The 230,686-nt window shown below is 64.0% G+C and carries 195 protein-coding genes, 2 tRNA genes, 1 other RNA gene and 1 pseudogene (2 of these 199 running past the window's edge); 89 read left to right on the top strand and 110 right to left on the bottom strand.

From position 1 onward, the window contains the following. Positions 1–974: the 5' portion of an aspartate aminotransferase family protein gene (locus ACFPFW_RS05325; protein ID WP_114956931.1), read on the bottom strand. It extends 229 nt beyond the left edge of the window; 974 of the gene's 1,203 nt are visible here — the first part of the coding sequence; the start codon lies at positions 972–974; its stop codon lies off the left edge, out of view. A gap of 366 nt (positions 975–1,340) precedes the next feature. Here ACFPFW_RS05325 and ACFPFW_RS05330 point away from each other — a divergent pair, with 366 nt between their 5' ends. Continuing rightward, a complete protein-coding gene (locus ACFPFW_RS05330) occupies positions 1,341–1,841 on the top strand; it encodes a GcrA family cell cycle regulator (protein ID WP_114956932.1) in 501 nt (166 codons plus the stop codon). 78 nt (positions 1,842–1,919) lie between these two features. Here the strand turns inward: ACFPFW_RS05330 and phoB are convergent, their stop codons facing one another. The 3 genes from phoB to ACFPFW_RS05345 form a co-directional block, all read right to left on the bottom strand. Then, positions 1,920–2,621 (bottom strand): phosphate regulon transcriptional regulator PhoB, encoded by a 702-nt coding sequence (phoB, locus tag ACFPFW_RS05335; protein WP_114956933.1) that lies wholly within the window; start codon positions 2,619–2,621, stop codon positions 1,920–1,922. Positions 2,622–2,628: 7 nt separating this feature from the next. Beyond that, the gene (gene phoU / locus ACFPFW_RS05340) at positions 2,629–3,348 is read right to left on the bottom strand and encodes a phosphate signaling complex protein PhoU (RefSeq protein WP_379769747.1); all 720 of its coding nucleotides are present in this window, start codon (positions 3,346–3,348) and stop codon (positions 2,629–2,631) included. An 85-nt stretch (positions 3,349–3,433) separates the two neighbouring features. Continuing rightward, the gene (locus ACFPFW_RS05345) at positions 3,434–4,714 is read right to left on the bottom strand and encodes an ATP-binding protein (RefSeq protein ID WP_114956934.1); all 1,281 of its coding nucleotides are present in this window, start codon (positions 4,712–4,714) and stop codon (positions 3,434–3,436) included. A 170-nt stretch (positions 4,715–4,884) separates the two neighbouring features. Here ACFPFW_RS05345 and ACFPFW_RS05350 point away from each other — a divergent pair, with 170 nt between their 5' ends. The 7 genes from ACFPFW_RS05350 to ACFPFW_RS05380 all read left to right on the top strand — a co-directional run bounded on the left by ACFPFW_RS05350 (position 4,885) and on the right by ACFPFW_RS05380 (position 15,167). Continuing rightward, the gene (locus tag ACFPFW_RS05350; protein ID WP_162799658.1) at positions 4,885–7,002 is read left to right on the top strand and encodes a VTT domain-containing protein; all 2,118 of its coding nucleotides are present in this window, start codon (positions 4,885–4,887) and stop codon (positions 7,000–7,002) included. Further along, a complete protein-coding gene (locus ACFPFW_RS05355; RefSeq protein ID WP_114956936.1) occupies positions 6,999–7,700 on the top strand; it encodes an endonuclease/exonuclease/phosphatase family protein in 702 nt (233 codons plus the stop codon). The genes ACFPFW_RS05350 and ACFPFW_RS05355 overlap by 4 nt, the downstream gene beginning before the upstream one ends. Before the next feature lie 94 nt (positions 7,701–7,794). After that, positions 7,795–9,534, top strand: coding sequence for an ATP-binding response regulator (locus tag ACFPFW_RS05360; protein WP_114956937.1), 1,740 nt, complete (start codon positions 7,795–7,797; stop codon positions 9,532–9,534). Further along, positions 9,531–10,262, top strand: coding sequence for a response regulator (locus tag ACFPFW_RS05365; RefSeq protein ID WP_114956938.1), 732 nt, complete (start codon positions 9,531–9,533; stop codon positions 10,260–10,262). The genes ACFPFW_RS05360 and ACFPFW_RS05365 overlap by 4 nt, the downstream gene beginning before the upstream one ends. A gap of 159 nt (positions 10,263–10,421) precedes the next feature. Then, the gene (locus tag ACFPFW_RS05370; protein ID WP_162799659.1) at positions 10,422–10,811 is read left to right on the top strand and encodes a hypothetical protein; all 390 of its coding nucleotides are present in this window, start codon (positions 10,422–10,424) and stop codon (positions 10,809–10,811) included. A 319-nt stretch (positions 10,812–11,130) separates the two neighbouring features. Further along, a complete protein-coding gene (locus ACFPFW_RS05375) occupies positions 11,131–13,566 on the top strand; it encodes a sensor histidine kinase (RefSeq protein ID WP_379769753.1) in 2,436 nt (811 codons plus the stop codon). 8 nt (positions 13,567–13,574) lie between these two features. Next, positions 13,575–15,167 (top strand): ABC transporter substrate-binding protein, encoded by a 1,593-nt coding sequence (locus ACFPFW_RS05380; RefSeq protein WP_114956940.1) that lies wholly within the window; start codon positions 13,575–13,577, stop codon positions 15,165–15,167. A gap of 9 nt (positions 15,168–15,176) precedes the next feature. Here ACFPFW_RS05380 and ACFPFW_RS05385 read toward each other — a convergent pair whose 3' ends face one another. From ACFPFW_RS05385 to ACFPFW_RS05405, 5 genes are all read right to left on the bottom strand, one after another. Beyond that, positions 15,177–15,743: a GDYXXLXY domain-containing protein gene (locus ACFPFW_RS05385; RefSeq protein WP_114956941.1), complete on the bottom strand. Its 567-nt coding sequence runs from the start codon at positions 15,741–15,743 to the stop codon at positions 15,177–15,179. Further along, complete coding sequence (locus tag ACFPFW_RS05390) at positions 15,740–17,050, bottom strand: DUF2157 domain-containing protein (protein WP_114956942.1); 1,311 nt, start codon at positions 17,048–17,050, stop codon at positions 15,740–15,742. Before ACFPFW_RS05390 ends, ACFPFW_RS05385 begins: the two co-directional genes overlap by 4 nt. A gap of 10 nt (positions 17,051–17,060) precedes the next feature. After that, the gene (locus ACFPFW_RS05395; protein WP_162799660.1) at positions 17,061–19,541 is read right to left on the bottom strand and encodes a cation:proton antiporter; all 2,481 of its coding nucleotides are present in this window, start codon (positions 19,539–19,541) and stop codon (positions 17,061–17,063) included. Positions 19,542–19,563: 22 nt separating this feature from the next. Continuing rightward, a complete protein-coding gene (locus ACFPFW_RS05400; RefSeq protein ID WP_379769758.1) occupies positions 19,564–20,427 on the bottom strand; it encodes an MBL fold metallo-hydrolase in 864 nt (287 codons plus the stop codon). A gap of 101 nt (positions 20,428–20,528) precedes the next feature. Further along, positions 20,529–22,745, bottom strand: a complete 2,217-nt coding sequence (locus tag ACFPFW_RS05405) for a CHASE2 domain-containing protein (RefSeq protein ID WP_114956945.1) — start codon at positions 22,743–22,745, stop codon at positions 20,529–20,531. Positions 22,746–22,942: 197 nt separating this feature from the next. Between ACFPFW_RS05405 and ACFPFW_RS05410 the strand changes: the two genes are divergently transcribed. Both ACFPFW_RS05410 and ACFPFW_RS05415 read left to right on the top strand, forming a co-directional pair. Continuing rightward, positions 22,943–24,292 carry a hypothetical protein gene (locus tag ACFPFW_RS05410; RefSeq protein WP_162799661.1) on the top strand — a complete coding sequence of 450 codons (1,350 nt, stop codon included), beginning with the start codon at positions 22,943–22,945 and terminating at the stop codon, positions 24,290–24,292. Between the two features lie 10 nt (positions 24,293–24,302). Continuing rightward, entirely contained in the window at positions 24,303–25,130 is an 828-nt protein-coding gene (locus ACFPFW_RS05415) for a FecR family protein (RefSeq protein WP_114956947.1), read from the top strand. Here the strand turns inward: ACFPFW_RS05415 and ACFPFW_RS05420 are convergent. Then, positions 25,082–26,101 carry an alpha-mannosyltransferase gene (locus ACFPFW_RS05420; RefSeq protein ID WP_114956948.1) on the bottom strand — a complete coding sequence of 340 codons (1,020 nt, stop codon included), beginning with the start codon at positions 26,099–26,101 and terminating at the stop codon, positions 25,082–25,084. The genes ACFPFW_RS05415 and ACFPFW_RS05420 overlap by 49 nt on opposite strands. 284 nt (positions 26,102–26,385) lie before the next feature. On the opposite strand from ACFPFW_RS05420, the gene ACFPFW_RS05425 reads away from it, so the two are divergent. Beyond that, on the top strand, positions 26,386–28,863 hold the full coding sequence (locus ACFPFW_RS05425) for a glycogen/starch/alpha-glucan phosphorylase (protein WP_114956949.1): 2,478 nt from the start codon (positions 26,386–26,388) through the stop codon (positions 28,861–28,863). 80 nt (positions 28,864–28,943) lie between these two features. On the opposite strand, the gene ACFPFW_RS05430 is transcribed toward ACFPFW_RS05425, so the two are convergent. Further along, positions 28,944–29,879: a polyprenyl synthetase family protein gene (locus ACFPFW_RS05430; RefSeq protein ID WP_379769993.1), complete on the bottom strand. Its 936-nt coding sequence runs from the start codon at positions 29,877–29,879 to the stop codon at positions 28,944–28,946. 160 nt (positions 29,880–30,039) lie between these two features. Here ACFPFW_RS05430 and ACFPFW_RS05435 point away from each other — a divergent pair, with 160 nt between their 5' ends. The 4 genes from ACFPFW_RS05435 to hpnH all read left to right on the top strand — a co-directional run bounded on the left by ACFPFW_RS05435 (position 30,040) and on the right by hpnH (position 36,018). After that, positions 30,040–32,694, top strand: a complete 2,655-nt coding sequence (locus ACFPFW_RS05435) for an MMPL family transporter (protein WP_114956950.1) — start codon at positions 30,040–30,042, stop codon at positions 32,692–32,694. A gap of 17 nt (positions 32,695–32,711) precedes the next feature. After that, a complete protein-coding gene (locus tag ACFPFW_RS05440; protein ID WP_114956951.1) occupies positions 32,712–33,731 on the top strand; it encodes an NAD-dependent epimerase/dehydratase family protein in 1,020 nt (339 codons plus the stop codon). A 34-nt stretch (positions 33,732–33,765) separates the two neighbouring features. Then, positions 33,766–34,335 carry a DUF2141 domain-containing protein gene (locus ACFPFW_RS05445; RefSeq protein WP_162799662.1) on the top strand — a complete coding sequence of 190 codons (570 nt, stop codon included), beginning with the start codon at positions 33,766–33,768 and terminating at the stop codon, positions 34,333–34,335. A 474-nt stretch (positions 34,336–34,809) separates the two neighbouring features. Further along, positions 34,810–36,018 carry an adenosyl-hopene transferase HpnH gene (gene hpnH, locus ACFPFW_RS05450; RefSeq protein WP_114956953.1) on the top strand — a complete coding sequence of 403 codons (1,209 nt, stop codon included), beginning with the start codon at positions 34,810–34,812 and terminating at the stop codon, positions 36,016–36,018. 69 nt (positions 36,019–36,087) lie between these two features. Here hpnH and ACFPFW_RS05455 read toward each other — a convergent pair whose 3' ends face one another. The 9 genes from ACFPFW_RS05455 to ACFPFW_RS05495 form a co-directional block, all read right to left on the bottom strand. Then, complete coding sequence (locus ACFPFW_RS05455) at positions 36,088–36,471, bottom strand: DUF930 domain-containing protein (RefSeq protein ID WP_114956954.1); 384 nt, start codon at positions 36,469–36,471, stop codon at positions 36,088–36,090. A 443-nt stretch (positions 36,472–36,914) separates the two neighbouring features. Beyond that, the gene (locus ACFPFW_RS05460) at positions 36,915–37,637 is read right to left on the bottom strand and encodes a phosphorylase (RefSeq protein WP_114956955.1); all 723 of its coding nucleotides are present in this window, start codon (positions 37,635–37,637) and stop codon (positions 36,915–36,917) included. Then, positions 37,618–39,609 (bottom strand): squalene--hopene cyclase, encoded by a 1,992-nt coding sequence (gene shc / locus ACFPFW_RS05465; RefSeq protein ID WP_379769766.1) that lies wholly within the window; start codon positions 39,607–39,609, stop codon positions 37,618–37,620. The genes ACFPFW_RS05460 and shc overlap by 20 nt, the downstream gene beginning before the upstream one ends. After that, on the bottom strand, positions 39,606–40,877 hold the full coding sequence (gene hpnE, locus ACFPFW_RS05470; protein ID WP_114956957.1) for a hydroxysqualene dehydroxylase HpnE: 1,272 nt from the start codon (positions 40,875–40,877) through the stop codon (positions 39,606–39,608). Before hpnE ends, shc begins: the two co-directional genes overlap by 4 nt. Next, on the bottom strand, positions 40,878–41,714 hold the full coding sequence (gene hpnD, locus ACFPFW_RS05475) for a presqualene diphosphate synthase HpnD (protein WP_379769770.1): 837 nt from the start codon (positions 41,712–41,714) through the stop codon (positions 40,878–40,880). Next, positions 41,711–42,589 (bottom strand): squalene synthase HpnC, encoded by an 879-nt coding sequence (hpnC, locus tag ACFPFW_RS05480; protein ID WP_114956959.1) that lies wholly within the window; start codon positions 42,587–42,589, stop codon positions 41,711–41,713. The genes hpnD and hpnC overlap by 4 nt, the downstream gene beginning before the upstream one ends. Next, a complete protein-coding gene (locus ACFPFW_RS05485) occupies positions 42,586–43,758 on the bottom strand; it encodes a glycosyltransferase (RefSeq protein WP_114956960.1) in 1,173 nt (390 codons plus the stop codon). Before ACFPFW_RS05485 ends, hpnC begins: the two co-directional genes overlap by 4 nt. 57 nt (positions 43,759–43,815) lie before the next feature. Next, the gene (dxs, locus tag ACFPFW_RS05490; RefSeq protein ID WP_114956961.1) at positions 43,816–45,732 is read right to left on the bottom strand and encodes a 1-deoxy-D-xylulose-5-phosphate synthase; all 1,917 of its coding nucleotides are present in this window, start codon (positions 45,730–45,732) and stop codon (positions 43,816–43,818) included. 457 nt (positions 45,733–46,189) lie between these two features. Next, the gene (locus tag ACFPFW_RS05495; protein ID WP_114956962.1) at positions 46,190–46,825 is read right to left on the bottom strand and encodes a LysE family translocator; all 636 of its coding nucleotides are present in this window, start codon (positions 46,823–46,825) and stop codon (positions 46,190–46,192) included. A 194-nt stretch (positions 46,826–47,019) separates the two neighbouring features. Here ACFPFW_RS05495 and ACFPFW_RS05500 point away from each other — a divergent pair, with 194 nt between their 5' ends. Then, positions 47,020–47,301 (top strand): hypothetical protein, encoded by a 282-nt coding sequence (locus ACFPFW_RS05500; RefSeq protein ID WP_114956963.1) that lies wholly within the window; start codon positions 47,020–47,022, stop codon positions 47,299–47,301. A gap of 46 nt (positions 47,302–47,347) precedes the next feature. On the opposite strand, the gene ACFPFW_RS05505 is transcribed toward ACFPFW_RS05500, so the two are convergent. The 11 genes from ACFPFW_RS05505 to ACFPFW_RS05555 all read right to left on the bottom strand — a co-directional run bounded on the left by ACFPFW_RS05505 (position 47,348) and on the right by ACFPFW_RS05555 (position 58,721). Further along, positions 47,348–48,568 carry a pyridoxal phosphate-dependent aminotransferase gene (locus ACFPFW_RS05505; RefSeq protein WP_114956964.1) on the bottom strand — a complete coding sequence of 407 codons (1,221 nt, stop codon included), beginning with the start codon at positions 48,566–48,568 and terminating at the stop codon, positions 47,348–47,350. Between the two features lie 67 nt (positions 48,569–48,635). Then, positions 48,636–50,117, bottom strand: coding sequence for an MDR family MFS transporter (locus ACFPFW_RS05510; RefSeq protein ID WP_114956965.1), 1,482 nt, complete (start codon positions 50,115–50,117; stop codon positions 48,636–48,638). A gap of 85 nt (positions 50,118–50,202) precedes the next feature. Then, positions 50,203–50,496, bottom strand: coding sequence for a hypothetical protein (locus ACFPFW_RS05515; RefSeq protein ID WP_114956966.1), 294 nt, complete (start codon positions 50,494–50,496; stop codon positions 50,203–50,205). Between the two features lie 121 nt (positions 50,497–50,617). Then, on the bottom strand, positions 50,618–50,878 hold the full coding sequence (locus ACFPFW_RS05520) for a hypothetical protein (protein WP_114956967.1): 261 nt from the start codon (positions 50,876–50,878) through the stop codon (positions 50,618–50,620). Positions 50,879–50,885: 7 nt separating this feature from the next. After that, entirely contained in the window at positions 50,886–51,170 is a 285-nt protein-coding gene (locus ACFPFW_RS05525; protein ID WP_114956968.1) for a formate dehydrogenase subunit delta, read from the bottom strand. Positions 51,171–51,173: 3 nt separating this feature from the next. Next, positions 51,174–54,029 (bottom strand): formate dehydrogenase subunit alpha, encoded by a 2,856-nt coding sequence (gene fdhF, locus ACFPFW_RS05530; protein ID WP_114956969.1) that lies wholly within the window; start codon positions 54,027–54,029, stop codon positions 51,174–51,176. An 11-nt stretch (positions 54,030–54,040) separates the two neighbouring features. Continuing rightward, the gene (locus tag ACFPFW_RS05535; RefSeq protein ID WP_114956970.1) at positions 54,041–55,600 is read right to left on the bottom strand and encodes a formate dehydrogenase beta subunit; all 1,560 of its coding nucleotides are present in this window, start codon (positions 55,598–55,600) and stop codon (positions 54,041–54,043) included. After that, positions 55,597–56,070: a formate dehydrogenase subunit gamma gene (locus ACFPFW_RS05540; RefSeq protein WP_114956971.1), complete on the bottom strand. Its 474-nt coding sequence runs from the start codon at positions 56,068–56,070 to the stop codon at positions 55,597–55,599. The genes ACFPFW_RS05535 and ACFPFW_RS05540 overlap by 4 nt, the downstream gene beginning before the upstream one ends. A 114-nt stretch (positions 56,071–56,184) precedes the next feature. Beyond that, positions 56,185–57,123, bottom strand: coding sequence for a LysR family transcriptional regulator (locus ACFPFW_RS05545; protein WP_114956972.1), 939 nt, complete (start codon positions 57,121–57,123; stop codon positions 56,185–56,187). Positions 57,124–57,508: 385 nt separating this feature from the next. Then, entirely contained in the window at positions 57,509–57,682 is a 174-nt protein-coding gene (locus ACFPFW_RS05550) for a hypothetical protein (protein WP_162799663.1), read from the bottom strand. 811 nt (positions 57,683–58,493) lie between these two features. Beyond that, a complete protein-coding gene (locus tag ACFPFW_RS05555) occupies positions 58,494–58,721 on the bottom strand; it encodes a DUF2188 domain-containing protein (protein WP_114956974.1) in 228 nt (75 codons plus the stop codon). Between the two features lie 200 nt (positions 58,722–58,921). Between ACFPFW_RS05555 and ACFPFW_RS05560 the strand changes: the two genes are divergently transcribed. Next, entirely contained in the window at positions 58,922–59,314 is a 393-nt protein-coding gene (locus ACFPFW_RS05560) for a hypothetical protein (RefSeq protein ID WP_114956975.1), read from the top strand. 54 nt (positions 59,315–59,368) lie between these two features. On the opposite strand, the gene ACFPFW_RS05565 is transcribed toward ACFPFW_RS05560, so the two are convergent. Continuing rightward, positions 59,369–59,445 (bottom strand) — tRNA-Arg (locus ACFPFW_RS05565). Between the two features lie 84 nt (positions 59,446–59,529). After that, positions 59,530–60,978: an ATP-binding protein gene (locus ACFPFW_RS05570; RefSeq protein WP_114956976.1), complete on the bottom strand. Its 1,449-nt coding sequence runs from the start codon at positions 60,976–60,978 to the stop codon at positions 59,530–59,532. Positions 60,979–61,194: 216 nt separating this feature from the next. Between ACFPFW_RS05570 and rpmH the strand changes: the two genes are divergently transcribed. The 7 genes from rpmH (at position 61,195) to dapE (ending at position 67,154) form a co-directional block, all read left to right on the top strand. After that, positions 61,195–61,329 (top strand): 50S ribosomal protein L34, encoded by a 135-nt coding sequence (gene rpmH / locus ACFPFW_RS05575; RefSeq protein WP_114957075.1) that lies wholly within the window; start codon positions 61,195–61,197, stop codon positions 61,327–61,329. Further along, complete coding sequence (gene rnpA / locus ACFPFW_RS05580) at positions 61,326–61,730, top strand: ribonuclease P protein component (RefSeq protein WP_114957076.1); 405 nt, start codon at positions 61,326–61,328, stop codon at positions 61,728–61,730. The genes rpmH and rnpA overlap by 4 nt, the downstream gene beginning before the upstream one ends. A 14-nt stretch (positions 61,731–61,744) precedes the next feature. After that, on the top strand, positions 61,745–63,571 hold the full coding sequence (gene yidC / locus ACFPFW_RS05585) for a membrane protein insertase YidC (protein WP_114956977.1): 1,827 nt from the start codon (positions 61,745–61,747) through the stop codon (positions 63,569–63,571). A gap of 312 nt (positions 63,572–63,883) precedes the next feature. Next, entirely contained in the window at positions 63,884–64,726 is an 843-nt protein-coding gene (gene dapD / locus ACFPFW_RS05590; RefSeq protein ID WP_114956978.1) for a 2,3,4,5-tetrahydropyridine-2,6-dicarboxylate N-succinyltransferase, read from the top strand. Between the two features lie 18 nt (positions 64,727–64,744). Next, positions 64,745–65,176 carry a DUF805 domain-containing protein gene (locus ACFPFW_RS05595; protein WP_114956979.1) on the top strand — a complete coding sequence of 144 codons (432 nt, stop codon included), beginning with the start codon at positions 64,745–64,747 and terminating at the stop codon, positions 65,174–65,176. A gap of 68 nt (positions 65,177–65,244) precedes the next feature. Continuing rightward, positions 65,245–65,820, top strand: coding sequence for a DUF805 domain-containing protein (locus ACFPFW_RS05600; RefSeq protein ID WP_162799665.1), 576 nt, complete (start codon positions 65,245–65,247; stop codon positions 65,818–65,820). 182 nt (positions 65,821–66,002) lie between these two features. Beyond that, the gene (gene dapE / locus ACFPFW_RS05605; protein ID WP_114956981.1) at positions 66,003–67,154 is read left to right on the top strand and encodes a succinyl-diaminopimelate desuccinylase; all 1,152 of its coding nucleotides are present in this window, start codon (positions 66,003–66,005) and stop codon (positions 67,152–67,154) included. Here the strand turns inward: dapE and truA are convergent. From truA to def, 4 genes are read right to left on the bottom strand one after another with little or no spacing between them, the layout of a single operon-like run. After that, on the bottom strand, positions 67,139–67,885 hold the full coding sequence (truA, locus tag ACFPFW_RS05610) for a tRNA pseudouridine(38-40) synthase TruA (RefSeq protein WP_114956982.1): 747 nt from the start codon (positions 67,883–67,885) through the stop codon (positions 67,139–67,141). The genes dapE and truA overlap by 16 nt on opposite strands. Then, positions 67,860–68,393, bottom strand: coding sequence for a GNAT family N-acetyltransferase (locus ACFPFW_RS05615; RefSeq protein WP_162799666.1), 534 nt, complete (start codon positions 68,391–68,393; stop codon positions 67,860–67,862). Before ACFPFW_RS05615 ends, truA begins: the two co-directional genes overlap by 26 nt. Further along, positions 68,390–69,322, bottom strand: a complete 933-nt coding sequence (gene fmt, locus ACFPFW_RS05620) for a methionyl-tRNA formyltransferase (protein WP_114956984.1) — start codon at positions 69,320–69,322, stop codon at positions 68,390–68,392. The genes ACFPFW_RS05615 and fmt overlap by 4 nt, the downstream gene beginning before the upstream one ends. After that, complete coding sequence (gene def, locus ACFPFW_RS05625; protein WP_114957077.1) at positions 69,319–69,897, bottom strand: peptide deformylase; 579 nt, start codon at positions 69,895–69,897, stop codon at positions 69,319–69,321. The genes fmt and def overlap by 4 nt, the downstream gene beginning before the upstream one ends. Before the next feature lie 86 nt (positions 69,898–69,983). Here def and ACFPFW_RS05630 point away from each other — a divergent pair, with 86 nt between their 5' ends. Next, positions 69,984–71,174, top strand: a complete 1,191-nt coding sequence (locus ACFPFW_RS05630) for a DNA recombination protein RmuC (protein ID WP_114956985.1) — start codon at positions 69,984–69,986, stop codon at positions 71,172–71,174. Between the two features lie 2 nt (positions 71,175–71,176). Here ACFPFW_RS05630 and ACFPFW_RS05635 read toward each other — a convergent pair whose 3' ends face one another. The 7 genes from ACFPFW_RS05635 to ffs form a co-directional block, all read right to left on the bottom strand. Continuing rightward, complete coding sequence (locus ACFPFW_RS05635) at positions 71,177–71,983, bottom strand: DUF4261 domain-containing protein (RefSeq protein ID WP_114956986.1); 807 nt, start codon at positions 71,981–71,983, stop codon at positions 71,177–71,179. Positions 71,984–72,057: 74 nt separating this feature from the next. Further along, positions 72,058–73,743, bottom strand: coding sequence for an AmpG family muropeptide MFS transporter (locus ACFPFW_RS05640; protein ID WP_114956987.1), 1,686 nt, complete (start codon positions 73,741–73,743; stop codon positions 72,058–72,060). A 101-nt stretch (positions 73,744–73,844) separates the two neighbouring features. After that, on the bottom strand, positions 73,845–74,567 hold the full coding sequence (locus tag ACFPFW_RS05645; RefSeq protein WP_162799667.1) for a DUF1236 domain-containing protein: 723 nt from the start codon (positions 74,565–74,567) through the stop codon (positions 73,845–73,847). Positions 74,568–74,687: 120 nt separating this feature from the next. Then, on the bottom strand, positions 74,688–75,293 hold the full coding sequence (gene recR / locus ACFPFW_RS05650) for a recombination mediator RecR (protein ID WP_114956989.1): 606 nt from the start codon (positions 75,291–75,293) through the stop codon (positions 74,688–74,690). Positions 75,294–75,438: 145 nt separating this feature from the next. Then, the gene (locus ACFPFW_RS05655) at positions 75,439–75,759 is read right to left on the bottom strand and encodes a YbaB/EbfC family nucleoid-associated protein (RefSeq protein ID WP_114956990.1); all 321 of its coding nucleotides are present in this window, start codon (positions 75,757–75,759) and stop codon (positions 75,439–75,441) included. 3 nt (positions 75,760–75,762) lie between these two features. Next, positions 75,763–77,523 carry a DNA polymerase III subunit gamma/tau gene (locus ACFPFW_RS05660; RefSeq protein ID WP_114957078.1) on the bottom strand — a complete coding sequence of 587 codons (1,761 nt, stop codon included), beginning with the start codon at positions 77,521–77,523 and terminating at the stop codon, positions 75,763–75,765. 43 nt (positions 77,524–77,566) lie between these two features. Continuing rightward, positions 77,567–77,664, bottom strand: an RNA gene (gene ffs / locus ACFPFW_RS05665) — signal recognition particle sRNA small type. 244 nt (positions 77,665–77,908) lie between these two features. On the opposite strand from ffs, the gene ACFPFW_RS05670 reads away from it, so the two are divergent. Continuing rightward, positions 77,909–78,271 carry an EF-hand domain-containing protein gene (locus ACFPFW_RS05670; protein ID WP_114956991.1) on the top strand — a complete coding sequence of 121 codons (363 nt, stop codon included), beginning with the start codon at positions 77,909–77,911 and terminating at the stop codon, positions 78,269–78,271. 69 nt (positions 78,272–78,340) lie between these two features. Beyond that, positions 78,341–78,757 (top strand): HIT domain-containing protein, encoded by a 417-nt coding sequence (locus ACFPFW_RS05675; RefSeq protein ID WP_114956992.1) that lies wholly within the window; start codon positions 78,341–78,343, stop codon positions 78,755–78,757. Here ACFPFW_RS05675 and ACFPFW_RS05680 read toward each other — a convergent pair. Next, complete coding sequence (locus ACFPFW_RS05680; protein ID WP_114956993.1) at positions 78,735–79,649, bottom strand: DMT family transporter; 915 nt, start codon at positions 79,647–79,649, stop codon at positions 78,735–78,737. The genes ACFPFW_RS05675 and ACFPFW_RS05680 overlap by 23 nt on opposite strands. Positions 79,650–79,760: 111 nt before the next feature. Here ACFPFW_RS05680 and ACFPFW_RS05685 point away from each other — a divergent pair, with 111 nt between their 5' ends. Then, the gene (locus ACFPFW_RS05685; RefSeq protein WP_114956994.1) at positions 79,761–80,462 is read left to right on the top strand and encodes an ArsR/SmtB family transcription factor; all 702 of its coding nucleotides are present in this window, start codon (positions 79,761–79,763) and stop codon (positions 80,460–80,462) included. Between the two features lie 90 nt (positions 80,463–80,552). Here ACFPFW_RS05685 and ACFPFW_RS05690 read toward each other — a convergent pair whose 3' ends face one another. Together ACFPFW_RS05690 and ACFPFW_RS05695 are read right to left on the bottom strand one after the other, a co-directional pair. Further along, positions 80,553–81,419, bottom strand: coding sequence for a prephenate dehydratase (locus ACFPFW_RS05690; RefSeq protein ID WP_114956995.1), 867 nt, complete (start codon positions 81,417–81,419; stop codon positions 80,553–80,555). A gap of 14 nt (positions 81,420–81,433) precedes the next feature. Further along, a complete protein-coding gene (locus tag ACFPFW_RS05695) occupies positions 81,434–82,168 on the bottom strand; it encodes a 3-deoxy-manno-octulosonate cytidylyltransferase (RefSeq protein WP_114956996.1) in 735 nt (244 codons plus the stop codon). Between the two features lie 178 nt (positions 82,169–82,346). Here ACFPFW_RS05695 and ACFPFW_RS05700 point away from each other — a divergent pair, with 178 nt between their 5' ends. From ACFPFW_RS05700 to ACFPFW_RS05730, 7 genes are all read left to right on the top strand, one after another. Continuing rightward, entirely contained in the window at positions 82,347–82,997 is a 651-nt protein-coding gene (locus ACFPFW_RS05700; protein ID WP_114956997.1) for a c-type cytochrome, read from the top strand. 297 nt (positions 82,998–83,294) lie between these two features. Next, entirely contained in the window at positions 83,295–85,160 is a 1,866-nt protein-coding gene (locus ACFPFW_RS05705) for an extracellular solute-binding protein (RefSeq protein ID WP_114957079.1), read from the top strand. Then, positions 85,157–87,034, top strand: a complete 1,878-nt coding sequence (locus tag ACFPFW_RS05710) for an extracellular solute-binding protein (protein WP_114956998.1) — start codon at positions 85,157–85,159, stop codon at positions 87,032–87,034. Before ACFPFW_RS05705 ends, ACFPFW_RS05710 begins: the two co-directional genes overlap by 4 nt. Before the next feature lie 17 nt (positions 87,035–87,051). Then, complete coding sequence (locus ACFPFW_RS05715) at positions 87,052–88,188, top strand: microcin C ABC transporter permease YejB (protein ID WP_114956999.1); 1,137 nt, start codon at positions 87,052–87,054, stop codon at positions 88,186–88,188. Continuing rightward, positions 88,188–89,408 (top strand): ABC transporter permease, encoded by a 1,221-nt coding sequence (locus ACFPFW_RS05720; protein WP_114957000.1) that lies wholly within the window; start codon positions 88,188–88,190, stop codon positions 89,406–89,408. The genes ACFPFW_RS05715 and ACFPFW_RS05720 overlap by 1 nt, the downstream gene beginning before the upstream one ends. Next, a complete protein-coding gene (locus tag ACFPFW_RS05725; protein ID WP_114957001.1) occupies positions 89,408–90,412 on the top strand; it encodes a cation diffusion facilitator family transporter in 1,005 nt (334 codons plus the stop codon). Before ACFPFW_RS05720 ends, ACFPFW_RS05725 begins: the two co-directional genes overlap by 1 nt. Further along, positions 90,409–92,040, top strand: a complete 1,632-nt coding sequence (locus tag ACFPFW_RS05730; RefSeq protein ID WP_114957002.1) for an ABC transporter ATP-binding protein — start codon at positions 90,409–90,411, stop codon at positions 92,038–92,040. Before ACFPFW_RS05725 ends, ACFPFW_RS05730 begins: the two co-directional genes overlap by 4 nt. Before the next feature lie 52 nt (positions 92,041–92,092). Here ACFPFW_RS05730 and ACFPFW_RS05735 read toward each other — a convergent pair whose 3' ends face one another. The 3 genes from ACFPFW_RS05735 to ACFPFW_RS05745 are packed head-to-tail and all read right to left on the bottom strand — an operon-like array spanning position 92,093 to position 94,701. After that, on the bottom strand, positions 92,093–92,938 hold the full coding sequence (locus ACFPFW_RS05735; protein ID WP_114957003.1) for a C40 family peptidase: 846 nt from the start codon (positions 92,936–92,938) through the stop codon (positions 92,093–92,095). After that, on the bottom strand, positions 92,935–93,285 hold the full coding sequence (locus ACFPFW_RS05740; RefSeq protein WP_114957004.1) for a MarR family transcriptional regulator: 351 nt from the start codon (positions 93,283–93,285) through the stop codon (positions 92,935–92,937). Before ACFPFW_RS05740 ends, ACFPFW_RS05735 begins: the two co-directional genes overlap by 4 nt. Positions 93,286–93,327: 42 nt before the next feature. Further along, complete coding sequence (locus ACFPFW_RS05745) at positions 93,328–94,701, bottom strand: leucyl aminopeptidase family protein (protein ID WP_379769998.1); 1,374 nt, start codon at positions 94,699–94,701, stop codon at positions 93,328–93,330. Between the two features lie 128 nt (positions 94,702–94,829). Between ACFPFW_RS05745 and ACFPFW_RS05750 the strand changes: the two genes are divergently transcribed. Continuing rightward, a complete protein-coding gene (locus ACFPFW_RS05750; RefSeq protein ID WP_114957006.1) occupies positions 94,830–95,630 on the top strand; it encodes a tetratricopeptide repeat protein in 801 nt (266 codons plus the stop codon). Positions 95,631–95,669: 39 nt separating this feature from the next. Here the strand turns inward: ACFPFW_RS05750 and ACFPFW_RS05755 are convergent, their stop codons facing one another. From ACFPFW_RS05755 to ACFPFW_RS05795, 9 genes are all read right to left on the bottom strand, one after another. Continuing rightward, the gene (locus ACFPFW_RS05755; protein ID WP_114957007.1) at positions 95,670–96,647 is read right to left on the bottom strand and encodes a type II secretion system F family protein; all 978 of its coding nucleotides are present in this window, start codon (positions 96,645–96,647) and stop codon (positions 95,670–95,672) included. A gap of 10 nt (positions 96,648–96,657) precedes the next feature. Next, entirely contained in the window at positions 96,658–97,641 is a 984-nt protein-coding gene (locus ACFPFW_RS05760) for a type II secretion system F family protein (protein WP_114957008.1), read from the bottom strand. 2 nt (positions 97,642–97,643) lie between these two features. Then, the gene (locus ACFPFW_RS05765; RefSeq protein ID WP_114957009.1) at positions 97,644–99,095 is read right to left on the bottom strand and encodes a CpaF family protein; all 1,452 of its coding nucleotides are present in this window, start codon (positions 99,093–99,095) and stop codon (positions 97,644–97,646) included. 17 nt (positions 99,096–99,112) lie between these two features. Next, entirely contained in the window at positions 99,113–100,357 is a 1,245-nt protein-coding gene (locus tag ACFPFW_RS05770) for an AAA family ATPase (protein WP_114957010.1), read from the bottom strand. A gap of 2 nt (positions 100,358–100,359) precedes the next feature. Next, positions 100,360–101,079 carry a CpaD family pilus assembly protein gene (locus tag ACFPFW_RS05775; protein WP_114957011.1) on the bottom strand — a complete coding sequence of 240 codons (720 nt, stop codon included), beginning with the start codon at positions 101,077–101,079 and terminating at the stop codon, positions 100,360–100,362. Positions 101,080–101,081: 2 nt separating this feature from the next. Continuing rightward, positions 101,082–102,521, bottom strand: coding sequence for a type II and III secretion system protein family protein (locus ACFPFW_RS05780; protein ID WP_114957080.1), 1,440 nt, complete (start codon positions 102,519–102,521; stop codon positions 101,082–101,084). A 29-nt stretch (positions 102,522–102,550) separates the two neighbouring features. Then, positions 102,551–103,318: a Flp pilus assembly protein CpaB gene (cpaB, locus tag ACFPFW_RS05785; protein WP_114957012.1), complete on the bottom strand. Its 768-nt coding sequence runs from the start codon at positions 103,316–103,318 to the stop codon at positions 102,551–102,553. Between the two features lie 106 nt (positions 103,319–103,424). Continuing rightward, positions 103,425–103,952: an A24 family peptidase gene (locus tag ACFPFW_RS05790; protein WP_379769806.1), complete on the bottom strand. Its 528-nt coding sequence runs from the start codon at positions 103,950–103,952 to the stop codon at positions 103,425–103,427. 53 nt (positions 103,953–104,005) lie between these two features. Continuing rightward, positions 104,006–104,200 (bottom strand): Flp family type IVb pilin, encoded by a 195-nt coding sequence (locus tag ACFPFW_RS05795; RefSeq protein WP_114957014.1) that lies wholly within the window; start codon positions 104,198–104,200, stop codon positions 104,006–104,008. A gap of 434 nt (positions 104,201–104,634) precedes the next feature. Here ACFPFW_RS05795 and ACFPFW_RS05800 point away from each other — a divergent pair, with 434 nt between their 5' ends. From ACFPFW_RS05800 to ACFPFW_RS05810, 3 genes are all read left to right on the top strand, one after another. Beyond that, positions 104,635–105,042, top strand: a complete 408-nt coding sequence (locus ACFPFW_RS05800) for a pilus assembly protein N-terminal domain-containing protein (protein WP_162799668.1) — start codon at positions 104,635–104,637, stop codon at positions 105,040–105,042. A gap of 106 nt (positions 105,043–105,148) precedes the next feature. Further along, positions 105,149–105,691 (top strand): TadE/TadG family type IV pilus assembly protein, encoded by a 543-nt coding sequence (locus tag ACFPFW_RS05805; protein WP_114957016.1) that lies wholly within the window; start codon positions 105,149–105,151, stop codon positions 105,689–105,691. After that, positions 105,691–106,242 (top strand): TadE/TadG family type IV pilus assembly protein, encoded by a 552-nt coding sequence (locus ACFPFW_RS05810; protein WP_162799669.1) that lies wholly within the window; start codon positions 105,691–105,693, stop codon positions 106,240–106,242. Before ACFPFW_RS05805 ends, ACFPFW_RS05810 begins: the two co-directional genes overlap by 1 nt. Here the strand turns inward: ACFPFW_RS05810 and ACFPFW_RS05815 are convergent, their stop codons facing one another. Together ACFPFW_RS05815 and ACFPFW_RS05820 are read right to left on the bottom strand one after the other, a co-directional pair. After that, positions 106,243–108,387, bottom strand: coding sequence for a putative bifunctional diguanylate cyclase/phosphodiesterase (locus tag ACFPFW_RS05815; protein WP_114957018.1), 2,145 nt, complete (start codon positions 108,385–108,387; stop codon positions 106,243–106,245). A 106-nt stretch (positions 108,388–108,493) separates the two neighbouring features. Next, a complete protein-coding gene (locus ACFPFW_RS05820) occupies positions 108,494–109,993 on the bottom strand; it encodes a phosphomannomutase/phosphoglucomutase (protein WP_114957019.1) in 1,500 nt (499 codons plus the stop codon). A 180-nt stretch (positions 109,994–110,173) separates the two neighbouring features. On the opposite strand from ACFPFW_RS05820, the gene ACFPFW_RS05825 reads away from it, so the two are divergent. Both ACFPFW_RS05825 and ACFPFW_RS05830 read left to right on the top strand, forming a co-directional pair. Continuing rightward, complete coding sequence (locus ACFPFW_RS05825; protein WP_114957020.1) at positions 110,174–110,986, top strand: DUF1194 domain-containing protein; 813 nt, start codon at positions 110,174–110,176, stop codon at positions 110,984–110,986. Between the two features lie 8 nt (positions 110,987–110,994). After that, complete coding sequence (locus ACFPFW_RS05830) at positions 110,995–111,372, top strand: methylglyoxal synthase (protein WP_114957081.1); 378 nt, start codon at positions 110,995–110,997, stop codon at positions 111,370–111,372. 143 nt (positions 111,373–111,515) lie between these two features. Here the strand turns inward: ACFPFW_RS05830 and hrpB are convergent, their stop codons facing one another. From hrpB to ACFPFW_RS05855, 5 genes are all read right to left on the bottom strand, one after another. Further along, positions 111,516–113,999 (bottom strand): ATP-dependent helicase HrpB, encoded by a 2,484-nt coding sequence (hrpB, locus tag ACFPFW_RS05835; RefSeq protein ID WP_114957021.1) that lies wholly within the window; start codon positions 113,997–113,999, stop codon positions 111,516–111,518. A 29-nt stretch (positions 114,000–114,028) separates the two neighbouring features. After that, positions 114,029–114,280 (bottom strand): hypothetical protein, encoded by a 252-nt coding sequence (locus ACFPFW_RS05840; protein WP_114957022.1) that lies wholly within the window; start codon positions 114,278–114,280, stop codon positions 114,029–114,031. A 419-nt stretch (positions 114,281–114,699) separates the two neighbouring features. After that, on the bottom strand, positions 114,700–115,476 hold the full coding sequence (locus ACFPFW_RS05845) for a cold-shock protein (protein WP_114957023.1): 777 nt from the start codon (positions 115,474–115,476) through the stop codon (positions 114,700–114,702). Between the two features lie 238 nt (positions 115,477–115,714). Next, positions 115,715–116,137, bottom strand: coding sequence for an alternative ribosome rescue aminoacyl-tRNA hydrolase ArfB (arfB, locus tag ACFPFW_RS05850; protein WP_114957024.1), 423 nt, complete (start codon positions 116,135–116,137; stop codon positions 115,715–115,717). Beyond that, positions 116,134–116,919, bottom strand: coding sequence for a DUF72 domain-containing protein (locus ACFPFW_RS05855; RefSeq protein ID WP_114957025.1), 786 nt, complete (start codon positions 116,917–116,919; stop codon positions 116,134–116,136). Before ACFPFW_RS05855 ends, arfB begins: the two co-directional genes overlap by 4 nt. 287 nt (positions 116,920–117,206) lie before the next feature. Here ACFPFW_RS05855 and bglX point away from each other — a divergent pair, with 287 nt between their 5' ends. Further along, on the top strand, positions 117,207–119,414 hold the full coding sequence (bglX, locus tag ACFPFW_RS05860) for a beta-glucosidase BglX (protein ID WP_162799670.1): 2,208 nt from the start codon (positions 117,207–117,209) through the stop codon (positions 119,412–119,414). A 27-nt stretch (positions 119,415–119,441) separates the two neighbouring features. On the opposite strand, the gene ACFPFW_RS05865 is transcribed toward bglX, so the two are convergent. From ACFPFW_RS05865 to ACFPFW_RS05885, 5 genes are all read right to left on the bottom strand, one after another. Further along, entirely contained in the window at positions 119,442–120,341 is a 900-nt protein-coding gene (locus ACFPFW_RS05865; RefSeq protein ID WP_114957027.1) for a BON domain-containing protein, read from the bottom strand. A gap of 123 nt (positions 120,342–120,464) precedes the next feature. Next, positions 120,465–120,716 carry a hypothetical protein gene (locus tag ACFPFW_RS05870; protein ID WP_114957028.1) on the bottom strand — a complete coding sequence of 84 codons (252 nt, stop codon included), beginning with the start codon at positions 120,714–120,716 and terminating at the stop codon, positions 120,465–120,467. Between the two features lie 164 nt (positions 120,717–120,880). Further along, positions 120,881–122,791: a sulfate adenylyltransferase subunit CysN gene (gene cysN / locus ACFPFW_RS05875; RefSeq protein ID WP_114957029.1), complete on the bottom strand. Its 1,911-nt coding sequence runs from the start codon at positions 122,789–122,791 to the stop codon at positions 120,881–120,883. After that, positions 122,791–123,726, bottom strand: coding sequence for a sulfate adenylyltransferase subunit CysD (gene cysD / locus ACFPFW_RS05880; protein WP_114957030.1), 936 nt, complete (start codon positions 123,724–123,726; stop codon positions 122,791–122,793). The genes cysN and cysD overlap by 1 nt, the downstream gene beginning before the upstream one ends. A 60-nt stretch (positions 123,727–123,786) precedes the next feature. After that, positions 123,787–124,665 (bottom strand): SDR family NAD(P)-dependent oxidoreductase, encoded by an 879-nt coding sequence (locus ACFPFW_RS05885; RefSeq protein WP_114957031.1) that lies wholly within the window; start codon positions 124,663–124,665, stop codon positions 123,787–123,789. Between the two features lie 106 nt (positions 124,666–124,771). Between ACFPFW_RS05885 and ACFPFW_RS05890 the strand changes: the two genes are divergently transcribed. After that, positions 124,772–125,803, top strand: coding sequence for an apurinic/apyrimidinic endonuclease family protein (locus ACFPFW_RS05890; protein WP_379769822.1), 1,032 nt, complete (start codon positions 124,772–124,774; stop codon positions 125,801–125,803). 12 nt (positions 125,804–125,815) lie between these two features. On the opposite strand, the gene glgB is transcribed toward ACFPFW_RS05890, so the two are convergent. From glgB to ACFPFW_RS05925, 7 genes are all read right to left on the bottom strand, one after another. Next, positions 125,816–128,059 (bottom strand): 1,4-alpha-glucan branching protein GlgB, encoded by a 2,244-nt coding sequence (gene glgB / locus ACFPFW_RS05895; protein WP_379770001.1) that lies wholly within the window; start codon positions 128,057–128,059, stop codon positions 125,816–125,818. Between the two features lie 18 nt (positions 128,060–128,077). Beyond that, positions 128,078–131,323: a maltose alpha-D-glucosyltransferase gene (gene treS, locus ACFPFW_RS05900; protein ID WP_114957034.1), complete on the bottom strand. Its 3,246-nt coding sequence runs from the start codon at positions 131,321–131,323 to the stop codon at positions 128,078–128,080. A gap of 19 nt (positions 131,324–131,342) precedes the next feature. Continuing rightward, positions 131,343–134,690, bottom strand: coding sequence for a maltotransferase domain-containing protein (locus ACFPFW_RS05905; protein WP_114957035.1), 3,348 nt, complete (start codon positions 134,688–134,690; stop codon positions 131,343–131,345). Continuing rightward, a complete protein-coding gene (locus tag ACFPFW_RS05910) occupies positions 134,687–139,573 on the bottom strand; it encodes a malto-oligosyltrehalose synthase (protein ID WP_114957036.1) in 4,887 nt (1,628 codons plus the stop codon). The genes ACFPFW_RS05905 and ACFPFW_RS05910 overlap by 4 nt, the downstream gene beginning before the upstream one ends. Then, the gene (treZ, locus tag ACFPFW_RS05915) at positions 139,570–141,375 is read right to left on the bottom strand and encodes a malto-oligosyltrehalose trehalohydrolase (RefSeq protein ID WP_114957037.1); all 1,806 of its coding nucleotides are present in this window, start codon (positions 141,373–141,375) and stop codon (positions 139,570–139,572) included. The genes ACFPFW_RS05910 and treZ overlap by 4 nt, the downstream gene beginning before the upstream one ends. 2 nt (positions 141,376–141,377) lie before the next feature. Beyond that, positions 141,378–143,489 carry a glycogen debranching protein GlgX gene (glgX, locus tag ACFPFW_RS05920; protein WP_114957038.1) on the bottom strand — a complete coding sequence of 704 codons (2,112 nt, stop codon included), beginning with the start codon at positions 143,487–143,489 and terminating at the stop codon, positions 141,378–141,380. 259 nt (positions 143,490–143,748) lie between these two features. Continuing rightward, positions 143,749–144,813, bottom strand: coding sequence for a glycosyltransferase family 4 protein (locus ACFPFW_RS05925; protein ID WP_114957039.1), 1,065 nt, complete (start codon positions 144,811–144,813; stop codon positions 143,749–143,751). Between the two features lie 269 nt (positions 144,814–145,082). On the opposite strand from ACFPFW_RS05925, the gene ACFPFW_RS05930 reads away from it, so the two are divergent. Continuing rightward, positions 145,083–146,849, top strand: coding sequence for an ABC transporter ATP-binding protein (locus ACFPFW_RS05930; protein ID WP_114957040.1), 1,767 nt, complete (start codon positions 145,083–145,085; stop codon positions 146,847–146,849). A 120-nt stretch (positions 146,850–146,969) separates the two neighbouring features. Continuing rightward, positions 146,970–148,148, top strand: a complete 1,179-nt coding sequence (locus ACFPFW_RS05935; RefSeq protein WP_114957041.1) for a GGDEF domain-containing protein — start codon at positions 146,970–146,972, stop codon at positions 148,146–148,148. Here ACFPFW_RS05935 and ligD read toward each other — a convergent pair. The 6 genes and pseudogenes from ligD to ACFPFW_RS05965 all read right to left on the bottom strand — a co-directional run bounded on the left by ligD (position 148,108) and on the right by ACFPFW_RS05965 (position 155,093). Then, positions 148,108–150,723 carry a DNA ligase D gene (gene ligD / locus ACFPFW_RS05940; RefSeq protein WP_114957042.1) on the bottom strand — a complete coding sequence of 872 codons (2,616 nt, stop codon included), beginning with the start codon at positions 150,721–150,723 and terminating at the stop codon, positions 148,108–148,110. The two genes, ACFPFW_RS05935 and ligD, sit on opposite strands and share 41 nt — an antisense overlap. Positions 150,724–150,915: 192 nt before the next feature. After that, complete coding sequence (locus tag ACFPFW_RS05945; RefSeq protein WP_114957043.1) at positions 150,916–152,016, bottom strand: tetratricopeptide repeat protein; 1,101 nt, start codon at positions 152,014–152,016, stop codon at positions 150,916–150,918. Between the two features lie 103 nt (positions 152,017–152,119). Next, entirely contained in the window at positions 152,120–153,028 is a 909-nt protein-coding gene (ku, locus tag ACFPFW_RS05950) for a non-homologous end joining protein Ku (RefSeq protein WP_114957044.1), read from the bottom strand. Between the two features lie 321 nt (positions 153,029–153,349). Further along, positions 153,350–153,457: pseudogene (locus ACFPFW_RS05955) on the bottom strand (CsbD family protein); the annotation flags it as partial. Between the two features lie 51 nt (positions 153,458–153,508). Further along, on the bottom strand, positions 153,509–154,396 hold the full coding sequence (locus tag ACFPFW_RS05960) for an SDR family oxidoreductase (protein ID WP_379769833.1): 888 nt from the start codon (positions 154,394–154,396) through the stop codon (positions 153,509–153,511). A gap of 4 nt (positions 154,397–154,400) precedes the next feature. Beyond that, entirely contained in the window at positions 154,401–155,093 is a 693-nt protein-coding gene (locus ACFPFW_RS05965) for a glutathione S-transferase family protein (RefSeq protein ID WP_114957046.1), read from the bottom strand. 138 nt (positions 155,094–155,231) lie between these two features. Between ACFPFW_RS05965 and ACFPFW_RS05970 the strand changes: the two genes are divergently transcribed. After that, the gene (locus ACFPFW_RS05970) at positions 155,232–156,038 is read left to right on the top strand and encodes an undecaprenyl-diphosphate phosphatase (protein WP_114957047.1); all 807 of its coding nucleotides are present in this window, start codon (positions 155,232–155,234) and stop codon (positions 156,036–156,038) included. Between the two features lie 4 nt (positions 156,039–156,042). Here the strand turns inward: ACFPFW_RS05970 and ACFPFW_RS05975 are convergent, their stop codons facing one another. Together ACFPFW_RS05975 and ACFPFW_RS05980 are read right to left on the bottom strand one after the other, a co-directional pair. Further along, the gene (locus tag ACFPFW_RS05975) at positions 156,043–156,408 is read right to left on the bottom strand and encodes a cupin domain-containing protein (protein ID WP_114957048.1); all 366 of its coding nucleotides are present in this window, start codon (positions 156,406–156,408) and stop codon (positions 156,043–156,045) included. Between the two features lie 35 nt (positions 156,409–156,443). After that, complete coding sequence (locus tag ACFPFW_RS05980; RefSeq protein WP_114957049.1) at positions 156,444–157,421, bottom strand: complex I NDUFA9 subunit family protein; 978 nt, start codon at positions 157,419–157,421, stop codon at positions 156,444–156,446. A 105-nt stretch (positions 157,422–157,526) separates the two neighbouring features. On the opposite strand from ACFPFW_RS05980, the gene ACFPFW_RS05985 reads away from it, so the two are divergent. Continuing rightward, a tRNA-Leu gene (locus tag ACFPFW_RS05985) sits at positions 157,527–157,613 on the top strand. A 35-nt stretch (positions 157,614–157,648) separates the two neighbouring features. Here ACFPFW_RS05985 and ACFPFW_RS05990 read toward each other — a convergent pair. The 5 genes from ACFPFW_RS05990 to ACFPFW_RS06010 all read right to left on the bottom strand — a co-directional run bounded on the left by ACFPFW_RS05990 (position 157,649) and on the right by ACFPFW_RS06010 (position 163,390). Then, the gene (locus tag ACFPFW_RS05990) at positions 157,649–158,626 is read right to left on the bottom strand and encodes a C40 family peptidase (protein ID WP_162799671.1); all 978 of its coding nucleotides are present in this window, start codon (positions 158,624–158,626) and stop codon (positions 157,649–157,651) included. A gap of 36 nt (positions 158,627–158,662) precedes the next feature. Beyond that, on the bottom strand, positions 158,663–159,376 hold the full coding sequence (locus tag ACFPFW_RS05995; protein ID WP_162799672.1) for a M12 family metallopeptidase: 714 nt from the start codon (positions 159,374–159,376) through the stop codon (positions 158,663–158,665). Between the two features lie 522 nt (positions 159,377–159,898). Next, complete coding sequence (locus tag ACFPFW_RS06000; RefSeq protein WP_162799673.1) at positions 159,899–162,346, bottom strand: hypothetical protein; 2,448 nt, start codon at positions 162,344–162,346, stop codon at positions 159,899–159,901. Between the two features lie 309 nt (positions 162,347–162,655). Continuing rightward, on the bottom strand, positions 162,656–162,862 hold the full coding sequence (locus tag ACFPFW_RS06005) for a hypothetical protein (protein ID WP_114957054.1): 207 nt from the start codon (positions 162,860–162,862) through the stop codon (positions 162,656–162,658). Between the two features lie 240 nt (positions 162,863–163,102). Continuing rightward, positions 163,103–163,390, bottom strand: coding sequence for a hypothetical protein (locus ACFPFW_RS06010; protein ID WP_114957055.1), 288 nt, complete (start codon positions 163,388–163,390; stop codon positions 163,103–163,105). Positions 163,391–163,704: 314 nt separating this feature from the next. Between ACFPFW_RS06010 and pyrC the strand changes: the two genes are divergently transcribed. Next, positions 163,705–164,757, top strand: a complete 1,053-nt coding sequence (pyrC, locus tag ACFPFW_RS06015; RefSeq protein WP_114957056.1) for a dihydroorotase — start codon at positions 163,705–163,707, stop codon at positions 164,755–164,757. Here pyrC and ACFPFW_RS06020 read toward each other — a convergent pair. The 3 genes from ACFPFW_RS06020 to ACFPFW_RS06030 all read right to left on the bottom strand — a co-directional run bounded on the left by ACFPFW_RS06020 (position 164,744) and on the right by ACFPFW_RS06030 (position 167,313). Beyond that, complete coding sequence (locus ACFPFW_RS06020; protein ID WP_114957057.1) at positions 164,744–165,304, bottom strand: hypothetical protein; 561 nt, start codon at positions 165,302–165,304, stop codon at positions 164,744–164,746. The genes pyrC and ACFPFW_RS06020 overlap by 14 nt on opposite strands. 1 nt (position 165,305) lies before the next feature. Beyond that, entirely contained in the window at positions 165,306–166,646 is a 1,341-nt protein-coding gene (locus ACFPFW_RS06025) for an Nramp family divalent metal transporter (protein WP_114957084.1), read from the bottom strand. 175 nt (positions 166,647–166,821) lie between these two features. Continuing rightward, complete coding sequence (locus ACFPFW_RS06030; protein WP_114957058.1) at positions 166,822–167,313, bottom strand: c-type cytochrome; 492 nt, start codon at positions 167,311–167,313, stop codon at positions 166,822–166,824. A 247-nt stretch (positions 167,314–167,560) separates the two neighbouring features. Between ACFPFW_RS06030 and ACFPFW_RS06035 the strand changes: the two genes are divergently transcribed. From ACFPFW_RS06035 to ACFPFW_RS06075, 9 genes are all read left to right on the top strand, one after another. Next, positions 167,561–168,175: a ribonuclease D gene (locus ACFPFW_RS06035; RefSeq protein WP_114957059.1), complete on the top strand. Its 615-nt coding sequence runs from the start codon at positions 167,561–167,563 to the stop codon at positions 168,173–168,175. Between the two features lie 70 nt (positions 168,176–168,245). Beyond that, on the top strand, positions 168,246–168,893 hold the full coding sequence (lptC, locus tag ACFPFW_RS06040) for an LPS export ABC transporter periplasmic protein LptC (protein ID WP_162799674.1): 648 nt from the start codon (positions 168,246–168,248) through the stop codon (positions 168,891–168,893). Next, positions 168,890–169,462: an LptA/OstA family protein gene (locus ACFPFW_RS06045; RefSeq protein WP_114957061.1), complete on the top strand. Its 573-nt coding sequence runs from the start codon at positions 168,890–168,892 to the stop codon at positions 169,460–169,462. Before lptC ends, ACFPFW_RS06045 begins: the two co-directional genes overlap by 4 nt. Positions 169,463–169,472: 10 nt before the next feature. Beyond that, a complete protein-coding gene (lptB, locus tag ACFPFW_RS06050) occupies positions 169,473–170,264 on the top strand; it encodes an LPS export ABC transporter ATP-binding protein (RefSeq protein WP_114957062.1) in 792 nt (263 codons plus the stop codon). 67 nt (positions 170,265–170,331) lie between these two features. After that, entirely contained in the window at positions 170,332–171,852 is a 1,521-nt protein-coding gene (gene rpoN, locus ACFPFW_RS06055) for an RNA polymerase factor sigma-54 (protein WP_114957063.1), read from the top strand. A gap of 185 nt (positions 171,853–172,037) precedes the next feature. After that, entirely contained in the window at positions 172,038–172,505 is a 468-nt protein-coding gene (gene ptsN / locus ACFPFW_RS06060) for a PTS IIA-like nitrogen regulatory protein PtsN (RefSeq protein WP_114957064.1), read from the top strand. 151 nt (positions 172,506–172,656) lie between these two features. Further along, the gene (locus ACFPFW_RS06065) at positions 172,657–173,016 is read left to right on the top strand and encodes a response regulator (protein WP_162799675.1); all 360 of its coding nucleotides are present in this window, start codon (positions 172,657–172,659) and stop codon (positions 173,014–173,016) included. Between the two features lie 103 nt (positions 173,017–173,119). Further along, complete coding sequence (locus ACFPFW_RS06070) at positions 173,120–174,634, top strand: sensor histidine kinase (protein ID WP_114957066.1); 1,515 nt, start codon at positions 173,120–173,122, stop codon at positions 174,632–174,634. Positions 174,635–174,749: 115 nt separating this feature from the next. Then, the gene (locus tag ACFPFW_RS06075; protein ID WP_379769847.1) at positions 174,750–175,271 is read left to right on the top strand and encodes a DUF2934 domain-containing protein; all 522 of its coding nucleotides are present in this window, start codon (positions 174,750–174,752) and stop codon (positions 175,269–175,271) included. Between the two features lie 24 nt (positions 175,272–175,295). Here ACFPFW_RS06075 and ACFPFW_RS06080 read toward each other — a convergent pair whose 3' ends face one another. Further along, positions 175,296–175,859 carry a TetR/AcrR family transcriptional regulator gene (locus tag ACFPFW_RS06080; protein WP_114957067.1) on the bottom strand — a complete coding sequence of 188 codons (564 nt, stop codon included), beginning with the start codon at positions 175,857–175,859 and terminating at the stop codon, positions 175,296–175,298. Between the two features lie 99 nt (positions 175,860–175,958). Between ACFPFW_RS06080 and ACFPFW_RS06085 the strand changes: the two genes are divergently transcribed. Next, positions 175,959–176,645: a glutathione S-transferase family protein gene (locus ACFPFW_RS06085; protein ID WP_114957068.1), complete on the top strand. Its 687-nt coding sequence runs from the start codon at positions 175,959–175,961 to the stop codon at positions 176,643–176,645. 162 nt (positions 176,646–176,807) lie between these two features. Here the strand turns inward: ACFPFW_RS06085 and ACFPFW_RS06090 are convergent, their stop codons facing one another. Then, positions 176,808–179,264 (bottom strand): P-loop NTPase, encoded by a 2,457-nt coding sequence (locus tag ACFPFW_RS06090; RefSeq protein ID WP_114957069.1) that lies wholly within the window; start codon positions 179,262–179,264, stop codon positions 176,808–176,810. A gap of 211 nt (positions 179,265–179,475) precedes the next feature. Here ACFPFW_RS06090 and ACFPFW_RS06095 point away from each other — a divergent pair, with 211 nt between their 5' ends. The 5 genes from ACFPFW_RS06095 (at position 179,476) to hemW (ending at position 184,145) form a co-directional block, all read left to right on the top strand. Beyond that, positions 179,476–180,270, top strand: coding sequence for a GNAT family N-acetyltransferase (locus tag ACFPFW_RS06095; RefSeq protein WP_114957070.1), 795 nt, complete (start codon positions 179,476–179,478; stop codon positions 180,268–180,270). 933 nt (positions 180,271–181,203) lie between these two features. Further along, on the top strand, positions 181,204–181,566 hold the full coding sequence (locus ACFPFW_RS06100) for a hypothetical protein (protein ID WP_114958362.1): 363 nt from the start codon (positions 181,204–181,206) through the stop codon (positions 181,564–181,566). A 64-nt stretch (positions 181,567–181,630) separates the two neighbouring features. Further along, positions 181,631–182,350, top strand: a complete 720-nt coding sequence (rph, locus tag ACFPFW_RS06105; protein ID WP_114958363.1) for a ribonuclease PH — start codon at positions 181,631–181,633, stop codon at positions 182,348–182,350. A gap of 5 nt (positions 182,351–182,355) precedes the next feature. Then, entirely contained in the window at positions 182,356–182,997 is a 642-nt protein-coding gene (gene rdgB, locus ACFPFW_RS06110; RefSeq protein ID WP_114958422.1) for an RdgB/HAM1 family non-canonical purine NTP pyrophosphatase, read from the top strand. Continuing rightward, a complete protein-coding gene (gene hemW, locus ACFPFW_RS06115; RefSeq protein WP_114958364.1) occupies positions 182,994–184,145 on the top strand; it encodes a radical SAM family heme chaperone HemW in 1,152 nt (383 codons plus the stop codon). The genes rdgB and hemW overlap by 4 nt, the downstream gene beginning before the upstream one ends. Here hemW and ACFPFW_RS06120 read toward each other — a convergent pair. After that, complete coding sequence (locus tag ACFPFW_RS06120; RefSeq protein ID WP_379769853.1) at positions 184,142–185,362, bottom strand: penicillin-binding protein activator; 1,221 nt, start codon at positions 185,360–185,362, stop codon at positions 184,142–184,144. The genes hemW and ACFPFW_RS06120 overlap by 4 nt on opposite strands. A 132-nt stretch (positions 185,363–185,494) precedes the next feature. On the opposite strand from ACFPFW_RS06120, the gene rsmI reads away from it, so the two are divergent. From rsmI to ACFPFW_RS06150, 6 genes are all read left to right on the top strand, one after another. Then, positions 185,495–186,433, top strand: coding sequence for a 16S rRNA (cytidine(1402)-2'-O)-methyltransferase (gene rsmI, locus ACFPFW_RS06125; RefSeq protein ID WP_114958365.1), 939 nt, complete (start codon positions 185,495–185,497; stop codon positions 186,431–186,433). Continuing rightward, positions 186,430–186,816, top strand: a complete 387-nt coding sequence (locus ACFPFW_RS06130; protein ID WP_114958366.1) for a YraN family protein — start codon at positions 186,430–186,432, stop codon at positions 186,814–186,816. Before rsmI ends, ACFPFW_RS06130 begins: the two co-directional genes overlap by 4 nt. Positions 186,817–186,829: 13 nt before the next feature. Next, positions 186,830–187,777, top strand: a complete 948-nt coding sequence (gene gshB / locus ACFPFW_RS06135; RefSeq protein WP_114958367.1) for a glutathione synthase — start codon at positions 186,830–186,832, stop codon at positions 187,775–187,777. Between the two features lie 80 nt (positions 187,778–187,857). Further along, the gene (locus tag ACFPFW_RS06140) at positions 187,858–189,387 is read left to right on the top strand and encodes a YifB family Mg chelatase-like AAA ATPase (RefSeq protein ID WP_114958368.1); all 1,530 of its coding nucleotides are present in this window, start codon (positions 187,858–187,860) and stop codon (positions 189,385–189,387) included. 67 nt (positions 189,388–189,454) lie between these two features. Further along, positions 189,455–192,202 carry a DNA mismatch repair protein MutS gene (gene mutS, locus ACFPFW_RS06145; protein WP_114958369.1) on the top strand — a complete coding sequence of 916 codons (2,748 nt, stop codon included), beginning with the start codon at positions 189,455–189,457 and terminating at the stop codon, positions 192,200–192,202. Next, the gene (locus ACFPFW_RS06150) at positions 192,199–194,985 is read left to right on the top strand and encodes a [protein-PII] uridylyltransferase (protein WP_114958370.1); all 2,787 of its coding nucleotides are present in this window, start codon (positions 192,199–192,201) and stop codon (positions 194,983–194,985) included. Before mutS ends, ACFPFW_RS06150 begins: the two co-directional genes overlap by 4 nt. On the opposite strand, the gene ACFPFW_RS06155 is transcribed toward ACFPFW_RS06150, so the two are convergent. Together ACFPFW_RS06155 and ACFPFW_RS06160 are read right to left on the bottom strand one after the other, a co-directional pair. Next, positions 194,982–195,476: a GNAT family N-acetyltransferase gene (locus ACFPFW_RS06155; RefSeq protein ID WP_114958371.1), complete on the bottom strand. Its 495-nt coding sequence runs from the start codon at positions 195,474–195,476 to the stop codon at positions 194,982–194,984. The genes ACFPFW_RS06150 and ACFPFW_RS06155 overlap by 4 nt on opposite strands. Positions 195,477–195,487: 11 nt before the next feature. Then, a complete protein-coding gene (locus ACFPFW_RS06160) occupies positions 195,488–196,513 on the bottom strand; it encodes a TAXI family TRAP transporter solute-binding subunit (protein WP_114958372.1) in 1,026 nt (341 codons plus the stop codon). Between the two features lie 98 nt (positions 196,514–196,611). Between ACFPFW_RS06160 and hrcA the strand changes: the two genes are divergently transcribed. Continuing rightward, positions 196,612–197,697 (top strand): heat-inducible transcriptional repressor HrcA, encoded by a 1,086-nt coding sequence (hrcA, locus tag ACFPFW_RS06165; protein ID WP_114958373.1) that lies wholly within the window; start codon positions 196,612–196,614, stop codon positions 197,695–197,697. Between the two features lie 3 nt (positions 197,698–197,700). On the opposite strand, the gene ACFPFW_RS06170 is transcribed toward hrcA, so the two are convergent. Both ACFPFW_RS06170 and ACFPFW_RS06175 read right to left on the bottom strand, forming a co-directional pair. Next, positions 197,701–197,967, bottom strand: a complete 267-nt coding sequence (locus ACFPFW_RS06170; RefSeq protein WP_114958374.1) for a BQ00720 family protein — start codon at positions 197,965–197,967, stop codon at positions 197,701–197,703. A gap of 1 nt (position 197,968) precedes the next feature. Further along, positions 197,969–198,415, bottom strand: a complete 447-nt coding sequence (locus ACFPFW_RS06175) for an Hsp20 family protein (protein WP_114958375.1) — start codon at positions 198,413–198,415, stop codon at positions 197,969–197,971. A 270-nt stretch (positions 198,416–198,685) separates the two neighbouring features. Here ACFPFW_RS06175 and ACFPFW_RS06180 point away from each other — a divergent pair, with 270 nt between their 5' ends. From ACFPFW_RS06180 to ACFPFW_RS06245, 14 genes are all read left to right on the top strand, one after another. Further along, on the top strand, positions 198,686–199,474 hold the full coding sequence (locus ACFPFW_RS06180; protein WP_114958376.1) for a DeoR/GlpR family DNA-binding transcription regulator: 789 nt from the start codon (positions 198,686–198,688) through the stop codon (positions 199,472–199,474). A gap of 122 nt (positions 199,475–199,596) precedes the next feature. After that, positions 199,597–201,111 carry a glycerol-3-phosphate dehydrogenase gene (glpD, locus tag ACFPFW_RS06185; RefSeq protein WP_114958377.1) on the top strand — a complete coding sequence of 505 codons (1,515 nt, stop codon included), beginning with the start codon at positions 199,597–199,599 and terminating at the stop codon, positions 201,109–201,111. Positions 201,112–201,121: 10 nt separating this feature from the next. Next, positions 201,122–202,210: an ABC transporter ATP-binding protein gene (locus tag ACFPFW_RS06190; protein WP_114958378.1), complete on the top strand. Its 1,089-nt coding sequence runs from the start codon at positions 201,122–201,124 to the stop codon at positions 202,208–202,210. A gap of 9 nt (positions 202,211–202,219) precedes the next feature. Next, entirely contained in the window at positions 202,220–203,302 is a 1,083-nt protein-coding gene (locus ACFPFW_RS06195) for an ABC transporter ATP-binding protein (protein WP_114958379.1), read from the top strand. Between the two features lie 2 nt (positions 203,303–203,304). Next, on the top strand, positions 203,305–204,189 hold the full coding sequence (locus ACFPFW_RS06200; RefSeq protein WP_114958380.1) for a carbohydrate ABC transporter permease: 885 nt from the start codon (positions 203,305–203,307) through the stop codon (positions 204,187–204,189). Next, positions 204,186–204,977: a carbohydrate ABC transporter permease gene (locus tag ACFPFW_RS06205; protein ID WP_379769867.1), complete on the top strand. Its 792-nt coding sequence runs from the start codon at positions 204,186–204,188 to the stop codon at positions 204,975–204,977. The genes ACFPFW_RS06200 and ACFPFW_RS06205 overlap by 4 nt, the downstream gene beginning before the upstream one ends. Continuing rightward, on the top strand, positions 204,977–205,270 hold the full coding sequence (locus ACFPFW_RS06210) for a DUF2160 domain-containing protein (protein WP_114958381.1): 294 nt from the start codon (positions 204,977–204,979) through the stop codon (positions 205,268–205,270). The genes ACFPFW_RS06205 and ACFPFW_RS06210 overlap by 1 nt, the downstream gene beginning before the upstream one ends. A 75-nt stretch (positions 205,271–205,345) precedes the next feature. Then, entirely contained in the window at positions 205,346–207,124 is a 1,779-nt protein-coding gene (locus ACFPFW_RS06215; RefSeq protein ID WP_114958382.1) for an ABC transporter substrate-binding protein, read from the top strand. A 131-nt stretch (positions 207,125–207,255) separates the two neighbouring features. Further along, positions 207,256–208,245, top strand: coding sequence for a ribonuclease T2 family protein (locus ACFPFW_RS06220; RefSeq protein WP_114958383.1), 990 nt, complete (start codon positions 207,256–207,258; stop codon positions 208,243–208,245). Positions 208,246–208,304: 59 nt separating this feature from the next. Further along, the gene (gene glpK, locus ACFPFW_RS06225) at positions 208,305–209,798 is read left to right on the top strand and encodes a glycerol kinase GlpK (protein ID WP_114958384.1); all 1,494 of its coding nucleotides are present in this window, start codon (positions 208,305–208,307) and stop codon (positions 209,796–209,798) included. Positions 209,799–209,882: 84 nt separating this feature from the next. Further along, the gene (locus ACFPFW_RS06230) at positions 209,883–210,809 is read left to right on the top strand and encodes an ABC transporter ATP-binding protein (RefSeq protein ID WP_114958425.1); all 927 of its coding nucleotides are present in this window, start codon (positions 209,883–209,885) and stop codon (positions 210,807–210,809) included. Continuing rightward, positions 210,806–211,567 (top strand): ABC transporter permease, encoded by a 762-nt coding sequence (locus tag ACFPFW_RS06235; protein ID WP_114958385.1) that lies wholly within the window; start codon positions 210,806–210,808, stop codon positions 211,565–211,567. Before ACFPFW_RS06230 ends, ACFPFW_RS06235 begins: the two co-directional genes overlap by 4 nt. A 197-nt stretch (positions 211,568–211,764) precedes the next feature. Next, positions 211,765–211,992, top strand: a complete 228-nt coding sequence (locus tag ACFPFW_RS06240) for a hypothetical protein (RefSeq protein ID WP_114958386.1) — start codon at positions 211,765–211,767, stop codon at positions 211,990–211,992. Between the two features lie 108 nt (positions 211,993–212,100). Further along, positions 212,101–212,301 carry a hypothetical protein gene (locus tag ACFPFW_RS06245; protein ID WP_114958387.1) on the top strand — a complete coding sequence of 67 codons (201 nt, stop codon included), beginning with the start codon at positions 212,101–212,103 and terminating at the stop codon, positions 212,299–212,301. A gap of 24 nt (positions 212,302–212,325) precedes the next feature. Here the strand turns inward: ACFPFW_RS06245 and ACFPFW_RS06250 are convergent, their stop codons facing one another. After that, positions 212,326–212,448 carry a hypothetical protein gene (locus tag ACFPFW_RS06250; RefSeq protein ID WP_379769875.1) on the bottom strand — a complete coding sequence of 41 codons (123 nt, stop codon included), beginning with the start codon at positions 212,446–212,448 and terminating at the stop codon, positions 212,326–212,328. 126 nt (positions 212,449–212,574) lie between these two features. Between ACFPFW_RS06250 and ACFPFW_RS06255 the strand changes: the two genes are divergently transcribed. The 5 genes from ACFPFW_RS06255 (at position 212,575) to ACFPFW_RS06275 (ending at position 219,462) form a co-directional block, all read left to right on the top strand. After that, positions 212,575–213,852, top strand: coding sequence for a nucleotide sugar dehydrogenase (locus tag ACFPFW_RS06255; RefSeq protein ID WP_114958388.1), 1,278 nt, complete (start codon positions 212,575–212,577; stop codon positions 213,850–213,852). 125 nt (positions 213,853–213,977) lie between these two features. After that, positions 213,978–215,192, top strand: coding sequence for a glycosyltransferase family protein (locus ACFPFW_RS06260; protein ID WP_114958389.1), 1,215 nt, complete (start codon positions 213,978–213,980; stop codon positions 215,190–215,192). Between the two features lie 4 nt (positions 215,193–215,196). Continuing rightward, positions 215,197–216,435, top strand: a complete 1,239-nt coding sequence (locus ACFPFW_RS06265; RefSeq protein ID WP_114958390.1) for a glycosyltransferase family 4 protein — start codon at positions 215,197–215,199, stop codon at positions 216,433–216,435. 1 nt (position 216,436) lies between these two features. After that, positions 216,437–217,546, top strand: coding sequence for a glycosyltransferase family 4 protein (locus tag ACFPFW_RS06270; protein ID WP_162799777.1), 1,110 nt, complete (start codon positions 216,437–216,439; stop codon positions 217,544–217,546). Beyond that, positions 217,543–219,462 (top strand): glycosyltransferase, encoded by a 1,920-nt coding sequence (locus ACFPFW_RS06275; RefSeq protein ID WP_114958392.1) that lies wholly within the window; start codon positions 217,543–217,545, stop codon positions 219,460–219,462. The genes ACFPFW_RS06270 and ACFPFW_RS06275 overlap by 4 nt, the downstream gene beginning before the upstream one ends. Here ACFPFW_RS06275 and ACFPFW_RS06280 read toward each other — a convergent pair. The 8 genes in view from ACFPFW_RS06280 to ACFPFW_RS06315 are tightly spaced (at most 37 nt apart) and all read right to left on the bottom strand, a layout consistent with a single transcriptional unit that may run on beyond the window. Beyond that, positions 219,459–219,959 carry a class I SAM-dependent methyltransferase gene (locus ACFPFW_RS06280; RefSeq protein WP_114958393.1) on the bottom strand — a complete coding sequence of 167 codons (501 nt, stop codon included), beginning with the start codon at positions 219,957–219,959 and terminating at the stop codon, positions 219,459–219,461. The genes ACFPFW_RS06275 and ACFPFW_RS06280 overlap by 4 nt on opposite strands. 29 nt (positions 219,960–219,988) lie before the next feature. Then, positions 219,989–221,176: an ABC transporter permease gene (locus tag ACFPFW_RS06285; protein ID WP_114958394.1), complete on the bottom strand. Its 1,188-nt coding sequence runs from the start codon at positions 221,174–221,176 to the stop codon at positions 219,989–219,991. Further along, positions 221,173–222,171 carry an ABC transporter permease gene (locus ACFPFW_RS06290; RefSeq protein ID WP_114958395.1) on the bottom strand — a complete coding sequence of 333 codons (999 nt, stop codon included), beginning with the start codon at positions 222,169–222,171 and terminating at the stop codon, positions 221,173–221,175. The genes ACFPFW_RS06285 and ACFPFW_RS06290 overlap by 4 nt, the downstream gene beginning before the upstream one ends. 2 nt (positions 222,172–222,173) lie before the next feature. After that, positions 222,174–224,090, bottom strand: coding sequence for an ABC transporter substrate-binding protein (locus ACFPFW_RS06295; RefSeq protein ID WP_114958396.1), 1,917 nt, complete (start codon positions 224,088–224,090; stop codon positions 222,174–222,176). Between the two features lie 8 nt (positions 224,091–224,098). Beyond that, positions 224,099–225,967, bottom strand: coding sequence for an ABC transporter ATP-binding protein (locus ACFPFW_RS06300; protein WP_114958397.1), 1,869 nt, complete (start codon positions 225,965–225,967; stop codon positions 224,099–224,101). Continuing rightward, positions 225,964–227,664, bottom strand: coding sequence for an adenylate/guanylate cyclase domain-containing protein (locus ACFPFW_RS06305; protein WP_162799778.1), 1,701 nt, complete (start codon positions 227,662–227,664; stop codon positions 225,964–225,966). The genes ACFPFW_RS06300 and ACFPFW_RS06305 overlap by 4 nt, the downstream gene beginning before the upstream one ends. A gap of 37 nt (positions 227,665–227,701) precedes the next feature. Continuing rightward, a complete protein-coding gene (locus ACFPFW_RS06310; protein ID WP_114958399.1) occupies positions 227,702–228,196 on the bottom strand; it encodes a Crp/Fnr family transcriptional regulator in 495 nt (164 codons plus the stop codon). After that, a protein-coding gene (locus ACFPFW_RS06315) for an ABC transporter transmembrane domain-containing protein (RefSeq protein WP_114958400.1) crosses the window boundary here: on the bottom strand, positions 228,193–230,686 show its 3' portion. The gene runs 221 nt beyond the window's last position; 2,494 of the gene's 2,715 nt are visible here — the last part of the coding sequence; its start codon lies off the right edge, out of view; its stop codon occupies positions 228,193–228,195. Before ACFPFW_RS06315 ends, ACFPFW_RS06310 begins: the two co-directional genes overlap by 4 nt.

The following is a 230,686-nucleotide window of genomic DNA, read 5'->3' on the forward strand; positions in this document are numbered from 1 at the left end:
CGCAGTTCTTCAACGATGTTCGGGTGGCGGTCGACGAGCGCACCGAGCTTCTGCTTCAGCACCAGCCCCTTGCGGCGAACCTCTTTGAGAAAAGCGGGTTCAAGCACCACGTCGAGCACGGCATTGCCGACGGCCATCGCGAGCGGATTGCCGCCGAAGGTGGTGCCGTGCGAACCGGCGGTCATGCCGGAGGCCGCTTTCGCGGTGGCCACGCAGGCGCCGACGGGAAATCCGCCGCCGAGCCCCTTCGCCAGCGCCATGATGTCCGGAGCGACACCCGACAATTCATAAGCGAAGGCATGGCCGGTGCGGCCGATGCCGGTCTGAACCTCATCATAGATCAGCAGCAGATCGCGCTCGTCGCATATCTCGCGCAAACGGCGCAGGAACGCGGCGGGCACCTCGCGAATGCCGCCCTCGCCCTGGACAGGCTCGATTATGATCGCGGCCGTCTCGGGAGTAATCGCGGCAAGCAGAGCCTGCTCGTCGCCGGGCGCGACATGATCGAAGCCCGGGACTTCCGGGCCGAAACCGTCGAGATGCTTCGGATTGCCGCCCGCGGAAATGGTCGCCAGAGTCCGGCCGTGGAAAGCGCCGTTGAAGGCGACGATCCGCCAGCGTTCGGGATGACCCGAATAGCTATGGTATTTGCGGGCCATCTTGATGGCGGCTTCGTTGGCTTCGGCACCCGAGTTCGTGAAGAACACGGTGTCGCCGAAGCTCGCCGCCACGAGCCGCGTCGCCAACCGCTCGCCGTCCGGTATCTTATAGAGATTGGACGTGTGCCAGAGCTTACCGGCCTGCTCGCGCAGCGCCTCGACGAGATGCGGATGGCAATGGCCGAGGGCATTCACCGCGATGCCGGCGCCGAAATCGAGATATCGCTCGCCTGTGACCGTGGTCAGCCACGCTCCTTCGCCATGCTCGAAAGCAAGGTCGGTACGCGCGAAGACGGGAAGCAAAGCGGAGCTCACGGGCGCCTCGGTAAAGTGTGGCCTAAAAAGCGCAGAGGCGCCGCCCAGCAGAGCGGCACCTCCGGAAAGCGCCGATTTTACGGGCCGACCGTGCAGTGTCAATGACGGCTAGAGCCCTGAGTTCTCAGGCGATGAATCGGAATGCGAGCAGAGTTTTCCCGACCTGTGGGGAAAACACCCCGTTCTCCTTTCGGACTCTTGCGGCCGAGTCAGCCGATCATGTAGTTTACCAATCGTTAAGCACGATATCTCGTGTGAGACGGAATTTCAGCTACTATGGACGGTATATCCGGTCCAGGCTTGGTGTTGAACCGGCTGGATCCACCCGTTCGGATTCCGCCTCGCCGATACAATGGAGCCGCGCTGATGAACTGGACGGATGAGCGTGTTGAGCTTCTCAAGAAGCTCTGGAGCGATGGGTTGAGCGCGAGCCAGATCGCTGCTGAACTCGGCGGTATCACGCGCAATGCTGTCATAGGCAAGGTTCACCGCCTCGGCCTTTCCGGTCGCGCCAAGGCTGTTCAAAGCACCGCTCCCCGCCCGCGCAAGCCTCGCGCGCCGTCGCATCCGTCGATGGTTTTCCGCACTGCCGGTGCGACCGCGCTGGCTCCGGTCCGCACGGTCGATCTCGACATCGAGCCGATCATCCAGCGCGCACCGCGCCCTATGCTGGAGCCGGTCTCCTGCGAGCGCGTGACCATCATGGATCTGCGCGAATGCATGTGCCGCTGGCCGATCGGCGACCCCGGCAGCGAGAGCTTCCGCTTCTGCGGAACCCGCTCCAATATGGGCTCGTCCTATTGCAGCTATCACGCGACCATCGCCTATCAGCCGGCGAGCGATCGCCGCCGCCGTGCGGTCGCCTGATCGCAGCGAGCAGAACCAAAAAATAGGCCGCGCGATGCGCGGCCTATTTAGTTCAGAAGAAGATATCAGCAGAAGGCATCAGCCCGCGCGGGCAAAGCGCTCGTCGAAGCTGTAGCCGGAGCCGCGCACTGTGCGGATCGGATCCTGGCGGCGGCCGCGATTGATCACCTTGCGCAGGCGACCGACGTGGACGTCCACCGTGCGTTCGTCGATATAGACATCGTGGCCCCAGACACCGTTGAGCAATTGCTCGCGGGAGAAGACGCGGCCGGGAGTCTGCATCAGGAATTCTAGGAGGCGGAACTCGGTCGGGCCGAGCTCCAGTTCGCGACCGCCGCGGCGGACACGGCGCGTTTCGCGATCAAGCTCGATATCGCCGGCCTTCAGTTGCGAAGCGATGTGATCCGGCTTGACGCGGCGCAGCAGGCTCCGCACGCGAGCGACCAATTCCGGCACCGAGAACGGCTTCACGACATAGTCGTCGGCGCCGGTGGCCAGACCACGCACGCGCTCGGTCTCTTCGCCGCGCGCGGTCAGCATGATGATCGGGAGACGTTCCGTCTCCGGCCGAGCGCGGAGGCGACGGCAGAGTTCAATGCCGGACAGGCCCGGCAGCATCCAGTCGAGCAGAACGAGATCCGGAACCCGTTCACGAAGCCTGGTTTCGGCCTCGTCACCGCGAGCGACGCTTTCGACGTCATAGCCTTCCGCTTCGAGATTGTACCGGAGGAGGAGCGTCAATGGCTCCTCGTCCTCCACGATCATGACCCGTGCGGACATCCTGTTCTCAATCCTCGCCGAACGAGATCGTCGTGGTGCTCGTCAGATCACCCTTCGGACGCTCGTCGATTAACGGCTCGCCGACCGCCAGATAGTGGATCGTCTCGGCGATGTTGGTGGCGTGATCGCCGATGCGCTCGATGTTCTTCGCGCAGAACAGGAGATGGGTGCAGAACCCGATATTGCGCGGGTCTTCCATCATGTAGGTCAGGAGTTCGCGGAACAGCGAGGTGTAGATCGCATCGATCTCGCCGTCGCGCTTCCAGACCTGGAGGGCGCGGGTCGCGTCACGGCGGGAATAGGCGTCCAGCACTTCCTTGAGCTGGCCGAGCACAAGTTCGCCCATGTGGTCGACGCCACCGGCAAGCTTCGGCGGCTGCAGCTGCCCCTCGAGGGCGACCACGCGCTTGGCGATGTTCTTGGCCAGATCGCCGATGCGCTCGAGATCGTTCGAGACACGAAGCGCGGCGACGACCTCGCGGAGGTCGACCGCCATCGGCTGGCGCTTGGCGATCGTGAGAACTGCCTTCTCCTCGACCGCGTGCTGCAGACTGTCGATGACGCGGTCGCGCTCGATGATCCGCTGGGCGGCGGCTAGGTCACGCGACAACAGCGCGGAAATCGATTCCCCGACCAGTTGCTCGGCGAGACCGCCCATCTCCGCGATCATCTCGCTGAGGGACTTCAGGTCCTCGTCGAACTCTTTCGAGGTGTGCTGTGTCATCATAGCGCCGGTTCCTCTAGTGCGGCCCTCTTAAGAGGGATCAATGACGCTTCGATGACATCGAGGGAAGCGCATTTCGCGCCTCCAGTCACTCATCGGCGCGGGTATTCAGAACTGCGGTAAACCGCGCCCCCCCTCCGGAAGGGCTTTCGATCAGGAGTCGACCGCGGTGGCGGGCCATGATGTGCTTGACGATGGCAAGCCCGAGACCCGTCCCTCCCTTCTCCCGACTCTCGCCGACATCGACGCGATAGAAGCGTTCGGTCAGGCGGGGCAGATGCTCCGGCGGAATGCCCGGCCCATAATCCTGCACGGAGATCCGGATCTCCGGTCCGGTTGCGGTGACCGAGACATCGACCCGCTTTCCCGACTGGCCGTATTTGATACCGTTCTCGACGAGGTTCTCGACGACGCGGATCAGTTCATCGCGGTCTCCCGGCACGGATACGGAAGTGCCCGGAAACGACGAACGGATTTCCACGCCGCGCTCGCCGGCCAGAGGCGAGAGACTGTCGACGACGCTGCGAACGATTTCGACGGGGTCGACCGGTGTCGACGGCCTCAAATGCTGCTTTTGCTCGATCCGAGACAGTGACAGCAGGTCGTCGACGAGACGCGACATGCGCGCGGCCTGGCTGCGCATGATGTCGAGGAAGCGCTCGCGCGCCGAAACGTCCGCCTTCGCAGGTCCTTGAAGAGTCTCGATGAAACCGAGCAGCGCGGCCAATGGCGTGCGCAATTCGTGACTCGCATTAGCGACGAAATCGACGCGCATGCGCTCCGCCCGGCGGAGATGCGTCAGGTCGTGCAGGACGAGGAGAACGAATTGCGGATTGCCTCGTTCGCGGTCTGCCTGATCCAGCCAGACAGGCCCGATCCGGGCTTCCAGCCAGCGGTCGACCGGCACGCGATCGGCATATTCCACCGTTCTCGCAGTACCGCCTGTGCCCACCGCACGGACTGCATCCAATATCTCCGGAACGCGCAGGGCGAAGGACACCGGATCACCGGTCCGCAGATTGCCGAAAACATCAATCGCGGGAGCGTTGAACTCATGCACGATGCCGCGAGCCGTCAGCAGGATCGCCGGCTCGTTCAATGCTTCGAGAAGAGCGACGGCCAACGGGTCGGCGTCACGTTCCGTCTGACTGACAGGCACTGTCGCGCGATCGTCCAGCGGGGTGAAGGCCGTGGCGAGCGGCACGGCGATGGCGCTGAGCGCGGCAATCCAGAGCGGAAGTAGCCCGAGGCCCCAGAGTGCCGCGAGCACGACCAGCGCCGCGCCAATAGCAATCCGGCCCCTTTTCAGGCGTCGCAGAAATACGCTTCCTTCCACTGCGTTCGCCTTGCCGTCCCAAACCAACGTCATGGCCGCTTCCTCGCTTTGCTGCGACAGGGGCACGGCCGCGTGACAGTGACATGACACCAGTATTTCCGCCATGTCACAAACGCTCAACTACTGTCGGGGCACCAATCCTTTTGGTCGGCACTTTCAGCGTCTTGCCGCGTTTAGGAACGTCGTTCCAGCGCGGAAGCCCGATGTCTGTATTTCAACAAGGTCGCAACGTCTGGCATGTCGAGAGAGCCCAGCGGGCATCGGTTCTGATCGACGGCGCGGCCTATTTCGGCGCGGTCCGCAGCGCGCTCAGGAAGGCGCGGAAGACGATCTTCATCATCGGCTGGGACATCAACAGCCGGGTCAGATTGGTCGGCGAGAGTGGCAAGGCCGATGATGGCCTTCCCGAGGAGCTCTGCCAGTTCCTCTGCGCGCTGGTCAAACGCCGGCCGGAGCTGACCATCAACATTCTGCTCTGGGACTTCTCGATCCTCTATTCCACCGAGCGAGAGATATTTCCATCCGTCAGCCTCGGTTGGAATATGCCGTCCTGCATCCGCCTTTGCCTTGACGACGCTCTTCCTCTCGGCTCTGCCCATCATCAGAAGCTGGTCGTGGTCGACGATTGCGTCGCATTCTCGGGCGGGCTCGACCTGACCGTCAGGCGTTGGGACACGAGCGATCACAGCTTCGACAATCCATTGAGGAAGGATGCGTCGGGAAGCTCCTATCGCCCGTTCCACGACGTCCAGATGCTGGTGAACGGCCCGGCGGCCCGGCGTATCGGAGAGCTTGCCCGCACCCGTTGGGAAAGAGCGACGTTCGAGCGCTTGCCCGACGTTCACCCGGAAGAGGAGTGCTGGCCCGAAGGAATCCAGGCGCATTTCCGCGATGTCGATATTGGCATCGCGCTGACCCAGCCGGTGTACGATGCCATCCCGGAAGTCCGGCAGGTAGAGCAGCTTTTTCTCGACGCGATCGACCGGGCCGAACGTCACATCTACATCGAGAACCAGTTCCTCACTCGCCTGCCGATTGCCGAGCGCATTACCGCGCGGATGCGCGAACGCCCGGAACTCGAAACCCTCATCGTCGCCCCGCACACCCACGAATCGTGGATCGAAGCCCGCACGATGCGGACGGGGCGGATCAACTTCCGTCGCTGCTTCGAGGAGGCCGGCGTCCAGGACCGTGTCCGGTTCTTCTATCCATCCGTGGAAACCGAGGCTGGGCAGATCGACACCATGGTCCATTCGAAGGTGATGGTAGTCGACGACCGTTTCCTGCGGGTCGGATCCGCCAATCTCAACAATCGGTCCATGGGTACTGACACCGAATGCGATCTTGCTCTCGAAGGCGAGACGCCCGAGGTCCGCGCGCAGATCGAAACTCTGCGCAACACGCTGATCGGCGAGCATTGCGGTGTTTCAGCTTCGGAGGTCGCCACCGCTATCGTGCGGGAGGGATCCATGCTTCGCGCCACCGAGATCCTGCAGGAGCGAGGCCACCGGATGCGGCCGATCGAGGACGGCGAACCCGACCCCTCCGACATTTCGCGCGGCATCAGCGCGGTCGCCGATCCCGAAAGGACGGTCGGGATTGAGGAATTCATCCATCACTTGGTCGGTGCGAAAGTGCCGTATCGTCAGGTCTCACATGTGTTTCAGGTCGCGCTGGGATGTCTCCTCGTCGTCGCGCTTACTCTGGCCTGGCGCTACACTCCGTTGTCGGAATGGACCGATCCGCGGACACTGCGCGATGCCGCCGAAACCCTTTCCGGAAGCTATTGGGCACCGCTTATCGTCATTGGCGTCTTCGTGGTCGCCGGGTTCGTCCTGTTCCCGGTGACGATCCTGATCGCCGTCACGGCGGGCGCGTTCGGCCCGGTTCTGGGCCTTGCCTATGCCGGCGCCGGCGCACTGGCGAGCGCCGCGGCTACTTATTTCATCGGCCTGAAGCTCGGACGGGACGCCCTCAGACGTCTGGTCGGGCCGCGGCTGAACCGGATATCGCGGAAGGTCTCCGACAAGGGCGTACTCGCCGTTGCCGCCGTGCGCCTCGTACCCGTCGCCCCGTTCACCGTCGTCAATCTCGCTGCGGGCGCAAGCGGAATAAGGGTCACCGACTTTCTCGCCGGCACGGCATTGGGACTCACGCCGGGCCTTATCGTGCTGTCGACGCTCGGTGACCAGGTTTTCCGGGTGCTTTCGGATCCCAGTGGTGCCGACATCGCTATGTTCCTCGTTCTGGCCATGGCCTGGATCGGCCTGTCCTTTGGCGCACAGGTCGCGATGACCAAGTTCCGGAAAACCCGCGCATGAAAAAACCCGCGGATGCCGTGCGGGTCCTGACATGGAATATCCACGGCGGCGTCGGGCCCGACCGGCGCTTCGATCTGCACCGCATCGTTGATCTCATCCGAGATTGGGAGGTGGACATCATCGCTCTGCAGGAAGTCGATTCCCGCAGGAGCCCGCGAGGCTCCTCCGCCTTTTCCTTCCTGCTCCAATCCCTTGGCGGACACGGCGTAGAGGCAAAATCGATCCTTGCCCGCGACGGCGAATACGGGCAGATGCTCATCAGCCGCTGGGCACCGGATCATACGGAAATTCACGACATCTCCGTCCCGCGCCGTGAACCGAGACGCGCCATCCACACCGGGATTTCGACCCCATACGGCCTGCTGCAGGTCACCGCGACGCATCTCGGCCTCAGTTTTCGGGAGAGGCGCTGGCAATCGACGAAGCTCTGCTCCATCGCTGGCAGGAGCACCGCGACGTCCGTCATCATGGGAGACTTCAACGACTGGCTTCGCGGCGGAGCGGTAAAAAGATCGCTCACCGGATTCATGCCCGAAGCAACAAGCTTCAGAACCTGGCCGGCACGCTGCCCGATGATGAAGCTCGATCAAATATTCTGCCGCCCCGCGGGAACTTTGATCCAGAGCCGCATAGACCATCGGGGCGCCACGATGTCGGATCACCTTCCAGTCATCGCGGATCTGAGAGTTTTCCAGTAATCTGTCACATTGAACCTGGATCGATCCTGACGCGACAACTTCATTGTTGTCCCGTGTAGAATCCAGGAAAATGCCCTCGCAGGGCTGGTGGGGAATGGCTGAGAACGAATTCATCTTGTTATTGGAGGACGGTCCCGAGCGCCGTCCTTCAACTGTGTCGCCCCGCTGGAAGGTCGCCGTCATCGACGACGATCCGAGCGTGCACAGCGGCACGCGCTTCGCGTTGCAGAACTACGAGCTTTACGGTCGCAGCCTGGAGCTCCTGTTCGCCAGTTCAGCCGCCGAAGGCCGGGCGTTGCTCAAGGCCAATCCCGACATAGCCGTCATCCTCCTCGACGTCGTCATGGAGACAGATTCCGCGGGTCTCGATCTCGTCGGCTTCATCCGAGAAAGCCTGAAGAACGAGCTGACCCGCATCATCCTGCGCACCGGCCAACCCGGTCAGGCGCCGGAGCGGAGGATCATCGTCGATTACGACATCAACGACTACAAGGCGAAGACCGAACTCACCGCCGACAAGCTGTTCACATCGATCACGGCGGCTCTTCGCAGCTATGAGCAGTTGAAACGGCTGATCGAAACGCGCCGCGGTCTCGAGATCATCATCGAAGCCGCATCGACCATGTTCGATTTCGGCTCGATGCAGCGGCTGGCCGAAGGCGTGCTGACCCAGCTCGCATCGCTGCTCGATGCGGAATGCGCGGGTATTCTCGTGCTTCGCGAGGGACATGAGGACGAGGACTTCCTCGTTCTCGCCGGTTCCGGCTGTTACCGCGATTTCACCGCTGCGGAGCGCAAAGCCCAGATCGACGCCGAACTTCGTAGCCTGATCGACCAGGCTTTCGTCGAAACCAGGCACCAATTCCTCGACGGCCGGACCGTGCTTTATCTTCGCACCGCCAGCGGCCGCGAGATCGTGGTTCTGCTGGAATCCGCCAAAAGCCTGTCCGACACCGATCGCTCGCTGGTCGAGGTGTTCTGCAGCCGCCTGTCGATCGCGTTCGACAACGTCATGCTCTACGACAAGCTGCAGGAAGCCAACGCGCGCCTCGAGCAGCGCGTCGCCGACCGCACACGCGAACTCAGCGCCGCGAACGAGCGACTGCAGGGCCAGTGGGCACGGCTGCGCAGTTCCGACGCGTTCAAGAGCGAAGTTCTTGGCACCGTCGCGCACGATCTCAAGAACCCGCTGAGCGTCGTACTCGGCCGCGCGGAGATGCTGACAGAGTTCATCTCCATGGAACCTGTCGCGGTCGAAGGGGCGCAGACTCAAATCGATCACATCCGCGGCGCCGTTAACGGCCTGATCGAAATGGTCGACAGTCTCATCCGCGACGCGATGGCCGACGCCGATGACATTTCCGTCCGCGTCTCGAATTTCGATCTGGCGGAACTCGTCACCGAGGTCGTGGAGGCGAACCGGACTCTCGCCGACCGCAAGGAACAGGTGATCGCGCTCGACGTGAAGCTCGGCCTGATCGGCTGGGGCGATCCCGACCGGCTGCGCGAGGCGATCGACAATCTGATCAGCAACGCCGTGAAATACACGCCTCGCGGCGGGTCTATCCAGGTGCAGGCGGTTCGAGACGGACTTGGTAGCCTCGTCCACGTGACCGATAGCGGACCCGGATTTTCGCCCGAGGACGAGGCGAGACTGTTCGGCCGTTTCCAACGGCTCTCGGCGAAGCCGACAGGTGGCGAGACGTCGACCGGCCTTGGCCTGTCGATCGTCAAGCGGATCGTCGAACTTCATCAAGGGGGTGTTTCTGTCGTTAACCTGGATGAAGGCGGGTCGCGCTTCACCATCGCTCTTCCTGGACCGCCCGTAAGATGACCCAGAATCAGACCGCCAAGATTGTCGTCGTCGACGACGAAGCCGCCGCTCGTGAAATGTTCGGCGACTATCTGAAACTTCACGGCTTCTCCGTTACTCTTTGCGAGGGCGGCGCCGCGTTGCGCGCAGCCGTCGCCAAGGAAACGCCCGATCTCGCGATCCTCGATCTCAACATGCCCGAGGAAGACGGCCTGTCGCTGATCCGCTACCTCAAGCAGGAAAAGCCGCACGTCCCGATCATCATGCTGACGGCGACGGCAAGCCCGATCGACCGGGTCGTCGGCCTCGAACTCGGCGCCGACGACTATATCGCCAAGCCCTGCGAACTGCGCGAACTGCTCGCCCGTGTCCGCTCGGTGCTGCGGCGCGTGACGGCGGCGCCCGCGAAGGCCGCGGCGGCGGGATCGGACGAAACAGTCAAGATCGGCACGAAGTGGCTTGACCTCGCCAGCCGCATGCTGCGCGACGAGGACGGCAACGAGCATCCGCTGACGAACTCCGAGTTCACGCTGCTGAAGGCGTTCACCGATCATCCGCGCCGCGTCCTGTCGCGCGAGCGCCTGCTCGATCTCGCCAACGCCCGTGATGCGGACGCGTTCGATCGCGCCATCGATGTGCGCATCACCCGCATCCGCAAGAAGATCGAGCCGGACCCCTCCCGCCCGAGCGTCATCCGCACTGTGCGCGGCGCTGGCTATGTATTCTCGCCCGACGGCAAGGATATCTGAGGCTTAGCCCTCTTTGTTTCGTCGCGACGGCTACGACGAAACATTTCGCGCAACGTTGAAACCGCATTTTGCGAACCACGCAAAAAGCCGGAAATGCGCACCCCCTAAACCTCCATCATCAACAACGGGCCGGAACAACGGTCCTGGAGGTCGGGACAAATGCTTACCCTCGCCAAGAACTCCATCGTGCGTGCTGCCGCTGTGGCCGCCCTTTGGGTCGTGGCATCGGGGGCGGCCCATGCCGGAGAAGCTGACATGGGCAAGGCTCAGGCCCGTCATCCCGCGATGGCGATCGATCAGGCCTTCGCTCCCTTCCAGATGGTGAAACCGGTCGAGGCCGAGCTTCGCCACACGATCGGCGCGCCCAAGGGTGACCTGCTCGTGTCGACTGCCTGCCAGGGTCAGTCCTGGCCGTATATCTCGGCCGAATGCCTCACCGGTGATGCGCCGGCTCGCAAGGTTGCCCGCACGATCACGATCGAGCGACGCACAGCCGAAAGCTCGACTTTGAACCGCGTCCCCGCGGCTCTTCAGATGGCGCAGCGTTAACGAGTTTCGCCGCGCGGACACCGCTCGGCACAGAGGATTGAATGTACGGATATCGGGTGGTCCTGGTTCTCGTCTCAGCTCTCGTCCTTTGGGCGGGGGTGAGGATCTACGGCCAACTATCCGAGACTGTGCACGGATCGGCACTTGGCTTTACCCTCGAAGCCTTGAAGCTCCCGGTGCACGACGGCGAACCTGCTCCGGCATCCCCCCCGCCCCCCCAGCCGGAGCAGGTTCCGCCGCGTCCCTTCCCTTTCTCACTGCTATCCAGAGGCGAACTGATCCCCGCCTCCGGCTTCGTCTAGACGCCGGAGGGGGCAAGGTGAGCAGTATCCTCAATGATTTGACCGCGCACGAAAGCGGCGCCCTCAGGGGCGCCGGACTGCGTTCGGCCGAGGCCCTATCGGCGGTTGCGCCATGGCTCCGCCCGAGCGATGGTGGCGTCCGTGGTTGGGCCGATATGCGTATTGGGCTGAAAGTCTTCTTGGTCGGAGCCATTCCGATCGTCATCGCGGCAGGCATCGCGCTCGCCGCATGGATGCTTTTGGCCGAAGCGGACCGCGCGCGCCACGCAGCGGTGCTCGCCAGTACCTTTTACCGAAACCTCGGCATGGCGATCGCGGCGCGCGACGACTACGTCGATTCCGTCGGCGAGGACCGCAGTCGGCATCACTACGTCTTCGCCTCCCACGCCAATCAGGCATGGACCGACATGAACGCGCTGGCGGCGTATGCGTCGGATGCCGAACAGGCGAAGGCGATCACCGAGGGCCGCGACGACCTTGCCCGCTTCATGCGGCGCATGGCGGAATTCGTACAGACCACCGAGCGCAACGACCTCGCGGCGAAGAACATGGCGGCCCGCGCCGCTTCGCTGATATCGCTCAGCGACCAGGCCCGCGCACGGCAGCACACGTCGAACAGCGAAATCATGGCCTCAATGCGCGAGGACGACCGCAAGCTCCGCTTCGCACGCGAGATTGTCGACCGTACCGAGCAAATCAGGTCCGCGCTGAACGCTCTCGAAGTCGAGGCCGCCCGCGCCGGCGGATTTACCGACACACAGCAGACCCAGCTCAATATTTCTAGCTTGCGGAACGAGGCGCGCGATCTCGCACCGCTTCTCCGCGATGCCGGCCAATCGGCCTTGGCGGTCGAGTTGCCGTGGCTGGTCGATTCCTACGAGGAGCGACTCCGCCAGAACGACCAGCGCGCTTGGGCTCCCCGGCTATCGGAATGGCTCGAGCGTCTCCTGAAAGTGCAACGCACGCAGCGGCAGGCTCTTCATGACGAGGTCGCGTCGCTGATGAACTACTCGGTCGAGTCCAGCGAGACCGATCAGGCGACGCAGAATATCGCGATCGAAGCGCTGAAGCTTGGCCAGACGACCGAAAAGGCGCTCGCGGGCCGCGACGGGCCCGCGATGATGACGATCCTCGAACAGAGCAACGCTCTGTCTCGCCGGGTCGCGGCGCTACCGATTTCGCCGCTGATCCAGTCCGAAATGGTCGACGCGATCGACCAGTGGAGGCAGGGATTGTCCGCGATCTCCGGCGCGCTCAAAACGCAAAGTCAGATGATCGCCGACATGGATGCGAGCGCGCATTCAATGCTGGAGCGCGCGGGTTCGCTGAACGACATGTTCACGACCTATGCGGACCGGATCGGCGACGTCGTCCGCAAGATCCTCGTCATCGGCGCGGCAGCTGCCCTGTTCCTGGGTGCCATCCTCGCCTTCTACGTCGCGCGTTCGATCACAAATCCGCTGGGCCGTCTGAAAGGCCGCATGCTGGAGCTGGCGCAGGACCCATTCGCCGGACCGGTCGCCGACGCCGACCGCCGCGACGAGCTCGGCGAGATCGCCCGCGCCGCGAACTTCTTCGTCACCGAGATCGGCCGGCGTGAGCACGCCCTTCGTCGCGCCAAGGATCGCGCCGATACCGCGCTGACCGAACTCCGCCGCACCCAGGACGATCTCATCCAGTCCGAGAAGCTCGCCTCCCTCGGCCAGCTCGTCGCCGGCGTGGCTCATGAGATCAACACGCCAGTCGGCATCGCGCTGACGACCGCGACCTCGATGAGCGACGAGGTCAAACGCTTCGGCGAAGCAGCTTCGGAAGGCAGGCTGCGGCGCACCGAATTCGAGCGCTTCGTCGCCCGTGTGAACGAGGGTTCGCAGCTCCTCTATACGAACCTGAACCGCGCCGCCGAACTGGTGCAGAGTTTCAAGCAGGTGGCCGTCGACCAGGCGAGCGGCGAGCGGCGCACCTTCGACCTCGGCCACTGGCTGCACGAACTACTGACCAGCCTTGGCCCCGTGCTCCGCAAGACGAAGCACGAAGTGACCATCGAGTGTCGCGAGGGGGTCGTCATGGACACCTATCCCGGCGCGCTCGCGCAGGTGCTGACTAACCTCCTGATGAACGCTGTGATCCACGCCTATGCCGAGGGCGAGGCCGGACGGATGGTCTTGCGCGTCGAGGAACCCGCCGAGGGTTGGCTGCGCCTGACATTCACCGACGACGGCCGCGGCATCCCGCCAGACCACCACGACAAGATATTCGAGCCGTTCTTCACGACCGGCCGTGCGCAGGGTTCAACCGGCCTCGGCCTGCACATCGTCTACAACCTCGTCACCAACAGCCTTCTCGGCCGGATCGACCTCGAAAGCGAACCCGGCAAAGGCACCCGTTTCATCCTCGATCTGCCGCAGAGCGTGGCCTCGGTCCTTCCTCAGAAGCACTTCGCAACCGCTTGAGAGTCAAAATGATCCGCAAGAGCCAACTGACACTGGCCCTGATGCTGTCGCTCGCTGCAATTCCGGCCTCAGCGAAGACGCTCGTCTTCTGCTCCGAAGGCAATCCGGAAGGCATGAACCCCCAGATCGTCACGACGACGACCGGCATGAACGCGGTCCGCGCGATCTTCAACACTCTGGTGGAATTCGAGCCCGGCACCACGGTGCTGCGCGCTTCCCTCGCCGAAAACTGGACGATCTCCGAGGACGGAACGGAGTACACGTTCCAACTGCGGAAAGGCGTGAAGTTCCATTCGAACGCCTTGTTCACGCCCTCACGCACGATGAACGCGGACGACGTCATCTTCTCGCTGGAACGCCAGTGGAAGACCGACCATCCGTTCCACAACGTGTCCGGCGGAAAGTACGACTACTTCAAGGACACGGGGATGCCCGATCTCCTGAAGACGATCGAGAAGGTCGACGATTACACGGTCAAGATCACGCTGACCCATCCCGAAGCGCCGTTCCTCGCCAACCTGGCGATGAATTTCAATTCCGTCCTGTCGGCGGAATATGCTGACCAGCTGCTGAAGCAAGGCATGCTCGAAAAGCTCGACGAGGCACCGATCGGCACCGGCCCCTTCTCGTTCGTCAGCTATCAGAAGGACGTCGCGGTCCGCTATCGCGCGTTCCCGGACTACTGGGCGGGAAAGCAGCCCGTAGACATGCTGATCTTCTCGATCACACCGAACCCGGCGGTTCGCCTGACCAAACTGAAGGCCGGCGAATGCCATGTCATCGCCTTCCCCAATCCGGCTGATATCGAGAAGATCAAGGTCGATCCGGATCTTCGCCTCCTTAGCCAGGAGGGCATGAACATCGGCTACATGTCGATGAACGTGACCAAGAAGCCGTTCGACGATGTCCGTATCCGCCGCGCCATCAATATGGCGATCGACAAGGAGTCGATCCTGACGGCCGTCTATCGTGGCGCTGGCATCGTCGCGAAGAACCCGATCCCGCCGACGCTCTGGTCCTACAACGACGACGTGAAGGACTATCCCTACGACATCGAGGGCGCCAAGAAACTGATGGCGGAGGCAGGCTATCCGCAGGGTTTCGAGAGCGAGCTCTGGTACATGCCGGTGAGCCGTGCCTACAACCCGGACGGCCGCCGCATCGCCGAGATGATCCAGACCGATCTCGCCCGCATCGGCATTCGCCTGAATTTGATCACCTACGAATGGAACGCCTATCGCGCCAAGCTCCAGAACGGCGACGCGCCGATGGCCTTGTTCGGCTGGACCGGCGACAACGGCGATCCGGACAACTTCCTCAACGTCATGCTGGGCTGCACGGCCGCTCGCCCCGGCGGCAACAATGTCGCGAAATGGTGTAACCGCGAATTCGACGACCTCGTAACCAGGGCCAAAGGCATCTCCGACCGCAACGAGCGCACGCGCCTTTACCGCGAGGCACAGGAAGTCGCGAAGCGCGAAGCGCCTTGGGTGCCGCTCGCTCACTCCGTCGTCTTCACCGGCATCCGAAAGGATGTCGTCGGCTTTAAGCAGGATCCGCTTGGCCGTCACCTGTTCGAGAATGTCGACGTGAACAACTGAGAGCCTGCGCTAGAGCAGGCTCTCCTCGTAGCGAACCGTGCCGTCGACGAGCAGCCGCTTGAGAGCGGCGCGTCCGTCCTTGCCGACGGCAACATCGACTTCCATGCGCTTGTCATTGCGCATCTTTTCGAGTTCGAGCCCCTCGCCCTCGGGCACGAAGAACTTCTCCAGATTGTATTCGACGCTGTAGTTGGCGCAGTGCTCGCCGGTGCAATTGTCGGTCCAGCGGACGTTCTCGATCGTGCCGCGCAGCGCCATTCGGCCTTCGGGCATCGAATGGTGAAGCGCGACTGCCTTCCACTGGTCGCCCTCCCGCGCGAGTTCGACGAAGATTGGGTCCTGATAGCTGAAGGCGTCATTGCCGCCGAGCTCGGCCGCCGCCAGCTGCGATTGCGGATAAGACAGCACGACATAATCGCCGCGCAGGAAATCGCGCGGGTCGACTGGTAGGACGGACAGCCGGATTTCCTGCCCGTTCGTGATCAGCATCGCGCGGTTGGCGATCATGTATCCGAGCAAGGCGGCCTGAACGACAAGGGCGAGCGCGAAGCCCCAAAGCGGAAGACGCCGGGTCATGCCGCAACTCCTGCTGGGCGAAGTGTCAGCCGGCGGTCGAGCCGGACCATGACGACAGCCATAGCGATGAACAGCACGCCACCAATCAGGAATGCGATCGCCGTATCCATCAGGCTGCCGAGCGTGACGCTGTAGAGATACAGAACCTCGGCGCAGAAGATGACCATGCCGAACTTGCTGTTGAGCGGGTGACCGGCATGGCCGAGCGACATCCACCACAGCGCGCCGGCCAGAACCAGGCTGCCGGTCGCGAGACGGGGTGTGAGATCGCCTGTGTTGGGCTCATTCCAGAAGGCGAGTGCGAATGAAGCGCCGCCAACGAGGACCAGGGCGACCAGGTCGGCGAGACGAATGGTGCGCTTTTGATGGGCCCATGCGCCGAGACCGACGGCCGTGACCAGTACGGTCAGCAGCACCGGCAACCAGACGGACTGCGTGCCCTCCTCGTGCGTGAGGAACAACGTTACCTGCGTCATCGCGAGGGCCAACAGCACGCCCGTGAATGACGGCATTTCGAGATCGCGACCGAGCGCAGCGAGACGCGGATGAGCACGCGCCGTGCCAAGCACGAGACCACCGGCCCAGAAGGCGAGGCCCGAAAGGGTGAGAAGCGCGAAGCCCGCGCTCGCGGGCCAATTCGCCCGGACATCGAGCTGGTAGACCGACATCACCATCCAGACCGCCAGCGCCAACATGGCGCTACGACGTGCAAGCCGGCTGTCCGCCCATGTCGCCGTCGCGGCACCGAACAGAATGGCAACGAGACCGCCCCAATGGATCAGCACCCCGCTATCGATCACTTCCGAAGTCCAGTAGACGGCGCCGACCAGGAAAATGACGATCGCCGAGATCGATCGCGTCGCGAGGATCGCGACCGCCATGCCGACCAGCCAGAGCAGGATCGCATCGGAGAATTCGCCGGCCAGATGATAGGTCTGGCCGACAAGCGCGATCGACGCCGCGAAGACGAAACCGGCAATCAGGACCGCAACGTCGGCGATCCAGATCATGTCGCGACGGCACAGTTCCGCGGCGGCGCCATATGCCAGTGCGAGTGCCAGCAGAAGAAGGCCGAAGCGTAAGACACGGGGCATGTAGTCCCAGTTCGCGCCGACGAATGCGAAAACGCCGAAACCGAGCAGGATTGCGCCCAGAAACGCGATCATGGTCGCCAGCGTGACGCTCATTCCCTTGCCGGAATTAACGGAAGAGAGAATGGCAGCGGCTCCGTCATCGCTGACCCAACCCTGTTCCCGCCAACGCGGAAGATCGTCCGCCAGCCTTTTGCGGTATTGCCCGTCCAGCATCTTCGTCCCCTCAGCCGGCAGCTTGCGGGGCCGCGACCTTGTTTTCCTTGAGGCGTTTCTTGGCGACGCTCTCGATGTGCGCGCCTACATCCGGGTGAGACGCGATGAATGAATTAAAGGTTCGAGCATCGAGACGAAGAAGCGAACAATAAGCAATCGAGAAGACGTCGGCGGTGCGCGGTTCGTTGGTTAGTAGAGCGAGCTCGCCGAAGACATCGCCGGTGCCCAGACGGATCTGCCGGAAGCCGGCCCGCACCTCGACCGCGCCGGACGAGATGAAATAGGCCGCGTCACCGCGATCGCCCTTCCGGATCAGCATCTCGCCCGGCAGAGCGAAGACCGGCGTCATCAGCGAGCGCATCTCCTCGACCTGCTCATCATTGAACGACGAGAACAGCGGGAATCGTTTCACGAGTTCGCAGGTGTCGAGACCGAGATCGAGCGGCGGCCGGCGGTCGATCTTCTCACGCTGGGCCGCGATGCGAAGCTTCAGGTCGCGATGCAGTTCCGGGCCGATGATGCTCTGCTCGAACAGGCTTTCATATTCGAGTTCCTCCCGTCGCAGCGCTGTCCTCAGGACGAAACTCCGTTTGAGCGCCTGCGAATATTCGGGGAACTGGAGATTCAGGCCGTCGAGAGCACGCTGGATCGCCTCCAGGCGTTCGGTCAGAAGCTCCTGCGCGCGCCGCGCGACTTCCGTACCGAGCACAGGTTCGATCGTGGCGTGGATGAAGGGGGTCAACTGCATCAGCACGATGCGGCTCGCGAGGATGATCTCGAACCGATCCGACAACAGACGCGAGAAATAGGTATCGACGCCGAGCCTGCGGTGGATGCCATGCGCAAGCTTCAGCCGGGTCGTCAGGCCCAGGCTCTTGCGAGCGGCCTCGGCATAACCGTGCTCGCCGCCGGTACGGGCGCGGTCGATCAGCCGGGCGCTGTTGGCGAGCATGTCCGAGACGATCGAAAACGAGATCGTCCGCTCGCGGAACTGTTCGAGGATCAGCTCCCGCTCCTGCCGTGCCAGGGTCACAAGGCCGAGTGAGATGCGATGCTCGCGGTCGAAGCCGGCGAAATCCTCTACCCGCTCCCGGGCTTCGGCCATGGCTCCGCTGATCTGCATTTCCGGCAGTTCGTAGAGGGACGCCGATTTGGCGAGCTGGTCCTGCACGTTGAACTGCGCAACGCTCAGAACCTGCAGGCGCAATGCCTCGTCGAGCGGAGACAGGCGGTCCAGCCCGACCAGGCGCATCAGGATGTGCAGCGTCGTGCCCTGGATGAGCACTGTGAACAGGACGAAGCCGGTCGCGAGAACCGCGATGAAACGCTTCACTTCCAGGGACACGTCCGGATTTTCCGTGATCGAAAGCGCCAGCGCCAAGGTTAGCGCGCCGCGCAGGCCACCCCACAAAATGACAACGCCGTACCGCCCGCCAATTGCGGTCGATAAACCGAACCTCGACATCAGCGGAAGGGCAACGAACAGGATGACCGCGCGCGCGACAAGCGCCGCCAGCACGAGCACCATCAGCAGACCGAGATCGGTCCAGGTCGCGCCGGCCAAGAGCTTGGGGATCAGCACCGAAGCCAGGACGAAGACGAGCGAGGTCGCCCAATAGTCCAGCTGCTCGGCGATGGCGTGGAACTGTCCCCAGCCGACCGGCGAGGCGTAAGCGGGTCCGAACAGATTGAATGTGATGCCGACGCTGACGACCGCGACCACGCCCGACACATGCAGCATATGCTCGGCGAAGATGAATGCGAGGTAGGGCGCGGCGAGGAGGAGCGACACCTGCGCCATCGGCCGGTCACTGACGAGCGCCGTCAATACGCAGACGACGCGCCCGACGAGATAGCCGAACACCGCCCCGCCACCACCGAGAAGGAAGAAGGTGGTCACCGTGCCGCCGATATTGACCGGCTGCGGTTCGAGCACGTAGCCGAGGAACAGGACGAACAGCGTGATCGCCGCTGCGTCGTTGAACAGGGCTTCGCCTTCCAGGATGCGGCCGAGGCGCGACGGCGCGCCGATATCACGGAAGATGCCGATGACGGCAACCGGGTCCGTCGTGGCGACCACCGCGCCGAGCAACAGGCACGCCATCAGCGAGAAACCCGAAATCCAGTGAACGACGCCGCCGATGAAGAAGGTAGCCACGATCACCGCCACCACGGACAGCACCAGGACTGGACCCGCATCCTCGGCGATCTGGCGCACGTCGATGTTCACCGCAGACTGGAAAACGAGGATCGGCAGGAACACGAAGATGAAGACGGAAGACGCGACCGGCGGGTTGACGATGAGCTGGACGACGCCGTTCGGATCGAACGCGTAATAGTGCTGAAGAACCAGCGAGACCACGCCGATGCCGATGCCCAGCAGAGCGAAGGCGACGCTCGTCGGTACACGCAGCCGAGCCGCGATCGGCTCGACCATGCTGACCATGGTCAAGAGGCCGGCGACAATCAGAACGACCGCAGGAACGAGCATGATGTTTCCGACCGAATGGGAGTCAGGGGCCGGGCGCGCTCCCTGCCAGTGCCGAAAGCTTGGCACGGGCATCGAGCGTAACCGTCATCGCCTCGCGAGCGAAGAATGCATTGGGAAACCGATCCTGCAAAGTCCGTTCCATCTCCAAGAGACGCTCATCGTCATATTCGGGCGCGTGATGGAAGCAGGCGAGCCGCTCGACTCCGGCCGAACTGGCGAGGTCCGCACCGACCGCCCAGGTCGAATGCCCCCACCCTTTGAAGCGCGGATAGTCCGGCACGTCCCAGGTTGCGTCGTAGACGAGGAGGCCCGCGCCCTGGCAGAACGCCACGAGCATCGGATCTGACCGGTCGGAAGCGTGCTCGACATCGGTCAGGAAGACGGCGGACTGGCCTCCGGAATCGAAGCGGTAACCGGTCGCGCCGCCCGGATGATTGAGCGGACATGTGCTGACCGCCACGCCGCCGAATTGCAGGACTTCGCCGGCATTGAATCCGATGAACCGTACCTTGGCCGGGAGATCGTCGAACGTCAGCGGAAACAGCGGCGGCGAAAACAGGTTTCGCAATGCGGCTTCGGCGGTCGCGCCGTCGAGATTGCCGCAATAGAGGTTGACGGTCGCGCCCTCGACGAACAGCGGCGCGAACGACATTAGCCCAACAACGTGATCGTGGTGCAGATGCGTGAACAGCACGTCAAAATGTTCGCCGCGCGCAGGGTTCGGATCGAGATTGTCGCTCAACGGCAGAATGCCCGTGCCGGCGTCAATGATGAAACGCCGCCCGGCCACGAGAACCTCGATGCAGGCCGTGTTCCCGCCGAACATCTGCGTCTTCTGTCCCGGAACCGCGATCGACCCGCGAACGCCCCAGAAGCGGACGCTCATGCCGCGCGAAGTGTCAGTGCTGCCGTTTGTCAAACGCGTAGCCCACCCAATCGAAACTGATTCCTTGTACGCGGATCGTGGCGGCGAAATAGAGGCCGCCGCTACTTGTGCGCAAATTCCGTCACGCCATCCCATTCCGCGGGCGGCTGCTCGACGCCGAATTTCCGGCTGACCTCGACATAGTAGTCGTAGAGACGCGACAGGCCGTCGAATCGCGATTTCGAGAGCATGGCCGCACGCTCGGCCGCTTCGGCGAAACGACGCGAGCGGAAGGCATCGATCATCGCCGCATGGTCCGTGGCGTGCCGACGAAACTCCTCGGCATTGGCCACGGTCGCGTCTCCGACGAGCGTGAAGATGCGCACGGCCTCCGTCTTACCCTTCACGCGGACGGCATCGACCTCGAGCCATGCGAAGTCCGGCGCGGCTTCCCGTGTCGGCCGCGAGGCGAGGATCTCGACGCCGTAGGTCTTGCTCGCGCCCTCGAGACGAGAGGACAGATTCACATCGTCACCGAACGCCGAATAGTCGAAACGGCGCACTGAACCAAAATTGCCAACGGAGCAACTGCCTGTCGCAAGTCCGATACCGAAACGAACCTGCTTGTGAGCGCGTCCCGATACGTCGGCTTCCGCTTTCCAGCGCGCATTGAGCGCCGCGAGCGCGATGATCATGTCGAGCGATGCGCGCGCCGCGTTCGACGCGTGGTCCGGGTCGTCCAGCGGCGCGTTCCAGAAGGCCATGATCGCGTCGCCGATATATTTGTCGAGCGTCGCCTTGTGATCGAGACAGACCTCGCTGAGCGCCGTCAGATAGGTGTTCATGAATGTCGTCAGTGCGACGGCATCCATACCTTCCGAGATCGCGGTGAAACCGCGGATGTCGCAGAACATGATGGTTATGGTCCGCGTCTCGCCTCCGAGGACCAGGCGCTCCGGATCCTTGGTCAGCTGCTCGACGACGGCCGGCGCCACGAAGCGTCCGAATGCCTCTCGCACCCAGCGCTTCTGCTTCTGTTCGGCGCGGTAGAGCGACAGTACGCCCGACAGGTAAACCGCGGCGACCGTGATCGTCGGAAACAACGGATCGAGCAGGACGCCGTTGTGCGAGAACGCGTACCAGCTGCCGCCGATCACGGTCGCGATCGCGGCGAGGCCGAGCACAGCCGTTCCGGCCGCCTCGATACGCGGCAGCAAGATCGCGATCGCAAGGCCCGCCAATGCCGCGATCAGAAGCTCGAGCCCCACCGCCCAATCGGCGCGAATCAGGGAATAACCCTCGACGATATGCTCGATCAGTTGCGCGTGGACCTCGACACCGGGCACCGAAGCATCGACGGGCGTCGCACGCTGATCGAGCAGCCCCGCCGCGCTCGTGCCGATGAGTATGATGCGCCCCTGGATCTCGTTTGAATCGACGGAGCCGTCGAACAGCTTCCAAGCCGGTACGAAACGCGCGCCCTCGGTGTGGGAGAATCTGACGCGAATTTCGCCGCGCGGGTCGGTCGCGATTTCCTGCGCTCCGACCTTGATCGCGTTGATGCCGGTCCGGGCCCCGAACGTCGTCTGCCCGCTCGCATTCGACGCCCGGATCAGGAACGTCGATGCCGATTGCGCCACACGCAGCGATTCAAGCGCGAGACCGGGAACGATTTGGTTGCGCACCCGCAGCACAAGCGGCACGCGCCGAACCGTCTGATCGCGATCGGGCAACCAGTTCAGCGCGCCGATGCCGGCGGCTTTCTCGACCAGACCCGGCAAAGGCAAAACAGCGCTTGAGAAGTGCGGAATAAAGGCCAGCGGATCGTCGCCCGCGCTCGCAATGCCGAACTTGACCGGATAGGTGACCTCCGCCGTTCCTCCGGTCAGAATGCTTCCGAGCACGACCGGCGCGGTGCCGATCTCGTCCGCGAAGGTCTGGTCGTTTCCCGGAGTGGAGGCCAGTTCGCGCTGGATCAGGCTTTTGCCAGGCGTCTCCGGCAACAGCGGCAAGACGTTCTCCGGACTGGTCCGGTCCGCCTCCGAGAACACCATATCGAAACCGATTGCGGCGACGCCCATCTGCCCGAGGCGCTGCACGAGTTCGCCCAGTCGCGGTCGCGGCCATGGCCATTGGCCAATCCTTCGGAGCGATTCATCATCGATATCGACGATCCGGACCGGCGTCTGCGGATTCCACGGCCGAGGCGACACCCGCTGGTAGGAATCGAAGATCAGGTTGCGGACGTCATCCAGCCGCGACGCCTGCGAAAGCCCCAGTGCAAGGATGGCGAAAAGCGGGACCAGAACCGCTGCCAGATAGGACCAGCGTCCGAGCATTCAGCGGCCCTTCGAGTGCGACCGGAAACCAAAGCCGGCAGCCGGTTTAGCCTCCGATGTGTCACACGTAAACCACCGTGCCGGGCTCACAATCCAGAGTCACCGTCCCGATACATGGAATCTTGTTGCGTGTGCAATTGAGCCGCACTAGGAGGGTTTCGGGGCGCTGGCAAGTTTGCCGAAACTTGGGAGCGATTATGGCTGAGAAACCGGGCATGCGGGTTGCGCTGCTCGCGGTCACCCTTGCGTGCGGCCTCGTGGATGGTGCTGCCGCACAAGGGGCCGCTCAGGCCCAAAGCCGCGAGGCCATTTTTGCGCAGATGCTGCGCGATCCTGGCAATGTCACCCTCGCTCTGCGCTACGCGAAACTGAGCAACGACGAAGGCGATCTCGAAGCCGCAATCGGCGCGCTCGAGCGCATCCTGTTCTATAATCCGAGCGAACCGAACGCTCGTCTCTATCTCGGCCTGCTCTACGCCAAGCTCGGCTCGAACGACATGGCGCGTGGCTATTTCGAGTCGGTACTTCAGCATCCCGCAACGCCCGAGCCGATCCGTGCTCGCGCCGAGGCGCTGCTCGCCAAGGCGAACGAGCGGCTGAGCCCGCATCAGTGGAACAACTACATCCGCACCGGCGTCCGCTACCAAAGCAATGGAAACGACGAGCCAGACGGCGAATATCAGGTGTTCGACCCGATCAACGGCCTGACGACGGTTGAGGGCAATCCAACAGACGACTGGAACGCTTATGTCCAGACCGGCACGTTCTACAGCTATGATTTCGGCAATCAGCGCGGCGATCGCTTCGAAGCTAGCCTGACGACCTATAATACCCGCAACGCCCGCTTCGACGACTTCAACTACAACATGGCCGAGGTCACGGCCGGCATCCGGTTCGGCCTGCCGATGGAGAACGGCATGGCATCGGTGAAGCCTTACGTCATCGGCACCGCCGCTTTGCTCGACGACCAGGAGTATTTCCATGGCGGCGGCGGCGGCCTCGTCTTTGACATCCCGGTCGGCAAGATCGTCGTCTCGCCGTTCGCCGAAGCCGTCTGGCGCGAATACGAGAACAACGACGAGATCAACATCATCGGCGGATCGCAGTTCGAGGACCGTAATGGCGTGACCACGACGGCCGGCTTCCGTCTCGCGACAAGCACCTACGCCGCCTACCGCTTCAATGCCCGCCTCGCCTACGAAACACGTGATGCCGACCAGGACTATGAGGGTTTCGAGCGCTTCCTGGCCGAGATCCAGTTCCCATTCGACGTGAACATCAAAGGTCACCAGCTTCTGATCACGCCGCTCTTCGGCGTCCGTTATACGAACTACGACGCACCCGATCCGACCGTTCAGGACGTCGATGGCATTGACGACGTGACGCGCGAGGATCTCGAATTCCGGGTCGGCCTTGCCGCCGATTACGCGATCAACGACTGGGCCGGCGTCGGAGCGCAAGTGTTGTACCGCACGACGGATTCGAACCTCAATGCATACGAAACCGACAACTGGACGATCTCGTTCGGTCCCAATTTCCGGTTCTGAGGAGTAGACGATGCCTATCTTCAACAGCCGCACGGCGGCCCGCATCTCCGCCCTCCTTGCCGGCACCGCGCTGTTTACCCTGAACGTGCAGGCACAAAGCGTCGGCACAGCCGCGGCCGTCAATCCGACGACCGAGGGCGTGCGTCCCGGCCAGGCGATACGCGTGCTTCGCCTGGGCAGCGACATCATCAGCAACGAGCGGATCAACACCTCGCCGCAGGGCTCGACCCAGATCCTGTTCGTCGACAAGACAACGCTCAACATCGGTCCGGGCAGTTCGGTCGTGATCGACCAGTATGTCTTCAACCCGAAGACCGATACCGGCCAGGCGGCGATCACGCTTGGCAAGGGCATCATGCGCTTCGTCGGCGGCGAGATCAGCCACAGCGGTGGCGCGACGCTGAAGACGCCAGTCGCGACCGTCGGCATCCGCGGCGGTATGGGAACGATCGAGCACACGGCCGACGGGACGATCTATCTGCACCATTACGGCTCGGCGACGATCAGCAATTCCTGCGGTTCGGTGACGATCAACCGTCCAGGTTTCTCGACCAGTGTCGGCGGCCCGAACCAGTGCCCGACCGATCCGGAAAAATCGACGAAGCCGGCCATCGACCGCGCTCTGGCGCTGCTGACCAGCGGTCCCGGGCAGTCGGGAGGCGGCACGTTCACCGGCCAAGGGCCGCAGACGATCGACACGCCGACAGTCGATCTGCCGCCGGACCTGCAGAAGGATCTCGACGATCTGGTCCGCGAGGCACAGCAGGATGTCGTGACGGGTGATCAGCACTACGACGACCCGCCGCCGTCGTGCACCTTCTCCTGCACCGGCAACTGAGCACCCGTCAGGTGCCTCAAATCTTCGATGGCAGCGTGATAGTTGGCTTCGTTGGCGACGTCGCGGTTGAAGCTGTTCGGGCCGAGGGAAAACTTCTGGATGCAACGGTGGTTGAACAGCGCCGCGCCCTCACGGTCGCGATGCACAACCACCGTTCCACCGCCGAACGTGAAATCGGGACGTAGCGCGCCCATCGAGAACGGCCCATACGGCATGAAACCGTATGGCACATGAGCGCTTCCCAGGTATCGAACGGGTTCGATAGGTTCGTTCCGCATATGGGCGAGGTGCAGCCAGGCGAGACGAAACGTGTCTTTGTCTCCAAAGACGTACTCGTAATAGACGTCCCTGCGCTCGTTGAAGTGGACTGTCAGGCAGAGCTCCGGCCAACAACGGGCCTTGTCGATCAACAATTGGCCGCTCTCGAACTCCTGGCTGTCGTTCGCAGGCACGTTGAAGACTTGCCAGACAGGCGCGTTCGGCCGCCAGCGCAGCGCCTGCCAGATCGACATCATGTCGTGCCAGAACAAGCAGCCCTTATCGAGATAGCCAGGATCGTCGAACAGGAAAGACGGATCGCGAATCGGAAAACAGTCGCTGTCGAGCCAGAGTACTTCACGGAACGAGCTGCGCTGGATGGCGATGGGCTTGATCGCGAAGGGACGCTCAGTCGGACCGTCGAGATCGTCCTCGATGATACGAAGCCGCAAATCGAGCTGCAGTCCCGAAAGAAGCGCAAGATGACGTTCCGAGACCTCCCCCGGCCGATGCCAGGCCTCGACCGGCAGATCGACGCCCAGACGAACTAGCTCATTGAGCAAAACCCAGCACGAGGGGAATTCCGCATCGTAGACGCCGGTGACGATACCCCTGCCGCTCATCCCTTCCGGCGGCGCGCCGCACCAGGCAATCGCGGCTCTCTGTTCGGCGTGGAGTGCCGCTATATCCGTGTCTGACAGCTTCAGTACCATTCGTGACTTCCCCACCAGGCGGCGAAAGATGTCTCTCAGATCAGTCGCTTGATCAAGTCGCGACGAAACGCACCAGGCTTGACCTTCCCCATTGGGGAGCCCCCATCATCCGGCCGTGACGCTTTCCTCTGTCAGCGTCATCATCAACGCGTCACGGCTTCGCCGCATAAGACGCTGATCCTGCGGACGGTACGTCTATTGCTTGTCTCGGGTAACTGGACCGGCAAAGATGGAACGGGGGCACTGACCGCCCGCATCTGTCGCTAAAGCCCGCGGAGAATCCGATGCTGACGACGCTTGAGCATGCTTCCTCCTTCGATGCCGAAAACATCAGCGAGGAACAGGCCATCGCCGATGTGAAGAGCGCCATCCTCAACAAGATGTCGCTCGCCGTCGGCAAGGATGCGGCCTACGCCACCGACCGCGACTGGTTCGTCGCCTGCGCGCTCGCCATCCGCGACCGCATCGCCCACCGCTTCCTCGCCGGCAAGCGCAGCTCGACATCCGACGGCAAGAAGCGCGTCTACTATCTCTCCCTCGAATTTCTGATCGGCCGCCAGCTCACCGACGTGCTGTCGAACATGGAAATGCTCGACGTGTTCAAGCACGCGCTCGGCGATCTCGGCGTCGACTATGAGCGCGTCCGCAATGCCGAGCCGGATGCCGCACTCGGAAACGGCGGCCTCGGCCGCCTCGCGGCCTGCTTCATGGAAAGCATGGCAACGCTTTCGATCCCCGCCTACGGCTACGGCATCCGCTACGAGAACGGCCTGTTCCGCCAAGCCATCAAGGACGGCTGGCAGCAGGAATATCCGGAAGACTGGCTAGCCTTCGGTACGCCGTGGGAATTCAGCCGCTCCGACGTGATTTACGACATCAAGTTCGGCGGCTCGGTCGAGACGAACCGCAACGATGCCGGCAGCATGCGTTTCACCTGGCACCCGAGCGAGGTCGTACACGCCGTCGCCTATGATACGCCGATCGTCGGCTGGCGCGGCAAGCATGTGAATCCGCTGCGCCTGTGGGCCGCCCATACGATGGACCCGCTGCGCCTCGAACTCTTCAACAAGGGTGACCATGTCGGCGCGCTGTCCGACCAGGCGCGCGTGGAATCGATCTCGAAAGTTCTCTATCCGAGCGACGAGACCCCGGCCGGCCAGGAACTGCGCCTGCGCCAGGAATATTTCTTTGTCTCGGCCTCATTGCAGGACCTCGTCAACCGCCACAAGCGGATCTTCGGCGACCTCTACTCGCTGCCCGACCGCGCCGCGATCCAGCTCAACGATACGCATCCCGCCGTCGCCATTCCGGAGTTGATGCGCATCCTCATCGATGAGCACGGCCTGCCCTGGGACGAGGCGTGGCGCATCACCTCGAACACCTTCTCCTACACCAACCACACGCTGCTTCCGGAAGCGCTGGAGACCTGGCCGCTGCCGCTCTTCGAGCGCCTGCTGCCGCGCCATCTCCAGATCATCTACTTCATCAACAGCCTGCACCTCGAAGGGGTCAAAGCCGCGTTCCCGAACGAACCCGCTCTCTTGAGCTCGGTGTCGGTGATCGACGAGCAGGGCGGCCGCCGGCTCCGCATGGGTCAGCTCGCCTTCATCGGCTCGCACACGATCAACGGCGTCTCGGCGCTGCACACCGATCTGATGCGCGCAACGACGTTCCGCGATCTGCACCGCGTCTATCCGAACCGTATCCAGAACAAGACCAACGGCATCACCTTTCGCCGCTGGCTGCACCAGTCCAATCCCGGCCTCACCGGCCTGCTGCGCGAGGTTTGCGGCGACGAGATCCTGGACAATCCGGAGGCAATCCACCGCCTGATGGAGCACGCCGACGATGCCTCGCTGCAGGAGCGCATCTCAAAGGTCAAGCACGCCAACAAGGTGGCCCTCGCCAGGCTGATCGCCGACCGCACCGGCGTCCGCGTCGATCCGGCCGCCCTCTTCGACGTCCAGATCAAGCGCATCCACGAATACAAACGCCAGCTGCTCAACCTGCTCGAGACGGTCGCGCTCTATGACTCGATCCGTGCCAACCCGACAAAGGACTGGGTACCGCGCGTCAAGATCTTCGCCGGCAAGGCGGCCGCGAGCTATGTCAACGCGAAGCTGATCATCAAGCTCGCCAACGACATCGCCCGCGTCGTCAACGGCGATCCGAGCGTGCACAACCTGCTGAAGGTCGTGTTCCTGCCGAACTACAATGTGAGCTTGGCGGAATCGATCATCCCCGCGGCCAATCTATCGGAGCAAATCTCGACCGCCGGCATGGAGGCGTCAGGCACCGGCAATATGAAGCTCGCGCTCAACGGCGCCTTGACGATCGGCACGATTGACGGCGCCAATATCGAAATTCACGACCATGTCGGTTCGGAAAACATCTTCATCTTCGGGCTGACCACGCCGGAAGTCGAAGACCGCCGTGCCAACGGACCGTCCGCCCAGACCTCGATCGCCAATTCGCCGATGCTCGGGCAGGTGCTCGATGCTGTCGGCGACGGCCGCTACTCCCCGGAGGATCGCGGCCGCTTCCGTCCGCTGGTCGACGGGCTGCGCAACAACGACCGCTACATGGTGACGGACGATTTCGACAGCTATTACGCCGCGCAACGCCGGGTCGACGAGACCTGGGCCAAGCCGGATGTCTGGAACCGCGCCGCCATCGCGAACATCGCCAATATGGCGTGGTTCTCGTCGGACCGGACGATCTCGGAGTATGCCGAGCAGATCTGGAAAGTGCCGGTGGGCTGACGCCGTTGGGTCACTCAGCGCCGCCCTGCCTATCGAACGAATGAATGAATCCCGGACGCCGAAACGTCCGGGATTTTTTCTTATCGGTCGCGGTTGGCGACGAAGCGGGCCGCTTCGCGAAGCACGTCGGCCTTGTCGCCGAAAGCGGACAGCGCGCCTTCCGCATCCGCGACGAGCTCGGCGAGGCGCTTGCGCGCCGCGTCCTTGCCCCAAAGCCGCACCAGCGTTCCCTTGCCCTTCGCGGCGTCTTTGCCTGTCGCCTTGCCGACGATGGCGGCATCCGCCTCTTCGTCGAGCAGGTCGTCGGCGATCTGGAAGGCCTGGCCGAGCGCCCGGCCGTAACGCTCGAGCGATGCGCGATCCGCCGCGCTCGCGCCGGCGATGATCGCACCCATCTGGCAACCGGCGAGCAGGAGCGCGCCGGTCTTCATTGCCTGCAGCTTCAGGATCTCGACATCCGTCAATTGCTGCGGACGTCCGTCGCCGAAGCGGCCCTCGGCGCCGAGATCGAGCAATTGTCCGCCGACCATGCCGCCGAGACCCGACGCACGCGTGAGCGTCTTCACCAGCTCGACGCGCACCTTGGCGTCGGCATGCGTCGGCTCGTCGGCAAGAATATCGAACGCATAGGTCAGTAGTGCATCGCCGGCGAGGATCGCGGTCGCCTCGTCGAACTTCTTGTGCGTCGTCGGCTGGCCGCGGCGCAGATCGTCATCATCCATCGCCGGAAGGTCGTCGTGGACGAGGCTGTAGCAATGCACGCATTCAAGCGCGGCACCCGTCCGCATCACACCCTGGCCTTCGACGCCGAAGAGCTTGGCGGTTTCGATGACGAGGAACGGGCGCAACCTCTTGCCGCCGGCAAGCGCCGCATAGCGCATCGCTTCGACCACACGGTCGGGGCGCTCCAGCTCGCCCGGGAGCGGTTGGGAGCCGAAAAGATCCAGAAGCACGACATCGACGGCCTTAATCGTCGCCGTCAGGTGTGCGTTAAAGTCTAAGGGGATCAACTCGATACGCCTTTCGGATAGGGAAGGCCAAATGGTAGACACATTTGCGTCGCAAGGGCTTGTCGCGTACGGGGACGATCAACGGGCTTGATCGAACCGTACATAAAGCCGGCAACGGCAAGAGTTTCATCTTAATCCGGTGCCCGGGCAGGGCGGAGTATCCCAAATGAAGAAAATGGGCGAGCGCATTCTTTTGGCCTGCGCGGAAATCTGCGCGCGGAAGCCATGGCTTGTCCTTTTCGTCACGGCAATCCTGACCGGCCTGTCGATCTATGCATCGACATTCCTGACGATCAACACGAATACCGACGAAGTTCTGTCACGCGACCTGCCGTTTCGCCAGATCGAGCAAGAATATCGCAAGTCGTTCCCTAAAGAAGAATCGATCGTCGTCGTCGTCGATGCCGCCACTCCGGCCGATGCCGACCTCGCGGCCGACAATCTCGCGGTGCGCCTGCGCGCCCGTCCCGAACAGTTCCTGGACGTCCAGGTGCCGGGCTCGTCGCCCTTCTTCAACGACAACGGCCTGCTCTATCTCGACCAACCGAAGCTGAAGACCTTCGTCGACCAGATCGAACAGTCGAAACCCGTCCTGCAACTATTCGCGCGCGATCCGAGCCTGCGCGGCATCGAAAGCTATATCGAGGCCCAGGGCGACGGCAGCGCGGATGCCGATCGCTTCGGCCGCACGCTTGCGGGCCTTGGCGAGACGGCGCAAGCCAACGCTGACGGCGACGAGAAACGCACTGACTGGCTGTCGATCTTCGGCTTCCAGCGGCCCGAAGGCCGACCCGGAACCCGCCGCATGGTGCTGGCCAAGCCGAAACTCGACAACAGCTCGATCAACCGCGCCGGTCCCGCGCTCGATGCCCTGCGCGAAGAGATGAAGGGTGTGCAGGAAGAAGAGGCCGAGGGCCTCCAGATGCACATCACCGGCGACCCGACGCTGCGCCAGCAGGAACTCAACGACGCCTTCTCGGGCGCGATCGCCGCGTCCGGCTTCTCGTTCGTTCTCGTCGCGCTCAGCCTCATTATCGGCATCCGCTCCGGACGCCTGATCGCGGCACTTCTGATCACTCTCGTCATCGGCTCGATGTGGACGACGGGCCTCGCGGCAATGTCGGTCGGCCGGCTGAACCTGATCTCCGTCGCCTTCATGGTCCTGTTCTTCGGCCTCGGTGTCGACTTCGGTACCCACCTTGGTCTGCGCTATCTCGAGGAACTGAAGAAGAAGGGCACGTTCGAGGCGGCGATGAAGGAGTCCATGCTCGGCGAAGGTCCGAGCATCGCGCTCAGCACACTCTGCGCCAGTCTGGCTTTCCTGTCCTTCGTGCCGACTTCTTATGTCGGTCTGGCGGAATTCGGCATCATTTCCGCCCTCGGCATGGTCGTCGCGCTCGTCATGACCTTCACGGTTCAGCCCGCGCTGATGGCGGTGATGCCGCCCAAGCTGAAGCCCAGCCGAAGCTTCGACATCGGCATCGGCAGCTGGGTGCAGAAGCACTACAAGGCCATCCTCGTCGTCTCCGCCGTGGTGACGTTCGGCTCGCTGTACTTCGCCCGCGACGCGCGGATCGACGTCAACCCGCTCAACTTGCAGAACCCGACTGCCGAGCCGGTGGTGACCTTCCGCGACCTCGCCAAGGATCCGCTGACCTCGCCCTACGCGCTGAACGTCGTCGCGGACAATCTCGACGATGCCCGCACGCTCGCCGAGAAGCTCGATGCGGCGCCGGGCGTCGAAGGCGTGCAGACCGCCGAAGTGTTCCTGCCAAAGGATCAGGCGCCGAAGCTCGCTTTGCTCTCGACCGTCCGCAACTCGCTCGGCCCGGATTTCTTCGATCCCAATGCGACGCGTCCGGCTCCCAGCGACGCCGAACTGACCCGCGCGTTCCAGCAACTGCGCGACACCGCCGCCTCTCTTGCGCAGAGCGGAGCCGAAGGTTCCGAGGTCCGCGCCGGAGCGGAGAAGCTGCGCGACGGCCTCGCCGCCTACGCCGAAAAGCGAGGCATCGATCTCGAGTCCCTGAAGGTGCTTCAGGACAATCTCGTCGGCAGCATGCCCGACATCGTCGACGCGCTCCGCACTCGCATCGGAAACGCCAAGGAGCTGACCCTCGCCGACCTCCCGCCGGAGATCGCCAAGGACTGGATCGCTCCGGACGGCAAGCTCCGCCTGCGTGTGATGCCGACAGGGGACGTGGCGAATGCGGACTCCTTCCGCACCTTCGCCGACACCGTCCAGGCCATATCGCCGAAGGCGAGCGGCGTGCCGATCAGCGTGACGGAGGCCGGCAACGAGATCCTCTGGGCGTTCGTCGAGGCGATCATCTACACGACGATCGCGATCGGCCTCGTCGTCATCATCATGCGCCGCCGCGTCTCCGACGTTCTTCTGGTGCTCGCGCCGCTCGCGGTCGCAGCGCTGTGGACGGTCGCCGCCTCGGCGATCCTCGACCTGCCGTTCAATTTCGCGAACGTCATCGTCATTCCGCTGCTGATCGGTCTCGGCGTCGCGGGCAGCATCCACATCGTGGTTCGTGCTCGCGAAATGTCGGATGAGCACCACGCCCATCCCGACAGGCCGCGCGGCAATGTGCTCGACACGTCGACCTCGCTCGCGGTGTTGGTGGCGCAGCTCAACACCGTCGCGGCTTTCGCCACGCTCGCAATTTCGCACCATCGCGGCCTATACAGCATGGGCATGCTGCTCGGCATTTCGATCTTCTTCGTTGTGATCGTCTGCCTCGTGGTGTTGCCGGCCGCGATGATCGCTCTTAATCCGAAGCATCGTCTGGAGCCGAGTGACGCGGACGACTGACGCTGGTTGGTGGGACAATGGCGCGTGTATTGGTGACTGGCGGCTGCGGGTTTGTCGGCCGTCATCTTGTGAAGGCTTTGCAAGATCGCGGCGACGAGATCCGCGTCGTCGACCTGGCTCCTCCCTCTGTCGGCGGGCCGCATGCGGAGTACATCAGGGGCTCGATCACCGACGCCGCGCTGATGGATTCAGCGCTCAAGGGCGTCGATCGCGTCTACCATCTCGCCGGTATTCCCCATCTCTGGGCTAAGAAGCGGAGCGGCTTCGACATCGCCAACCGCCAGGGCACCGAGGCCGTCATGGCGGCCTGCATGCGCGCGAATGTTCCGCGCGTCGTCCATTGCTCGACTGAATCGATCCTTCTGCCGAAGACCAAGCGCGAAGCCGTCGACGAGTCGCTGACGCTCCAGCTCGGAGACATGCCGGGCCCCTACACCCGCTCGAAGTTCCAGGCGGAAGTGGCCGCGATGAAGGCCGCGCGTGAAGGACTGAACGTCACGATCGTCAATCCGACCGTGCCGGTGGGCGCGGGCGACGACAACATGACTCCGCCCGCGCAGATGCTGGCGCTCTTCCTCAAGGGCGGCACGCCGTTTTTCCTCGATTGCGTGCTGAACCTCGTCGACGTTCGCGATGCCGCCGACGGCATGATCCTCGCAGGTGACAAGGGTGCGGTCGGAGAGCGCTACATTCTCGGCGGCGAGAATGTCCGCCTGCGCGATCTGCTGCGACTGCTTGAGGAAGTCTCCGGTCGCCGGATGCCGACACGCACGATCCTGCCCCCGATCGCGCTCGCGGCAGGCGTGGTCTCCGAGTTCATCGCCAACAACATCACCAGGACCGCGCCTGCGGCGACGCTCGAAGGCATCTTGCTCGCTTTGCGTTCCGGCGCGTTCGACAACTCCAAGGCACGCCGGGAACTGGGTTATTCGCCCCGTCCGGTCGACACTGCACTGCGCGCGGAGCTGGAATGGCTTGCGAGCAGAAATAATGCCGAACAACCGACAAGCTTTGGACACGAAGCTTCGGCTAAGTGACGCCACGAATTCTCAAAATGAGGACGTGCGCATCATGAAGCTACTCATGCTCGCCCTCGCGGGGGTCCTGTCGGCAGCTGGAACCGCCAATGCTGCCACTGTCACGCTGATCATCGACGGCATCGATGTCGGCAAGGGCGTTGTGAATGTCGCGTTCTGCGACAAGGGTCCGCTGGACCAGTGTCGCCAGTTCAAATCGAACCAGCCCGCGACCGCCGATACGGTCGGCTTCCGCTTCGAGAACGTCCCGGCCGGCAGTTATGCGTTCGTCGGATATCAGGACGTCAATTCGAACGACACGTTCGACAAGAACTTCGTCGGCATGCCGAAGGAGCCTTTCGCGCTCAGCAACAATGCCGGCGACAAGCTGTTCCCGCCGCCTGGCTATCAAGACCTCGCTCTTCCGATCGCCGAAGGTCAGGACAACGTGATCAACATCACGCTGCAGACCATGGGCGGAAAGAAGAAGCAGCAGCCCACCTCGGCGAAGACATCGATTGAATCGATACCGATGATCACCGTGCCGAACCCCAGTGTCGCGAGCACGCCGGCGCTCAGCACTGCGCGGTCAAGCACGGCGGCAGCCCCGCCCGCGCGCAAATGAATGCTGCAAGGCGATTAAGGTTGACGTGATTTCAATTGCCCGGCTTTCCGCCGGGCAATTGCATTACTGCAACAAGTACAGATAACAAGATTTCGGACTGCGCCGGCGACTCGACCTCGACGCGGCGACATGACATAGCTTCCTGCCAATGCTCTCGAATTTCATACATCGAATGAAGTTCGCACTGGCGAGAACAGGAGTGTGTGGGCACTGCGCTGGACCCGGTTTGTCAACTCGGCGTCATATGACATTGGCATGAGCGCAGCGGCAACTGGTCGCGGCGCACATTGTCGGTTTCGCCCCACTTACCTGTCAGAATGGAAAGTTGAATCTGTTGCTTGGATTGGCACACGAAATGCTCAAGCAACAAATGTGCATTACTCATCCCTCCGCGCTCCGGCGCGGTTATCGGTCCGCCCATTCGGCGTCCCGAGAACAGACAAGCGCTTTGGCGCAGAAGTAAAGGAGCCGCTTGTGGGCATCCCGCTGAGACAGATCATCGACGTCGGCAGCTACATCGTCAAAAAAGAGCTCTCGGGTGTGAAGCGATACCCGCTCGTGTTGATGATGGAGCCTCTTTTCCGCTGCAATCTGGCCTGCGCCGGCTGCGGCAAGATCGATTACCCGGACGAAATCCTCAATCAGCGCATCTCCTATGAAGACGCGATGCAGGCGGTCGACGAATGCGGCGCCCCGGTCGTTGTCATCGCGGGCGGCGAGCCGCTGATCCACAAGGAGCTTCCGCAGATCGTTCGCGGCATCATGGCGAAGAAGAAATACGCCATCGTCTGCACCAACGCGATCCTGCTCGAGAAGAAGATGGATGAGTACGAGCCGAGCCCGTACTTCACCTGGTCGATCCATCTCGACGGCGACAAGGAGATGCACGACAAGTCGGTGTGCCGTAACGGCATCTACGACAAGGCCGTCGCCGCATTGAAGGAAGCCAAGCGCCGTGGTTTCCGCGTGACTATCAACTGCACCTTCTTCCAGAACGCCGATCCGGACCGCGTCGCGACCTTCTTCGACGAAGTTACCGCTCTCGGCGTCGACGGCATGACGGTTTCGCCGGGCTACGCCTACGAACGCGCCCCGGACCAGCAGCACTTCCTGAACCGCCAGACCACGAAGAATATCTTCCGCAAGGTGTTCAGCCAGGCGAAGGGCAAGGGCTGGCAGTTCAACCAGTCGACTATGTTTCTCGACTTCCTGGCCGGCAACCAGTCCTACTCCTGCACGCCGTGGGGCAATCCGACCCGCACCGTGTTCGGCTGGCAGAAGCCCTGCTATCTCCTCGGCGAAGGTTATGCGAAGACCTTCAAGGAGCTGATGGAAGACACGAACTGGGACAATTACGGCGTCGGCAATTACGAGAAATGCGCCGACTGCATGGTCCATTCGGGCTTCGAGGCATCCGCCGTGCGCGACACGGTTCGCCGCCCATGGAAAGCCGCCATGGTTCAGCTGTTCGGCATCAGGACGACCGGCCCGATGGCGCCGGAAATTCCGCTCGCCAACCAGCGTCCTGCGGAATACGTCTTCTCGCGCAACGTCGCCGCGCAGATGTCCACCATCCGCGCCAACAACAAGTCGACCACCGTCGACACCGAAGACCATCAGGATCTGCTCCGCACGCCGGAGCCGGGTCCGTCGAATGACCAGAACGTCTCGAGCGCCGCCTGAGACTTCGACAGTCCAAACAAAAAAGCCCGGCATTCGCGCCGGGCTTTTTTCGTTTGTATGCGCTGCACTTCAGTGGATTGCCGCCAGATTGTGGGGTTCCCATTCATCGCGCGGAATAGCATCTCCCACTTCGAACGCGAACGAGACCACCTTCGCGTGGTCAGGTGAAAGTCCGCAACGGAATCTGAGATGATACCAGTTCCGCTTGCTTCGAAATGCGGCTCCGTCGGCGACGAGAACGTCGCCGTCCTCACGGGTATCCGACATCGCGAATGAGACCAGCCTGTCCGGCCGGTAATCCGGCTTCCATGCCTCGATCTGTTCGGACGCCTCGATGGCGCATAGCTGATCGATACGGTCGGCCTCGACCATCTGACTCATCGCCTTCACTGCCTGCCGGCTTTGCGGCCGCGCCAGGTTTGCCTGCGCCAACATCGTTGTTGCCTGGACCATTCCTGACCGCGAAGGACCGGCCGGTGGTGTTTCGTTGGAAGGAGGATCAGCTGATGGCGCGGGCACGGAATCCCCTCGCAGCATGGGCTCAACCGATGATGCCGAGGATGGGGATTTACGCGCCGTCAGCGCGTCGAACTCGCCGCTGCTGAGCACCTCGACCGAGACGTCCTGTGGCGCCGGAACGGGCAGCGGAACAGGCCACATGGCAAGCGCGAGGAATAGGAGCGTGTGGAGGCCGATAGAGGCCAGAACCCGCAATACCCCTACCGCTCGATCCGGCGGTTCCAGTCTAAACAGCAAAAGAGGAATCCGGCGCGATCACTGCGCAGCCATGCCTCTCGCCAGCGCCCGCTCAAAGACGTAACCCATCCCGCCCCCCGGTTCCCCGTTGGGCAGTTTTCACCGCGACAAGGCGATTTGATGGAGCCGGAGACGACCGATCAGCTGAAAGCCGTACCCCAGCTCGCCGGCACGTAGCCCAGCGAGCGGAACGCAATCGAGGCGTCGCGCCCGAGGCGAATCAGATCCATGATCTGGCCAGGACGGCGTGCCAGGCTGCCGAAGACACCCGGCAACGAAATACTGCCGTCAGGCTTCAGCGCAGTCGCGACGAGGTCGGGCAGGCCGCGATGAGCCGGGTCGCAGACGACGCGGATTGCCGCGAAAGGCAGGCCGTGCTTCGCGGCGTATTCGGCCGCGATATGGGATTCCATATCGACCGCAGCAGCGCCCGAATTCTCCCAAGTGTTCCGCTTGCTGATCTTGCACACGAGAGCCAGGTCGACGCCAGCCAGTGGCGCCTGGATGGTGCGCAAACGATTGTCGACATTGAGGGCACTCTGCAGCGTCTCGTTCAGCGCCGCGTCGGCCGCCCATTCCCCATCTTCGGTGACGACCTTGGTGGCCAGCACGATATCGCCGGGATGAAGCGACGGATCGAGACCGCCGGCGACACCGAAGCTCACCACCGCGCGGCAGGCCGGTTCCGGACGGGCATCCAGCATCGCGCGGAGCCGCGCGGGCACGCCACCGGAGCAGATCGTCTCCACAGAAGGACCGGCCGCAATTTTCGCCTCGCGCGCGACGCCGGTTACGACGAGGACAGGCAGCGCGGCCGCAGCCGGCACCGCGGCCGCGACGATCTCACATACCGAAGGCGACATGCCGGCTATTGCCCTTCTTCAGATTGCGATAGCGGGCCATGGCCCAAAGCGGGAAGAATTTCGCGTAGCCGTGATAGCGGAGATAGAACACCCGCGGAAAGCCCCCGCCCGTGTAATACTCCTCCGGCCACAGGCCGTCTTTCTGCTGCGTTGCTGCGAGCCAAGCAATCCCCTTCGCGACAGCCGGGTGATCGTTCTCACCGGCCGCCTGCAACGCAAGCAAGGCCCATGCCGTTTGTGACGCAATCGACGGCGCGGGTTCGTAGCCGCGATATTCGAGCTTGTAGCTGTCGCAGTCCTCGCCCCAGCCGCCATCGGGATTTTGGATGGCGAGCAGCCATTGCACGGCTTTCCTGATCGGCGCGGATTGGTGGTCGACGCCGGCCGCGTTCAGCGCGCAGAGCGAGGACCAGGTGCCGTAGATGTAGTTGACGCCCCAGCGGCCGAACCAACTGCCGTCAGCTTCCTGGTCCTTGATCAGATATTCGACGCCACGCTTCAGTGGGTCGCTGTTCTCGACAGTTTCGCCAAGCTGGGCGAGCATCGAGACGCAGCGGGCCGACACGTCCGCCGTCGGCGGGTCCAGCAGCGCGCCGTGGTCCGCAAACGGTATCTCGTTGAGATAGTAATACTGGTTGTCGGCGTCGAATGCCCCCCAGCCGCCATTCTTCGACTGCAGGCCGTGGATCCATTCACGGGCACGCTCGATGGCGGCTTCGTAATCGGTGTCCGGCGCGCGGGCCTTGATACGGTCCATGCCCATGACGACCACGGCGGTATCGTCGACGTCGGGATAGTGCGCATTGGCATACTGGAACGCCCAGCCGCCCGGACGCACGTCCGGCCGCGCCTCGGCCCAGTCGCCCTTCACGTCGAGGATCTGGTGCGGCTTCAGCCAGTCGAGCGCGACGCGAGCGGCCTTGTCGGCCTCATCATTGCCCGCTTCGAGCAAAGCATGGCTCGCGAGCGAAGTGTCCCAGATCGGCGACAGGCAAGGCTGGCAATAGGCCTCATGTTCCTTGACGACGAGCAGCTTCTCGATCGACGCGCGGGCGATGACCACGCGCGGATCGTTCGGCGGCACGCCGAGCACGTCGTACATTTCGAGCGCATTGACCATGGCCGGAAAGATCGCGCCCAGGCCGTCTTCGCCGTTCAGGCGCTCGTCGACGAACTCGACGATCTTCTTGATCGCGCGCTCCTGCGGTCCCTTCGGGAAGAAGGGAACGGCGACCTTCAGCACCTTGTCGAGGCCGATGAAGAACTTCTTCCAGTACCATTTCTGGTGGGCGCCACCAAAGGTCCACGTCTTCACTTCGAAGGCGGGCGTCGTGAACAGTTCCGGAATGCCAATGCCGAGCTTGTTCTTCGCGAGCGGCTTCTTCAGCATCAGAACGAAGAGCGGCACCATCACCGTGCGCGCCCAATACGACACCTTGTCGAGGTGGAACGGGAACCACTTCGGCAGAAGGATGATCTCGACCGGCATGGTCGGAACCGCCTTCCACGGCACCTGACCGTAGAGCGCGAGCAGAATGCGTGTGAAGACATTGCTCTTCGCCGCGCCGCCATGCGCAAGGATCGCGTCGCGCGCCTTCTCCATATGCGGGGCATCGATGTCGTCGCCGATCATCTTGAGCGCGAAATAGGCCTTCACGCTCGCCGACATGTCGAACGCGCCGCCATGAAACAGCGGCCAGCCATTGTGCTCGCCCTGGATACGGCGGAGGTACACGGCGATCTTCCGCTCGAGCTCATGGTCGATCGGCTCGCCGCGGAAATGGCGCATCAGGACATATTCGGCCGGGATCGTCGCGTCCGCCTCGAGTTCGAAGCAGAAATGCCCGTCGGCCTTGCGATAGCCGAGCAGTCCTTCGGTCGCGTGAGCGATCTTGCCCTCAAGCTCGTCCAGCCGGATCTCCGGCGCGAGATCGCGCAAGGGGGTTGCCTCGTTCAAGATGGCACCCCTCAAGCCGCCGTGCGGGCGGTCGCGCCGGCCGATTCAAGAATCGCCTTGGAAGCTGCGTTGCCCGAACGGATCGCGCCTTCCATGCACGCCGGAAGGCCCGTGGCGGTCCAATCGCCGGCGAGGAAGAGATTGGCGAACTGCGTCTTCGGCCCCGGACGCTTCGACGCTTCGCTGGGAATGGCGGCGAAGGTCGCTCGGCGCTCGCGGTTGATCTGCCATTCCGGCAGCTCCGGCGGCAGGCCGGTGACCTTGGACACTTCGGCCCAGATCTTCTCGGCAAGCGACTGACGGTCGTGCGTCATCAATTCGTCGGCGGCGCTGATTGTCACCGACAGATGATCCTCGTAGGCGAACAGCCATTCGGACATGGAATTGACGAGGCCCATATACATCGGATGGCCGGCCGGCGGCGCGATCTTGAAGTGCAGATTGACAATCGCCTTGAACTTCTCCGGCGTGATCAGGCCCGGCACATAGGCCCGGGCGACGACCGGAGGCGCGGCAAGGATGACGATGTCCTGCGGGCCGACCGTGATCTTCTCCTCACCGAAATCGAGCACGTTGGCGCGCTCGCCGTCATACTCGACGCCGCGCAGCGTGCGGCCATAGGTGAAGGTCGCGCCGCGCTCAGTCAGATACTTGATCGCCGGGTCGATATAGGCGGACGACATGCCCTTGTGGGCGATGATAGGGCGGCAGGCCTGGCCGCCGGCGCCGAACGTCTCCTTGAACAGAGTGATTGCCATTTGAGCATCGGCCTCGGCCGGCTCGACGTTCAGCGCCGCCAGCATGACCGGGCGCCACAGCCGTTCGTAGAGGCTCGTCTTGGTGTCCATCACCTCGCCAACGGGACGCGACGCATTGATCGCGCGCAGCAGGCCGAGCGGCGCCAGGTAGTCGCTGGCCTTGGAGCCCGGGACGCGGCGCTTGGAGTCCAGAATCCACCACGGAACACGGCTGGAATTCGGCCGCAGGGTCCAGCGCTCGCCGCTGGCGAGATCGGCGAACGGGATTTCCGCCTCGCACTGGGTCATTTCCTTCAGGCCGTCGATGCGCGTCAGGTAGCGCACGGCGGCGTGGTTGCCGGAGAGCAGGAGATGGCTGCCATTGTCGACGACGATGTTCAGGACCGTGTCCATGAAGGAGCGGCAGCGGCCGCCGGCGGCCTTCGCGGCCTCGTAGAAGGCGATCTTGTAACCGGCATCCGCCAGATCGACCGCGGCCGAGAGACCACCGAGACCCGCGCCGACGATGTGAACAACGCCTGACATTCAGACCACTCCATAGCGAAGGAACGCGCCGATCAGGGTGAGCTTGCTGACGCCGACGCGCGTGCGCGGCGGAGCCCAGCCCTGGGCAAGCAACCGTTTGAGAACATTATGATAGGCCGCGCCCATCAGGCGCGGAGCGCGCACGGCCACGCGCGGGGCGGCGGCCATGATGGCGCCCGCCTCGTCGAAATGCTGCTGCGCCCGGGCGGCGACCACGCGGCAGGCCTGATCGAGGCCCGGATGGTCGAGCGCGGCACGCGGGTCCGTCAGCTCGGTCATGCCAGCGTTGTGCAACTCTTCGCGCGGAAGGTAAAGACGGCCGATCGCCGCGTCTTCATCGAGGTCACGCAAGATGTTTGTCAGCTGAAGCGCACGGCCGAGATGATGCGACAGCTTCTCTCCGGCAGCAAAGTCCATTCCGAACACCGGCACGGACAGACGACCGACCGCGCTCGCGACACGATCAACATAGAGATCGAGCGCTGCCCAGTCGGGAGCGACGATCGGCAGGCCGACATCCATTTCCATGCCATCGATAACATCATGGAAATCCTGGCGGCGCAGGCCGTAGCGATTGACGGTGTCGGTCAGAAAGCTTGCGACGCCGGCCGGGCCGCCCTGATAGAGGCTGTCGATGTCGCGGCGCCAGCCCTCGAGGCCCTCGCGCTTCTCGATATCGGTGCCGCCCTCGTCGGCGATGTCGTCGACCGCGCGGCAGAAGCCGTAGACCGCGAACATGCCCTCGCGGCGCTCGCGCGGCAGGATGCGCATCGCTGTGTAGAACGAGCTGCCCGTCGCGGTCGGCGGCGCGTTGTTGGTCTCGACGGCCATCGTCATAGCGCGCCCTGCTTGGCCGGAGCGGAAGAACGGCTGAAGGCGCGGCGGATCATCGTGCCGGTCACGGCGGTCAGCGCGGTGGCGGCGAAGCCGACCTTGCTGAAATGCACCTTCTCGCTCAGCGGATCGCGATGCTGCAGGCCACGGATCAAGGTCTGTGCGAGTTTGTAGATGGCGCTTAGTTCGGCCGCGAGACGGATGTCCCGGACGAGATCGGGAAGCGTCCTGCCCTCTTCCAGAAGCTTCTCGGTGCGGACCGCGAGATCCGCGATCGCCGCCTTCAGTTGCGGGGTCGCTTTCGGCGCGCCGAGATCCTCGATCCGGGCGTCGTGATTTTCGAAGATCTCGGCAGGGATGTAGACACGGTCGATGCCCGTGTAATCCTTCCCGCAGTCCTGCAGGTGATTGAGAATCTGCAGCGCCGCACAGATGGCGTCCGACGCCGGCCAGGTGCGCTGCGGATCTTCCCCATGGACGTCGAGCACGAAGCGGCCGACCGGCATCGCCGAGAGCGAGCAATAGGCCATCAGCTCGGAGAAATCGGCGTAGCGGGATTTCTTCGCGTCGAGGCGGAAGGCATCGAGCAGATCGCGCGCATGCCGGGGCGTCAGGCCGCGCTCGGCCAGCGCATGGCGCAACGGCTCGGCTTCCTCGTCCGGCGGTCCGTTGCCGGTCAGCGCGGCATCAAGGCTGTCGAGCAACACGAGCTTCTGGTCCGGCAGCAGGGTCGGATGGTCGGCCACGTCGTCGGCCGCGCGCACGAAGCGGTAGAAGGCGAGGATCGGCCCGCGATGGCGCTTCTGGATGAATTTCGCGACAGGGAAGTTCTCGTCGGTATGACCCTTGCCGGAGCGTAGTTCGGTCGCGGTGCTCATGCGCCTCCTCCGGCCGCCGCCTGATAACGGCCCTTCCAGGCGCCGCCCTTGCCGCGCCAGTACTGAATCGCGGAGTCTACGGTGAAGGCGAGATAGAGCGCGGCGATCAACGGCAACGCGACACCCCAGAGAGGCGAGCTGCGGTAGAGCCGGGAAATCGGCTGGAACGACAACGCCATCATGATCCAGGCCGCAATCCCGAAGAGCTGCGGCCAGCCACTTGCAAACACTGCGAATAGCGGCGGCACGAGATAGGTCACGAACATGCCCGCGACAGCACCGAGAAGGCGCAGCGGCGAATAATTGAGCTCGGCATAGGCCGAGCGCGAGACCATGCGGCGGATATGGTCGAAATCTTCATAGGGGCGAATGCTCTCGACTGCCTCGGTCAGGCCGAGGAAGATTGGCCAGCGCTTCTTCATCAGCGCGCCGAGCGCGCAATCGTCGATGAGAGATCCGCGGATCGCATCGATGCCGCCCGCAACTTTCAGCGCCTCGTAACGCACGAGCATGCAGCCGCCAGCAGCGGCCGCCGTCTTCTTGCGCGCATCGTTCACCCATGCGAACGGATAGAGCTTCTGGAAGAAGAAGACGAAGGCCGGGATCAGCAGGCGCTCGGCCTTGCTGTCGCAGCGGAGCTTGACCATCAGCGAGGTCAGGACCGTACCGTGCGCCTCGGCGCCGCGAACGAGCCGTTCGATCGCCTTCGGATCGCGATAGCCGATGTCGGCGTCCGTGAAGAGGACGTAATCGGTGCCGCCAGCCTTCTCGACCGCACTGACGCCTTGGCTCATTGCATAGAGCTTGCCGGTCCAGCCGGCAGGCGGCTCGGAGCCGCGCATCACGATAAGCCTGTTGGGGCCGCCGAGCTTGCCTGCGGCCTCGCGGGCGATATCGCCGGTGCCGTCGCTGCTCTGGTCATCGACAAGCACCACCGCGAAGGGACCGGGATAGGATTGGCCGAGAAGCGAGCCAACGCTCTCGGCGATCACGTCGGCCTCGTTGCGGGCCGGAACGACCGCAACGACACGCGGCCAGATCGCCGGAGCAGCCAAGTCGTCAGGCGCAAATCGGGTGTCGCGCTCCGCGGCACGCCAGAACGCACCTCTCCCCACGAGGAGATATATCCAGATCGCGAGCGACGCGATCGAGAGTATGGCAACGACCAATCGGACGATCCCTGCTTCCCGCGACCAACCCTCAGCCCAGGGCCGGCGCGGCGGCCGTCAGGCCCGGTCCTTCACCGCCTGGGGTGTTTTCTGCAGCACTTCGAACACCTTGCTGACGATACCCTTGGCATCGAGGCCGGCGTTCGAATACATCCGGTCAGGCTTGTCGTGATCGGTGTACTCGTCAGGCAGGACGAGAGAACGGATCTTGAGGCCATCATCGAGCGCGCCGCGGTCGGACAGGAGCTGCAGCACCTGGCTGCCGAAGCCGCCGACCGAGCCTTCCTCGATCGTCAGCAGCACGTCGTGCGTACAGGCCAGCTTGAGGATCATCTCCTCGTCGAGCGGCTTGGCGAAGCGTGCGTCGGCGACCGTGGTCGAAAGCCCGCGGGCCTCGAGCTCCTCGGCGGCCTTGAGCGCTTCCTGCAGGCGCGTGCCGAACGACAGCAGAGCGACCTGATCGCCCTCGCGGACGATGCGGCCCTTGCCGATCTCGAGCGGGATGCCTTCCTGGGGCATCTCGACGCCGACACCCTCGCCGCGCGGATAGCGGAACGCGATCGGTCCGTCATCATAGGCAACCGCGGTTGCGACCATGTGGACCAGTTCCGCCTCGTCGGCCGCCGCCATCACGACCATGCCCGGCAGGCAGGACAGGAACGCGGTGTCGAAAGCGCCCGCATGGGTCGCGCCGTCGGCGCCGACATAGCCCGCGCGGTCGACCGCGAAGCGGACCGGCAGGCCCTGCAGGGCGACATCGTGGATCAGCTGGTCATAGCCGCGCTGGAGGAAGGTCGAGTAGATCGCGCAGAACGGCTTGTAGCCCTCGGTCGCGAGACCGGCGGCGAAGGTCACCGCGTGCTGCTCGGCGATGCCGACGTCGAAAGTGCGTTCCGGGAAGCTCTTGCCGAAGATACCGACGCCGGTGCCGTCCGGCATGGCGGCCGTGATGGCGACGATCTTGTCGTCCTTCTGGCCTTCCTTGGCGAGGCTGTCGCCGAAGACCTTGGTATAGCTCGGGAAGTTGGCGGCGGCCTTCTTCTGCGCGCCGGTGACGACGTCGAACTGAACGACGCCGTGATATTTGTCGTCCGACGCCTCGGCCGGGGCGTAGCCCTTGCCCTTCTGCGTCACGACATGGACCAGGACCGGGCCGTTGCCGGCGTCGCGGACGTTCTGCAGCACCGGCAGAAGATGGTTCAGATCGTGACCGTCGATCGGACCGACATAATAGAAGCCGAGTTCCTCGAACAGCGTGCCGCCGCCGGCGAGGAAGCCGCGGGCGAACTCTTCAGCCTGGCCGACCTTGGAGGTAACGAAGCTCGGCAGGTTCTTCGAGAGCTGCTTGGCCGTTTCGCGGATCGAGCGATAGGTCTTGCCCGACATCAGACGCGACAGATAGGCCGAAAGCGCGCCGACCGGCGGAGCGATCGACATCTCGTTGTCGTTCAGGATGACGATCAGGCGCGAATTCAGCGCGCCAGCATTGTTGAGCGCCTCGAAGGCCATGCCGGCTGACATCGAACCGTCGCCGATGACCGCGACGACATTGTTGTCGCCGCCGGACAGATCGCGGGCGATCGCCATGCCGAGGCCGGCCGAGATCGAGGTCGAGGAGTGGGCCGCGCCGAACGGGTCGTATTCGCTCTCGGAGCGTTTGGTGAAGCCCGAAAGCCCGCCCGGCTGGCGGAGCGTGCGGATGCCGTCGCGGCGGCCGCAGAGGATTTTGTGCGGATAGGTCTGGTGACCGACGTCCCAGATCAGGCGATCCTTCGGCGTGTTGAAGACGTAGTGCAGCGCGACTGTCAGTTCGACGACGCCGAGGCCGGCGCCGAGATGGCCGCCCGTGACCGAGACGGCGTCGATGGTTTCACGACGAAGTTCGTCGGCAACCTGAGCAAGCTTCTCTTCCGGCAGCTTACGGAGGTCTTCCGGAGTGCGGATCGTGTCGAGAAGCGGCGTCACATGAGCCATGTTCCGTCTTTCACAAACGAGGGGCCATAAAAGCCCAGTCCAAACTGCCGCTCCCACGAGACATCAGCCATACTAAACTGGCAAGTGTCGCGCATGGTTCAGCTCGAATCCTTGCATTAATGCTGAATGACGGTGACTTCCCCGCCACAGGGTTGTCATGATCATCGTTCAGCACACGCCTTTCGGCATTGCTCTGAAGGCCGCAAAACCGCCCTTCAGAATGGGTCGCGCTTATGAGCCCAAAGGTTCAAAACGCAAGATGCCACAACATCCTGCCGCCACTCCAATGTCGTGCCTTTGCCCGAACTTTTGGAGAGGGTGTCGACCAAAGGCCGACGGGATTGGACGTGGTGTTGCGCGGCGCGCTCTATAGCAAGATAGGGCGCTCAATAGAAGCCCCGCGGAAAACGCGGTTCTTCCCTGTTATCGGTGCTGTGCGAGGAAAAAATCGCGGCAGTCAAGCCGGTTGGCGGCTGAGCAGCACCGAGATTCCCAAGCTCGTCAGAACCGCGCCGGAACCCTGCCGGAGACGACGGACGATGTGCGGACGACGCATCAGGAGCGTGCGCGCGCTGGACGCGGCGAAGGTGTAGACCAGATCCGCCACGACGTTCAGCGCGATCGACGTCGCGCCGAGAACGAAGAATTGCAGACCGACCGTGCCACGCGACGGGTCGATGAACTGCGGGATCAGCGCGAGGAAGAACGCCGCCGTCTTCGGATTGGTGGCCTCGACGATGATGCCGTCGCGGAATGCACGCCACGCACCTCCCTCCGAAGAAGACGAGAAATCGATCTCCGCCTGACGCCCCGATCTCCAGGTCTTGATCCCGAGGTAGACGAGATAGACGCCACCGACGACCTTGAGCGCCATGAACGCGGTCGCGCTGGTCATGATCAGCGCCGATACGCCGACCACGCCTGCGAAAACATGCACGAAGCCGCCCATCGTCGTGCCGAGGATCGACGCATAGCCGTCGGTTCGTCCGGCCGCGATGGTCCGGCCGACGATATAGAAGATGCCGGGGCCGGGCATGAATGCGAGGACAAGCGCCGCCGCGGAGAACACGGCGAGGGTGGACAGATCGGGCATGAAGATTCCTTGGAACGGAGCGCTGATGTCGGCGATTGTTCTGGTAAAATCAAGGCAAAGGCGCGCTTCAGCCGTAAAGCGCCAGAAATAACGGCGCTTTGGCCTCCAAAAGGTCGCAATACCAGTCGAGTGAAGCCCGCCCCAAATGGCCGATTACCGGCCACTCGCCTGAATTTACCGGGAGGTCCCCCTTGATGTTCCGCTCGCTTATCGTCGCCGCTGCCCTTGTTGCTGTTCCGAGCTTCGCCTTCGCCGGAAAGGCCGACGCCGATGCCTGCGCCGCAAAGCTGACCGGCCAGAGCAAGGTCATCTATCGCGCGTCCGTCGCTTACGCAGTCCAGGGCGACTCGCTCGAGCAGGCCGTCACCAAGGCCACGAAGCCGAAGGTTCAGGCCGGCCGCCTCAGCGAGAACGATGCCCGCAGGTTTGGCCGCGAGGCCGCCAATTGCGTCCGCCTCGTCTATCGCAAGGCTTGATCTGAGAGACTGCCATTGGGCCGGCCTGTTGCCGGCCCGATCTGTTTCAGGCCAGCGCGCTTCGCACCGCGCCACCCCGGCGATTGATCGCCGTCGCCAGGCGATCGGCCGCCTCGCCCACCATTTCCGGGCTCTTCGCGAAACACAGCCGCAGGAATTCCTCGCCGCCCCGGCCGAACGCCGTTCCGGGCGCGAGACCGACCGCCGCCTCGTCGATGAGGTCGAGCGCGAGTTGTCGCGAGTCCGAGACCCCGTCGACACGGAAATAGGCGTAGAACGCGCCCGGCGGCGGCACGAGATCGACCAGACCGGTCATCGCCAGCCCGTCGCAGATGATCTGCCGGCCTTGCCGCGACCGCGCGACCTGCTCCTCGATGAAGGCGTCGCCCGAGGTGATGGCCGCCAGCGCGCCGCGTTGCACGAATACCGGCACGCCCGAGGTCGAATACTGGACGAGGTTCTCGATCACCGGCGCGATCCGGGGCGGCGCCTCGATCCAGCCGACGCGCCAGCCGGTCATTGCCCAGTTCTTCGAAAAGCTCTGGATGAACAGGACATCGTCGTCCTCGCGCATGACGTCGCGGACCGACGGCGCGCGATTATTGCCAACGGTCAGCCTCTCGTCGTGGACGAAGCGTCCGTAGATTTCGTCGGCAAGGATCCAGAGCTTATGCTTGCGGGCGAGCGCCAGAACGCCTTCCAGCTCGTCATAGCTTGCGGTGAAGCCGGTCGGATTGGACGGCGAATTGATGACGATCGCCCGCGTATGCGGCGTAATCGCCCGCGCGATTGCATCGAGATCGAAATTCCAGCCCGCCTGCCCGTAAAGCATCGGCACCTCTATCGGCGTCGCGCCGAGCGTGGTCATCGCACCGATGAAATTCGGCCAGGCCGGAGTCGGCACGATCACCTCGTTGCCGGCGCCAGAGATCAGGCGCAGCGACATCAGCAGCGCGTGCATCCCGCTCGACGTCACCGAAAAGCGGTTCGGATCCCAATTGCCGCCATAGAGATTGTCGGTATAGGCCGCGATCGCCTGCCTGAGCTCGGGCAAGCCGCGCTGGGCGGTATAATAGGTCTCACCCGCTTCCAAGGACCGTGCCGCCGCCTCGCGGATGAAGGCCGGCGTCGGCAGGTCGCCCTCCCCTGCCCAGAGCGGAATGATGCCCTCGCGGTCGCGGCCGTAATTGAACACCTCGACAATGCCGCTGGATGGCGCGAACTCTGCCTCGGCGCGGATGGCGGGCGGCAATACGTAATCGGTCATGAAAATGTGGTCCGCAAATTTCGGTTCGGGAGATCGCGCCGATATTGGCACCCGGCGAGGACAAAGCCTAGTCGGTGACGGCGATCTCGGCCGCGCTCGGCTCGTGGCTGACCGCCGGCACCAGGAATGCCAGCAGCAGGGTCAGCGCGGCGATGACGAAGATGCCCCAGAAGGCGAAATGCAGCGAATGATCGAGCGCCGCACGAGCGATCTCGTTGGCTGCCGTCATGCCGGGCCGCTCGAGCAATTGCCGGATCTGGTCGATCTCGACTGGCGCGATAGCGCCGCCACCCGTGGTCAGGGTGACGTTGAAGATCACGCCGAGAGCGGTCGCGCCCAGAGCGCTGCCGAGATTACGCGAGAAGATGTTCGAGGCTGTCGCCGCGCCACGTTCTGCCCAACCGACGCTACCCTGGATGATGACGATGGCCGCGGTGCTGAGGAAGCCCATGCCGAGGCCCATGATGATCGAGCCCAATCCGGCGACCTTGGGCGACGAGCCGGGATCGAGCGTCAGGAAGAACAGCGCGCCTAGCGGTAGTAACGTCGCTCCGAAGAGGAGCGTCGGGCGCAGGCCGAAGCGGTTGAAGTTCTTCGCGGCCAGCGTCGCGCCGACCGGCCAGCCGAGCACCATCACGGTCAATGTCAGACCGGCAATCAGCGGCGACTGGTTCAGCACGCCCTGTACGTACATAGGCAGGAAGGTGGTCAGGCCGATGATCGCCATGCCGCTGAGAAGGGTCGCGGCATTCGCCGTCGCGATGGCGCGGCGCGACCACAGGCTCAACGCCATCATCGGGTCGCGCGCGCGGCGCTCTTGCAGGACGAAGAGGACGGCCGCGACCGCCGAGACACAGGCTGCGATAATCGCTGTCGTATCGGCACCGGCCCCGACCTCTGTCAGCGCGATCATCAGCGAGGACACCGCGATGGTGAACAGTACCGCACCGGCGATATCGACGCTCCGCCGCTCCTTCTCGACGCCCTCGTGCAGGAAGGCGATAAAGCCGATCGCGGCGGCGATGCCGATCGGGATGTTGATCCAGAATATCCAGGCCCAGCTCATGTGCTGGATGATCAGCCCGCCGGCGAACGGGCCAACGACCGAGGAAACGCCCCAGACGCTGGCGAGATAACCCTGGATCTTGCCGCGCTCCTGTACCGGATAGAGATCACCGATGACGGTGAGGCCGACCGGCTGGATAGCGCCGGCGCCCACGCCCTGGATCAGACGGAACAGGATCAGGCTCGGCATCGACCAAGCGAAGCCGCAGAGGATCGAGCCGATCAGAAAGATCGCGATGCCGACGATAAGAACCGGCTTACGCCCATAGAGATCGGCCAGCTTGCCGAACACCACCGTCGTCGCCGTCTGCGTCAGCAGGAAGGACGAGAACACCCAGGCGTAAAGATGGAGATCGCCGAGCTGCCCCGCGATCTGCGGCATGGCGGTCGAGACGATGGTCGCCTCGATGGCGATCATGGCCATCGCCGCCATGACCGAAACGAGGATCAGCGGACGGCGTAATTCGGGGAGCGCGGAGGACATGCGCCCGTATCTAATTTAGCGATCGCTAGAAACCTACCGCCCACAATGGTGACTTTGGTCGTATTCGGAATTTTTATGAGCCCGATCAGAGACCGAAATCGCCGAGCAGCTTGCGCGCGGCTTCCCGGCGACGGCGCGTCTCGTCGTCCATCGGCTCGGGCTGATCGACGACCTTGATCAGCTCGCCGCGCCGGCTGCTCGCTCCGGCGATCGCCTTCTCCTCGGTGTCGGCGGGAACCGAGCGGATCTCGATGCGGTCGATCTCGCCGTCGAAAAACTCTAGCGCCTCTCCGGTGGCGAAGAGATTGGCTGCGGCAAGACGAGAAAATGCGCGATGAACCGCCTTGGACTGACCGCTGAAAACACTCGCGACAAACATCTGTGGCCTCCTGCGGCACTACAGCGCCGAAGCCGGGATTTCGTTCCAACCTGATGTAGGGATGCCGGCGAATTTTTCGACCGGTGGCGGCGCCGCCACAAAGGAGCGAGGATCTGGAATCTCAGGCGCTTCCGGCCGCTTTGTTGATGCGATCCAATTGGTCAGCGGCATCGGCCAGTGCCTCGGAAAGGCTGCGCAATTGCGCAGGGTCCAGAGCGAGCTGGAGCGCAGGAACGGAATCGCCCGCATTCACTGGCGCGGCGATCTCCAGCCGGACGCCACCGCGCTCATTGGCGAAGAGAGCCGTCGAAAAGGCGGCCAGAGGCCAGACCTTGAGACGGCCCTGCGCGTCCTTTTCCCAATCGGCGAATGCCGTGCTCATGCTCGCCTCACCCTGCGTCGCAGGCCATGTCTCCGAGTTCCTTCGGGCCGCCAGTCGCGCGAGCCGTCGGGCTCTTCGTCTGGGCGATCAGATGGAAGGCCTCGATGACGGAGGGGTGAAGGCCTTCACCGCCATGCTCGATATGAGCACCGAGATCGCGGCGCATCACCGGCGACCAGAACTTAACGACGTGGTCCTGGACGCCCGCGATCGCCTCGTCATGCGTATAGGGTTTGAAGAAGTCCGCGATCTGGTTCGCCATGCGAACCAAAGTCTTGGTATTGTCGGCCATCTCTTACTCCGCCGCGTCGAGGATGCGGGTGAGTGAGATGTCCTCTTCCATGAACTTCTCCTGCCAGTAGGACGGCCCGTTCGTCTTGCGGACCTGGACGGCCGTGACCTTGTATTCCGGGCAGTTCGTGGCCCAGTCGGAGAATTCAGTGGTGATGACGTTCGCACCGGTCACCGGGTGGTGGAAGGTCGTGTAGACGACGCCCGGCTGCATGCGCTCGGAGATCTTGGCCCGGAGCGAAACTTCGCCGACGCGGCTCTGGATCGCCACGAGGTCGCCATCACGCAGGCCGCGGTTTTCCGCGTCGAACGGATGGATCTCGAGGATGTCCTCCGGATGCCATGCCGTGTTGTCCGTACGGCGCGTCTGCGCACCTACATTGTAATGGGCGAGGATGCGCCCCGTGGTCAGCACCAGCGGGAACTTCGCCGTCGTGCGCTCGTCCGTCGGGACGAACTCAGTCATCATGAACCGGCCCTTCCCGCGGACGAAGCGGTCGACGTGCATCAGCGGAGTACCGAGCGGCGCCGCCTCGTTGCATGGCCACTGGACCGAGCCGACCTTGTCGAGCAGGTCGTAGCTGACACCCGCGAAGGTCGGGGTCAGACGCGCCACCTCGTCCATGATCTCGCCCGGATGTGCATAGTTCATCTCGTAGCCGAGTGCCTTGGCGAGCATGATAGTGACTTCCCAGTCGGCGTAGCCCGGCAACGGCGCCATCACCTTGCGGACGCGGTTGATGCGGCGCTCGGCGTTGGTGAACGTGCCATCCTTTTCGAGGAAGGAGGTACCCGGCAGGAAGACGTGCGCGTACTTGGCCGTCTCGTTGATGAAGATGTCCTGGATGACGACGCATTCCATCGCCTCGAGGCCGGCCGCGACGTGCTGCGCGTCCGGGTCGGACTGAACGATGTCCTCGCCCTGGATGTAGATGCCCATAAAGCGCTTCGCGAGCGCCTCGTCGAGCATGTTCGGGATGCGCAGGCCCGGCTCCGAGGAGAGCGGACGGCCCCACATGCTCTCGAACATCTCGCGCGTGGCGTCGTCGGAGACGTGGCGGTAGCCCGGCAGTTCGTGCGGGAAAGAGCCCATGTCGCACGAGCCCTGCACGTTGTTCTGGCCGCGCAGCGGGTTGATGCCGACGCCTTCGCGGCCGATGTTCCCGGTGGCCATTGCGAGGTTCGCCATCCCCATGACCATGGTCGAGCCCTGGCTGTGCTCGGTGACGCCGAGGCCGTAATAGATCGCGGCGTTACCGCCGGTCGCGTAGAGGCGAGCCGCTGCGCGGAGCTTCTGGGCCGGAATGCCGGTGATGCTTTCCGAAGCCTCGGGCGAGTTGCGTTCTTCGGCGATGAAGCGCGCCCAGCTCTCGAACTCGGCAAGGTCGCAGCGCTCGCGCACATACTGCTCGTTGACGAGGCCTTCGGTCACGACGACGTGCGCCATCGCGTTGATGAAGGCGACGTTCGCGCCGGGCTTCAACTGCAGGTGATAATCGGCCAGCACATGCGGCGACTTCACGAGGTCGATCGAGCGCGGATCGGCGACGATCAGCTTCGCGCCCTCCCGGATGCGGGCCTTCATGCGCGAACCGAACACGGGATGGGCGTCGGTCGGGTTGGCGCCGATGACGAGGATGACGTCCGATTCAGAGACCGAGGCGAAGGTCTGCGTGCCGGCCGAGGTGCCGAGCGTGACGCTGAGGCCGTAACCCGTCGGCGAATGGCAGACGCGGGCGCAGGTGTCGACATTGTTCGTGCCGAACGCGGCACGGATCAGCTTCTGGACGAGATAGGTCTCTTCGTTCGTGCAGCGCGACGAGGTAATGCCGCCGACGGCGTCGCGGCCGTACTGCGCCTGGATGCGCTTGAACTCGGACGCGGCGTGGTTGATCGCCTCTTCCCAGGTCACTTCCTGCCACGGATCGGTGATCTTGGCGCGGATCATCGGCTTCAGCTTGCGGTCCTTGTGGGTCGCGTAGCCATAGGCGAAGCGGCCCTTCACGCAGGAATGGCCCTCGTTCGCCTTGCCGTCCTTATATGGAACCATGCGGACGAGCTTGTCGCCGCTCATCTCGGCCTTGAACGAGCAGCCGACGCCGCAGTAGGCGCAGGTGGTGACGACCGAGTGCTCGGGCGTGCCTATCTCGATGACCGACTTCTCCTGGAGTGTGGCGGTCGGGCAGGCCTGCACGCAGGCGCCGCAGGATACGCACTCGGATTCGAGGAACGGCTCGAACATTCCGGGCGAAACGCGGCTGCCGAAGCCACGCCCCTCGATCGTCAGCGCGAACGTGCCCTGCACTTCCTCGCAGGCGCGGACGCAGCGGTTGCAGACGATGCACTTGGCCGGATCGTAGGTGAAGTAGGGGTTCGACTCGTCCTTCGGCAGGAACAGGTCCGACGCCTTGTCGAAGTGGCTCAGATTGTCCATGCCGTAGCGGACTTCGCGGAGACCGACCGCGCCGGCCATGTCCTGAAGTTCGCAGTCGCCGTTCGCCGAGCAGGTCAGGCAGTCGAGCGGATGATCGGAGATGTAGAGCTCCATCACGCCCTTGCGGATTGTGTGAAGGCGGTCCGACTGGGTGTGGACGACGATGCCAGGCGCAACCGGGGTCGTGCACGAGGCCGGCGTACCGGCGCGGCCCTCGATCTCGACGAGGCAGAGGCGGCAGGAGCCGAAGCTCTCCAGCATGTCCGTGGCACAGAGCTTGGGGATGGTCGTACCCATCTCCATCGCCGCGCGCATGATCGACGTTCCCTCCGGGACAGTGATCTCGCTGCCGTCAATGGTCAGGGTGACCATCTTCTCGGACTTGGACTTCTTCGTGCCGTAGTCGATTTCGTGGACGAGCGACATGGTCGTTATCCTCACTCAGCTGCCTGAAGCGTCGGCTTGCGGCCGAAGTCTTCCGGGAAATGTTTGATGGCGCTTTCGACCGGGAACGGCGTCATGCCGCCCAGCGCGCAGAGCGAACCCAGACGCATGGTCTGGCAAAGGTCTTCGATGATCGCGAGGTTCTTCTCGACATTGATGCCGGCGGCGATCTTGTCGAACGTCTCCTTGCCGCGGGTCGAGCCGATCCGGCACGGCGTGCACTTGCCGCAGCTCTCGACCGCACAGAACTCCATGGCGAAGCGCGCCATCTTGAGCAGGTTCACCGTGTCGTCGAAGAGCACGATGCCGCCATGGCCGACACCCGCGCCGATCGCGGTGAAAGCCTCGTAATCGAACAGCGTGTCCCACTGATGGACCGGGACATAGGCGCCGAGCGGCCCGCCGACCTGTACCGCGCGCTCCGGGCGGCCCGACAGCGTGCCGCCGCCGAAGTCATAGACCAGCGAGCCCAGCGTGCAGCCGAACGCGATCTCGACGAGACCGCCGTATTTCAGATTGCCGGCGAGCTGGACCGGCATCGTGCCGCGCGAACGGCCCATGCCGAAATCGGCGTAATATTTGCCGCCTTCCGAGAGGATGATCGGCACCGACGCCATCGACATGACGTTGTTGATGACGGTCGGCTTGCCGAAGGCGCCGACGAGGGCCGGAAGCGGCGGCTTGGCACGGACAAGGCCGCGCTTGCCCTCGAGCGATTCCAGCAGCGAGGTCTCCTCGCCGCAGACATAGGCGCCCGCGCCCATGCGGACTTCCATGTCGAAGTCGTACTTCGAACCCGCCACGCCCTTGCCGAGCAGACCGGCCTTGCGCGCGATCGCAATCGCGTCGTTCATCGCCTTGATCGCGTGCGGATATTCCGAGCGGGTGTAGACGTAGCCGTAGGTCGCACCGACGCCGATACCGGCGATCGTCATGCCCTCGATGAGCACGAAGGGGTCGCCCTCCATGATCATGCGATCGGAGAATGTGCCCGAGTCGCCTTCGTCGGCGTTGATGACGATGTATTTCTGATCGGCCTTCGCGGCGGCGACCGTGCGCCACTTGATGCCGGTCGGGAAGCCCGCGCCGCCACGGCCGCGCAGGCCCGACGCGAAGACCTCCTCGACCGTCGCCTCGGAGCCGATCGAGATCGCCTTTTCGAGGCCCTTGTAGCCGCCAAGCGCCTTGTAGGCTTCGAGCGAGCGCGGATCGGTGATGCCGCAGCGCGCGAAGGTCAGGCGCTGCTGCTTCTTGAGATAGGGATGCTCGTCGGTCAGGCCGATATGCAGCTTGTGGCCGCCCTTGCCCTCGTGGAAGCCGGCGTCGAACAGCGTCGGGACATCGGTGTCCTCGACCGGGCCGAAAGCCACGCGGCCCTTCGGCGTCTCGACCTCGACCAGCGGCTCCAGCCACAGCATGCCGCGCGAGCCGTTGCGGACGATCTCGACCGGCAGGCCGCGCTTCAGCGCCTCGGTCTGGATCGCGGAAACGACCTCGTCGGCGCCGACCGCGAGCGCCGCGACATCGATCGGAACGTAAATCCTGATGGTCACGACTGCGCCTCCGTCAGGATGGCGTCGAGCTTCGACTCGGTGAGGCGGCCGACCATACGGTCGTCGACCTGGGCGGACGGCGCGGTGGCGCAAAGTCCGAGGCAATAGATCGGCTCTAGGGTGACGCGGCGGTCCGGCGTGGTCTCGCCGAGCTTGATGCCGAGACGCTTCTCGGCGCGCTCGGCCAGGGCGTCACCGCCCATGGACTGGCAGGCCTCGGCGCGGCAGAGCCTCACCACATGTCGGCCCGGCAGTTCGTGCCGGAACTCGTGGTAGAACGTGACGGTACCGTAGACCTCCGCGCGCGACAGATTCAGCGCATCGGCGATCATCGGGATCGCTGCTTCCGGCACAAAACCAAAGGCGTGCTGAATCTCATGGAGAATCGGCATCGTGGCGCCTTTGGTGCCGGCGAACTCTGCAATGATTGCCGCAGCCCGCTCACGCGTCCACGGCTCAAAATGCGACATGGTCCTGTCCCACGCTGACTTTCGAACTTCTCCAAAATGGAATTGTCCGAAGGTGAAATCAATGCAGCGTTTCCGTTGTCTGATTAGATATCGCTATCAAACGGAAATTCTGCATTAAAGTGCGGTGGGCTGATGCCGTTCTAAAGAGGAGACTGAACTGGTCAATGCCAAGACCGGCGCGAGACGCTGGGCTTCGCTCCAGAGAGCCGCAGTGAGCGGTTTCAACGGGTTACGGTCGACCACGACCAACCCGATCATGTGAACGAGCTCCGGCTCGACCAGCGGAATGGAGCGCACGCTCTCGGGAAGGTCGAACATGTCCGCGAACTTCTTCGGCATGACCGTCGACCAATTGCCGGTCCGTACATGGGCGACAAGCGCCGTGACGGAATCGGACTCCAGGCTCGCCTCGGGTTTGGCGCCCACCGATTCCAGCGTCTTGTCGATGATCCGGCGGTTCTGCATGTCCGGCGACATCAGGCAGAGCGGCAGCTTCCCGGCTTGTTCCCACGTCACCATCCGCGCCGAACCGTAAGGGCCGTCGACCGACGTCAGCAGCTGATATTCCTCGCGGTAAAGTGGCAGCGTCCGCATCCGCCCGACCGGCTCGTTCTCGACATAGGTGATGCCGATATCGACCTCGAGATTTTCGAGGAGCGTCAGGATCGAGACCGATGTGCGGGAAATGATATTGAACGACACATCCGGATGACGCTGCCGGAACGGCGTCGTCAGTGCCGCCACCATCGGCAGCGCGGTCGGGATCGCGGCAATGCGGAGCTGGCCGGAGAGGCCCTTTTTCAGCGCCGAGACGTCCTGCCGCATGGCTCGGCTGTCGGCGACGATCCGGCGCGCCCATTCGAGCACGCGTTCGCCCTCCGGCGTGAAACCCTGGAAGCGCGAGCCGCGATCGACGAGACGCACGCCCAGCATTTCCTCGAGGTTCTGGATACCCGATGAGAGTGTTGGCTGGGTGACGCCACAAGCCTCCGCAGCCTTGCGAAAATGTCGCTCGCTGGCCAGCGCCAGCAGGAACTCAAGTTTATCGATCACCTGGACTGCATAATCCTGCGTACTGTCCGCGAACGCCCTTAGCACCCGATATTACACTATAAACCGCCATTGTCGCGACAGTCGCACCGCTCGACCACAGTCTGCGCTCAAGCCCGGCGGGACCAAGGGTGATTGGGCGTCGCCGCGCGAGGCGACTGGCTGAAGCATGGAGCTGATGGACCCCGCTCCCAGCGAACCGAAGATGCGACTGGCGCCACACCACCCAGGAATTGACGCAGGGCAAGCCGCAGGACCTCCGAACGGTTCGGCTTGGGCTCAGGCTGCTGATCGATCCAGACATCGACCGCATTGCTGAGTTCGGGCGGCAGTTGCGCCGCGATCATATGCTGGCTCGGCTTCGAACGCTTCCGCATGGCGCCGACCCTCAAGCCAGGGCTTCGCGAAGGCGGGCCGCTTGTTCGCGGCACTCTCGCGCTTCATCACGAAGGCGTATGCATTCATTGTAAGTATCGGCTGTTTCGGCCAAGGCAACCAACCGCGAGGCTTCCTCTTCGAGGAGTTTGATCATCTCGGCGGGCGAGTTTTCGAGCTCAAGCATGGGGACCCCGAATGATTGTCACCCGAAGTTTGACACGCAAAAATTGCGGCCGTTACCTAATGCTCGAATTTACCTAAAGATTTAAGCCTAACGCGCGCTCCGCTCTATTCGACCGGAGCTGCAGATGCCTCCGTCGGCTGGCGCCGGTGCCGCCACTCCCACGTCAGTTAAACGCGCGATCAAAAATGAGGCTTTGGCTTAACTGATGGGCCTGAGAGGCTACCGGGCGTAGGGGAGTTGCCTGCACCCTCAACTAACCCCCACTGGCCGTCACGCTTTCTCCTGGGCTGCGTGGCGGCCACGCATCAAGCGACTAGGCGGGCCAAGCCATCGACGATTTTCGCTCAGGCTGCCGGAGCATCCGACACCGCCCGTGGCGGGCCGGCAAGAGTTACCTTCGTCGTTACAATCGGCCCCGCGGCGTAGGCACCGGCGCGGAGCAACGCCTCGCCAGGCGCCCCGCCAACCCGTCGCAACGTTGCTTGATCACAAGTCTGGGCGATCCGGATGGCCAGGTTCCGAAGATGCGCCCGCCGATAACAGAAGAGCGCGATCTCGACGCGCTGCATCATCGGCAGTTTGGAGATACTTCCGATCCCCTCTTCCCGTCCCCTCAGTAAACTTCCGAGTTGTTCGAGTGGGATCGGGCAATATTCCTCGTTCGGTATCGACATTGTAATTCCATCAACGGCTACCCCAATTCAAACGATGGCGATCGAGTGTTAACCGGTGATTAATCCTAACGAGGCGTTGACTACGGGCGATGTCCCGCCCCCGCCCGCAAGCGATCGCAAGCTGCTGGCCCAGGCGGTCAATGGATCGACCCGCCGCTCGTGAAAGTCGGAACGGCGCGAAATGTAAGGAGCGGCCCGCCATCGGGAGACTGCACCCTCACCTCGATCGACTGACCTTGATCCGCCAGCATCACGGCAGCCCGCAAGGCGGCATCCCGAGTGGCGAAATGTCGGGTGGCCTTGCCCTCAATCCTCATCAACCAGTGAGAACCCTGGCGGATTAGATGTACGGTCTGGTCTATCATCGCCGGCAATGTGCATCCACCGCGCGATCACCGGAATCATACATGGAGATAGGTTGGACCGTTCGATTCACTCGCCGAACTTGCTCAAAGGCCACTGTCGACCTGTTGCAGCGGACCCGGCGGATTTATAGCTCCCCGATCGATAAGGAACTCGCGGAGCTCCAGGTTCAAAAGCGGTTCCCCGGGAGAACTGAGAGACAATGGATCTGATCACGGACATCGTCACCGAGCCCGTTTCCGCCAGCGAACTACGGCGCGCCGTGGACGTCTGCAGCGCTGCCCGGCAGGCCAAGGATCAGACGGAAACACATCTTCTGATCATTGCGGAGTTCATCGACGAACTCGAACCGGAGCACATCTCGGCCATCATGTTCCGCATGGAAGCCCTGGCGCGCCTCATTCGAGGCGAACGCCCGGACAGCTGGACCATCGAGCTGGATGGAAAACACCAGGTTCTGGCGCGCGAAGCGGTGCTCGAAGCCGCCGCCGCGGCCGCGCTCCTCGTTTCGCTGGACCAAAACGAGATCGGGTTCGAGCCGGAGAGCTTCAAGAAGCTGGCGCTCGGATTCCCTGCGGGCGCCGGACACGCCTAGGAACGCGTCGCCCGAGACGCACGCCTGGTTAAATCGATGGTTTAAAGAAGAAAATGGCGCGCCCGAAAGGATTCGAACCTCTGACCCTCAGATTCGTAGTCTGATGCTCTATCCAGCTGAGCTACGGGCGCGCATGCACCGGAGGCGATGCCGTCCGGGCGAGCGGGTTGATTAAATAAACGGGCTCGGGATTGCAAGCGCGATCGACGCATTTTTTAGGCGCGGGCGCGCGCCGCCGCACGTTCGCGCAGATCGATCGCGCGGTCGGGAATGGTGATGCGGAAGGTGGCGCCGATCGTCCCGTCGATCAGACGGATATCGCCGCCATGAACACGAACGAGTTCGGCCGCGATCGCGAGGCCGAGGCCCGTTCCGCCGGATTTGGTCGACCCCTGGAAGGGATCGAACAACGTCTCCTTCGCATGCTCCGGAACGCCGGGCCCGGTGTCGGACATCTCGATGACGACGGTCGCACCCTCGCGGCGGCCGACGATGCGGATCTGGTCGCGGCTGGGATCGGTCCTGCCCTTCGATTCCAGCGCCTGCCTGGCATTGCGACCAAGATTGAGCAGAACCCGGAACAGCTGGTCGGGGTCGGCATCGACCGTCAGATCCTTCTCGATGCTTTCGACCCAGCCGATATTCGCATCGTCCTCGATGCCTATCGCCTCGCGGAGGTCAGAGATCAGCCCCTGGACGTCGACCGGCCGCCGCTCGGGCGTCGGCTCCTGCGCCGAGCCGTAAGCCAGCGTCGACTGGCAATAGGCGATCGCCCGTTCGAGGGTGGAGACGAGCTTGCCGGATAGGCGTTTCACGGCCGGGTCGTCGGACATCGCCAGGCGCTCGGAGGCAAGTTGGGCTGCCGTTAGCAGATTCCGAAGGTCGTGGCCGATCTTCGAGACCGCGAGACCGAGCGAAGCAAGGCGCGCACGGTTCTGCAGATGCCCGCGCAATTGGCCCTGCATCAGAGCGAGCTGCCGTTCCGCGAGGCCGATCTCGTCGGTCCGGCCGGTTTCACCTTCGGCATCGATGCGGTTCGGGTTTTCGCCGAATGCCGCCATGCGCTCGGCAAGCCTTCGCACCGGACGGACGATGATGCGGTCGAGCGACAGATAGACGAGCCAGCCGGTGATGCCGGAGACGATGAGGGTGACGAGGAGGATGTTGCGCGAGAACGAGAGCATCGCCTCTTTCAGCGGCGCCTCGTCGAGCAGAACCTCGATGAACTGCCCCTCCGCCGGCGCATCGCCGATCGCCCGGATGATGCCGTCGCCGTGCAGGAGGATCGAGAAGGCGTCGCGCACAGAACCCACGCCCTGCGGCGTGCGCAGATCGACCTCGCGCGACACGGCGGGTGGCGAATCCGACGAAGCGAGGAGACGACGGCTGTCGCCGGTCTGCAGCACGATCAGCCGGGCGCCGATACTGTCGAGAAGCTGGCGCGCCAGCGTTTCCGGCACCATTCCGGAGGGTGCCGCGTCGAGCACGAGGGCGATCGAATGGGCTCGCCCGATGCGGTCGGCAAGCCAGCGCTCGTAGAAGGTCGCGACCGACGGTACATAGACCAGGACGACCGCCAGCATCACGAACATGCTGGTCAACGTCAGGAGTTTGGCCGAGAGACCGCGGCGAACTTCGCTTTGGCTTTGGTCCGAATCCGTCATGAACCGTCCTTGTGGTTCCCCATTACGGGACGATTGCGCACGAAAGATGGTAACATGACAGCGGCTTTATGGGGTCAATCGCGTTGACTTCGGGTCCGGACTGTCCCTATAAGCGCCCCGAACCGGCTGCCGCCACCGTGCGAGCGGCCTTTTTCGCTCATATATGGCCTTTGGCCAGAACCGAATTCGCGGCTTGGCCGCGACGGAGGATGACCCGTGAAACGGACCTATCAGCCGAGCAAGCTGGTGCGCAAGCGCCGCCACGGCTTCCGCGCCCGCATGGAAACGGCCGGTGGCCGCAAGGTTCTCGCGGCTCGCCGCAAGCACGGCCGCAAGCGCCTCTCGGCCTGACCCTTGTGGCGCTCGAGCGCCCGCATGACGTCGCACCCGAGCGTCTGAGACGCAGGGCGGAGTTCCTTGCGGTCGCGAGCGGCCAGCGGGCACACACGTCCCTGCTCACCCTGCAAGCCAGGAAAGACGCGGACCGCCCGGACGCAAAACCGCGCATCGGGCTGACCGTCACCAAGAAATGCGGCGGCGCCGTCGAGCGCAACCGCATGCGCCGCCGCCTGAGGCAGGCCGTGCGGCACGTCGCCTCTTCCGCCGCACATACCGGACATGACTATGTGATCGTGGCGCGATCCGGTGTACTGGACGCGGCGTTCGATCATCTCATCGCCGATCTGGAGGCCGCGTTCCGACGCGTGCACACGGCAAAACCCGGCAATCCGAAAACCAAAAGAACGGATTGAATAGGCCGACCCCAATGATGGAAAACCGCAATCTGTTCCTGGCGATCCTGCTGTCTATCGGCGTGCTCGGCCTGTGGGAATATTTCTACGGCGCCCCGCAGCGCGAGAAAGCGCAGCAGATCGCGGAACAGCAGCGCATCGAGCGCGGCGTCGATCAAAACGCCGCTCAGGGTGCCGCGCCGGGAGCACAGGTTCCGTCGAACCCTGCGGGTGCACCGACCGCTCCGGCAGTCGTCGCCAATCCGGGCGTCACCCGTGAGCAGGCGATCGCTGAGACCAAGCGCATCCCGATCGACACGCCGCGCCTCAAAGGGTCGATCGATCTGACCGGCGGCCGCATCGACGATATCGCGCTGAAGGACTATCGCGAGACGGTCGAGCCCAACAGCCCGAACATCGTCCTCCTGACCCCGCCCGGCGGGCCGCAGCCGTTCTATGCCGAATATGGCTGGGTCGGCGCCGCCGGCACGACCGCGCCGCTGCCCGGTGCCAATACAGTCTGGACCCAGGAGGGCTCGGGCGCGCTGACGGCCTCGACGCCAATCACGCTCTCCTGGAACAATGGACAGGGCCTGACCTTCAAGCGGACGATCTCCGTCGACGTGAACTACATGTTCACCGTCGCCGACCGGGTCGAGAACGCCGGCTCCGCGGCGGTGACGCTGCATCCCTATGCGCTCGTCTCGCGCCATGGCCGGCCGCACGTCTCCGGCTACTACATCCTCCACGAGGGTCTTCTCGGCTGGCTCGGAGACGACGGCCTGCAGGAGATCAAGTACTCGACGATCGAGGAAGAGAAGTCGATCTCGCACCGCGCCAAGGAAGGCTGGCTCGGCATCACCGACAAATACTGGGCGACCGCGCTGGTCCCGCCGCGCGGCGAGGAGTTCACCGGCCGCTTCTCGGCGGTGACCAACCAGGTTCCGATCTACCAGACGGACTATCTGCTGAACGCCCGCGAGGTCGCGCCCGGCGGTTCGACCGAGGTGAAGGGCGAACTGTTCGCCGGCGCCAAGGAAGTCCGCGTTATCAACGAGTACCAGAATAATCTCGGTATTCCGCGTTTCGAGTTGATGATCGACTGGGGTTGGTTCTACTTCCTGACCAAGCCGATGTTCTGGCTCATCGACTTCTTCTTCCACCTCGTCGGGAATTTCGGTGTCGCGATCCTGATCGTCACCGTGCTCGTCAAGCTCGTCTTCTTCCCGCTGGCGAACAAGAGCTACGAGTCGATGTCGAAGATGAAGAAGATCCAGCCCGAGCTGACCGCCATGCGTGATCGGTTCAAGGACGACAAGGTCGCCCAACAGAAGGCGATGATGGATCTTTACAAGAAAGAGAAGATCAATCCGGCGGCCGGCTGCCTGCCGATCCTGATCCAGATCCCGGTCTTCTTCTCGCTCTACAAGGTCATATTCATCACGATCGAGATGCGGCATGCGCCGTTCTTCGGCTGGATCCGGGACCTCTCCGCTCCGGACCCGACCACGATCTTCAACCTGTTCGGCTTGATCCCCTACGATCCGGCCTCGTTGCCGGTCATCGGCCCCTTCCTGATGCTCGGCGTCTGGCCGCTCATCATGGGCGTCACGATGTTCCTGCAGATGCGCCTCAACCCGCTTCCGCCGGACCCGACCCAGGCCATGCTGTTCACCTGGATGCCGGTGTTCTTCACCTTCCTCCTGGCCTCGTTCCCCGCGGGCCTCGTGATCTACTGGTCGTGGAACAACACGCTGTCGATCCTGCAGCAGGCCGCGATCATGAAGCGCCAAGGCGTGAAGGTGGAACTCTGGGACAATATCAGGGGCCTGTTCCGACGAAAGCCGCGAACGCAGGAATGACAAAAGGCCGCCCGATGGGCGGCCTTTTTGTTTCCAGCCGGCGTGAGTGCCAGGAGCGGCCGCCGATGCCGGCCGTCAGATAAACGCCACAAGCAAGGATGTGAACGCACAGCAAAGGCATAGGCCGAGAGCCGAGATCAGCATGGAGATTTCGAAATCGCTGGACATCGCTCTCTTCCTCGACCGCTTCTCGCATCACCGCTGACGCAAAGGTTAGCGCGCCGCCTCGGATAGGCAAGCCGATCATTGACACGGCAGGCTCGCCCGGGCGACAGACCCCGATCAATCTCCTGGATGGATCGAGGACTCTTTATGACCGACGCCGCGCTCGAAACTGCCATTGAAGCTGCCTGGGAGCGTCGCGCCGAACTCACCCCTTCGACCAAGGGCGCCGACCGCGACGCGGTCGAAGCCGCGCTCGATCTGCTGGATTCCGGCAAGGCCCGCGTTGCCGAACCTAAGGATGGCGGCTGGGCCGTCCATCAATGGCTGAAGAAGGCCGTGCTGCTGTCCTTCCGGCTGAACGACATGTCGGTCATCCCGGGCGGCCCGGGTGCCGCGAACTGGTGGGACAAGGTGCCGTCGAAGTTCGACGGCTGGGGCGAGAACCGCTTCCGCGAGGCGGGCTTCCGCGCCGTACCGGGTTCGATCGTCCGCCGCTCGGCCTATATCGCGCCGAACGTCGTGCTGATGCCGAGCTTCGTCAATCTCGGCGCCCATGTCGGCGAAGGCACGATGGTCGATACCTGGGCCACCGTTGGCTCCTGCGCCCAGATCGGCGCGCGGGTGCATCTGTCCGGCGGCGTCGGCATCGGCGGCGTGCTCGAGCCGCTGCAGGCCGGCCCCGTGGTCATCGAGGACGACTGCTTCGTTGGCGCCCGCTCCGAGGTCGTCGAGGGCGTCGTCGTCCGCAAGGGCTCGGTCCTGTCCATGGGCGTGTTCATCAGCTCGACCACCAAGATCGTCGACCGCTCAACCGGCGAGATCTTCATTGGCGAAGTGCCGCCCTATTCGGTCGTGGTCCCCGGTTCGCTGCCGGGCAAGCCGCTGCCCGACGGTACGCCTGGCCCGTCGCTCTATTGCGCCGTCATCGTGAAGCGCGTCGACGAACAGACCCGTTCGAAGACCTCGATCAACGACCTCCTGCGCGACTGACGACGGGACACGGCCGAGATGACCTGGCTGATCGAGTTCTTCTTCCGGTTTCGCGGCCGCGTCAGCCGATCCCGCTACTGGTTCGGAACTTTGGCCGTGCTGGCCGCCTGCCTCGTGGTGTTTCTCATCCTGGTGGCAATGGCGCCCCGGTTCGGATGGCAGTTCGACGACGAGGAGATCGCCACGCTTGGCGTGCCGTTCATCGTGATCTGCGTGGTTTCGACTCTCGCTCTGTCCGCGAAACGGCTGCACGACCGGAACAAGAGCGCATGGTGGCTCGTCGTGTTTTACGTGCCGCCGCTTTTCTCCGACATCATTCTCGGAGCAACCGCGGAAGCAAACCTCATCTCGACCTTCTTCTCGATCTGGGCACTGATCGAGCTCGGCTTCCTGCGCGGCACCGACGGTCCGAACCGGTTCGGTCATGAACCCGTCCCCGTGACCGCGTGAGAGGTAAGCTTCGCACAGGCATCGCGGAATAGAGAGACGCCAGAAGCTTCTCTATCTCCGTGGTCGCGATGAACTGGACCTGGGTTTTCTTCAGCTTCCAAGGCCGGCTGGCCCGCAAGCCGTTCTGGATCGGTCTCGCAGCACCATTCGGGCTCGCCCTCTTCGGGGCCCTGTTCATCTGGATCGTCGGGTCGATGGCGGCATCTCCGCCCATTATCGCGCTCGAAATCGCCTTCGCGATCTCGATTTCCGTTCTCTGCCTGGCTCTGGGATCGAAACGACTGCAGGACCGCGACAAGAGCGGCTGGTGGATTCTTCCCTATTTCTTCGTGCCGCAGGCTATCGCCAGCGCCGCTTTGGCCCTGCCGGACAGCGCCGCGCCCGTCTTCATCGCAATCGGCATCGCGGTCGCGTTCTGTGCGCTGCTCGATCTCGGCTGTCTCGAAGGCACGCCCGGACGCAACCGGTTTGGCACGGATCCGAATGCACCTGTCCCGGTCCAGGAGAAGCCGGAGCACCACGAGTCCCATTTCGCCCGTCCGAACGATGTCTGGCAACCGAACCAGCCAGCCAGCGGACCACGCACGGGCCTCGACAAATTCCTCGACGAGCCTGCCCGTCCGCGGCGCCGCGAGGCCTCCTGACCAACAACAATCCTCTGGCGCTTCGCCGCGACGCGTTCTAAGTCCGCTGAAACGCCGGGGATTCCCATGAGCTGGGTTCTGCTGCTGACATCCTTCACCGGGCGCATCAATCGCGCCCGGTTCTGGCTTGGCTGGGCGATCCATAGCCCCGATCCCCTCGCATCCCAGACCACGGCAACCGCGTGACCATTACAACTGTCGAACTGACCCAGGCGCTGATCCGCTGCCGCAGCGTCACTCCCGATGACAACGGCGCGCTCGACGTCCTCAGCGACGTCCTGCGCGACGCCGGCTTCGACGTCCATCTGCCGGTCTTCTCTGCGCCGGACACGCCCGACATCCGCAATCTTTATGCGCGCATCGGAACCGGGGCTCCGATCTTCGTCTTCGCCGGCCACACAGACGTCGTCCCACCTGGCGACGAGGCCAGTTGGACGGCCGGGGCCTTCTCGGGAGAAGTCCGCGACGGCGTCCTCTATGGGCGCGGCGCCGTCGACATGAAGGGCGGGGTCGCCGCGATGACGGTGGCCGCGCTCCGCCACATCGAGAAGCATGGTCTGGAAAACGGCTCGATCGCCTTCCTGATCACCGGCGACGAGGAAGGGCCGGCGATCAACGGCATGGTGAAGCTGCTCGAATGGGCCGCCGAACGGCAGGAGCGCTTCGACCATTGCGTGCTCGGCGAGCCGAGTTCAAGGTCGGAACTCGGGGACGAGGTGAAGATCGGCCGGCGCGGTTCGCAGTCCGGCACTTTGGTCGTCCATGGCAAGCAGGGCCACGTGGCGTACCCGCACAAGGCGGACAATCCGATCCGCCGGATGCTGCCGATCCTCGACACCTTGCTCGCCCCCCTGGACGATGGCACCGCTCATTTCGAGCGCTCGAACCTTGAGTTGACCAGCGTCGATGTCGGCAATCCAACCCCGAACGTCATCCCGGCCAAGGCCACGATTTCCTTCAACGTCCGCTTCAACGACACCTATACCCTGGACACCCTGAAGACGCTGCTGAGCGAACGCGTGAAGCAGGCCGCCGGTCCGACGCGCTACGAGTTGTCGTTCGCCACGCGGGCAGCGTCGAGCTTCATCACCGAGCCCGGCGACTTCATCCAGATCATCGCGGATTCAGTCGAAGCCGAAACCGGCCGTCGGCCCCGTCTCGCGACGGGCGGCGGGACGTCGGACGCCCGCTTCATCAAGGACTACTGCCCCGTGGTCGAAGTCGGCATGACGAACGCGACCATGCATCAGGTCGACGAGCGCGTGTCGGTCGCGGAACTGGACGCCGTGACGAGGGTCTACGAACAGATCCTCGCGCGCTATTTCGCCTCGTAATCGACCCGCATCAGATACAGGCCGCAGGACGGTGCAAGCGCCCCGCAACGGGAGCGGTCACGGGCTTCGAGCGCCGCTTTGAGATCGTCGGCCATCCATCGCTCCTCGCCGACAAGCTTGAGCGAACCGGTGATCGATCTCACCTGATGATGCAGGAACGAGCGCGCCGATACGCGCAGCACGACCGCGTGGCCCTCGCGCTCGATCTCGATCCGGTCGAGCGTCTTCACCGCGCTTTTCGCCTGGCATTCGGCCGCGCGGAAGGTCGTGAAATCGTGCCTGCCGACCAGAACCTGCGCCGCGGCGTGCATCGCGTCGTGATCGAGTGGTCGCGGCACCTGCCAGGCACGATCCGCTTCGAGCGTCAGTGGCGGACGGCGGTCAATCAGCCGGTATTCGTAATAGCGCCTGGTGGCCGAGAAACGGGCGTCGAAATCGTCCGCCACGCGCTCGGCCGACAGCACCGCGACGGGCCATGGCCGCGCATGCGCGTTGATCGCGTCGCGCACCGTGTCTTCCGGCCAGTCCTTCGAGAGATCGACATGCGCCACCTGCCCGCGCGCATGGACGCCGGAATCGGTACGCCCCGCTCCGCCGACGGTAACCTCGTCGCCGCAGAACGCGAGCACCGCGGCTTCGAGCGTGCCCTGCACCGACTGGCCGTTATCCTGCCTCTGCCAGCCGCAGAACGGCGTGCCGTCGTACTCAATCGTCAGTTTGTAGCGGGGCATTGGGAAGGTCGGCGAATGCCGGTGCGTAGCGGATCAGGCCGTGGGCGTAGCGGCCACGCTCGGTCAGCGCAAGCGCCTGCTGGTTCGGGCCGTCATAGGGCGTCTCGAAATTCCTGGCCTGTTCGGCGGTGAAACCGAACCTGCCGTAGAAGGCCGGATCGCCCAGGACAAAGATGACGTCCACGCCCTGGCCGTGGAGGATCTTGATCCCCTCGCTCACCAGAGCGGTCCCGACGCCCTTCCCCTGATAGGATTCGAGCACGGCCAGTGGCCCGAGCGCGACCGCTTTGAGGCCCATGCTCTCGACGGCTGTCAGGCGCGAAAACAGGATGTGGCCGGCCAACGCGCCGCCGCGACGGGCGACGAGCGACAGCACGCCGTCGCCCTCGCTCTGCAGATAGTCGACGAGTTCCGCCTCCGACCAGGTCGGAAACACCGACTGATGGATCTTTCGGATCACCGGGATGTCGTGCTTGCTCTCGAGCCGGATGTAAAAGCGACTGCTCATGAGAAGAGCGCTCCCGCCTCGAGCCGCGCACCCCGCGCGAAATCGGCGAACGGCATCGGCCCCTTGCCGGCGCGCTGGACCGTGACGAGCCGGACCGCGCCTTCCGCGCATGCAATCGCCCCGGAAGCATCGAGCAGCGACCCGGGGGTGCCCCTACCGTCGCGACTTTCGCTGCGGAGCACGCGCAGCCGTTCCGGCCCCTTGCCGAGATCGACCTCGCACCACCCCCCCGGAAACGGTGACAGGCCGCGAATATGGTCGTGCACCTCTTTCGACGGCCGGGCCCAATCGATCCGCGTCTCGGCATTGGTCAGCTTCTGGGCGTAGGTCACGCCTTCGGTGGGTTGCGGAACGGCCGTGAGCGGACCGCGATCAAGATCGTTCATGACCTCGGCCATCAGCCGCGCGCCGCTGCGTGCCAGCCGGTCGTGCAGTTCGCCCGCGGTCTCGTTCTCGCCGATCGCCATCCTCTCCTCTCGAACGACGGGACCGGTATCGAGGCCCTCGTCCATCCGCATGATCGCGCACCCCGTCTCCGCATCGCCGGCCATAATCGCCCGGTTGATCGGAGCCGCCCCCCGCCAGCGCGGCAGGAGCGACGCATGCAGATTGAAGCAGCCGTCCGCCGGGGCGTCCAGAACGCTTTTCGGCAGAAGCAAACCATACGCCACCACGACGGCGGCATGGGCGCGATGGGCGCGAAAGGCCGCGGCGGCCTCGTCGGACCTCAGGCTGGGCGGTGTGAAGACCGGAATTCCGAAAAGATCAGCTGCCGTATGCACGGGCGTTCGGCGCTCGGCCATTCCGCGACCTGCCGGCTTCGGCGCCCGAGTATAGACTGCGACGACGTCATGGCCCGCCTCGCGGATCGCGGCAAGTGTTGGCACCGCGAAATCGGGCGTCCCCATGAAGACGAGGCGGAGCGTCACAATTCGGCGCCCGCGTCCCGTTTCTCGCCCTTGAGCTTCGGTTTCGGCAGATAAGGCTGCGGACCGCCGTCGCGCTTGGCCGTCTTCTGGAACTTCTTCCAGACCATCTCTCGCTTCAGCTTCGAGATGTGGTCGATGAACAGGATTCCATCGAGATGGTCCATCTCGTGCTGGATGCAGGTGGCGAGCACGCCGTCCGCCTTGATCTCCTGCTCCTTGCCCTCGCGATCGAGATAGTGCACGCGCACCTCGGCCGGCCGTTCGACCTCCTCGTAATATTCGGGGATCGACAGGCAGCCTTCCTCGTAGACCGAGATGTCCTCCGATTCCCAGACGATCTCGGGATTGATCAGGACGAGCGGTTCCTGTTCGTCGTCGCGCGATGAAACATCGACCACCGCGAGCCGCTTAAGCACGCCGATCTGCGGCGCGGCGAGGCCGATGCCGGGCGCGGCATACATCGTCTCGAACATGTCATCGATCAGCGTCTGCAGCTCGGCATCGAAGACCGTGACCGGTTCCGTCTTCTGACGGAGCACGTTGTCGGGAATGACGTGGATGGGGCGGATTGTCATGATTGTCGCGAGATAGTCTGGCACGTCCCGCGCGTCAACGCGTTCGCATTCTGTTCACGGCCACCGAATCGAGATATTCAGAGGCAATGGACAATGTTCTCTTCGAGATCGGCCAGTTTCCGGTGACGGTCGGCATGCTGGCGCTTGCCGGCTTCGCCCTGCTCGTCGCGCTGCTGGCTGGCCTGCTGGTGTCGATGGCCCGGCAGAATCGCGAGAGAAGCCTCGAAGCGCAGGCACAGTTCGAACGCCACCAGCGCACCGAGGAGCAGGTCAACGCGCTGATGCGCGCCCAGATGGAAGTCTTCGGCCGGCTTCAAGGCGTCGGTGAAGTCCTGTCCAGCAAGCAGTCCGAACTCGCAAAGGCCGTCTCCGAACGGCTCGACGCCGTCAGTCAGCGGGTCGGCGAGAACCTGACGACCGGCGCCGCCGCGACCAACGAGCAGTTGAAGGCACTCGAAGCCCGCCTCGCCGTCATTGACGCCGCCCAGCAGAACATCGGTTCGCTGTCCGAGCAGGTCACCGGCCTGAAAGCCATCCTCGCCAACAAGCCGGCGCGTGGCGCTTTCGGTCAAGGCCAGATGGAAGCGATCGTGAAGGATGCGCTCCCATCCTCCGGCTATTCATTCCAGCACACGCTCTCGACCCGCGTTCGTCCCGACTGCGTCATCCATCTGCCCGGCGACGCGATGCCTCTCGTCGTCGACGCGAAATTCCCGCTGGAGGCGTTCGAGGAGCTTCGCCGCGCCGACAGTCCGGAGGCGGAACAACGGGCCGCTACGCGTCTGCGACAGGACATGATCACCCACGTCCAGGACGTGCGGAAATATCTGATCCCGATGGAAACGCAGGAGGTTGCTCTCCTCTTCGTGCCGTCTGAAGCTCTCTATGCCGAGCTTCACGAGCGGTTCGAGGATATCATCCACCGCGCCCACAAGGCCCGCGTCCTGATCGTCTCGCCGTCCCTGCTGATGCTGGCGATCCAGGTGGTGCAGAGCCTGATGCGCGATGCCGCCATGCGAGAGAAGGCGCACCTGATCCAGAAGGAGGTCGGCCTCCTCCTAGAAGACGTCCGCCGCCTCGCCGAGCGCACCGGCAAGCTCAAGGCACATATCGGCCAGACGGCGAAAGACCTCGACGACATCGAGACCTCGACAAGGAAGATCGAGGGTCGCAGCGTGCGCATCGACCAGATGGACTTCGACGGCCCGACGAGCCCGGAAGCACGTCAGGGCTCGCTGCTGCCGAACCCGATCATTCGTGGCGAGGCAGCGGAGTAGTTTCAGTTCGGGATTTCGCTCGGGTCTGGCACTTCGACCGTGAAGCTCAAAGCCGGCTCCCCGGACAGGCCGGGCGAAAGATGTTTCACCCGTATTCTCTCTGTTTCGGAGATGCCGAAGGTTTCGCCGTCCTTCAGGATCGGCCCTCGCTTGATCAGATAGCTGCTCGCATCAGAAACGCGCCACGCGATGAGCTCGAGTGAATATTTGTTCGATGCGAACTCTATCTCGCGACCGACAAAAGGCTTGAGACCTCGCGTTATCACCATAGGCTTCGTCTTGCCGAGCTCGTCTTCCAGCATCAGAGGATTTCTCGATACCCAGAGGTGCACCGGCGGTTCACCATTCCTGGCGAAATCCACCGCACTGGTTCGCAAGTCAGCAGGATCGACGACTAGTTCGCTATCAGCAAAGATCGCGGCGCTGACGGGAAGATTTGATGCTAATGCGCCGGCGACCAGAGTGACCGCGGTCGCGCCCTTCAGCGCCGCCTTGTAGCCGCGCGGCGCCTTAACCAAGCCAATCGTGACATGTCCATCCTGATGCTGCAGCGCACTGCGTCCCTCCGACCAGCTTTCAATCGATCTCAGCGCATGTTCAGTGATGGTCGATGGGAGAGCTTTCGGTGAGTATCCGACCAGCACCCGCGCGCCGGCGACCTCATAGACGACACTTCCCTTCTCTCCCTCACCAACCTCCTGGATAGCGGCGAGACCGCCGGGATAGGTCGTTTCGAAAGCGGTAATCGTTTCCGGTCCAGACAGCGAGACCGCAGCTGAAAGCGCCAAAAAGACAATGAGATTGCTCATCTCCACCCCCTCTGAAGAACAAAGCGGGTTGAGCTAAGCATGCAGTGCAACTGAAAGAAAGAGATTTGTTCCCTTTATGTTCCACGCCGCCGAACGACGGCGAAAGTCAGCACGATCGCAGCCACGCCGATCAGCGCGGAGTACAGGAAGAAGGTTACATAGCCCGCGCCCAATGACGCCGGTGAGACGCCCGTCGCCGCGCCGCTTACGAATGACTCCGGCGTCAGCCCGACGAACATGCCTTTCAGCCCGGCCGCCGCCCCGCCCTCCTCAGCCGAGCGCGCGGCGCTTTCGATGATGCGCCCGGACTGCGAGGCGATCAGCTTTCCAGGTAGCGCGTAGAGCGAGGAGAACAGCGCGTATTGCGTCGCGGTGAAGCCGCCGGAGGTCAGGCTCGACATATAGGCGATCAGGCATGTGCCGGCATAGCCGCTGGCCAGATTGTCGATGCCGATCGCGATGTAGAGCGCGGGCATCGAATGGCCGGCGGTCGCCAGATAGATGAAGACGAGATTGCTGAGCGAACCCGCGAAGGCGCCGATCAGCAGCGAGCGCATCAGGCCGAGCTTCACGATCGAATAGCCGCCGACGAACACGCCGAGCATCGACGCAACCACGCCGAACACCTTCCGCACCTCGGCGATCTCGGTCTTGGTGAAACCGAGGTCGAGATAGAACGGGTTCATGATGTTCAGGACGAAGTCCGACACCCGGTAGAGGCAGATCAGCGCCAGGATCAGGCCAGCAGTGCCGGCGTAGCGGCGGAAGAAGTCGGCGAGCGGTGCGCCAAAGCTTGCACCAAGATAGGCACCCGGACGGGTCGGACGGCCGGGCATTGGCCAGCACGCGGCGGCGATAATGGCCAATCCGGCGACGACCGCGCCGATCTGCAGGAAGACGCTGGCCGGCGATCCCTTCCAGAGCGGCGCGAGACCGAAGACGTCGCCGGAGCCTAGCGGCGTCGCGACCAGCGAAAGCGGCGCCGGATCGCCGCTCAGGCCCGCGCCCGCGATCAAGGCACCGAGCACGAAGATGACGCCGCGAATGATCCACTCCACCACATCCGCGAGCGGGCGCCGCTCGACGCCTTCGGCATGGACCGCGCGCACCTTGTGGCTCTGTTCGCGCGGCGCGAAAAGCACCGCCAGCACGCCGATCCCCATCAGGCAGGCCATGATGGCGTAGGAGAAATTCCAGCTATAGGCCTGCGCCAGGACAAGCGGCACGGCGCCCGCGACGATCATCGCGACGCGGTAGCCCCATTGATAGGCCGCCGCCATGATGCCTTGCTGGCTATTGTCGGCAACCTCGATACGCCAGGCATCGATGACGATGTCCTGCGTCGCGCCCGAGAAGCCGACGAACACCGCGAAGGCGGCGACGAGGCCTAGATTGTCCGACGGGTCGCGGCCCGAGATCAGCCACAGGCCGATGATCACCGCGATCTGCGCGACCAGCATCCAGGACCGGCGATGCCCAAGCCATGCGGTCAGACCGGGCACTTGCGTCCGGTCGACGAGCGGCGCCCAGAGGAATTTTGCCGAATAGGCTAGTGTGGCGAGGCTGAAGAAGCCGATCACGGCGAGCGAGACGCCGTCGTCGCGCAGCCAGGCCGACAAGGTGTCGAAGATCAAGAGGTTCGGCAGACCGGCGGAGAAGCCGAGACCGAGCATGACGAGCACGCGGCGCTGGAAGAAATCGGCGATGCCGCCCTTCGCCGGCGCATCCGCCTCGATGGCGTCAACGGTCTGCTCGGTCATCCATGGTCCCCGATCCGGCGTCACCTTGGCCCGGACGGCCGTTGCGTCGCAAACGAAAAGGGCGGCCCGAAGGCCGCCCTGTCCGCAAGGTCCGAGCGCCCTCAGACCGCGATAATTGTGACGATCGCGTAGCTCGACGGATCGATGATGACGATCCGGCCGTCTGCCAGCACGATGTAGCTGTAGCCCTGATACTGCGGGACGACTTCCACGATCGTGGGCGGAAGTGGCATCACGTGGACGTGCCGCGGTACCGCGGCACCGACCGAGACGTTGAAGTCGACGTTCACCTTCTGGACGTTGGTCGTCGAGATCTTCTGGCGAATGGTCGTCTTCTGCTCGGTTGTGATCTCCTTGGACGCGGCAGCGCGGCCGCTCTCCATGCCGCCCTGCTTCGAGCCTTCGGCGCTGGACTTATTGGCATCGGCCTTGCCTTCGGCGCTGGACTTGTTGGTGTCGGTCTTGCCTTCGGCCGCCGACTTGCCCGCACCGGACTTCATTTCACCCTGGCCTTGAGCGTTTTTCTGGGTCGGTTCGGTGGCGGCCCGGTTGCCGCCGCCCGTCTCGGACGGGGTGCCCGCCGCGCTGGAGGCGTCGTTGCGGGGCATCGGGTTCTGGGCGCTCGCGCCGCCAGAGGCGTCAGCGCCTCCCTTCATGCCCGCTCCGCCGGCCGCACCGCCTGCCGCGCCCGCGCCGCCGGAAGCAGCCGGAGGAGGAACAGAAGCACCGCCGGCCGCGCCACCCGCATCTGTCTGGGCCGAGGCGGCCGAAATGCCGATCAGGAGGGCTGCCGCGGCCGCCGTATTGAGAAGAATGGTTTTCATTTCGAAGTCTCCCTGTGTCCCCAGCGCCCCGCTGCGAACGGCCGTCGAGGCTTCACAAGACGGTCCGTGGCGAGAACGTGTGACCGGGGCCCGCGTTCCACATTGACGTTCAGGAGAAGGTCAGAAGGGAGTGCGCTGCCGGATGGCGGCCGAAAGCGTCCCTTCGTCAAGGTAATCCAGTTCGCCGCCCACAGGCACGCCATGGGCGAGGCGAGTCACCTTGACTCCTGCCGAGGCAAGGACGTCGGTAACGTAGTGCGCCGTGGTTTGCCCATCCACCGTAGCATTGAGGGCCAATATGACCTCGTGCACCGCTGGGTTGGATGCACGTTCCACGAGGCCTTCGAGATTAAGGTCTTCTGGTCCGCGCCCATCCAATGGCGACAAAGTCCCGCCCAATACATGGTAGCGAGCGTTCACCGCCCCTGCCCGCTCCAGCGCCCAGAGATCGGCGACATCCTCAACGACGACGAGAAGCGACGCGTCTCGCGTCTGGTCGCTGCAGATCGTGCAGGGATCGGAGGTATCGACATTGCCGCAGGTCGAGCAGATGCGGACGCTCTCGTTCGCCTTGGCGAACGCATCGGCGAGCGGCCCCAGCAGGGCGTCCTTCTTGCGGATGAGATGCAAGGCTGCGCGGCGCGCCGAGCGGGGCCCGAGCCCCGGCAGACGCGCCAGAAGTTGGATCAGGCGCTCGATCTCGGGACCGGCAACGGCGCGGGGCATGACTAATCCTTGCCCTCACCCTGAGCCGGGCACGCAGTGCCCGTGTCCACGGATCGCGGCAAGCTCGGAGCATGCGACCATCCTTCGACATGGGCTGCTGTGCAGCCCGGCTCAGGATGAGGCCGTGGGGAACCCGAAAGCAGCATCAGAACGGCAGCTTCATTCCCGGAGGAAGCGGAAGCCCGGCCGTCGCCTCGGCCATCTTCTCCTGCGCGATCGCCTCGGCCTTGCGCCTGGCTTCGGCATGCGCGGCGACGATGAGATCCTGGACGATTTCCTTGTCTTCGGGCTTCAGCACGTCCAGGTCGATCTCGACATGCTTCAGTTCGCCCTTGGCGCTCATCTCGACCTTGACGACACCGCCTCCGGCTGAGCCTTCGACGACAATCTGTTCAAGCTCAGCCTGCATGCCGGCCATCTTGGCCTGCATTTCCTGAGCCTTCTTCATGATCCCCATGAGATCCATGGATTACTCCTCGTCTGTGTCGGGCTCGTCAGGCACCGCTTCGAGCGATTCCTCGGCCGGCTGGGCGGTGGTGCGCACCGCGATGATTTCCGCGCCCGGGAAGCGCTCGAGCAGTGCCCGGACTTCGGGATTGGCGGCGACGCCGCGCATCTTTTGTTCGCGCTCTTCGTCGGCGATCTCGCGGAGCGTGGGGCCGCCCGCTTCCGAGGAGATCGCGACGATCCAGCGGCGGCCGGTCCAGTCGGACAGCTTGCGCTGGATTTCCGAGGCTAGCGTCTGCGGCGCTCCCGGGCTGGGTCGGAATTCCAGGCGTCCGTCCTCGAACAGCACCGGGCGGACATCGCGTTCGATCGCGGTCTTAAGGGATATATCGCGCTTTTCGGCGGCGAGTGCGACGGCGTCATTCAGCGTTTCGAGACGCCGGAGCGGGACGGTCTCCAGTGAAGCGCGCGGGGCGGAAGACGGCACCGGATCGGCGGTTCGCGAGGCAATGGCGAAAGCCGCCGAACCCTGCGACGACAGCGCGCCCGACGGCGGCGAGGATTGCATGTTGCCCGCCGGAGTCTGGCGCGGCGACTGATCCTTCAGCGCGCGCAACGCCTCGTCCGGCGTCGGCAGGTCGGCGGCATAGGCGAGACGCACGAGGACCATATCGGCGGCCTGGGCCGGCTTCGGAGCGGCCTGCACCTCGGAGATGCCCTTCGACAGGATCTGCCAGGCCCGCGACAGCACCTTGTGCGACAGCTGGTCGGCGAAGGACTTGCCGCGCTGGCGTTCCACCTCGGTCGCGGACGGGTCTTCCAAAGCAGCCGGGGTCAGCTTGATCCGGGTGACGTAGTGGACGAATTCGGCGAGGTCGGCGAGCACGACCGCCGCGTCCGAACCGCCGTCATAGAGTTCGCGGAAGACGGCGAGCGAGCCCGCCGCATCGCCCTTCATCACAACCTCGAACAGATCGACCACCCGGCCGCGGTCGGACAGGCCGAGCATCTGGCGAACCGCCTCCGCCTCGACCGCGCCGCCACCGTGGGCGATGGCCTGATCGAGGATCGACAGCGCATCACGAACCGAGCCCTCTGCGGCGCGCGCCACAAGAGCGAGCGCCTCGTCGTCGGCGTTCAGGCCCTCCTTGCCTATGATGTTGCGGAGGTGACCCGTCAGCACCGACGCGTCGACGCGTCGGAGGTTGAAGCGCTGGCAGCGCGACAGGACCGTGACCGGAACCTTGCGGATTTCGGTCGTCGCGAAGACGAATTTCACATGAGGAGGTGGCTCCTCCAAAGTCTTCAGGAAGGCGTTGAACGCCTTGTCCGAGAGCATGTGGACTTCGTCGATGATGTAGACCTTGTAGCGCGCCGAGGCGGGCGAATAGCGGACACCGTCGAGGATTTCGCGGACATCGTCGATGCCGGTGCGCGAGGCCGCGTCCATCTCCAGCACGTCGACATGGCGCGATTCCATAATCGCCTGGCAATGGACACCGATCTCGTCGAGATCGACCGTCGGTCCTCCGGTGCCGTCCTGCCGCTCGTAGTTGAGGCCGCGGGCGAGGATTCGTGCGGTCGTCGTCTTCCCGACGCCACGGACGCCCGTAAGCATCCACGCCTGCGCCACCCGCCCCGTCGTGAACGAATTCGTCAGGGTGCGGACCATCGCCTCCTGACCGATCAGATCGGCGAAGTTCCAGGGCCGGTATTTCCGCGCGAGAACGCGGTAGGCACCACCCGTGGGTTCCCCCGCAGGGCGGATGTCGAGTTCTTCCATCGCGATGATATGGCAGGGTGAAAGGCGCGGACGCAAGTGCGCGAGTAGGAGGTTGGACGACGACCCGAGACGGGCTCGTTAGGGCTGCTTCCTTCCGGACCTGACCCGGTTGGCGAGTGGCTCGTCCACCGCCAACCTCCCACGCTGTATATCGAGGTTTGGCGGCGAGGATGCAAGTCTGCCTTCGGCGGAAGAGAAGCCGGAGCTTGCTATTCAGCACTACTGAATCGGAGAGCACAATTTGGGCGCAATTTCGCCGGAACCTCTTCGCCGATCGTGGACTTGGCCGGCGTTGCGCCGGCGAACTGGCGAACGAGCCTCCGGGCCTTCCCAACTCAGGCACGACGCCAGCGCATCAACGGCCTCCAGGACCAGGGAGGATCCAATGAACTTCGGTGCATTGCCGCGCGCGGCCATCGCTATTCTGATCGCCGCCGGGATGACAGCCGGCGCCGTCGCTCAACCCGCTGATGAAGAAGAGGACTCATACGAGACGAGAGACTCCAGAATGATGGACAGAATGGGCGACGGCCCGATGATGGGCATGCACGGTAAGATGCACGGTCATACCGGGCCGCACCGTCGCATGATGATGAAGATCATGTTCACCATCGCTGACACCAATGGCGACGGCGCGCTCTCCTTCGACGAGGTCTCGGCCATTCACAAGCGGGTTTTCGATGGCGCCGATTCAAACAAGGACGGCAGGCTGACGCGTGAGGAGATCAGGGTGTTCGTTCGGGATTAGCATCCCGCACGGCACGGCGTCGCACCGATTTCATGCGCGCGGGTTCGCATCTTCCGCGTAAATGGGCGCATGATCACGTCCGATTTCGTGCTCGATTCGCGTCTTGCCGCCGACGCCCGTCCGGTCGGAGACCTGCCGCTCTGCCGGGTGCTGCTGATGAACGACGCGCGCTTTCCCTGGCTCGTTCTCGTCCCGCGGCGGACTGATGCCGTCGAGATCATCGATCTCTCGTCGGAGGAACAGGCGCGGCTGATCGGCGAAATCGCACAGGTATCGCGGGCGCTGCGCGCCGTCGCTCCGTGCGACAAGCTCAATGTCGGCGCGCTCGGCAATATCGTGAAGCAGCTTCACGTCCACATCGTCTCGCGCGTCGAGGGCGATCCGGCCTGGCCGGGCCCGGTCTGGGGCTCCGGCGCCGCCAGGCCCTATGACGAGAACTGGCGGAACGGCCTGATCGGCGCGATCAGGACGGAGCTTGGACTGTAGCGACGCGCTTCCTGCCCGGCACCGTCATCGCGATCACGCCCGCGACCACGCAGACGAGGCCGATCCAGGCCGTCGAGGTCGGCACCTCACCGAGGAAGACCACGCCGATGGCGACGCCGATCGGCACGCGGATATAGGCCTGCGCCGTCGCGCCGACCGAGCCGAGCGTGTGGACAAGGCGGAAATAGATCGTGAAGGCGATCGCGGTCGAGAACACCGCCAGCGCGACGAGCGCCATCAGCGAATCCATCGACGGCGACAGCGTCCACGGCCGATCCACGATCAGGCTCGCCGGAATCAGCAGCACCGCGCCGCAGATCAGCGACCCCGCCGCCGGCATCATCGGATCGAGCCCCTTGAACCCCTTCCCGAAGATCGCCGCTCCCGCATAGCTGATCGTTGCGACCACGACCGCGAGCTGAGCCAGCAATTCATCGCCGATGCCCTCGAACGCCTCGAAGCCGATGATCAGGCAGATGCCGACCATGCCGGCGACGACACCGAACAATTTCCGGCTCGTCACCGGTTCGTGGCGGACGATCAGGGCCGTCAGCAGGAAGGTGAAGATCGGAGTCGAGGAATTCAGGATCGCGGCCAGCCCCGCGTCCACGGTCTGCTCCGCCCAGGCGATCAGGGTGAACGGGATGACACTGTTCAGAACTGCCTGGAACAGGAAGCGCATCCAGGTCTCGCGATCCCCTGGCAGTTTCAGCCCGCGCCAGCGGATGACCGCATAAAGCAGCCCACCCGCGATCAAGGTCCGGCCCGCGATCAGCGTCACCGGCGGGATGGTCTCGACGCCGATCTTGATGAAAGTATACGAGGCACCCCAGAGCGTCGCGAGGGCGATCAGCAGGACGAGATCTGTCTTGAGCGTGGTCGGCTGGGTCATGATGCGCACTCGCTGTAGCCGGAATGACTGCCAGCTTGTAGCCCCGCACTAGCCCGGGATGTTTCGGCCGCGGCCGAAGTGTTCCCGCCGAAAAGCGGCTATCCTCGACTCATGACCGCTTCCGCCAACACCATCGCCGAAGTCGCCTCGCTGATCGGCGATCCGGCCCGCGCCAACATTCTCTCCGCGCTCATGGGCGGGAAGGCGCTGACGGCGGGCGAACTCGCCTGGAATGCGGGCGTCAGCGCCCAGACGACGAGCGGGCATCTCGCCAAGCTCAGCGAGGCAGGTCTTCTGGCCGTGGAGAAGCAGGGTCGCCACCGCTATTACCGCCTTGCCTCTTCGGAAATCGCGCAGGTGATGGAAGCGCTGATGAACGTCGCCGCGACGGGACCGAAACGCCACCGCCCCACCGGCCCGAAGGACGAGGCGATGAGGCTGGCCCGCACCTGCTACGACCATATGGCCGGCCGCCTCGGCATCGCGATCGCGGACGCACTCTGCGCGCACGGACGGCTGATCCTGTCCGACGGATCGGGGGCGGTCACCGAGGAAGGCCAGAAGTTCTTCTGCGAATTCGGCGTGGACCTCAAAACCGGCGGAAAGCGCGCGCTCTGCCGAACCTGTCTCGACTGGAGCGAACGCCGCCCGCATCTGGCCGGACGGCTGGGCGCGGCTTTGTTCACGCGCTCGCTCGATCTGGGATGGGTCGCGCGCATTCCGGACAGCCGGTCGCTGAGGATCACGCCACCGGGACGGCTGGGCTTCGCGAAGACATTTGGGCTGCCGTCGGACTGGCTCGAACCGGTCTAGGCGTCGTCCTCCGGCTCGACCGGAGGACCCATATGGAGGCGGTGGAATGGATCCTCCGGTCAAGCCGGAGGATGACGCCTCGAGGACCCATCATCCCCGCTTCTTCCGCTCCGCGAAGCGGAACGGATGCGCCGGATAGACGCCGAGTATCTTCACCTCGGCCGAGAAGAAGGCCAGTTCCTCCAGCGCGAGCCTGACATTGGCGTCGTCCGGATGCCCTTCGACATCGGCGTAGAACTGGGTCGCGACGAACTCGCCTTCGAGCTGGTAGCTCTCGAGCTTCGTCATGTTCACCGAATTGGTCGCGAAGCCGCCCATCGCCTTATAGAGCGCGGCCGGGACGTTCCTCACCTTGAACACGAAGGTCGTCACGCACGGGCCGTTGCCGGCCGGAGCCCAGTCCGGCTCGCGCGACAGGATGATGAAGCGCGTCGTGTTGTGGTCGGCATCGGCGATGTTCGCCGCGATGATGTCGAGGCCGTAGATCTCGGCCGCGAGCGTCGAGGCGATGGCGGCCTTGGTCGGGTCGTTCGCCTCGGCGATGCGGCGCGCCGCGCCGGCCGTGTCGGCGGCGATGTGCGGGATGAGGCCGAGCCGCTTCAGCGATTCCCGGCACTGGCCGAGCGCCATCGGATGGCTGTAGGCGACCTTCACCGTTTCCAAAGTCGCGCCCTTCACGGCCATCAGCTGATGCTGCAGCGGCAGGAAGAACTCGCCGATGATGTTGAGCCCGGAGGTCGGCATCAGATGATGGATGTCGGCGACACGACCCGCGATCGTGTTCTCGATCGGGATCATCGCCAGTTCGGCCGAACCGTCGACCACCGCAACGAACGCGTCCTCGAAGCTCGGCTTGTCGACAGCTTCCCAATCCGGAAACACCTCGGCGCAGGCGATGTGAGAGTTCGCGCCGGGCTCGCCCTGATAGACGATCTTCTTGTTGGACTGCGGGGACACTTCGGAACTCCGGACTATTTCTGTCGCGCGGCGAGGATTTCGCGGGCGCGTTCGAGATCGTGAGGGGTATCGACGCCCAGCGGCACGTCGTCAACGATTGCCGCGTCGATCCGCATGCCGGCCTCCAGCGCGCGGAGCTGTTCGAGCCGCTCGCGGCGCTCCAGTGAAGATGGCGGCAGCTTGACGAAACGGGCGAGCGCCGCGAGGCGCCAGACATAGAGCCCGATATGGTGGATCAGCTCGCCCTCGCCCCAGGGCGCGGTCGTACGGGTGAAATAGAGCGCCCGGCGATAGCGCCCCTCTCCCGAGCCGACGAGCTTGACGACATTCTCGTCTGTCTTCTCGTGGTCGCGGGTGATGACGGCGCCGAGCGTGCCGAGATCGACGTCCGGATCATCCAGCAGGGCGACGGCGGCGCGGATGATCAGGGGATCCACGGTCGGCAGGTCCCCCTGCAGATTGACGATGCGGTCGTAATTCCCCTCCGGGTCGATGCGCTGAAGCGCCTCGAATATCCGGTCCGATCCGGAGGGATGGTCGGCGCGCGTCATCTCGGCGCGACCGCCGGCCTTCTCGACCGCGTGGGCGATATCGGCCGAATCGGTCGCCACGATCACCGGCCCGACCTCGGCCTCCGTCGCGCGCCGCCAGACCTGAACGATCATCGGCTCGCCGCAGATATCGGCCAGTGGCTTGCCGGGCAGGCGGGTGGAAGCCATCCGGGCTGGGATAAGAACAAGAGAAGACATGGAAAAACTCTAGAAACCGCGCTAACCGCCTCCATTCGGCGGCAAAAAGTAGCAGCGCACCCGCTCTATACGAGTTGTCATCTTTACACGAAAGCGATTAGGTTCCGCCCGCTTCGTGGACCGGCTTTTCGGCCCGCTTTTGCACCTTAGTTTTCACACCCCGCCTCCGGAGAACGGGATGGATTCCTTCGAGGTCAACAAGATGCTCGGCGCCGTGCTGGGCACTCTTACCTTCGTCGTCGGCCTGTCGATCGCCTCCGAGATCCTGTTTGAGCAGCACGCTCCGGAAAAGCTGGGTTATGACCTTCCGGCTCCGGTCGAGAACGCGGGCGCGCCAGCCGCCGCGGCTCCGGCCGTTGAGCCGATCGCCGTCCGTCTCGCCAAGGCCGATCCGGCCAAGGGTGAAGCGGCGGTCAAGCAGTGCCAGTCCTGCCATTCGTTCGAGAAGGGCGGCCCGAACAAGGTCGGCCCGAACCTTTACGGCGTCGTCGGCAACCACCACGGCCACCTCGACGGCTTCAACTACTCGGCTGGCATGAAGGCCAAGAGCGGAGAGCAGTGGTCGTTCGAAGCGATGGACCACTTCCTCGAAAACCCGAAGGCCGCCGTTCCGGGCACCGCGATGTCGTTCGCCGGCATCAAGCGTCCCGACCAGCGCGCCGACGTGATCGCCTATCTGAACAAGAACTCGGACAGCCCGCTGCCGCTCCCGGCTCCGGACGCCGCCCCGGCTCCGGCCGAAGGCGCCGCTCCCGCCGCGGGCGCTCCCGCTCCGGATGCGGGCCAAGGCGCCGCACCGGCCCCGGCCGCGCCCGCCGCTCCGCACTGATCCGGATCGTCGTCTGAGAGTGTAAGAGGTGGTGCCGGCTGTATCGCCGTCGCCCTATGCGCTCACGGTCTGGGCGACTATTTCGAAGTGCATCCTCGGGTGAGCGCACCGCCGACTAGTCGGCTGGCCCATCGCTGCTCGGCACCACCGGTCCATTAACCCCTCAAGATCGAGCGGGTTCCAGCCTTGCGCGCATTCCGCGTAACGGCACGGGTGGCAGATCACCGGCTTTGCGACATAATCTTGCCTGAGGCTACGCTCACGCCAATCCGATCAGGGAGATGCCGCGTTTTGACGATCGTTCAGCGCCTTGCCGTTCTGTGCCTTGCCTTTTCGCTCGGCGGCACCGCCGTAGAGGCCCAGACCGAACCGCCGCCGCCCGCCGGCGAATGGAAGCACGCTCTGTCGCTGTTCGGCTCGGTCAAATATCCGGCCGACTTCAAGCATTTCGATTATGTGAACCCGAACGCCCCCAAGGGCGGTCTCGTCCGGCTGTCCGCGCCGGGCGGCTATGACAGCTTCAACATCGCGATTCCGCGCGGCGTCGTCGCGGCGGGGCTGACACAGATCTACGAGACCCTGATGGTCGAGTCCCAGGACGAGGTCTCGACCGAATACGGCCTCCTCGCCGAGGCGGTGAAATATACCGCCGACTATTCCTCCGTCACCTATCGCCTGCGCCCCCAGGCGCGCTGGCAGGACGGCAAGCCGCTGACCGTCGAGGACGTCGTCTGGTCGTTCGACGTGCTGAAGAACAATTCGCCGTTCTACGCGCAGTACTATCGCAACGTGTCCAAGGTCGAGACCTCCGGCAACGAGGTGACCTTCACCTTCACCGAGAAGGGCAATCGCGAGCTGCCGCAGATCATCGGCCAGCTCATCGTCATGCCGAAACACTGGTGGACGGGCACGGGACCGGACCGCAAGCCGCGCGACATCCTGCAGACCACGCTTGAGCCGCCGCTCGGCTCGGGGCCGTATCGCATCAAGCCCGGCTTCCAGGCCGGCCGGACCATCTCCTACGAGCGCGTGCCCGACTATTGGGGCAAGGACCTGCCGGTGATGGCAGGCACAAACAACTTCGACGAGATCCGCTACGACTATTATCGTGACAGCGATGTCGCGCTCGAAGCCTTCAAGGCCGGCCAGTACGATTTCCGCGTCGAGAGCACCGCGAAGAACTGGGCGACCGCCTACGACTTCCCTGCCCGCCAGCAGGGCAAGGTCGTGCTCGACACCTATCCGATCCGCAATATGGGCCTGATGCAGGGCTTCGTGTTCAACACCCGGCGCGAGAAGTTCCAGGACCCAAGGCTCCGGCGCGCCTTCGACCTCGTGATGAACTTCGAGGACATGAACAAGACCCTGTTCTTCAACCAATACAAGCGCATCACGAGCTATTTCCAGAACACCGAACTTGCATCGAGCGGCCTGCCGCAGGGCAAGGAACTGGAAATCCTTAACACCGTAAAGGATCAGGTTCCGCCGGAGGTCTTCACCACCGCCTATTTCCATCCCTCGAACGCCGACACCAATGCGCAGCGCGAGAATCTGCGCGAGGCGGTCAGGCTGATGGGCGAAGCTGGCTGGACCGTCAAAAACACCGGCGGCAAGCGGGTCATGACCAATGCCAAGGGAGAGCCGCTGACGGTCGAGGTTCTAATCGACCAGCCGATCTTCGAGCGCGTCGTTCTGTTCTACAAACAGGCGCTCGACCGGCTCGGCATCGACGTCGCTGTCCGCACCGTCGACGACGCTCAGTATGAGAACCGCGTTAACGCCTTCGACTTCGACATGATCATCGCCAGCTGGGGCGAGTCGCTGTCGCCCGGCAACGAGCAGAGGGAGTTCTGGGGCTCCGCCGCCGCCGACCGCGAGGGCTCGCGGAACTATGCCGGCATCAAGAACCCGGCGGTCGACGAACTCATCGAGCGGCTGATCTACTCGACCGACCGCGACGATCTCGTCGCCGCGACCAGGGCGCTCGACCGCGTCCTCCTCTGGAACAATTACGTCGTGCCGAACTGGACGCTCGACAAAACGCGCTACGCCTACTGGAACCGCTTCTCGCACCCGGAAAAGCTGCCGCAATACGGCCTCGGCTTCCCGGATGTCTGGTGGTACGACGAGGCCAAGGCCGCCTCGGTGGGACGCGCGCAGTGACGGGCGGGCCCGACCGCCGCACCGTCCTCAAGCTCAGCGGTGCGGCCGCTGCCACCACCCTCGCCGGCCTTCCCTTTCGGGCATTCGCGCAGGTGCCCCTCGGCGAGGACCGGCACGGCCTCTCCGCTTTCGGTGACCTGAAATACCCGGCGGACTTCAAGCACTTCGACTATGTTAGGCCGGACGCGCCGAAAGGCGGCAAGATCTCCTACTCGCCGGGCCAATGGGCGTTCAATCAGAACCCCAACACGTTCAACTCGCTCAACACCCTGATCCTGAAAGGCGACGCTGCCGTCCGACTGGAGATCATCTTCGCGAGCCTGATGACCCGGGCGCTCGACGAGCCCGATGCGCTGTATGGCTTCGCCGCTCAGTCGGTGAGGATCGAAAATGACGGCAAGCTCTATCGCTACAAGCTCCGTCCCGAGGCGAAATTCCATGACGGCTCCCCGCTGACCGCGGAAGACGTCGCCTTCTCGATCGCAACGCTCAAGAAGGATGGCCATCCACTCATCTCGCAACAGATGCTGGAGGTCGAGAGCGCGGAAGCCATTTCTCCGCAGGAAGTCACGATCCGCTTCAGCGGCCGCCAGGCGCGCGACATTCCATTGATGGTCGCCGGTCTGCCGATCCTGTCCAAGGCCTATTATTCGAAACAGCCCTTCACCGAGAGTACGATGGAGCCGCCGTTGGGCTGCGGCCCCTACAAAGTCGGCAATCTCGCCGCCGGCCGCTTCATCGAATACGAGAAGGTCAAGGACTGGTGGGGCGACAGTCTCCCGGTTTTCGCCGGCCAGAACAATTTCGACGTCATCCGCATCGAGATGTTCCGCGACCGCCAGGTTTCGCTCGAGGGCTTCAAAGGCGGCGCCTACTGGTTCCGCGAGGAGTTCACCTCCCGCTTCTGGGCGAACAGCTACGATTTTCCGGCGATCAAGGACGGCCGGGTGATCCGTTTCGAACTCCGCGACGAACGTCCGTCCGGCGCACAGGGCTGGTGGATCAATACGAGGCGGGACAAGCTGTCCGATCCGCGCGTCCGCGAAGCGCTCATCTGCGCCTTCGACTTCGAATGGACCAACGCGAACCTGATGTTCGGCTCCTATATCCGGACATCCTCGGTGTTCGAGAATTCGCCGTTGAAGGCTGAAGGCCCGCCCTCGGCCGCCGAACTCTCGCTGCTGGAACCGTTTCGCGGCAAGGTGCCGGACGAGGTGTTCGGCCAGCCATTCGTTCCGCCGACGTCCGACGGGTCCGGGCAGGACCGCAAGCTTCTGCGCCGCGCGACTGAACTGCTTCGCTCGGCAGGCTGGACGATCCAGGACGGCGCTCTCCGCAACGCCAAGGGCGATCGGTACATACTCGAAATCCTCGACGACGACCCGATATTCGAGGCGCATGTCCTCGCCTACATCAAGAACCTCAAGCTTCTTGGCATCGATGCGAGCTTCCGCGTCGTCGACCCGGCACAATTCCAGAGTCGGCAACGGAGCTTCGATTTCGACATGATGCCGCGCCGCTGGGCGCTCTCGTCGACACCGGGAGACGATCTCAGGCTGTTCTTCGGCTCCTCGACCGCAAAGGTCGAAGGGTCCAACAACCTGCCCGGCGTCTCCGATCCCGCGATCGATGCGATGATCGACCACGCGGTGGCAGCCAGGACACGTGACGAGCTGACCCTCGCCTGCAAGGCGCTCGACCGTCTTGTGCGCGCCGGCCGCTATTGGGTGCCGCACTGGCACAAGCCGACCTATTGGCTTGCCACATGGGACGTCTTCGGCCGTCCTGACGACGGGCCGCGCTACGGCCTTCCCTTCGACACCGCCTGGTGGTTCGATACCGAGAAAGCCGCCCGCATCGGCATTAGAGCTTGAGCGGGCGTTAGAGGATCATGTCGGCCTATATCGCCCGCCGCCTGCTGCTGATGATCCCGACCTTGATCGGGATCATGCTGATTTCGTTCGTCATCGTGCAATTCGCGCCGGGCGGCCCGGTTGAGCGCGTGCTGGCGCAGCTCCAGGGATCGGACAATTCGGCGACCTCCCGTTTCTCGGGCTCCGCCGGAGGCGACCTCGGCGTCGGTGCGCAACCCGGAGCCGCCGGGCTCAGTTCCGATCCGATCAGCTCGAAATATCGCGGCGCTCAGGGCCTCGACCCCGAGTTTGTGAAGAGTCTCGAAAAGCAGTTCGGCTTCGACAAGCCCGCCCCGGAGCGCTTCCTCCTGATGATGTGGAATTATCTCCGCTTCGATTTCGGCGAGAGCTATTTCCGCGATGTCTCGGTGGTGAGCCTGATCATCGAGAAGATGCCCGTCTCGATCTCGCTTGGGCTCTGGATGACGCTCATCAGCTACGGCATCTCGATCCCGCTCGGCATTTCCAAGGCGGTGCGCGACGGCTCCCGCTTCGATGTCTGGACCTCCGGTGTCATCGTCGTCGGCTATGCCATTCCGGGCTTCCTGTTCGCGATCCTGCTGATCGTCCTGTTCGCCGGCGGCTCGTTCTTCTCGGTGTTCCCGCTGCGCGGCCTGTGGTCCGACGAATATAGCCGGATGACCTTGCTCGAATGGCTTCTCAGCCCGCGCGCCATGCTCGACTACGCATGGCACATGGCGCTGCCGCTCGCCGCCATGACTATCGGCGCCTTCGCCACGACGACGCTGCTGACCAAAAACTCGTTCCTAGACGAGATCCGCAAGCAATACGTCCAGACCGCGCGGATGAAGGGCCTCACCGAGAATCAGGTCCTTTATCGCCACGTCTTCCGCAACGCGATGCTGATCCTGATCGCGGGCTTCCCCGGCACCTTCATCGGCGCCTTCTTCACCGGCTCGCTTTTGATCGAGACCATCTTCTCGCTCGACGGCATCGGCCTGCTCGGCTTCGAGAGCGTGGTGAACCGTGACTATCCGGTGGTCTTCGCCACCGCCTACATCTTCGGCCTGATGGGCCTCCTTGTCGGGCTGATCTCCGACCTGACCTACACCTGGATCGATCCGCGCATCGATTTCGAAAGCCGGGAGGTCTGATGGCCGCGCCCGTCCGCCCCTCGATCCCCGAAAAGCCGGAAACGGTGCCGACGCCGGCCGGAACGCCAATCGCGCCGCCGCCGTCGACCGGGGAGACCGCGCCATCGACCCGACCGATCAGGCGCGGCTTCTTCCTCCGCTCACCACTCAACCAGCGCCGCTGGCGGAACTTCCGCGCCAACGGCCGGGGCTACTGGTCACTTCAGATCTTCGTCGCGTTGTTCGTGTTGTCGCTGTTCGCCGAGTTCATCGCCAACGACAAGCCGTTCCTCGTCTCCTATGACGGCGGCTATTACGTGCCGGTGCTGAAATCCTATCCGGAGACGGCCTTCGGCGGCGATTTCGAGACCGAGGCCGACTACCGCGACCCGTTCCTGCAGAACCTGATCGCGGACAAGGGCGGCTACATGGTCTGGCCGCTCATCCGCTATTCCTACGACACGATCAATCTCAACCTGCCGGTCCCCGCCCCCGCTCCGCCGACCTGGATGCTGACACCGGACCAGTGCGAGAAGGCGGGCAAGGGTCGCGACTGCGCGGGGATAGAAACCAACTGGCTCGGCACCGACGACCAGGGGCGCGATGTCGTCGCCCGCCTGATCTACGGCTTCCGCCTCTCCGTCCTGTTCGGCCTCGTCCTCACCATCCTGTCCTCGCTGATCGGCGTCGCCGCCGGTGCAGTTCAGGGCTATTTCGGCGGCTGGACCGACCTCATCTTTCAGCGCTTCATCGAGATATGGACCTCGATCCCGACGCTCTACCTGCTGATCATCCTGGCGGCCGTCATCACGCCGAGTTTCTGGGTGCTGCTCGGCATCCTCCTGCTCTTCTCCTGGGTCTCGCTCGTCGGCGTCGTCCGCGCCGAATTCCTGCGCGCCCGCAACTTCGAATATGTCCGCGCCGCCCGCGCGCTCGGCGTCTCGAACTGGACGATCATGCGTCGGCACCTCCTGCCGAACGCAACGGTGGCGACGCTGACCTTCATGCCCTTCGTGCTGAACGGCTCGATCACCACCCTCACCTCGCTCGACTTCCTCGGCTTCGGCCTGCCGCCCGGCTCGCCCTCGCTCGGCGAACTCCTCGCCCAGGGCAAGGCGAACCTGCAGGCGCCCTGGCTCGGCATCACCGGCTTCATGTCGATCGCGGTGACCCTGTCGCTCCTCGTCTTCGCGGGCGAGGCGGTGCGCGACGCTTTCGATCCAAGAAAGACATTCTCGTAATGGCGCACGACCACCACGATCATTCGCATGGCGCCAGCGAAACCCGTCTCGGGATCGCGACCCTCCTGACCGGCGGTTTCATGATCGCTGAGTTCGCCGGCGGCTATATTTCAGGCTCGCTCGCGCTGTTGGCCGATGCCGGCCATATGGGCATCGACTTCGCCTCTCTGGCTCTGGCCTTCGTCGCCATGCGCATCGCCCGCCGTCCGGCGAATTCGACCTGGACCTACGGCTATGACCGGTTCCAGATCCTCGTCGCCTTCGCCAATGGCGTGATCCTGTTCTTCGTCGCGGGCTGGATCATCTGGGAAGCAGGCTGGCGCCTGATGGAGCCAGAAACAGTCGCCGGCCCGCTGATGCTGCTGGTCGCGACCGGCGGCCTCGCCGTCAATATCATCGCCTTCTTCGTCCTGCACGGCGCCGACAAGGAAAGCGTGAACATCCGCGGCGCGCTGCTTCACATCCTGGGCGACCTTCTCGGCTCGGTCGGCGCCATCGCGGCGGCCTTGATCATCATCTACACCGGCTGGACGCCGATCGACCCGATCCTCTCCGTCTTCGTCTCCGTCATCATCCTCGGCGGGGCATGGCGGCTCGTCCGCGACTCCGGGCGCGTTCTTCTCGAAGCCGCACCGGCCGACATGGATTCCTCGGCCATCGCCCCCGCCGTGAGGGCCGGCGTCGCGATCGTCGAGGATGTTCATCACGTCCATGTCTGGTCGATCACCGAAAAGATGCAGGCGGTCACGCTGCATGCCTGCGTTCCCGAAGGGACCGACGCGCCGCCCGTCATCCGACAAATCAAGGCCGTCCTCGTCGAGAAATTCGGCATCGGCCACGCGACCGTCGAGATCGAATACGGCCAGTGCTCAGACCACGCCAAGGATTGCGGGCACGACCACGATCACGCGCATGATCATGATCATGACCACGCCGGCCACGCGCACGATCACGGGCATTCGCATGGCCACGCCCGCAGCCATGCCAGGGTACAGCCCGCATGAAGGCCGACGCCGAACCGCTTCTGTCGGTCCGCGATCTCTCCGTCGCCTTCGTGCAGGACGGCAGGGAGACGCTCGCGGTCGATAAAGTCTCGTTCGACATCAAGAAGGGCGAGACGCTCGCCCTCGTCGGCGAGAGCGGTTCCGGCAAGTCGGTGACCGCGCTCTCGGTGGTGAAGCTCCTGCCCTATCCGGCCGCCAGCCATCCCTCCGGCCAGATCCTGTTTCGCGGCCAGAACCTCCTGGACCTCGACGAACGCGATCTCAGGAAGGTACGCGGCGCCGACATCTCGATGGTCTTCCAGGAGCCGATGACCTCTCTCAACCCGCTGCACACGATCGAGCAGCAGGTCGGCGAAATCCTCGACGTCCATCGCGGCTGGTCGAAGACGAAGATCCGCGCCCGCGTCCTCGAACTCCTCAATCAGGTCGGCATTCCGAAGCCGGAGGAACGGCTCGATGCCTATCCGCACCAACTCTCCGGTGGGCAGCGCCAGCGCGTGATGATCGCCATGGCGCTCGCCAACGAGCCGGACCTCCTGATCGCCGACGAGCCGACCACCGCGCTCGACGTCACCGTGCAGGCGCAGATCCTCGCTCTGCTCAAGAAGCTGCAGGACGAGCTAGGAATGGCCCTCCTCTTCATCACACACGATCTCGGCATCGTCCGGAAGCTGGCCGACCGCGTCTGCGTCATGACCAGGGGCAAGATCGTCGAGAGCGGGCCGGTCGCGCGCGTCTTCTCCGACCCGGCTCACGCCTATACGAAGCACCTTCTCGCCGCCGAGCCGAGGGGCAATCCGCCGCCCGCCGATCCGTCGAAGCCGGTCGTCCTCTCGGCGGAGGACATCAAGGTCTGGTTTCCGATCAAGCGCGGCTTTTTCCGCTCGACGGTCGGCCACATCAAGGCGGTCGACGGTGTCGACATCTCGGTTCGAGCCGGCGAGACGCTGGGCGTGGTCGGCGAGAGCGGTTCCGGCAAGACCACGCTCGGCCTCGCGATCCTCCGTCTCATCCGCTCCGAAGGCCCGATCGTCTATCTCGGCAAGAACATCGATGGCGCCACCGCCAAAGAGATGCGGCCGCTCCGCAAGGAGATGCAGGTCGTCTTCCAGGACCCCTACGGCTCGCTGTCGCCCCGCATGTCGGTGGCGCAGATCGTCGAGGAAGGTCTGCTTGTTCAAGGCAAGCTCAAATCCGCCGACGAACGCCGCGCCGTGGTCGCGCAGGCATTGGACGAGGTAGGCATCGATCCGGCGGCGATGGACCGCTATCCGCACGAATTCTCCGGCGGCCAGCGCCAGCGCATTGCGATCGCCCGCGCGATGGCGTTGCAGCCGAAATTCGTCGTCCTCGACGAACCGACCTCCGCGCTCGACATGTCTGTCCAGGCGCAGATCGTCGACCTGCTCCGCGATCTCCAGGCGAAGCACGGCCTCGCCTATCTCTTCATCTCGCACGATCTGAAGGTCGTCCGGGCGCTCGCGAGCGAGATGATCGTCATGAAGGATGGCCGCGTCGTCGAACGCGGACCGGCCAGACAGATCTTCGAGGCGCCGGAGACTACCTACACCAAGGCGCTGATCGCCGCCGCCCTCAATCTCGACGTCACGGGCTCTGCCCGACAATAATCCCGAGCATGGTCAGTTGCGTCGATGGCATTAGCCGGCGAGCTTCCGAGCCCTAGAGGCGACGGACGCTGGTGATGGAGCTTCCGGCCTCAGCAATGCGTGCGATGGCCCCCGCCGCGTCCTCGATCGCCACCGCCATGTGATGCGCGTTGGCATGAATGATCGTGCCATCGCCGCGCGCGATGGCAACGTGCCCCTTCCAGAAGATCAGGTCGCCGCGCTGCAGATCGCCTGCACCGTCGAACGCCACCGGGTTCCCTATCCCCGCCTCCTGCATGTCGCTGTCGCGCGGCGCATCCAATCCGGCGGCGTCGAACGCGACCTGGACGAGGCCCGAACAATCGAGCCCAAGGCTCGTCTTGCCGCCCCAGAGATAGGGCGCGCCGACGAAGCGCTCGGCGACGGAGACATAATCGTCCTCGTCCGCGGCGAGCGGCGCGAGGTGCTGCCTCGGCACATAGCCGCCGGTCGCGAGCACGGCGAACATGCCTTCTTCCCGCTCGACGATAACGTGGCTGCCGAGCGTCAGCGCTTCCTCGGGCGGCTGCTTGATGCTGGCGCCGGGGAAGATGAAGGTCCGAAGCGCCGAGACGCGATGCGTCGGCTCGCCCGCGACCGGGCCGAGCGCCCATTCCGGCAGCCAGCCGACATAACGGTCGGATTCGAGCTGCACCCAGGCCCAGCCCTCGTCGAGGTCATAGACGGCGACCGGTTCGCCGAAGATTGCCTCCGTCAGCTGCGCCGCGTCCGGACGCGCTTCGGCACGCAGCGGAGCCGAGCCGACGGCGATTCGCATCGACAGCGCCGGCACGTAATTCTCCGCCTCGATCGTGCCGCGCAGATATTCGGCGGCCAGATCACCCCTGGCGGGTGTCAAGCGTGGGTCGAGGTCTGTCATGCCGGCAGGTCCTTCGCTGTCTCGATCAGCATATCGCCGAGTTTCTCAACAAACAGCGCCCCTTTGACGGTGCGCTGAATGACCACGCTCCTTCGATCGGCCTCGTCGCGGCGGCGCGTCACGAGATCGAGCTTGCCCATGGCGTCGAGCGCCCGTGTGATGACCGGCTTGGCCACGCCGAGCTTGGCGGCCAGTCCCCGCACAGTATGCGGCGGCGGTTCGAGATAGATCGTCAGCAGGATGGCGGTCTGCCGGGCCGAGAGGTCGGCGTCGCTGTCGCGCACCTGCGCAAGGCTGAAATCGCTCAGAAGCCTGAGCGCCTGGGACGGTCGGAACGTGAAGGGCATCTTGCGCGATGTCTTTCACGCCCGACCGACGCGGGCAAGTCCTCAGCCGTAGCGGTTCTTCAGCAGCGCATAGAGCGCCCGGATCGACTGCGCCTCGCCGCCTTCCGACCGCCCCGGCCGTGCCGAGGGCGTCCAGGCGAAGATGTCGATATGGACGTAGGATTTGGCCTTCTCGACGAACCGGCGCAGGAAAAGCGCCGCCGTGATGGAGCCGGCATGCCCGCCAGCCGGCGCGTTGTTGAGATCGGCGATGCGGCTGTCGAGCATGCGGTCGTAGTTCGACCAGAAGGGCAGCCGCCAGAGCGGGTCGTTCTCGGCGCGGCCGGTCTTCACGAGGTCCTCGGCCAAGGCATCGTCATCGGTGTAGATCGGAGGCAGTTCCGGGCCGAGCGCGACGCGCGCCGCGCCGGTCAGGGTCGCGAGGTCAACGAGAAGATCGGGCTCCTCGGCGTCGGCCAGAGCCAGCGCGTCCGCCAGCACAAGCCGCCCCTCGGCATCGGTATTGCCGATCTCGACGGTCAGTCCCTTGCGGCTGCGATAGATGTCGCCCGGCCTGAAGCTCCTGCCCGACACCGCGTTCTCGACGGCCGGGATCAGCACGCGCAGCCTGACCTTGAGCTTCGCGTCCATGATCATGTGGGCGAGTGCCAGCACGTTTGCCGCGCCGCCCATGTCCTTCTTCATGATCAGCATGCCGGCCGACGGCTTGATGTCGAGACCGCCCGTGTCGAAGCAGACGCCCTTGCCGACAAGCGTGACCTTCGGATGCGCGTCGTCCCCCCAGCAGAAATCGATCAGCCGCGGCGCGCGCGGGCTCGAACAGCCGACTGCGTGGATCAGCGGAAACTCCCTGGCGAGCTCCTCGCCCTTCACCGCTGTCGCGAACAGGGCACCGTGCCTGTCGGCGAGTTCGCGGGCGACGGCTTCGAGCTCGTCCGGCCCCATATCGTTCGAGGGCGTGTTGACGAGATCACGGGCGAGCTTCACGCCCTCGGCAAGCCGGGTCACCTCCGCGCCGTCGACGCTCTCCGGTAGAACCAGCTTCGCTGCTTTCGTCTCGGCGCTCTTGTAGCGGTCGAATTTGTAGTGCCCGAGCAGGAAGCCCAGCGCGGTCAGACGCCGATCGGCGAGCGGTCCGTCAAAGCGATAAATGCCGGCAGGCAGGTCGCGGGCAAGGTGGGCTGCAATGAAAGGATCGCGGGTCTTCGCATCGCCCGCCTCAACGCCGAACAGCACGCCGGCCAGACCGCCTTCGCCATTCGGAACGACATTCACATGCCCGACACGCGCCTCATACGCGGTCGCCATCGCCCACGCTCGCGCGGGCTCGGGCAGGTTTTCGTGACTTGTTCCGCGGGGAATTGGCCAGATGGGTATTGCGGGCCGGGTGTCGTACGCCAACAGGGAAGGATGCACGCGAAAAACCTCGAACTGAGTCGTCAGGTGATGGTCGCCGCCTTCGCCCGATTTACCAAGCATTAGGGTTAACGGTCCAAAAAGGGTAGCAGGTTGCCGGGCTTGCCGGCACACGAACAGGTCGGCCCATGTACCGTTGCCGCGTTAGCCGTTCGCCTCGCCTTTCCCTTCTGGTCGCCGTCGCAGCGTCGGCCCTGCTCGCGGGTTGCGCCACCGGACCGGCAACGACCGGCTCGACCGGCGGCCGAGGCTTCACGAGCCCCTTCGCCAGCAAGAAGGAAGACCCGTCGGTCCAGGCCGCGATCGCGCAATCCAGATCACTGCGCGCCGCCGGACAGAAAGACCAGGCAATCGCGGTCCTGTCCAAGGCCCTCGCCCGCAATTCCGGTTCATCCGCCCTTCAGGCAGCCTATGGCCGGGCTCTGGCCGATGCCGGCCGCAATGACGAGGCGCTCGCCGCGCTTGCCAAGGCGGACGACCCGAAGCGGCCGGACTGGCGCATCCTGAACAGCGAGGGCGCGATCCTCGATCAGCTCGGCCGCATGGACCAGGCGCAGAAGGTCTATGCCCAAGCCCTTCAGCTCGCGCCGGAAGAACCGACGATCCTGTCCAATCTCGGCCTTTCGCAGGCACTGTCGAAGCGCCCTGCCGACGCGGAGCAGACGCTCCGCCGCGCCGTCGCAAGTCCCCGCGCGACAGCGAAGATGCGCCAGAATCTGGCTCTCGTCCTCGCGCTGCAGGGAAAGCTCGGCGAAGCCGAAACATTGGCGAAGCAGGATCTGCCGCCGAAGGAAGTCGCCGAGAACCTCCGTTACTGGAAGCAGGCGGCAACGGCCCAGCGTTCGAAGGCCGCCGCCGCACCAACCAAAGCGGCTGCGGCACCCGCCGAGCTGAACACAGCCGATCTCGGCGAACTTCGTAGCAATTGAACGAGCGCGGCCTCCGTAACAAGAGACCGGTTTCGCCTGCTATTTCCAGATCTCGAAGACGCTGATCATCGCCGGTCCGAGGATGACGACGAACAGGACCGGCAGGAAAAAGATGATCATCGGCACGGTCAGCTTCGGCGGCAGCGCCGCGGCCTTCTTCTCCGCCTCGTTCATACGCTGGTCGCGGCTTTCCTGCGCCATCACGCGAAGCGCCTGCGCCAGCGGCGTGCCGTATTTTTCCGCCTGGATCAGCGCGCCGCAGACATTCTTGACCGCCTCGACGCCCGTGCGAAGGCCAAGGTTCTCATATGCGAGCCGCCGATCCTGCAGGTAGGACATCTCGGCGCTCGTGAGCACCAGTTCCTCCGCGAGCGCGATCGACTGCTCGCCGATCTCGGTCGACACTTTCCTGAAAGCGGCCTCGACCGACATACCGGATTCAATGCAGATCAGAAGAAGATCCATCGCGTCGGGGAACGCCCGGCGAACCGATAACTGCCGCTTCGCGATCTGGTTGGAGATAAAGACCTGCGGCAGCTTGATGCCGAGGAACGCGGCGACGATCACGATCAGCAGTTTGATCTGCCACGAAAGATCGAAGCTGCCGATCACGAAGAGATAAAGCCCCGTGAGCACGGCGAGCGTTATCGGGGCGGCCGCACGGAAGAAGAGGAATGTCGCCATCGGGCCCGGACCGCGATAGCCCGCCATGACGAGCTTTTCCTTCGCGTCATCCGTGCCGAGATGCTTGGCGAGATCGAAATCCTCGACGACCCGCTTGATCAACGCCTTCGGCTCGCGTCTCAGATTGACCGCCTGGCCGCGCGCCATCCGCTCTCGCTCGCGTGCCCGCATCTTCTCGCGCTCGAGCGCCACGGACTTCATCCGCTTGTCCAGATTGTTCGAGGACAGGAGCGGCATTGCGAGGGTCAGCACGGTCATGATCGCCGCAACGGCGGCAAATACGGCGATCAGGAAATCGCGATCCGCGAGGCGCTCGGCCCAGTACTGAACCATCCCTGCCTCCTCAGAAGTCGAAATTGATCATCTTGCGCATGCTGAGAATGCCGATGAGCATCCAGAACGCAGAGAACGCGAGCAGCATCTGTCCCACGGGCTTGGTCCAGAGCGCGGAGACATAGTCCGGTGAGATGATCGACACGATGCCGCCGACGAAGATCGGCAGCGAACCGATGATCCACGCCGATGTCTTCGCCTCCATGCTCATCGCCTGGATCTTGCCTTTCATCTTCTGGCGGTCGCGCAGGACCCGGGAGAGGTTGCCCAGCGCTTCCGACAGGTTGCCGCCCGATTTCGACTGGATCGCGATGACGATGGCGAAGAAGTTCGCCTCGGGAAGCCCGACGCGGGTGTAGAGGCGCTCGATTGAGTCGCTCAGGATCATGCCGACATTCTGCGTATCGACTATCGCGCGGAACTCGGAGCGGACGGGCTCCTGCGATTCACTCGCGACGATGCGCATGCAGTCGCCGAGCGGCAGGCCCGATTTGACGCCACGAACGATGATGTCGATGGCGTTCGGAAATTCCTTGATGAACGCCTGCTGCCGCTTCTTGCGGAGATAACCGAGAATCCAGCGCGGCAGTCCCAGACCGCCTATGAACAATCCGGCCAGTCCAAGCAGCGGCATGCCCGTCGCGATGAAGAGGCCAAACCCGAGAATGACGCCCAGAACCAGGCTGAGCACATAGAAGCGCTTGACCGGCCAATCGAGGCCGGCCTGTTCCAACCGCACTGTGAGCGGCGGGTTCTTGATGTTCAGTTGCCGCTTCTCGAGTTCCTTCAGGCTGTCCGCGACGGCCGCGCGGCGGAGCGCGACTTCGGTTCGCCCGGACGCCTGTTCGCGGAACTTTCCGGCACCCTCGAACATCGACTTCTGGCGCTTCTCGGCGCGCCCGCCACCGGCGACCAGCGGATAGGCGACTGCGTAGAATCCGCCTCCGACCGCAAGCGCGACGAGGAGGAAGATGATGAGTTGCTGGCTATCCATGGTCAGGCCCGCAACGGCTCGGCCATCTCGGCGGCGTCGATCGCGGCCGCGAGATTCTTGTCCTCGCCATAGTAGCGCGCGCGTTCCCAGAACACCGGACGCGCGATGCCCGTAGCACGATGACGGCCGATGATGCGGCCATGCGCATCCTCCCCGACCATCTCGTAGACGAAGATGTCCTGCGTGGTGACGACGTCGCCTTCCATGCCGATCACCTCGGTGATGTGGGTGATGCGGCGTGAGCCGTCGCGCAGGCGCTGGGTCTGTACGATCACGTCGACCGAGGTCGCGATCATCTCGCGGATCGTGCGCGCGGGCAGGCTGAAGCCGCCCATCGAGATCATGCTCTCCATGCGCGACATGGCCTCACGCGGGGAGTTGGCGTGCAGCGTGCCCATCGAGCCATCATGGCCGGTGTTCATTGCCTGCAACAGGTCGAACGCCTCAGGTCCACGCACCTCCCCGACGATGATGCGTTCGGGCCGCATACGCAGGCAGTTGCGGACGAGATCGCGCATCGTGATCTGGCCCTCACCCTCGAGGTTCGGCGGGCGGGTTTCGAGGCGCACGACATGCGGCTGCTGGAGCTGCAGTTCCGCCGCGTCCTCGCAGGTGATGATGCGCTCGTCCTCGTCGATCGCGCGCGTCAGGCAGTTCAGCAATGTCGTCTTGCCGGAACCCGTACCGCCCGAGACGACGACGTTGCATCGCGAGCGGCCGACGATGCGAAGGATTTCCGCGCCCTCGGGCGTGATCGTACCGAAGCGCACCATCTGGTCGAGGGTGAGCTTGTCCTTCTTGAACTTACGAATGGTGAGCGTCGGTCCGTCGATCGCCAGCGGCTGGACGATGACGTTCACGCGCGAACCGTCGGGCAAACGCGCGTCGCAGATCGGCGAGCTTTCGTCGACGCGGCGGCCGACCTGGCTGACGATGCGCTGGCAAATGTTCAGAAGCTGGGAATTGTCGCGGAACCGGACATTGGTCAGCTGAATCTTGCCGCCGACTTCGATGTAGGTCTTGTCGTAGCCGTTGACCATGATGTCGGCGATGTCGTCGCGCGACAGCAAGGGCTCGAGCGGGCCATATCCGAGAACGTCGTTGCAGATGTCGTCGAGCAGTTCTTCCTGCTCGGCGATCGACATCACGAAGTTCTTGAGACCGATGATCTCGTTGACGATGTCGCGGATTTCCTCGCGCGCGCTTTCGGCGTCGAGGCGGGCAAGCTGGGCGAGGTCGATCGCCTCGATCAGCGCCGAGAAGATCGCGCTCTTGGTGTCGTAATAGGCGTCGGGCCTGCGCGGCTCGGGAGCGGGCGCCGGGCGTGTAGGCGCCGGAGGCGCCGACGCCGTCGGGCTATTGAATGCGGGCGTTGGTGCCGGAGCAGCCGAAGGCGTCGCGGCAAACGAAGGTTTGCCGAAGTCCACCTCGGTACTGCCGCGCTTGCCGAACATGGCTTCGCTCTATCTCCTCAGGCGCGCTTGAGAAACCGCGAGACCAGCGGGTCCAGAAGGGTCTTTTTCTGTGCGCGCGATTCCAAACGTCCGGTTACCGTCCGGGCGATCTCAAGGAAGCTCTCATTGGCCTTATGGCTCGCCGACACCTCGGCGATCATCTGGCCGTTGTTCGACGCCGTGCCGAAGCTGTGCGGCTCGAAGGCGATCGTCGCCGATGCCTCGACATCGAGCGCCTTGATGAACTCGGCCGGCTTGATCTCGGGCCGCTTCGGCATGCCGACCTGGTTCAGCACGAGACGCGGCGGCGCATCGTGCGGGCGTTGGGTGCGCAGCAGGTCGATCATGTTCTTGGCGTTGCGCAGATTGGCGAGGTCCGGCGCCGCGACGATGACGATCTCGTCGGCATTGGTCAGCGCGCGTTTCGACCAGGACGTCCAGACATGCGGCACGTCCATGACCACACAGGGAACATTGCTGCGCAGGATGTCGACCAGGGTGTCGAACGCGTCGCTGCCGAGGTCGTACACGCGGTCGAGCGTCGCCGGTGCCGCGAGCAGGCTCAGGTTCTCGGTGCATTTGGACAGCAGGCGGTCGACCAGATTGCCGTCCAGGCGATCGGGCGAGAACACCGCCTCCGAAATGCCCTGCGGTGGGTCCTGGTTGAAGTCGAGGCCCGCCGTGCCGAAGGCTAGGTCGAAATCGGCGACGACCGTCGACATGTCGAGTGACCGGCCGATCGTCCACGCGACGTTATGGCAGATGGTCGAGGATCCGACGCCGCCCTTGGCCCCGATGAAGGCGACCGTCCTGCCCACCGGCTCGGCGTCGGGAGCGCGGAACAGGTCCGACAGCGTGCGGACGAGATCGAGGGTATGGATCGGCGCGACCAGATATTCGCTGACGCCGCGCCGCATCAGTTCGCGGTAGAGATGAACGTCGTTCACGCGCCCGATGACCACGACCTTGGTTCCCGGATCGCAGACCTCCGACAGCTTGTCGAGGCATGCGATCAGAGGCTCGCGGGCGCCGTCATTCTCGATGATGATGACGTTCGGCGTCGGCGCGTTGCGGTATGCCTCCACCGCCGCCGGGCCTCCGCCCATCTGCACGCGCACATGCGCCCGCTCCATCCGCCGATCGGCTGCCGTCATGCGGATGCTTTCGGCGAGGTCGCCTGTTTCGCAGAACGCCTGGATCGACACCCGAGGCAGCGGAGCGATCTGGGCGGTGTCGGGCGAGACGTCGGGGGCGTCGGTCATCCTCAGTTGTCGTCCTGGGTCGACACGTTGTCTTTGGGATAGGTCGTAGCGGTCGGTTCGCCCTTTTGATATTTGCCGATGACCGTCGTGCGGCGCGTGGCGCTCGACGGCGTCTCGGCCCGGGGCCGTATGAAATCTTCAGGATCTTCGACCATGGCGGCAATGTTCTGCTGCTGGGCGCAGCCGAAGTTCCAATATTGGCGATTTTCCGACGGCGTGCCGGGACCGCCATATCCGAGGTCGTCCGGCCACTGGCCGCAATCATGCGGCACACCGGCTTTCAGCGTCGGGTAAGACAAACGGACCGGTGCGAGATGGGTCGGCCCGTTGGCCGCGTATGTTGTCTGGATGATAGCTCGCGGCGAGACGCCAGCGTTTTGGATGGCGACTTTGATCTCCCGAACTGCATGTGCCGACTGCACGTCGGTACTGCCGCCTTTGGGGATTTCGATCGCGATTTGGCCGCGTCCCTTGGCTCGCCATTGTCCGGCGAACTCCGAGATGTCGGCAACCTGCCTGTCGGTCAGGCCGCCGGCCCCCCCGCCGGGCAGGAAATCCAGGGTTGCCATTCCCTGCGTGACCACGATCGGATGACGGACGGCATGGTCGTCGGAGATCGAGCCGGTGATCGTCGGATCCGGCTGACGGACGCATCCGGCAAGCGCACCCGCCACCGCCAGTGCGGCCAATCCCCGGACAGAAAGCGAGAACACGGGGCGCATGATCACTCCACGATGTGGCCAATGGGGCCGCGATATTCGCCGGGACCGACTTTGATGATGCCGGCGGGCGAATAGATCTTGTTCAGCCGTCCCAGCAGGATGGCTTGCATGTCGGTCGGGGTCTGCAGGTTGTCGTCGGGACGGGCGAGCTTGTCGCGACCAGCAGACTTGGCGATGTATGGCGTGACGATGATGACGAGTTCGGTCTGACCACGTGTGTAGTCGCGGCTCCTGAACAGCGCGCCGAGCACGGGAACGTTCAGGATTCCAGGCAGACCTTCGAACGCCTGGCGCGTATTCTCCTGAAGCAGACCCGCGAGCGCGAGCGAGCCGCCGGACGGCAACTCGATGCTGGTGCTCGCGCGACGAACGTTCAGCCCCCTGACGGAGGTGCCGAGAATGGTCACGCCTTCCGAATTCGGCTCGCTGACCTCGGTGCCGACCTGCAGGCTGATCCGGCCGCCGGACAGCACGACCGGCGTGAAGGTGAGGCTGACGCCGTACTTCTTGTATTCGATGCCGATGCCGTCGTCGGTCGGAACCGGAACGGGGAACTCGCCGCCGGCCAGGAAGTCGGCCTTCTCGCCGGAGATCGCCGTGAGCGTGGGCTCGGCAAGAGTCCGCAACAGGCTGTTACGCTCGAGCGCCTCGACGTTCGCGAGAACCTGCCCGCCAGACCACTGGTGGAATATGCCGAGACCGTTGCCGTCGACGTTTTGCTCGACGCCAGAGGTTCCAACGACCTCATTGAAGACCGATCCTGGAGAAGCCCCCGTGATCGGATAACCGGGGTTAGAGCCGAATCCGATGCTCGTACCGCCGATCTTCGACACGTCCCACTTCACGCCCAACTGCTTCATCGCGGTTCGATTGACTTCGGCGACCGTGACCTTGAGCAGAACCTGGTCACGACCCTCGATCGCGAGCGCATTCACCACCTTGTCAGGACTTCCGACGAGGTTGGCGGCGATGTCGGTGGCGGTCTTAGCCTCGGCCGCAGACCGGACCGAGCCGGTCAACATCACGGAATCTCCGACCGCATCGGCATTGACCATCGCGTCAGGCATAGACGTCCGCAGGTTGTTGCGGATCGGCGAGAGGTCGCGGCCGACCGACACCGCGAGGTTGCGGATCTGGTTGCCGTCCGCGTCGAAGAAAATGACGTCTGTCTCGCCGATGGCAACGCCGATCACATAGGCCTTGCGCGAGGAGCGGACGACCGCGTTCGCGACCTTCGGATCGGCGACGAGCACTTCGGTCGCGTCGCGCGGCAGATCGACGACATAGGATTTGCCGACGCCGACCTCGACGACCTGCCCTGACGAGGAAAAGGAAGAAGCGATGTCATACCGCGCGTCGGCGCCGAACGACGCTTCCGCCATCAGAAGAGGCAACAGCAGCGCCGCGCACAGCGCCAGAGACCTCATTGCCGCCCGGACCATGATCACTTGTCCCCTCGCCCCTAAGGCCCTTAGTTCGTCGCTATTCCGAAACGGATGATGCTGGTTCGGTTCGAATTTCCGCCGCCCGAGGAATTGTCCCCCGGTAGACCAAGCCCACCGGGATTGGCGTCGGCCAGCGACCGGAGAGCCAGCGAGATCGTTCCCTCCTGTCGGGCGTTCGAGATGATCTCGGTTTGGTGCGGCAGCAGTTCCAGAGTGGCGGTCTTGCCCTCGATGGTTTGCTGCCCGTCCTTCTCGGAGAGCGTCTGGTCGATCGCCAGCACCCGGACATTGGTCAGGATCGTCTGGCTTTCGGTCTTGTTTCCCGAAGCCTTGGTCGTCAGGACGACATCGACCCGGTCGTTCGGCAGGATGAAGCCTCCTGCTCCGTCCACGGCCGACACCGGTGTCGCGACCGCGCGCATGCCAGACGACAGCATCGCCGACATGAACCCCCCTTCGGAGGGCTTCACCAGTTTCTGCGGGTTGACCGGCTCGTTCGCCGCGACAGGCTGGCGCGCGATCGCGCCCGTGAATTTCTCGACCGCGTCGGGATTGTCCGCTTTCGAAAGGAAATTGGCCGCGCTCTCCTTGGGCCAGGGGCGCCAGGCCAGATCTTCCGGCTTCACCACCACGCCCATCGGGACGGAGTTCACGAAAACAAGGACGTCAGAACTTTCGGTTTTCTCGACGACGACGACCGGCGCCGGTTCAGATTTCTTGCCACTGACGAGGACAGCAGCCATGCCGCCCGCGACGAGGGCGACGGCCAGGACTGCGATGCGCGCGACATTCATACCAAACGACCCCAAAAGGCGCGGCACTACAGTCGGATGGCCGCACCTGCATTTGAGGCGACATTCGTCAATGTATGGTTAATGGAATGTGTAGAAGCCCAATGGTCTAAAGACCAAGCAGACCCTTCAGGATCGCCGTGTCGGGATAGATCACGAGGCCCGCGGCGGCGAGTGCGACGCCATATGGGATGCCGCTTTCTCGAGCGTGCAGGCGAGCGATCCATGGCTGGCCTGCGAGTGCAACAGGAAGATGAAACCGGCGCAGGATGAGGAGCATGATTGTCAGCACACCGCCGAATGCAGACATGACCAATAGCCACATGAAGACAAGCGATGGGTCGATCCACAGAGCCATCGCCGCTGCAAGCTTCGCATCGCCACCGCCAATGACGCCGAGCGCGAAACCAGAAATACCAATCGATAGGACGCAGAAAGCGGTCAAGGCATGCCAACCAGTTGACGAGATCGGGAGCCCGGCCGCGATGACGACGATGGGAAACACCGCCACAAGCGCGAGGCTCAGGCGGTTCGAAATGGTCATGGTCGCGATGTCGGAAAGCGCCGCGGCAATAATCAGCGCCGGAAAAACGGCGACCAATGCATAATCCAGAACAACCACGGCGAGTTCCTGCAACTGTTGATGAACAAGCCGCCTATAATAAAGGCGGCTTGTTCATGCTTGGCGAATTAGCCGCCGGTGCCGGTGCCGGTTTCACGTGCGGTGTCGAGCTGGTCCGAAACTTCGTCGAAGGTATCGTTCAGCGCCTGACGAAGCGTCGGGAGCGAAAGCAGGATGCCGATGGCGAGCACGGCAGCGATCAGAGCGTACTCGATCGCGGTGGCGCCGGACTCGTCCTTCAGAAAGCGCGAAAAGAGGTTCATGTGACGTGCTCCATGTGGGTCGTGTGCTTGAATCACGGATCCGAGTTGATCCCCCCTCGAAACCTGAAATCAGCGTAATCCGACCCTGTTGCCGCATCGTTAATGTTTGTGAGGGCTTTGGTTCAGTATCGAGTAAGAACTTAGAAACCAACAATATCGAGTTTTCGGAAATTTTTACTTTTATTTTTGTCAAAAATCCTTGATTCACAGCGTATTGGCTCTTCGCGCTGTTTACGCTCGTCCGTAGCCACAGTTAGAGATTGATTCACCTTCTTGATGCATCACTTGAGCGACGAAGAGCGTATTTGTGAGCCGCAATGAAACTGTCGCGCGTACTGCTTGTGGTCATGATAGCCGCAGCCTCCCCTGTAGCTGCCCAGGACCGCCCGCTTGCGACTCCCGTCGCGGATCAGTCGGCGGATAGTGTGGACTCCATGGACGTCGCGCTCGACCTTGCATCGCTGCTGCACGTTCCGCCGAAAACCGCCATGATCGTGATTGGCAACCCGTCGATCGCGGACACTACTGAACCCCGCAACGGCTTCGTCGTCGTGACCGGCAAGGGATACGGCACGACCAATCTCCTGGCGCTTGATGCTTCGGGCGCCGTCCTGCTTGAGACCATGATCCATGTGCGCAGGGCCAGCGAGCGGACGCTGACCGTGCTTCGTGGAGCGGCCCGGGAGACCTACAGCTGTACGCCCCGTTGCGAGCAGACCGTCACTCTGGGTGACGCCCCCGACTTCTTCGGCGGCAGTTCAGGTCAGATCGGCAGTCGGGTCGGCCTCGCCACGGGCGGTGCTGGCGGAGGCGGCAGCCAGTCCGGCGGTTCTCCGAATTAATAATCCGTTATCTTTTCTTGATTGCCGCCGAATTTCGTAACGATCAGTCAAGCATTGTCGCTGATCGTGCTCGCCTGTACTCGCGCACTTCGCGAAACCGACAGGCATGGATCAGAAAAAGCCACGCACCGATCGACTGAAACGCTTCGCCCGCAGCAATGACGGCGCGACGGCGGTCGAGTTCGCGCTGATCGCGCCGCTGTTCCTCAGCCTGATGCTGACGATCATGTATTCCGGGCTGACGCTGTTCGCGAACTCGGTGCTCCAGACCATGGTCGACCGCGCCGCGCGGCAGGTCAGGATTGGCCAGTTGCAGAACGCGACGCAGCAGCAATTCCTGAACGCGATCTGCGACTCGTCCAAATCAGAGATCCTTTTCACCTGCAGCAAGATCCGGGCGCAATCTCGGCTGCTGACGGACCCCGCCAATGCCGCATGCTTCAGTAGGACAACAGAGGCACCAGCGAGCTGTTTCACCTCCGGAACCGGCGGCAACGCGCCGTCGATGGTCTTGATCCAGGCCACTTACGAATGGCCGCTGCCGCTGACAATTCGCCTCTGGGATCCGCCCCAGCAAGAGCAGCCGAACCAGACTCTCGCCAATACCATGCTGGTCGCGACTACGGTCATTCAGAACGAGCCCTGGTGATGCGCGCCTTTTTCCGCACTTTCAGGCGCGATGAACGCGCGATCGCCGCGACCGAATTCGCATTGCTGCTTCCTACTATCATCGGGCTGATGGTCGGCACGTTCGAGGTGGCGCGAGCGGTGTCGGCGAAGAGCAAAGTAAGTCAGATGACCGGTGCGATTGGCGACCTGATCAGCCAAAAGAACTCCGTCACATCGTCCAATCTTAACGACCTGATCAACGGCACGTCGAACATTCTCCAGCCGCTCCCGACGACGGGAGCGACCGTCGACGTGCAGAGCATCGTCTACGACACGTCGACCAAGAAATATTACGTCGATTGGACGCTGCATAAGGTCGGTTCGGGCAGTGCGCAAACGAACGGCGCCAATAGCGATTATCAAGGTGCCGATCCGCCCGGCGCGGCAACCATCAAGGTCACCGTGACCTACGATTTCGAGCCGACCTTCTCGAAGATCTACAAGGACATCAATCCGTCAAGCGGCGGCAAGATCACGCTGAGCGAGACGTTCTTCTCAGCTCGCAGCGGCGCGGCCGTTCCCCTGGAGTGATTAGGCCGCGGGCCGGCCTTTGCGCGTAGCCGTCCTGCGGATCTGACCGAGAAGGTCGCGTGCGTCGGCGCGGCGATGCTCGGCGAACTGGGCCTCGAAATCCGCCGCCGGCATCGGCTTTCCGAACAAATAGCCCTGCCCGTATTCGCATTTCTGCGACACCAGGAATTCGCGCTGCGCGGCGGACTCGACGCCCTCCGCCACGACTTCGAAGCCGAGATTGTGCGCCATCGTCAGGATCGTCGCGACGACGACGCGGGCAGAGCCGTCGCGCACGCATTCGGACACGAAGCTGCGATCGATCTTCAGGATGTCGAACTGCAATCGCGTCAGCGAAGCGAGGTTGGAATAGCCGGTGCCGAAATCGTCGATCGCGAGACGGACGCCCGCGGCGCGCAGCGGCGACAGTTCGCGCGCCGTGGCTCGCGGATCCAGCATCGCCACCGTCTCGGTGATCTCGATTTCGAGCATGCCGGGCGGAACGCCAGCCTTCTCGATTGCCTTCAGCACATTCGCGGCAAAGTCGGGCTGCTGACACTGTGAAACCGAGACATTGATGGCGATCTTCGGGAACAGGCCGATATCCGCCCAGATGCCACATTGGCGGCAGACATCGTCGATGACGAAACCGCCGATCGCGTCGAGCAGCCCGACCTCTTCGGCGATGTCGATGAAATCGGTCGGACCCACCAGACCGCGCTGCGGATGCCGCCAGCGCACGAGCGCTTCCGCGCCGACCATCGCGCCGTCATGCAGTGCCACCTGCGGCTGGTAGAAGACCTCGAACTCCTTGCGCTCCAGCGCTTGGCGAAGCTCCTGCTCGATGACGAGACGACGATAGGCGCGGCTGTTGACGTCGCGACGCGCGAATTTGAAGGAATTGACGACGCCCGCCTTGGCCTCGCCGAGGCCGCTCCCGGCCGTGCGCAACAGCGTGGACAAGTCGATGCCATCGTCGGGGCTGACCGCAATGCCGATACTGGCACTGACAGAGAGCGAATGGTCACCCACCTCGAACGGAACGGCAAAGCCGCGCAGCACGCGCGCCGCGACATGGCTCGCTGTATCTTCATCCACCTCGCCGCTGAGGAGAATGCCGAACTCGTCGCCGCCGAGACGGGCGAGCAGGATTTCGACATCGCCGCCATTTTGATCGCGCCTGAACTGATCGAGCTCCTCGCGGCATGTCACCTGCAGCCGCTCGGCGATCGCCGCGATCGCGTTGTCGCCGACCTCGATGCCGAGTGCCTCATTGACCCGCTTCAGCCGGTCGACGTCGAGATAGAGCAGCGCGACCTGCCTGCTGTCCGCGATCTGGGCGTCGATATGCAGGCGGAGTTGCTCGCGGTTGGCGAGACCGCTCGCGCCATCGGTATAGGTCAGCCGTTCGACGGCCTCCGAACTGTCGCGCAGATTGCGCGCCATCGCCGCGAAGGATCTAGCGAGCTCGCCGAGCTCGTCCTGACGCTCCTCGTCGAGATTGACCGTGTAGTCGCCTTCCGAGACCCGCCGCGTCGCCTGGATGAGCTTGCGCACCGGCGAGGTGATGTAGGTCATGCAGACTGCCGTGAACGGCATCGCGAAGCCGATGAAGGTCAGCGCCAGCAGGAGGTTGCGGCTGGCGGCCTGGGCGATGCGGTCGTCGAGATCGGCAGTCGCGACGCCGACGCGCGCGACCGCGACGGGCTTCTGATCGTGCAGCACCGGCACCGCGATATGGATCATCCCGCCGCCCTGTTCGAGCGCCGGCGTGCGGCCGATCACGGCCTCGTCCAGCGCCAGCTTGGATTCCGGCTCGCTCGCCACGGTCTCGGGATCGGCGTTCAGCAGCCTGCCGTGGGCATCGAGCGTCGACACGAAAGCATAGCGCGTGGCGTCGTTGAGACCGGCGACGTTGTCGAGCACCTTCTGGAGATCGACGAAGCGCTGCTCGTCGGGAAGGTTCTGCGCCACGCTGCCGACCAGCGCGAGAAGATGCGAGGCCTGATCCTCGAAGCTTTCCTGGGCGGCGCGCTCGACTTCGTTATTGGTGAGAACGACGAACGCGGCCGCCAGAACGAGCATGATCGTGGCGACGAACAGCGTGAAGCGCGCGGCCAAGCCGAGCGGCAACTGGGAAAACCGGTGCTTCAGCCAACCGATCAAACCGATAATCCAGGCTCTATGCGTTGGAAGGTCGGCTCGAAAGCCAATTTTCGCAGCGCAGCAGGATTATCGGGTTGGGCTTAAGCCAAGGTTAAAGTGACCCAGATCAAATCGTCTGGTTATAGGCGCCCACTTCCGGATGGGTCCGCAGCACCGCGTCGACGGCGTGAAACATCTCGCGCATGCGGGCTTCCGAGACCGGGCTTTCGACGACGACGACGAGTTCCGGCTTGTTCGACGAGGCGCGCACCAGGCCCCAGCTGCCGTCCTCTGTCGTGACGCGCACGCCGTTGACGGTGACGAGGTCGCGGATTGGCTGCCCGGTGACCGGCTCGCCCTTGGCCTTCGCGTCCTCGAAATGCTTCACCACCTGCTCGACGATGCCGTACTTCGCCTCGTCGGCGCAGTGCGGTGACATGGTCGGCGAGGACCAGGTCTTCGGCAGCGCGTCCTTCAGGTCCGCCATCGACTTGTCGGGGCTGCGGTCGAGCATATCGAGCACCGCGATCGCCGAGACGAGGCCGTCGTCATAGCCGCGGCCGACCGGCTTGTTGAAGAAGTAGTGGCCGGACTTCTCGAACCCGACCAGCGCGCCGGACTCGTTGACGCGGCGCTTCATGTAGGAGTGGCCGGTCTTCCAGTAATCGGCCTTCACACCGTTCTTGATCAGCTCCGGGTCGGTCGCGAACAGGCCGGTCGACTTCACGTCGACCACGAAGGTCGAATTCGGATAAAGCTTCGACAGGTCGCGGGCCAGCATCACGCCCACCTTGTCGGCGAAGATCTCCTCGCCGTGATTGTCGACCACGCCGCAGCGATCGCCGTCGCCGTCGAAGCCGAGGCCGACATCGGCGCCCGATGCGAGGACCGCATCGCGCATCGCGTGCAGCATTTCGAGGTCTTCCGGATTCGGATTGTATTTCGGGAAGGTGTGGTCGAGTTCGGTGTCCAGTTCGACGACCTCGCAGCCGAGCTCACGCAGGACGCGCGGAGCGAACGCGCCGGCCGTGCCGTTGCCGCAGGCGCACACCACCTTGAGCTTGCGGGTGAGCTTGGGGCGGTCGGTGAGGTCCTTGATGTAGACCTCCGGGAAATTCTCCACGAAGCGGTAGCCGCCCCCATCGCGAAGCTCGAAATCGGCGTTGAGCACGATCTCCTTCAGCTTCGTCATCTCGTCGGGACCGAACGTCATCGGGCGGTTCACGCCCATCTTCACGCCCGTCCAGCCATTGTCGTTGTGCGAGGCGGTGACCATCGCGACGCAGGGAACGTCGAGCGCGAACTGGGCGAAATAGGCCATCGGCGAGAGCGCCAGCCCGATATCGTTGACCTTGACGCCGGCGGCCATCAGGCCGGTCACGAGCGCCATCTTGATCGAGGCGGAATAGCCGCGGAAATCGTGGCCGGTCACGATCTCCGGCTTCTTGCCCATGCGATGGATCATCGTGCCGATGCCCATGCCGAGCGCCTGGATGCCCATCAGGTTGATTTCTTTCTCGAACAGCCAGCGCGCGTCGTATTCGCGAAAGCCGGTCGCCTTCACCATCGGGCCGGATTCATAGGCATAGGTGTTGGGCGTAAGGCTCGGTTGCGGCTTGGGATACATGAGAAAATTCCTCCGGCGGGCGTCTCAGCGATACCATGTTCGCAGAGACTGGCAAGGCGGGCGAGAGCGGGCAGTCTGCTTCAGCTTGGAGCAGAAAATCCACGTCATGCGCGGATTTGCACTTGCCAGAGCGCGACAAGATGGCACGTTAGATGCACGGGGCCTGACATCGAGGGAACGATGCGGATCCTTACGAGCCTGATGTGCCTTCTCGGTCTGACAACGACCGCCGTCGCCCAACAGCAGCGACCCGGCATGGTCGATGTCGACCTCGAACTCGTCCTCGCCGTCGACATTTCGTACTCGATGGACATGGACGAGCTACGCCTTCAGCGCGATGGCTATGTGACAGCCATCACGTCGAAACCGGTCCTGGATGCCATCAAACAGGGCATCCATGGGAAGATTGCCGTCGTTTATGTGGAGTGGGCCGGCTCGAACCAGCAGAAGGTCATTCTCGACTGGACGGTGATCGACGGCCCGGACACGGCTGGGGCCTTCGCCGACAGGCTGGCCGAGACCGCGCCCTCCCGCGCCTATCGCACCTCGATCTCGACCGCTCTGACCTTCTCCGCGCCGTTGTTCGACAAAAACGCCTATAACGGGCTTCGCCGCGTCATCGACGTTTCCGGTGACGGCCCGAACAACCAGGGCATCCTCGTCACCCAGGCGCGCGACATGGTCGTCGCGCAGGGCATATCAATCAACGGCCTGCCGCTCTCGCTCAAGGCACCGAACTCGATGTCGGTCGATGTCGACGATCTGGAGGGCTATTACCGCGATTGCGTCATCGGCGGCCCTGGCGCCTTCGTCGTGTCGCTGAACGACAAGGCCAAGTTCGCGGAGGCGATCCGCGAGAAGCTCGTCCTCGAGATTTCCGACGCGATGCCACCGCCGAAATTCATCCGCACGCAGGGCAAGCCGACAAATTGTGCAATCGGTGAGCAGATTTGGCGCGACCGTTATGGAGATGCAAACCCTGACTGGCAATGATCGGGGGTATGCACAGACCCAATATCGCGCTCATCGCGCATGACCTGAAGAAAAGCGACCTCGTGGACTGGGCCGCCAGCCACGAAGACAAACTGGCGAGATTCGACATCGTCGCCACCGGCACGACCGGTACGCGTGTGTTGGAACGTTGCCCGTCGCTGCCCATCACCCGGCTGAAGAGCGGGCCGCTCGGCGGCGACCAGCAGATCGGCGCACTCGTCGCGGAGGGCCGTATTCAGGGCATCATCTTCTTCATCGACCCGCTGACGTCCCTGCCCCACGACGTCGACGTGAAGGCGCTGATCCGGCTCGCGGCGGTCTACGACATCCCGATCGCGCTCAACCTGGCGACGGCGGAACTGGTCATCGAGAAACTGGGGCACTGATCCGTTGCCTCTCCCGCCTGCGGGAGAGGTCGACTCGCGAAGCGAGCGGGTGAGGGCATGACTGAAGCAATGAGCATCGTGCTGGCTCCTCACCCCGGTCGCGTGACCGCGACTCGACCCTCTCCCGCTTCGCAGGAGAGGACTCACGTCCCCCGCGGCTTGGCCTTTCGCGTCGCCTCGGCCACCCGCGGATCCTCCGGCCAGGGATGGCGCGGATAGCGTCCGCGCATATCCGAGCGCACCGACGCCCATGACCCACGCCAGAACCCCGGCAGATCCCGCGTGACCTGCACCGGCCGGTGTGCCGGCGAAAGAAGGTGCAGAACCAGCGGCACCCGCCCGCCCGCGAGCGCCGGATGCGTGTCGAGGCCGAACAATTCCTGCACCCGGATTTCGATCGACGGCTCCTCGCCGGAATAGTCGACGACAACGCGCGAGCCGGTCGGCGCCTCGAAATGCGTTGGCGCCTCCACATCGAGGCGACGCGACAGGTCGTAGGGCAACAGGGATTTCAGCGCCGCATCCAGATCGGACGCGCTGATCTCGGAAAGCGAAGCCTTGCCCGAAACAAAGGGCGCAAGCCAGGTCTTGGCCTCCATCGCCAGCGCCTCGTCCGACACGTCGGGCCACGGCTCGCCCTCGGCGCGGCGCAGGAAGCCGACCCGGTCGCGCCATTGATCGAGCGATTTCGTCCAGGGCAACCGCTCGATACCGGCCAAGGCGATCCCGGCGGCCAGGGCGCGGGCGCCTGCTTCGTCGCGCGGAGGCGGCTTAGGCGCGTCGGCGAGGACAAGCGCGCCTAACCTCTTCGTCGATCGCGCCCGCAAGGCCATGGCCGAGGCGTCGAAGGTGATCTCCTCGCCTTCCCGGATCGCCCCCCCGAACATGACCTCGACCTCACCGCGCTCGATCGCGGCTGCCAGCCTGATCCGCCCCGTTCCGGCAGCCCCTGCCAGCTCGGCGATCGCGATGAAAAGCTCCCGCGCCAGCGCTTCGGCCGGATCGATGCTCGCGCCGCGGCCGTTCGCGAGGCGAAAATCCCCGGGCTTGCCGCGCGCCTGGGCCACACGATCCGGATAGGCCCGCGCGAGGAGCGCACCCACGCTCGGCGGCTCGGCCGGCCGGCGATCATCCTTCATCAGACCAGCCGCCTCCGAAGCCCAGGCCTTTGCAAGCCGGCGAGAATCCTCGGCCCGGCTGGATCGGTCGCGGCGGAAGAGATCGAGACGATGCGCAAGGTCGGTGCCGTCGCCTCCGAGGCCACGCTCGACGAGGAGGAGCGCAATCTCCGCCGCCTCTCGTTCCGCGCCGATGGACGCTGCATCGAGCACCATGGCTGCGAGACGCGGTGGCAGCGGCAGACGGCGGATTTTCGCGCCGCGCGAGGTGATCCGGGCGTCGGCATCGAGCGCGCCGAGTTCCATCAGAAGCTTCCGCGCCTCGGCGACGGCAGGCTCCGGCGGCGGGTCCAGCCAGGCCAGTTGCCGGATATCGGAAACGCCCCAGGCCGCGAGATCGAGAACGAGTCCAGCCAGATCGGCCGCGAGCATCTCCGGCTGCTGGAACGCCTCGAGGCTCCCCGTCGCAGCTTCTTCCCAGAGCCGGTAGCATACACCGGGCTCGGTTCGTCCCGCGCGGCCGCGCCGCTGATCGGCCGCCGCGCGCGAGACACGGACCGTCTCGAGCCGCGTCAGCCCGAGCGCGGGCTCGAACGCCGGCACGCGCGCCAAGCCGGCATCAATGACGATGCGCACGCCCTCGATGGTCAGGCTGGTTTCCGCGATCGAGGTCGCGAGCACGACCTTGCGGCGGCCGGGCTGCGAGCCCCGAATGGCGCGATCCTGTTCGCGCGGATCGAGACCGCCATGCAGTTCGACGACGTCGACCGGTCCGCCCAATTGCTCGCGGAGCCGTTCCCCCGTGCGGCGGATTTCCGCCTGACCGGGCAGGAAGACCAACGCGTCGCCATCCTCCTCGCCGAGCGCGCGCCGCACGGCCGAGGCCGTCTGGTCCTCGATACGGGCGCGCGGATCGCGGCCGAGATAGCGTGTCTCGACCGGGAAACTGCGCCCAAGACTCTCGATTACTGGCGCGTCGTCGAGCAGCCTGGCGACCCGGGCGCCATCTAGCGTGGCCGACATCACGAGCACGCGCAGGTCTTCCCGCAGGCCCTGCTGGGCGTCGAGCGCGAGCGCCAGTCCGAGATCGGCGTCGAGAGAGCGTTCATGGAATTCGTCGAACAGCACCGCCGCGACTCCGGAAAGCTCCGGATCGTCGAGGATCATCCGCGCGAACACTCCCTCGGTGACGACCTCGATCCGTGTCCTGCCACTGATCTTCGAGCCGAGGCGCACGCGCAGGCCCACCGTCTCCCCGACCTGTTCGCCGAGCGTTGACGCCATCCGCTCCGCCGCCGCGCGGGCCGCCAGCCTCCGGGGTTCGAGCAGGATGATTCGCCCGTCGCCGCGCCAGTCCTCGTCGAGCAGGACGAGCGGCACACGCGTCGTCTTGCCCGCGCCGGGCGGGGCGACGAGCACGGCCGCGTTCCGCTGTGCAAGCGCAGCGGTCAGGGCCGGCAGGGCGTCGTCGATGGGGAGCGTCTGGTCGAAAGCGCGCACGCGCCGCATCAAGCGCAGCGCGGCTCCGGACGCAAGGCTCAGCCGAGCTCGGCCAGCAGGAATCCCACGACGAGCATCGCGACGACGATGATGATCAGCGTCGGCCCGTAATTCGACCAGAGCTCACCGATCGCCGAATCGCTCGGCACGATCATCGGCTCCGGTGGGTGGGTCGCCGGCGCTGCCGGAATATCGCTGCTATGGTCGGGATGCGGCACGGGGCCGGGAGCATCGGGATCGTCCGCCGTACCGAGACGGATCGTGCTGCGGGGTTTTCTTGCCTGGGCCATGGTCAAATGATCCGACAGGGAGCCTAGATGAATTCATCCAGGCTCCCTGCCGTTCCATTTCTGGATCAAGCTCTAGTGGTCCACGCAGGGCCGCTTCACTTTTCTATCCCCGCCCCGGCATTCCCGCGCCTCGGTTTAAGCCGGTATTTCTTCAGTGCATCCGTGGAAGCGCGCACCGGCACTCCAGGCGGCAGACGAGCGGTAAAGTTCCTGCGTCAACTCCGGACAAGCCGGTCCCCAGCCGTCACGCTCATACAGGGCGCGATTCTTGTTAACCATGAGGATATTGAAGCGCTTTGAGCGGTCAACGATTCGTATCCGTTCATGGCCTCAATCTGAGTCAAATCGGCGCACCGTTGCCCAAAAAGCAAAAGGCCGGGCATTGGCCCGGCCTTTAGGACTCGATCGTGACCCGAGGATCAGTCGTCGCTGCGGATCGACGTCGCCTGACGGCCCTTCGGCGTCTCGACGACCTGCATCGTGACGCGCTGGCCCTCGTTGAGTCCGGCCATCTGCGAACGCTGCACGGCGGAGATGTGGACGAACACGTCCTTGCCGCCGTCACCCGTCTCGACGAAGCCCATGCCCTTCTCGACGCTGAACCACTTCACGGTGCCGGACATCTCGGTCGAGGGACCGAGATCGGGAGGACCGCGACGCGGACCGCCACCACCGAAGCCGCCACCGCCACCACCGCCGAAGCGGTCGCCGCGATCACGGTCGCCATAGCCGCCGCCACCGCCGCCGAAGCGCTCACCGCCACCGCCACCGAAGCCGCCCGGACGGCGCGGAGCCTCGGCCGTGGCCGTGCTCTCGTCGACCGAAACGACATGGGTGATCTGGCGGCCCTTCTGGCCCTGGCCGACATGCACGCTCATCGTCGCGCCCGGAGGAACCGAGTCGCGGCCGATCGCCTGCAGCGCCGCGATGTGCAGGAACGCATCGCCGGAACCGTCGGAAACCTCGGCGAAGCCGTAGCCTTTCTCGCCGTTGAACCATTTCACCGTCGCAGCGACCGGGGCACCGGTCGGCTCGGGAGCCGAGAAGCTCGGGCGGGCACCGAAGCCACCGGCGCCGCCTCCACCACCGCCACCGTAAGGCGAACGCGGGGGCTGGTATTCGCTCGGGCCGCCGAAATCATCGTCAAAACCACGCCGGCCGCCGCCCTTCGGCCTGAAATCCTTACCTCTACCCATTAGACCCGTCCCCCGTCCTTCGGGGTCCTGGCCCCCTGTATTTCGGCTGCGCGCTTTTTCGCCGCCACTTCAGTCACTACATCTGCCGCGCATGCGCGCCCCGGCGGCAGCCGATCGTCAAGCATTCACCTATCCCAACCTGCAGTCGAGGTTACGATGATAACCGCAGGCCGCGTTCGGATGAAGCGGAAAAATCCACCAAAACGGCCCAAACGGGCGGCAAATCGCGATAAATTACCTAGTCGTGATGAATTGGGCCGGTTCTGAGCGACTTTGTCTTGGAACGACGGGCCTTTTCATCGCGCCTTTTTCGCTTCTCGGAAAACGGAGTCCGCGTCACCACACGCGGAGCTTGTGGAACTGCTGCCTCCCGAATGAGCGCAATCAGTCGTTCGCGGGCATCCTCGCGGTTCCGCTCCTGGGTCCGGAATCGCTGTGCCAGGATGACGATAACGCCGTCACGAGTCAGTCGTCTTCCGGCCAGCCGCTCCAGCCGCGACCGCACACCCTCAGGTAGAGAAGGCGAATTCCGGACGTCGAAGCGGAGCTGCACGGCGGTCGAGAGTTTATTGACGTTCTGCCCGCCCGGCCCGGCCGAGCGTACGAAACTCTCGTCGAGTTCGCCCTCGTCGATCGCGATCGTGCGGGTAATTTGGATCATTTCAGGCGAGAGATCAGCGCCTGGGCGGCATGAGGATTGCGGATTTTCGCGCCGGCGATGAAGTAAATGAAGCAATCGCGCTGTTTTGCTTTCGGCGCGGGCTCGATCAGGTCGAGATCGTCCGGCGCACCGCCCTTGGACCAGGTCTCGACCCGCTTCGCCCACGCATCCAGCTCGCTCCCGGAATAGCCGGTCTCCTCGTCCTCGACGCTTTTCTGCAACCGGGCGTAGACGAAATCCGCCGTCGGATCGGCTATCTCCGGATATTCGTCTGAATGTGCGTAGACCAGCGCCGCATTGTGCTTGCGCAGCAAAGCGAGGAATTCCGGCGTCTTGAAGCTGTCGTGCCGAGGCTCGATCGCATGCCTGAGCAACACCCCGTCGGCCTCCTTCGGCAGCAGGTCCATGAAGGCCGCAAAGTCGTCGGGATCGTATTTCTTGGTCGCCGCGAACTGCCAGAGGATCGGCCCGAGCTTCGGCCCGAGTTCGGAAATGCCGCTTTTCACGAAAGTCTCGATCGACGGTCCGGCCTCGGCCAGCACCCTTCGGTTGACCGCATAGCGGGGTGCCTTGAGCGAAAACACGAATCCGTCCGGCGTTTCGTCCGCCCAGGACTTGAACGTCTTCGGCGCCTGCGTCCGGTAGAACGTGCCGTTGACCTCTATCGAGGTGACCTGTCGGCTGGCATGTTCCAATTCCCGGGAATGTGCTAGCTTCTCAGGATAAAAGGTCTTGCGCCACGGCTCGAACGTCCAGCCGCCAATGCCTATATAAATCGCCATAACGCCTGCCTCTAACCCGCCAAATTCATTAACCAATGCCCTCGGTGGTATGCAATATACGCATGCCAAACCTGCGAAGTCCGGCGTTGAGGGCGACAGGGGCTATTCTCTATATTCCTTCTCGTAGCGACAGTTTTGTTGCTGCTGCCCTCTTTGGGCGTTTCCTCCCTAGACTTGGGCCGTTCGCTCTTGCGGACGGCCTCTTTCTTTTCAGGCCTGCCGCAACGCGGTCGCCTCTACCCTCAAGCGCACGATCCGTCGTAAGAGCGATGTCCCAGAGGGACCGCATGCGCTTCATCATCCCGCTCGCCGCCGCATTTGTCACCTTGTCTCTGTCCGCGCTGGCACAGGACGCGCCACCCGATATCCACGCCCGCGTAGACGATCTCGTCCAGCGGATGACGCTCGACGAGAAGATCGGCCAGTTGAATCTGATCGGCGCCGATCTCGCGATAAACGGCGACCAGGTGCAGCGCGGCGCGACCGGCGCGCTGATCGGCTTTCTCGATACACCGACCATGGCGCGCTTGCAGAAAGAGGCGCGCGACAGCAGGCTCGGCATCCCCGTCCTCATCGGCCTCGACGCCGTTCATGGCTTCCGGACCCTGTTTCCGCTGCCATTGGCCGAAGCCGCCAGCTTCGACCTCGATCTCGCCCGTAGGACTTCTGAACTCGCCGCCCGCGAAGCCTCGATCGCCGGCGCGAACTGGACCTATGCACCAATGGTCGATTTCAGCCGCGACGTGCGGTGGGGCCGGATCATCGAGGGCTCGGGCGAAGACCCGTTGCTGGTCACGCAATTCGCCAAGGCCCGCGTCGAAGGCTTCCGCAAGGGCGGCCTGGCGGTCAGTCTCAAGCATTATGCCGGCTACGGCGCGGTCGAGGCCGGCCGCGATTACGAGCAGACCCCGATCCCGCCCGCCGAGCTCTGGGACCTGCATCTGCCGCCTTTCCGCGCCGGCATCGAGGCGGGCGCGGAAAACGTCATGAGCGCGCTGACCGTGCTCAACGGCATCCCGGCCTCCTCCAACCGCTGGCTGCTGGACGACGTCCTTCGCCGCGATCTCGGCTTCGACGGCATGGTCGTCTCGGACTGGGCGACCGTGCCCGGCATCGTGAAACAGGGCACTGCCGCGAACGATGCCGATGCCGTCGAGCAGCAGATCATGGCCGGCGTCGACATGGACATGACGAGCGGCGCCTATGCCCGCGAGCTTCCCGCGCTCCTTCAATCCGGCCGCGTCCCGATGGCCCGCCTCGACGAGGCCGTGCGCCGCGTGCTGACGATGAAAGCCCGCATGGGCCTTTTCGAGAAGCCGCCCGTCGATCCGGCGGCCGCGGACAAAGCTGCCGTCACACCGGAGATGCGCGCGGCAGCCCGCGACGCCGCCGCCCGGACCTTCATCCTCCTCCGCAACCATGGCAATCTCCTGCCGATCCGGCCGGAGACGAAGCGCATCGCACTCATCGGCCCCTTCGCCGACAACCCGCTCGACCAACTCGGCCCCCACGAGGCGCGCGGCCGCGCCGATGAAGCGGTGACGATACGGACGGGTCTAACCGAAAGGGCGAACAAGGCAGGAGCCGAAATCGTCTACGCGCAGGGTTGCGACGCCAAATGCGAAACCGAGAACGGCTTCGCTGCCGCCATCGACGCCGCGAAGAGTGCCGACCTCGTCGTCACCGTGCTCGGCGAGAAGATGGAGCATTCGGGTGAAGGCGCGAGCCGAGCGACGCTCGATTTCCTCGGCAGGCAATATGCCCTGCTCGACGCGCTGATCGCGACCGGCAGGCCGGTCGTCCTCGTCATCAATGGCGGCCGCCCGCTCGACATCACCCGCTACGCAGACCGCATTCCCGCGATCCTGATGACCTGGTTCCCTGGCACCGAGGGTGGCAATGCGGTGGCCGACGTTCTGTTCGGCGATATCGCCCCCTCCGCCAAACTGCCGGTCTCGTGGCCGCGCAGCGTCGGGCAAGTGCCAATCCATTACGACCGCGTCGCCGTCGGCCGCCCGGCCTCGGACGGCAACCGCTTCGCGCTGCGTTATCTCGATCAGGATCTCGCGCCGCTCTACCCATTCGGCTACGGCCTTACCTACACGGGCTTCGCCTATTCGGACCTCGCGGTCACGACGCCCTCGCTGCCTGTCACCGGCACCGTCGAAGTCCGCATCCGGCTGACGAACACCGGCCAGCGCGAGGGCACCGAAATCGTTCAGCTCTACGTCCGCGACGAGGTGGCAAGCCGCGCCCCGCCGATGCGACGGCTCAAGGCGTATCAGCGCGTGACGCTGAAAGCGGGACAGGCGCAGGACGTGACGCTCCGCCTCACCGCGTCCGATCTCGGCTTCCATCTCGACGACGGCACCTATGTCGTCGAGCCCGGCCGCTTCAAGGTCTGGGTCGGCACGAATTCCGACGCGACGCTCGAAGGCTCGTTCGAGCTCACGTCCGGCCTCCGCCGCGCCACGAACGAAAGCGGCGGCCCGTAGGCCGCCGCTCCATTCCTCCTAACAGCGTTACGACGACGACCGCGAACCGGTCGTCGTCGCGCTCACGCCGCTTGTCGAAGAGGCCTGCGACGAGCCGCTGAGACGTTCCTCGGTCTGCGAGACGCGCAGATTGTTCTGCACGTGATTCACGCCGGAGATCCGCTCGGCGATGTCCTCGGCGCGGCGGCGCTGCAGCCGGTTCTCGACCGTGCCGCTCAACGTCACCTCGGCGCTCGACACCTTCACGTCGATCTCGGAGGCATCGATGAACGGGTCGTCGGTCAGGCGATCATTGATGTCCTCGCGGATGCGATCGTCGGAGCGGCGATAGCTTTTCGGGCCCCGCCCCTGATGGCGCATGTCCTGCCGCGCGTCCTCGCGGCGGCGGCGCTCGGCCTCCTCGCTGCCGAACCAGGATGCCACTTCGTCGGAGGCGCGATCCCAGAGGCCGCGGTCCTCGTCACGGCTGAAGCGGTCGCGATCGCGGTTGAAACCGCCGCGGTTCGACCAGTCCGAACGGAACTCGTTGCCGTAACCAAAATCCCGGCCATACCGAGCCCGGTCATAGTCACTGCGATAGCCATAAGAGCTCTCGCGCGGACCGCCTAAGTTGCGGCCATATTCGCCGCGACCCCAGTCCGAATTGTCTACGCCGCGGCCGTAATCGCTGCGCCCGAAAGGGCCGCCGAAATCGTCGTCCCGATCATAGCTGCCGTACCTGCGATAGCCGCTCGAGCCGTATTCGCCGCTGGCGGACACGCCGCGCGGGCTGCGAGCCCGGTAATTGGTCAGGCCTTCCTCTCCGTAGCCACGGCCATAATCGTCCTCGGAACGCTCGTCCCGGCGATAAAAGTCGCGTTCGCCGCCCGGACGACGACGTGACCACTCGCTGCGCAAGTCGTCATTCCATCTGTCGCGATCTGCCATAACAGCCTCCGAATTTGGGATTGTCTGGTTCTGGAATCTTTTGGATATGAGTCCACGTCCTCGACGAGGACGTTCTCGGAATCAACGTCGCCCGCCGAGGTGGGTTCCTCGCGAATTGCGACTTCACGAGCCCTCGGAGGCGGCCTTTTTCGGCTTGTCGATATGCGCGTCGGAGAGATGCTCGGTAGTCTCCGGCGTCTCGGCCGCAGTCTCTTCCGAATGGTCGTCGGTGTCGCCCTCGGGCGCGGAGGATTTGGCCTCGCGCAGCGCTTCCTCATCGCCACCCGGCTCGCTCCAGAGCCGCTTGCGGACCTCCGCCGGGTTCATTTCCGGGCGTCCACGCAATTCTTCTTCGCGTCTGCGGTCGTCTGCCATCTGGGCCTCCCTGTCGTGCAAGGAGAACCATTGGGAGTGGCGTGGGGTTTCATGGCGTTCCCCGGACAAGTGCGCAGCGACAGCCGTCATCCTCCGGCTTGACCGGAGGATCCATTTTTGAGCGTCGGTATGGATGCTCCGGTCAAGCCGGAGCATGACGGCACCTACGGACTGACCCAGTTCTCGCCCGCAAGAGCGGCGCGACGCACGTAATCGAGCACCATCTCGGCAAGCGTATCCACGTCGGTATCGACCGTCTCGAGCCGAAGCTCGGGCTTCTCCGGGCGCTCATAGGGCGCGGACACGCCGGTGAAATCCTTGATCTCGCCGGCCCGCGCCTTGGCGTAGAGGCCCTTCACGTCGCGCCGCTCGCATTCCTCGATCGGGGTATCGACGAAGATCTCGATGAGCTCTCCCTCGCCGAGGAGGTCGCGCACCGCTTTCCGCTCGGCCGCATAGGGCGAGATGAACGAGCACAGCACGATCAGGCCGGCATCGACGAAGAGCTTTGCCACCTCGCCGACGCGACGGATATTCTCGTCGCGGTCGGCTTGGCTGAAGCCGAGGTCCTTGTTCAGCCCGTGGCGAAGATTGTCGCCGTCGAGCATGTAGGTGTGGTGGCCAGCGGCATGGAGCTTGCGCTCCAGAAGCCGCGCGATCGACGACTTGCCGGAGCCCGACAGGCCGGTGAACCAGAGTACCAGCGGCTTCTGGTACTTGATGCCCGCGCGCGCCGTCTTGTCGAGCGCCAGGTCCTCGCGGTGGACGTTCGTCGCTCGGCGGAGCGAGCGGACGATCATGCCGGCCGCGGCGGTCTCGTTGGTCGCGCGGTCTACGAGGATGAACGCACCCGTGCCGCGGTTCTCCTCATAGGGATCGAACGCGACAGGCGTCGCCGTCTGGATCTCGCACACCGCGATCTCGTTCAGCGTCAGCGACGAACCCTGCTGATGGGCCAGCGTATTGACGTCGATCTTATAGCTGATGCCGGTTACCGTCGCCGGCGCCCAGCGCGTGCCGACGCGCAGCATATAGGAGCGGCCGGGCTGGAGCTGGGTCTCGCTCATCCAGAGCACATGGGCGGTGAAGCCGTCGGCAACCTCCGGCCGGTCCTGCGGCTCGCACAGCACGTCGCCACGCGCGACATCGACCTCCTCGGCCAGGACGAGCGTCACCGCATCGCCCGCGACCGCCCTGTCGAGATCGCCATCGGCGGTGACGATGCGCGTCACCTTGGTCGTCTTGCCGGAGCCCGCGACCAAAACCGGATCGCCGGCCTTGATGGAGCCCGAGGCGAGCGTGCCGGAGAAGCCGCGGAAATCGAGGTTCGGCCGATTGACCCACTGCACCGGGAAACGGAACGGCGCGTTCTCGGTCGTTGCGCCGATCTCCACCGTCTCCAGGTGCTGGATCAGGCTCGGCCCGCGATACCACGGCGTGTTGGCTGAACGCTCGGTGACGTTGTCGCCGAACCGTGCCGATAGCGGGATCGGCAGGATCGAGGTGAAGCCGAGATTCTGCGCGAACGACGAGAAGTCGGCGACGATCCTCTGGAACACCGTCTCGTCGTAGTCGACGAGGTCGATCTTGTTGACCGCCAGGATGACGTTCTTCACGCCGAGCAGCGAACAGATGAACGCGTGGCGCTTGGTCTGCACCAGCACGCCGCGACGGGCGTCGATCAACAGGATCGCGAGTTCGGCGGTCGAGGCGCCGGTCGCCATGTTGCGGGTGTACTGCTCGTGGCCGGGGGTGTCGGCGACGATGAACGAGCGCTTCGGCGTCGCGAAGAAGCGGTAGGCGACGTCGATGGTGATGCCCTGCTCGCGCTCGGCCTCCAGGCCGTCGACGAGAAGCGCGAAGTCGATCTCCTCGCCGGTCGTGCCGTGCTTTTTCGAATCCTTCTCCAGGGTCAGGAGCGTGTCTTCGAAGATCGTCTTCGATTCATAGAGCAGCCGGCCGATCAGGGTCGACTTGCCGTCGTCCACCGAGCCGCAGGTGATGAAGCGCAAGAGATTGCCGTCGCCGGCCGGCGTGTTGAGCGCAAGGGTGCGGGTCGCGAGCGCGGTATCCATCAGAAATAGCCCTCGCGCTTCTTCTTCTCCATCGAGCCGCTTTCGTCGGTGTCGATCAGCCGGCCCTGACGCTCCGACGTGCGGGCGATCATCATCTCCTCGACGATGTCCTCGACTGTCACCGCATCGCTCTCGATCGCGCCGGTCAGCGGATAGTCGCCGAGGGTACGGAAGCGGACTTTTCTCATCTGCGGCTGCTCGCCCGGCTCCAACGGCAGGCGGTCGTCGTCGACCATGATCCAGGTGCCCGAGCGCCAGACAACCGGCCGCTCCTTGGCGAAGTAGAGCGGCACGATCGGGATGTCCTCGGCGAGGATGTATTGCCAGATGTCGAGCTCGGTCCAGTTCGAGATCGGGAAGACGCGGATCGATTCACCCTGCTTGATGCGGGTGTTGAACAGGTTCCACAGCTCCGGCCGCTGGCCGCGCGGGTCCCAGGCGTGGTTCTGGTTGCGGAAGGAGAAGATGCGCTCCTTGGCGCGGCTCTTCTCCTCGTCGCGGCGGGCGCCGCCGAAGGCCGCGTCGAAGCCCCATTTGTCGAGGGCCTGCTTCAGCCCTTCGGTCTTCATCACCTGGGTATGGACCGAAGAGCCGGACGCAACCGGATTGATGCCGCGCGCCAGCCCTTCCTGATTGATATGCACGCGCAACTCGAAGCCGAGCCGCTTCGCCTCGGCCTCGCGGAAGGCGATCATCTCGCGGAACTTCCAGGTCGTGTCGACGTGCAGGAACGGAAACGGCGGAACGCTCGGATAGAAAGCCTTCATCGCAAGGTGGAGCATGACGCTCGAATCCTTGCCGATCGAGTAGAGCATCACCGGGTTGCGGAACTCGGCCGCGACCTCCCGCATGATGCCGATCGACTCCGCTTCCAGACGCTTCAGATGTGCATGCACGGGCAAAACCACAGACGGCAAATGTGAAGCAGGGGACATAGTCGCTTCCCGCTTCACATGCAATCGTGCGGATTATTCGATATACACAGAATAAAACTGTTATTTCGCCTGTACGACTTCCTTGTTCTTCAGCCCGTCGCGGCTGTGGCGGAGCGATAAAGTCCCATCCGGCTGGGCACGTAATTGCTCGGGAACGAGGCTGCCGACATCGCCCTTGCCGATCGTCGTCCCGCCGTCGACGAAGAACAGCGCCCCGGTGACATAGCTCGCCTCGTCGGATGCCAGGAACGCATAGACATTGGCGATCTCCTCCGGCGTTCCGCGCCGCGCCAGAACGGTGCCTGCAACGATTCCCTTCTCCATGTCGGCGTCCATCGGACCCGTCTCCTTGTGCGTCCAGGCGGTATCGATCGGGCCGGGGCAGACGCAATTGGCGCGAACGCCGTACTTCGCCTGCTCGACCGCGAGGCCGCGCGTGAAGGAATGGACGAAGCCTTTGGTGCCGCCATAGGGCGCGTTCATCGAGAGACCGATCTCGCCGGATTCCGACCCTGCGGAGACGATGTTGCCCCGCGTCTTCTGGAGATGAGGCAGTGCGAATTTCGACATCAGGAACATCGAGCGGATGTTGTTCCGGATCGTCTCGTCGAACTTCTCGATCGGGTAGTCCTGCAATTCGCCGGTCGCGACGAACACGCCGGCATTGTTCACCAGAACGTCGAGCTGGCCGAAATGGCCGATAGCCGCGTCGACACAGGCCTTCGCCACGTTCTCGCGAGAGAGATCGCCCAGATGCGTCTCGACCTTGCCGCCGAAATTCTTCTCCACCGAGCGGGCCACATCCTCGACCGGGTCGGTCGGCAGGCCGGACAGGAGGAGTCTGGCACCTTCCTTCGCGAACTTGTGAGCGATCGCCTCACCGATGCCGGTCCCGGCTCCGGTGACGATGGCGACTTTTCCTTCGAGACGTCCGGGCATGGGGTGATTTCCTCGTCGTTATGCGCCCACCACCCACGGCCGAAACGTCTCACAGACATCGCTGTTCCGGGCTTGACGTTTCCCGCGCATGCGACAGGTGAGCGGGATGCGCGCTGCGACCTCGCCTCGCCTGGGATACTGCTGCAAATTCCTGCCGCCTGATCGCGATCCCGCGCTGACCAAGCGAATGAACATGGCTTCGACGACGATAACGGCGCTGTCTCGCCTCAGCGACGTTCAAGCTATAGAGAAGCTTGTTTTGCTCGCGCGCCACAATATGACGGCGCTCAAGCTGCAACTATCCGACGTGGCAGCGCGGCCGCCGCTACAGCGTCTCCTCCGGATCATCAGTTCGATCCTGCCGGCCTTCAATCACCCGCTCGGCCGCCATTATCGAGAGCCGGAACTGCGGTCGATCATCGAGACTGGGCTTGCCGAGGCGGGTGCTCTCGCCCGCGCCGCCGGAATCCGGATCAGCATGCATCCCGACCAGTTCTGCGTGCTGAACGCCCGAACCGGGGCGCAGCTCGCAAACAGCCTGGGGGAGCTCGAATATCACGCGCAGGTCCTCGGCATGATGGGGCTTTCGGGCGGCTGGCACCCGAACGGCACCAGCATCAACATTCATGGCGGCTCTCGCGCCGCCGGGCTCGCGCTCTTCCGCGAGGGACTAGCGCGGCTCAGCGCAGATGCCCGTAGCCTTCTAACCGTCGAGAACGATGAGGTCTCCTACGGACTGGATGATCTGCTGCCGATTGCAGACGAGGTTCCCATCGTCATCGACTTCCATCACCATTGGATCATGAGCCAAGGCGAATATATCGAGCCCGACGACCCCCGGCTCGACATCGTCCGCGCCTCATGGCGGGGGGTGCGACCGCTTAGCCATATCAGCGTGTCGCGTGAGGCCCTGCTCGGCGATCACGATCCGGACGTCCTGCCGAACTTCGCCGCCCTCATCGCCTGCGGCATCTCGGCCCGCGACCTGCGCGGTCACTCCGATCTGATGTGGAACCGCGCGGTTAACGCCTTTGTTGGCAGGCATCTCACCTGGACGGACATCGAAGTCGAAGCGAAATCGAAAAATCTCGCCTCGGAGCAAATGGCAGCTCAGCTCGCTGACCCCATTTCCACTTGAAGGCTGCGGGACTTACCCGCCGCGCCTCTCAAAGATCAGCGTCGACAGCGGCGGCAACGTCAGATCCAGCGAATAGGGCCGTCCGTGGCTCTCCGCCTCCTCGGCGTTCACCCCGCCGGCATTGCCCAGATTCGAGCCGCCATAGATGCCAGCATCGGTGTTCAGCGCCTCGCGGTAGAAGCCCGAGAACGGCACGCCCAGTCGGTAGTTCTCGCGCGGCACCGGCGTGAAGTTCGAGACCACGACGGCGATGTCGCCGTCCTTCTCGCCGTTGCGAACCCAGGCGATGACGCTGTTGTCGCTGTCGTCGGCGACCAGCCATTCGAAGCCGCGCGGCTCGCAGTCGAGCTCGTGCAGAGCCGGGATGGCACGATAGAGATGATTGAGGTCGCGGACGAGGTCCTTCACGCCGGAATGGACGGGATACTGCAGCAGGTCCCATTCGATCGAGCTGTCGTGGTTCCACTCGCGGCCCTGCGCGAATTCCTGCCCCATGAACAGCAGCTTCTTGCCAGGGTGGCCCCACATGAAGCCGAGATAAGCGCGCATGTTGGCGAAGCGCTGCCATTCGTCTCCCGGCATGCGGCCGAGCAGCGATCCCTTGCCGTGCACGACCTCGTCGTGGCTGATCGGTAGGATGAAATTCTCGGAGAAGGCGTAAAGCAGGCCGAAGGTCAGGTCGTGGTAATGGTAGCGGCGATGCACCGGCTCCTTCGAGATGAAGCGCAGCGTGTCGTGCATCCACCCCATGTTCCACTTGAAGCCGAAGCCGAGGCCGCCGGTATAGGTCGGCTGCGACACGCCCGGCCACGCGGTCGATTCCTCGGCGACGGTCGTCGCGCCGGGTGAATGCGCGTAGGCGGTCTCGTTCATCTTCCGCAGGAAATCGATCGCCTCAAGGTTCTCGTTGCCACCATAGCGGTTCGGGATCCATTCGCCGTGCTTGCGCGAATAATCGAGGTACAGCATGGAGGCGACGGCATCCACGCGCAGGCCGTCGAGGTGGTAGCGCTCCAGCCAGAACCGCGCATTGGCGACGAGGAAGCTCGCCACCTCCGAACGCCCGAAATTGTAGATGTACGTACCCCAGTCCTGATGGAAGCCCTGGCGCGGATCGGCATGCTCGTAGAGATGCGTTCCGTCCATCTGGCCGAAGCCGTGGCCGTCGACCGGGAAATGGCCCGGCACCCAGTCGAGGATGATGCCGATGCCGGCCGCATGCGCAGCCTCGACGAAATAATGGAAATCCTCGGGCGTGCCGAAACGGCTCGTCGGCGCGAACAGCGAGATCGTCTGGTAGCCCCAGGAACCGTCGAACGGATGTTCGGTGATCGGCAGAAGCTCGATATGGCTGAACCCCATTTCCTGAACGTAGGGGATCAGCTTCTCTGCCAGTTCGCGATAGGTCAGCGAGCGGTTGTTCTCTTCCGGAACGCGCATCCACGAACCGAGATGAACCTCGTAGATCGTGGTCGGCTTTTTGCGCGGATCGCCCTGGCCGCGTTTGGCCATCCAGTCGGCATCGGACCATTTGAAGTCCGGAGCGCCGTAGAGGAGCGAAGCGGTGTCCGGACGGAGCTCCGCCGCAAATGCTACCGGGTCTGCCTTCAGGGGCAGCAGATTGCCGCCGGCACCAAGTATCTCGAACTTGTAGCGGCTGCCGATCTTCAGATCCGGGATGAACAATTCCCAGACACCGCCATCATGGCGAAGGCGCATCGCATGGGCCCGGCCATCCCAATTGTTGAAGTCCCCGACCACGCTGACGCGCCGCGCATTCGGCGCCCAGATCGCGAAGGAGAAGCCGCTCGCGCCCTCGTGAGCGCGCTGCTGCGCGCCGAGGAAGCGGTAGGTCGCATCGTTTCCGACCTCGCGAAGCTGGCGGACATCGCTGTCGTGCAGCACGCTGCCGAACCGGTAGGGGTCTTGCCGAAGCTCGGTCGCCGTGCCCCAGTCGATCTTGAGCCGGTAATCCGGCCGCTCGCGCGACGAGAACCGCGCGACGAAGAAGCCGTCCGGATGGCGCTTCTCCATAACCTCGAACACGCTCACGCCGTCATGGCTGACGACGGAGACGGCTTTCGCGCCCGGCAACATGGCGCGGACTTCCCAGAGACCCTGTGCGATCTTGTGCGGACCGAGCACCGCAAACGGATCGCCATGGCGCGCCATGACGATCGCATCCATCGCCCCCGCCGGCAGCCCGGTTATGTCCGGCCCGGAGCGGGACGCTCGCGCGGTTCCGATGTCGATCATCTCACCCATTCGCGCTCCTCAATTGCTCTCGTCGAGTAAAGACAAAACGCCCCTGACAGGCGTTCCGATCCAGTCCGGCCGATTATCTGCCTCGTAGGCGACCTCGTAGAATGCCTTGCCGAAGAGGTGCAGCCTGAGGAGATCGCGGCGCGTCGCATCGTCCTCGACCCAGATTGCCGTACCCTTCGACGTCTCATGGTAGGCCTCGACGAAGGCATGCGAGATCAGCTTGCGGAATTCCTCTGACGTCGTGTGGACCAGGTCCGCCTTGTCGCTCAGCCGCGCGCCGACATCGCTGGCCGCTGTTTCGGCGAGGTAGGCGAACGACCGTAGCATCCCTGCCACGTCGCGCGTCGGCGAGGACTTCAGCCTCCGTTCGGCCGCCGGCCGCGAAGGCTCGCCCTCGAAATCGACGATGAAGATGTCGCCTTCGCCGACTAGCACCTGACCGAGATGGAAATCGCCGTGGATGCGCGTCTTGATCGCGCCCTTCGGGTCCATCACCAGCCGGTCGATCGCCGCCACCGCATGCTCGCGCAGCGCGATCAGCCGCTGCACGTCCGCGCTTCGAGACCGTTCCGGAATGGCATAGAGAGCGGCATAGGCGCGCTCGGACTGCCGCTTGGCGTCCTCCGCCGCCAACTGCACGTCGTTGATCGTCAGCGGCTCGATGGCGAAGGCGGAGTCCTGCGTCGGCGTCGCAAACGCGATATGCAGCTGAGCCGTGCGGTGGCCCAGAATGCCGGCATAGCGGAGATAAGGCGCGAAAGCCTCCTCTAGTGGCGAAGTCGCGTCCTCCGGCAGAAGCGCGTAAGTTTCGAGTTCGCGTTTCAGCGCATCGATCGTCTGGCCCCAAGCATCGCCCTGGTTCGGCACGTATTCCTGCAGGATCGCCAGCGCGGTCGGCGTGCCGTCCTGGGCAATGTGCTCGACCGAACCGAGCAAGGCCGGCGCGTTCCGGTAACCGACCTCGGTCAGGAAGCGTCCGACCTCGACCTCCGGATGCACGCCCGGCTGGAGCCGCCGGTAGAGTTTCAGAACCGCTTTCTCGCCGAACAGGATCGAGGTGTTCGACTGTTCGCCCTTGGCGCGGCGCGGATGATCGCCGTCGTCGAAGACGAAATGCGCCTCGGCAAACTTCTCCGTCGTTTCGAAATGGATGCGTCCGCCGTCCCGGGTCGAGAAATTCGCGCCGCGCTCCAGCCCGGCCATGATCGACAGCGAGAATTCGGCCGACGCCGCCGCGTCGTAAAGCAGGCCGACGCGCGGGCCGCGTCGGACGCGCGCCAGCGAGCACGGGACGAGCCCCTCGCTTTCTTTCTCCGCGATCGCCAGAGGCAGCGAATAGATCTGCCGCTCGCCGTTCTTCAGATCCACCGCGATGCGCGGCCAGGTGAAGGTGTCCCGCCCGGCAGGGTCACGCATAACGGTGTGATCGAGCACCTCGACTGCGGCGATGACCGAGCCTTTGCCGGCGAACCAGCGCTGCAGCGGCAGGAACGACGGCGCAGCGGTCTTTTCGAATGCGATCTGCTCGCGGTCGCGGAACAGGCTGTCCGGAGTGCCCTGGATGACGAGGGTGAACAGTTCCGGCGCATGCCTGACCGGCGTGTAGTCAACGACCGGCTCGCCGAGCGAGAACCAGTAGAAGCCATAGGCGGGCAGCGTCAGCAGGTAAGGCAGCTCGCCGATCGCCGGGAACTCCGTGCCGCCGGTCAACTCCGTCGGTATCCGCCCGTTCATATCCGACAGATCGAGCTCGACCGCTTGCGGCGCGCGCGAGAAATTGGCGACGCAGAGAATGATCTCGCTGTCGAACTCGCGGATATAGGCGAGGACCTTGCGGTTCTCGGGATAGAGGAACCGCAGGGAGCCGCGGCCGAAAGCGCGGAAGTTCTTCCGGATGGCGATCAGTCGCCGCAGCCAGTTGAGCTGGCTCGCGGGGCTGCGAAGGTGCGCCTCGACGTTGACCGCCTCATAGCCGTAGATCGGGTCCTGGATCGCCGGCAGGTACAGCCGCGCCGGATCGCAGCGCGAGAAGCCGCCGTTCCGGTCCGGCGACCACTGCATTGGCGTACGTACGCCGTCGCGGTCGCCGAGATAGATGTTGTCGCCCATGCCGATCTCGTCGCCGTAATAAAGGAACGGCGTGCCCGGCATCGAGAACAGCAGCGAGTTGAGAAATTCGACCTTGCGGCGGTCGTTTTCAAGCAGCGGCGCGAGGCGGCGGCGGATGCCCAGATTGATGCGCGCTCGCCGGTCGCCGGCATAGAAGGTCCAAAGGTAATCTCGTTCCGACTCGGTCACCATTTCAAGCGTCAGCTCGTCGTGGTTCCGGAGGAAGATCGCCCACTGGCAGCCCTCCGGGATGTCCGGCGTCTGCCGCATGATGTCGGTGATCGGGTGACGGTCTTCCTGCGCGATGCCCATGTACATACGCGGCATCAGAGGGAAGTGGAACGCCATATGGCATTCGTCGCCGTCGCCAAAATAGGGCGCGGTGTCCTCCGGCCACTGATTGGCCTCGGCAAGCAGCAGCCGGTCCGGATAGGAACGGTCGAGCGCCTGGCGGATGCGCTTGATGACCTGATGGGTGTCAGGAAGATTCTCGCAATTCGTGCCGTCGCGCTCGATAAGGTACGGGATCGCGTCGAGCCGGAGCCCGTCGACGCCCATGTCGAGCCAGTAGCGCATCACCTGCAGGACCGACGCGAGCACGCGCGGATTGTCGAAGTTCAGGTCCGGCTGGTGCGAATAGAAGCGATGCCAGAAATAGGCGCCCGCCTCCGGATCCCAGGTCCAGTTCGACTTCTCGGTGTCGAGGAAGATGATGCGGGTGTCGGAATATTCCTCTCCGGTGTCCGACCACACATAGAAGTCGCGGTAGGGCGAGCCCTTCTTCGCCTTGCGCGCTCGCTGGAACCAGGGGTGCTGGTCGGATGTGTGGTTGATGACGAGCTCGGTCAGCACGCGCAGTCCGCGCGCATGCGCCTCGCGGATGAAGCGCCGGAAGTCCTTCATCGTCCCGTATTGCGGATTGACGTCGCGATAATCGGCGATGTCGTAGCCGTCGTCGCGCAAGGGCGATGGGTAGAACGGCATGATCCAGAGCGCCGTGACGCCGAGATCCTTGATGTAGTCGAGCTTCTGGGTCACCCCCTCGAAATCGCCGATCCCGTCATTGTTCGAGTCGAAGAACGACTTGACGTGGATCTGGTAGAAGATTGCGTCCCGAAACCATTGCGGGTCGCTGCGATCGATCATGGGGGCTCGCTCTAGGATCTTACTGGGGGCTGGGCGGGATCAGGCGCCAGATGACCACTGGCCGGTTGGCAGGATCAAGGGCGATGCGCTGCGTTTTGTTCCGCAGTGCGAATCGTCCTCCACCAAGCAAATCTTCGGCCTCGATCGTGGCGTGATCGGGGAGACCGAACTCCCAGAGCGGAATTTCGAAATCGACATCCTGGCGGCTCGTCGTGTCGAGGTTCACCAGCACGACCACGCAATTGTCCCGCTTCTCCGTCAGCTTCGCATAGGCGATGACGTTGTCGTTCCAGGCGTTGAGGAAACGAATGTTGCGGAAGTCCGCCAGAGCCGGGTTTTCGCGGCGGATCCGGTTCAGCGCGGCGACATGGTCGCGGATGTTGCCGGGCCGGTTCCAGTCCCACGCCTTGATCTCGTACTTCTCGGAATCGAGATACTCCTCCTTGCCCGGCAGCGGCGTGCCTTCGCAAAGCTCGAAGCCCGAATAGAGTCCCCATGCGCCCGACAGCGTCGATGCCAGGGTCGCGCGGACGATGTAGCCGGCGCGGCCCGATGTCTGCAGCGGGACCGGGTTGATATCCGGCGTATTCACGAAGAAATTCGGCCGGTAGTACTCGCCCATCTCCCCGGCGAGCTCGGTGACGTAATCCGTCAGCTCCGCCTTGGTGTTGCGCCAGGTGAAGTAGGTATAGCTCTGCTGGAAGCCGATCTTCGCCAGCTTCTTCATCATCTTCGGCCGCGTGAACGCCTCGGAGAGAAAGATCGCGTCCGGAAATTCCGCGTTCACCTCGGCGATCATCCACTCCCAGAACGGCAGCGGTTTCGTATGCGGGTTGTCGACGCGGAAGATGCGCACGCCCTCGCGCGCCCAGCAAAGGACGACGTCGCGCAGCGCGTACCACAGCGAGGGCAGCGAGCCCTTGTTGTAGAAATCGACGTTGACGATGTCCTCGTACTTCTTCGGCGGGTTCTCGGCGAATTTCAGCGTGCCGTCCGGCCGCCAGTCGAACCAGTCCGGATGATCCTTGATCCAGGGATGATCGGGCGAGCACTGGATCGCGAAATCGATCGCGATCTCGAGGCCGTATTCGTGCGCCGCCGCGATCAGGCGACGGAAGTCCTCGAACGAGCCGAGATCCGGATGCAGCGCGTCGTGGCCGCCCTCCTTCGAGCCGATCGCATAGACCGAGCCGACATCGTCGGGCGACGGCGTCAGCGTGTTGTTCTTGCCCTTGCGATTGGTCGTGCCGATCGGATGGATCGGCGGGAAATAGAGGACGTCGAAGCCCATGTCGCGGACGTAGGGCAGCTTGCGGATGACGTCCGCGAATGTGCCGTGCCGGATCGGATCGTCCGACATCGAGCGCGGGAACAGCTCGTACCAGGCCGAGAACCGCGCCGCGAGGCGGTCGGCGATCACCGCCAGCTTGCGCGGATAGCGGGTCAGATTGGCGCGCTCGGCCGACTTGCCGATGCGTAGCGCATTGAATGGGTCGAGCAGGACGGTAAGCTGCGCGTCGGAACCGTCCTCTTCCTTTTCGACCTCTTTCAGGATCTTCGACAGCGCCTTGGCGTCGGACTTGCCCGCGTGCTGCTCCGCCTTTTCGAGGATCTCGATGCCCTCGGCGATTTCGAGCCGGACGTTCTGACCGGCCGCGGCCTTCTTCTCGATCTCGCTCTGCCAGGAGGCAAAGCGGTCGCGCCAGGCCTCGATCGTGAACTCGTAGCGGGTGTTGCGCTCCAGCGGGAACGAGCCCTTCCAGCGGTCATTGTCGACGAACACCATGGGCACGCGCGCCCATTCCTTCTCGTCAGAGGCGCGATAGAGAACCTCGGCACCAACCTTGTCATGACCGTCGGTGAAGATGTCCGCCCAGACCTCGACCACATCGCCGACCACGCGCTTCACCGGTGTGCGGCCGCCGTCGAGCTCCGGCCAGACGGTCTCGATGATGACGCGGCCCTCGCCGTCCGGTTTTTCGCTTTCCGGTCTGTCCTGAGGCAGCGCGCGGGCGGACGCAAAGATGCGCACCTCTCCCGGCTGAATGGCGAGTGGCTCTCCGGGCGCGAAGCCCACCGGCTCGACACCCGGTGTCATGTCAGCGAAATGGCCGAAACCGCCGCCGGCCAGCACGATCAGATCGCCCGCTTCGACCGGTTCGGGAATGTTGCCGGTATTGGTGAGGACCAGCGTTGCATAGGAGGCCGACACAGGGTGGCCGCCGTCGATGCGCAGAAGTGCCAGAACCGGGCTGTCCGGCGCGCTGAGCCGTCGCTGCGCCCCCTCGACGTTCGCAGGCGGCAGGTCGGCGCGCAGGCGGTTCACCGCGGCGATGAATTCCGAGATGTCGACGCCGGTGTCCTCGCGGTCGGCGGGCGCCGTATTCACGACATGCAGCGCCTTGCGGTAACCCCATTCATATCCCTGCGGCATCAGCACGCCGGACGAGAACAGAGCGGCCAGCGCATAGCGCGCCTTCAACTGCCGCGAGACGAAATCCGGGTCTTCCGGCATTTCCGACGCGAGCCGCGCCATATCGTGGTTCTCGGGAAACGCGATCGACGGCGCGACGGTGCGAAGCGCCTCGTAGTGCTCCAATGCCCAAGGCGCCCTCCGGTCCCACCAGGCGAAGCTGTTGAAGAGATAATCGAAGCCAGCTTCCGCCACCGCTTTCGTCTCATCGAAGGTGCAGCCGAGCGTCTCCGCAGCGAACACGCAGTTCGGGTCGCGGGTCTTGGCGTTTGAGATCAAAGCCGTCCAGGCATCGGCCGGCACCTTGTAGGCGGCATCGCAGCGGAAGCCCTTCACGCCCAGGCCCTGGAGGTGGGCGACATAGCGGTCCCAATACTCGATCAGGAAACCGCGCGCCTCGGCTTTGTGGTAGTCGAGCTCGGCGAGGTCGCCCCAGACGGTCTTGATCGACGGGTCGATGGGATCGATCGCGTAAGGGCTCTCGATCTCGCCCTTCTCGTTCTTCCTGAACAGATCCGGCCGTTCATGCGCCAGAACGGCGTCGCGCGCGGTGTGGTTGACGACGAGATCCGTCATCACCTTCAGCCCATGCGCCGCCGCGTCCTCGACGAAAGCCGCGACCTGCGCGTCGTCGGACGTCTCGTGGCCGTCGCGGAACCGCTCGTCGAGCCTATAGGGGTCCGCCACCGCATAGAGGCTTCTCGAGCCGCCTGTCTGGTGGAACGGGTTCACATAGACCCAGTCGAAACCCATCGCGGCGATGCGCGGCAGCTCCGCCCTCCAGCCGAGCACGGTGCCGGCGAGCAGCGGAAAGAGGTTGTAGATCCGGGGGCCATGAGCCGAACCGAACGTCTTGTCCCCCAGGGTATGGTCGAAAGCGCGCGGCGCGTTCATGGAACCTTCCTCAAGACGGCGGCCGGGAATGCGGAGAAGAGCTCCCCGGCGGATAAGAAACCATCGGATTCGACTATCCGTCCGGTAACGAGATCACGCCAATGTCCGGCGGGCACCGAAATTGTCGTGTCCTCCCAGACGGATGCGTCGGGCAGACTTGCGTCGCCGCTCACCAGCCCCGCAACGAGCCGGGGTACTGCGACAGCGAGCGCATCCTGACCCAACACCCGTAAATAGGCGATGACATGCTCGGCTTTCGCCCCTTTTGAGGTTAGCGCCGAGTAACCGCCTTCCGCATAGAGCAAGGGCGTATCGGCCCGGTCGGCAAGGAGGCGAGCGATAAGAGCCTGCTTCACCGCCCCGCTCATCCAGTCGCCGAGAAGCTCGTCTGGTCTCTTTCCGGCCGCGAGCGCGGCCTCCCGTGCGCGGTAATCGACCGGCCGCCTGTTGTCGGGATCGACCAGCGAGAAGTCCCAGAATTCGGTGCCCTGATAGATGTCCGGAACGCCCGGTAGCGTGCATTTCAGCACGGTGCGCGACAGGCCGTTCAGCGTCCCGAGCCGGGCCAGCCGGTTCGCGAGCGGCCGGAACTCGGTGAAGAAATCGCCGCCCGGGATCAGCAGTTCGTCGAGGAAATCGGCGACCGCCTTCTCGTACTCTTCATCGGTGTTGACCCAGCTCGTGAAGCGCTTGGCCTCGCGCAGCGCCTTTTCGGCATAGGCCTTGATCCGGTCGCGGAACGCATCGGCCAGTTCGGCGTCGTCGCCCTCCAGCAGCTCGAGCGGCCACGCTCCAAGCAGCGCCTGCAGGATCATCGCCTGGTCGTTGCCGTCCGGCACCTCCTCGCCGTCGATCCGGCCGAGCATCCCCTCCACGACATCGCGCCAGTCGTCGAGCGCGCGCGCCCATTCGTCCGGCAGTTCCGACAGTGCAGTCAAACGTGCCCGCGCATCCTCGCCGCGCTTGGTGTCGTGCGTCGCCGTCGCGATCATCGCGTTCGGCCAGCTGTTTGCCCGCGCCTCGTTCAGCGCGTGGAACTTCTCGACCGGAATGCCGAAATGGTCCGGATCGCCGCCGACCTCGTTCAGGGAGATCAAACGGGCGTACCGATAGAACAGCGTGTCCTCCAGCGACTTGGCCATCACCGGGCCGGTCAGTTGCTGGAAGCGGCGGCGGAACCGCGCGACATCCTCCGGCGCCGGCCGACCCGGACCCGACGTATCGATCTCGCCGGTCAGCGCCGCGCCGATGAAATCATGCACCGAGCGGTCGGGCAGGTTCGACCAGCGCTTGGCCTGCCTCAGCGTCTTCGCCAGTAGCGCCACATCCGCGGGCTCCGGATTGCCGTCGGGGCCGATATAGGTGCGGTAGACCGGGAAGCGCGCGATGATCTCGACCAGCGCGCGCAGGATCGCGAGGACGGGATAGTCGCGCGTCTTCCGGTCGGCGTTCGCGACGCGTTTGAGGTCGGAGACGAGGACGCCGAGTTCGCTCGCGAACGCGGTCTCGACGATCTCCTCCTTCGCCGCGCGAAGCTGGGCCCCGTAACCCGCATCGAGATCGCTGATGTCCTTGTAGATTGTGTCGAACCGCTCGACGTTTCGTCCATCGACGAAGACGCCGTCGATCTGGTTCAGCACGTCGTAGCCGGTCGTGCCCGCCACCGGCCAGGGCCGCAGCTCTTCGCCCGGTTCGAGGATCTTCTCGACGACGACATAGAAGCCGGGACCCACCGCATCCTGCAGCGCCCGGGCATAGCCTTCGGGGTCCGCGAGACCGTCGATATGGTCGATGCGGAGACCCTGGATGCGATCCTCGCGCACCAGCCGGAAGATCAGCTCGTGCGCCCGCTCGAACACTTCGGGCTTCTCGACGCGGATGCCGCCGAGCGAATTGATGTCGAAGAAGCGGCGGTAATTGATATCGCTCGCCGCGACCCGCCAATGCGCGACGCGGTAGTTCTGCTCTTCCAGCAAGCGATGCAGCGAGCTAAAGCTCTCCGGCTGGCCGGCGATGCCGTTCATCAAGGTCACGGCACGTTCCAGCGCCGTTTCGACGTCCTGCGCCTTCGCCGCCACGACAATGCGCTGCTTCAGCGCTTCCGCCTCCTCGGGGAAGCTGGCGCGGCGCTCCGGCGCCGTTTCGAGCGCCATGGCGCGTAAACGCTCGCTGACGGCGAGGATCTCGGTGCGTCCTCCGTTCTTCTCGTCCGGCAGGGCCGCGAGCGCGCGGTCGAGGATGTCGGGATAATTCAGCGGGCAGATCGGCAGCTTGTGCTCCCAGTGCCAGACCGCGAATTCGCCCTTCTCCGCATCGAAGGTCAGCTTCAGTTCGCCCGCTTCCAGCGCGTCGCCATAACGATTGCCGAGGAACGGCACGACGAGCTTGCCGCCGGCACCCAGCCGGTGCCAGTCCACGTCGAACGTGCTCGCGAGCGGCGAGGCCTCGCCCCATTCCAGCACCGACAGCCAGGCCGCATTGTCCGCGCCGCCGACGCCCATATGGTTCGGCACGATGTCGAGGATCAGCCCGAGATCGTGTTCCTTCAGCGCATCTGAGAGGCGGACGAACGCTTCCTCGCCGCCGAGTTCGACGTTGATCGTCGAATGGTCGACGATGTCGTAGCCATGGGTCGATCCCGGCCGCGCCTGGGCGATCGGCGAGGCATAGACATGGCTGATGCCGAGCCTTGCGAGATAGGGAACGATCTCCACCGCATCGTCGAAGGTGAAGTCCTTGTGGAATTGCAGTCTGTAGGTCGCAAGGGGCGGCGGCACGGACAGGCCGCTTACATTAGGGCGCGCGCCGCGGCCCTCCTCCACGAGGGCCGCCGCGAGCTTGGCGAGTTGGCTTCCTGGAGCGACGAGGTTCTCGACATCGACTGAAAGTCGCCGCTGCCAGTTCGGATGCCCCTTGTCGAGGCCGGGCAGATTGGCCTGGTTGAGCTCGCCCGCCACATCCTCGAACTGGATCGAGGTCAGCGCGGAGGAGGTGCGGGCGAGATAACGGACGCAGGCTTCGAGCGGCGGTTCCGGGGGCGGAGTCGGATCGCTCAGGAGGCCCTGCTCGACCAATGCCTCGCAGAACTGCCCGATCTCCCGGCGCCGCGCCTCACGCTCGCGCTCCGAGGTCTCGCGGTCGAACACGCCGAGCGTCTGGCGGAGGTCGACGTCGAGTCCGCGCCACCAACCGCGCAAGGTCGGCAGATCGTGCGTGGTGAAGACCGACAGCGCGTCGCGCGGAAACGTGTCCGGCTTCTTGAACCGGCCGTCCTGCTCGCGCTCGAAGTAGATGACGCGATAGCTGAACAGCCCCGCTTCCATGATCGCATCGGAGAAGCCTTCGGGCGCGGTGCCGAGGTCTTCGGCGATGACGAGGCATTTGTGGCGGTGGCTCTCCAGCCGAAGGACCGCGAGCAGCGCCTCGAACGGATACGAGACATAGGCGCCCTCGGCCGCCGACCCGCCCGGCGGGATCAGGAACAGCCGGCGAAGCTGAAACGCATGGTCGATGCGGATGGCGCCGGCGTGGCGCATGTTCGAGGTCACCAGTGCCCGGAATGCCGCGAGACCCTGACGCTCCAGCGCCAGCGGGTCGAACGGCGGCAGGCCCCAGTTCTGCCCTTGCGGCCCGAGCGGGTCGGGCGGCGCACCAACCGAGAGCGTCTGCGAGAAGCGCTCCGGCGCCGCCCAGACCTCGGAACCACCGCGATCGGCGCCGACAGCGAGGTCGCGATAGAGTCCGACCATCATCCCGGAGTCGCGCGCCTTGGCCGAGGCCGAGGCGAACTGCATGTCCGCCTGCCATTGCAGCCAGGCATGGAAGGCGATTTCCTCCCGCTTCTCCTCGCGGAAGAAGGCGACGACATCCGAAATGGGCGACTGGAAATCCTGCGGCCAGTCGCCGGTCCACCAGCGCCCCTCGGCGCGGAAATGCTCGGCCAGCGCCTCGAACGTCGCGTGCAGTTCGAGCTGCTCGCCCTGCTCCGCTCGGAATGCGGCGAACCGGTCATCGTCCGCGCGCCTGGAAAAATCCTCGAACAGCGCATCGAGCAAGGGCCGCTTCAGTGCCCAGACCGCCTCGTGATCGACGAGCGTGCCGGCGCGAAGCTTCTCCAGCTCACCGGCATACTCCTCGCTCTCGTAAAGCGATGCGGCCTTGCTCCCGGCGAAACCCTCGATCGCGGTCGGATCGATGTGCAGGCTCTCGAGGAACAGCCGCGATGATGGCGAATACGGCGAATATTTCGACCGGTCGGCGGCGAAGAGAGCATGCAGCGGAGACAGACCGAGGAAGCTCGCGCCGAGCGCGCCGGAGCCGGTCGCCGCTTCCGCGATATCGGTGAAATCGCCGATGCCCATATTGCGCGGTGAGGTCAGTCCATAGACCTGCGCGGTGACGCCCCAGAGCTTCGCACCATCGGCGATCTCGTTTGGCGCCCAGCAGCGCGGCTGCGCGGAAATCAAAGTCGCCGAAGCCTTCGCGCCGCCGCTGGACGCCTCGAGCGCGTAGTAGCCCGGCGACAAGGGCGGCAGCGTGAACCAACCGTCCTCGATACCGGCCCTGCCCTCGCGCACCGTGCCGGCCTCGTCGATCAGCCTCCACTCGACCTCACCCGCCTGCGGATTGCGGACCGGAATTCCACCCGGCTGGCCGGAGGTCACGACCGGCAGCGGCGGTATCAGCCCGCACCTGAGCGCCTCGACGAGCGCCAGGCTGTGCCGCGCTTCGCCAACCGTCGCGGTTGGCAGGCCGAAGCCGTCCAGCACCGCCTGCCGGGATTCCGGCGAGGTCCGGACGTATTCCCCGGTCTGCCCGTAATAGCCGTCGGCGATGCCGACAAGGTCCGAAAGTCTGGCCAGCAGTTCGTCCCTGTCGCTCATGCCCCGCCCTTGATAATGGTTCCTGTCCAGCGCGGCAGGTGCACGCTCGTCCCCGCGACAACGCTATCGGTGCTCCGCCACAGAAGCCGCTCGCCGGGCGCGAGTTCCGCTTCCAGAACGTCGTCGCCGAAATTCGCAAGCAGTCTCAAGCGCCCGCCATCGAACAGCCATTCGACGGCGAGCGCCATATCGTGCGGCACTCCGTAACTGCCGCCGCGGAACCGGGTCTTCAGAAGTGGAACGATCTCCTCGGCGCGGATCCTCAGCAGATCCTTCGTCTCCGCCCGCGAGGTCGCATGCGGCTTCCTGTGCACCTCGTCCCAGTCGATCCGCGACCGCTCGAATGTCTTCGGGTCGGTCGGATCCGGAACGCGATCCTCATGATCCTTGAACGCCTTGAACTTCTTGAACTCCGCCCGTCGCCCCTCGCGCACGGCTTTGGACAGGCCCTTGTCGTCCGAAAAGTCGACGAAGAACTGGAACGGCGTGGACGCATCCCAGTCCTCGCCCATGAACAGCATCGGAATCTGCGGCCCGAGCAGCAGCGCGGCGCGCGCCAGCTTCAGCTTCTCGGCCGGTACGATATGCGCGAGCCGCTCGCCGAGCGCGCGATTGCCGACTTGGTCGTGGTTCTGCAGGAAGGCGACGAACGCCTGCGGCGGCAGGTGCCCGGAAGCCTCTCCCCGCTTCTTGCCGAGATGCCTGGACTGTTCGCCCTGGTAGCAGAACCCCTCGGCCAGCGCCCGGCCGAGCTTCTCGACCGGGCTGTCGGCGAAGTCCTCATAATAGCCCTCGTCCTCGCCGGTCAGCAGCGGGTGCCAGCAATTGTGGATGTCATCGGCCCATTGCGCCGTGTGGAAATGCGGCTTGCCGTTCGTACGCTCCAGCCAGCGCGCCTCGTTCGCCTCGTTTTCGAGGATCAGGTGGATGTCGCGGCCCGGAAACGCTTCACGCACCCGCCGCGCCAGCTCGTCGAGGAGATGCCGCTCGCTGTCGTCGAGGATCGCATGCACAGCATCGAGCCGCAGGCCATCGAGATTGTATTCGTCGAGCCAGTAGAGCGCGTTGTGAACGAAGAAGTCGCGCACGATCTCCGCGCCCTCGCCGTCGACATTGATCGCCGCGCCCCAGGGCGTGTGGTGCCGCTCGGTGAAGAACTTTTTCGCGAAGGCGTGAAGATAATTCCCTGACGGTCCGAAGTGGTTGTAGACGACGTCGAGCAAGACCATCAGGCCGTGCTTGTGAGCGGTGTCGACGAAGTGCTTCAGTTCGTCGGGCGTGCCGTAGGCGGCGTCGGGCGCGTAGATCAGTACGCCGTCGTAGCCCCAGTTCCGCTTGCCCGGAAAATCGCCGATCGGCATCAGCTCGATCGCGGTGACGCCGAGATCGGCGAGCTCCGGCAGCCTTTTCTCCAGCGAGGCGTACGTACCCTCCGGCGTCGCGGTGCCGACATGCACCTCGTAGATCACTGCCTTTTCCCAAGGCCGGCCGTGCCAACCGGGGACCGTCCATTTGTAGGCCGCCGGATCGACGACCATGCTTGCGCCATGCACGTCGTCCGGCTGGAAGCGCGAGGCCGGGTCGGGCACGGTCAGGTCCTTGCCGATGCGATACTGATAGCGGCTGCCGGCCTTGGCCTCCCGGACCGTCACCTCGCGCCAGCCGTCGCCGGCATCGGGCAGGTCGGTCTCCCGCCCGTCCACCACGAGCGTCACGTGCTTCGCCGTCGGCGCCCACAATGCGAACCGCACGCCGTCATCAACGATCTGCGCGCCAAACGGCATTGCGTGCACGCGTGGCATCGTCAGTGCGCTCCGGGAATGGTCGCGTGCTGGAACAGGACGAGCGATCGGGGCGCAAGTTTGAAGGTCTCGCCGGCGCGAAGCGTGATCGGCTGTTCGCCGCGCACGAGTCCGTCCGGGATGTTCGTGTCGAAGATCTGCACCCACACCTCCCCAGGCAGCATGTCGGCCAGCTTGAAGTCGACCTCTTCGTGCCAGGCGTTCATCATCAGGAGGAAACGCTGGCCGTCCGCTGCGTCGTTGCCGAACTGGAAACCGATCGTGCGCCGAAGTCCGTTGCTCCAGTCGCCCGGCGTCATCTCCCGGCCTTCCGGCACCAGCCAATAACTGTCGCGGAGGATCGATCCGGGAACCTGCGCGCCGGTCAGAAACGTCCGGCGGCGGAACGCATCGTGCGACTGCCTGAGATTGATCGCGGCCTGCGTGAAGGCGAACAGGTCGGGATCCGCCTCGGCCGTCTTCCGCCAGTCGAACCAGTTCGTGTCGTTATCCTGCGCATAGGCGTTGTTGTTGCCGTTCTGCGTGCGCGACTGCTCGTCGCCCATCAAGAGCATCGGCACGCCCTGCGAGAACATTAGCGTCGCGAGGAAATTGCGCTTCTGGCGCGCGCGCAGCTCGTTGATCTCGGGATCGTCGGTCGGGCCTTCGACGCCGCAGTTCCAGCTCAGATTGTGCGAATGGCCGTCGTTGTTGTCCTCGCCATTCGCCTCGTTGTGGCGGTCGTTGTAGCTGACGAGGTCGTTGATGGTGAAACCGTCGTGTGAGGCGATGAAATTGACGGTCGCCCAAGGATGGCGGCCGGTCGGCTCATAGGTTTCACGTGAACCGGCGATGACGCGGCCGAGCGCCGGAAGCTGCGCGTCGTCGCCGCGCCAGAACGCGCGCACCGTGTCGCGGTACTGGTCGTTCCATTCGCTCCACCCGGCCGGAAAATTGCCGACGCGGTATCCGCCGCCGCCGACATCCCACGGCTCGGCGATGAGCTTCACCCGCGACAGGAGGGGATCCTGACCGCACGCCTGCAGGAAGCCCGAGCGGGGATCGAATTCGTAGGGATCGCGCGCAAGCGTCGGCGCCAGATCGAAGCGGAAGCCGTCGATGTGGTAGTTCTCGACCCAGTGACGGAGCGAATCCATCACCATCTGCAGGACGCGCGGATGCGACACATCGAGCGTATTGCCGGTCCCGGTCGAATCCCAGGAATGGCGCGGGCTTTCCGGCGGCAACTTGTAATAGACCGCGTTGTCGATGCCGCGGAACGAGAGCGTCGGGCCGAGATGGTTGCCCTCGCAGGTATGGTTGTAGACGACGTCGAGGATGACCTCGATCCCGGCATCGTGCAGAGCACGGATCGCGCCCTTGAAGCCTGCAACACCTGCCTCGCCGAGATAGCGCGGCTCCGGCGCGAAATAGCCGAGCGTGGAATAGCCCCAATAGTTCTTCAGCCCCTTCTCGACGAGGAAACGGTCGTCGACGAAGGAATGGATCGGCATCAGCTCGATCGCGGTGATGCCGAGCTTCAGCAGATGGTCGATCACCTTCGGATGGCCAAGCGCCGCATAGCTTCCGCGCATCGCCTGCGGGACATCCGGGTGGAGTTGCGTCAGGCCCTTCACATGGGCTTCGTAGAAGATCGTCTCGTTCCACGGTCGGCGCGGCGGACGATCATCGCCCCAATGGTGCGACGGGTCCTCGACCACGCATTTCGGCATCATCCGCGCGCTGTCGCGGCGATCCATCGTCAGATCGGCTCGCTGCGAGCCGATCCGGTAGCCCCACATCGCGTCGTGCCAGCGAAGCTTGCCGGACAAGAGCCGCGCATAGGGGTCGATCAAGAGCTTGTGCGGATTGAAGCGATGGCCGCGGGCGGGATCGTAAGGGCCGTGGACGCGGTAGCCATAGAGCTGTCCCGCGGTCAGGCCCTCGACATAGACGTGCCAGACATTGTCGGTGCGCGCCGGCAACTTGATGCGGGTGATCTCCCGCTCGCCGGTACCTTCGAACAGGCAAAGTTCGACCGCCGTCGCATGTTCCGAAAATAGAGCAAAGTTGACGCCCTTGCCGTCCCAGGTCGCCCCAAGCGGGAACGGCTGGCCGTCGTCGATGCGATTCATATGGAGCGTTCTCACGATGGCGTGCTGCACAGATTGCGCAGTGTCGCTCAACGCACGAGCCCAGGAAGTGGGTCCGGAAGTCAGTATGTTTTTCATCCCATCGATGTTTGGTCAAAGAGTGCAACAACGCCATGGCGTTGCAAGCGCCGGGCCGCATCGCGGGTATGACTATCGCACGCACGCAAGTGGAATGTCCGAGGGACCGACGGATCGGTCACCTCGGGCAACTTGTCCTACATACGCTCGTATTCGGCTCGTCTTACGAGCCCTGGATATTGACGAGATGCGGCCGTATGCGGCGGTCTTTGATCATGCCGCGATAGACGTCGAGATATTGTTCGGTCATTTGCCGGGCGGTGAAGCGTTCCTCGAAGCGGCGGCGGATCATCGGCCGCGACAGCGAATCGAGATTGCGCACCGCGCCGACGGCGCTCGTCTGGTCCTCGACGACGAAGCCGGTGACGCCGTGCTCGACGACTTCGGACACCGACCCGCGATTGAAGGCGATCACCGGCGTGCCGCAGGCCATCGCCTCGATCATGACGAGGCCGAAGGGCTCCGGCCAGTCGACCGGCACCAGGAGAGCGATGGCGCCGCTCAGGAAATCCGCCTTCTGCCCGTCGTTGATCTCGCCGATATACTCAATGCCATCTGTACCCAGATACGGACGGATCGTCTCATCGAAATAGTCCTGATCGGCGCGGTCGACCTTGGCGGCGATCTTCAGCGGCAGGCCGCAGCGCTGGGCGATGTCGATCGCCCGGTCGAGGCGTTTTTCCGGCGAGATACGGCCGAGGAAAGCGAGATAGGAGGGGACGACCGGCTGCGGAGTGAGCAGGTCGGCCGGCAGGCCGTGATGGACCGTCGCGGTCCAGTTCGCCTCCTGTACCGGGCGGCGCTGGGCGTCGGAGATCGATACGACCGGGACCTCGGAGAAGGTCTCGAATACAGGCTGGTGTTCCGGCAGATCGAGACGGCCGTGCAGAGTGGTGACGAAGGGCGTGGACTGACCCGACATCAAGGAAAACGGGTAATAGTCCAGATGGAAATGCATGAGATCGAATTCGTCCGAGCGACGATAGACGTGTTCGATCATCATCATATGGAGCGCGTTGGGATCGCGCACCGTACCGTCGAGACGGAGCGCCCTCGGCCAGATTGCCTCGAGCTTCGCACTCGTCCTTGAGTCGCCACTGGCGAAGAGCGTGACGTCGTGTCCGAGCGCGACCAGTTCCTCGGTCAGCCACGAGATCACTCGTTCGGTCCCGCCGTAAAGCGTGGGCGGCACGGCTTCGGTCAACGGGGCGATTTGTGCAATCCTCATGGAAGCTCCTTTTCCGACCTTGAGCTGCGGTGCGCCTCGCTTGCGAGGCCCGCGAACTTGAAAAAGGAAATGTGTTCATAGTTGAACGAGATAGCGGCGTTCTCCTGCGCGATGTCGGCGATTGAGCCGACCGCTCGGAACCGATGCGCGCACTCCGTCATTCCTCGCCAAGGAAGCGCCAAACTTCTGATTGATTTGCTGGATACGAGTTGCAATGCCCGGTGCACGGCGGGCCAAGCCATCTCACAGCGCGAAGGTACTCACTGCCGATGGACGACCTTTGCCGTTATGCGGAACGGCCGTTGGCGTTTTTCGCCCGCTATATCGGCCGCCACCGCCCGCTTCATATCGTCATCGTGCTGGCCGTACTCGGAGCCGTTGCGTGCTCCGTCAGCACTCAATACGGCATCAAGCTGCTGATCGATTCACTGTCGTCGCCCCCAGGCTACGGCTATAGCCCGTGGGTCGCCTTCGCGATCCTGCTGTCCTTCATCGTCGCCGACAACCTGCTCTGGCGCGTGGCGAGTTGGAATGCCAGCCATGCGTTCGTGGACGTCACGGGCGATCTGCGGTCGGACCTCTTCCGCCATCTCACCGGGCACGCGCCGACGTACTTCGCGGACCGCCTGCCTGGCGTGCTGACGAGCCGCGTCACCGCGACATCCAACGCCGTCTTCCAGATCGAGAACATGTTCGTCTGGAACGTCATGCCGCCCTGCGTCGCGACCGTCGGCGCCATTGTTTTCCTCGGCCTGGTCAGCCTCCAGATGGCGGCCGTGCTGGTGATGGTCGCTGGCGCGATGATGCTGGTGATGTTCCGCATCGCCGCCAAAGGCCGGCCCCTCCATCACGATTTCGCGGACAAGGCCGCCGCCGTCGATGGCGAGATGATCGACGTCGTCGGCAACATCGCTCTGGTGCGGGCCTTCGGCGCCATCGGGCGCGAGCATCTGCGCTTCGACGCCACCGTCGCCGAGGAAATGACTGCGCGCCGGCGCAGCCTCCTTTACCTGGAGAAGCTTCGCCTGCTGCACGCCCTCGTCGTCGTGGTCATGACGCTCGTCCTGCTCGGCTGGGTGATTTCGCTGTGGCAGAACGGGCGGGCGACCGCGGGCGACGTGGTGCTCGTCTGCACGCTCGGCATCGCCGTGCTCAGCGCGACGCGTGACCTCGCCGTCGCCCTCGTCGACGTGACCCAGCACATGGCCCGCCTGTCGGAGGCGCTGGCGACGTTGCTCTCGCCGCATGAGATGCGCGACCACCCCAACGCCGCCGCCCTCGTGCCCAAAGGGACTCGCATCACGTTCGAAAACATCTCGTTCCAATACCCGAACGGGAAGCGGGTCTTCGACAGCTTCAGCGTGGACATCGAGCCGGGACAGCGCGTCGGACTCGTCGGTTCCTCGGGCGGCGGCAAATCGACATTGGTCGCGCTCCTCCAACGGTTCTACGAACCGGAGAGCGGCCGCATCCTCATCGACGGGCAGAACATCGCCCTAACCACCGAGGACAGCCTGCGCGAGAGCATCGCGGTCGTTCCGCAGGATACAGCGCTGCTCAACCGCACGCTGCTCGAAAACATCCGCTACGGCCGGCCCGACGCCGCCGATGACGAGGTCTGGGAGGCCGCGATCGCGGCGCGGTGCAGGCCCTTCATCGAGAACCTGCCGCTGGGCCTCGACACGGTGGTCGGCGATCGCGGCCTGAAACTGTCGGGCGGGCAGCGCCAGCGCATCGCCATCGCCCGCGCCTTCCTCAAGAATGCGCCTCTCCTCATACTCGACGAGGCGACCTCGGCCCTCGACACCGAGGCGGAGGAGGCGATCCGCGAGGCTCTCGAGCGGCTGATGACCGGGCGCACCGTCATCGCCATCGCCCACCGCCTTTCCACGCTGCGCGAGTTCGATCGCATCCTTGTCATGCGCGGCGGCAAGCTCGTGGAAGACGGCGCCCCCGAGGACTTGATGCGCGGAGAAAGCGTCTACGGCGGGCTGGTGAACCGCGAACTGAGCCGCCTGGCGGTCCAGACCGCTTGAACGGTCGTCGAATAGAGGTCGCGATCGCCGCAACAATTTGCACACCAGCATCCGACAGACTTTCGACACGGTCGTGATTCGTGTCTAAGGTGCGGTCCTCACTGCGATTCCTGCGCCAAGATGCTCGTCGACCACAGCTCGCTCATGCTGGCCATCGCGTTCTCGGGCGCGGCGCTGAGCATTACGCTGTTCGCAAGCTGGCTGAGCTCTCGCACGGAGAGCTTCCTTCTCACCTGGGCCGCCGGCACGCTGTTCGTCGTCGTCAGCGCGGCGAGCTTCAGCTACTACCAGCAGAAGCCCGGACCCTGGTGGGCGCTCCTGTCGATGAGCTGCCTCTCGATCGGCCTGTCGATCGTCTATGGCGCAGCCATCCAGTTTCGCCGTCGCGTCATGGCCGCTACGCAGATCGGCATCTCGATCCTGGCGACGCTTCTGCCGATGGGGATTTTCTTTCCATGGGGCTATGCCGGGCTCGGCTTCATCTCCGCCAATCTCGGCGCGATGGTCGTCCTGTTCCTCACATCCGTGGAACTCTGGCAGGCCCGGCGCGAATCCCCCGTCCAGATCGTCAGCCTCGTCATCCTCTACGCCGTGACTGGCGTCTCGTTCGGACTGTGCGCGATCCCGATCGCGATGAACTCGCCGCTCCACATGGAGGGGCCGCCGCAGAACTGGGCGGAGAACATCAACGCCGTCGTGTCGATCATCAGCGTCACCGGCATCGGCGCGATCTCGCTGTCGCTGCATCAGTCGCGGATCGCGCTGCGCCACCAATCCGACGCCCTGACCGACGCGCTGACGGGGCTGATGAACCGCCGCGCCTTGTTCAACAAGCACGGCAATCTCCCCTCCGGCGCGGGTGTCGTCCTGTTCGATCTCGATTTCTTCAAGAGCATCAACGACATGTACGGCCACGACACCGGTGACCGCGTGCTCCGCCGCTTCTCCGAGGTGCTATCCGATCATCTTCGCCCCGCCGACACCGCGGCTCGCCTCGGCGGCGAGGAGTTCGCGCTGGTAATGCCGCGCGGCAGCCGCGAACTTACGATGATGATGGCCGAGACGATCCGCACCACGTTCGAGGCCGAGGAGCTCGACACCGATATCGGTGCCTTTTCCTGCACGGTCAGCGCCGGCGTCGCCTATGTGCGCGGCGAGCCCGAGACCCTCGATGCCGTGCTGAACCGCGCCGACGGCGCGCTCTACGAGGCCAAGCGGCAGGGCCGCAACCGCGTCCGCATGGCCAAGGCCGATCAGTCTACTTCTTCCGGCGTCTTGCACCTTCCAAGACGGGCTTGAGCGATTGCTTGGCGTCGAAGAAGCCGGCCCAGGGATCGCTTTTCAGGTTTTCGAGACGGCGCGGCAGGTTCGTGACGTTGAAGTGGTTGCCCTTCACGTCCGGGCCGAGTTCATCCCACGTCAGAGGGGTGGCGACGGGAGCACCGCTCCGCGCCCGCGTCGAATAGGCGGCGACCGCCGTCGCGCCCTGCCCGTTCCTGAGATAATCGACGAAAACCTTCCCGGTCCGGACCTTCTTCGCCATGGTCGAGACGTAACGGTCCGGGCTGTCGGCGGCCATGCTCTCGGCGATCACCCGACAGAACGCCTTCACCTCGTTCCACTCCACCTCCGGCGCGAGCGGCACGACAACATGCAGGCCCTTGCCGCCGGTCGTCTTCACGAAGCTGTCGAGGCCGAGGCCCTGCATCCGCTCACGCGCCTCCCGCGCGCCCTGCACCACCGCCGACCACGGCACGTCGTCGCCGGGATCGAGGTCGAAGATCAGCCGGTCGGCCTTGGTAAGTTTGCCTTCGCGCGAACCCCAGGGATGGATTTCCAGAACGCCTGCCTGCACCAGCGAGACGAGCCCGGCGAGATCGTCGATCACCATCATCTTCTCGTCGTCGCCCGGCACCTCGATCTCGCGGATCGCCTTTCCTAGACCGGCCCAGGCATGCTTCTGGAAGAAGCACTGCTTCTGCGAGCCGGACGGGCAGCGGACCAGCGACAGCGGCCGACCGACAAGATGCGGCAGCACCCAGTCGGCGATCTCGGCATAGAACTCGGCGAGGCCCTGCTTCGTGACGCCCTGCTCTTCCCAGAGCACGCGCTCGGGATGGCTCAGCGCCACGCCCGCCACCGTCACGCCCTTGCCGACGATCTTCGTATCCTTGCGCTCGGCCCTCGGGGCGGGCTCGGCCTGTTGGGGCGCATCCTTTGGAACTTCGCGCACTACGTCCTTGGCCTCCTTGTCCTCGCGAAGCCCCTTGAAGCTCGCATGGCGGAGCGACCCGTCATGGGTCCAGCCGCGGAACTCGATCTCGGCGACGAGTTCCGGCCGCGCCCAGACTACGCCACGCCGTTCGTCGGCGGAAAGCTTGGCCGCGAAGGGCGACGCATCGGCTTTCCTCTCGTCGAGGACCTTCCAGAGGTCGCGCGCGACGGTCTGCGTATAGCCGGTGCCGACCCGGCCGATATGGATCAGCTTTCCCTTGTCGTAATAGCCCATGACCAGCGAGCCGATCGCCTTGGCCGAGGCCGTCGACGGCACATAGCCGGCGATCACGAATTCCGACCGCTGCGTGCATTTCACCTTCAGCCATTGATCGCCCCGGCCCGAGCGGTAGGGCGCATCGGCCCGCTTGCAGATGATTCCTTCCAGCCCGAGGCGGCAGGCATGGCGGATCATCGCCTCGCCGTCGCTCTCGATATGCTCGCTGTATCTGAGCTTGTCGTGCGGCGCCCCGGCGATCAGCCCCGCCAGCGTCTCTTTGCGCTCAACCAGCGAAAGCGGCGTGAGATCGCGGCCGTCGAGATGCAGCAGATCGAAGGCGTAATACATCGCCTTTCCGCTCACGAGCCTGCCGCCCCGTCCTCCCAGATCCTGCTGGAGCGCCGAGAAGCTGGATATCCCGCTCTCGTCCTCGACCACCGCCTCCCCGTCGATCAGCGCGGTCTCGGCCGGAATGCCCTTGATCGCCTCGGCCACGCCCGGAAAGCGGTGCGTCCAGTCGAGCCCGTTACGGGTCAGCAGTTGGACATTGCCATGGTCGAGCCGCGCCTGCAGCCGGTAGCCGTCGAACTTGACCTCATGCACCCAGTTCCCGCCGTTCCGGGGCTTGGCGACGAGCGTCGCCAGCGCCGGCGGCACGAAATCCGGAAGCTTGGCGGCCTTGGTTCCCTTCGGAACAACCGTCGCCGGCCGTTTCGAAGCGGGATCGGCGCTGGTCTTGACGCCTTTCGGCTTGGTTTCCTCCGCCGAGTGGACACTGTCGCCGCGGTTTGAATTCCACACCCTGTCGCCGTCGCTGGCGATCTCCGGGATGGTCCGCCCCGAGACGACCGAGCGATCCTCCTCTTCGAGGATATCCGGATCGCCGTCCTCTCTCGCCCATTCGTCGTCCGACTTGATCAGCAGCCAGGAATCCGTCTTCTCGCGCGGCCGGCGCTTCAGCCGGACGAGGTGCCAGCGACCGTGGAGCTTCTCGCCGCTGAGCGACAGTTCGAGGTGACCCTTCTTGAGGCCGTAATGCGGGTCGCCATCCGGCTCCCACGTCCCCCGGTCCCAGATCATCACCGTCCCGCCGCCATACTGGCCCTTCGGGATGATGCCCTCGAAGGAGTTGTAAGCGATCGGGTGATCCTCGGTCTGGACCGCGAGCCGTTTCTCGCCAGGCACGAGGCTCGGCCCGCGCGTCACCGCCCAGCTCTTCATCACGCCGTCGAGTTCCAGCCGGAAATCGTAATGAAGCCGCGTCGCGTCGTGCTTCTGGATGACGAATGAATTCCCCCTCGCCTTGCCCACGTCCGGGCCCGGTTCGGCGGTTTTCGAGAAGTCGCGCTTGGCGCGATAGGCTTCGAGGGCTTTTGGCACGCGGATTCAATTCAGCGTGGCCGGAGTCGTTCCAGATAACGTCAACCGTCGCCTGGACCGCGCGTGGCGAAGCCGTCGCGTGATCGCATAAGTGCGCCGCAGGCGCTCTATAGATATTGAGCTTCGCGAGTAGACGCTGAGTCCCGGTTCTCGGAATCGGCTACGCCCACCCGGACCGGGACACTGGAAGTATCAGATCGCCACCAGATGCAGCCCGCGCGCCTTGATCCGGCACTCGTTTGCCCGCGACCGCGCCACCTTGGCGTCGGCGGAACCGGGTTCGAGCTTGATGAACTGCTCCCACACCGGCAGCGCCTCGGCGAAGCGGCCCAGTTCATAGAGCAGCAGCGCCAGATTGTACGCCGCGTCCGGATATTCATGGTCGATCGCGAGCGCCGTGCAGTAATGCGTCACCGCCTCGTCCTTCCGGCCCGCATCCTCGGCCGAGACGGCGAGGTTGAACCAGGCTTCCGGGAACAGCGGCGCACGGTTGAGCGCCATCCGCCACGCGATCCGCGCTTCCGCCTTGCGGTCCTGCGCGTCAAGCACATTGCCGAGATTGAACGGCGCGATCGGATCGGTGCGGTCGAGCTTGGCGGCTAGATCGTAGAGCCGTTCGGCGAGAGCGAGATCGCCCTCTTCCTCGGCGTCTTCGGCGCATTCGACGACCGCGTCGACATCCTCCGGCGGTGCCTCGAGCGGCAGCGGGAACTGTCCGTCGAGCGCGGTCGCGACACCGTCGATCTCACGGACGACCGTCCCGGTGTCGGAGACACCCAGCTTCACTTCCGAGAGCCGTAGCCCCTGCGCCCTGAGATCGACCGCCGCCGCGACGAGTTCGGCGAATTCGCAGCCCGCCCGCATCAGCCTCGCGGTTTCCTTCGCCGTCACGAGATCGCGGTAGCCGTAAAGACCGCCGACCGGCTCGATGACGTCGAACAGCGAAAGCCAGAACAGAAGTTCCTCGTCGAGCCCGGACAGACGCCCGAGTTCGGCGCAGTCCATCCACCGGTGCTCGTCCGCCGGCGGCGGCTTCAGCCCGAGGCTGCGCTGGAGGGAGAGTTCGCTGATCAGCGCCGCCTGATCGGGCATGCGCTCCAGCGCGTCCATCAGACGCGAACCGGACAAGAGCTCGCGTGCCGCGCCGCTTGCGATAGCGACAAGGGTAACACGCTTCTTGAGGCGGTAGTGGAGGCTTGCGCCCGCCTTGGCTACGGCGGCGTTGAGCTGATTGCGGCTTAGACCGTTAACTCGGCCCAAGACATAAACTGAAGCGCGGCTGAGATCGTACATCCCCACCCACTCTGAACGCTGACACGAATCACGTTCGACAGGGATGAGTCTGAGCCCGAACCGTTAAGATTCGAAGACATTTTTTGGGCGCGGGGGATAACCTTTATCCCGCCGCCCGCTTCTTCGTTGGTTTCTCGGCGCTTTTCGAGGCCGAACCTCTTTTCGCGCTTTTCGCCGCCGGCCGCCGCTGCGGCTTTTCCTCCGCTGCCGGCTCCTCTTCGGCCGCTCTGCCGCCCTTTTCGCTTTCGATCGAGCGGCGCAGGGCATCCATCAAATTGACGACGTTCGACTGCTTGGCCTGCTTCGGCGCCTCGATCGTCTTGCCCTGCTGCTTGGCGTTCAGCATCTCGATCAGAGCGTTCTCGTACCGATCCTCGAACTTCTCGGGATCGAAATGGCCCTTCTTCTTGCTGATGATGTGAGTCGCCAGGTCCAGCATGTCCTCGGGGATATCGATCTTCCTGATGTCGCCGAAATAGGTGTCGTCGTCCCGGACCTCGTATTTGTAGCGGATATTGGTCAGCAGGATGCCCTTGCCACGCGGCTGCAGTAGGACGATCCGCTCGCGCCGCTGCAGGACCAGCCGGCCGATGCCGACGACCTTTTCTCTCGCCATAGCCTCGCGGATCACGGCGAATGCTTCCTCGGCGACCTTGTCGTCCGGCGCCAGATAGTGGGACGCATCGAGATAGACCGGATCGACCTCGTGCTCCGGCACGAACTGCTCGATGTCAATCGTGTGCGTGCTCTCGATCTGCACCTTCTCGAGGTCCTCGTCCTCGACGGTGACGTAATGTCCCTTCGAGAACTCGTAGCCCTTCACCCGGTCCTCGCGGTCGACCACCTCCTCGGTGTCGGCATCGATCATCTGCTGCTTCAGCCGGTTTCCGGTCGCGCGGTTCAGTGTGTGGAACGATATCCGCTCGCTTGCCGTGTTCGCCGGATAGAGCGCGACGGCGCAGGAGACGAGGGAGAGTTTCAGGTAGCCCTTCCAGGACGCACGCGGGGCCATGACGAGGTTCCTTCGCTACGCAAGGTTCCTGACCAAACGGGCGTGGAGGGTGTGCGGTTCCAGCGACATCGAAGGCGGAAAATAAAAAGCCGGACAGCGACTGGTCGCTGTCCGGCTTAAAAGACCTGCCAAAGCGAGGGGCTGGGGGGCTGAGAAGTCGCCTCGGCTTGGTCTTACAAGGAAAACTCGCTTCCCCGATTGGGGTTCCGCCGGGTTCAAAAAAAATTTGACCCGGCGGAAATTTTCGAACCGCTATTTCCCGCGCAGAGCGTCCTTCACACCGCCGATGAAATTGCGCGCCTTGCCTTCGGCCTTGTCGGCGTGGCCTTCGGCCTCGAGCTTGCGATCGCCCGTCAGCTTGCCGGCGCCTGCCTTCATGCTGCCCTTGGCCTGTTGGGCTGAGCCCGCGATGCGTTCCTTGTCGACCATCTGGTTCTCCCTTGCCCGCTGAGACGGGGCTGATTGAAGAACGCGCCGGAGTCAGACAGGTTGCCTGCCGGCCGCCTCTTCTTCGAGGATCGCCTTTAGCCCCGCGCGATAAGTCGGATAGAGCAGGTCGACGCCGAGTTCGGTTCGCACACGCGTATTCCTGATGCGCTTGTTCTCCGCCCAGAAGCTCTTAGCCATTTCGGACATCTGCGCCTCGTCGAACGGCACGACCGGTGATGGCTCCATTCCCAGCAGACCTGCGGCGTACGCGACCACTTCGTGCTGAGGCACCGGCTCGTCGTCACCGAGATTGAACACGGGCCCCGCCTCGGGATGCTCGATCGCGGCCTTGAGCACGGCGGCGATGTCGTCGACATGAATGCGGTTGAACACCTGGTCCGGTTTGTGAAGCCGCCTCGCCTTCCCCTCGCGCAGGCCGTCGAAGACGCTGTTGCCTGGCCCGTAGATTCCGGAAAGCCGGAAAATCTGGACCGCCCGTCCTGGAGCCGCGAGCGTCCGCCATTCCTCCTCGGCATCGAGCCTTCGGCGCGAGCGGGCGCTTTTCGGCGCGGTTTCGGTCTCCTCGTCGATCCAGCGGCCGCCGTGATCGCCATAGACACCGGTCGTGGAGAGATAACCGACCCAGACGAGGTCGATGCTCTCGCCCAGCGTATGACCGAGAGCCGTGAACGCCGGATCGCCATCCTCGCTTGGCGGCACCGAGACCAGCACATGCGTCGCGGCCTTGGCCGCGACGACGAGTTCGGGAGACAGCGGGATACCCGTCACGAGCCGATAGGCGTCATAGCCCTCGCTCTTCAGATGCTCGATCTTCTCGGCGGTTCGCGCCGTTACCGAGACCGTCTCGAACATCCCGCCATGCCGCTCGACGAACCGCCGCGCGGTATAGCCGAAACCGAGGACGAGAAGCCGCCTCACCCGCTCAGAAGTCCAGGTCGGCGTAGACTGGCGAGGGCGCCATGCCGAGCACGCGGTCCTCGAACAGGGTGCGGAAGCTCGGCCGCGACTTCACGCGGGCGTACCAGTCGCGCGCCACCGCGTCCTCGTCCCACGGCACGTCGCCGAGATAATCGACGCAGGACAGATGCGCCGCCGCCGCGAGATCGGCATAGCTCAACGCTTCGCCCGCAAGCCATTTCCGCTGGCGGATGAGATAGCCGATATATTTCAGGTGATAGCGGATGTTCGACTTCGCCGCCCGGAACACCGCCGGGTCGGGCGGACCGCCGCCGACATCGCCCGGCATGAAGCGCTTGTAGATCTTCTCGTGGACGAGCGGCTCGGAGACCTCCGCGCCGAACTTCTCCGTAAACCACGCCACAAGGCGCCGCACCTCGACACGGGCGCTCGGATTCTCGGGAAGCAGCCGACGATCGTTCAGGGCGAGACCCCGGGTTTCGTCGAGCCATTCCGCGATGATCCTGGACCCCGGCACCGAGGCGATCTGCTCCTCGACCAGCACCGGGGTGGTGCCAGCCGGATTCAGGGCCAGGAACGCCTCGCGGCGCTCCCAGACTTTTTCCTCGATGAGATCGGCCTCGATCCCCATCTCGGCGATGGAGAGCCGGATGAAGCGGGAATGCGGGCAAAACGGGTGATGATAGAGAATCGCCATTAACCGGCCCGAAAACAGCACACTACTTTTGGAGAAGGCGGGCGGGACACTGTGCGCGTGGCACGCGACCGATGCTCCGTATAGAACTTCCGACCGGGTCCGGGCAACAGATTCGCATTCCGGGCGACGGGGGACAGCATGGATCTCAGCCGGGTTCTCGACGCGCTCATCCTCGGCGTAGTGGAAGGCGCCACGGAGTTCATCCCGGTCTCATCCACCGGCCATATCCTTCTGCTCGGCCATTTTCTCGGCTTCGAGTCGACGGGCAAGACCTTCGAAGTGCTGATCCAGCTCGGCGCGATCCTCGCCATCCTGTCGGTCTATTTCGGCCGCCTGTGGTCGATCGCGACCGCCTTGCCGAGCGATCCCTCGGCGCGCCGCTTCGTCATCGGCATCCTGGTTGCATTCCTGCCCGCCGCGGTCATCGGCGCCATCGCGCACGATTTCATCAAGACGGTGCTGTTCGAATCGCCGATGACGATCTGCGTCTCGCTGATCATCGGCGGCCTGGCACTGCTCTGGATCGACAATATGTCGCTCACACCGCGCTACACCGATGCGACCAAGTTCCCGCTGACGACCTGCCTCGCGATCGGCTTCATCCAGTGCCTCGCCATGATCCCCGGCGTCTCCCGCTCCGGCTCGACCATTGCCGGCGCGCTGCTTCTCGGCGCCGACAAGCGCGCCGCGGCGGAGTTCTCGTTCTTCCTGGCCATGCCGACCATGGCCGGCGCCTTCGCCTACGACCTCTACAAGAACCGAGACAATCTATCGTCCGACGACCTCGTGATCACCGCGATCGGCTTCGTCGCCGCCTTCGTCATGGCCGTGATCGTGGTCCGCTGGGTGCTGGACTACGTCAACCGCCACGGCTTCGCGCTGTTCGCATGGTGGCGGCTGATCGTAGGCTCGGCCGGCATCGCCGGCCTGCTCGTCTACGGCTGAGCCGTCAGCCCAGCTGTTCCTCGATACTGCGGGTCTTTTCCATGACCACGTCGCCGGTGTGCTTCGTGGTCACCGTCTCGATCAGGACAATCCAGCACTCTTCCTCGGCAACGGGATTGTGCATCACGCCTTTCGGAACGACGCAGAATTCGCCGGGATTGAGGACGACGTCGCGTCCGCCCTCGAACTGGATGACGAGCCGCCCCCTCACGACCTGAAAGAGTTCGTCCTCGTCGTCATGCTTGTGCCAGGTCAGCTCGCCCTTAACCTTGGCGACCTTGACGTACTGGTCGTTGACCCGGCCGACGACCTTCGGCGACCAGTGCTCGGTCACCTCATCGAATGCCCGTTCGAGATTGATGGTCTGCATGGCGCGCTTCTGCTCGCGATCCGCCTGCGGCTTCGTCAGGCCAGATGAACGTCCGTGAACTGACCGGCCTTGCGGTAGCGATAGAGATATTCCGGCACGACGGTCTCGATGCCCGTCGGATGTATGCCGAGACCTTCCAGCGTCAATCCCGCTCTGATCGCCGCGTCGGAAACCACATTGTCGGTCTCGAGCAACTTCACCTGGTCGACCGTCAGCAGCGGCTTCGGCAGAATCTGCAGCACACTCGCCTGGAGACGGGCGATCGCGAATGGCAGTGAAACCAGCAGGCGCCGACGGCCGATCACCTGCATGATGTATTCCATCAACTCACGGAACGTCCGCGTCTCGGGCCCGCCGAGCTCATAAGTCGCACCCGGCTTGGCCCTGCCCTCGATCGCGAGGGCGACGGCCGTCGCGACATCGGCGGCGAACACCGGCTGGAACTTGGTATGACCGCCACCGATGAGCGGCAGCACCGGCGACAGGCGCGCCATTTCGGCGAAACGGTTGAAGAAGCTGTCCTCGGGTCCGAACACGATCGATGGGCGGATGATGACCGCTTCCTCCACCGTGCTCAGGACCGCCCGCTCGCCGGCCGCCTTGGAGCGGGCATAGGCCGAAGCCGAATCGGCGTTCGCGCCGAGCGCCGAGATCTGAACGAGATTCTTGATGCCGGCCTTCTTGGCGGCCTCGGCGATTCGCCGCGCGCCCTGCACATGGACCTCGTCGAAGGTCTGGCGGCCGCTTTCATGAAGAATGCCGACGAGGTTCACGACCGCGTCCGAACCTTCGATGGCGCGCTGGATCGACGCGGCATAGCGGACATTCGCCTGCACCGACATGATCTGGCCGACCGAGCCGAGCGGCTGGAGGTGCTGCGCGAGGTCCGGGCGGCGCACCGCATTGCGCACGCGCCAGCCGCGTTCGGCCAGAGCGCGCACTACGTGACGCCCGACAAATCCCGAGCCGCCGAATACGGTTACGATCCGATCGGAAACCATCGCGCGCGGCATTGCTGGACCTCTTCTAGACAGCGTTGTGACTACCTAAGCCAACCCTACGAAACCGTCCAGAGCGCCGTTGACCCGGCGCGCAACGCACCTTATGACGGCGCCCGTGCCCAGGTGGCGGAATTGGTAGACGCGCTGGCTTCAGGTGCCAGTGGCTTAACGGCCGTGAAGGTTCGAGTCCTTTCCTGGGCACCAGAAATCCCGAAGAACGCTTAGAAGCTCTCGGGTACTCAGTTCCCCGCTGGCATCATGTAGGCGTACAGGGTTCGCGTTGAATCATCGTACGGAAATCCCAACGTCCTGACGGTATCGAGCTGATTGCCGCCCAACACCCACAGTTTGTCCTCATCCCAATCCAGCAAGAAACCGACATGCCCTCTTCCGGTGGCCCAAGCAGTGTCGCCCTTGTCGAAGGGATAGTTCCGAAATACGGCTAGGCACCCGTAAGCTGGACGGCTCAGCCGCCGAAATCGGTTGTGCCGATTGTGGTAGAACGAGCGTGAGCCGACGTGACTGGTGCCAAGGTAGCCAGCCGCCTCTAGACAGTGATTGCAGAAGGCCGCGCACCAATCGATCTCGTCGCCACCCGGCCCGGGCCCGACTTCACGGCACGACCTGAAATACTGCATGATCCTGGGGTTATCACCGGGGTCCCATTCAGTCCGCTCTCTCGCGGGCAGCGCCGCTTCGCCCTTGGCGATTCTCATCCAGTCCTGCGCCGAGCGGGCTGCGGTCCGCGTTGGTCGCGATTTATTCGGTTTATCAACGCGAACCATACCCTCGGCCCAACCGGAGGCATCTTTCACCGTTCCTGCCAGCCTCCGCATCTCTTCCTCGCTTAGGGAGGATACGGACCTTGCTGCCTCCAGGCCGGAACGGCGAGCCAAGTCGGCAATCTCGTCTCCGGCGTCGATTGGCACGACAGCGAACTCCTGGATAATCTCGCCTACGGACCTTCGCGAATAAGCGGGGGTAGCCAGAAGTTCGACGCACGCACTCCAGCCAATCGTCTCGTCTGGGAAGATCGCGAACGTCCCGTCATCGCCCACAGCTCCGTAAGCGGTAGCAAAGGTTCCGGCGGACAAACCGATGGGATTGGCATTTCGCCACCCTGAAGAGCCCCCTTCGCGTATCAGTTCCTCGTCCGTTGCAGAGTCCGAGAGGATGACCCGTCGGGGCCCAGCGGTGCGTGCATGATCGTAGGGCATGGCGACATCCCTCGTTGGCAAACATGCGATCGGCCCTTAGGGCGGCGTGTAGAGGCCCACGACGCAGTCCCTGTCGTTCGGGCTGATCCTAGAATTGAGAGTCGAACTGAAGCCGTTGAGAGTCCAATGTGACGGTATCGGGTAGAGCATCACGGAGCGAACATCGAAAGCACCGCTGCGAACGCATTCGTAGTCGCGTCCAAACTTGTTGAAGATGTTTTCTTCGCAGTCGCGACGCGACCATCCTTCCCGAGCCATGTCGCGGATCACGGCTGGTTTATTCCAGACAATCGGGACACTCGGATTCTGGTGTTCATGGGAAAGCCCTAGCGCATGGCCGAACTCATGTGTCACCGCACGTTCGTCCTGGCTCTCAAGATTCATCGTGGCGCTGTGTGGAGCTACGTTGGCGCTTTCTCGTCCGACTAGAGACTTGTTGCCGCCAGGGCCGAAGTGAATGGCGATCTGCGATTGAGATTGCCGTACGCCAAACTTGAATTGAAGCTTGGTGCCGAGCGCACCACTAAGCCAATTGTTGGAGTATCGCTGGACATTTCGGTGCAAGCTGGCGTCACCATTGATGAAATGAACGCTGAGGGTGATTTTTCTTCCACCTGGTGTCATCCCGTCGTTCCGACGCCAACGTTTCTGGAAATTGGCCGTGCCGCGTGGGGTTAGCCTGAAGTCGGCGATAGCCGCATCAAGGAGTTCGCGGTCAAATCCGACGTCTTCGGCGTAGCTATCGAGCATCCGGGAGGCACTGCGAGAGACTATTGGCTCTTTTGTTGAGCAGATGAAGTCCTCTCGACTGCGTGCGAGAGTGCTTCGCGCCGACAGCGAGCAGCAGCAACCGAGAACGAACGCTCTCCTGGTGATCACTGGAGCGCCCCCTGCAGACACAGAGAGAAAAACACACTATTTAGTTGTCGTCTAGCGACTCATACAATCATGATAATGGCCTGTCGCGGCTCGACGCCAATGAGGCTCAGGGAGCAGTTCACTCGTTCAGCGATCTGGCATCAGCTTCACGTGTCGCTCACCCCAATCGACGACCTCCCTAAGCTGAGCGGCAAGCTGGTCCAGACCGACTCCAGCGATACGCGCTCGGATCAGCGGCACATTGAGTCCTCGGCTACCGCTGCAAATGCCTCGAAGTCCGACTGAAGCGTCGAATTGGTTTGCGTCCAATGGACCGCTTCCCTCTCTCCCAAGAATTTCCAGAGCATTGCGCTTAGCTGACCGTGTAACGAGGGCGCGCAAGGATGGCTCCGCTCAGCTCGTTTTGGCATTGTCCTTCCGCATGGCCTGAACGCCTCTGACGAGAAGCAGAGCCGGTCCGGGCAGTAGCAGATAGCAGATCGCTCCGACCCGAAGCGTCGTATCGATGCTGAACTCGATGCTCGTCAACACGGCGACACCTGCCGCAAGCACGCCCGCTGCGCCGTTGATGCCCCAGAACCACGGGGTCGGTCTCTGGTCGATCCTTGAGACCAGCCGCATCCCAGTCGGAAAACCGAATCCCATGAGGAAGCCGGCCGGGGCGAGAACCAGGACGGTCAGCAGGGCCCTGAACGGCAGGCTTGCACTCTCCAGCTGGAGCAGGACCTGGGGAAGCCACGAAGACAGGGCGAGGAGATACGCGCCGGTGAGCGCCGACCAGCCAATCAGCCGAGGGCTGCTGTCGAGTAAGACGCGCTCGGACGCCAGGCTGCCGACGCCGGTTGATAGGATCAGGCTGAAGAGGACGATGCTGAGGGCATAGACCGGATGGCCCAGGAATACGCTGATGCGTTGCAGCAGGGCGATTTCGACCATCATGAAGCCGATGCCGATCAGCGTGAAGTACGCTGTTCCAGCGATGGTGAGCGTTGACGCCGCGGCGCTCACGGTAGACCGAAGCGGAACGATGATCGTCGCCGCGACGAGAATTGCCGAGATGAGGATCAGCATGGCCAGCGTCAGGGTCGCGCTCAGGTTGCCTTGATAGACGCCCGGCCTGGACGCCACTGCGAAGAGGTCCTGATCAAGCAGGCGATCGAGCCGCAATTGGTTGAAGAAGAACGGGCGAGCGTCGGTCGGCGCGCTCAGGTCCAGATAGGAGGCGCGCGTGGCGCGCTGGAGGCTGTCGCCGTCGGGCGCCGAGACGATGCTTTCAAGCAGCGGCGAGGCCGCTGGCGCCTGTGGGTCCAACAGGACGGAAAACGCGTAAGTCGCCGCCGCTTTCCGCAGGGCGTCCAAAGCCTGGTCCGATAGAGGCGAGCGCGACGCCACAATGGTCGCGACCTGACCTGATGAAGCCATGAATACATGCCGCTTTGGATCGGCCGCCCCGAGAGATTGAAGAGTCGCGATCGCGAGGCTCACCATGCGGCCGGTCTCGTTGACCTCGCCGGGGGCATGCCAGCGGCTCACGGTAAACACGCCCTCGGGGGTCAGACGCTCAAGGAAGATCCGCCACGCCTCAACGGTGTAGAGACCATTCTCCGACAAGGTGAAGGCGCCGGCTCCCGTGGCGGCCCAGGTGTCGATCAGACTCATCTGGATGATGTCGAAGGCGCGATCGGTACGGGCGAACCAGCTTCGCGCCTCGTCGATCTCGAAGGTCATGCCGGGCTGACGGCCGATGGCCGTGTAACCCGAGTATTGCCGCGTCAGCAGATCGATCAAGATCGGGTTGATCTCGACTCCGACCACCTCCGAGAGACCGAACAGGCGCGCGGACAGCATGTCTCTGCCGCCGCCGACGCCGATCACGGCCCCGGTCTGAAGACCGGGGAGCGCATAGGCGAGGTTCGTCACGTCGTAGCGGAGGAACGCAACTTCATCGAGATCGCCAGAGAAGCGATAGACCGCCGTTGCGGCGCCGCCGTCGATGGTCATCCAGCGCTGCTCGATCTGGTCGGGAGCAAACCTGATCGACGGCCCCCACAGCATCGGTGGTGCCTTGTCGCTTTGGCTGACCGTAATGCGCGAGAACGAGTTCCATTTTTCGTAGGCGATCGTCTCCGGCTGCTCGATCTTGTCCTTGACGATCGTTGGCCGGATGCCTTCGGTCGCGCTGTTCGCGGCTGCCAAGGCCACCAGGCAGCCCAGCACGACCCAGCGGTGCCGGAAAAGCCTGGCCGCGATCGGTCGACCAGGCGGAAAGCCCCCGAGGCCCGCTCGGGCGAAGAGCAGGCCCCCCGCGGCGCCGAGAACCGCAATCCAGAGCATCGCCGAGGGACCGCTGACCAGGTTGAGCAGCGCCAGGGCACCAAGGCAGCCCAGAGCTGCGCCGAGCAGATCCACGCCATAGACGATGCCGACCGGATAGGGGCTGCGCGTCAGCGCCAGGCTGACGACGATGCCGGAAAAGAAGAATGGCAGCGAAAGGGCGATGGCGAACTCGGCCCAGACGACGAGCGACATGACCGATGCCGGCAGACTCGTGACGATGGTGAGCTGCACCAGGACCGCAAAGACGGTCGCCAGGGCGAAGCCGAGCGAAGCGACACTCAGATGATAGGGCAATTGCGCGGGACGGTTGGCCCCGGAGCCAAAGTAAACCCAGACCGCCCCGGCAGTGAGGCCGAACATCGCGATGCTGACGACGAAGAACGCGAGATGATACCAGGACGTGACGGAGATGATCCGGGTTTCGACAACCTGCAGCATCAGGGTCGCCGCAGTGATCACACCGAGGCCCGCATAGAATGGCAGCCGTCGCGGGACCTCCTGCAATCGCGCCTCCATGTCACGGTTGCATCGATCAGCCAGCTAGGTCCGTAGGACCTGACTCAGCAAAGACGAGTCTGCCGATACAAACCCGCATGACAGCTATCGCTGCCAACCTAGCCGCTGCGTTCTTGGCGTCTCGGAGCGGCGGTCCGGCGACATCTTCTCAGCACGCGCCTTGCCGCTTTTGGCCCCGAGAGCCTTAGCGGCAGGGTCTTTCCTATCATCAATGGGCGCGCCTTCCTCAATCTCTCCCGTAGCAATACGAGCGATGTGGATTGCGCTGCCGATTACGTCGGCGGGGCGCTCTTCGCCTTAGGTCCCATGGGCACCCGTTACCTCGTTCAGGATGTGCGTTTCCGCCTGAGATACGGCGGCGATGTGGAGTTCAGCTTCCTCATAGGTGCGGAAGGGCACTGCGCTCACGTCTCCGGTTGGCAGGTGCGTCACCGCCAAGAACGGGAACTCGGCACGAGGGGGAGTGTAAACGGTGTACCAAATGCCGTTGTCTGTAAGTGGCATGTCCGGCTCCTGCTATGCGCCAAGCATATATGACCAACGGCCTGAAGCGACACAACGTCGGGCACTTTAAATCTCAAATTGGGACACCACCAGTTTCGACCTGCTCCGCAAATTGCAGAGCTGGTGCACGTCTTTCGAGGACAGGAGACAGACCGCGCTGCGCTCGCCCGGGCGGAGGCGAATGCGCGGCCGCGTCCGTCTCCGCCACTCTTCAGTCTCACACGCCGCGCTGCGTCCGCGTCAGGCCGTCGCGCGATTCTTGATCAGGCCGATGATCGCCGTGAGGATGGCGCCGCCCGCCCCGCCGCTGATCAGATGCGTCACGATCGTGCCGAGGCTGAAATCGCCGCTCGCGACCGATGCGCTGACGGCCGGGATCAGCATGGTCACGATCTGGCCGAGGACGCCGCCGCCAACCGCGCCGGCGATCAGATTTCCGATCATTCCGAGATCGAAATTGGGAGACGCCTTGCCCGCCGCTCCCCCGCCGACCGCACCGGCGATCAGGTTTATCAGGATCTGCTCCATGGTCGTTACCTCCGTTGGTGGCAGGATTCTTGGCCTGCTCAACCGCCGCGATTATGCGCCTCGTCGTCTCGCCGACCAATAATGAAGAAAATATTGGGAGCTCCCAGACCAAGGGATCAACAGCTTTCGCCGTGACGTACGATAGGATTTGCAATCTCAAATCGCCTCCCCTAACAGCATCAATACCGTGACCGGCAGTCGGCTCAGGCTCCCTTCTGGCCACCATCTTTTCCAAACTTGTCGAGCCGGGCTCATGCCGCCCATCGGAAACGGTCGCGACCGTTCCCTGCTCGCCCGGACACTGACGAACCGACATGACGACGACGATCACCATCCGCCGCCCCGACGACTGGCACGTTCACCTGCGCGACGGCGAGATGCTGAAGGCCGTGGTGCCCTACACCGCGCGCCATTTCGGGCGCGCGATCATCATGCCGAACCTCGTGCCGCCGGTGACGACCAGCGCGAGCGCGGCCGCATACCGCGATCGCATCATGGCGGCCGTGCCGCGGGGCGTGTCGTTCACGCCGCTGATGACCGCCTATCTCACTGACACGACCGACGCGGACGACATCGGCGCCGGCCATCGCGACGGCGTGCTGACGGCGGTGAAGCTCTATCCAGCCCACGCCACGACCAATTCCAGCCACGGCGTCACCGACATCAAATCGGTCGCGCCGGTGCTCGAGGCGATGCAGCGCGCGGGAATGCCGCTCCTCGTCCACGGCGAGGTCACCTCGCCCGACATCGACATCTTCGATCGCGAAGCGGTGTTCATCGACCGCGTGCTGACGCCGCTCCTCGCCGATTTCCCGGCGTTGAAGGTTGTGATGGAGCACATCACCACGCAGGAGGCCGCCGAGTTCGTCGCCGCCAACGCGCCCCGGCTCGGCGCGACGATCACGCCGCAGCACCTGATGCTGAACCGCAATGCGCTGTTCGTAGGCGGCGTCCGCCCGCATTTCTATTGTCTGCCGGTGCTGAAGCGCGAGCGTCACCAGATCGCCCTCCGCAAGGCGGCGACGAGCGGCCAGTCCTGCTATTTCCTCGGAACCGACACCGCGCCGCATCTGCGCCACCTCAAGGAAGCGGCCTGCGGCTGCGCCGGCGTCTTCTCCGCGCCGGTGGCGCTCGGCTGCTACGCGCAGGTCTTCGCCGAGGAGAACGCACTCGACCGCTTCGAGGCCTTCGCCTCGCTGAACGGCCCGGCATTCTATGGTCTGCCCGCCAACGAGGACCGGATCACGCTCGTCAGCGGCCACTCGAACGGCTCTGCCATGGTCCCGGTCTCGAAAGACGGCGAACTCGTCACCTTCGAGCCGATCGAGCCCATCACCTGGGCCGTCCGGAACGCTACCTCCGCCTGATCCCCATCGTCGCCGCCAGCCCCATCATCACCGAATTCCTCGGCGCGGGACCGGGAAGTTCGGTCATCGCGCGCAGGCGGTCGGCGATCTCGACCAGTTGCTCGCTATAGGGCCTGCGGTTCCGCAGCTGCGCGATGTTGAAACTGCCCCGCCGCGACGAGAGCGTCAGGACATCGATGCGGGTGCCGTCGCTGCGCGACGAGAAGATGTAGAGGTCGGCGATCTCCCCGAACGCGAGCGTGGTGATGTCGACGCCGGACGTTTTCGTCGTCCGGACCGTGATCGTCTGCGCATTGCGGTCGAACACCGTCTCGACGAGGAGCGTCTGCGCCTTCACCCACAACAGGGCGATGGCGATCCAGGCGGCGATCGCCGCGACGATGACGACGAGCATGTAGGACTCCGGCCCCACGATCTGCCGGTTGATCGCACTGAAAACTGCCACCACCGCCACGCCCGCGATGACCGCGGTCCAGAGCGGCCTGTTCAGGGGCTTCGGTTCGTAATGAAGCGTCAGATGCGCTCCGAGCTCCGTCAGGCGGATCACGTCAGCCGGCCGCCCCCGAGAAGAAGAAGTCGACCAGGAGCTTCGCGTTCAGCACCGCGATCACCACCGCGATGACTGACGCGAAGGCGGTCAGCCAGATCGGCGCGATCAGTTCGCCCATCTTGGAACGGCTGGCCGTGAACATCACCAGCGGAAACACCGCGAAGGACAGCTGCAGGCTGAGCACGACCTGGCTCAGGATCAGGAGCTGCGCCGTGCCGCTTTCGCCGTACCAGATCGTCACTCCCGCCGCCGGCACGATGGCGATCGCCCGGGTGATGAGACGCCGCAGCCAGGGCTGAAGCCTGATGTGGAGGAAGCCTTCCATGACGATCTGGCCGGCCAACGTCGCCGTCACCGTCGAGTTGATGCCGCAGCAGAGCAGCGCCACGCCGAAGAGCGTCGGCGCGATGGCCAGGCCGAGCAGCGGCGCGAGCAGCGAATGCGCCTCGCCAAGTTCCGCCACCTCGGTACGACCGGTCTGGTGGAACGTCGCCGCGGCCAGGATCAGGATCGAGGCGTTGATCGTCAGCGCGAACATCAGCGCGACGGTGGAATCGATCGTCGCGAATTTCAGCGCCTGCCGCTTTTCCGGAACGCTCGTTCCGTAATCGCGGGTCTGCACGATGCCGGAGTGCAGGTAGAGGTTATGCGGCATCACGGTGGCGCCCAGAATGCCGAGCGCGATGTAGAGCATCTCCGGATTGGTCACGATCTCGGTCGTCGGCGCGAAGCCCTTGATCACTTCGCCCCAGTTCGGATCGGCGAGCGCGATCTGGATGCCGAAGCAGACGGCGATCACGCCGAGCAGCGTGATGATCAGCGCCTCGACCCAGCGGAAGCCGAGCTTCTGCAGATAGAGAATCAGGAACACGTCGAGCGCGGTGATGACGACGCCGATCTCGAGCGGAATTCCGAAGATGAGGTTGAGGCCGATCGCCGTGCCGATGACCTCGGCGATATCGGTCGCGATGATCGCGACCTCGGCGAGGAACCACAGCACCATGGCGACGGGCTTCGGGAAGGCGTCGCGGCAGGCCTGGGCGAGGTCACGGCCCGAGGCGATTGCGAGTCGCGCGCAGAGCGACTGCAGAACGATCGCCATGATGTTCGAGATCAGCGCGACGACGAGCAGCGTGTAGCCGAATCTCGAACCGCCGGCGAGCGAGGTCGCCCAGTTGCCGGGGTCCATGTAGCCGACGGCGACGAGATAGCCGGGGCCGATGAAGGCCGCGGCCCGACGCCAGGCTGTCTTGGATTTTACGGGGATCGTCCGATGGACTTCCGCGAGCGAGGGCTCCTTGCGCTGCAATTGCCAGCCGAACCCTTCGGGCGCACGCATATCCATCGGCAACCTCATTGCAATTGCAAGTCATTCGCAACCGTACATGAGATCGTCGCTTCTGCAAGGGCACGCAGAATCGGCAAAGGATTTGACGCGCCCCTACCGCTCCCTGATTACCGGGCTTGAGGGACCATCGGAAACCGGGGCAGAGATGCCGCCCGCCGGTTCAGGATCAAGGCTGAACTATCGTGAAATAAGGCCCCTTCGGCTTCTCGCTCGCGCCGGTGATCTCGGTCACTTTGTTGGAGACCGGCTTGATGCTCTTCAGATATGTCGCAAGCGCCGAGGCGTCGGCATCGTTCAGCGCCGCATAGGATCGCCAGGGCATGGCCGGCGAGAGTATCCTGCCGTCAGGCCGGGTCCCGGTGCGAACCGCGGTGATAATCTCCTGCTCGGTCCAGGCACCGAGGCCGGTATCTGTGTCCGGCGTCAGGTTCGCCGGATAGAAAATACCGAGACCGGGAATCTGGAAGCCGACCTCGGAACCGGCAAGCGCACGGCTGAAATCCGGCTTGCCGAGAAACATGCCCGGGGTGTGGCAGCCGCCGCAATCCATGATCGAGGCGAGATATTCGCCCCGTTTCACCTGGCTCTGCGCGAAGGCAGGGCCCGCAAGCATCAGCATGGCCGCAAACGACGCAATGAACGCCTTGCTCTTTTTCATATTCCCTCCTCGTCTGCTTTGACAGGAAGGTGGCGGGGTAGCCGAGCCGTGTTTCGCTCCGATTACATCACGCGCCCTGTTTGTTTCTGCCGTGAAATCCGCCGTCAGGCCCTTGCCGGCATTATTTGGTCGAGCGGCCCGGCACCCGTCTCTTGCTGCTCTCCCGGCAGGAGTGTTACGTCCGCCTTGATTTCCTTGCACCCGCGGGTCGTCGTCGACCGCCCCGGCCTTCAGATTGGCAGCGACCATGACCTTCCGACTGCACCGCGGCGACCTTCCCGACGGCCTCACCTTTTCCGGCTCCGTGGCGATCGACACCGAGACGCTCGGCCTCAACCACAATCGCGACCGGCTGTGTCTGGTCCAGATCTCGGGCGGCGACGGCACGGCGGAACTCGTCCAGATCGTTCCAGGGCAGAACCGGGCGCCCAATCTGGAAGCCCTGCTGCGCGACCGCTCGGTGCAGAAGCTGTTCCATTTCGCCCGCTTCGACGTCGCCATCCTGTTCAAGACCTTCAACGTCATGCCGGAACCTGTCTGGTGCACCAAGATCGCCTCGCGGCTCGTGCGCACCTACACCGACCGCCACGGCCTCAAGGATCTCTGCCGCGAACTGCTCGGTGTCGAGATCTCCAAGCAGCAGCAGAGTTCCGATTGGGGCGCGGAGACGCTCACCGACAGTCAGCTCGCTTATGCCGCGTCGGACGTCCTGTACCTCCACGCATTGAAAGCGCAGCTGGAATATCTACTTGCGCGTGAAGGCCGCACGGCTTTGGCTGAGGCCTGCTTCGCCTTCCTGCCCATCCGCGCAGCCCTCGATCTCACGGGGTTTGAGAATGAGGACATATTCGCGCATTCCTGACGCCGACGCGCGAGGCTGAGACGTGTCGACCGCCGGCATTACAGCGCGACGTCCGCTGCGATCCCGCAGCGTGGACGCGCGTCAGGCTGCATTCCGGGCGGCGATCCGGCATTCGCGCTATGTCCGCCTGCTCAGGATCGGCCTGCCGTCCTTTGCCGTCCTTCTTGCCGCCGCGTTTGTGGCGTCAATCATCATTGATCCACGCTCCAGGATCGGGCCGCAAGTGGATGTCGAAAGTCTTGGTCTGACAGGCGCAACGATCACCATGCAGAAGCCGAAGCTGACAGGCTATAGCGCCGAAGGACGGCCATATCAGGTCAATGCCGAGCGAGCCGAGCAGAGTCTCGGCGAACCGCATAAGGTCGCGCTCGTCCAGATCGACGGCCGGATGCAGAATCGCGACGATGGCTGGCTGACCCTCGTTGCCGACACCGGCAATATCGATAACGACAAGAAGCTCATGGACCTCAGCGGCAAGATCCGCCTCGCCAACGATCTCGGCGATCGCGCGCTGCTGGCGACGGCCCATATCGATTTCGGAGGCGGCGACCTGACCACCAAGGATCCCGTCGATCTCGCCTTCGGCGAAACGACTTTGCGCGCTGACCGGATGCAGATTTTCGACAATGGCAACCAGGCCCTGTTCCAGGGCAATGTCGTGATGGTCATCACGCCAAAGCCTGACGACCTTCCGGCCGCGACCGGGGCTGCGCAATGACGGCCCTTCGTCTCCTCCTCGCTCTGCCCCTGCTGGCCGCTCTGTCGACATCGCCCTCGCTCGCCCAGCAGGCCGTGACGGATGCGTTCAAGGGCTTCAGCGGCCGCTCCGACCAGCCGGTCAAGATCGAGGCCGACCGGCTCGACGTCCGCGAGTCCGATCAGGCGGCGATCTTCACCGGCAACGTCTTCGTCCAGCAGGGCGATTCCACGCTGCGCTCGAGCAAGCTGACCGTGTTCTACGACAACAAGCCCGCCGCCAAGGGCGCAGCCCCGGCCGCTGCAGCAGCTAGCTCGCAGGCCGGCCGCAATATCCGCCGCATCGAGGCCGAGGGCAGCGTCGTCGTCCAGTCGAAGGACCAGCACGCGACCGGCGATCGCGGCATCTTCGATCTTCCGAGCAACACCGTGACCGTCACCGGCAACGTCGTCCTGACACAGGGCCAGAACGTCCTGCGCGGCAACAAGCTCGTCGTCGATCTGACGACGCAGCAGTCGAAGCTCGAAAGCGCGGCCTCCGGGGGACGCGTCCAGGGCGTCTTCGGCCCGGCGAAACCGGCGCCGCAATGACGGAGCGGGCGTGATCTTCCCGTTCTTCAAGCGAAAACCGCCTCGATCCCAAGCGAACGGCAGCTTCCAGTCCTACGGTCAGGGCTGGTTGCAGGCCTATGGCCTGGAGAAGAGCTATCGCGGCCGCCGCGTCGTGCATGGCGTCAGTCTGGCCGTCGCGCGCGGCGAGGCCGTCGGCATCCTCGGCCCGAACGGCGCCGGCAAGACGACGACCTTCTACATGATCACCGGCCTCGTCCCGGCCGACGGCGGCCGCATCGAGCTCAACGGCTACGACGTCACCAAATTGCCGATGTATCGCCGCGCCCGCCTCGGCATCGGATATCTGCCGCAGGAAGCCTCGATCTTTCGCGGCCTGACGGTGGAGGAAAACATCCGCGCCGTGCTCGAACTCGTCGAGCCCGACAGGAAGCGCCGCCGCTACGACCTCGAAAGCCTGCTCGATGAGTTCGGCCTGACCGCGCTTCGCAAATCGCCGTCGATCGCTCTGTCGGGCGGCGAGCGGCGGCGCGTCGAGATCGCCCGCGCGCTGGCCAGCCGTCCGGATTTCATGCTGCTGGACGAGCCTTTCGCCGGCATCGATCCGATCGCGGTCAACGATATCCGCATCCTCGTGCGGCATCTCACCGCGCGCGGGATCGGCGTCCTGATCACCGATCACAACGTCCGCGAGACGCTGACCCTCATTGATCGCGCCTACATCGTCCACTCCGGGCAGGTGCTGATGCAGGGCACACCCGAAGAAATCGTGGCGAGCGCGGACGTCCGGCGTCTTTACCTCGGAGAAGAATTCCGGCTCTAATCAGGCCCGAACCGGTTCTTATGCAAGAATCGTCCCAATTTCGGATCAGGTCAGGCCGTCGAACCAGATGTCGCTGTCTCCCAAGCTGATTTTACGGCAGAGCCAGTCGCTGGTGATGACCCCGCAGCTGATGCAGGCGATCAAGCTGCTTCAGCTGTCGAGCATGGACCTCGCGAGCTATGTCGCGCAGGAGATCGAATCCAATCCCCTCCTCGAACGGGCCGAGGGCGAGCCGGGCGGCGACGTCGATGACGGCGATCATCGCGGGGACGATGCCGTCGTCAGCTCCGAACCCCGCGACGGCGACTGGATGGAAGCGCGCCTGCCGGAAACCCGCGCCGAGATCGAGGAGCGTTTCGACACCGACCTCGGCAATGTCTTTCCCGACGAGGCCCCGGCCAACCGCTCCGGCGGCGAAACCTATACCGCCTCAGCCTGGTCCGGCGTCGGCACCGGCGGCGGTGAGGACGGCGACAACGGCGTCGAGGCCTATGTCTCGGCCGATGCCACCCTCATCGAACACCTCGAAAACCAGCTCGGCCTGACTGTCGCCGATGCCCGGCAGCGGATGATCGGTCGCGGCATCATCGATAGCGTCGATGAGACCGGCTACCTCTCCGAGCCGCTCGACCTGATCGCCGCCCGCCTCGGCGCCCCGTTGGACGAGGTCGAGGTCGTCCTACGCATCGTCCAGACCTTCGACCCGATCGGCGTTGCCGCCCGCTCGCTGGAAGAGTGCCTGACGATCCAGCTCCGCGAGAAGAACCGGTTCGACCCGGCCATGGCCGCGCTGATGAGGAACCTCGAACTCCTCGCCCGCCGCGACCTGCCGGCGCTCCGCCGCCTTTGCGGTGTCGACGGCGAGGATCTCGCCGAGATGATTGCCGAGCTCCGCGCGCTGACGCCGAAGCCGGGCCTCGCCTTCGGTGGTTCGCCGATCCAGCCGGTCGTCCCCGACGTCATGGTCCGCTCCGCGCCGGACGGTACCTGGCTGATCGAGCTCAATGCCGAGACGCTGCCGCGCCTTCTCGTCAATCAGAGCTATTACGCCACCGTCTCGCGCACCGCGAAGAACCAGGGCGAGAAGCAGTTCCTCGCCGAATGCCTGCAGACCGCGAACTGGCTCACCCGCAGCCTCGAACAGCGCGCCCGTACCATCCTCAAGGTCTCCGCCGAGATCGTCCGCCAGCAGGACGCGTTCCTCACTCACGGCGTCCATTTCCTGCGCCCGATGAATCTTCGCGCCGTCGCCGACGCCATCGGCATGCATGAATCGACCGTCTCGCGCGTCACCGCCAACAAATATGTCGCCACCCCGCGCGGCACGTTCGAGATGAAATACTTCTTCACCGCCGCCATCCCCTCGACCGGCCGCGCCGAGGCGCATTCGGCGGAGGCGGTCCGCCACCGGATCAGGCAGATGATCGAGGGCGAGGCGGCGGCGGACGTCCTGTCGGACGACGCGATCGTTCAGGCGTTGCGCGACTCAGGAATAGACATCGCACGCCGCACGGTAGCGAAATACCGCGAGGCGATGGGTATCCCATCCTCGGTTCAGCGCCGCCGGGAGAAGGTTTCCCCTCTGTAAAGGCCGCCTGTCCCCTGCCTGTACAAGCCCCTAGATTGACTTCCGCCGGTCCTGTCCGTAGGTCTTTTCCTCGCGCCCCGGCGGTATAGACCTTCGGCGCGCGGGGGCTGTCCTAACGTGACAACGTCGGCATCCGGTTTGCATCACTGCTCCCGGCGATACGGAACAGCAAAGAGCCATCACTCATGTTGAGCGACCTTCTCGCGCCTGGCGCGGTTATTCCCACGCTTAAGGTCCAGAGCAAGAAGCAGGCGATCCAGGAGCTTGCGGAGAAGGCTGCCGAGCTGGTCGGCATCCCGGAGCGCGAGATCTTCGAGACGCTTCTTCAGCGTGAGCGGCTTGGCTCGACCGGCGTCGGCAACGGCATCGCCATTCCGCACGGCAAGCTGGCCAAGATCGACAAGCTGTTCGGCCTGTTCGCGCGCCTCGAGCGGCCGATCGATTTCGACGCGCTCGACGCTGAGCCGGTCGATCTCGTTTTCCTGCTGCTGGCCCCTGAGGCCGCCGGCGCCGACCACCTCAAGGCGCTGGCCCGCGTCGCCCGCGTTCTGCGCGATCCGCAGACCGCGCAGAAGCTCCGCGCGACCCGCGATCCGGCCGCGCTCCACGCGGTCCTGACCCAGGCGGCCGCGGCCCCGTCCAACGCGGCCTGACCGGCCCGCCTCCCCTTTAAGAAAACGGAAACCACGTTCCACCGCATTTTCGTAAAATCGAAAATGTCCGGAACTGGGTAGCACTACGCACAGTTGCCCATAAGACTGATTTATTGGGAGCCCGGCAGCTTCCACTCTTATGGAGACAAAGATGCGGACCGTGCTCGTAGTGGAAGATGAAGCGATTATTGCGCTTGATCTTGCCTGCTCCATCGAACAACTCGGATATCGGGTTCTGGGGCCGGCAAGCAACGGCGCCGACGCGCAACGCATCGCACGGACCGAACGCCCCGATCTGCTTCTGATGGACGTTAGTATTCAGGGCTCGACCGACGGCATCGACACGGCGCGCCTCATCACCGACGAATTTCCGGCATATGTCGTCTTCCTCACGGCCCATTCCGACGAGGCCACCCGCCGCCGCGCCGAGAACGTCCGGCCGAAGGCGTTCCTGGCCAAGCCCTGCACGGCGCGGCAGATGCAGAGCGTGCTCGCGGCGGCATTCGCCTGAGGACGCGAAGCGTCTTTCCCGGTAATCGCGCGTCGCCCTCGATTTTCCGTGGATCTGACCGACGCTGTAGCGTCTTCTCTTTCCGAGGTGTAGCCGAGCGCGAGTGTCGATCATCAGGCCCCTGACCGAGATGCAGAAGCATCTCGCGATCCTCAATTCATCCGACAGGCTGCGAGCACTCCGCTCGACATCCCTGCTCGACAGCGAAACCGAGGAGCGGTTCGACCGATTGACCCGGCTCGTCGCGCGATCTCTCGGCGTCGCCGTCTCATTGGTCTCGCTGGTCGAGGACGACCGCCAGTTCTTCAAGAGCGAGTTCGGCCTCCCCGAACCCTGGAAAACCGCCCGCGAGACGCCGCTCACCCACTCGTTCTGCCAATATGTGGTGTCGTCCGAGCAGGCGCTGGAAGTGTCGGACGCGACGACCCATCCGCTGGTTCGCGACAATCGCGCGATCGACGATCTCGGCGTGCGTGCCTATCTCGGCCTTCCCCTGCGCGGACCGGGCGGCCATGTCCTCGGCTCGCTCTGCGCCATCGATGACACGCCGCGCGAATGGTCGGACGAGGACCGCCAGATCCTCGCCGACTTCGTTGCCCTGGTCGAAACGCAGATCAATGTCAGCTGGGCGCGCAACCTTGCCGAGAACGAGCGCATCTGGCGCGACATCCTCGACACCACGCCGCAAATGGTCTGGTCGGCGACGCCCGACGGCTCGCCCGACTATTACAACGAGCAATGGTACGCCTTCACCGGCATCCCGCACGGGGCGACCGACGGCGACGGCTGGACCGATGTCTTCCATCCCGACGATCGCGAGCGCTCGCTCAGCCGCTGGCGGCAATCCTGGCTGAGCGGCGAGCCCTACGAGATCGAATATCGGCTACGCCATCGCTCCGGCGAGTATCGCTGGACGCTCGGCCGCGGCGTGCCGCAACGCGACGAGACGGGTCAGATCAAGCGCTGGTTCGGCACCCTCACCGACATCCACGACCTCAAGCTCGCCGAGGAGCAGCGCGATCTCGTCACCCGCGAGCTGGCGCACCGCATCAAGAACATCTTCGCCCTGGTCGCGAGCCTCGTCTCGCTGTCCGGCCGCGCCTCGCCGGACAATGCCGAATTCGCCCGCGAGCTCAGCGGCCGCATCGTTGCGCTGGCTCGCGCCCATGATTGCGTCAGCCCCGGCACATTGGGCGACCGTCCGAACGATCCGCAATCACTCCGCCGCCTGCTCGAAACGCTGATCGAGCCGCATCGCGACCATGCCGGCACCCAGATCGCGGTCGTGGGCGATGATGCCGTCGTCGGTCATCAAACCGCGACCGGCGTCGCGCTGATCGTCCACGAGCTCGCGACCAATGCAGTCAAATATGGCGCCCTCTCGCCGCGCGGCGGCAGCATCGCCGTCGATTGCCGCGATCTCGGAAATCGCTTCGCCATCACCTGGCGCGAGGATTGCGCGGCCCCTGCAACCGATGCGCCGAACGAAATGGGCTTCGGCTCCGTCCTCATCGAACGCGCGGCGAAAGCCCAGCTCGGCGCATCGATTACACGCGAATGGGGCACGCGCGGCCTGACGCTTTCGATCGAGATCCCGGACGCTCAACTTGCGCAGTAGCACCCCCCGGGGGCCGATCCTGCTACTCTGGTCGGCCTTCCTCGGCGGCAGAAGGAACCCCGCGCGCAAATCCCGCGTTGGGCAGGAATCTTCGGCCCCACGACGGGTGAATCCCATGGAAGAGTTCTACGAGACGCAAGGCGGCACGACCGACAGCCCCGGGACCGTGCGGCTCTGGCGCTTCACGCCGCTCGCAAAAGATGACGACGGCCGCTGGCTCGGCGGCCCGATCTGGAGCGAAGTGATCGTGCGCGCGGAAACCAGCGGCCAGGCGATCCAGCTCGCATCCGACTGGGAGACCGAGACGCTCCGCCGTGAACTCGCGGTCGACATACCCAAAAGCGTGCTGATGGACCGCGGAAGCGCGCTCGCCGATCCGGCGCTCTATCAGATCGAGGAACTCCGCGATCCCGAGCCGCACGGCGGGCTCGGCGTCATCGGCCACGGCGAACCGCGCGCGCCGATCGAGGACCCGACCCTGCAGTCAAAGAACGCCGACCGCGACAACGAGGACGAGCTGATCGGCATCCGCGCCTATCAGATCTGGGTCGCCGAAGGCGAACCCGAAGGCCGCGAGGAGGAACACTGGCGCCGCGCCTGCGAGGAACTGGCGGCGGGCCATCCAGTCAGGAAATAACGGCCCTCGGCACGGCGCGGACCATTACCCGCGACCGGCCGAGAAAAGCCCGGCCTCGCGATAGGCGGTCATCGCCCGGTCGTAGAGGCCGATGTCCTCCCTCCCGCGCGCGACGAGCTGCGCGCCTTCTATAGCGGCGAAGATCGCCAGCGCCTGACCCCCGGCATCGCGCGCCCCGGCATCCGCGAGCACGCCCCTCAACCAATCGACATTCATCTCGATGAAACGCCCGACCTCGGCGCGCACCGGCTCCGGCAGGTCGCGATATTCCGCGGCCATGATCCCGCACAGGCACATCCGGTTGCCGTTTTCGAGCGCCGCGCGAAAGATCGCGACATAGTTCGCCAGCCGCGCCTCCAGCCCCGTCTCCTCGCCGGCGATCCGGCCGAGCCAGGCCTCGCCCTCCTCGGTATACCGCCGCGCGATCGCCGCCCCGAGATCCCCCTTGGTCGGGAAATGGTGGTGGATGCTGGCGCTCCTGATCCCCACCTCCTTGCCGAGTTCGCGGAAGCTCAGCGCGTTGTATCCATGCGCCTGCACGGTCAGCCGCGCCGCCGCCAGGATGTCCTCCCGCGTGTTCCGCTCCATTTCGCCACCTCGTCTATCTATCGATAGGTAGCCATTGACGCCGCGCCGGACAAGCTCTAAGTCGCAGTCTACCTATCGATAGATAGACGGAGAAAACAGATGATCATCTTTGACAGGCCGGGCTTCCCCAATCCGGCGCGCATCCGCATCGTCCTCGCCCACAAGGGGCTGGAGAGCGCGGTCCAGTTCGTGTCGGTCGATCTCATCGGCGCCGAACACAAGACGCCGGCCTTCCTGGAGAAGAACCCGTCCGGCGTCCTCCCCGTCCTGCAGCTCGACGACGGCACCTACATCTCCGAGGCGACCGCAATCACCGAATATCTCGACAATCTCGACGGCGAGCCCGCCCTCACCGGCCGCACCCCGAAGGAGAAGGCCGTCATCCACATGATGCAGCGGCGCGCCGAGGCCGAGGTTCTCGATCCCGTCGGCATCTACTTCCACCACGCCACGCCGGGCCTCGGCCCGCTGCTCCAGGTCCACAAGAGTCCCGATTGGGCCGGCCGGAAGGATTGGGGTGAGCGCAACGGCCAGCGCGCGCTGGCCGGCATGGCCGCGTTCGACGCGCTTCTGTCCCGCCAGGACTTCCTCGCCGGCGAGCACTTCTCCATGCCCGACATCACGCTCTACGCAGGCCTGATGTTCGCCGACGCCGCCGGCCTCGGCGTCCCGGATAATCTAGACCACCTGATCGCCTGGCGCGGCAGGGTGTCGGACCTGCCGAGCGTCAGGGAGCGGTCGGGGCAGGAGTTCGGGGCGGAGGATTTGCGGAGGTTGGGGTTTTGAGGGCGGCGGCCGAGGCCCTGCTGCCCCCGTCGGTAACACCAGCCTCACCACAGAGGAGGAGCATCCGCGCCTTGGATACGATGACTCACATGGACCAGAGAATGCGATAAACGCTAACTCATAGGAGCCCGCGCCTCGTTGGGCTCCGGGGTGTTGCTCTAATTATGCTGTACCAAGCAATCGCCGGACATTCTGCGACAGCACCATCAATGAATTATCGTAATTAAAATAAGTATCGGCGTTATTAAGCAATCTCGACAACCGATCGACCTCTCGTTTAGTTAGCGAACCTCCATTTTGTAAGAAATAATGTGCGCCATTAAAAAGTGTCGTATATGGATGCACGGCAATTCTATTCATTCTATTTTCTTGAGAGGCTGCCTCTCCCAGAACATTCAGAGCTTCCACAAAAGCGGAATTAAACCGACTAGAATTGAATTTCATTTCCTCGATAAGAACTTTGCCCAGCGTTGTCAGAGGATGAGGATGGCGCTCAACTTGGACGGCATGCTTCGCGTGCGCAATTGCTTGGACCAACAATTGAGCCTTCTCATCGCCCTTAGCCCTAGACGCTTGATCGAGCTTCAGCAACGCAAACTGTTCCCAGTATCGAGAGTTCCAGTCCCAGTAACGCTTCATTGCCAAAAAGAATTTTTCAGACTGTTCTGGAATCAAATTAATTACCACATCGTCGTAATTGAATAATCGACCTGCTAGAGAAGCTTCAGGGGTTCGGCGGATGATAGCGCGACGATTTACGTAAGAAGATAGATAAGCCCCGACGCGGCTATACACATCAAAAATCAAATCCTTGTCTTCGGCCGCGACGGTTCTAAGGATGTTTTCCGCCAAGACCGGATTTGCTGGAATCACATACTCGCGATGGTCGGACTCAGAAAATATTAAAGGGAGCATATCCCTTACATTCATCTGCTCGTCGAGCTTTTCAGCACCAAACGCCGAAACAAGGATATTGTATCGCAATCCTCCGTGAAAGCAGAAGAATGCAAGTGCGCACGCCAGATATCTTTCTCGCCTATCGTTGTCTGAATCACTAACCAGCGATTCAATTATTTTGGACACCGGCTTAAAATTTTGAAGAATTCGACACACTGCTATAGCGATCGAATCTGTTGTTAAATCAGACGAAAGTTTTTCTATGTTCTCGGCGTTTATCGGGACGCCAGTCATGCCATAGCCGTCCATTTTTAAAATTAGATCGCGCGCTTCAGTCGAGCGAAATTTTTCAAGGTGCCTGCGTTGAACTGGAATTCCACCCATACTCTTAAGAGCATGCGGCACCCGATAGGAACGTTCGGTACCTACAATTAAAAAATCGTCTCGGTGTATTTGACGATATAGCTCTGATATAGCTGATGCTGTATCAGCAAAATTATCACTGAATATAATAAATGGCTTCGTAAAAGAATTAAATATTTTCGAAGCTCGAGAGATATCTATGGCCGAAAGTTGATCACGGTTGAATACATGATTGCCTTCCGCCGCAAGATCATATATCGCACGCTTTACTAACGTCGTCTTCCCAGTTCCAGCGTTGTCTTCAAAAATGAGGAAATGAGAATTCTTATTTGGAGCCTTTAACGTATCTCTTATTTGCTGCTTCACCATTATGGTAGATGCACGCGAAACATCGCGGGATAACGCCAAGTCTGAAAACGAGGGCTCTCTACCAATATAAAAGCCTAACTCGGTGTTCTCTTTCGACTGCTCTGCTACAACATATCGAAAATCGGCGGAGAATAGTGCTAGCTGTGTCGCGTTCACACTCGTGTCGAATAACGCAATATCGAGCTTAGCATTGTTGCCCACCGGTAAGGGGCGTGCAGGAAATTCTGAATCAATAAGGTTTAGGAACTCCAGCAGAGTTCCGGGAAATAGCGTCAAGCCATGCCTTGCACATTCCGCCTCCGTCCCAGCATCAGGGAATGGCTCAATTAGGAATGAGGGGCCCCTATCTTTACGAGTACTGCTGGCAGAACGAGCGGCCAAGAAATATTCAAGATCAGGCTCTTCTAAACTTGTTCCCGCAATTATAAACGGCTCCGTGGCGATCGTTTGCGCAAGCACATTTACCCAATGATTGGACGGCCCAAGCGTCTTCGCATACTCGTTGAGCGAGAAAATATACCCATCATCTGGGGCGCCGACCCATCCGTGCACGTGAATGACTTGAACGATATTTATATCATCTGGATAAGCAAATGGCGATTTGTGAGTGAGAGGTACATACGTCTGTCGTTTGGAGGTATTATGCGGAACATTCTCTAACACGTCATCGATATTCAGCGAATATATGCTTCGCCAGAAAAATTCTGTAATTTTTCGAGCGGTGGGGCCCGGAGTGCAATCGGAAAGTTGCTCGGTAATATGTTTTTCCACCTCATCTGGTGTCAGTTGAGCGTAAGCTCTCGCCAAGGAAGAGGTTGGCTTCAGCTTTTTCAAAGCTACAAGTCTTTGCCGTAACGCATCGCCCCCGGGAAGCTGCGCCCCAGTGGAATCCAAACTATCAATACTTGCTCCCGCTCCGAGGAAGAGTGAATAGCGCCCTGCGAGCAATGTTTCTCGCATTTCGGTGAAATATTGACCCTCAAACTTCATGTCGCTCGTCCCCCAACGGTATGTAAATCCGGACAGCGCACTGCTCGCAACGGTTGTTGTGAGTTATCCAACCCAGACAGCTCCGGGAGCTGGAAACGAAATGATCATCACAGTCATATTGCCGGATCCTGACTGTCCGCTGGCCCACCGGCATTACCAGCCCCGGCGCACCCGCTAAGCTCCACCCCACTAGTCTCTCCGGAGCCACCCCATGGCCGGCTATTTCGGGACGCAGCGTCAGCAAGACCTGCAGGCGCAGGCTGAAAAGAACGTCGATCTCATCAAGGCGACACCCGGCGCGTGTCAGAACGGCCGCATGATCGGCGTCGACGATCTCGACGCGCTGGGATGGGACCGGATCGACGAATTCCTCGCGCGCGATGGCGTCTGCGGCTTCCGCCTCATCCCGGCGCACAGGGCCGGGGAGATCGGGGTCCGGCTGGCGGAGCGGAACTGTCGCTTCGATACCTGGGACCTGTTCCTCGCCGACCGGACGAGCGCGCTCGACGCCTGCGAGCCGATCCTGGCCGCCGGCCTGCCGGACGGCCTCTCCGACCTCGACCAGCCGACCGATCCGGAGGGCGACGACACCGCCCGCATCCAGGCGCTGATCGCCGAGGCCGGCGTGGTGCCGTTCTCCGGCTCGTTCCTGGTCGGGGCCTGCGGCCCGGCGGTGACGATGGCGGTCGGCGACCAGAACGGAGAAATCGTCGCGGCGGCGCACGGCTACATGCCGCACAATGCCCACAGCCCGTACCCAGGCCACGGCTGGGGCGGCCTCGTCGCGGTCGCCGGATCGCAGCAGGGCAAGGGCCTCGGCAAATACATCAACGCCCGCGTCCTCGTCGGCGTCCTCCGCGATCTCGGCGCGACCCACGTCTACGAGCTGATATCGGCCACGAACCTCCCCTCCCGCCGAATGGCCGAATCCTGCGGCCTCCGCCACGAACCCGGCCTCGTCTGCGGGATCGCGGCGCCGACGGAGAGCGGGAAGTTCACGAGGTAATGCCGCGGGCGACGCGGCGACTCTCTCCCCGACCCAACTCGGCTGTTGCCGAGTTGGGCACGTGGCATAGCCAAGTCGGAAACATCCGACTTGGCGAGGGAGAGAGCGGACTCGGGCCGGGAACCGGCCGAGCCGAGTGAGGGGGGACGCCGTAGGCGTTCCAATCCACGGCACAGTCTCGCCGCCATGTCCCCCTCATCCCGCTCGCGGTCTTCGCCCGCGAGTCGACCTTCTCCCACCAAGTCGGGTGTTCCCGACTTGGTCATCATACGAACTCGGCAACAGCCGAGTTCGTCGGGGAGAAGGTATCATCTTGACAATATTCCTATTCTCTGCTAGTCCTCAGCTCATCCTCACCCTGCGAGGGGCGCCAGCCAGGTACCGGCCGGCCGGCGCGGGATGAGGAGCGGCGCCTGCGGGCGGGGTCCGGAACCCCGCTCCCGGGAGGCCGGAGGATGTAGGACGACCGAGAAGGTCGTCTGACGAGCGGGCCCGTCGGGCACCATGACCCGTCCGTGCCTTGCACTGGGGACGAGCCGTGGTCTTCGAAGGCTCTCAAACCTTCGGCGGCCACAGGCCGTGGAAGCGCCCGCCTCCTCCGGACAGAAACGCCGTGCGTGGGGATGCGGATCGCGTCAACACACCAACACCAATCAGGATGCGACCGCATCCCCCGCTCCCTCCGAGGGAGCACTTTCCGAAGATCGCTGACGAAGCCAGGCGAGGCTGAGGCGCGCCCTCTCTCCCCGACGAGGGAGAGAGCGGACTCGGCCGGGAACCGGCCGAGCCGAGTGAGGGGGGACGCCGTAAGGCGTTCCGACCCACGGCACAGCCTCGCCGCCATGTCCCCCTCAACCCGCTCGCTGCGTCCTGCAGCGAGTCGACCTTCTCCCTCGTCGGGGAGAAGGCAACCAAACGAAAGGACCCCCCAAAATGCCCCGCACTCCCATCCCCCGCACCGATTTCGGCAACCGCCGCGATGCCGAGATCGCGATCCAGATCTTCTCCATCCTCTCCGGCCTCTGCGCTCACTGCCCGAACCCCGCCTGCCGGCGCTCGCGAAGCTGCGAATGGCGCCATCCGACCTGCCATGACCGCGCCCGCGCCGCCGGCTCGACCGACTTCGACGGCGCGCTGTCGGTCGCCGGAGAGATCGGCCTCCTCGCGCCGCTGCCCGACGATCCGGACGGCTCGAAGCACATCGAGAAGCTGGAGCTGCTGCGCGACCGCCTCGCCCGCGGACGCCGCCATGCGCTCCGGCATCCCGAAGAGTTCATGGCCCGACCCGCCCGCTAGACTTGCCCCTCATCGCCACCGCGCCTAGAAGGAGCCCATTCCAAAGAACAGCAGGAAGAGTTCCATGTCCGCACGCCCGTCCAACCGCGCGCCCGACGAAATGCGCCGTGTTTCCCTGGAGCGCGGCGTCGCCCGTTACGCCGAGGGCTCCTGCCTCGTGAAGTTCGGCGAGACGCACGTCATCGTCACCGCCTCGGTCGAGGAGCGCGCTCCGGCCTGGCTGCGCGGCTCCGGCAAGGGCTGGGTCACCGCCGAATATTCCATGCTGCCGCGCGCCACCCATGAGCGCACCCGCCGCGAGGTCACCTCCGGCAAGCCGTCCGGCCGCACCCAGGAAATCCAGCGCCTGATCGGCCGCTCGCTCCGCTCCGTCGTCGATCTCCGCGCGCTCAACGAGCGCCAGGTCACCGTCGACTGCGACGTCATCCAGGCCGACGGCGGCACCCGCACCGCCTCGATCACCGGCGCCTGGGTCGCGCTGCACGACTGCTTCCAGTGGATGCTGTCGCGCCAGATGATCCCGGTGAACCCGATGAAGGAAAACGTCGCCGCGATCTCGTGCGGCATCTTCGGCGGCGTGCCGGTGCTGGACCTCGACTACGCTGAGGATTCCAAGGCCGAGACCGACGCCAATTTCGTCATGACCGGCTCCGGCGGCATCGTCGAGGTGCAGGGCACGGCCGAAGGCGCGCCGTTCTCCGAGGACGAGCTGATGGGCATGCTCTCGCTCGCCAAGCAGGGTGTGGCCAAGCTCGTCGACCTGCAGAAGATGGCGGTCGCGTGACGAGACTGCTTCCTCCGGGTAGCCGCCTCGTCGTCGCGACGCACAATTCGGGCAAGCTCCGGGAATTCCGCGAACTCCTCGCGCCGTTCGATCTCGATCTCGTCTCGGCCGGCGAACTCGGCCTGCCCGAGCCGGACGAGACCGGTACGACCTATGCCGAGAACGCGCTGATCAAGGCGCAGGCCGCCGCCGATGCGAGCGGCCTTCCAGCGCTCGCCGACGATTCCGGGCTCGCGGTCCAGGCGCTCTGGGGCGCCCCGGGCATCTTCTCCGCCCGCTGGGCCGGTCCGTCGAAGGACTTCGGCGCCGCCATGCAGCGAATCGAGGACGATCTGCAGACCCGTGGCGCGATCTCGCCCGAGAAACGCCGTGCCGCCTTCATCGCCGCGCTCTGCCTCGCCCGTCCGGGCGACAAGCCGGTCGAGATCGAAGGATCAGTTGTGGGCGACCTCGTCTGGCCGCCGCGCGGCACGCAGGGTTTCGGCTATGATCCGGTCTTCCGCCCCGACGGGCACGAGCGGACCTTCGGCGAGATGGACGCGGACGAAAAGCATGGCGTCGACTGGCAGGCCCGCACCGGCCTGTCCCACCGCGCCCGTGCCTTCATCGCGCTCGCCGACCGCGTTTTCGGGACGAACGCGCGGTGAGCGAGGATCCCGGCTTCGGCGTCTACGTCCACTGGCCTTTCTGCGCCGCCAAATGCCCCTATTGCGACTTCAACTCCCATGTCCGCCACCAGCCGGTCGATGAGGCGCGCTTCGCCTCAGCCTTCGCCCGCGAGATCGACTATTTCGGTGCGCTGACGCCCCGCCGGACGGTCCGCTCGATCTTCCTCGGCGGCGGCACGCCCTCGCTGATGAAGCCGGAGACCGTCGCCTCGATCCTCGATGCGATCGCCAGGACCTGGCCGATGGAGGCGAATGCCGAGATCACGCTTGAGGCGAATCCGTCGAGCGTCGAGGCCGGCCGCTTCGCCGGCTATCGCGCCGCCGGCGTCAACCGCGTCTCGCTCGGCGTGCAGAGCTTCGACGACGGCGAGCTGAAGCGCCTCGGCCGCCTGCACAACGCGGCGGAAGCCTTCGAGGCGATCCGCATCGCCCAGTCGACCTTCGACCGCTCGTCCTTCGACCTGATCTACGCCCGCCCCGGCCAGACGCCGGAGATGTGGCGGGACGAGCTGACCGCCGCTTTGTCGCGCGCCGGCGAGCATCTGTCGCTCTACCAGCTTACCATCGAGGAAGGCACGCCCTACCAGGCGCTCTACGACGCCGGCAAGCTGAAGATGCCCGACGAGGATACCGCGCGGGCGCTGTGGGACGTCACGCAGGAAACCTGCGCCATGGCCGGAATGCCGGCCTACGAGATCTCCAACCACGCCCGCCCGGGCGCGGAGTCGCGGCACAACCTGCTTTACTGGCGCTCCGGCGAATGGGCCGGCATCGGCCCCGGCGCGCACTCGCGCATCGACATGATGGATGGCCGCCACGCCTTCTCGACCGAGCTCCAGCCGGAGCACTGGGCCGCGCGCGTGGAGCAGTCCGGCAACGGCGTCATCGTCGACGAGACGCTCGATCCGGTCGAGGTTTCCGACGAATATCTCCTGATGGGCCTGCGCCTCAGCGAAGGCATCGACATCGAGCGTTTCGAGAAGATCGCCGGCTACAGGCTCGACCCGGCGCGCATCCGCGACCTTGAGGAAAACGGCCTGATCAGCCGCCCGGCCCCCGGCCGGATCAATGTGACGCTGGAAGGCTTCCCTGTTCTCGACGCGGTAGTCGCCGACCTCGCCGCCTAGAGCCCCGCGACCGAGAAGCTGCCCTGGGCCGGGCTGACGACCTGAGCGCCGCCCGGCTGGACCTTCATCACCGCAAGCCCGCGATCGTTCAGGCCGGTCGGCTTCAGCCGGAAGATGCCGTCGATGCCCTTGAAGCCGGACGAGGCGGTCAGCGCCTGCGTGCCCAGGCCCGCGACGCCCTGCGCCTGCGTCAGCGCCGCCGCGAGCAGCACCGCGTCATAGGCGAGCGTCGCGGTGCGCACCGGCGCCTCGCCGAAGCGCGCCTGGTAGCGCTGCGAGAAGTTTGCCCATCCCGCCGAATCCGGACCGGCATAGAGCCCGCCAGCGAGAGCCGGCGAATTCAGCGTCTGCGGATCGTCCCACACGCCCGTACCGAGCAAGGTGATGCGCTTCAGATCGACACCGGAAGACTGCAGCATACCCGCAATGGCAGGAGCCTGGTCCGGCACGAGGATGGCGTCGATGCCCGAAGCCGACTGCGCGATCCGCGACACCGCCGCCTTCATCGCGCCCTGATCGCCGGCCTTGTAGCGCTCGAGCCCGACCACACGGCCGCCATTACGCGCCACGGCCTCCTGGAACGCGCCCTCGACAACGCTGCCATAAGCATCCTCCGGCAGGATGGCCGCGAAGGAGCGCTTACCGTTCTTCACCGAATAGGAGACGATCCGCTCGACGTCCGACTGCGGCAGAAAGCTCAGCAGATAGACGCCGCTCGCGGCAGCGCTGGCATCGGTCGAGAAGGCCAGCACCGGAATGTTCGACTGCTTGGCGACCTGCCCTGCTGCCGCGACGCCCTGCGCGAACAATGGCCCGAGGATGATCTGGGCACCCTCGCTCACCGCTTCCTGCGCAGCCTGGGCCGCACCCTGCGGCGTGCCGAGATCGTCCTTCACCACAAGCTGGAGGCTCGTTCCCTTGAATTCGCTGAGCGCCATCTCGCCGGCGTTCTTCATCGAGCGCGCCGCCGCGCCCGCGCCGCCGCTGGCCGAGAGCGGCAGGATCAGCACGGCCTTGGCTTGCGCGCCCTGCGTCTGCTGCGGCTGGCCGCCGTCGATCGCGTCGAGAGGCTGTGAGGTCACCGTTCCGGTCGGCGCGGAGAAGCCGCCGCCAGCCGTTCCTCGGTCGGTTCCGCCGAGGCAGGAGGCAAGCATAAGCGACACGCAGCCAATCGCCAGGAAGCGCAGGATGGTTCGCGATCGGTGTTCGGCGGGCATCTGGCCTCGCTGGCTCATGTTCGGCGGCAGCGGCATTTCGCCCGTCTGTCGCGCTCCGAGGCTTCCACGTGCATTGCCGATGCACCAGCCCCATCGTAACGTCTGTGTCCTTGGTAACCGACGGATTCCCTTATGCCAAGCCTGACCCGGCCGGGTTCCACGGCCAAGGCTGACGAGACGGCGCGCCGACGCGACTATTGGATAGATGGCCAGAAGCTGGAAGCGCCCCGCGCCGCGCACGGACTTCACATCGTCGCGACTCCAATCGGCAATCTTGGCGACATCACGCTTCGCGCCCTGGCGACGCTTGCGGGGGCCGATGCGATTCTCGCCGAGGACAGCCGCGTCACCCGCAAGCTCCTGACCCGGTTCGGCATCACAGCGCCGATCCTGCCTTATCACGAGCACAACGCCGCCGAGATGCGCCCCAAAGTGCTGGCGAGGCTGAAAGAGGGAGCCGCGCTCGCACTGGTCTCCGACGCCGGGACGCCGCTCGTCTCCGATCCGGGCTTCAAGCTGGTCCGCGCGGCCGTCGAGGAAGGCTATTCGGTCATTCCGATCCCCGGCCCCTCGGCCGTCCTCGCCGGCCTGACCGTCGCAGGCCTGCCCACCGACCGCTTTTTCTTCGAGGGCTTCCTGCCGCCGAAAAGCGCGGCGCGCCGCACCCGCGCCGCGGAAATCGCGAACGTGCCGTCAACGCTCGTCTTCTTCGAGACAGGTCCGCGCATCGCCGCGACTCTTGCGGACCTCAATTCTGTCCTCGGCCCGCGACAGGCCGCCGTCGCCCGCGAACTGACGAAGACCTTCGAAGAGGTCCGCCGAGGCACGCTTGCCGAATTGGCCGAAGCCTATTCCGACGCCGAGCGCCCTCCGAAAGGAGAGATCGTCCTTCTTGTCGGCCCGCCGCCTGAGGAAGAAGCGCCAGCCGGCGAGACGCTCGACGACGCGCTCAAGGCCGCCATGGCGACCTCGTCGCTCAAGGACGCGGTCGCCGAGGTCGCCAAGACCAGCGGCGTTCCCCGGCGCGAGGTCTACGCCCGTGCACTCGCCTTGTCGGAAGCGCGGAATTGACCGCGACACGCCATCTTCCTGACCCGGCACGCCGGGCGGCCTATGGCCTCGGCCTGCGTTCGGAGACGATCGCCGCTCTATTCCTGCGAATGAAGGGTTATCACGTGGTCGCCCGCCGGCACCAGACTCCGGTCGGCGAGATCGACCTCATCGTCCGGCGCGGCAGGACCGTGGCCTTCGTCGAGGTCAAGGCGCGCCCGACGCTCGATATGGCAGCGGAATCCATCCGCCTTTACCAACAATCGCGTATCGTTCGCGCCGCCGAGGCCTTCCTCTCGCGCAATCCTCGCTTAAATGGCTATGACCTTCGCTTCGACGCCGTGCTGATCGCGCCCGGCCGCCTGCCCCGCCACCTCCCGGCCGCGTTCGACGCCGGCCGCTGACCCGGAAGACCCAATGCCGCTCCGCGTAGCCGTCCAGATGGACCCGATCGACCGCATCAACATCGCGGGCGATTCAACCTTCGCGCTCCTGCTGGAGGCGCAGAGCCGCGGACACGAGTTGCACTATTACACGCCCGATCGGCTGGCCCTCGTCGGCAAGGACGGTTTCACGACCGCCGCGCCGCTCAAGGTCCGCGACGAGAAGGGCAATCACTTCGCTCTCGGCGATTTCGAGCGCCATGCGCTGAGCGATTTCGACGTGATCCTGCTCCGCCAGGACCCGCCCTTCGACCTCGCCTACATCACGACAACGCACATCCTCGAACGCGCACAGCCGAAGACGCTCGTCGTCAATGACCCGGCCGCCGTCCGCAACGCTCCCGAAAAGGTCTTCGTCACCGAGTTCCCGGACCTGATGCCGCCGACCTTGATCACCCGCGATCCCGCCGAGATCGCCCGCTTCCGCACCGAACAGGGCGAGATCGTCATGAAGCCGCTCTACGGCCATGGTGGCGCGGCGGTGTTCAAGGTCGGCCTGACCGACCAGAACTACGGCTCGCTGATCGACATGTTCTCGACGACCTGGCGCGAGCCCTGGGTCATCCAGAAATTCCTCCCCGCGGTCTCGAAGGGCGACAAGCGCATCATCATCGTCGACGGCGAGTTTGCCGGTGCCGTGAACCGCGTGCCGGCAGCCGACGATCTCCGGTCGAACATGGTGCGCGGCGGCCAGGCACAAGCCACGGAACTGACGCCTCGCGAGCGGGAGATCATCGAGCGTATCGGACCGTCCCTCCGCAAGATGGGCCTGCTCTTCGTCGGCATCGACGTGATCGGCGACTACCTCACCGAGATCAACGTCACCTCGCCGACTGGTTTGCGTGCGATCCAGCGTGTCGGCGGCCCGAACATCGCGGCGGTGATCTGGGACAAGATCGAGGCTAAGCGCGCTGCGGGCTGAGATGAATGTTCACTAAACGTTCTTGACCGTGACATCGATCTGAGTCAGCCTGCGTCCATCTTCCTTGGGGGAAGCTTTCCGTGGTCGCATTCGTCTCCACCGTCGCCTTTGAGGGCATCGAGGCAAAGCCTGTCGATGTGCAGGTGCAGATATCCTCGGGGATGCCTGCCTTCCTTGTCGTCGGACTTCCGGACAAGGCGGTGAACGAGGCGAAGGAGCGCGTCCGTGCAGCCCTCGTCGCGTCCGGCCTGTCGCTGCCTCCCAAGCGCATCATCATCAATCTGGCTCCCGCCGACCTGCCGAAGGAGGGATCGCACTACGACCTGCCGATCGCGCTCGGCCTGATGGCCGCGATCGGTGCCCTGCCGTCCGACGGAATCGCCGGGTACACCGTGCTCGGCGAGCTTTCCCTCGACGGCTCGATTTCCTCCGTCGCGGGCGTCCTGCCCGCCGCGATCGCCGCCAATGCGCGCGGCCATGGCCTGATCTGCCCCAAGGCAGACGGACCGGAAGCAGCCTGGGCCAGCGCCGACCTCGACATCCTTGCGCCCGTCTCCCTGATCCAGCTCGCGAACCACCTCAAGGGCACGCAGACCCTTTCGCGCCCGCGCCCGGGTCTGCGCGAACCGACGAGCGACCTGCCGGACCTTCGCGAGGTGAAAGGCCAGGAAAGCGCCAAGCGCGCATTGGAGATCGCCGCCGCCGGCGGGCACAATCTCATCATGGTCGGCCCGCCCGGATCGGGCAAAAGCATGCTGGCCGCCCGCCTGCCCTCGATCCTGCCGCCGCTCGAACCGCAGGAACTGCTCGAACTGGCGATGATCCGCTCGGTCGCGGGCGATCTCGCGGGAGGCGCCCTGTCGGACCGCCGGCCCTTCCGTGCACCGCATCATTCCGCGTCAATGGCCGCGCTGGTCGGCGGCGGAATCCGACCGCGTCCGGGCGAGATCGCTCTGTCGCATCACGGCGTGCTGTTCCTCGACGAGTTGCCGGAATTCCAGCCGAACGTGCTCGATGCGCTCCGTCAGCCGATGGAGACCGGCAATGTCGTCGTCGCCCGCGCCAATCACCGGATCACCTATCCGGCCCGCTTCCAGCTGATCGCCGCGATGAACCCGTGCAAGTGCGGCAAAGCCGGCGAACCGGGTCATGTCTGTGCCCGCGGCGTCCGCTGCGCGCAGGATTATCAGGCACGGCTGTCGGGCCCTCTCCTCGACCGCATCGATCTCCATCTCGACGTTCCGGCCGTCACCGCCGCCGATCTGCTTCTACCCGCGCCATCGGAAGGAAGCCGGGAGGTCGCCGCGCGCGTCGCCGCCGCCCGCGCGCTCCAACAGGTGCGGTATCAGGCCATGGGCGCAACGGGTCGTACCAACTCGGCCGTCAGCGCCACTCTCATCGAGGCCGCCGCCGCGCCGGATTCGGCGGGCATGCGCCTCCTGCGCGACGCGGCCGAGGCGATGAAGCTCTCCGCGCGCGGCTATCACCGGGTGCTGAAGGTCGCCCGCACCATCGCCGATCTCGATGGCGAGGAGCGGGTCGGACGCATTCATCTGGCGGAAGCCTTGTCGTACCGGACCCTCGTCGACCGTGTTCCGCTCGCCGCATAGGGCGCGAATCTGTTCGGAAGTCCCTTCCGCCGCTGTATCCGGCGCCGGGGTCTGCTAGCACACGGGGATGGACGCCTCGGTTCACACATCCCATCCCGGCCAGGACCACAAGGTCACGCCGATGATGGAGCAGTACATCGAGATCAAGACCGCCAATCCGGACTGCCTGCTGTTCTACCGGATGGGCGACTTCTACGAGCTGTTCTTCGAGGACGCGGAGCAGGCAAGCCGCGCGCTCGGCATCATGCTGACCAAGCGCGGCAAGCATCAGGGCGAGGACATCCCGATGTGCGGCGTGCCGGTCGAGCGCGCAGACGATTATCTCCAGCGGCTGATCGCGAAGGGCTTCCGCGTCGCCGTCTGCGAGCAGATCGAGGATCCCGCCGAGGCGAAGAAGCGCGGCGGCAAATCCGTTGTGAAGCGCGATGTCGTCCGTCTCGTCACACCAGGTACGCTGACCGAAGACGCACTCCTCGATCCACGCCGCTCCAACCGGCTGATTGCGCTGTCCCGCGTGCCGACCGGCGAGGACACCGCGCGGATCGGCATCGCCACCGTCGATATCTCGACCGGCGCCTTCATCGTCGAGGAAACCAGCCCGTCCAATCTCGCGACCGACATCGCCCGTCTCGATCCGGCTGAGATCGTCGTACCGGAAGCCATGCTGGACGACGAGCTTCTCGAAGCCATCATCCGCGGCGCGCGCGTCCCGATCGCGCCGGTCGCACGCGACATCACCGACGGCGCCACCGCCGAACGACGCCTGACCGAGGCTTTCGGCGTCACGACCTCGGCTGGCTTCGGCCAGTTGAGCCGGGCCGAACTCGCGGCTGGCGCGACCGCCGTCAGCTATATCGTCCGCACCCAGCGCGGCGCCCGGCCGCCGCTTTCGCCGCCGAAGCAGACCGGTCGCGACGACGTCCTCCACATCGATGGCGCGACCCGTGCAAGCCTCGAACTCACCCGCACCCTTGGCGGCGACCGCGCCGGCAGTCTGCTCCATGCCATCGACCGCACGGTCACCCCCGCCGGGGGCCGCCTGCTCGCCGACCGGCTGGCAAGCCCGCTGACCAGGCCCGGCTCCATCACCCAACGCCTCGACAGCGTCAGCCTCCTGGTCGAGGACGCACGCCTGCGCCGCGATCTCCGCGCGCTCCTCAAGGCGACGCCCGACCTCGTCCGCGCCGCGCAACGCCTCGCCTTCCGGCGCGGCGGCCCGCGCGACCTCGCTTGCGTCCGCGATGCATTGATCGCCGGGCGCGACGTGTCGACCGTGCTCGCGGGCCGCGACCTTCCCGCCGAGCTTGGTGCGATCCGCGAAAGCCTCGGCGCGCCCGATCCCAAAATCCTCGCCGCACTCGGCGACGCATTGGCCGAGACATTGCCGCTCCGCACCTCGGATGGCGGCTTTGTTCGGTCCGGCTATGATCCGGATCTCGACGCAGCGCGCGAGCTTCGCGACGAGTCTCGCAAGGTGATCGCCCAGCTCCAGACCCGCTATGCCGACGAGACCGGTCAGAGAACCCTCCGGGTCAAGCACACCAATTTCCTCGGCTTCTTCGTCGAGGTCCCGGCCCCCACCGGTGAAATCCTGCGCACGCCCCCATGGAACGCGACCTTCGTCCATCGCCAGACGCTGCAGGGCGCGATGCGGTTCTCGACGGTCGAGCTCTCCGACCTCGAACAGCGCATCGCCGCCGCCGGAGATCGCGCGCTGGCGATCGAAAGCGCGATCTTCGAGCGGCTGTCCCAAATCGTCATCGAGGCCGGTGACCCGCTGAAGGACCTATCGGACGCACTCGCCGCGCTCGATGTCGCCTCTGCTCTCGCGGAGCTTGCGGCCGACCGCTCCTATGTCCGGCCCGAAGTCGACCTCTCGCTCGATTTCACCATCGAGGGTGGCCGACATCCCGTGGTCGAACAGGCGCTCAACGGCGCGCCCTTCATTGCCAATGGCTGCGATCTCACGCCGTCCGCAAGCGCCGAGAATGGCCGGATTTGCATGATCACCGGTCCGAACATGGGCGGTAAGTCGACCTATCTCCGGCAGAACGCGTTGATCGCGATCCTCGCCCAGATTGGCAGTTTCGTACCGGCGAGTTCCGCCAGGATCGGCGTCGTCGACCGCCTGTTCAGCCGCGTCGGTGCGGCCGACGATCTCGCGCGCGGCCGTTCGACCTTCATGGTCGAGATGGTCGAGACGGCCGCGATCCTCAATCAGGCCGGCGAGCGCTCGCTCGTCATTCTCGACGAGATCGGTCGCGGCACCTCGACCTTCGACGGCCTGTCGATCGCCTCCGCGACCGTGGAGCACCTGCACAATTCGAACGGCTGCCGCGCACTCTTCGCGACCCATTTCCACGAGCTAACGGAATTGTCGAAGCGCCTGCCACGCCTGTTCAACGCGACGATGCGCGTGGCCGAATGGAAGGGCGACGTCGTGCTATTGCACGAAGTCGTGCCGGGCGTTGCCGACCGCTCCTACGGAATCCAGGTCGCCAAGCTCGCCGGCCTGCCGGCTTCGGTCGTCGAGCGGGCCAAGACCGTGCTGGCCGAGCTTGAAAGCGCCGACCGCACAGGCAAGCGGGGAAAACCTGTCAGCGATCTGCCGCTGTTCTCCATCGCCGCCGCCGCACCTCCGCCGTCCGCACCGGAGCCAGAGTCAGATCCATCTCTGGACGCCCTGGATGGGATCGACCCCGACGATCTCACCCCGCGCGCGGCGCTGGAGGCGCTCTATCGCCTAAAGGCTCTCCGCAAGAGTGCATCGCGGGAGTTTCCGCGAGATGCGCGGGCGTCTAAGAAGGACAGATGAACGTCTCTTTTCGCGCGCTCGAACCGCAAGGCATCCCGGTCACGATCGACCGCGCTTCGCTCGATGCCGAACTCGATCGTCTGGCGACGGAATTCAAGGGCGATCTCCAGGGCCGCGACGTGGCGGTCAAGACCCTGCTGAAAGCCGCTCTCGCGCACGGCCGCAATGCCGCGCGCGAACGGCTCGACAAGAACAATGATGGGCGGATCTGCGCGCAGGACATCTCGAACCAGATGGACGAGGTGATCCGGGCGCTGCATCGCTATGTCCTGACCCACATCCACCCTCCGGTGGCCAACCCGGCGCCCAGCGAGCGGCTGGAAGTCATCGCGGTCGGCGGCTACGGCCGCGGAATGCTGGCACCAGGCTCGGACATCGACCTCCTCTTCCTGTTCCCGAACAAACCGACCCCTTGGGGCGACGCCGTCATCGAGGCGATGCTCTATGTGCTCTGGGACCTCGGCCTGAAGATCGGCCATGCCGCGCGTGGCCTGGACGAATGTATCAAGCTTGCGCGGGCAGACATCACGATCCGCACGGCCATCCTTGAGGCACGCCGGATCTGCGGCGACGAAGGCCTGGCGGATATGCTCGCGCATCGCTTCGACAAGGAGGTCGCCCACGGCACCGCGCTCGAATTCGTGACAGCCAAGCTGGCCGAGCGCGACGAGCGCTACAAGCGCACGGATACGTCGCGCTATGTCGTCGAACCGAACGTCAAGGAAGGCAAAGGTGGCCTCCGCGACCTCCACACGCTCTTCTGGATCGCCAAATACGTCTACGGCGTCCGCGACGTTTCCGACCTCGTCGAGGCCAGCCTCTTCACCCGGGAAGAGTTGAAGACTTTCATCAAGGCAGAAGACTTCCTCTGGGCGGTCCGCTGCCACCTGCACTTCGTGACCAACCGCGCCGAGGACCGGCTTAGCTTCGAATACCAGCCTGAGATCGCCGCCAAGCTCGGCTACCAAGTCCATCCGGGCCAGCAGGCGGTCGAGCGCTTCATGAAGCACTATTTCCTTGTCGCGAAGGATGTCGGCGATCTCACCGCCATCGTCTGTGCTGCCATGGAGCAGCGCCACGCAAAGCGTCCGCCGAAGCTCGACCGACTGTTCAGCCGCTGGTCGCGCTCGCGCCGCCGCGCCCTTCCGAAGACGCCCGATTTCCGCATCGAGAACGAGCGGCTGACCGTCGTCGACGATCACGTCTTCGTCCGCGATCCGGTCAATCTGATCCGGTTTTTCCAGGTCGCCGATCGCGAGGACGTCGCGCTGCATCCCGACGCGATGCATCTCATCACGCGCTCGTTGAAACTGATCGATCGCGACCTCCGGGATAACGCCGAGGCCAACCGCCTCTTCCTCGAGATCCTGACCTCGCGCAACGCGCCTGAAACAGTGCTACGCCGCATGAACGAGACCGGCGTGCTCGGCCGCTTCATCCCCGACTTCGGCAAGGTCGTGGCGATGATGCAGTTCAACATGTATCACCACTATACGGTGGACGAGCACTTGATCCGCTCGGTCGGCATCCTAGCGGAAATGGATGCGGGGACGCTGAAGGACGAGCACCCGCTTTCCGCCGAAGTATTGCCGACGATCGCCCAGCGCACGGCGCTTTATGTCGCGACCTTGCTCCACGACGTCGCGAAGGGCCGGCCGGAAGATCATTCGATCGCGGGCGCGAAGATCATGCGCCGCCTCGGGCCCCGCCTCGGACTCTCGGCCGCAGACACAGAAACGGCGTCATGGTTGATCGAGCATCACCTCCTGATGTCGAACACCGCGCAGTCGCGCGACATTTCCGATCGCAAGACGATCGAGGCCTTTGCCGCGACGGTGCAGACGCTGGAGCGGCTGAAAATGCTGCTCGTGCTCACAGTCAGCGACGTCAAGGCCGTCGGTCCCGGCGTCTGGAACGGTTGGAAGGGCCAGCTCTTCCGGACGCTCTACTGGGAGACCGAGCTCGTTCTTACCGGCGGCCATTCGGCGGCGGACCGCAACGATCGTGTCCGCATGGCCAAACAGGAGACGCGTGACGCGCTGTCGGCGGATTGGAAAGAGAGCGAGATCGACTCCTATCTGGGCCGCCATTACGCACCTTATTGGCTCAAGGTCGATCCGGAACGCCGTGTCGCCCATGCCCGTTTCCTTCAACAGGCTGAGAACGAAGACAAGAGCGTCGCGACCATGTTCACCAGCGACGCTTTCCGGGGCGTCACTGAAATCACGGTGCTGGCGCAGGACCATCCTCGCCTTCTGGCGGTCATCGCCGGCGCCTGCGCGGCGACCGGGGCGAACATCGTCGACGCCTATATCAACACCACGACCGACGGCCTCGCCCTCGACTCGATCTTCATCGATCGGGCCTATGACGAGAACGAGGATGAGAACCGACGTGCACAACGCGTGGCCACCACGATCGAACGTGCACTCCGCGGCGAGCTGTGGCTGACCGATGCCATGCAGAAGAAGGCGGAGCAGCGGAGCCGCCGGACCAAGGCCTTCGATATCGAGCCGCAGATCGTCGTCACCAATGACTGGTCGGACCGCTATACGGTGATCGAGATTTCCGGCCTCGACCGGCCGGGTCTCCTCTACGACCTGACCTCGACGGTCTCCCAGCTCAATCTCAACATCGCCTCGGCGCATGTGGTGACGTTCGGCGAGAAGGCGGTCGACACGTTCTATGTGACCGATCTCACCGGCTACAAGATCACGAGCGAGGTCAGGCAGGCCACGATCCGGCGCGAATTGCTGGCCGTCTTCGATCCGGCGAACGGCTAGTTCAGCTCGATCTGCATGAAGACGAGATCGAGAAGGCGGCCGAACTTCCGGCCGACCTTGTCGAGCTTTCCGGTCGTCCTGAATCCGAAAGCCTCGTGCAGCGCGATCGAGGCCTTGTTCTCCGAATCGATCGCTGCGACCATCACGTCCTTGCCGATACCGCGCGCCGCCTCCATCAAGGCGACGAGCAAGGCCTTTCCGACACCGCGGCGACGGGCATTGGGGCCGATATAGAGCGAATGCTCGACCGTTCCGCGAAAGCCTTCGAACGCCCGGAAATCGCCGAAGCTGCCATAACCCAGCACCTCGCCGTTTTCGGCCGCAACAAGGATCGGATATCCCTGTCGGCGTCGCATCTCGAACCAGGCCTGCCGATCCTCCAGGGTCGATACGTGATCGACCCAGATCGCGCTCGAGTTCTCGATGGCATCATTGTAGATCGCGAGGATGGTCGGAAGGTCGGCCTCGGTCGCCGCGCGGATCTCTACCATATGACTGCCACTCAGCCTCTCGGTAGAAGCCCCACCTCGCGGTAGAACCGCTCGGCGCCCGGGTGAAGTGGGAGGCCGAGCCCGCTCGGCGCCGTCTCCGGCCGGATCATCTTTCCCTTTGCGTGGCCATTGTCGAGCAGCTTGCGGGTGTTGTTGTTCCAGAGCGCCCTGGTCACGGCATAAATCAGATCGTCCGGCTGCGTTTCGCTGGTCACCAGCAACGCGTTGACGCTCAGCGTCTTGGCTTCGTATCCGACCCCCGCATAGGTTCCCGCCGCGATCTTGTCCCGCGCGAAATATATGTGCTCCCGCAACACCTTCTCCGCCTCAGGCCCGTCGAGCGGCACGAGGTCGATGCCGACCGAAGAGGACAGTTCGGCGATCGCCGTCACCGGGGAGCCGCCAATGAAGAAGAAGGCGTCAAGGCTACCGGCGCGGAGCTGCGCCCCGGCGACATCGGGCTTCATGTAGCTGATGTTGAAATCCTTCTCGGTGACGCCGTAGGCCTGCAGAACGATGCGGGCATCGATCAGACTGCCAGACCCGGGCTCATCGAGCGCGACGCGCTTGCCCTTGAGATCGCGGACATTGGCAATGCCCGCACCACGGCGTGCCACGACGTGGAAGGTCTCCGGGTAGAGATTAGCGATCGCCCGCAATTCGGTGACGCGCGGCTTGCCCTCGAAGACGCCCGTCCCTTCATGAGCCCAGTGCGCGACATCGGACTGCGTCAGTCCGGCCTCGATCTCGCCCTTCTGGATGCCTTCGATGTTGGCGACGGAGCCGTTCGTCGCCAGCGCGACGGCGACCAGACCCGGCACGCCGCAGGAGCCGCCGTCATGGCACGGCCGGCTGCCCGGCGGATTGGAAATGGCATTGGCGATCAGTCCGCCAATCGGGAAATAGGTGCCCGCCGTCCCGCCGGTGCCGATACGGAAGAACTTCATCGCCTGGGCATGGACGTCGAATGCGGCACCGATCGCAATCGCGACGATCAGCGCAAGGGCGGCATTGCGGGTCCAGGCGAGATTGATCATGTTCCTCTCTAAGGTTCCGTCATGCACTCATTGCATGAGGAAAAAGCGGAAACAATGAGCCGATTGATCTGGAACAAGAGGCGTCGCCGGTTATCCCAATGACCGATCGATCGAATTCGTCCGAGGGCCGTTTCGGCCTGCCGCAACTCAACGAACGCTCCCGCGAAATCTTCCGGCAGATCGTCGACGGCTATCTGGCGACCGGCGAGCCCGTGGGCTCACGCAATGTGTCGCGCATCCTGTCGACTCCGCTATCGCCCGCCTCGGTCCGCAACGTGATGTCGGATCTCGAAAGCCTCGGCCTCATCCACGCGCCGCATACAAGCGCGGGGCGGCTGCCGACGGAAGTCGGGCTACGCTTCTTCGTCGATGCGATGCTGGAGATCGGCGAGGTCTCGGAGGAGGAGCGCCGGACGATCGACGCCAAGGTCGCGGGAGCCGGAATCGGCCGGTCGATGGACGATGTCCTGGGACAGGCCTCGGCCCTGCTGTCCGGCCTGTCGCGTGGCGCGGGCGTCGTGCTGGCGTCCAAACAGAACGCCCGGCTCAAGCACATAGAATTCGTGCAACTCGAACCCCGGCGTGGCCTGGTGGTACTCGTCGGCGAGGACGGTTCGGTCGAGAACCGGATCCTACCGCTGCCCGTGGGGCTGCCAGCCTCGGCACTGGTCGAGGCAACGAATTTCCTGAACGCGCGCATAGCGGGCCGCACGCTCGACGAGACGCGCGCCGAGATCGAAGCCGCACGTCAAGCCGCGATGCAGGAACTCGACGCCCTGACGGTCGACCTCATAGAGCAGGGACTGGCGAGCTGGGTTTCTGGCGAGGACGCCGAAAGACGGCTCATCGTCCGCGGACAGGCCAATCTTCTGGAGAATCTGAAGGCTCTCGACGATCTGGAGCGCGTTCGCACCCTGATCGACGACCTCGAAAGCAAAAAGGAAGTCAGCGAACTCCTCGGCCGCGCCGAGAATGCCGATGGCGTGCGCATCTTCATCGGCTCGGAGAACAAGCTGTTCTCGCTTTCCGGCTCGTCGATGGTAGCGGCCCCCTTCCGCGATGCGCGCCAGAACATCATCGGCGTGCTCGGCGTCATCGGCCCGACGCGCTTGAACTACGCGCGCGTCGTGCCGATGGTCGACTACACTGCGAAAGTGGTGGGAAAGCTGTTGGGAGAGGGGTGAGCCTTAGTGGAGGCTCACCGTTTCGAGTTCCTGTTCCCAGGCATTGGCGACCGCTGCTTCCTTGCTGTCGGCAAGGAGGATCGGAGTGCCGTCCGCGCCCAGAAGCGCGAAGAGTTCGACGCCCGGCTGCAGGTCGGGGGCCTGCGGGAACAGGCGGTTGATCTCGTCGGACTGCATGCTCTTCACATAGGCGAGACGGCCGCCGCCAAGGCCCTTCAACTGCGCCGCAGTGATGAACGGTTCGGTGTGATTGGTGTTGTCCGCATTCATGTCACTCATCCTCCGCCCGGCTATGAGAACGGGCTACAATGTCGATTTTCCGCACGAGCCGTTCCGGCTGCGGCCGGATGAGGTCGATCGTCAGAAGACCGTTTGCGAGATCCGCAGCGAGAACGTCCATGCCCTCGGCCAAAACGAACACCCGCTGGAACTGCCGCGCGGCGATGCCGCGATGCAGAAAGACGCGTCCTTCTTCCTCAGTCTGCCGCCCGCGAATCACGAGCTGGCCTTCCTCGAGGGTCACTGACAATTGCTCGGCCGTGAAGCCTGCAACCGCCAATGTGATCCGGAGACGGTCCGGAGCGCCCGCATCCGCGGCGAGCCTTTCCACATTGTAGGGCGGATAACCGTCGCCGCCTTTGCTCAGACGATCGAGCGTTCGCTCGATCTGATCGAAGCCCAGAAGAAGCGGGCTCGACAAAGGGGACAGACGAGTCATTCAAAGCCCTCGCTGGAAGCGACTTTGCGATGCGAGACCCAGAATTGGCATCTCACGAACCGTTAAATGGTGGGCTTTGCGGCACGGCGCAAGACGCTAACCGACCGCACTGTTTCCGAAGAATTTTTCGCGGAGCCGCATCGGTTTCGCTATCCGGCGCGTTCAACGCAGGCAAGAATGTGATCACGAACCTGTGATGGGTTTGATTCGCTCCGGGATGCGTATCTCGGCTGGCGGCTTGTGGTCTCCAACCTCGCTGGGAGATTGAGAGTGGCCGAATTGAGTTTTCGTCAGAAGGAAATCGTCTCGCTGGCCCGTTTGCAGGGCCGGGTCGGAGTGGACGATCTCGCGCTTCGCTTCGATGTCACGCCGCAGACCATCCGCAAGGACCTGAACGAACTCTGCGACATGCGCCTGCTGTCGCGAATCCACGGCGGCGCGATGATCTCGTCCGGCGTCGAGAACCTCGGCTATGAAGCCCGGCGACAGATCGCGGCACGCGAGAAGCGCGCCATCGGCGAAGCCGCCGCGAAACTCATTCCGAACAATTCTTCGCTGTTTCTGAATATCGGCACGACGACCGAAGAGGTCGCCCGCGCTTTGGTGAATCACGAAGGACTCCTCGTGATCACCAATAATCTGAACATTGCGACGCTTCTTTACCCCAATCCGAAAATCGAAGTGATCGTTGCCGGCGGCCCGGTCCGACGTTCGGATGGCGGTGTCATCGGCGGCGCTGCTGTCGACTTCATCAAACAGTTCAAGGTCGATTTCGCGGTCATCGGTACCTCGGCGATCGACGACGAAGGAGCCTTGCTCGACTACGACTTCCGCGAGGTTCGCGTCAGCCAGGCGATCATCGGAAACTCCCGCAAGGTCATCCTCGTGACCGACCGCTTCAAGTTCGAGCGCTCCGCGCCCATCCGCGTCGCGCACATCTCGCAGGTGAATATGTTCGTCACCGACTGGATGTCCTCGGAGAAGGTCCGCGGCCTCTGCCGCGAGCACAATGTCGAGGTCGTCGAGACGGTCGGCTCGCCGCCTGAGACCGAACAATAGCGAAGCATCACTTTCGTTTTTATTTTCGTTTTTTCGCTATTGCGCGCACTAAAAGGTTCGTTTAGCGTCATTCCTTAAGCGCGGTCGCGAAGAAGCCGTGCGACGATGAAGGGACGGACAGCGTGCCAAACGCGGCCTACGACATCGCGATCATTGGTGGCGGCATCAATGGCTGCGGCATCGCCCGCGACGCCGCCGGACGCGGTCTGTCGGTCTATCTCTGCGAGCAGAGCGACTTTGCCTCGGCAACCTCCTCGGCCTCGACAAAGCTCATCCACGGTGGCCTGCGTTATCTCGAATTCTATGAGTTCCGTCTCGTCCGCGAGGCGCTGATCGAGCGCGAGCGGCTGCTCCGCATCGCGCCGCACATCATCTGGCCACTACGGTTCGTCCTGCCCCATCATTCGGGACTTCGCCCGCGCTGGCTGCTTCGTCTCGGGCTATTCCTCTACGACAGCCTGGGCGGCCGGAAGATCCTGCCGGCCACGAAGACTTTGGACCTGCCGAAATCTCCCTACGGCGCTGCCCTGAAACCCGATTTCCGGACCGGCTTCGAATATTCCGACTGCTGGGTCGAGGACGCGCGTCTCGTCGTGCTCAATGCGATGGATGCGGCGGCGCGCGGAGCATCGGTCAATCCGCGGACGAAATGCGTCGCCGCCCGCCGCGACGGCGGCCTTTGGCGACTAGCGGTCGAGGGCCCGCACGGCAAGAGCGATACGATCGTCGCCCGCACCCTCGTCAATGCCGCTGGCCCGTGGGTAGGCGAAGTCCTGAACGACCAGCTCCGCATGCCCACGCCCGCGCCGATCAGGCTGGTGAAGGGAAGCCATATCGTGGTGCGGAAGCTGTTCGACCACGACCACGCCTACATCTTCCAGAACGCCGACGGCCGGATCGTCTTCGCCATTCCCTATGAGCAGGATTTCACGCTGATCGGCACGACCGACCGCGATTTCCATAGCGATCCATCCAGGGTCTCGGCAAGCGAGGAAGAAGCCGATTACCTTTGCGCCTCGGCCTCCGCCTATTTCCGCGTTCCGGTCACCCGCGACCAGATCGTCTGGACCTATTCCGGCGTCCGCCCCCTCTATGACGACGGCGCGTCGAGTGCGCAGGAGGCAACGCGCGACTATGTTCTCGACCTCGTTGCCCCGGACGGCCAGGCTCCCCTTCTGACCGTGTTCGGTGGCAAGATCACAACCTATCGCCGCCTGGCAGAAGAGGTTCTTGAACGGCTTTCGAACCATCTCTCCCTCGGGAAGCCGTGGACCTCTACTGCTGCGCTGCCAGGCGGCGACTTTCCTTACGACGGCGCGGCCATGCTCGCCGCAAAACTCCGCGAGGAATTTCCTTTCCTCAGCGAGCGCCACGCCAGACGCCTCGTCCGCGCCTACGGCACTCGCGCGGAACTCATCATGAACGGCGCCCGCTGCGCCGAAGATCTCGGTCGCGTGTTCGGCCTGGACCTCACCGAAGCCGAGGTGACCTATCTTATGCAATATGAGTGGGCCCAGACGCCGGACGATGTCCTCTGGCGGCGTTCGAAGCTCGGGCTTCGCACCGGGGCCGACGACAAGGCCGCGCTCGAAGCGTTCATGAGAACCGGGCGCACCGCCGCCCATTCGGCAGCGTGAGGGAGGAGCGATGTCGCTGACCCTCGAAAACGTCTCGAAGATCGCGGGCCGCGCGACCCACATCGCCGACGTTTCGCTGCGTCTGGAGTCGGGCTCGCTCAACGTCCTGCTTGGCCCGACGCTTTCGGGCAAGACGACGCTCATGCGCATCATGGCCGGGCTTGAGCCGCCCAGCCGCGGCCGTGTCCTGTTCGACGGGATCGACGTCACCGGCGTGCCGGTCCGCGCTCGCAACGTCGCGATGGTCTACCAGCAATTCATCAACTACCCGACCTTGACCGTCTACGAGAACATCGCCTCGCCGCTCCGCGTCTCCGGCGCGCCGAAGGACGAGATCGATCGTCGCGTCGAGGAAGCGGCGCATCTCCTGCGGCTCGAACCCATGCTCGGTCGCACGCCGCTCGAGCTTTCCGGCGGCCAGCAGCAGCGCACCGCCCTCGCCCGTGCTCTGGTAAAGCGAGCGCCGCTCGTCCTCCTCGACGAGCCACTCGCCAATCTCGACTACAAGCTTCGCGAGGAACTGCGCGAGGAACTGCCGAAGATCTTCGCGGCGTCCGGCGCGATCCTCGTCTACGCGACGACCGAGCCGTCCGAAGCGCTGCTTCTCGGCGGCAACACGGCCACACTCGACCGCGGCCGCGTCACCCAGTTCGGCCCGACCATCGAGGTCTATCGCCGACCAGCCGATCGTATCACCGCGGAAGTCTTCTCCGATCCGCCGATGAACTTCGTCTCGGCCGAGATCAGAGGCGGCGTGGCCCGCCTCGCGGGAGACGTTTCCCTGCCCGCGAGCGGCCCGCTTGCCGATCTTCCCGATGGTCCCGTGACCTTGGGCTTCCGACCGAACCACCTGCATCTCGCTCGCGCCGAGGGCGATACGATCGCCATGCGCGGAATGGTCAGCGTGGTCGAGATCACCGGCTCGGAAAGCTTCGTCCACGTCCGGCAGGACGGCGCGGAATGGATCGCTCTGGCGCATGGGGTCCACGAACTCGCGCCCGGCGCGCCGATCGACGTCTATCTCGATCCCCGCAAGCTTTTCGTCTTCGACGCGGACGGCAGGCTCGTCGCCGCGCCCGACCGCGCGGCAGCGGCTTAGGAGACGGATATGGCGGCCATCACTCTCGACCACCTCGCCCATTCCTACAAGGCACATCCAGAGGCGCCGTCCGACTACGCGCTCCGTCGCCTCGACATCACCTGGCGCGACGGCGGCGCATACGCCCTGCTCGGCCCGTCCGGCTGCGGGAAGACGACGCTGCTGAACATCATCTCGGGTCTCGTCACGCCGAGCGAAGGCAAGGTGCTGTTCGACGGCCGCGACGTGACGAATATCCCGACCGAGCAGCGTAACATCGCCCAGGTCTTCCAGTTCCCGGTCGTTTACGACACGGTCAGCGTCTACGACAATCTGGCTTTCCCGCTGCGCAATCGCGGCATCCGCCAGGCCGAGGTCGATCGCCGCGTCCGCGAGATCGCCGGCATGCTGGACCTGAATGCCGATCTCGACCGCCGCGCCAGCCACCTCACCGCCGACGCCAAGCAGAAGATCTCGCTCGGACGCGGCCTCGTACGTGCCGACACCGCCGCGATCCTGTTCGACGAGCCGCTGACCGTGATCGACCCGCAGCTCAAATGGGAGCTCCGCGCCCAGCTGAAGCAGCTTCATGCGCAGGTCGGCCGGACGATGATCTACGTCACGCACGACCAGACAGAGGCGATGACCTTCGCCGACACGGTCGTCGTGATGTATGACGGCGCAGTCGTTCAGGTCGGCACGCCGGCCGAGCTCTTCACCAAGCCGGCCCACACATTCGTCGGCTATTTCATCGGCTCGCCGGGCATGAACGTGCTGCCGGCCAAGATCGAGGGCCGCACCGCCTATGTCGGCGGCAGCCGCATCAACCTCTCGCGCGGCTATCCGCGCCTGGCGGAAGGCCAGAAGATCGAGATCGGCATCAGACCGGAGGACATCCGCCTCGCGCCAGGCGGCGACGGACTGCCGATCACGATCAACCGCGTCGACGATATCGGCCGCATCCGCATCGCCCGCGCGCAGCTCGCCGAGCACGCGCTCAACATCGTCGTGCCCGAAGAGGCCCGCATTCCCGGCGACGGCGTCCATGCCCAGCCGATTCCGGAGCGGGTTCACGTCTACGCCGATGGCCACCTCGTCGAGGGGGAGGCCTGAGCATGGATAAACCGTTCAACAACAAGGCCTGGTTCCTCGTCCTGCCGGTGTTCATCGTCGTCGCCTTCTCGGCGATCCTGCCGCTGATGACGGTCGTGAACTATTCGGTTCAGGATACTTTCGGGAACAACCAGTTTTTCTGGGCAGGCACGACCTGGTTCTCCGAGCTTCTCGCCTCCGACCGCTTCCACGAGGCGCTGTGGCGGCAACTGCTTTTCTCCGCCCTCGTCCTGCTGATCCAGATTCCGCTCGGGGTCCTGATCGCGCTGTGCATGCCTCGCAAGGGCTGGGGCGTGTCTGTTACGTTGGTGTTGATGGCGCTGCCCCTGCTGATCCCGTGGAACGTGGTCGGCACGATCTGGCAGGTCTTCGGACGAGGCGACATCGGCCTTCTTGGCTATGCGCTGAACTCGCTCGGATTCTCCTACAATTATGTCCAGGATGTCGAAGATGCATGGATCACCATCGTGGTGATGGATGTCTGGCACTGGACGTCGCTCGTCGCGCTGCTTGCCTATGCCGGTCTGCGTTCGATCCCGGAGGCGTATTATCAGGCCGCGCGCATCGACGGCGCTTCGCGCTGGTCGATCTTCCGGCTGATCCAGCTTCCGAAGATGAAGCACGTCCTGATCATCGCGGTGCTGCTGCGCTTCATGGACAGCTTCATGATCTACACCGAGCCGTTCGTGCTTACCGGCGGCGGCCCCGGCAATTCGACCACGTTCCTTTCGATCGACCTCGTCAAGCTGGCGCTCGGACAGTTCGACCTCGGTCCGGCGGCCGCGATGTCGATCGTCTACTTCCTGATCATCCTGCTGCTGTCCTGGGTCTTCTACACCGTGATGACCCAGGACGAGGACGCGAACCGCAAGGAGGGCACGCCGTGAAGCGCATCATCCTCGCCGTCTACATCGCGTTCCTCCTGGTGCCGATCTACTGGCTCGTGAACATGTCGTTCAAGACGAACCAGGAGATCGTGACGACGATGACGATCTTCCCGACGTCGCCGACGCTCGCGAACTACATGGTCATCTTCACCGACCCGGCCTGGTATTCGGGCTATATCAACTCGATCACCTATGTGGTGCTGAACACGATCATCTCGATCTCGGTGGCGCTACCCGCTGCCTATGCGTTCTCGCGCTACCGCTTCCTCGGCGACAAGCACCTGTTCTTCTGGCTGCTGACGAACCGCATGGCTCCGCCGGCGGTCTTCGCGCTGCCGTTCTTCAACCTCTATTCGGCGATCGGCCTGTTCGACACGCCGCTCGCCGTGGCGCTGGCCCACTGTCTGTTCAACGTGCCGCTGGCCGTCTGGATTCTCGAAGGCTTCATGTCCGGCGTGCCGCGCGAGATCGACGAGACCGCCTATATCGATGGCTATTCGTTCCCGAAGTTCTTCGTGAAGATCTTCATGCCGCTGATCGCATCCGGCATCGGCGTCGCGGCCTTCTTCTGCTTCATGTTCTCGTGGGTCGAGCTGCTGCTCGCCCGCACGCTGACGTCGGTCAATGCGAAGCCGATCGCAGCAACGATGACGCGCACGGTTTCGGCTTCCGGCATCGACTGGGGCGTGCTCGCCGCAGCGGGCGTGCTGACCATCATCCCCGGCGCGCTCGTGATCTATTTCGTCCGCAATTACATCGCCAAGGGCTTTGCCCTCGGGAGGGTGTGATGGAAAGCCTCACCCAAAGCTTCGCCTGGATGGCCTGGACCTGGCAGACGGCCACGTTCTTCACCGGCATCGTCGCCCTTCTCGTCTTCATGACGATCTGGGAGCGCGTCTCGCCGTCGGGAGAGCGCCACGGTGTGCTCGGCATCACCACGACGCGCGGCGACCGGCTGTTCATCTCGCTCCTCGGCTCCGCGTACATACACCTCGCCTGGCTCGGCGTCATGACCGCCGAGCTGTGGTGGGCCTCGATCATCTCGGTCGTCTACGCGCTCGCGGTCTTCCGCTGGGTCTGAGACGGCAAGAAGGAATTCCGCACGGCAGGCGTTCGGGCCGACGGATAACAAACGAAACGAACGTGGGAGGAAACCATGCGCAGAAACATGACGGCCGCGGCAACGGCTGTGGCGCTGGTGCTCGGCACGGTCCCGGCCTTTGCGGATATGGACGCCGCCAAGCGCTGGATCGATTCCGAGTTCCAGCCTTCGACGCTCTCGAAAGAAGAGCAGATGAAGGAGATGGAATGGTTCGTGAAGGCGGCCGAGCCCTTCAAGGGCATGGAGATCAACGTCGTCTCCGAGACCATCACGACGCACGAATATGAATCGAAGACCCTGGCGAAGGCCTTCTCCGAGATCACCGGCATCAAGCTGACGCACGACCTGATCCAGGAGGGCGACGTGGTCGAGAAGATCCAGACTCAGATGCAGTCCGGAAAGAACATCTACGACGCCTGGGTGAATGATTCCGACCTGATCGGCACGCATTATCGCTACAAGCAGGCGGTCGATCTGACCGACTGGATGGCCAAAGAGGGCAAGGACGTCACGAGCCCGACGATCGATATCGACGATTTCATTGGCAAATCGTTCGGAACGGCGCCCGACGGCCATCTATACCAGCTTCCCGACCAGCAGTTCGCGAACCTCTACTGGTTCCGGTACGACTGGTTCACCGATCCCAAGAACAAGGAAGCGTTCAAGGCCAAATACGGCTACGAGCTCGGCGTGCCGGTCAATTGGTCGGCCTATGAGGACATCGCCGAGTTCTTCTCGAACGATGTGAAAGAGGTCAACGGCCAGAAGATCTACGGCCACATGGATTACGGGAAGAAGGACCCGTCGCTCGGCTGGCGCTTCACCGACGCCTGGCTGTCGATGGCCGGAAATGGCGACAAGGGCATTCCGAACGGCAAACCCGTCGATGAATGGGGTATCCGGATGGAAGGCTGCCGTCCGGTCGGCTCGACGATCGAGCGCGGCGGCGACACCAACGGCGCGGCGGCTGTCTATTCGATCGCCAAGTATATCGACTGGATGAAGAAATATGCCCCGCCGCAGGCGAACGGCATGACCTTCTCGGAGTCCGGGCCGGTGCCGGCGCAGGGGCAGATCGCCCAGCAGATCTTCTGGTACACGGCCTTCACCGCCGACATGGTGAAAGCCGGACTACCGGTCGTGAACGCGGACGGTACGCCGAAATGGCGCATGGCCCCCTCGCCGCACGGCTCGTACTGGAAGGACGGCATGAAGCTCGGCTATCAGGACGCCGGTTCATGGACGCTCCTGAAGTCGACTCCGCTGGAGCGTCGCAAGGCTGCCTGGCTTTACGCCCAGTTCGTCACCTCGAAGACGGTCTCGCTGAAGAAGAGCCATGTCGGCCTCACCTTCATCCGCGAGAGCGACATCTGGGACAAGAGCTTCACCGACCGCGCGCCGAAGCTCGGCGGCCTCGTCGAGTTCTACCGCTCGCCGGCTCGCGTGCAGTGGACTCCGACCGGCGTGAACGTGCCGGACTACCCGAAGCTCGCACAGCTCTGGTGGCAGAACATCGGTGATGCAGCCTCCGGCGCCAAGACGCCTCAGGAAGCCATGGATGCTCTGGCCAACGCACAGGACCAGGTGCTCGGCCGCCTCGAACGTGCCGGCGTGCAGGGCGAATGCGGTCCAAAGCTGAACGAGAAGCAATCCGCGCAGTATTGGATCGACAAGGCCAAGGCCGATGGCAACATCGCGCCGCAGGCGAAGCTCGCAAACGAAAAGCCGAAGGGTGAAACGGTCGATTACGACACACTGATCAAGTCGTGGCCCGCCAACCCGCCGGAGAAGCGCGCTTCGGCAACAACGCCGGAGCCGGCAAAGGCCAACTGACGCCTGAGACCTGCTAGAGTACCGAGGGGCCGGAGCGATTCTGGCCCCTCGCCGCAAAATCAGTCTCGCCGCGACACATGAACGACCTTCAATCGAGAGTTGCCGCCCCAGCAAACCCGGAGGTCCAACTCATGCGCTTTATCTGGAAGACCCTGGCATTTGGCGCGCTCATCGCAGCCACCACTGTTCAGGGCGCTTACGCCGACGTGTCCATGTCAGGTCAGTTCACCGCCGAACGCGCCTGCCCTGCTTTTCAATCATTCCGCCGCGCAACCAATCCCGGCAATATCCGGGTCGAGCCCGGGCAGATCTATGCCCTTGTCGCCAAGAACCGCGAAGACGCCACTCATTATCGCCTGCGCGTTGACGGCGCCCTGCCGATCGAGCGCTGGGTCGAGGCTGGTTGCGGCGTGGTTTCGAGCGACGACGACGGTCCTGTGACGCCGAACGCGCCGCTGGCCGAGGGATCGGGCGAATTCCTGCTCGCGATCAGCTGGCAGCCCTCCTTCTGCGAGACCCGCTCCCAGAAGACCGAGTGTCGCAGCCAGACCGCGGACCGGCCGGACGCAACCAACTTCACCCTGCATGGGCTCTGGCCGCAGCCGCGCAATCGCGTCTACTGCAACGTGCCGTCCGATCTGATTTCGGAAGATAACGCCAGCCGCTGGGATGAACTGCCCGCGCCTCAACTCGCTCCCGACACGAGGCAGGCGCTGGACGTGGTCATGCCCGGCACGATGTCGATGCTCGATCGGCATGAGTGGATCAAGCATGGCACCTGCTACGGGACGGACGCCGACACCTATTTCGCCGACAGCATCCGGATCGTGAGGGAGATCAACGGTTCGAAGGCCCAGCAATTGTTCGCGTCCCGCATCGGCCAGAAGGTGACGTCGGCCGAACTGCGTGCCGCTTTCGACGAGAGCTTCGGGACAGGCGCGGGCGAGCGCGTGACGATGCAGTGTAAGCGCGACGGCGGCCGCCTTCTGATCAGCGAGATCAAGGTCGGTCTTATCGGAAATCCGTCCGCGGGGACGTCCGTGAATGATTTGATTGCCGCGGCACGGCCGGTTCTCCCCGAATGCTCGGAGGGGATCGTCGATCCCGTCGGCCTGCAATAAGCACAGGACAAGACCCGAGGGCCGGGGCAATCCGACCCTCGATAAAACAGGAAACGCCTATGCCCTCCTTCATCCTTGCAATCGATCAGGGCACGACCTCGACCCGCGCCATCCTCTTCAACGAGGCCCTCGATGTCGTCGCGATCGCCCAGAAGGAATTCCCGCAGCACTTCCCGCAGCCGGGCTGGGTCGAACACGACCCGGAGGACCTCTGGGCGACGACTGTAGCCACCGTCAACGAGGTCCTGGCCCGCGCCAATACGCGCGCCTCCCAGGTTGCCGCGCTCGGCATCACCAATCAGCGTGAAACCACCGTCGTCTGGAACCGCAAGACGGGGCGCGCGATCCACAACGCTATCGTCTGGCAGGATCGGCGCACAGCCGAAAGATGCGCCCGGCTCAAGGCGGACGGCATAGAGCCTTTGGTCAGCGAGCGGACGGGACTGATCGTCGATTCCTACTTCTCCGGCACAAAGATCGCCTGGATCCTCGACAAGGTCGACGGTGCCCGCGCGGCAGCGGAGCGCGGCGAACTCGCTTTCGGCACCGTCGACAGCTTCCTGCTCTGGCGACTGACCAACGGCAAGGTCCACGCGACAGACGCGACCAACGCCTCGCGCTCGATGATCTATGACATCGGCAAGGGAGCGTTCGATCCCGAACTGATGAAGATCGTCGGCGTGCCGGAAGCCGTGCTGCCGGAGGTCAAGGACTCGTCCGGTGACTTCGGCACGACGGAGGCGCACCTGTTCGGCGCGCCGATCCGGATCTGTGGCATCGCTGGCGATCAACAGGCCGCAGTCGTCGGGCAGGCCTGCTTCGAGCCGGGCATGATGAAGGTCACCTACGGCACCGGCGCCTTCGCGCTGCTCAACATCGGCGACAGTCCGGTCCTGTCGCAAAACCGGCTCCTTACCACCGTCGCCTATCAACTCAACGGCAAGCGCACCTATGCGCTCGAAGGCGCGATTTTCGTCGCCGGCGCCGCCGTGCAATGGCTGCGTGACGGGCTCGGAATCATCAAGCACGCCTCCGAGACTCAGGGGCTCGCCGAGGCCGCCGACCCCAACCAGCCGGTCTATCTCGTCCCCGCCTTCGTCGGCCTCGGCGCCCCTTATTGGGATGCCGACGCGCGCGGCACACTGACCGGCATCACCCGCGGGACGGGCCGTGCCGAAATCGCCCGCGCCGCGCTCGAAAGCGTCGGCTACCAGACCAACGACCTGACGGAAGCCATGCGCGCGGACTGGCCGGAAGCGCGCGAGACCGTGCTGCGCGTCGATGGCGGCATGGTCGCCTCGAACTGGGCGATGCAGTTCCTCGCCGACATCCTCGGTGCACCAGTCGACCGGCCCGTCATCACCGAAACGACCGCGCTCGGAGCGGCCTATCTCGCCGCCTATGCAGCCGGCGTCTGTCCACCACCGGAGGAATTCGGGCGCGCCTGGAAACTGGACCGGCGGTTCGAGCCGCGAAAGATGGACGGCGACCGGGAGAAGAAGCTGGCCGGCTGGAGAGATGCCGTACAAAGGACTCGCAGTTCGACCGGGTGATGCCCATGTGGTAGGCCGTCACCCTCCGGCCTGACCGGAGGATGACGCCCGTTTCCGGTGTTCCGCCTTTTACAGGTCCTTCCCTTGTCCCCCATCATCTCGGTATCCGGCCTGAACAAGGTCTATGCGTCGGGTCTTCATGCGCTGAAGAATGTCAATCTCGACATCCGGCGCGGTGAGATCTTCGCCCTTCTCGGCCCGAACGGCGCCGGCAAGACGACACTCATCGGCACGATCTGCGGGTTGGTCCGTCCGAGTTCCGGCACCGTCACCGCCGACGGCCATGACGTCGTCACCGACTACCGCGCCGCCCGCGCCAAGATCGGCCTCGTCCCGCAGGAGCTGTCGACCGATATGTTCGAGACGGTCTGGAACACTGTCAGCTTCAGCCGCGGCCTGTTCGGGAAGCCCGCGAATCCGGGCCATATCGAGCGGGTACTGCGCGACCTGTCGCTCTGGGACAAGAAAGACACCAAAATCATGGCGCTCTCGGGCGGCATGAAGCGGCGCGTCCTCATCGCCAAGGCTCTGTCGCACGAGCCGCAGGTCCTGTTTCTCGACGAGCCCACGGCCGGCGTCGACGTTGAGCTCCGCCGCGACATGTGGGCGATGATCGGCCGGCTGCGCGAGCAGGGCGTCACCATCATCCTGACGACCCATTACATCGAGGAAGCCGAAGAGATGGCCGACCGGATCGGCGTCATCCGCAAGGGCGAGATCATCCTCGTCGAGGAGAAGACGACCTTGATGGCGAAGCTCGGCAAATCGCGGCTGCGCGTCGACCTCAAGGAGCCGCTGGCGAAGGTTCCGGCCGATCTGGTCGCTTGGCCCATCGACATTGAGGACGACGGCCACGCTCTCGTCTACACGGTCGATCCAGAGCATGATCAGGCAGGCGTCGCGGAGCTTCTCCGCCGCCTCGTCGCCTCCAACATCGACTTCAAGGGTGTCGAGACCAGTCGGTCCTCGCTCGAGGACATCTTCATCGATCTCGTGAGGGAGCGGGCATGAACATCCACGCCATCCGCGCGATCTATGTGTTCGAGCTGAGCCGCACCTGGCGCACTCTGTTCCAGAGCATCGCCTCGCCGGTCCTCTCGACCTCGCTTTATTTCATCGTCTTCGGCTCGGCGATCGGGTCGCGCATGGAGACGATCGACGGCATCAGCTACGGCGCGTTCATCGTGCCGGGCCTGATCCTGCTGACCGTCCTGTCCGAAAGCGTCTCGAACGCCAGCTTCGGCATCTACCTGCCTCGATTCACCGGGACGATCTACGAGGTGATGTCGGCGCCGATCTCGGTCGCCGAGATCCTGTGCGGCTATGTCGGCGCGGCGGCAACCAAATCGATGATCCTCGGCCTGATCATTCTGGCGACAGCGCGCATCTTCGTGCCGTTTGAGATCGTCCATCCGTTCTGGATGATCGCCTTCCTCGTCCTGATCGCGGTGACGTTCTGCCTGTTCGGCTTCGTGCTCGGCATCTGGGCCGACGGCTTCGAGAAGCTGCAGATCGTGCCGCTGATGATCATCACGCCACTGACCTTCCTCGGCGGCACCTTCTATTCGATCTCGATGCTGCCGCCGTTCTGGCAGACGGTTACGCTGTTCAATCCGATCGTCTATCTGGTGAATGGATTCCGCTGGGCGTTCTATGGGGTCGCCGACGTCAATGTCGGCGTCAGCCTCGGCATGACGATCATCTTCATGCTGACCTGCATCGGCGTGATCTGGTGGATGTTCCGCACCGGCTACCGGCTGCGTCAATAGCCAGAAAGCTGCCTCATTTTCTAGTGGAAATACCCAGACCTGATCCCTTGCAACCTCTTGGGATCAGTTCGGTTTACATGCTATTCTCAGCAAGTCGTCAGCGAATGGAACTTTTCGTGGATTGAGGCATTCCACGACTGCCGCAAGTTTCACACAAAGTAAGTGTTGCATTAGTCAGCGCGCGAGGAGCGTCGGCTATGTTGGCGAATTCAAAGCCCTGGCACTCACCTTATCTGCACGACGTGGTCATGCACGACGTTGACGACGATCGGCTGCCTATAGCGGACAACGACAATCATCGTCCGATCCGCGAGCAGCTCCCTTCCGGCTGGACGATCGACCGTGCGGCCATGACCGGCGTTGGCGTCAGCGTCGCTCTCCAGTTCGTCTGGTCGAGCGCTCTCGTTTGGCAGTTGGGTGGCTGAGTGAACAAATAAAAGAGCGGCTCTTGTCGCAGCGTTCCGCTGCGCAACATTCCCGGTATGACGAACCGGGCCGTGGATTTTTTGCGAAGTTGGGTTGCGGAGAACGTTGTGGCGGTTGCGGCGGACCAGCGCGTCAGTGAAGCAGGCCTCCTGGCATTCGGAGTTCGTGACGCAGCGGCAGCGATCGGCATTCGTGAGGCGGAACTCGTGGCGGCAGCCGGCGGAGATCTCGACAGCTTCATGATAGAGGCGCTTGCCAGCCCAGAGGCGATTGCGCGGAGCCAGGAACTGTATGGTCGGGACGACTGACCGGCCCCACCGAAGACGAGATGCTCAAGAATCGTCGTCCAGATTGTCTTCCAGCATGCCATTCGAGGGGCGGGCCGGGCGGTAGAACTTCCAGAACAGCACACCGACCACCAGGGCCAACACCGCCGCGAGCGAAAGTTCCACCATCTCGGTGCTCCTTGAACCGTTGATTCAACGAGCTGCCAAACCCGGCGTTCCATTGTTGCAGCCGATCGACCGCACTTCCGCGAAGCTCGCCGAAGTCCTACAGAAGCGGCAACGAGAGAGCTGAGAATGACTTTGAGGATCGGGGTTGTGGGGCTGGGCTATGTCGGCCTGCCGGTAGCGCTGGCATTCGCACGGCATTTTCCGGGCACGGTGGGTTTCGACATCGATGCCGTCCGGGTCGACAATCTAAAGGCCGGCGATGACTGGTCGGGCGAGACGTCGAGCAAGGAACTGCTTGCGAGTTCGCTGATCATGACGGCGAACCCGGCGGATCTCGCACCCTGCAACATTTACGTCGTCTGCATTCCGACTCCGATCCATGCCGACCGCCGTCCCGATCTGGGCCCGCTGTCTGCAGCGTCGAAAACTGTGGGTAAGGTGCTCTCGAAGGGCGACATAGTCGTCTATGAATCGACCGTGTATCCGGGAGCGACCGAGGATTTTTGCGGACCCATCCTGGCGGAAATTTCGGGTCTCGTTCAGAGCCGCGACTTCAAGCTCGGCTATTCGCCCGAGCGCATCAACCCCGGCGACCAGCGGCACAAGCTCGAGAATACGGTCAAGATCGTCGCCGGCGAGGACGAGGAAACGACGGCCGTGCTCGCCGAGGCCTATGGCAGCTTCGTCGAAGCCGGCATCCATCGCGCGCCGAGCATCAAGGTCGCGGAAGCCGCGAAGGTCCTGGAGAATACCCAGCGCGATCTGAACATCGCCCTGATGAACGAGGTTGCGCTGATCTGCGACCGCCTTGGCATCCGCACCAAAGACGTGCTGGACGCCGCCGGCACCAAGTGGAACTTCCTTAAGTTCACGCCGGGGCTCGTCGGTGGACACTGCATTGGCGTCGACCCCTACTACCTGACCGCCAAGGCGCAGGAGGTCGGTTATCATCCAGAAGTCATTCTGGCCGGCCGCCGGATCAATGATGCAATGGGTGGTTTCGTCGCCCGCAAGCTCCTGCAAATGCTCGGCATGACCTCGCGCAGCCCGCATGATCTGCGGATCGCGATACTTGGCCTGACCTTCAAGGAGAACGTCGCCGACATCCGCAACAGCCGGGTGCCCGACATCGTGGCCGAACTCGCGTCGTTCGGTGTCGGCTGCAGCATCGTCGACCCTCATGCGGATGCCGACATGGCACGCGACCACTACGGCCTTACGCTAACGCCCTGGGACGAGATCGGCGAGCTCGACGCGCTCGTCCTTGCCGTACCACATGAGGGATTCGTCTCGAACGCTGCGCGGATTTTGGATCGCTTACGGAATGGAGGCGTTCTTCTGGACCTCAAATCGGCGATCCGCCATGAAACCGTGCGCCCCGATCTGCGATACTGGAGTTTGTAACGCTCCAAATTTCGGGGTGACGACAGACCTCCTCTCCATTAGCCTCTATGGCAGGGCGGATGGCTCCCTGGGCAGTGCGGCAATGTTGGCAGCGCGAGTGACGGAAAACGGACGGCAGTCACAGCATGCCTAGGGTACTGCTCTACAGTCACGACACCTATGGGTTGGGACATATCCGCCGCACGCGCGCGATCGCCAACGCGCTCGTCGCCGCCTATAGTGATCTATCGGTCCTGATCATCTCCGGCTCACCGCTCGCGGGCGCCTTCAATCTCGCTCCTGGCATCGACTTCGTGCATGTGCCCGGTGTCGAGAAGGGCGAAGGCGGGGGCTATGCGAGCGCCAATCTCCGCATGGAGCTCAACCAGGTCACGGCGCTTCGCGAAGCGCTGATACGCCAGACCGCCGAGTCCTTCCAGCCGGACGTTTTCATCGCCGACAAGGAGCCAGGCGGCTTTCGTGGTGAACTCCTGCCAACGCTGAAGGTCCTCAAGGCGATGGGCACACATCGCGTCATCGGTATCCGCGACGTGCTCGATGATCCCGAGGCCATACGCAGCGAATGGGCAGAGACGGGCGCGTTGCGCGCGCTGACCGAATTCTACGACGACATCCTCGTCTATGGCCCCGAGGACTTCTACCGGCCTCTCGACAGCATTCCGATGCCCGCCGAGCTTCGTTCCCGGATCGTCTATACTGGCTATCTGCGCCGTTCCGTGCCGCACGGACCGCCGAGCATCCGCTATCCTAAGAGCGCCAAGGGACCCTATATCCTCGTCACGACGGGTGGTGGCGCAGACGGCTATGGACTGATCGACTGGGTGCTTTCGGCCTACGAGGCGGTTCCGAACATCCCGCTTCCCGCCGTCATTGCATTCGGCCCTTTCCTGTCGACAACGCAGCGTCGGGCATTCCTGGAGCGGATCGACAAGCTACCGAACGTCGATGCTGTCAATTTCGACAACAAACTGGAGCGGGCGATGAGCCGCGCCTCAGCCGTCGTCGGCATGGGCGGCTACAACACGTTCTGCGAGATTTTATCCTTCGACAAACCGGCGCTCATCGTGCCCCGCTCGCGGCCGCGCCTCGAACAGACGATCCGTGCGCAGCGTGCGGAGGAACTTGGCCTTGTCCGCTTCCTGCCAGATCCGCTCGAAATGGGCGGCAAGCCGGATCCGGCGATCATGGCGTCCGCGCTGTCAGCGCTTTGCCGGCAAAGCCCGCCTTCCGCCGCGACGATCCCGGGCCTTCTCGACGGCCTGCCACGCATAGCACGCCATCTCGCGCCGACACTCGTCTCGTCCGTCCGTATTCGCGAACCGGCGATTTCCGGAGCCTGATGGCGTGAACCCTCGTGTCGCGGTTTTGCTCAAGGGCTATCCGCGCCTGTCGGAAACCTTCATCGCCCAGGAAATCCTCGCTCTCGAGAAGCGGGGTTTTCAGATCGACATCTGGTCGCTGCGTAAGCCGACCGATCGATTCACACACGCGATGCACAGCCAGATTTCGGCGCGCCTGTTCTACCTGCCGGAATATCTGCACAACGATCCGCTGCGTGTATTGCGGGGACTTCTGCACTCGTTCGGCCGTCCTGGGATCCTGCGTCTTTTCGGCACTTTCGCGCGCGACCTGATCCGCGACCCGACTCCGAACCGCCTGCGCCGACTTGGACAGGCGATGGTGCTGGCGAGAGAGGTGGACCCCAAGATCGGCCATCTCCATATTCATTTCCTGCACACACCCGGTTCCGTTGGGCGGTATGCCGGCCTGCTCACCGGAAAAAGCTTTTCCTTCTCGGCTCACGCCAAGGACATCTGGACTACGCCCGATTGGGAGCGGCGCGAAAAGCTCGCCGATGCAAGCTGGTGCGCGACCTGCACGACCGACGGCCAGAACGAATTGAAGCGGGTTGCGGCACCCGACGATCGCGAGCGCGTCAACCTTGTCTATCATGGGCTGGATCTTGCCCGGTTCCCTGAACCCCCGGCATCGCGCCCGCTTCATGACGGCAGCGATTCTTCCAACCCCGTGCGGCTCCTCGCGGTCGGCCGCGCTGTCGAGAAGAAGGGCTTCGACGATCTTCTCGAAGCCCTCGCGCGTCTTCCGCCCGGGCTGAACTGGCGGCTCGCTCATATCGGCTCGGGCGAACTGATCGGCCGGCTGAAAGAGCAGGCCGATAGCCTCGGCCTATCGGAGAAGATCGACTGGCGCGGCTCGAAGGCGCAGGATTCGGTGGTCGACGCGATGCGCGAGGCCGATCTCTTTGTCCTGCCGAGCAAGCAGGCGACCGGTGGCGACCGCGACGGGCTGCCGAATGTCCTGATGGAAGCCGCAACGCAGAAGCTGCCGGCGATCGCCACCGACTTCGCGGGTGTTCCAGAATTCGTTACTAATGGCGAGACGGGGTTCCTGGTGAAACCAGGCGACCCAAAGGGACTGGCGGACGCGATCGAAGAGATGATCGGCACCCCAGGACGGCGGCATATAATGGGCGAGGCCGCCTATGATCGGATCCGCGCCCACTTCTCATTCGAGGCCGGCATCGGCAGGATCGAAGACCTGTTGCGCGAAAGCCTGTCGTGACATGCGTTGCCTGTTCCTCGCGCCGATGAAGCATCCCGACGATCCGTCGCCTTCCGGTGACCGGACCATGGCCCGGCTGTTCGTGCGGCTGCTGGAAAATCTTGGCTATGAGGTGGATGTCGTGTCCGATCTGAGGACCGTCGTGACCGAGCCCGAACCGGGCGTCTGGCTGTCCTTGCGCGATCGAGCAAAGGGCGAGGCTGAACGCATCGCCAGCCATGCAACGGGCAGCGATGTCGCCTTCGTTTTCACCTACCACAATTACTATCGCGCCCCCGACCTTGTCGGCCCCGAACTGGCAAAGGCGCTGGGCACGTCGTACGTGATCGCCGAGCCGTCCATCGCCCCTCGCCGCGTCGGTGGCGAGTTCGCCGAGGGCTACGCGCTCTCGATGCAGGCGATCCAGGCCGCTGACCTGCTGCTCTGCCTCACCGAGAACGACCGCGAAGTCCTCGAACGTTATGTGCGGGAGGACAAGATCGCCGATCTCAAGCCGTTCATCGACCCGGGCGCCTGGGCGCTCGGCGTCCACAAAGAGGCGTCCACCGGACCGGTCCGTCTGCTGACCGTCGCTATGATGCGCGAGCGCGCGAAACTGAGCTCTTACCGCATTCTCGCCGAAGCCCTGCGTCTCGCCGCCGGCCGTGCCTGGACGCTCGATATCGTCGGCGACGGTCCGGTCCGGGCGGACGTGGAATGGAGCTTCGCGGAATTTGGCGGGCGCGTTCGATTTCACGGCACTCTGGCGGATCGTGCCGACCTTGGGCAGGTCTATCGCGCGGCCGACCTGTTCGTCTGGCCCGCCGTCGACGAAGCGTTCGGCGCCGTGTTTCTCGAAGCCGCCGCACATGGCGTTCCGTCGGTGGCGGGCGCCTATGGCGGCGTGCCCGATGTAGTGATGGATGGAGAGACCGGCCTGCTGACCGCGCCTGGTGATGTCGAGGCTTTCGGAAGGGCCATCATCCGGCTGATCGACGATGCGGCACTGCGGGAGAGTCTCGGGAAAGCGGCCGCGCGTTTCGTCGGCGAAGAGCGGACGATCCAGGCCGCGGCCGACACGGTTGCCCGGCATTTTCGCCGGCACGGCATTCCCCTGCCGGAGGCCGCATGACCGGCATCATGATCGTCGTGACCCATCTTCTCGGGGTGGGACACCTGGCGCGGATGGCCGCGCTCGCGCGCGCTCTCTCAGCCGCCGGAAACGCGGTAACGCTGGTCTCGGGCGGTCGGCCGATCGGCACTGCCGATATCGGCGGGAGTTCGCTGGTCCAACTTCCGCCGGTCCACACGATCGGCACCGATTTCCGGACGCTTTACGCGGGCGACGGCGTTTCTGCTGACGAGGCCTATCTCGACAGCCGCCGCGCCGCGCTGATCGACGCATTCGATACCGCGCGCCCCGATGTCCTGATCACCGAACTCTTTCCGCTCGGCCGCCGCTCGCTGCGCCGCGAATTCCTGGCGTTGCTGGAGCATGCTAGAAGCGCATCGCCGAGGCCGGTCATCCTCTGCTCGGTCAGGGACGTTCTGAATCCGCCGAGCCGCGAGGACCGGATCGCCGAGGCGCACGCACATCTGGCCCGGTTCTACGATGGTGTCCTGTTCCACGGCGATGCGTCGGTCGTTCCGCTTTCCGCATCATGGCCGGTCACGCCTTCGCTCGAACGGCGGCTGCTTGAAACCGGCTATGTCCACGATGGTGAGCGCTCCCTGGCGCCGTCCGACAATGCCGATGGCGAAGACGAGATCCTGGTTTCGGGCGGAGGCTCGCCGGCCGGATTGCCGCTCTGCAGCACCGCTCTCGCAGCCGCCCGGCTCACGCCCGGACTGCATTGGCGGGTGCTGATCGGACGCGGCGTGCCTGAAAAGGATTTCGAAGCGCTCCGCTCCGCAACCCCCGAAAATGCGGTCGTCGAACGCGCCCGCCCCGACTTTCCGCGTCTTCTCGCCCGGTCCGCGCTCTCGGTCAGCCAGGCCGGCTACAACACCGTTCTTGATCTGGCGGCCGCAAATGCCCGCTCGATCCTCGTACCGTTCGCGGAAGGCAGCGAGAAGGAACAGGGCATCCGCGCCGGAGAACTGGCCATGCGCGGTCTGGCGCAGACGTTCGACCAGGCCACGATCACCGGAACCGCACTGGCGGACGCGGTCGAAAGCGCGCTGGCACAACCAAGGCCGGATTGGCGGGACATCAAGCGCGACGGAGCCGCGCGGACGATCCCGCTATTATCCGACGCCATTCGCCGTTCCGCCGGGGAGAAGGCGGCATGGAAGGCGCTGGACGATGTTCTGGCCCGCGCCCGCAATCAGGAGCGCGTCATCGACTTCTGGTGGCGTGACGACGACGTCATCGAGCCGACGCCGGCACTCGACGCTTTGCTCGAGCGATCGGAGCGCTGGAATGTCCCTATGGCGCTCGCCTCGATTCCGAGCCGCGCCACGGACGCACTTGTCGAGCGCCTGAAATCCTCGCCGACCGCCGATGTCCTCGTCCATGGCTGGGCTCACATCAACCACGCGCCGAAGGGCGAGAAGGCCGCCGAGTTCGGCGCGCATCGATCCGGCAATGAGCTGGCCTCGGAGGCGGGCGACGGCCTCGCCCGCATCATCGAAATGTTCGGGACGCAGGCCGTTCCGGCCTTCGTCCCGCCGTGGAATCGCGTCGACCGCTCCTTTGTCGGTGCGTTGCCCTCACTCGGCTTCAGCGGCGTCTCGACCCACGGTCGCCGCTCGTCCGTCGACCAGCCTGACGGACTGATCCGTATCAACGCGCATTGGGACCCGATCGCCTGGAAGGCGCGGGGCGGGCTGAAGGAGAAATCGGGGTTACTTCTTCAGCTTGCCGAGCTGATCGAAGAAGAACTTGCCGCGGATCCGGGCGCGCTGGAGCCGATCGGCATCCTGACCCATCACCTCGTCCACGATGCATGGATCGACGCCTTCCTCGACGAACTTGTCCCGCGCCTGATCGGCTCGGGCACAGTCCGCTTCGTCTCGGCGCGAAGCCTGTTCGCGCCCGCCGCCTAGGCCGGCTTGCGGTAGAGGCAATAGGCGTCGGCGGGGGCGCCTGCCGGCAGCGGTACCCGCTCGTAATCCGGCAGGTTGAGTTCCAGATCGGACATGACGATGCCGCCGGGAGCCATCAGCGGCGGCAGGACTTCCGACACCATCGCCGCGACCGCACGGTTAGAGGCCTTGTCGAACGAGCCGAGATCGGTGTTCGCGAGCACGACCTTGCCGCCCAGCTTGTCGTACAAGACGGGAACCGTCTCCTTCACATCGCCCAGAACCAGGTACTGGTCCGGAGGCCGGCAGTCCGGATAGGCGTCGTTGGCCCTGTCGAAGACATAGATTTCGCGGTCAGGCAGAAGATTGCGGAGATGGTCGTAGGTCCGGCCGTGGCCAAGGCCGAGCTCGGCTACGACGCCCGGTCGTCCCTCGATGGCCTGGAAAGCCCAGGCGAGGCAGGCGTGCTGTGCCTGCAGACGGAACAGAGTTTTCTCGAGGCGAGAGCGAGGAGCCATTGATGAATAACCGGTTTGGAGATTGAGGATCAGTATGGGTCGGCCGCGTCGCGCAGGCCATCGCCGAGGAAATTGAAGGCGAGGATGACGACGATCACCGGGACGACCGGGAATACGAGCCAGGGATAGAGCACGACGACGTTGATGTTCTGCGCCTCGTTCAGCATCACGCCCCAGCTCGTGATCGGCGGGCGCAGGCCCAGCCCGAGGAAGCTGAGCGCCGTCTCACCGAGGATCATGGTGGGGATCGTGATCGTCGCCGACGCGATGAGATGGCTCATGAAACCCGGGACGAGATGGCGGAAGACGATGCGCGGGGTGCTCGCCCCCATGAGCTGAGCGGCGACGACGTAGTCGTTCTCGCGGAGCGACAGCAGTTTCGATCTCACCGCGCGGGCGAGACCCGTCCAGTCCATCAGGCCGAGGATGAGCGTGATGGTGAAATAGACCGCGATCGGACTCCAGCTCGGCGGCATGATCGCGGACAGGGCGAGCCAGAGCGGTATATGCGGCAGCGATTGGATGATCTCGATGACGCGCTGTACGACGAGATCGAACGTGCCGCCGTAATAGCCCGCGAGGCCGCCGATGATGATGCCCAGCGTGAACGAGACGGTGATGCCGATCAGGCCGATCGTCAGCGATATCCGCGCGCCGTAGATCATGCGCGAGAGCATGTCGCGGCCAAGCCTGTCGGTGCCGAGCAGGAACAGCGTGCCGCCTTCGGCCGGGCAGAACAGATGCCTGTCGCCCTTGATCAGCCCCCAGAACATGTAGGGATCGCCGCGACAGAAGAATCGGATCGGCTCGACCCTCGTGCGATCCTCCGTATAGGTCCGGCGGAGCGCGTTCATGTCGAGTTCGTACTTTCTGCCGTAGACGAACGGCCCGACAAATGTCCCCTCATGGAACAGATGCACGCGCTGCGGCGGCGAGCGGATGAAGTCGACGTGGCGCGACTGGTAATCGTACGGCGCCAGGAACTCGCAGATCAGGATCGACGCATAGAGGACGAGCAGGAAAATACCAGAAGCAAGCGCCAGACGATGGCGCTTGAATTTCCACCACATCAGCGTCAGCTGCGGCGCGAGATAGACCTTCTTCTGCGCCTCGCTCAGGGCCTCCGGCGCCGTGGGACTGAACGGCAGCACGCAGACCGAATGCGGCAGCGGCGCGCCGGACGGTGGAAGTTTGAGATTGGTCGTGGCGTCGGTCATTTCGTGGCGCCACCCTGGAGCCTGACGCGCGGATCGAGGAAGCCGAGCGCGATGTCGGAAATCAGCACACCAATCACGGTGAGGCAGGACAGGAAGAGCAGGAACGAACCCGCGAGATACATGTCCTGACTCTGGAGCGCTCGCAACAGAAGCGGGCCCGTCGTCTGAAGTGAAAGGACGACAGCCGTCAGCTCGGAGCCCGAGACGATCGTCGGCAGCACGTCGCCGATATGCGAGACAAAGAAATTCAACGACATCCGGAGCGGGTATTTCACCAGCGCCTTGAACGGCGAGAGACCCTTCGCCCGGGCCGTGACGTAGTATTGCTTCTGCAATTCATCGAGCAGGTTGGCGCGAATGCTGCGCACCATCGTACCGGTACCTCCGGCACCGATGATGAGCACGGGAATCCAGATATGCGCGAGGATCGACTGCGCCTTCTCCCAGCTCATCGGCTGATTGAAATACTTCGGGTCCATCAACCCGCCGATCGACAGGCCGAACCAGACATTGGCGAAATACATGACGATCAGCGCGAGCAGGAAGTGCGGGATCGCGATGCCGAGAAGGCCGAGGAAGGTCAGGCCGTAATCGCCCCACGAATACTGATGCGTCGCCGAATAGATGCCGATGGGGAACGCGATCAGCCAAGTCGCGAGGATCGTCAGGAACGACACAAGGATCGTCATCAGCAGCCGGTCGCCGACTAGGTCGGAGACCGGCATCTCGTACTCGAACGAATATCCGAAATCGCCCTGCACGAAGCCGGCGATCCAGCGGAAGTAGCGTTCGACCGGAGGCTTATCGAGACCGTATTCCTTCTTCAGGAATTCGACCCGGCTCATATCCGCCTTCTCGCCCTGCGCGGCCATTTCCGCGACATAGGTCTCGAAATAATCGCTCGGCGGCAGTTCCATCACGGTGAAGATCAGCGCGCTCGTGATGAAGAGCGTGGGGATCATGATCAGGACGCGACGAACGATGTAGCGGAGCATGTTCAGTTGGCCTTCGCGACATCGTCGAACCAGAATGTGTCCGGCATATAGATGCCGAAATATGCTCCCGGTTCAAAGCCGTAGACGCCCTCGATCGGAACGTTCCTGAGGCGGTTCGAGACGACGACCGGCTGCTTCACCCGGTTCACGACACCGATCGAGAAGACTTCCTCAGCGTTGATTTCGAGCATCCGGCTCCAGATCCGGCGTCGTTCTTCCGTCGTTGTCGAATGGCTCCAGTCGTTCTTGAGCGTGATCAGCTCCACGACCGCAGGCATATCGGGCTTCTCACCCTCGCGACCCATCGTGCTCTGATATTGCCCCCAGAGCGGCCACTGGAACTGCATCGAGTCCATCGGGGCCAGGGCGCTAGGATCCATGTCCGGCGCGGGCGTCGCGTTGTCCATTCCCGGCCAGACCGACATCATGACATTGCCGCCAATCACGCGCCGGCGAAGCACGTCGCGTTGCGTGGCACGGACGAACAGCTTGATGCCGATCTTCTGCCAGTCATAGCCGACAAGTTCGAGGATATCGGATTCTTCTGTGCTGTCGCCGGCAGTCTCGATGGTGATCTCGGCGCGGCGGCCGTCGGGCAGAAGCCTTATGCCGTCGTCGTCCCGGCGGTTCAGGCCGGCTTCGTCGAGAAGCTTGTTGGCGAGGTCCGGGTCGTATTTAGCCCAGGCCTGATCCAGTTTCGGATCGTAAAGCGGGCTGTCCGGAAGGACCGTGTTCGCACCCTCGTGCGCCAGGCCGAAAAAGATCACCTGGTTGACTGTGTGCCGATCAAACCCGACGGAAAGTGCACGCCGCACCCGAACATCACGGAAGAGAGCCCGCCAGACAGGATCGGAAACGTTCAGGTTCGGGACGAGGCTCGCATATGATCCCTCACCGCGCTCCCAGAGCCGGACCGAATAATCGTTCCGCTGCTCGCCGGCCTTGAGGAAGGTGTAATCCTCGAAGCGGATATAGCGCGCGGCGAGATCGGCGGCGCCGGACCCGACCTTGGCCGGAACCAGTGACGACGAGCCGATCGACATCGTCATGGTGTCGATATAGGGCAATTGCCGGCCGTTCTCGTCGACACGGTGAAAATAGGGATTGCGCTCGAAGACGAACAGCTCGGCCGGGGGCGTCGTACGCGGACGCCATGGGCTCAGAGTGGGGAGTTCCGGATTTTCGGGGCGGTACCAGCGGCTTTTGCGGTCATGCAACGCACCCCAATCCTTCACATGCTCCTGGGCGACCAGCGAGGCCAGCCGATTGGGGTCGGCGTACTTCTTGTGGAACTGCTTCATGTAATGCGCCGGCATCATGATCTGGGCCGGCTGCGCTGCCGCGAGCGACGGCAGAAATGACGGGTTCGGCGCGTTCCAGGTGAACCGGACCGTGGTCTCGTCCACGACTTCGAACGTCGGCTTCTCGCCGGCGACCAGCATCTGCGCCGGCGGACCATCGGGGTTCAGCCGCTCGTTGTTCGCGACATCCTCCCACCAGTAGCGGAAATCCTCGGCGGTGAAGGGCTGGCCATCGGACCAGCGGTGACCGGGGCGAAGCTTGAAGGTGAAAATCCGACCTTCCTGCACATCGGCGCTCAGCAGGATGTCGGGAACAAGGGTTCCCTTGGTGTCGAACACGACGAGACGCGTGTAGCCATAGAGAGACGCCATGCGAATATCGCGCGCATCGCCCATCAGAAACCGAAGGGTCCCGCCATTCTTGCCCGGCTGACCGCCGAGCTCGGCGACATTGATGACGCGAGGCTCGGAGGGGAGTCGCTTCTCGACCGGCGGCAGGCGGCGGGAGGCGACTTCCTCCTTGAGGATCGGTGCTTCGAGGGAAAGATCCGCCCCCGCGTGAGCAGGGCCGGCGAAGAACGCGGCAGCGAAAACCAGGAGGAGACGTAGCGAACGCATCTCGCCTCCTAAGCCACAAGCTCGCGAACGCCGCATGACCGATCGGCAAGCACCAGATGGCCATTGCCGAGATCCACATGCGTCAGCTCGTCGCCGCGGAAGTATTCCGACCAGGTCATGGGGTCGGACGCCTTGCCGCCCGCCATTACCTTCTCGAAGTCGAGCGGCCGGTCGAGGTCCGGCACCGGAACGGCGGCAAGCAGGCGCTTGGTGTAGGGGTGCACGGGATTGCGGAAGAGCGCGTTCCGCGGCGCGATCTCGACGATGCGCCCGCGTGCCATGACGGCGATGCGGTCGGCCATGTAGTGGACGACCGCGAGATTGTGCGAGACGAACAGGTAGGTCAGGCCGAGCGAGGCCTGCAGATCCTTGAGGAGATTGAGGATCTGCGCCTGCATCGACACGTCGAGGGCCGAAACCGGTTCGTCGCAGATGACCAGATCCGGGTTGAGCGCGAGTGCGCGCGCGATGCCGATGCGCTGGCGCTGGCCTCCCGAAAAGCTATGCGGGTAACGGTTGAGGAAGCGCGGGTCGAGCCCGACGCGATCCATCAGCTCGATGACCCGGTCCTTCTGGTTCGCGGAGGAACCGCGCTCCTGGATCAGCATCGGCTCGCGGATGATGTCGAGGACCGTCATGCGCGGCGAGAGCGAACTCACCGGATCCTGGAAGATCATCTGGATATGCGGGCGGAATTCGACGAGTTCGCGCGGCGGCAGTTTTAGCACATCGACGACCCCATTGCCGTCATTGAAGATCACTTCGCCGGAATCTGCCGAACGGGCGCGAGTGATCAGGTTGCCGATCGTCGTCTTGCCCGACCCAGACTCGCCGACGATGCCGAGGCATTCGCCCTTGCGGATGTCGAACGAGACGTCATCCACCGCGACGGTGCCCGTGCCCCTGCGCACATTGCCGTAAGTCTTGCGCAGATTGCGGACGGTCAGAAGCAGCGGTTTTTCCGCTGACGCGGATTTAACGAGCCGGCTGACAGGCGCCGTCGGTTTGGCCTGGTCGCGAAGCGAGACGAGGCGCTCGCCCTCTTCCATCTCGAAATGGGGCGAGGCCTTCAGCAGCGCCTTCAGATATGGATGCTGCGGATTGCGGAAGACGTCCTGGACCGGTCCCATCTCGACGATCCGGCCGTTCGAGATCGCGGCCACCTCATCGGCCATGTTCGCCACGACGCCGAGATCATGGGTGATCAGCAGGAGCGCCATGCCGATTTCCCGCTGCAGGTCCTTCATCAGCTTCAGGACCTGGGCCTGGATCGTCACGTCGAGGGCCGTTGTCGGCTCGTCCGCGATCAGAAGCGCCGGATGGCATATCAGCGCCATGGCCAGCATGGCTCGCTGACGAAGGCCACCGGACAGTTCGAACGGATAGCGGCCATAGGCACCATGCGGATCGCGGAAGCCGACATGTTCGAGCATACTCTCCGTCATCGCGCGGGCCTGCTTGCGGTTCTGCGGACGATGAAGTTGCAGAGCCTCTTCGATCTGGTCGCCGATCGTGTGGACTGGCGAGAGCGAGGACATCGGCTCCTGGAAGGTCATGCCGATACGCCCGCCGCGCAGATGGCGAATCTCTTTGCCGTCGCGAGGCAGCGGCACGATGTCGAGCGCCCCGTTCTCCTTCGCGGGATCGGTGAACAGAATGCGGCCGCCGGTCACCACGCCGTTCTTCGGCAAAATGCCCATCACGGCCTGCGAAATCGCGCTCTTGCCCGAGCCGGACTCGCCGAAAAGCGCCACGGTCCGACCGGCCGGCACGCGCAGCGAGACGCCGCGAACGACTTCGTTCAGTTCGCCATGCGTCTGGAACGCGATCCGCAGATCCTCAATGCGCAAGACGTCTGGCGGCGTGGTCTTCGTCACGTCGTTATTCCCAACGCGTCGGCGGCCTTCTGCACCTTGCCCTTCGGAACGAGCTTCTGCAGCGCGGCGCGGTCGGAAATCGCGTAGACATCCATCGGCTCGTCATAGCCGTCGATCATGATCGACTGCATGTCACGGCTGCGGAATTCGAGGCCGGAGGCGTCGGCTGTCTGCTTAGAGACGATGCAATCGGCCAGCAATTCCTTGGATGCGAGTTGCAGCCCGTTGGCGATCGCCAGCGTATCGCCGAGTGCAAGCGGCGCCGTTGCGTGGATGCCGTCGTCGACCCGCACCAGGATAATCCGCCCGGAATGAACCCCGATCCCCGCTCGTATCGGAATTGGCAACGCACCGGTCAGTTGCTTGTTCAACACGTCCGTGATCCGCGCCATATCCCGCACTGCCTGCAAGGCATTGCGGGCGTTTCGGCCGGCATCGTCCTGGTCGAACACGGCGACCAGACCATCGCCGAACATCTGGTCGACCCGGCCGCGATGACCCTCGACGACCTGCGTCATTTCCGACGAGAAGCGATTGACGAGGATCGCAAGCTCGTAAGGCAGGCGCGATCTGGTCAGTGCCGTGAACGATCTCAGATCCAGCGCCACCACGGTGCCCTGCCTTTCAAGGCCCCAGTCCTGGCGTTCGCCCGAGTCGTCGAGCGTCTTCGATCCGGGTTCCAACATCGGCATCAGAATGCGCAGGCTGACATCCTGCGTGGGCCGAAGCTGGCAGCCCAGTCGCACATTGGCCGGCAGCCCGATCCTGGTAAGCGCCGCCTTCTCGCTGACGAACGGTTCCGGAAGCGTCGCGGGATCCGACAGGATGTGCACGAGACAGCTCGAACAGCGCGCACGGCCACGGCAGAGTGCGGGATGCGGGATGCTGTGCATCCGGCTGGCCTCCAGGATCGAGGTCCCGAATGGGACGCTGACTGGACCATAGCCGCGATATGTGATGGTCAGTGCATGGGCGCGGCGTCGCTTGAGAAGCGAGAAGGCGATGAAGCCGAGGGTCAGCATAACGAATACGGCGACGCCGCTCTGGATGAGGCTGCTGGCTTGGGCGATGCCTGCTTCCTGGGCGGGACTCCGGGCTTTCTCGGCGACGATCATATGCGCTTCGCGGCCGGCGGTGACGAAGCCGGCCAGGGCCGCGCACGGCAGAATAACCGCCAGTATGAGGACGACGTTACGCCAGCGCTGATACCATTCCCGCGATCTGAGGGCGTGATGAATGCCGGTAATGCCATGGGTCCAGGCAACGACGAGGGCGACCGACTGCCAGGCCGCGTTGGACGGCCATAGCCGAAACAGGATCTGCCCATAGCTCTCGTCGACGCCGAAATAGGACCCGGCGACCCTCGTTTCGAGGATATGGCCCATGAGAAGGAAGGGCAGCGAAAGTCCCGAGACGATCTGCCAAAGCTCGTCCCACGGAATACGCCAGGTCTGGCGACCGACAACGCGCGCGGTCGCGAACGAGATATGGATCGCCATTGCCCCATAGAGCAGGAAGGAGCCCGGCAGCGATTTCCAGACGGCTATCCGAAATTCCTGAGCAACTTCCATCGCCGGAATGCCGAAGATCCCGATGGCATGGTTCAGGAAATGGGTGACGACGAAGGCGAAAAGAACAAGGCCCGACCACAGCCTCGCGAGATGGGTCCACGGCAGATCGCCGACCAGTCGTTTCATTGGCATAGGGCCTCAGTCGATCTGCCGGGCCCAGCGACTACCATGCGCGGATCGAAGCGACGTCGGCCGGAGCGAGGTCTTTGGGCATGCGTCTGACGAGATCAGCGCAGATGACGTTGAGGTCCATGATCTGACGGCCAAGTTCTTTCATCACGGCAAGATTGAACGCGGGCGACTCTTTGATCAACCCGAGAAACGTATCGCGCTCGACGCGCAATGCTGTGAGCTCGGTCTGGGCGGTGATCGTCACGCCACGGCTCATGCCGCAAAGCACGCCGGCCTCGCCGAGCAGGGAGCCACGGATATGCTCGGCGAACGCGACCTCTCCGGACTTGGTGTCGAGCGAGACTTTGAACTCGCCGTTCAGGACGATGTAGACGGCGTCGGACGCGTCGCCCTGGTGATAGATCACCTCATTGGGCTGGAACGTCACACGGTCGCTGACCATGGCGAGAAGCTTCAGCTTGCCCGGTTCAACTTCCGAAAACATCCGAAATTTCTGTAGGGCACAGACTTCGGTGTCGATCGTCATTGTGCTGCCTCCTGCGGAACGTCTTCCGCCTTCTTGGGCTGGGGCGCTTCGGCCTCCTCGCCTCCTTGCGTAGATATAAGCTTTGCACCTTCGAACGTCAGGGCGATGTCGAAGTCTCCGAAATCATCGTCGTCCGACATGGTGACAATCAAGGTTTTTTCGCTCATCGCCTCGCGAATGTTCTTCAGGATCAATCTTACTTCGGACGGCGGGAAGCTGGCGAGCGCGCCGTCGAGGATCAGGACATCGGGCAGACGCAGCATCGTCCGGGTGAGCTGGATCGTGGCGCGCTGCGACGGCGTCATCAGGCGGCCGGCAGGACCGACCTCCTGATCGAGGCCCTTCGACACGACAAAGCCTTCCAGATCCTTTTCCTTCAGGACCTCGGCCATGACCCCGAGCAGCTTCGAGCGCGCATGTGCCTTGCCGGAGCGGATACGGCCGAACAGGAGGTTGTCGCGGATCGACGCCGCCGGCATGAGATTGTTGGGATCGTAGAACTCGATCTCGCCGGCCGCGTCCGGCGGCAAATATTCGCGGAAGCTCGCCCGCGCCCGCAGCAGACGCTGGGTCAACCTCTCGTCGATTAGGTTCAGGCGATTGCGCGGCTCGATATACATCAGCGCATAGCTGATGAGGCGGTCGCGGACCCAGGCCGGCAGTTTCCGCCTCTGGCCCCGGCGCCATGTCGATTGCGCGATACGCCAGAGATCGTCGATCTCGTTTTCATCGACGAAGGCATAGCTTTCGCGCAGCGGGTTGTCCGACGACATGCCGGTAAAGACATCTACGACGGTCTCCAGAATGCGGAGCCCGATATCGGTCAGTGGATCGGTCAGGGCCTCGGCCGCGAGGATTTGCCGAACGAACGGATCCTCGGCGAGGTTTTCCTGCTTGAACCGCTCGCCGATTGCGACGCCGAACAGCAGGTTTTCGCCGATCGTGGCATTGCTGTTGTACGTGTCCGGCTCGAAGCGCTCGATCACGCCCATGAGACCCGCCTCGTCGAACCGCTTCAGCAGGGCTTCGCGCACGCCCTTGATGCGCTGCTTGAGGTCGTCGCCGATGTCGTCGCCGAGCTGGCTCGCAATGCCCACGCGAAAGATTTCGTCATAGCCGTTGACGACGCGCAGGGCTCGTATCAGCGCGCCGTCAAGATCCTGCGGACCCTCGATGCCAGCGGCCGCGTAATCGATCCAGTCCGCGCTCGGGGAGACCGAAAGATTGCCGCTCTGCAGCGCCTCGTCGTGCCAATACTGGGCCTTTGGATCATCCTGGTCGAGTTCGTCCGCCGGCCTGGAGCGCCTCAATGCCAGTTGCAGGTTCTCGCGGATCGAGCCGGACATCGCGTGGGGATCGCTCGACGCGTAGACGATGAAGCCGCTCGCCTCCCGGTCGGACATGGTCGCGAGGTCGCGGTCTCCAATGGAAACCGTTCCCTGGTAGTCGGTGACCTGACGACCGAGCACCTTGGCGAGGATATCGCGGCCCGAGCCCGGCGGGCCGACGAGGGCGATGTGGCTCGGCCGGTTGAGCACGGTCGAAAGTCTGTCGAGCTGGACCACCCCGCGACCGCTGACGACCCGCAGCGCGACGGTCGTGATCGGCGCATCGGGAGCGATCGTTTCCGGCGCCTCCTCCGGCTCCGGCTGCAACAGGATGTCCTTGGTGAACTGCTCGACGACCTGCTCGTATTTGACGATGACGTCGGCGCGCTGCTGGTCCCAGTCTATCAGGTCCTTGATCGGGGCCGGCAGGTCGCGATACGCGCCGATGACGGCGACGAGTTGGCCGATGTCGAGCCGGCCCTTCAGCGCCAGATAGCCGCCCAGCAGGTAAAAGACGAAGGGCGTCAACTGCGCGAGCAGGTTGTTGAGATACTTCACCGCGAACTTGCGGCGATAGAGCTTCAGCCGAATGTCGAAGACGGTACCAAGCCGCTTGCTTATCTCCGCCGCGGTGTGACCGACGACGCCATAGACATGCAGCGCCGGTGCCGCATCGACCATCTCGCCGAGCCGTCCCGCGAGCCTTCTCGACTCCAGCTGCCGCATGCGGCCGAGCCTTATCTGCTCGCGACGAAGCTTCGGTATGACGAAGCCCTGCACCGCGATCACGGCGAAGGCGACGAGACCCAGCCAGACATTCTGCGCGATGATGAAGATCATCGCGGTCACAGCCTGCAATCCGAGGAAGGCCGGAGTGATGAACGCGTCGCCGGCAAAGCCGCCGATCGGCTCGACTTCCTCGTTGATCATCGCCGTGACTTCGGATGCCTTGGTGGTCCGAATGTCCTCCGGCCGGAACCGCATCACGAGAGAAAACAGCTCGAAACGGAGCCGCCGGAGCATGCGCTCACCGAGAATGCCTTTCCTGATGTTGATGACGTATTTGAACCAGCCGTTCACCAGCGTCAGGAACAGAAACAACATGCACAGCGCGTAGAGGTAGGGCAGCTGCGACAGGGAAAATCCGTCGGTGATCGTGTAG

The sequence above is a fragment of the Flaviflagellibacter deserti genome (assembly GCF_042652085.1).
Classification (GTDB): domain Bacteria; phylum Pseudomonadota; class Alphaproteobacteria; order Rhizobiales; family Methylopilaceae; genus Flaviflagellibacter; species Flaviflagellibacter deserti.

Excerpts from the sequence above, each read along its gene's own strand:
- ACFPFW_RS06025 (WP_114957084.1), bottom strand. The coding sequence starts at position 166,646 with ATGCGTGCGCCCGAAGGGTTCGGCTGGCAATTGCAGCGCAAGGAGCCC.
- ACFPFW_RS06240 (WP_114958386.1), top strand. The coding sequence starts at position 211,765 with ATGTTGGCGAATTCAAAGCCCTGGCACTCACCTTATCTGCACGACGTG.
- ACFPFW_RS05725 (WP_114957001.1), top strand. The coding sequence starts at position 89,408 with ATGGCGCACGACCACCACGATCATTCGCATGGCGCCAGCGAAACCCGT.
- ACFPFW_RS06295 (WP_114958396.1), bottom strand. The coding sequence starts at position 224,090 with ATGCGTTCGCTACGTCTCCTCCTGGTTTTCGCTGCCGCGTTCTTCGCC.
- ACFPFW_RS06155 (WP_114958371.1), bottom strand. The coding sequence starts at position 195,476 with ATGGTAGAGATCCGCGCGGCGACCGAGGCCGACCTTCCGACCATCCTC.
- cpaB (WP_114957012.1), bottom strand. The coding sequence starts at position 103,318 with ATGAATGTCGCGCGCATCGCAGTCCTGGCCGTCGCCCTCGTCGCGGGC.
- ACFPFW_RS06090 (WP_114957069.1), bottom strand. The coding sequence starts at position 179,264 with ATGAAGTTTGAGGGTCAATATTTCACCGAAATGCGAGAAACATTGCTC.
- ACFPFW_RS06005 (WP_114957054.1), bottom strand. The coding sequence starts at position 162,862 with ATGCCACTTACAGACAACGGCATTTGGTACACCGTTTACACTCCCCCT.
- ACFPFW_RS05890 (WP_379769822.1), top strand. The coding sequence starts at position 124,772 with ATGCGCGCTGCGACCTCGCCTCGCCTGGGATACTGCTGCAAATTCCTG.
- ACFPFW_RS05445 (WP_162799662.1), top strand. The coding sequence starts at position 33,766 with ATGAAGCTACTCATGCTCGCCCTCGCGGGGGTCCTGTCGGCAGCTGGA.
- ACFPFW_RS05655 (WP_114956990.1), bottom strand. The coding sequence starts at position 75,759 with ATGGATCTCATGGGGATCATGAAGAAGGCTCAGGAAATGCAGGCCAAG.
- glpK (WP_114958384.1), top strand. The coding sequence starts at position 208,305 with ATGCCCTCCTTCATCCTTGCAATCGATCAGGGCACGACCTCGACCCGC.
- ACFPFW_RS06085 (WP_114957068.1), top strand. The coding sequence starts at position 175,959 with ATGATCATCTTTGACAGGCCGGGCTTCCCCAATCCGGCGCGCATCCGC.
- truA (WP_114956982.1), bottom strand. The coding sequence starts at position 67,885 with ATGCCCCGCTACAAACTGACGATTGAGTACGACGGCACGCCGTTCTGC.
- ACFPFW_RS05770 (WP_114957010.1), bottom strand. The coding sequence starts at position 100,357 with ATGACCGACGCCCCCGACGTCTCGCCCGACACCGCCCAGATCGCTCCG.
- ACFPFW_RS06065 (WP_162799675.1), top strand. The coding sequence starts at position 172,657 with ATGCGGACCGTGCTCGTAGTGGAAGATGAAGCGATTATTGCGCTTGAT.
- ACFPFW_RS05980 (WP_114957049.1), bottom strand. The coding sequence starts at position 157,421 with ATGCCGCGCGCGATGGTTTCCGATCGGATCGTAACCGTATTCGGCGGC.
- rph (WP_114958363.1), top strand. The coding sequence starts at position 181,631 with ATGTCCGCACGCCCGTCCAACCGCGCGCCCGACGAAATGCGCCGTGTT.
- ACFPFW_RS06080 (WP_114957067.1), bottom strand. The coding sequence starts at position 175,859 with ATGGAGCGGAACACGCGGGAGGACATCCTGGCGGCGGCGCGGCTGACC.
- ACFPFW_RS05675 (WP_114956992.1), top strand. The coding sequence starts at position 78,341 with ATGATCACGTCCGATTTCGTGCTCGATTCGCGTCTTGCCGCCGACGCC.
- ACFPFW_RS06170 (WP_114958374.1), bottom strand. The coding sequence starts at position 197,967 with ATGAATGCGGACAACACCAATCACACCGAACCGTTCATCACTGCGGCG.
- treS (WP_114957034.1), bottom strand. The coding sequence starts at position 131,323 with ATGATCGATCGCAGCGACCCGCAATGGTTTCGGGACGCAATCTTCTAC.
- ACFPFW_RS05715 (WP_114956999.1), top strand. The coding sequence starts at position 87,052 with ATGTCGGCCTATATCGCCCGCCGCCTGCTGCTGATGATCCCGACCTTG.
- ACFPFW_RS05825 (WP_114957020.1), top strand. The coding sequence starts at position 110,174 with ATGCGGATCCTTACGAGCCTGATGTGCCTTCTCGGTCTGACAACGACC.
- ACFPFW_RS05840 (WP_114957022.1), bottom strand. The coding sequence starts at position 114,280 with ATGGCCCAGGCAAGAAAACCCCGCAGCACGATCCGTCTCGGTACGGCG.
- phoU (WP_379769747.1), bottom strand. The coding sequence starts at position 3,348 with ATGATGACACAGCACACCTCGAAAGAGTTCGACGAGGACCTGAAGTCC.
- ACFPFW_RS05525 (WP_114956968.1), bottom strand. The coding sequence starts at position 51,170 with ATGGCCGACAATACCAAGACTTTGGTTCGCATGGCGAACCAGATCGCG.
- ACFPFW_RS05870 (WP_114957028.1), bottom strand. The coding sequence starts at position 120,716 with ATGGCAGACGACCGCAGACGCGAAGAAGAATTGCGTGGACGCCCGGAA.
- ACFPFW_RS06200 (WP_114958380.1), top strand. The coding sequence starts at position 203,305 with ATGGATAAACCGTTCAACAACAAGGCCTGGTTCCTCGTCCTGCCGGTG.
- ACFPFW_RS05760 (WP_114957008.1), bottom strand. The coding sequence starts at position 97,641 with ATGGATAGCCAGCAACTCATCATCTTCCTCCTCGTCGCGCTTGCGGTC.
- ACFPFW_RS05515 (WP_114956966.1), bottom strand. The coding sequence starts at position 50,496 with ATGTTTGTCGCGAGTGTTTTCAGCGGTCAGTCCAAGGCGGTTCATCGC.
- phoB (WP_114956933.1), bottom strand. The coding sequence starts at position 2,621 with ATGTCCGCACGGGTCATGATCGTGGAGGACGAGGAGCCATTGACGCTC.
- ACFPFW_RS05775 (WP_114957011.1), bottom strand. The coding sequence starts at position 101,079 with ATGCGCCCCGTGTTCTCGCTTTCTGTCCGGGGATTGGCCGCACTGGCG.
- ACFPFW_RS06030 (WP_114957058.1), bottom strand. The coding sequence starts at position 167,313 with ATGAAAAAGAGCAAGGCGTTCATTGCGTCGTTTGCGGCCATGCTGATG.
- ACFPFW_RS06120 (WP_379769853.1), bottom strand. The coding sequence starts at position 185,362 with ATGCCCGCCGAACACCGATCGCGAACCATCCTGCGCTTCCTGGCGATT.
- ACFPFW_RS05455 (WP_114956954.1), bottom strand. The coding sequence starts at position 36,471 with ATGGTCCAGGCAACAACGATGTTGGCGCAGGCAAACCTGGCGCGGCCG.
- ACFPFW_RS05735 (WP_114957003.1), bottom strand. The coding sequence starts at position 92,938 with ATGACAGACCTCGACCCACGCTTGACACCCGCCAGGGGTGATCTGGCC.
- ACFPFW_RS06010 (WP_114957055.1), bottom strand. The coding sequence starts at position 163,390 with ATGGAGCAGATCCTGATAAACCTGATCGCCGGTGCGGTCGGCGGGGGA.
- ACFPFW_RS06270 (WP_162799777.1), top strand. The coding sequence starts at position 216,437 with ATGCGTTGCCTGTTCCTCGCGCCGATGAAGCATCCCGACGATCCGTCG.
- bglX (WP_162799670.1), top strand. The coding sequence starts at position 117,207 with ATGCGCTTCATCATCCCGCTCGCCGCCGCATTTGTCACCTTGTCTCTG.
- ACFPFW_RS05720 (WP_114957000.1), top strand. The coding sequence starts at position 88,188 with ATGGCCGCGCCCGTCCGCCCCTCGATCCCCGAAAAGCCGGAAACGGTG.
- ACFPFW_RS05995 (WP_162799672.1), bottom strand. The coding sequence starts at position 159,376 with ATGCTCGATAGCTACGCCGAAGACGTCGGATTTGACCGCGAACTCCTT.
- ACFPFW_RS05380 (WP_114956940.1), top strand. The coding sequence starts at position 13,575 with ATGATCCGCAAGAGCCAACTGACACTGGCCCTGATGCTGTCGCTCGCT.
- ACFPFW_RS05660 (WP_114957078.1), bottom strand. The coding sequence starts at position 77,523 with ATGGAAGAACTCGACATCCGCCCTGCGGGGGAACCCACGGGTGGTGCC.
- arfB (WP_114957024.1), bottom strand. The coding sequence starts at position 116,137 with ATGATCCAAATTACCCGCACGATCGCGATCGACGAGGGCGAACTCGAC.
- ACFPFW_RS05385 (WP_114956941.1), bottom strand. The coding sequence starts at position 15,743 with ATGACCCGGCGTCTTCCGCTTTGGGGCTTCGCGCTCGCCCTTGTCGTT.
- ACFPFW_RS06160 (WP_114958372.1), bottom strand. The coding sequence starts at position 196,513 with ATGATCAATCTCGCCTGGACCCGCAATGCCGCCCTTGCGCTGATCGTC.
- dxs (WP_114956961.1), bottom strand. The coding sequence starts at position 45,732 with ATGGCTCATGTGACGCCGCTTCTCGACACGATCCGCACTCCGGAAGAC.
- ACFPFW_RS06305 (WP_162799778.1), bottom strand. The coding sequence starts at position 227,664 with ATGAAACGACTGGTCGGCGATCTGCCGTGGACCCATCTCGCGAGGCTG.
- ACFPFW_RS05740 (WP_114957004.1), bottom strand. The coding sequence starts at position 93,285 with ATGCCCTTCACGTTCCGACCGTCCCAGGCGCTCAGGCTTCTGAGCGAT.
- gshB (WP_114958367.1), top strand. The coding sequence starts at position 186,830 with ATGCCGCTCCGCGTAGCCGTCCAGATGGACCCGATCGACCGCATCAAC.
- ACFPFW_RS05390 (WP_114956942.1), bottom strand. The coding sequence starts at position 17,050 with ATGCTGGACGGGCAATACCGCAAAAGGCTGGCGGACGATCTTCCGCGT.
- ACFPFW_RS05440 (WP_114956951.1), top strand. The coding sequence starts at position 32,712 with ATGGCGCGTGTATTGGTGACTGGCGGCTGCGGGTTTGTCGGCCGTCAT.
- ACFPFW_RS05975 (WP_114957048.1), bottom strand. The coding sequence starts at position 156,408 with ATGCAGACCATCAATCTCGAACGGGCATTCGATGAGGTGACCGAGCAC.
- ACFPFW_RS05555 (WP_114956974.1), bottom strand. The coding sequence starts at position 58,721 with ATGATAGACCAGACCGTACATCTAATCCGCCAGGGTTCTCACTGGTTG.
- ACFPFW_RS05635 (WP_114956986.1), bottom strand. The coding sequence starts at position 71,983 with ATGAGCAATCTCATTGTCTTTTTGGCGCTTTCAGCTGCGGTCTCGCTG.
- ACFPFW_RS06250 (WP_379769875.1), bottom strand. The coding sequence starts at position 212,448 with ATGGTGGAACTTTCGCTCGCGGCGGTGTTGGCCCTGGTGGTCGGTGTG.
- glgX (WP_114957038.1), bottom strand. The coding sequence starts at position 143,489 with ATGAATCGCATCGACGACGGCCAGCCGTTCCCGCTTGGGGCGACCTGG.
- ACFPFW_RS05640 (WP_114956987.1), bottom strand. The coding sequence starts at position 73,743 with ATGACCGAGCAGACCGTTGACGCCATCGAGGCGGATGCGCCGGCGAAG.
- ACFPFW_RS05930 (WP_114957040.1), top strand. The coding sequence starts at position 145,083 with ATGGACGACCTTTGCCGTTATGCGGAACGGCCGTTGGCGTTTTTCGCC.
- ACFPFW_RS06235 (WP_114958385.1), top strand. The coding sequence starts at position 210,806 with ATGAACATCCACGCCATCCGCGCGATCTATGTGTTCGAGCTGAGCCGC.
- rsmI (WP_114958365.1), top strand. The coding sequence starts at position 185,495 with ATGCCAAGCCTGACCCGGCCGGGTTCCACGGCCAAGGCTGACGAGACG.
- ACFPFW_RS05910 (WP_114957036.1), bottom strand. The coding sequence starts at position 139,573 with ATGAGCGACAGGGACGAACTGCTGGCCAGACTTTCGGACCTTGTCGGC.
- ACFPFW_RS05885 (WP_114957031.1), bottom strand. The coding sequence starts at position 124,665 with ATGCCCGGACGTCTCGAAGGAAAAGTCGCCATCGTCACCGGAGCCGGG.
- ACFPFW_RS05810 (WP_162799669.1), top strand. The coding sequence starts at position 105,691 with ATGCGCGCCTTTTTCCGCACTTTCAGGCGCGATGAACGCGCGATCGCC.
- ACFPFW_RS05510 (WP_114956965.1), bottom strand. The coding sequence starts at position 50,117 with ATGTCCTCCGCGCTCCCCGAATTACGCCGTCCGCTGATCCTCGTTTCG.
- ACFPFW_RS05460 (WP_114956955.1), bottom strand. The coding sequence starts at position 37,637 with ATGTCGCCTTCGGTATGTGAGATCGTCGCGGCCGCGGTGCCGGCTGCG.
- ACFPFW_RS05355 (WP_114956936.1), top strand. The coding sequence starts at position 6,999 with ATGAAAAAACCCGCGGATGCCGTGCGGGTCCTGACATGGAATATCCAC.
- ACFPFW_RS05935 (WP_114957041.1), top strand. The coding sequence starts at position 146,970 with ATGCTCGTCGACCACAGCTCGCTCATGCTGGCCATCGCGTTCTCGGGC.
- ACFPFW_RS06260 (WP_114958389.1), top strand. The coding sequence starts at position 213,978 with ATGCCTAGGGTACTGCTCTACAGTCACGACACCTATGGGTTGGGACAT.
- ACFPFW_RS05410 (WP_162799661.1), top strand. The coding sequence starts at position 22,943 with ATGGCTGAGAAACCGGGCATGCGGGTTGCGCTGCTCGCGGTCACCCTT.
- ACFPFW_RS05780 (WP_114957080.1), bottom strand. The coding sequence starts at position 102,521 with ATGGTCCGGGCGGCAATGAGGTCTCTGGCGCTGTGCGCGGCGCTGCTG.
- ACFPFW_RS06215 (WP_114958382.1), top strand. The coding sequence starts at position 205,346 with ATGCGCAGAAACATGACGGCCGCGGCAACGGCTGTGGCGCTGGTGCTC.
- hpnC (WP_114956959.1), bottom strand. The coding sequence starts at position 42,589 with ATGAGCACCGCGACCGAACTACGCTCCGGCAAGGGTCATACCGACGAG.
- ACFPFW_RS05645 (WP_162799667.1), bottom strand. The coding sequence starts at position 74,567 with ATGAAAACCATTCTTCTCAATACGGCGGCCGCGGCAGCCCTCCTGATC.
- mutS (WP_114958369.1), top strand. The coding sequence starts at position 189,455 with ATGGACGCCTCGGTTCACACATCCCATCCCGGCCAGGACCACAAGGTC.
- ACFPFW_RS05970 (WP_114957047.1), top strand. The coding sequence starts at position 155,232 with ATGGATCTCAGCCGGGTTCTCGACGCGCTCATCCTCGGCGTAGTGGAA.
- fdhF (WP_114956969.1), bottom strand. The coding sequence starts at position 54,029 with ATGTCGCTCGTCCACGAAATCGACTACGGCACGAAGAAGTCCAAGTCC.
- ACFPFW_RS06255 (WP_114958388.1), top strand. The coding sequence starts at position 212,575 with ATGACTTTGAGGATCGGGGTTGTGGGGCTGGGCTATGTCGGCCTGCCG.
- ACFPFW_RS05505 (WP_114956964.1), bottom strand. The coding sequence starts at position 48,568 with ATGACCGATTACGTATTGCCGCCCGCCATCCGCGCCGAGGCAGAGTTC.
- ACFPFW_RS06195 (WP_114958379.1), top strand. The coding sequence starts at position 202,220 with ATGGCGGCCATCACTCTCGACCACCTCGCCCATTCCTACAAGGCACAT.
- recR (WP_114956989.1), bottom strand. The coding sequence starts at position 75,293 with ATGCCCCGCGCCGTTGCCGGTCCCGAGATCGAGCGCCTGATCCAACTT.
- ACFPFW_RS05500 (WP_114956963.1), top strand. The coding sequence starts at position 47,020 with ATGTTCCGCTCGCTTATCGTCGCCGCTGCCCTTGTTGCTGTTCCGAGC.
- hrpB (WP_114957021.1), bottom strand. The coding sequence starts at position 113,999 with ATGCGGCGCGTGCGCGCTTTCGACCAGACGCTCCCCATCGACGACGCC.
- hpnE (WP_114956957.1), bottom strand. The coding sequence starts at position 40,877 with ATGTCAGGCGTTGTTCACATCGTCGGCGCGGGTCTCGGTGGTCTCTCG.
- ACFPFW_RS05830 (WP_114957081.1), top strand. The coding sequence starts at position 110,995 with ATGCACAGACCCAATATCGCGCTCATCGCGCATGACCTGAAGAAAAGC.
- cysD (WP_114957030.1), bottom strand. The coding sequence starts at position 123,726 with ATGTCCCCTGCTTCACATTTGCCGTCTGTGGTTTTGCCCGTGCATGCA.
- ACFPFW_RS05990 (WP_162799671.1), bottom strand. The coding sequence starts at position 158,626 with ATGCCCTACGATCATGCACGCACCGCTGGGCCCCGACGGGTCATCCTC.
- ACFPFW_RS06220 (WP_114958383.1), top strand. The coding sequence starts at position 207,256 with ATGCGCTTTATCTGGAAGACCCTGGCATTTGGCGCGCTCATCGCAGCC.
- ACFPFW_RS05800 (WP_162799668.1), top strand. The coding sequence starts at position 104,635 with ATGGACGTCGCGCTCGACCTTGCATCGCTGCTGCACGTTCCGCCGAAA.
- ACFPFW_RS06285 (WP_114958394.1), bottom strand. The coding sequence starts at position 221,176 with ATGACCGACGCCACGACCAATCTCAAACTTCCACCGTCCGGCGCGCCG.
- ACFPFW_RS05595 (WP_114956979.1), top strand. The coding sequence starts at position 64,745 with ATGACCTGGCTGATCGAGTTCTTCTTCCGGTTTCGCGGCCGCGTCAGC.
- ACFPFW_RS05415 (WP_114956947.1), top strand. The coding sequence starts at position 24,303 with ATGCCTATCTTCAACAGCCGCACGGCGGCCCGCATCTCCGCCCTCCTT.
- rpoN (WP_114957063.1), top strand. The coding sequence starts at position 170,332 with ATGTCGCTGTCTCCCAAGCTGATTTTACGGCAGAGCCAGTCGCTGGTG.
- ACFPFW_RS06045 (WP_114957061.1), top strand. The coding sequence starts at position 168,890 with ATGACGGCCCTTCGTCTCCTCCTCGCTCTGCCCCTGCTGGCCGCTCTG.
- ACFPFW_RS05855 (WP_114957025.1), bottom strand. The coding sequence starts at position 116,919 with ATGGCGATTTATATAGGCATTGGCGGCTGGACGTTCGAGCCGTGGCGC.
- ACFPFW_RS06100 (WP_114958362.1), top strand. The coding sequence starts at position 181,204 with ATGCCCCGCACTCCCATCCCCCGCACCGATTTCGGCAACCGCCGCGAT.
- ACFPFW_RS05755 (WP_114957007.1), bottom strand. The coding sequence starts at position 96,647 with ATGGTTCAGTACTGGGCCGAGCGCCTCGCGGATCGCGATTTCCTGATC.
- ACFPFW_RS05805 (WP_114957016.1), top strand. The coding sequence starts at position 105,149 with ATGGATCAGAAAAAGCCACGCACCGATCGACTGAAACGCTTCGCCCGC.
- ACFPFW_RS06275 (WP_114958392.1), top strand. The coding sequence starts at position 217,543 with ATGACCGGCATCATGATCGTCGTGACCCATCTTCTCGGGGTGGGACAC.
- ku (WP_114957044.1), bottom strand. The coding sequence starts at position 153,028 with ATGGCCCCGCGTGCGTCCTGGAAGGGCTACCTGAAACTCTCCCTCGTC.
- ACFPFW_RS06280 (WP_114958393.1), bottom strand. The coding sequence starts at position 219,959 with ATGGCTCCTCGCTCTCGCCTCGAGAAAACTCTGTTCCGTCTGCAGGCA.
- ACFPFW_RS06290 (WP_114958395.1), bottom strand. The coding sequence starts at position 222,171 with ATGCTCCGCTACATCGTTCGTCGCGTCCTGATCATGATCCCCACGCTC.
- hpnD (WP_379769770.1), bottom strand. The coding sequence starts at position 41,714 with ATGACGATGGCCGTCGAGACCAACAACGCGCCGCCGACCGCGACGGGC.
- glgB (WP_379770001.1), bottom strand. The coding sequence starts at position 128,059 with ATGATCGACATCGGAACCGCGCGAGCGTCCCGCTCCGGGCCGGACATA.
- ACFPFW_RS05670 (WP_114956991.1), top strand. The coding sequence starts at position 77,909 with ATGAACTTCGGTGCATTGCCGCGCGCGGCCATCGCTATTCTGATCGCC.
- ACFPFW_RS05795 (WP_114957014.1), bottom strand. The coding sequence starts at position 104,200 with ATGAACCTCTTTTCGCGCTTTCTGAAGGACGAGTCCGGCGCCACCGCG.
- hrcA (WP_114958373.1), top strand. The coding sequence starts at position 196,612 with ATGACCGATCGATCGAATTCGTCCGAGGGCCGTTTCGGCCTGCCGCAA.
- ACFPFW_RS05925 (WP_114957039.1), bottom strand. The coding sequence starts at position 144,813 with ATGAGGATTGCACAAATCGCCCCGTTGACCGAAGCCGTGCCGCCCACG.
- ACFPFW_RS05405 (WP_114956945.1), bottom strand. The coding sequence starts at position 22,745 with ATGCTCGGACGCTGGTCCTATCTGGCAGCGGTTCTGGTCCCGCTTTTC.
- ACFPFW_RS05400 (WP_379769758.1), bottom strand. The coding sequence starts at position 20,427 with ATGAGCGTCCGCTTCTGGGGCGTTCGCGGGTCGATCGCGGTTCCGGGA.
- ACFPFW_RS05965 (WP_114957046.1), bottom strand. The coding sequence starts at position 155,093 with ATGGCGATTCTCTATCATCACCCGTTTTGCCCGCATTCCCGCTTCATC.
- dapD (WP_114956978.1), top strand. The coding sequence starts at position 63,884 with ATGACCGACGCCGCGCTCGAAACTGCCATTGAAGCTGCCTGGGAGCGT.
- ACFPFW_RS05540 (WP_114956971.1), bottom strand. The coding sequence starts at position 56,070 with ATGTCGCATTTTGAGCCGTGGACGCGTGAGCGGGCTGCGGCAATCATT.
- ACFPFW_RS05520 (WP_114956967.1), bottom strand. The coding sequence starts at position 50,878 with ATGAGCACGGCATTCGCCGATTGGGAAAAGGACGCGCAGGGCCGTCTC.
- ACFPFW_RS05615 (WP_162799666.1), bottom strand. The coding sequence starts at position 68,393 with ATGAGCAGTCGCTTTTACATCCGGCTCGAGAGCAAGCACGACATCCCG.
- def (WP_114957077.1), bottom strand. The coding sequence starts at position 69,897 with ATGACAATCCGCCCCATCCACGTCATTCCCGACAACGTGCTCCGTCAG.
- cysN (WP_114957029.1), bottom strand. The coding sequence starts at position 122,791 with ATGGATACCGCGCTCGCGACCCGCACCCTTGCGCTCAACACGCCGGCC.
- ACFPFW_RS06095 (WP_114957070.1), top strand. The coding sequence starts at position 179,476 with ATGGCCGGCTATTTCGGGACGCAGCGTCAGCAAGACCTGCAGGCGCAG.
- ACFPFW_RS05365 (WP_114956938.1), top strand. The coding sequence starts at position 9,531 with ATGACCCAGAATCAGACCGCCAAGATTGTCGTCGTCGACGACGAAGCC.
- ACFPFW_RS05425 (WP_114956949.1), top strand. The coding sequence starts at position 26,386 with ATGCTGACGACGCTTGAGCATGCTTCCTCCTTCGATGCCGAAAACATC.
- ACFPFW_RS05330 (WP_114956932.1), top strand. The coding sequence starts at position 1,341 with ATGAACTGGACGGATGAGCGTGTTGAGCTTCTCAAGAAGCTCTGGAGC.
- ACFPFW_RS05750 (WP_114957006.1), top strand. The coding sequence starts at position 94,830 with ATGTACCGTTGCCGCGTTAGCCGTTCGCCTCGCCTTTCCCTTCTGGTC.
- ACFPFW_RS05945 (WP_114957043.1), bottom strand. The coding sequence starts at position 152,016 with ATGTACGATCTCAGCCGCGCTTCAGTTTATGTCTTGGGCCGAGTTAAC.
- ACFPFW_RS05865 (WP_114957027.1), bottom strand. The coding sequence starts at position 120,341 with ATGGCAGATCGCGACAGATGGAATGACGACTTGCGCAGCGAGTGGTCA.
- ACFPFW_RS05730 (WP_114957002.1), top strand. The coding sequence starts at position 90,409 with ATGAAGGCCGACGCCGAACCGCTTCTGTCGGTCCGCGATCTCTCCGTC.
- ACFPFW_RS06175 (WP_114958375.1), bottom strand. The coding sequence starts at position 198,415 with ATGACTCGTCTGTCCCCTTTGTCGAGCCCGCTTCTTCTGGGCTTCGAT.
- ACFPFW_RS05560 (WP_114956975.1), top strand. The coding sequence starts at position 58,922 with ATGGATCTGATCACGGACATCGTCACCGAGCCCGTTTCCGCCAGCGAA.
- ACFPFW_RS05630 (WP_114956985.1), top strand. The coding sequence starts at position 69,984 with ATGGACAATGTTCTCTTCGAGATCGGCCAGTTTCCGGTGACGGTCGGC.
- ACFPFW_RS05685 (WP_114956994.1), top strand. The coding sequence starts at position 79,761 with ATGACCGCTTCCGCCAACACCATCGCCGAAGTCGCCTCGCTGATCGGC.
- ACFPFW_RS05350 (WP_162799658.1), top strand. The coding sequence starts at position 4,885 with ATGTCTGTATTTCAACAAGGTCGCAACGTCTGGCATGTCGAGAGAGCC.
- ACFPFW_RS06075 (WP_379769847.1), top strand. The coding sequence starts at position 174,750 with ATGGAAGAGTTCTACGAGACGCAAGGCGGCACGACCGACAGCCCCGGG.
- ACFPFW_RS05360 (WP_114956937.1), top strand. The coding sequence starts at position 7,795 with ATGGCTGAGAACGAATTCATCTTGTTATTGGAGGACGGTCCCGAGCGC.
- ACFPFW_RS05600 (WP_162799665.1), top strand. The coding sequence starts at position 65,245 with ATGAACTGGACCTGGGTTTTCTTCAGCTTCCAAGGCCGGCTGGCCCGC.
- ACFPFW_RS05695 (WP_114956996.1), bottom strand. The coding sequence starts at position 82,168 with ATGTCTTCTCTTGTTCTTATCCCAGCCCGGATGGCTTCCACCCGCCTG.
- ptsN (WP_114957064.1), top strand. The coding sequence starts at position 172,038 with ATGTTGAGCGACCTTCTCGCGCCTGGCGCGGTTATTCCCACGCTTAAG.
- ACFPFW_RS05495 (WP_114956962.1), bottom strand. The coding sequence starts at position 46,825 with ATGCCCGATCTGTCCACCCTCGCCGTGTTCTCCGCGGCGGCGCTTGTC.
- ACFPFW_RS06035 (WP_114957059.1), top strand. The coding sequence starts at position 167,561 with ATGACCTTCCGACTGCACCGCGGCGACCTTCCCGACGGCCTCACCTTT.
- ACFPFW_RS05435 (WP_114956950.1), top strand. The coding sequence starts at position 30,040 with ATGAAGAAAATGGGCGAGCGCATTCTTTTGGCCTGCGCGGAAATCTGC.
- ACFPFW_RS06210 (WP_114958381.1), top strand. The coding sequence starts at position 204,977 with ATGGAAAGCCTCACCCAAAGCTTCGCCTGGATGGCCTGGACCTGGCAG.
- ACFPFW_RS05345 (WP_114956934.1), bottom strand. The coding sequence starts at position 4,714 with ATGACGTTGGTTTGGGACGGCAAGGCGAACGCAGTGGAAGGAAGCGTA.
- ACFPFW_RS05845 (WP_114957023.1), bottom strand. The coding sequence starts at position 115,476 with ATGGGTAGAGGTAAGGATTTCAGGCCGAAGGGCGGCGGCCGGCGTGGT.
- ACFPFW_RS05370 (WP_162799659.1), top strand. The coding sequence starts at position 10,422 with ATGCTTACCCTCGCCAAGAACTCCATCGTGCGTGCTGCCGCTGTGGCC.
- treZ (WP_114957037.1), bottom strand. The coding sequence starts at position 141,375 with ATGCCACGCGTGCACGCAATGCCGTTTGGCGCGCAGATCGTTGATGAC.
- pyrC (WP_114957056.1), top strand. The coding sequence starts at position 163,705 with ATGACGACGACGATCACCATCCGCCGCCCCGACGACTGGCACGTTCAC.
- yidC (WP_114956977.1), top strand. The coding sequence starts at position 61,745 with ATGATGGAAAACCGCAATCTGTTCCTGGCGATCCTGCTGTCTATCGGC.
- ACFPFW_RS05680 (WP_114956993.1), bottom strand. The coding sequence starts at position 79,649 with ATGACCCAGCCGACCACGCTCAAGACAGATCTCGTCCTGCTGATCGCC.
- ACFPFW_RS06190 (WP_114958378.1), top strand. The coding sequence starts at position 201,122 with ATGTCGCTGACCCTCGAAAACGTCTCGAAGATCGCGGGCCGCGCGACC.
- ACFPFW_RS05700 (WP_114956997.1), top strand. The coding sequence starts at position 82,347 with ATGGATTCCTTCGAGGTCAACAAGATGCTCGGCGCCGTGCTGGGCACT.
- ACFPFW_RS06310 (WP_114958399.1), bottom strand. The coding sequence starts at position 228,196 with ATGACGATCGACACCGAAGTCTGTGCCCTACAGAAATTTCGGATGTTT.
- ACFPFW_RS05395 (WP_162799660.1), bottom strand. The coding sequence starts at position 19,541 with ATGCTCGTTCCTGCGGTCGTTCTGATTGTCGCCGGCCTCTTGACCATG.
- ACFPFW_RS05570 (WP_114956976.1), bottom strand. The coding sequence starts at position 60,978 with ATGACGGATTCGGACCAAAGCCAAAGCGAAGTTCGCCGCGGTCTCTCG.
- ACFPFW_RS05420 (WP_114956948.1), bottom strand. The coding sequence starts at position 26,101 with ATGGTACTGAAGCTGTCAGACACGGATATAGCGGCACTCCACGCCGAA.
- ACFPFW_RS05905 (WP_114957035.1), bottom strand. The coding sequence starts at position 134,690 with ATGAACGCGCCGCGCGCTTTCGACCATACCCTGGGGGACAAGACGTTC.
- ACFPFW_RS06150 (WP_114958370.1), top strand. The coding sequence starts at position 192,199 with ATGAACGTCTCTTTTCGCGCGCTCGAACCGCAAGGCATCCCGGTCACG.
- ACFPFW_RS05765 (WP_114957009.1), bottom strand. The coding sequence starts at position 99,095 with ATGTTCGGCAAGCGCGGCAGTACCGAGGTGGACTTCGGCAAACCTTCG.
- ACFPFW_RS05550 (WP_162799663.1), bottom strand. The coding sequence starts at position 57,682 with ATGCTTGAGCTCGAAAACTCGCCCGCCGAGATGATCAAACTCCTCGAA.
- ACFPFW_RS05820 (WP_114957019.1), bottom strand. The coding sequence starts at position 109,993 with ATGTATCCCAAGCCGCAACCGAGCCTTACGCCCAACACCTATGCCTAT.